The organism is Microbulbifer regidiadema (SeqCode) (assembly GCF_052467605.1).
Genome location: NZ_CP174316.1, coordinates 3,927,501 through 4,158,186, shown reverse-complemented (window position 1 = coordinate 4,158,186; position 230,686 = coordinate 3,927,501). Strand labels below are relative to the sequence as shown.

The 230,686-nt window shown below is 53.1% G+C and carries 196 protein-coding genes, 2 tRNA genes, 2 rRNA genes, 1 other RNA gene and 3 pseudogenes (2 of these 204 only partly in view); 122 read left to right on the top strand and 82 right to left on the bottom strand.

The features are described from left to right. The 3 genes from ACJJIF_RS18805 to ACJJIF_RS18795 all read left to right on the top strand — a co-directional run. Positions 1-850, top strand: partial view of an autotransporter outer membrane beta-barrel domain-containing protein gene (locus ACJJIF_RS18805; RefSeq protein WP_444929809.1) — the 3' portion only. 446 nt of this gene lie to the left of the window's left edge; the window shows 850 of its 1,296 coding nt (coding positions 447-1,296); its start codon lies beyond the left edge, outside the window; the stop codon is at positions 848-850. A gap of 709 nt (positions 851-1,559) precedes the next feature. Beyond that, on the top strand, positions 1,560-2,855 hold the full coding sequence (locus ACJJIF_RS18800; RefSeq protein WP_444929808.1) for a hypothetical protein: 1,296 nt from the start codon (positions 1,560-1,562) through the stop codon (positions 2,853-2,855). A 275-nt stretch (positions 2,856-3,130) separates the two neighbouring features. Continuing rightward, positions 3,131-4,426 carry a hypothetical protein gene (locus ACJJIF_RS18795; RefSeq protein ID WP_444929807.1) on the top strand — a complete coding sequence of 432 codons (1,296 nt, stop codon included), beginning with the start codon at positions 3,131-3,133 and terminating at the stop codon, positions 4,424-4,426. Between the two features lie 114 nt (positions 4,427-4,540). Here ACJJIF_RS18795 and ACJJIF_RS18790 read toward each other — a convergent pair whose 3' ends face one another. The 3 genes from ACJJIF_RS18790 to ACJJIF_RS18780 all read right to left on the bottom strand — a co-directional run bounded on the left by ACJJIF_RS18790 (position 4,541) and on the right by ACJJIF_RS18780 (position 9,803). Further along, the gene (locus ACJJIF_RS18790) at positions 4,541-7,006 is read right to left on the bottom strand and encodes a chitinase (protein ID WP_444929806.1); all 2,466 of its coding nucleotides are present in this window, start codon (positions 7,004-7,006) and stop codon (positions 4,541-4,543) included. Positions 7,007-7,635: 629 nt separating this feature from the next. After that, on the bottom strand, positions 7,636-8,142 hold the full coding sequence (locus tag ACJJIF_RS18785; protein ID WP_444929805.1) for a hypothetical protein: 507 nt from the start codon (positions 8,140-8,142) through the stop codon (positions 7,636-7,638). 230 nt (positions 8,143-8,372) lie between these two features. Then, complete coding sequence (locus ACJJIF_RS18780) at positions 8,373-9,803, bottom strand: MFS transporter (protein ID WP_444929804.1); 1,431 nt, start codon at positions 9,801-9,803, stop codon at positions 8,373-8,375. A gap of 109 nt (positions 9,804-9,912) precedes the next feature. Here ACJJIF_RS18780 and ACJJIF_RS18775 point away from each other — a divergent pair, with 109 nt between their 5' ends. Next, the gene (locus tag ACJJIF_RS18775) at positions 9,913-10,350 is read left to right on the top strand and encodes a helix-turn-helix domain-containing protein (RefSeq protein ID WP_444929803.1); all 438 of its coding nucleotides are present in this window, start codon (positions 9,913-9,915) and stop codon (positions 10,348-10,350) included. Positions 10,351-10,370: 20 nt separating this feature from the next. Here the strand turns inward: ACJJIF_RS18775 and cueO are convergent, their stop codons facing one another. After that, a complete protein-coding gene (gene cueO / locus ACJJIF_RS18770; RefSeq protein WP_444929802.1) occupies positions 10,371-11,942 on the bottom strand; it encodes a multicopper oxidase CueO in 1,572 nt (523 codons plus the stop codon). 200 nt (positions 11,943-12,142) lie between these two features. Between cueO and ACJJIF_RS18765 the strand changes: the two genes are divergently transcribed. Continuing rightward, positions 12,143-12,814, top strand: coding sequence for an endonuclease V (locus tag ACJJIF_RS18765; protein ID WP_444929801.1), 672 nt, complete (start codon positions 12,143-12,145; stop codon positions 12,812-12,814). 751 nt (positions 12,815-13,565) lie between these two features. Here ACJJIF_RS18765 and cas6e read toward each other — a convergent pair. From cas6e to ACJJIF_RS18735, 6 genes are all read right to left on the bottom strand, one after another. Then, complete coding sequence (gene cas6e / locus ACJJIF_RS18760) at positions 13,566-14,336, bottom strand: type I-E CRISPR-associated protein Cas6/Cse3/CasE (protein ID WP_444929800.1); 771 nt, start codon at positions 14,334-14,336, stop codon at positions 13,566-13,568. A gap of 10 nt (positions 14,337-14,346) precedes the next feature. Continuing rightward, positions 14,347-15,105: a type I-E CRISPR-associated protein Cas5/CasD gene (cas5e, locus tag ACJJIF_RS18755; protein WP_444929799.1), complete on the bottom strand. Its 759-nt coding sequence runs from the start codon at positions 15,103-15,105 to the stop codon at positions 14,347-14,349. Between the two features lie 8 nt (positions 15,106-15,113). Further along, positions 15,114-16,190 (bottom strand): type I-E CRISPR-associated protein Cas7/Cse4/CasC, encoded by a 1,077-nt coding sequence (gene cas7e, locus ACJJIF_RS18750; RefSeq protein ID WP_444929798.1) that lies wholly within the window; start codon positions 16,188-16,190, stop codon positions 15,114-15,116. Positions 16,191-16,348: 158 nt separating this feature from the next. Then, the gene (gene casB / locus ACJJIF_RS18745) at positions 16,349-16,927 is read right to left on the bottom strand and encodes a type I-E CRISPR-associated protein Cse2/CasB (RefSeq protein WP_444929797.1); all 579 of its coding nucleotides are present in this window, start codon (positions 16,925-16,927) and stop codon (positions 16,349-16,351) included. Then, entirely contained in the window at positions 16,927-18,528 is a 1,602-nt protein-coding gene (gene casA / locus ACJJIF_RS18740) for a type I-E CRISPR-associated protein Cse1/CasA (RefSeq protein ID WP_444929796.1), read from the bottom strand. Before casA ends, casB begins: the two co-directional genes overlap by 1 nt. Positions 18,529-19,170: 642 nt before the next feature. Next, positions 19,171-19,716, bottom strand: coding sequence for a hypothetical protein (locus ACJJIF_RS18735; protein WP_444929795.1), 546 nt, complete (start codon positions 19,714-19,716; stop codon positions 19,171-19,173). Positions 19,717-20,609: 893 nt separating this feature from the next. Here ACJJIF_RS18735 and ACJJIF_RS18730 point away from each other — a divergent pair. Next, the gene (locus ACJJIF_RS18730; RefSeq protein ID WP_444929794.1) at positions 20,610-21,497 is read left to right on the top strand and encodes a hypothetical protein; all 888 of its coding nucleotides are present in this window, start codon (positions 20,610-20,612) and stop codon (positions 21,495-21,497) included. Positions 21,498-22,204: 707 nt separating this feature from the next. Here ACJJIF_RS18730 and ACJJIF_RS18725 read toward each other — a convergent pair. The 8 genes from ACJJIF_RS18725 to rlmE all read right to left on the bottom strand — a co-directional run bounded on the left by ACJJIF_RS18725 (position 22,205) and on the right by rlmE (position 29,040). Next, positions 22,205-22,290: transfer RNA gene (locus ACJJIF_RS18725), tRNA-Leu, on the bottom strand. A gap of 192 nt (positions 22,291-22,482) precedes the next feature. After that, a tRNA-Leu gene (locus ACJJIF_RS18720) sits at positions 22,483-22,568 on the bottom strand. A gap of 9 nt (positions 22,569-22,577) precedes the next feature. Beyond that, positions 22,578-23,012, bottom strand: coding sequence for a preprotein translocase subunit SecG (secG, locus tag ACJJIF_RS18715; RefSeq protein WP_444929793.1), 435 nt, complete (start codon positions 23,010-23,012; stop codon positions 22,578-22,580). A gap of 70 nt (positions 23,013-23,082) precedes the next feature. Beyond that, positions 23,083-23,817, bottom strand: coding sequence for a triose-phosphate isomerase (gene tpiA / locus ACJJIF_RS18710; RefSeq protein ID WP_444929792.1), 735 nt, complete (start codon positions 23,815-23,817; stop codon positions 23,083-23,085). 119 nt (positions 23,818-23,936) lie between these two features. Continuing rightward, complete coding sequence (gene glmM / locus ACJJIF_RS18705; protein WP_444929791.1) at positions 23,937-25,289, bottom strand: phosphoglucosamine mutase; 1,353 nt, start codon at positions 25,287-25,289, stop codon at positions 23,937-23,939. 94 nt (positions 25,290-25,383) lie between these two features. Further along, positions 25,384-26,229: a dihydropteroate synthase gene (gene folP, locus ACJJIF_RS18700; RefSeq protein ID WP_444929790.1), complete on the bottom strand. Its 846-nt coding sequence runs from the start codon at positions 26,227-26,229 to the stop codon at positions 25,384-25,386. A gap of 90 nt (positions 26,230-26,319) precedes the next feature. Further along, positions 26,320-28,239 carry an ATP-dependent zinc metalloprotease FtsH gene (gene ftsH / locus ACJJIF_RS18695; protein WP_444929789.1) on the bottom strand — a complete coding sequence of 640 codons (1,920 nt, stop codon included), beginning with the start codon at positions 28,237-28,239 and terminating at the stop codon, positions 26,320-26,322. Between the two features lie 180 nt (positions 28,240-28,419). Next, on the bottom strand, positions 28,420-29,040 hold the full coding sequence (gene rlmE, locus ACJJIF_RS18690; RefSeq protein ID WP_444929788.1) for a 23S rRNA (uridine(2552)-2'-O)-methyltransferase RlmE: 621 nt from the start codon (positions 29,038-29,040) through the stop codon (positions 28,420-28,422). A 143-nt stretch (positions 29,041-29,183) separates the two neighbouring features. On the opposite strand from rlmE, the gene yhbY reads away from it, so the two are divergent. Next, positions 29,184-29,486: a ribosome assembly RNA-binding protein YhbY gene (gene yhbY / locus ACJJIF_RS18685; RefSeq protein WP_108734403.1), complete on the top strand. Its 303-nt coding sequence runs from the start codon at positions 29,184-29,186 to the stop codon at positions 29,484-29,486. A gap of 35 nt (positions 29,487-29,521) precedes the next feature. On the opposite strand, the gene ACJJIF_RS18680 is transcribed toward yhbY, so the two are convergent. The 4 genes from ACJJIF_RS18680 to ACJJIF_RS18665 form a co-directional block, all read right to left on the bottom strand. Beyond that, positions 29,522-29,896, bottom strand: coding sequence for a hypothetical protein (locus ACJJIF_RS18680; RefSeq protein ID WP_444929787.1), 375 nt, complete (start codon positions 29,894-29,896; stop codon positions 29,522-29,524). 1 nt (position 29,897) lies between these two features. Continuing rightward, the gene (locus tag ACJJIF_RS18675; RefSeq protein WP_444929786.1) at positions 29,898-31,493 is read right to left on the bottom strand and encodes a S41 family peptidase; all 1,596 of its coding nucleotides are present in this window, start codon (positions 31,491-31,493) and stop codon (positions 29,898-29,900) included. Positions 31,494-31,704: 211 nt separating this feature from the next. Beyond that, complete coding sequence (gene pntB / locus ACJJIF_RS18670) at positions 31,705-33,096, bottom strand: Re/Si-specific NAD(P)(+) transhydrogenase subunit beta (RefSeq protein WP_444929785.1); 1,392 nt, start codon at positions 33,094-33,096, stop codon at positions 31,705-31,707. Positions 33,097-33,111: 15 nt separating this feature from the next. Next, a complete protein-coding gene (locus ACJJIF_RS18665) occupies positions 33,112-34,659 on the bottom strand; it encodes a Re/Si-specific NAD(P)(+) transhydrogenase subunit alpha (protein ID WP_444929784.1) in 1,548 nt (515 codons plus the stop codon). A gap of 775 nt (positions 34,660-35,434) precedes the next feature. On the opposite strand from ACJJIF_RS18665, the gene ACJJIF_RS18660 reads away from it, so the two are divergent. The 7 genes from ACJJIF_RS18660 (at position 35,435) to ACJJIF_RS18630 (ending at position 46,603) form a co-directional block, all read left to right on the top strand. After that, positions 35,435-36,022, top strand: coding sequence for an ANTAR domain-containing response regulator (locus tag ACJJIF_RS18660; RefSeq protein ID WP_444929783.1), 588 nt, complete (start codon positions 35,435-35,437; stop codon positions 36,020-36,022). Between the two features lie 7 nt (positions 36,023-36,029). Then, complete coding sequence (locus ACJJIF_RS18655; protein ID WP_444929782.1) at positions 36,030-37,094, top strand: CmpA/NrtA family ABC transporter substrate-binding protein; 1,065 nt, start codon at positions 36,030-36,032, stop codon at positions 37,092-37,094. Positions 37,095-37,274: 180 nt separating this feature from the next. Continuing rightward, positions 37,275-38,738 (top strand): NarK family nitrate/nitrite MFS transporter, encoded by a 1,464-nt coding sequence (locus ACJJIF_RS18650; protein WP_444929781.1) that lies wholly within the window; start codon positions 37,275-37,277, stop codon positions 38,736-38,738. After that, positions 38,728-40,503 (top strand): bifunctional protein-serine/threonine kinase/phosphatase, encoded by a 1,776-nt coding sequence (locus ACJJIF_RS18645; RefSeq protein ID WP_444929780.1) that lies wholly within the window; start codon positions 38,728-38,730, stop codon positions 40,501-40,503. Before ACJJIF_RS18650 ends, ACJJIF_RS18645 begins: the two co-directional genes overlap by 11 nt. A 275-nt stretch (positions 40,504-40,778) precedes the next feature. Continuing rightward, positions 40,779-43,316: a nitrite reductase large subunit NirB gene (gene nirB, locus ACJJIF_RS18640; protein WP_444929779.1), complete on the top strand. Its 2,538-nt coding sequence runs from the start codon at positions 40,779-40,781 to the stop codon at positions 43,314-43,316. Between the two features lie 87 nt (positions 43,317-43,403). After that, positions 43,404-43,850, top strand: a complete 447-nt coding sequence (nirD, locus tag ACJJIF_RS18635) for a nitrite reductase small subunit NirD (RefSeq protein ID WP_444929778.1) — start codon at positions 43,404-43,406, stop codon at positions 43,848-43,850. After that, positions 43,850-46,603: a nitrate reductase gene (locus ACJJIF_RS18630; RefSeq protein ID WP_444929777.1), complete on the top strand. Its 2,754-nt coding sequence runs from the start codon at positions 43,850-43,852 to the stop codon at positions 46,601-46,603. Before nirD ends, ACJJIF_RS18630 begins: the two co-directional genes overlap by 1 nt. 98 nt (positions 46,604-46,701) lie before the next feature. Here the strand turns inward: ACJJIF_RS18630 and ACJJIF_RS18625 are convergent, their stop codons facing one another. Then, positions 46,702-47,634: a LysR family transcriptional regulator gene (locus ACJJIF_RS18625; protein WP_444929776.1), complete on the bottom strand. Its 933-nt coding sequence runs from the start codon at positions 47,632-47,634 to the stop codon at positions 46,702-46,704. A 248-nt stretch (positions 47,635-47,882) separates the two neighbouring features. Here ACJJIF_RS18625 and ACJJIF_RS18620 point away from each other — a divergent pair, with 248 nt between their 5' ends. Beyond that, positions 47,883-48,494 carry a LysE family translocator gene (locus tag ACJJIF_RS18620; RefSeq protein WP_444929775.1) on the top strand — a complete coding sequence of 204 codons (612 nt, stop codon included), beginning with the start codon at positions 47,883-47,885 and terminating at the stop codon, positions 48,492-48,494. 170 nt (positions 48,495-48,664) lie between these two features. Then, positions 48,665-49,390, top strand: a complete 726-nt coding sequence (locus ACJJIF_RS18615; RefSeq protein ID WP_444929774.1) for a dienelactone hydrolase family protein — start codon at positions 48,665-48,667, stop codon at positions 49,388-49,390. 30 nt (positions 49,391-49,420) lie between these two features. Here the strand turns inward: ACJJIF_RS18615 and soxR are convergent, their stop codons facing one another. Continuing rightward, positions 49,421-49,918, bottom strand: a complete 498-nt coding sequence (soxR, locus tag ACJJIF_RS18610; RefSeq protein ID WP_444929773.1) for a redox-sensitive transcriptional activator SoxR — start codon at positions 49,916-49,918, stop codon at positions 49,421-49,423. Between the two features lie 253 nt (positions 49,919-50,171). On the opposite strand from soxR, the gene ACJJIF_RS18605 reads away from it, so the two are divergent. From ACJJIF_RS18605 to ACJJIF_RS18595, 3 genes are all read left to right on the top strand, one after another. Continuing rightward, complete coding sequence (locus tag ACJJIF_RS18605) at positions 50,172-51,395, top strand: MFS transporter (RefSeq protein WP_444929772.1); 1,224 nt, start codon at positions 50,172-50,174, stop codon at positions 51,393-51,395. A gap of 93 nt (positions 51,396-51,488) precedes the next feature. After that, positions 51,489-52,454 carry an ABC transporter ATP-binding protein gene (locus ACJJIF_RS18600; protein WP_444929771.1) on the top strand — a complete coding sequence of 322 codons (966 nt, stop codon included), beginning with the start codon at positions 51,489-51,491 and terminating at the stop codon, positions 52,452-52,454. After that, a complete protein-coding gene (locus tag ACJJIF_RS18595; protein WP_444929770.1) occupies positions 52,451-53,212 on the top strand; it encodes an ABC transporter permease in 762 nt (253 codons plus the stop codon). The genes ACJJIF_RS18600 and ACJJIF_RS18595 overlap by 4 nt, the downstream gene beginning before the upstream one ends. A 77-nt stretch (positions 53,213-53,289) precedes the next feature. Here ACJJIF_RS18595 and ACJJIF_RS18590 read toward each other — a convergent pair whose 3' ends face one another. After that, positions 53,290-53,922: a TetR/AcrR family transcriptional regulator gene (locus ACJJIF_RS18590; protein WP_444929769.1), complete on the bottom strand. Its 633-nt coding sequence runs from the start codon at positions 53,920-53,922 to the stop codon at positions 53,290-53,292. A gap of 134 nt (positions 53,923-54,056) precedes the next feature. Here ACJJIF_RS18590 and ACJJIF_RS18585 point away from each other — a divergent pair, with 134 nt between their 5' ends. Both ACJJIF_RS18585 and ACJJIF_RS18580 read left to right on the top strand, forming a co-directional pair. Continuing rightward, positions 54,057-55,175, top strand: coding sequence for an efflux RND transporter periplasmic adaptor subunit (locus ACJJIF_RS18585; RefSeq protein ID WP_444929768.1), 1,119 nt, complete (start codon positions 54,057-54,059; stop codon positions 55,173-55,175). 119 nt (positions 55,176-55,294) lie between these two features. Beyond that, entirely contained in the window at positions 55,295-58,414 is a 3,120-nt protein-coding gene (locus ACJJIF_RS18580; RefSeq protein WP_444929767.1) for an efflux RND transporter permease subunit, read from the top strand. A gap of 65 nt (positions 58,415-58,479) precedes the next feature. Here the strand turns inward: ACJJIF_RS18580 and ACJJIF_RS18575 are convergent, their stop codons facing one another. The 3 genes from ACJJIF_RS18575 to ACJJIF_RS18565 are packed head-to-tail and all read right to left on the bottom strand — an operon-like array spanning position 58,480 to position 61,820. Then, positions 58,480-59,382, bottom strand: a complete 903-nt coding sequence (locus ACJJIF_RS18575) for an MBL fold metallo-hydrolase (RefSeq protein WP_444929766.1) — start codon at positions 59,380-59,382, stop codon at positions 58,480-58,482. A 57-nt stretch (positions 59,383-59,439) separates the two neighbouring features. Further along, positions 59,440-60,339: a glycerophosphodiester phosphodiesterase family protein gene (locus tag ACJJIF_RS18570; RefSeq protein ID WP_444929765.1), complete on the bottom strand. Its 900-nt coding sequence runs from the start codon at positions 60,337-60,339 to the stop codon at positions 59,440-59,442. Between the two features lie 59 nt (positions 60,340-60,398). After that, positions 60,399-61,820, bottom strand: coding sequence for a hypothetical protein (locus tag ACJJIF_RS18565; RefSeq protein WP_444929764.1), 1,422 nt, complete (start codon positions 61,818-61,820; stop codon positions 60,399-60,401). A 669-nt stretch (positions 61,821-62,489) separates the two neighbouring features. Between ACJJIF_RS18565 and ACJJIF_RS18560 the strand changes: the two genes are divergently transcribed. The 8 genes from ACJJIF_RS18560 to ACJJIF_RS18525 all read left to right on the top strand — a co-directional run bounded on the left by ACJJIF_RS18560 (position 62,490) and on the right by ACJJIF_RS18525 (position 69,487). Continuing rightward, the gene (locus tag ACJJIF_RS18560) at positions 62,490-63,083 is read left to right on the top strand and encodes a helix-turn-helix transcriptional regulator (protein WP_444929763.1); all 594 of its coding nucleotides are present in this window, start codon (positions 62,490-62,492) and stop codon (positions 63,081-63,083) included. Continuing rightward, the gene (locus tag ACJJIF_RS18555; RefSeq protein ID WP_444929762.1) at positions 63,080-63,508 is read left to right on the top strand and encodes a CsgE family curli-type amyloid fiber assembly protein; all 429 of its coding nucleotides are present in this window, start codon (positions 63,080-63,082) and stop codon (positions 63,506-63,508) included. The genes ACJJIF_RS18560 and ACJJIF_RS18555 overlap by 4 nt, the downstream gene beginning before the upstream one ends. After that, positions 63,508-63,927 carry a curli assembly protein CsgF gene (locus tag ACJJIF_RS18550; protein ID WP_444929761.1) on the top strand — a complete coding sequence of 140 codons (420 nt, stop codon included), beginning with the start codon at positions 63,508-63,510 and terminating at the stop codon, positions 63,925-63,927. Before ACJJIF_RS18555 ends, ACJJIF_RS18550 begins: the two co-directional genes overlap by 1 nt. Positions 63,928-63,958: 31 nt before the next feature. Beyond that, positions 63,959-64,831, top strand: a complete 873-nt coding sequence (locus ACJJIF_RS18545) for a CsgG/HfaB family protein (protein ID WP_444929760.1) — start codon at positions 63,959-63,961, stop codon at positions 64,829-64,831. Between the two features lie 59 nt (positions 64,832-64,890). Further along, entirely contained in the window at positions 64,891-65,433 is a 543-nt protein-coding gene (locus tag ACJJIF_RS18540) for a hypothetical protein (protein WP_444929759.1), read from the top strand. 555 nt (positions 65,434-65,988) lie between these two features. Next, a complete protein-coding gene (locus ACJJIF_RS18535) occupies positions 65,989-67,008 on the top strand; it encodes a hypothetical protein (protein ID WP_444929758.1) in 1,020 nt (339 codons plus the stop codon). Between the two features lie 121 nt (positions 67,009-67,129). After that, positions 67,130-68,011, top strand: coding sequence for a hypothetical protein (locus tag ACJJIF_RS18530; RefSeq protein ID WP_444929757.1), 882 nt, complete (start codon positions 67,130-67,132; stop codon positions 68,009-68,011). Between the two features lie 585 nt (positions 68,012-68,596). Continuing rightward, the gene (locus tag ACJJIF_RS18525) at positions 68,597-69,487 is read left to right on the top strand and encodes a hypothetical protein (protein WP_444929756.1); all 891 of its coding nucleotides are present in this window, start codon (positions 68,597-68,599) and stop codon (positions 69,485-69,487) included. Positions 69,488-69,640: 153 nt separating this feature from the next. Here ACJJIF_RS18525 and greA read toward each other — a convergent pair whose 3' ends face one another. From greA to ACJJIF_RS18485, 8 genes and pseudogenes are all read right to left on the bottom strand, one after another. Then, entirely contained in the window at positions 69,641-70,117 is a 477-nt protein-coding gene (greA, locus tag ACJJIF_RS18520; RefSeq protein ID WP_444929755.1) for a transcription elongation factor GreA, read from the bottom strand. A gap of 87 nt (positions 70,118-70,204) precedes the next feature. Then, positions 70,205-73,432 (bottom strand): carbamoyl-phosphate synthase large subunit, encoded by a 3,228-nt coding sequence (carB, locus tag ACJJIF_RS18515; RefSeq protein ID WP_444929754.1) that lies wholly within the window; start codon positions 73,430-73,432, stop codon positions 70,205-70,207. Positions 73,433-73,812: 380 nt separating this feature from the next. Continuing rightward, positions 73,813-74,961, bottom strand: a complete 1,149-nt coding sequence (carA, locus tag ACJJIF_RS18510) for a glutamine-hydrolyzing carbamoyl-phosphate synthase small subunit (protein ID WP_444929753.1) — start codon at positions 74,959-74,961, stop codon at positions 73,813-73,815. A gap of 329 nt (positions 74,962-75,290) precedes the next feature. After that, on the bottom strand, positions 75,291-75,866 hold the full coding sequence (locus tag ACJJIF_RS18505; RefSeq protein ID WP_444929752.1) for a YfiR family protein: 576 nt from the start codon (positions 75,864-75,866) through the stop codon (positions 75,291-75,293). Positions 75,867-76,034: 168 nt separating this feature from the next. Continuing rightward, on the bottom strand, positions 76,035-76,943 hold the full coding sequence (gene rimK, locus ACJJIF_RS18500) for a 30S ribosomal protein S6--L-glutamate ligase (protein WP_444932381.1): 909 nt from the start codon (positions 76,941-76,943) through the stop codon (positions 76,035-76,037). Positions 76,944-77,027: 84 nt separating this feature from the next. Next, positions 77,028-77,480 (bottom strand): annotated as a pseudogene (locus ACJJIF_RS18495) (ATP-dependent zinc protease family protein); the annotation flags it as partial. 99 nt (positions 77,481-77,579) lie between these two features. Next, positions 77,580-78,395 carry a 4-hydroxy-tetrahydrodipicolinate reductase gene (gene dapB / locus ACJJIF_RS18490; RefSeq protein WP_444929751.1) on the bottom strand — a complete coding sequence of 272 codons (816 nt, stop codon included), beginning with the start codon at positions 78,393-78,395 and terminating at the stop codon, positions 77,580-77,582. A gap of 252 nt (positions 78,396-78,647) precedes the next feature. Then, positions 78,648-79,271, bottom strand: coding sequence for a hypothetical protein (locus ACJJIF_RS18485; protein ID WP_444929750.1), 624 nt, complete (start codon positions 79,269-79,271; stop codon positions 78,648-78,650). 289 nt (positions 79,272-79,560) lie between these two features. On the opposite strand from ACJJIF_RS18485, the gene ACJJIF_RS18480 reads away from it, so the two are divergent. Then, positions 79,561-80,010 carry a hypothetical protein gene (locus ACJJIF_RS18480; protein WP_444929749.1) on the top strand — a complete coding sequence of 150 codons (450 nt, stop codon included), beginning with the start codon at positions 79,561-79,563 and terminating at the stop codon, positions 80,008-80,010. Between the two features lie 45 nt (positions 80,011-80,055). On the opposite strand, the gene dnaJ is transcribed toward ACJJIF_RS18480, so the two are convergent. The 3 genes from dnaJ to grpE form a co-directional block, all read right to left on the bottom strand. Next, positions 80,056-81,180, bottom strand: coding sequence for a molecular chaperone DnaJ (dnaJ, locus tag ACJJIF_RS18475; protein ID WP_444929748.1), 1,125 nt, complete (start codon positions 81,178-81,180; stop codon positions 80,056-80,058). A gap of 224 nt (positions 81,181-81,404) precedes the next feature. Next, on the bottom strand, positions 81,405-83,345 hold the full coding sequence (gene dnaK / locus ACJJIF_RS18470; RefSeq protein WP_444929747.1) for a molecular chaperone DnaK: 1,941 nt from the start codon (positions 83,343-83,345) through the stop codon (positions 81,405-81,407). A 142-nt stretch (positions 83,346-83,487) separates the two neighbouring features. Further along, positions 83,488-84,108 (bottom strand): nucleotide exchange factor GrpE, encoded by a 621-nt coding sequence (gene grpE, locus ACJJIF_RS18465; protein WP_444929746.1) that lies wholly within the window; start codon positions 84,106-84,108, stop codon positions 83,488-83,490. Between the two features lie 230 nt (positions 84,109-84,338). Between grpE and recN the strand changes: the two genes are divergently transcribed. Both recN and ACJJIF_RS18455 read left to right on the top strand, forming a co-directional pair. Continuing rightward, positions 84,339-86,006, top strand: coding sequence for a DNA repair protein RecN (gene recN / locus ACJJIF_RS18460; RefSeq protein ID WP_444929745.1), 1,668 nt, complete (start codon positions 84,339-84,341; stop codon positions 86,004-86,006). Positions 86,007-86,279: 273 nt separating this feature from the next. Beyond that, on the top strand, positions 86,280-86,876 hold the full coding sequence (locus tag ACJJIF_RS18455) for a 1-acyl-sn-glycerol-3-phosphate acyltransferase (protein ID WP_444929744.1): 597 nt from the start codon (positions 86,280-86,282) through the stop codon (positions 86,874-86,876). A gap of 49 nt (positions 86,877-86,925) precedes the next feature. On the opposite strand, the gene fur is transcribed toward ACJJIF_RS18455, so the two are convergent. Then, positions 86,926-87,336 (bottom strand): ferric iron uptake transcriptional regulator, encoded by a 411-nt coding sequence (gene fur / locus ACJJIF_RS18450; protein ID WP_282931309.1) that lies wholly within the window; start codon positions 87,334-87,336, stop codon positions 86,926-86,928. A 278-nt stretch (positions 87,337-87,614) separates the two neighbouring features. Here fur and ACJJIF_RS18445 point away from each other — a divergent pair, with 278 nt between their 5' ends. Then, the gene (locus ACJJIF_RS18445) at positions 87,615-87,959 is read left to right on the top strand and encodes an outer membrane protein assembly factor BamE (RefSeq protein WP_444929743.1); all 345 of its coding nucleotides are present in this window, start codon (positions 87,615-87,617) and stop codon (positions 87,957-87,959) included. Here ACJJIF_RS18445 and ACJJIF_RS18440 read toward each other — a convergent pair. After that, on the bottom strand, positions 87,956-88,309 hold the full coding sequence (locus tag ACJJIF_RS18440; RefSeq protein ID WP_444929742.1) for an RnfH family protein: 354 nt from the start codon (positions 88,307-88,309) through the stop codon (positions 87,956-87,958). The two genes, ACJJIF_RS18445 and ACJJIF_RS18440, sit on opposite strands and share 4 nt — an antisense overlap. Beyond that, a complete protein-coding gene (locus tag ACJJIF_RS18435; protein WP_444929741.1) occupies positions 88,306-88,746 on the bottom strand; it encodes a type II toxin-antitoxin system RatA family toxin in 441 nt (146 codons plus the stop codon). Before ACJJIF_RS18435 ends, ACJJIF_RS18440 begins: the two co-directional genes overlap by 4 nt. A 189-nt stretch (positions 88,747-88,935) precedes the next feature. On the opposite strand from ACJJIF_RS18435, the gene ACJJIF_RS18430 reads away from it, so the two are divergent. The 7 genes from ACJJIF_RS18430 (at position 88,936) to ACJJIF_RS18400 (ending at position 94,574) form a co-directional block, all read left to right on the top strand. Then, entirely contained in the window at positions 88,936-90,354 is a 1,419-nt protein-coding gene (locus ACJJIF_RS18430; protein ID WP_444929740.1) for a sodium-dependent transporter, read from the top strand. Positions 90,355-90,369: 15 nt separating this feature from the next. Then, entirely contained in the window at positions 90,370-90,849 is a 480-nt protein-coding gene (smpB, locus tag ACJJIF_RS18425; RefSeq protein WP_444929739.1) for an SsrA-binding protein SmpB, read from the top strand. A 40-nt stretch (positions 90,850-90,889) separates the two neighbouring features. Continuing rightward, complete coding sequence (locus ACJJIF_RS18420) at positions 90,890-92,236, top strand: sodium-dependent transporter (protein WP_444929738.1); 1,347 nt, start codon at positions 90,890-90,892, stop codon at positions 92,234-92,236. A gap of 158 nt (positions 92,237-92,394) precedes the next feature. After that, positions 92,395-92,784: a transfer-messenger RNA gene (ssrA, locus tag ACJJIF_RS18415) on the top strand. A gap of 264 nt (positions 92,785-93,048) precedes the next feature. After that, complete coding sequence (locus ACJJIF_RS18410) at positions 93,049-93,159, top strand: Arm DNA-binding domain-containing protein (protein WP_444929737.1); 111 nt, start codon at positions 93,049-93,051, stop codon at positions 93,157-93,159. 70 nt (positions 93,160-93,229) lie between these two features. Continuing rightward, positions 93,230-93,454 (top strand): phage integrase central domain-containing protein, encoded by a 225-nt coding sequence (locus tag ACJJIF_RS18405; RefSeq protein WP_444929736.1) that lies wholly within the window; start codon positions 93,230-93,232, stop codon positions 93,452-93,454. Positions 93,455-93,914: 460 nt separating this feature from the next. Next, positions 93,915-94,574 (top strand): hypothetical protein, encoded by a 660-nt coding sequence (locus ACJJIF_RS18400; protein ID WP_444929735.1) that lies wholly within the window; start codon positions 93,915-93,917, stop codon positions 94,572-94,574. 265 nt (positions 94,575-94,839) lie between these two features. On the opposite strand, the gene ACJJIF_RS18395 is transcribed toward ACJJIF_RS18400, so the two are convergent. Further along, complete coding sequence (locus ACJJIF_RS18395) at positions 94,840-95,019, bottom strand: hypothetical protein (protein WP_444929734.1); 180 nt, start codon at positions 95,017-95,019, stop codon at positions 94,840-94,842. 554 nt (positions 95,020-95,573) lie between these two features. Between ACJJIF_RS18395 and ACJJIF_RS18390 the strand changes: the two genes are divergently transcribed. Continuing rightward, entirely contained in the window at positions 95,574-95,774 is a 201-nt protein-coding gene (locus ACJJIF_RS18390) for a hypothetical protein (protein ID WP_444929733.1), read from the top strand. Next, positions 95,752-95,889 carry a hypothetical protein gene (locus ACJJIF_RS18385; protein ID WP_444929732.1) on the top strand — a complete coding sequence of 46 codons (138 nt, stop codon included), beginning with the start codon at positions 95,752-95,754 and terminating at the stop codon, positions 95,887-95,889. The genes ACJJIF_RS18390 and ACJJIF_RS18385 overlap by 23 nt, the downstream gene beginning before the upstream one ends. A gap of 236 nt (positions 95,890-96,125) precedes the next feature. On the opposite strand, the gene ACJJIF_RS18380 is transcribed toward ACJJIF_RS18385, so the two are convergent. Both ACJJIF_RS18380 and ACJJIF_RS18375 read right to left on the bottom strand, forming a co-directional pair. Beyond that, positions 96,126-96,359: a hypothetical protein gene (locus ACJJIF_RS18380; protein ID WP_444929731.1), complete on the bottom strand. Its 234-nt coding sequence runs from the start codon at positions 96,357-96,359 to the stop codon at positions 96,126-96,128. A 41-nt stretch (positions 96,360-96,400) separates the two neighbouring features. Beyond that, positions 96,401-96,541 (bottom strand): type II toxin-antitoxin system YafO family toxin, encoded by a 141-nt coding sequence (locus ACJJIF_RS18375; protein WP_444929730.1) that lies wholly within the window; start codon positions 96,539-96,541, stop codon positions 96,401-96,403. Between the two features lie 808 nt (positions 96,542-97,349). On the opposite strand from ACJJIF_RS18375, the gene hsdR reads away from it, so the two are divergent. The 6 genes from hsdR (at position 97,350) to ACJJIF_RS18345 (ending at position 105,385) form a co-directional block, all read left to right on the top strand. Further along, the gene (hsdR, locus tag ACJJIF_RS18370) at positions 97,350-99,788 is read left to right on the top strand and encodes an EcoAI/FtnUII family type I restriction enzme subunit R (protein ID WP_444929729.1); all 2,439 of its coding nucleotides are present in this window, start codon (positions 97,350-97,352) and stop codon (positions 99,786-99,788) included. 82 nt (positions 99,789-99,870) lie between these two features. Continuing rightward, on the top strand, positions 99,871-101,355 hold the full coding sequence (locus tag ACJJIF_RS18365; protein ID WP_444929728.1) for an N-6 DNA methylase: 1,485 nt from the start codon (positions 99,871-99,873) through the stop codon (positions 101,353-101,355). Positions 101,356-101,360: 5 nt separating this feature from the next. Beyond that, on the top strand, positions 101,361-103,145 hold the full coding sequence (locus ACJJIF_RS18360) for a restriction endonuclease subunit S (RefSeq protein ID WP_444929727.1): 1,785 nt from the start codon (positions 101,361-101,363) through the stop codon (positions 103,143-103,145). Position 103,146: 1 nt separating this feature from the next. Further along, a complete protein-coding gene (locus ACJJIF_RS18355) occupies positions 103,147-103,842 on the top strand; it encodes a hypothetical protein (RefSeq protein WP_444929726.1) in 696 nt (231 codons plus the stop codon). A gap of 104 nt (positions 103,843-103,946) precedes the next feature. Next, complete coding sequence (locus tag ACJJIF_RS18350) at positions 103,947-104,936, top strand: restriction endonuclease (protein ID WP_444929725.1); 990 nt, start codon at positions 103,947-103,949, stop codon at positions 104,934-104,936. A 128-nt stretch (positions 104,937-105,064) separates the two neighbouring features. Beyond that, on the top strand, positions 105,065-105,385 hold the full coding sequence (locus ACJJIF_RS18345; RefSeq protein ID WP_444929724.1) for a hypothetical protein: 321 nt from the start codon (positions 105,065-105,067) through the stop codon (positions 105,383-105,385). A 45-nt stretch (positions 105,386-105,430) separates the two neighbouring features. Here ACJJIF_RS18345 and ACJJIF_RS18340 read toward each other — a convergent pair whose 3' ends face one another. The 3 genes from ACJJIF_RS18340 to ACJJIF_RS18330 all read right to left on the bottom strand — a co-directional run bounded on the left by ACJJIF_RS18340 (position 105,431) and on the right by ACJJIF_RS18330 (position 106,924). Beyond that, complete coding sequence (locus ACJJIF_RS18340) at positions 105,431-105,577, bottom strand: hypothetical protein (protein WP_444929723.1); 147 nt, start codon at positions 105,575-105,577, stop codon at positions 105,431-105,433. 251 nt (positions 105,578-105,828) lie between these two features. Continuing rightward, a complete protein-coding gene (locus tag ACJJIF_RS18335) occupies positions 105,829-106,530 on the bottom strand; it encodes a cytochrome c biogenesis CcdA family protein (RefSeq protein WP_444929722.1) in 702 nt (233 codons plus the stop codon). Then, positions 106,523-106,924: a thioredoxin family protein gene (locus ACJJIF_RS18330; RefSeq protein WP_444929721.1), complete on the bottom strand. Its 402-nt coding sequence runs from the start codon at positions 106,922-106,924 to the stop codon at positions 106,523-106,525. Before ACJJIF_RS18330 ends, ACJJIF_RS18335 begins: the two co-directional genes overlap by 8 nt. A gap of 388 nt (positions 106,925-107,312) precedes the next feature. On the opposite strand from ACJJIF_RS18330, the gene ACJJIF_RS18325 reads away from it, so the two are divergent. The 6 genes from ACJJIF_RS18325 to ACJJIF_RS18300 all read left to right on the top strand — a co-directional run bounded on the left by ACJJIF_RS18325 (position 107,313) and on the right by ACJJIF_RS18300 (position 116,651). Then, positions 107,313-107,672 carry a hypothetical protein gene (locus tag ACJJIF_RS18325; protein WP_444929720.1) on the top strand — a complete coding sequence of 120 codons (360 nt, stop codon included), beginning with the start codon at positions 107,313-107,315 and terminating at the stop codon, positions 107,670-107,672. Positions 107,673-107,717: 45 nt separating this feature from the next. Beyond that, complete coding sequence (locus ACJJIF_RS18320) at positions 107,718-108,281, top strand: DUF4166 domain-containing protein (protein ID WP_444929719.1); 564 nt, start codon at positions 107,718-107,720, stop codon at positions 108,279-108,281. Between the two features lie 860 nt (positions 108,282-109,141). Next, a complete protein-coding gene (locus ACJJIF_RS18315; RefSeq protein WP_444929718.1) occupies positions 109,142-114,121 on the top strand; it encodes an RHS repeat-associated core domain-containing protein in 4,980 nt (1,659 codons plus the stop codon). Between the two features lie 4 nt (positions 114,122-114,125). Further along, the gene (locus ACJJIF_RS18310; RefSeq protein ID WP_444929717.1) at positions 114,126-114,536 is read left to right on the top strand and encodes an immunity 22 family protein; all 411 of its coding nucleotides are present in this window, start codon (positions 114,126-114,128) and stop codon (positions 114,534-114,536) included. Between the two features lie 270 nt (positions 114,537-114,806). Then, entirely contained in the window at positions 114,807-116,222 is a 1,416-nt protein-coding gene (locus ACJJIF_RS18305; RefSeq protein ID WP_444929716.1) for an RHS repeat-associated core domain-containing protein, read from the top strand. Between the two features lie 6 nt (positions 116,223-116,228). After that, positions 116,229-116,651, top strand: a complete 423-nt coding sequence (locus ACJJIF_RS18300; protein WP_444929715.1) for a hypothetical protein — start codon at positions 116,229-116,231, stop codon at positions 116,649-116,651. Positions 116,652-116,929: 278 nt separating this feature from the next. On the opposite strand, the gene ACJJIF_RS18295 is transcribed toward ACJJIF_RS18300, so the two are convergent. Continuing rightward, positions 116,930-117,256 carry a hypothetical protein gene (locus tag ACJJIF_RS18295; RefSeq protein ID WP_444929714.1) on the bottom strand — a complete coding sequence of 109 codons (327 nt, stop codon included), beginning with the start codon at positions 117,254-117,256 and terminating at the stop codon, positions 116,930-116,932. 57 nt (positions 117,257-117,313) lie between these two features. Here ACJJIF_RS18295 and ACJJIF_RS18290 point away from each other — a divergent pair, with 57 nt between their 5' ends. Then, positions 117,314-117,763, top strand: a complete 450-nt coding sequence (locus tag ACJJIF_RS18290) for a hypothetical protein (RefSeq protein WP_444929713.1) — start codon at positions 117,314-117,316, stop codon at positions 117,761-117,763. Positions 117,764-118,194: 431 nt separating this feature from the next. Here ACJJIF_RS18290 and ACJJIF_RS18285 read toward each other — a convergent pair whose 3' ends face one another. Both ACJJIF_RS18285 and ACJJIF_RS18280 read right to left on the bottom strand, forming a co-directional pair. Further along, a complete protein-coding gene (locus ACJJIF_RS18285) occupies positions 118,195-119,181 on the bottom strand; it encodes a transposase (RefSeq protein WP_444929712.1) in 987 nt (328 codons plus the stop codon). A gap of 117 nt (positions 119,182-119,298) precedes the next feature. Further along, positions 119,299-119,451: pseudogene (locus ACJJIF_RS18280) on the bottom strand (transposase); the annotation flags it as partial. A 222-nt stretch (positions 119,452-119,673) separates the two neighbouring features. Between ACJJIF_RS18280 and ACJJIF_RS18275 the strand changes: the two are divergent. From ACJJIF_RS18275 to ACJJIF_RS18245, 7 genes are all read left to right on the top strand, one after another. After that, a complete protein-coding gene (locus ACJJIF_RS18275) occupies positions 119,674-120,096 on the top strand; it encodes a hypothetical protein (protein WP_444929711.1) in 423 nt (140 codons plus the stop codon). Between the two features lie 113 nt (positions 120,097-120,209). Beyond that, the gene (locus tag ACJJIF_RS18270; protein ID WP_444929710.1) at positions 120,210-121,616 is read left to right on the top strand and encodes an RHS repeat domain-containing protein; all 1,407 of its coding nucleotides are present in this window, start codon (positions 120,210-120,212) and stop codon (positions 121,614-121,616) included. Next, entirely contained in the window at positions 121,616-121,903 is a 288-nt protein-coding gene (locus tag ACJJIF_RS18265; protein ID WP_444929709.1) for a hypothetical protein, read from the top strand. The genes ACJJIF_RS18270 and ACJJIF_RS18265 overlap by 1 nt, the downstream gene beginning before the upstream one ends. Positions 121,904-122,006: 103 nt before the next feature. Continuing rightward, positions 122,007-122,312: a nucleotidyltransferase family protein gene (locus tag ACJJIF_RS18260; protein WP_444932380.1), complete on the top strand. Its 306-nt coding sequence runs from the start codon at positions 122,007-122,009 to the stop codon at positions 122,310-122,312. A gap of 32 nt (positions 122,313-122,344) precedes the next feature. Next, entirely contained in the window at positions 122,345-123,805 is a 1,461-nt protein-coding gene (tnpC, locus tag ACJJIF_RS18255; protein WP_444929708.1) for an IS66 family transposase, read from the top strand. A 62-nt stretch (positions 123,806-123,867) separates the two neighbouring features. Next, positions 123,868-124,062 carry a hypothetical protein gene (locus tag ACJJIF_RS18250; RefSeq protein ID WP_444929707.1) on the top strand — a complete coding sequence of 65 codons (195 nt, stop codon included), beginning with the start codon at positions 123,868-123,870 and terminating at the stop codon, positions 124,060-124,062. Between the two features lie 12 nt (positions 124,063-124,074). Then, positions 124,075-124,407: a hypothetical protein gene (locus ACJJIF_RS18245; RefSeq protein ID WP_444929706.1), complete on the top strand. Its 333-nt coding sequence runs from the start codon at positions 124,075-124,077 to the stop codon at positions 124,405-124,407. On the opposite strand, the gene ACJJIF_RS18240 is transcribed toward ACJJIF_RS18245, so the two are convergent. Both ACJJIF_RS18240 and ACJJIF_RS18235 read right to left on the bottom strand, forming a co-directional pair. Beyond that, positions 124,408-124,965, bottom strand: coding sequence for a 3'-5' exonuclease family protein (locus ACJJIF_RS18240; protein ID WP_444929705.1), 558 nt, complete (start codon positions 124,963-124,965; stop codon positions 124,408-124,410). It abuts the gene before it with no gap. Between the two features lie 3 nt (positions 124,966-124,968). After that, positions 124,969-125,100 (bottom strand): annotated as a pseudogene (locus ACJJIF_RS18235) (SymE family type I addiction module toxin); the annotation flags it as partial. A 358-nt stretch (positions 125,101-125,458) separates the two neighbouring features. On the opposite strand from ACJJIF_RS18235, the gene ACJJIF_RS18230 reads away from it, so the two are divergent. Beyond that, positions 125,459-125,647, top strand: coding sequence for a hypothetical protein (locus tag ACJJIF_RS18230; protein ID WP_444929704.1), 189 nt, complete (start codon positions 125,459-125,461; stop codon positions 125,645-125,647). 76 nt (positions 125,648-125,723) lie between these two features. Here ACJJIF_RS18230 and ACJJIF_RS18225 read toward each other — a convergent pair whose 3' ends face one another. Further along, the gene (locus ACJJIF_RS18225) at positions 125,724-126,164 is read right to left on the bottom strand and encodes a YqaA family protein (protein ID WP_444929703.1); all 441 of its coding nucleotides are present in this window, start codon (positions 126,162-126,164) and stop codon (positions 125,724-125,726) included. A 221-nt stretch (positions 126,165-126,385) separates the two neighbouring features. Here ACJJIF_RS18225 and ACJJIF_RS18220 point away from each other — a divergent pair, with 221 nt between their 5' ends. After that, positions 126,386-126,586 carry a CPXCG motif-containing cysteine-rich protein gene (locus ACJJIF_RS18220; protein ID WP_444929702.1) on the top strand — a complete coding sequence of 67 codons (201 nt, stop codon included), beginning with the start codon at positions 126,386-126,388 and terminating at the stop codon, positions 126,584-126,586. A gap of 25 nt (positions 126,587-126,611) precedes the next feature. On the opposite strand, the gene ACJJIF_RS18215 is transcribed toward ACJJIF_RS18220, so the two are convergent. The 3 genes from ACJJIF_RS18215 to ACJJIF_RS18205 are packed head-to-tail and all read right to left on the bottom strand — an operon-like array spanning position 126,612 to position 129,996. Beyond that, the gene (locus ACJJIF_RS18215; RefSeq protein WP_444929701.1) at positions 126,612-128,075 is read right to left on the bottom strand and encodes a cryptochrome/photolyase family protein; all 1,464 of its coding nucleotides are present in this window, start codon (positions 128,073-128,075) and stop codon (positions 126,612-126,614) included. Between the two features lie 8 nt (positions 128,076-128,083). Then, entirely contained in the window at positions 128,084-129,034 is a 951-nt protein-coding gene (locus ACJJIF_RS18210) for a MerR family transcriptional regulator (RefSeq protein ID WP_444929700.1), read from the bottom strand. Further along, complete coding sequence (locus ACJJIF_RS18205; RefSeq protein WP_444929699.1) at positions 129,034-129,996, bottom strand: YbgA family protein; 963 nt, start codon at positions 129,994-129,996, stop codon at positions 129,034-129,036. The genes ACJJIF_RS18210 and ACJJIF_RS18205 overlap by 1 nt, the downstream gene beginning before the upstream one ends. 241 nt (positions 129,997-130,237) lie before the next feature. Between ACJJIF_RS18205 and ydiJ the strand changes: the two genes are divergently transcribed. The 3 genes from ydiJ to ACJJIF_RS18190 all read left to right on the top strand — a co-directional run bounded on the left by ydiJ (position 130,238) and on the right by ACJJIF_RS18190 (position 134,980). Then, positions 130,238-133,273, top strand: coding sequence for a D-2-hydroxyglutarate dehydrogenase YdiJ (gene ydiJ / locus ACJJIF_RS18200; protein ID WP_444929698.1), 3,036 nt, complete (start codon positions 130,238-130,240; stop codon positions 133,271-133,273). A gap of 74 nt (positions 133,274-133,347) precedes the next feature. Next, positions 133,348-134,067 (top strand): tetratricopeptide repeat protein, encoded by a 720-nt coding sequence (locus tag ACJJIF_RS18195; RefSeq protein WP_444929697.1) that lies wholly within the window; start codon positions 133,348-133,350, stop codon positions 134,065-134,067. Positions 134,068-134,572: 505 nt separating this feature from the next. After that, positions 134,573-134,980, top strand: a complete 408-nt coding sequence (locus tag ACJJIF_RS18190; protein WP_444929696.1) for a 3D domain-containing protein — start codon at positions 134,573-134,575, stop codon at positions 134,978-134,980. A gap of 362 nt (positions 134,981-135,342) precedes the next feature. Here ACJJIF_RS18190 and ACJJIF_RS18185 read toward each other — a convergent pair whose 3' ends face one another. Beyond that, a complete protein-coding gene (locus tag ACJJIF_RS18185) occupies positions 135,343-135,603 on the bottom strand; it encodes a hypothetical protein (RefSeq protein WP_444929695.1) in 261 nt (86 codons plus the stop codon). Positions 135,604-135,799: 196 nt separating this feature from the next. Between ACJJIF_RS18185 and trhO the strand changes: the two genes are divergently transcribed. Continuing rightward, positions 135,800-136,801: an oxygen-dependent tRNA uridine(34) hydroxylase TrhO gene (gene trhO, locus ACJJIF_RS18180; RefSeq protein ID WP_444929694.1), complete on the top strand. Its 1,002-nt coding sequence runs from the start codon at positions 135,800-135,802 to the stop codon at positions 136,799-136,801. Between the two features lie 3 nt (positions 136,802-136,804). Here the strand turns inward: trhO and ACJJIF_RS18175 are convergent, their stop codons facing one another. Next, positions 136,805-137,200 carry a hypothetical protein gene (locus tag ACJJIF_RS18175; RefSeq protein ID WP_444929693.1) on the bottom strand — a complete coding sequence of 132 codons (396 nt, stop codon included), beginning with the start codon at positions 137,198-137,200 and terminating at the stop codon, positions 136,805-136,807. A gap of 555 nt (positions 137,201-137,755) precedes the next feature. After that, a complete protein-coding gene (gene apbC / locus ACJJIF_RS18170) occupies positions 137,756-138,907 on the bottom strand; it encodes an iron-sulfur cluster carrier protein ApbC (RefSeq protein ID WP_444929692.1) in 1,152 nt (383 codons plus the stop codon). 210 nt (positions 138,908-139,117) lie between these two features. Between apbC and metG the strand changes: the two genes are divergently transcribed. Next, a complete protein-coding gene (gene metG, locus ACJJIF_RS18165) occupies positions 139,118-141,145 on the top strand; it encodes a methionine--tRNA ligase (protein WP_444929691.1) in 2,028 nt (675 codons plus the stop codon). A gap of 10 nt (positions 141,146-141,155) precedes the next feature. Here metG and ACJJIF_RS18160 read toward each other — a convergent pair whose 3' ends face one another. Beyond that, positions 141,156-142,058: an EamA family transporter gene (locus tag ACJJIF_RS18160; RefSeq protein WP_444929690.1), complete on the bottom strand. Its 903-nt coding sequence runs from the start codon at positions 142,056-142,058 to the stop codon at positions 141,156-141,158. A 154-nt stretch (positions 142,059-142,212) separates the two neighbouring features. Between ACJJIF_RS18160 and ACJJIF_RS18155 the strand changes: the two genes are divergently transcribed. From ACJJIF_RS18155 to ACJJIF_RS18140, 4 genes are all read left to right on the top strand, one after another. Continuing rightward, on the top strand, positions 142,213-143,157 hold the full coding sequence (locus ACJJIF_RS18155) for a D-2-hydroxyacid dehydrogenase (protein ID WP_444929689.1): 945 nt from the start codon (positions 142,213-142,215) through the stop codon (positions 143,155-143,157). A 200-nt stretch (positions 143,158-143,357) separates the two neighbouring features. Next, on the top strand, positions 143,358-143,609 hold the full coding sequence (locus tag ACJJIF_RS18150) for a hypothetical protein (protein WP_444929688.1): 252 nt from the start codon (positions 143,358-143,360) through the stop codon (positions 143,607-143,609). Positions 143,610-143,648: 39 nt separating this feature from the next. Next, a complete protein-coding gene (locus tag ACJJIF_RS18145; protein WP_444929687.1) occupies positions 143,649-144,155 on the top strand; it encodes a hypothetical protein in 507 nt (168 codons plus the stop codon). Further along, positions 144,124-144,366 carry a hypothetical protein gene (locus ACJJIF_RS18140; protein ID WP_444929686.1) on the top strand — a complete coding sequence of 81 codons (243 nt, stop codon included), beginning with the start codon at positions 144,124-144,126 and terminating at the stop codon, positions 144,364-144,366. Before ACJJIF_RS18145 ends, ACJJIF_RS18140 begins: the two co-directional genes overlap by 32 nt. Positions 144,367-144,448: 82 nt before the next feature. Here ACJJIF_RS18140 and yghU read toward each other — a convergent pair whose 3' ends face one another. After that, positions 144,449-145,327 (bottom strand): glutathione-dependent disulfide-bond oxidoreductase, encoded by an 879-nt coding sequence (yghU, locus tag ACJJIF_RS18135; protein WP_444929685.1) that lies wholly within the window; start codon positions 145,325-145,327, stop codon positions 144,449-144,451. Between the two features lie 327 nt (positions 145,328-145,654). Between yghU and rsxA the strand changes: the two genes are divergently transcribed. The 7 genes from rsxA (at position 145,655) to ACJJIF_RS18100 (ending at position 152,493) form a co-directional block, all read left to right on the top strand. Beyond that, entirely contained in the window at positions 145,655-146,230 is a 576-nt protein-coding gene (rsxA, locus tag ACJJIF_RS18130; protein WP_444929684.1) for an electron transport complex subunit RsxA, read from the top strand. Between the two features lie 9 nt (positions 146,231-146,239). Next, complete coding sequence (rsxB, locus tag ACJJIF_RS18125) at positions 146,240-146,854, top strand: electron transport complex subunit RsxB (protein ID WP_444929683.1); 615 nt, start codon at positions 146,240-146,242, stop codon at positions 146,852-146,854. Positions 146,855-146,925: 71 nt separating this feature from the next. After that, positions 146,926-148,977 (top strand): electron transport complex subunit RsxC, encoded by a 2,052-nt coding sequence (rsxC, locus tag ACJJIF_RS18120; RefSeq protein ID WP_444932379.1) that lies wholly within the window; start codon positions 146,926-146,928, stop codon positions 148,975-148,977. Further along, positions 148,977-150,029: an electron transport complex subunit RsxD gene (rsxD, locus tag ACJJIF_RS18115; protein WP_444929682.1), complete on the top strand. Its 1,053-nt coding sequence runs from the start codon at positions 148,977-148,979 to the stop codon at positions 150,027-150,029. The genes rsxC and rsxD overlap by 1 nt, the downstream gene beginning before the upstream one ends. Then, on the top strand, positions 150,029-150,733 hold the full coding sequence (rsxG, locus tag ACJJIF_RS18110) for an electron transport complex subunit RsxG (RefSeq protein WP_444929681.1): 705 nt from the start codon (positions 150,029-150,031) through the stop codon (positions 150,731-150,733). The genes rsxD and rsxG overlap by 1 nt, the downstream gene beginning before the upstream one ends. Further along, positions 150,733-151,446: an electron transport complex subunit E gene (locus ACJJIF_RS18105; RefSeq protein ID WP_444929680.1), complete on the top strand. Its 714-nt coding sequence runs from the start codon at positions 150,733-150,735 to the stop codon at positions 151,444-151,446. The genes rsxG and ACJJIF_RS18105 overlap by 1 nt, the downstream gene beginning before the upstream one ends. Positions 151,447-151,779: 333 nt before the next feature. Beyond that, positions 151,780-152,493: a TetR/AcrR family transcriptional regulator gene (locus ACJJIF_RS18100; RefSeq protein ID WP_444929679.1), complete on the top strand. Its 714-nt coding sequence runs from the start codon at positions 151,780-151,782 to the stop codon at positions 152,491-152,493. Between the two features lie 102 nt (positions 152,494-152,595). On the opposite strand, the gene ACJJIF_RS18095 is transcribed toward ACJJIF_RS18100, so the two are convergent. Further along, the gene (locus ACJJIF_RS18095) at positions 152,596-153,759 is read right to left on the bottom strand and encodes an SO2930 family diheme c-type cytochrome (protein ID WP_444929678.1); all 1,164 of its coding nucleotides are present in this window, start codon (positions 153,757-153,759) and stop codon (positions 152,596-152,598) included. Next, a complete protein-coding gene (locus ACJJIF_RS18090; protein ID WP_444929677.1) occupies positions 153,749-155,044 on the bottom strand; it encodes a parallel beta-helix domain-containing protein in 1,296 nt (431 codons plus the stop codon). Before ACJJIF_RS18090 ends, ACJJIF_RS18095 begins: the two co-directional genes overlap by 11 nt. A gap of 216 nt (positions 155,045-155,260) precedes the next feature. On the opposite strand from ACJJIF_RS18090, the gene ACJJIF_RS18085 reads away from it, so the two are divergent. Next, entirely contained in the window at positions 155,261-155,779 is a 519-nt protein-coding gene (locus tag ACJJIF_RS18085) for a hypothetical protein (RefSeq protein ID WP_444929676.1), read from the top strand. Between the two features lie 50 nt (positions 155,780-155,829). Here ACJJIF_RS18085 and ACJJIF_RS18080 read toward each other — a convergent pair whose 3' ends face one another. The 3 genes from ACJJIF_RS18080 to ACJJIF_RS18070 all read right to left on the bottom strand — a co-directional run bounded on the left by ACJJIF_RS18080 (position 155,830) and on the right by ACJJIF_RS18070 (position 158,941). Further along, on the bottom strand, positions 155,830-156,765 hold the full coding sequence (locus ACJJIF_RS18080; RefSeq protein WP_444929675.1) for an alpha/beta hydrolase: 936 nt from the start codon (positions 156,763-156,765) through the stop codon (positions 155,830-155,832). Between the two features lie 156 nt (positions 156,766-156,921). Then, positions 156,922-157,524, bottom strand: coding sequence for a Yip1 family protein (locus ACJJIF_RS18075; protein ID WP_444929674.1), 603 nt, complete (start codon positions 157,522-157,524; stop codon positions 156,922-156,924). 352 nt (positions 157,525-157,876) lie between these two features. Next, complete coding sequence (locus tag ACJJIF_RS18070) at positions 157,877-158,941, bottom strand: branched-chain amino acid aminotransferase (protein ID WP_444929673.1); 1,065 nt, start codon at positions 158,939-158,941, stop codon at positions 157,877-157,879. Between the two features lie 619 nt (positions 158,942-159,560). On the opposite strand from ACJJIF_RS18070, the gene ACJJIF_RS18065 reads away from it, so the two are divergent. Then, positions 159,561-160,859: an energy transducer TonB gene (locus ACJJIF_RS18065; protein WP_444932378.1), complete on the top strand. Its 1,299-nt coding sequence runs from the start codon at positions 159,561-159,563 to the stop codon at positions 160,857-160,859. Positions 160,860-160,949: 90 nt separating this feature from the next. On the opposite strand, the gene ACJJIF_RS18060 is transcribed toward ACJJIF_RS18065, so the two are convergent. After that, a complete protein-coding gene (locus tag ACJJIF_RS18060; protein WP_444929672.1) occupies positions 160,950-161,255 on the bottom strand; it encodes a hypothetical protein in 306 nt (101 codons plus the stop codon). A gap of 55 nt (positions 161,256-161,310) precedes the next feature. Here ACJJIF_RS18060 and ACJJIF_RS18055 point away from each other — a divergent pair, with 55 nt between their 5' ends. From ACJJIF_RS18055 to glpQ, 14 genes are all read left to right on the top strand, one after another. After that, on the top strand, positions 161,311-162,180 hold the full coding sequence (locus tag ACJJIF_RS18055; RefSeq protein ID WP_444929671.1) for a hypothetical protein: 870 nt from the start codon (positions 161,311-161,313) through the stop codon (positions 162,178-162,180). A 17-nt stretch (positions 162,181-162,197) separates the two neighbouring features. Beyond that, a complete protein-coding gene (locus ACJJIF_RS18050) occupies positions 162,198-163,418 on the top strand; it encodes a hypothetical protein (RefSeq protein ID WP_444929670.1) in 1,221 nt (406 codons plus the stop codon). Positions 163,419-163,522: 104 nt separating this feature from the next. Continuing rightward, complete coding sequence (locus ACJJIF_RS18045; protein ID WP_444929669.1) at positions 163,523-165,079, top strand: tetratricopeptide repeat protein; 1,557 nt, start codon at positions 163,523-163,525, stop codon at positions 165,077-165,079. A gap of 275 nt (positions 165,080-165,354) precedes the next feature. Continuing rightward, entirely contained in the window at positions 165,355-167,445 is a 2,091-nt protein-coding gene (locus ACJJIF_RS18040; RefSeq protein WP_444929668.1) for an SUMF1/EgtB/PvdO family nonheme iron enzyme, read from the top strand. Between the two features lie 9 nt (positions 167,446-167,454). Further along, a complete protein-coding gene (locus ACJJIF_RS18035) occupies positions 167,455-167,664 on the top strand; it encodes a hypothetical protein (protein WP_444929667.1) in 210 nt (69 codons plus the stop codon). Between the two features lie 24 nt (positions 167,665-167,688). Then, positions 167,689-168,483 (top strand): MotA/TolQ/ExbB proton channel family protein, encoded by a 795-nt coding sequence (locus ACJJIF_RS18030; RefSeq protein ID WP_282934287.1) that lies wholly within the window; start codon positions 167,689-167,691, stop codon positions 168,481-168,483. A 47-nt stretch (positions 168,484-168,530) separates the two neighbouring features. Further along, entirely contained in the window at positions 168,531-169,835 is a 1,305-nt protein-coding gene (locus tag ACJJIF_RS18025) for an ATP-binding cassette domain-containing protein (RefSeq protein ID WP_444929666.1), read from the top strand. Then, complete coding sequence (locus ACJJIF_RS18020; RefSeq protein WP_444929665.1) at positions 169,825-170,907, top strand: VWA domain-containing protein; 1,083 nt, start codon at positions 169,825-169,827, stop codon at positions 170,905-170,907. The genes ACJJIF_RS18025 and ACJJIF_RS18020 overlap by 11 nt, the downstream gene beginning before the upstream one ends. Then, complete coding sequence (locus tag ACJJIF_RS18015; RefSeq protein ID WP_444929664.1) at positions 170,904-171,908, top strand: VWA domain-containing protein; 1,005 nt, start codon at positions 170,904-170,906, stop codon at positions 171,906-171,908. Before ACJJIF_RS18020 ends, ACJJIF_RS18015 begins: the two co-directional genes overlap by 4 nt. A 23-nt stretch (positions 171,909-171,931) precedes the next feature. Then, positions 171,932-172,591 (top strand): hypothetical protein, encoded by a 660-nt coding sequence (locus tag ACJJIF_RS18010; protein WP_444929663.1) that lies wholly within the window; start codon positions 171,932-171,934, stop codon positions 172,589-172,591. A 12-nt stretch (positions 172,592-172,603) separates the two neighbouring features. Beyond that, positions 172,604-173,266: a hypothetical protein gene (locus ACJJIF_RS18005; RefSeq protein WP_444929662.1), complete on the top strand. Its 663-nt coding sequence runs from the start codon at positions 172,604-172,606 to the stop codon at positions 173,264-173,266. A 28-nt stretch (positions 173,267-173,294) separates the two neighbouring features. Continuing rightward, a complete protein-coding gene (locus tag ACJJIF_RS18000; protein ID WP_444929661.1) occupies positions 173,295-174,755 on the top strand; it encodes a M48 family metalloprotease in 1,461 nt (486 codons plus the stop codon). A 92-nt stretch (positions 174,756-174,847) separates the two neighbouring features. Further along, on the top strand, positions 174,848-176,479 hold the full coding sequence (locus tag ACJJIF_RS17995) for a long-chain fatty acid--CoA ligase (RefSeq protein WP_444929660.1): 1,632 nt from the start codon (positions 174,848-174,850) through the stop codon (positions 176,477-176,479). Positions 176,480-176,725: 246 nt separating this feature from the next. Continuing rightward, complete coding sequence (gene glpQ, locus ACJJIF_RS17990; RefSeq protein WP_444929659.1) at positions 176,726-177,814, top strand: glycerophosphodiester phosphodiesterase; 1,089 nt, start codon at positions 176,726-176,728, stop codon at positions 177,812-177,814. Between the two features lie 45 nt (positions 177,815-177,859). On the opposite strand, the gene ACJJIF_RS17985 is transcribed toward glpQ, so the two are convergent. The 3 genes from ACJJIF_RS17985 to ACJJIF_RS17975 all read right to left on the bottom strand — a co-directional run bounded on the left by ACJJIF_RS17985 (position 177,860) and on the right by ACJJIF_RS17975 (position 181,107). Then, a complete protein-coding gene (locus ACJJIF_RS17985; RefSeq protein WP_444929658.1) occupies positions 177,860-178,639 on the bottom strand; it encodes an enoyl-CoA hydratase in 780 nt (259 codons plus the stop codon). Positions 178,640-178,853: 214 nt separating this feature from the next. Further along, positions 178,854-179,774, bottom strand: coding sequence for a dimethylarginine dimethylaminohydrolase family protein (locus ACJJIF_RS17980; protein ID WP_444929657.1), 921 nt, complete (start codon positions 179,772-179,774; stop codon positions 178,854-178,856). Between the two features lie 85 nt (positions 179,775-179,859). After that, the gene (locus ACJJIF_RS17975) at positions 179,860-181,107 is read right to left on the bottom strand and encodes a Zn-dependent hydrolase (RefSeq protein ID WP_444929656.1); all 1,248 of its coding nucleotides are present in this window, start codon (positions 181,105-181,107) and stop codon (positions 179,860-179,862) included. 130 nt (positions 181,108-181,237) lie between these two features. Between ACJJIF_RS17975 and ACJJIF_RS17970 the strand changes: the two genes are divergently transcribed. After that, positions 181,238-182,020 (top strand): tryptophan 2,3-dioxygenase, encoded by a 783-nt coding sequence (locus ACJJIF_RS17970; RefSeq protein ID WP_444929655.1) that lies wholly within the window; start codon positions 181,238-181,240, stop codon positions 182,018-182,020. A 143-nt stretch (positions 182,021-182,163) separates the two neighbouring features. Here ACJJIF_RS17970 and ACJJIF_RS17965 read toward each other — a convergent pair whose 3' ends face one another. Continuing rightward, positions 182,164-182,589 carry an ExbD/TolR family protein gene (locus ACJJIF_RS17965; protein WP_444929654.1) on the bottom strand — a complete coding sequence of 142 codons (426 nt, stop codon included), beginning with the start codon at positions 182,587-182,589 and terminating at the stop codon, positions 182,164-182,166. Positions 182,590-182,773: 184 nt separating this feature from the next. Beyond that, positions 182,774-183,226 carry a methylglyoxal synthase gene (locus tag ACJJIF_RS17960; protein WP_444929653.1) on the bottom strand — a complete coding sequence of 151 codons (453 nt, stop codon included), beginning with the start codon at positions 183,224-183,226 and terminating at the stop codon, positions 182,774-182,776. 335 nt (positions 183,227-183,561) lie between these two features. Between ACJJIF_RS17960 and ACJJIF_RS17955 the strand changes: the two genes are divergently transcribed. Both ACJJIF_RS17955 and ACJJIF_RS17950 read left to right on the top strand, forming a co-directional pair. Next, on the top strand, positions 183,562-183,966 hold the full coding sequence (locus tag ACJJIF_RS17955; RefSeq protein ID WP_444929652.1) for a hypothetical protein: 405 nt from the start codon (positions 183,562-183,564) through the stop codon (positions 183,964-183,966). A gap of 1,196 nt (positions 183,967-185,162) precedes the next feature. Beyond that, on the top strand, positions 185,163-186,065 hold the full coding sequence (locus ACJJIF_RS17950) for a hypothetical protein (RefSeq protein WP_444929651.1): 903 nt from the start codon (positions 185,163-185,165) through the stop codon (positions 186,063-186,065). Between the two features lie 59 nt (positions 186,066-186,124). Here the strand turns inward: ACJJIF_RS17950 and ACJJIF_RS17945 are convergent, their stop codons facing one another. From ACJJIF_RS17945 to ACJJIF_RS17930, 4 genes are all read right to left on the bottom strand, one after another. Next, complete coding sequence (locus tag ACJJIF_RS17945; protein WP_444929650.1) at positions 186,125-187,120, bottom strand: phosphoribulokinase; 996 nt, start codon at positions 187,118-187,120, stop codon at positions 186,125-186,127. A gap of 21 nt (positions 187,121-187,141) precedes the next feature. Further along, a complete protein-coding gene (locus ACJJIF_RS17940; protein WP_444929649.1) occupies positions 187,142-190,288 on the bottom strand; it encodes an efflux RND transporter permease subunit in 3,147 nt (1,048 codons plus the stop codon). Beyond that, a complete protein-coding gene (locus ACJJIF_RS17935) occupies positions 190,285-191,418 on the bottom strand; it encodes an efflux RND transporter periplasmic adaptor subunit (protein ID WP_444929648.1) in 1,134 nt (377 codons plus the stop codon). The genes ACJJIF_RS17940 and ACJJIF_RS17935 overlap by 4 nt, the downstream gene beginning before the upstream one ends. Positions 191,419-191,810: 392 nt before the next feature. Next, positions 191,811-192,521, bottom strand: a complete 711-nt coding sequence (locus ACJJIF_RS17930; protein WP_444929647.1) for a cyclic nucleotide-binding domain-containing protein — start codon at positions 192,519-192,521, stop codon at positions 191,811-191,813. Positions 192,522-192,866: 345 nt separating this feature from the next. On the opposite strand from ACJJIF_RS17930, the gene ACJJIF_RS17925 reads away from it, so the two are divergent. The 3 genes from ACJJIF_RS17925 (at position 192,867) to ACJJIF_RS17915 (ending at position 198,345) form a co-directional block, all read left to right on the top strand. After that, positions 192,867-194,084, top strand: a complete 1,218-nt coding sequence (locus ACJJIF_RS17925) for a TonB family protein (RefSeq protein WP_444929646.1) — start codon at positions 192,867-192,869, stop codon at positions 194,082-194,084. A gap of 152 nt (positions 194,085-194,236) precedes the next feature. Beyond that, complete coding sequence (locus ACJJIF_RS17920) at positions 194,237-196,300, top strand: M13 family metallopeptidase (protein WP_444929645.1); 2,064 nt, start codon at positions 194,237-194,239, stop codon at positions 196,298-196,300. Between the two features lie 158 nt (positions 196,301-196,458). After that, complete coding sequence (locus tag ACJJIF_RS17915) at positions 196,459-198,345, top strand: MFS transporter (RefSeq protein WP_444929644.1); 1,887 nt, start codon at positions 196,459-196,461, stop codon at positions 198,343-198,345. Between the two features lie 514 nt (positions 198,346-198,859). On the opposite strand, the gene ACJJIF_RS17910 is transcribed toward ACJJIF_RS17915, so the two are convergent. Then, entirely contained in the window at positions 198,860-200,791 is a 1,932-nt protein-coding gene (locus ACJJIF_RS17910; RefSeq protein ID WP_444929643.1) for a cytochrome c/FTR1 family iron permease, read from the bottom strand. Positions 200,792-201,229: 438 nt separating this feature from the next. Here ACJJIF_RS17910 and ACJJIF_RS17905 point away from each other — a divergent pair, with 438 nt between their 5' ends. The 15 genes from ACJJIF_RS17905 (at position 201,230) to ACJJIF_RS17835 (ending at position 218,610) form a co-directional block, all read left to right on the top strand. Next, positions 201,230-201,709, top strand: coding sequence for a glutathione peroxidase (locus ACJJIF_RS17905; RefSeq protein WP_444929642.1), 480 nt, complete (start codon positions 201,230-201,232; stop codon positions 201,707-201,709). Then, a complete protein-coding gene (locus ACJJIF_RS17900; protein WP_444929641.1) occupies positions 201,709-202,188 on the top strand; it encodes a MarR family winged helix-turn-helix transcriptional regulator in 480 nt (159 codons plus the stop codon). The genes ACJJIF_RS17905 and ACJJIF_RS17900 overlap by 1 nt, the downstream gene beginning before the upstream one ends. A gap of 403 nt (positions 202,189-202,591) precedes the next feature. Continuing rightward, positions 202,592-204,127 carry a 2-isopropylmalate synthase gene (locus ACJJIF_RS17895; protein WP_444929640.1) on the top strand — a complete coding sequence of 512 codons (1,536 nt, stop codon included), beginning with the start codon at positions 202,592-202,594 and terminating at the stop codon, positions 204,125-204,127. Next, a complete protein-coding gene (locus tag ACJJIF_RS17890; protein ID WP_444929639.1) occupies positions 204,128-204,916 on the top strand; it encodes a uracil-DNA glycosylase family protein in 789 nt (262 codons plus the stop codon). Then, positions 204,913-205,389: a ribosomal protein S18-alanine N-acetyltransferase gene (rimI, locus tag ACJJIF_RS17885; RefSeq protein WP_444929638.1), complete on the top strand. Its 477-nt coding sequence runs from the start codon at positions 204,913-204,915 to the stop codon at positions 205,387-205,389. The genes ACJJIF_RS17890 and rimI overlap by 4 nt, the downstream gene beginning before the upstream one ends. 120 nt (positions 205,390-205,509) lie before the next feature. Continuing rightward, positions 205,510-206,892 carry an MATE family efflux transporter gene (locus ACJJIF_RS17880; protein WP_444929637.1) on the top strand — a complete coding sequence of 461 codons (1,383 nt, stop codon included), beginning with the start codon at positions 205,510-205,512 and terminating at the stop codon, positions 206,890-206,892. A 179-nt stretch (positions 206,893-207,071) separates the two neighbouring features. Then, positions 207,072-208,388, top strand: a complete 1,317-nt coding sequence (locus ACJJIF_RS17875; protein WP_444929636.1) for a YHYH protein — start codon at positions 207,072-207,074, stop codon at positions 208,386-208,388. Between the two features lie 251 nt (positions 208,389-208,639). Further along, on the top strand, positions 208,640-209,947 hold the full coding sequence (locus ACJJIF_RS17870) for a YHYH protein (RefSeq protein WP_444932377.1): 1,308 nt from the start codon (positions 208,640-208,642) through the stop codon (positions 209,945-209,947). A 406-nt stretch (positions 209,948-210,353) separates the two neighbouring features. Continuing rightward, the gene (locus ACJJIF_RS17865; RefSeq protein WP_444929635.1) at positions 210,354-211,709 is read left to right on the top strand and encodes a YHYH protein; all 1,356 of its coding nucleotides are present in this window, start codon (positions 210,354-210,356) and stop codon (positions 211,707-211,709) included. A gap of 30 nt (positions 211,710-211,739) precedes the next feature. Further along, a complete protein-coding gene (locus tag ACJJIF_RS17860) occupies positions 211,740-213,323 on the top strand; it encodes a YHYH protein (RefSeq protein WP_444929634.1) in 1,584 nt (527 codons plus the stop codon). Positions 213,324-213,353: 30 nt separating this feature from the next. Beyond that, the gene (locus ACJJIF_RS17855) at positions 213,354-213,905 is read left to right on the top strand and encodes a hypothetical protein (protein ID WP_444929633.1); all 552 of its coding nucleotides are present in this window, start codon (positions 213,354-213,356) and stop codon (positions 213,903-213,905) included. 339 nt (positions 213,906-214,244) lie between these two features. Then, a complete protein-coding gene (locus ACJJIF_RS17850) occupies positions 214,245-215,477 on the top strand; it encodes a YHYH protein (protein WP_444929632.1) in 1,233 nt (410 codons plus the stop codon). Between the two features lie 220 nt (positions 215,478-215,697). Next, entirely contained in the window at positions 215,698-216,219 is a 522-nt protein-coding gene (locus tag ACJJIF_RS17845) for a hypothetical protein (RefSeq protein ID WP_444929631.1), read from the top strand. A 261-nt stretch (positions 216,220-216,480) separates the two neighbouring features. Further along, complete coding sequence (locus tag ACJJIF_RS17840; RefSeq protein ID WP_444929630.1) at positions 216,481-217,929, top strand: ATP-binding protein; 1,449 nt, start codon at positions 216,481-216,483, stop codon at positions 217,927-217,929. A 6-nt stretch (positions 217,930-217,935) separates the two neighbouring features. Then, positions 217,936-218,610 carry a response regulator gene (locus ACJJIF_RS17835; protein WP_444929629.1) on the top strand — a complete coding sequence of 225 codons (675 nt, stop codon included), beginning with the start codon at positions 217,936-217,938 and terminating at the stop codon, positions 218,608-218,610. A 90-nt stretch (positions 218,611-218,700) separates the two neighbouring features. Here ACJJIF_RS17835 and ACJJIF_RS17830 read toward each other — a convergent pair whose 3' ends face one another. After that, the gene (locus ACJJIF_RS17830; protein WP_444929628.1) at positions 218,701-220,467 is read right to left on the bottom strand and encodes an aminopeptidase P family protein; all 1,767 of its coding nucleotides are present in this window, start codon (positions 220,465-220,467) and stop codon (positions 218,701-218,703) included. Between the two features lie 835 nt (positions 220,468-221,302). Continuing rightward, positions 221,303-221,710 carry a hypothetical protein gene (locus ACJJIF_RS17825; RefSeq protein ID WP_444929627.1) on the bottom strand — a complete coding sequence of 136 codons (408 nt, stop codon included), beginning with the start codon at positions 221,708-221,710 and terminating at the stop codon, positions 221,303-221,305. A gap of 840 nt (positions 221,711-222,550) precedes the next feature. On the opposite strand from ACJJIF_RS17825, the gene ACJJIF_RS17820 reads away from it, so the two are divergent. The 5 genes from ACJJIF_RS17820 (at position 222,551) to ACJJIF_RS17800 (ending at position 227,385) form a co-directional block, all read left to right on the top strand. Continuing rightward, positions 222,551-224,131, top strand: a complete 1,581-nt coding sequence (locus ACJJIF_RS17820) for a peptide chain release factor 3 (protein WP_444929626.1) — start codon at positions 222,551-222,553, stop codon at positions 224,129-224,131. Positions 224,132-224,194: 63 nt separating this feature from the next. Further along, entirely contained in the window at positions 224,195-224,839 is a 645-nt protein-coding gene (locus ACJJIF_RS17815; protein WP_444929625.1) for a 1-acyl-sn-glycerol-3-phosphate acyltransferase, read from the top strand. Next, positions 224,823-225,590: a TSUP family transporter gene (locus ACJJIF_RS17810; protein ID WP_444929624.1), complete on the top strand. Its 768-nt coding sequence runs from the start codon at positions 224,823-224,825 to the stop codon at positions 225,588-225,590. Before ACJJIF_RS17815 ends, ACJJIF_RS17810 begins: the two co-directional genes overlap by 17 nt. A gap of 4 nt (positions 225,591-225,594) precedes the next feature. Beyond that, positions 225,595-225,945: a hypothetical protein gene (locus tag ACJJIF_RS17805; RefSeq protein ID WP_444929623.1), complete on the top strand. Its 351-nt coding sequence runs from the start codon at positions 225,595-225,597 to the stop codon at positions 225,943-225,945. A 30-nt stretch (positions 225,946-225,975) separates the two neighbouring features. Beyond that, the gene (locus ACJJIF_RS17800; protein WP_444929622.1) at positions 225,976-227,385 is read left to right on the top strand and encodes a M20/M25/M40 family metallo-hydrolase; all 1,410 of its coding nucleotides are present in this window, start codon (positions 225,976-225,978) and stop codon (positions 227,383-227,385) included. Positions 227,386-228,299: 914 nt separating this feature from the next. Here the strand turns inward: ACJJIF_RS17800 and rrf are convergent. Then, positions 228,300-228,415: ribosomal RNA gene (rrf, locus tag ACJJIF_RS17795) — 5S ribosomal RNA — on the bottom strand. A 205-nt stretch (positions 228,416-228,620) separates the two neighbouring features. Next, positions 228,621-230,686 (bottom strand): 23S ribosomal RNA (locus tag ACJJIF_RS17790) (it continues 830 nt past the right edge of the window).

Genomic DNA, 230,686 nt, shown 5'->3' with positions numbered 1-230,686 from the left:
AGGAAATAATAACGACGCGGAATCATTTCAAGTGAATAACAGCAATGTCAGTGCTAGTTTTACCGTTGTTGGTGAGGGTAACCGCCCCGATTTAAATCAGCAGAATTCGGATTCCTCAACAGCAATTTCGGAAACTTATGGCGATAGCAACGATCCCACTCCAATCCAAACTGATGTTTCAAATTCTACCATTACGATTTTTCAAACGGGCAACACCCATGTTGGCACTGTGCAAGATCGCACTGGCGGCGCCAACAATATCAGCACCCTTACCCAGACTGGAAATTCCCACCTTACCAACTCCACCATTGCCTCGAGCTTTAATCAGACCAACAACTTTGTACAAAATGGGAATGGCAACTCTATCAATGCAGAAATAAGCAGTGCAAACAATAGTACAGCGGTTGCCCTTCAGGGTGGGCGCGCCCATAATCTTACAATCTTTCAAACTAACGTTTCAGATAGTTATGTATCGGTTACCCAAAGCGATATTATAAATGTTGCCGTAGTTAATCAATCGGGTTCCGGCCATATGGCGGAAGTTATCCAAATGGATGACTCCAGTAACATAGATGTCGATCAAGACAACGCCGACAACAGCCTGTACGCACTACAAAACGGTGAAGACAATCTGATTGATGCGATGCAGAATGGCGCCAGTGAAATAGCCATGTTAACTCAGGTCGGCACGATCAACGAGATAGACCTTAGCCAAAGCGGCCAGCAGAATGCCGCTATCCTCACCCAGGACGGCAATAATAATACGTTGACGATTACTCAAACTGGCAGCAGTGATACAATCACCGCAACCCAGCTGGGTGACAACAACAGCGCTACCTTTACTCAGTAATCTGAGGAGTCTCTGAAAACGCCGCAATACCGCTATGGGAATTACAGGCTATAGATATTAGGCACAGTCTGTGGCCTGGCCCATCCGCGGGGTTTTCTGGCGTGTTGCGGCGGAGTCCCCATCGATACGCTAAAGCAGCCATTGGGCTTTTATGGCGGCTATAAATGCCAAGCTTTACACGGTACAAATCCCACCGTGCAGATAAAATTTTGCACTCACAAAATGCAAAATGTAAAGTCAATTAGCCCGCCCCCAATTGATCGCAGCGGCAATAAACACCGGGTAGACTTTACTCCCAATATATCAGTACTTTTATCCCATTCCCCTCCCCCGCCCGATTGGCAATACTTGCCCCAAGGTTTAAAAATTCAAATACGCTAGATTTTTATTGATATGCAACTCTAGTGAGCAAGCGACGAACGCTAAACAATGAATAGCCGCCGCAAGGCTAGAATTATTGAGTTTTGTGCTTCAGGGCAACAATGATCAACCTTCGGGCATAGCCAAGCATTTATGCCAATCGCAATGGCGCAGAGTCAGCCCAGGCCGCAGCGTGCCGGCTCTGCAATCATTTAACGGGCTCAAGGCGCGGCGGGAGATATCGCTGTTTGCGACGACCGCGATTGAATATAAGTTTCAGCGGAAACATACCGAAAATTCTATGGCCGTAATCCCCACGCCATAGCCAGTTGACGTTAAGGAGTTATTTGTGAAGGCCTCCCCCATTGCCGCAACCCTACTCTCTCTTGCCATTAGCAGCTTGGTACAGGCAGATAATAATACCTATATCCTGCAACAGGATGGTAGTGACAATAGCGCTACAGTGGATCAGAGCGATGCCACTATCGCTGACAATTTTATTGAGCAAACTCAAATTGGTGACAACAACGATACCTATGCAAGCCAGGTTGACAGCAATAGCAGTGGCTCAATCTTTCAGTACCAAGAGGGGAGTACTAATTCCTCACTTGGTGTGCAAACTACGACGACGGATTCAATAGCGGAGAGCTATGTTATTGGCGATAACAACAATGTATCAAGCATTCAAACCTCGACCAGCGATAGCACAAAGGAAGTCAGCATTACCGGTAGCAGTAATACCACAGTAGGCAGCCAAACGAATGTTTCTGACACCCAGATGAGAGAGACCCTGATTGGGGATAACAATACAGGATCATCCACCCAGCAAGACTCCACCTATAGCTTAATAAACACCACCCTTATCGGTAACAATAATAACACCACCCCCACCCAAGCTAACGCCCTCGAGGCGGTATTAATCTCGGTGACCTACGGTGATAGCAATACGATTTCTGTCACCCAAACTGACAGTTCGTATATAGAGGTATTAATTTATCAAACCGGCGATAACAATCAGGCGACTACCACAGACCAATCGAGCAGTGGCTATAATATCGGCCTAATTAATCAAGTAGGCGATACAAATACTGGAACTTTTATCAATACGGGAAGTGCTTACCAGGTTAACGTTATCAAACAATATGGCGATAACAACTTTAGCTCTGCGGTTGCCTCGAATTCCACCGGCAGTTTTGGATTCACCCTGCAAAACGGGGACAACAATACCACTACTAGCGTCTTTTCGATGGTTTCCAATAACGAATTTTCCATCACCCAAACCGGCGACAGCAATACGGCAACTCTGTTGCAATCCGACAGCGATCACTGGGTAGAATCTATTCAAATGGGCGACTCAAATACCATAAATATCAATCAGAGTAACTCTGAGAATGACTTATACACCCTACAAAATGGTAACAGCAACCAGATTACATCCCTTCAGAATGGGCTGACTGAGACGGCAAGACTCACCCAATTGGGCGATACCAACGGGGTAGTTCTAACGCAGAGCGGCCAGCAGGAAACCGCCACCATCACCCAGGACGGCAATAACAACTTCCTGCTGCTAACTCAAACCGGCATGGATGCGACGATGACCGTCACCCAGATTGGTGATAATAATCATGCGATTTATATGGAGTAACACAAGAGGGGGGGGGGGCTGGCAGACAAGGGGGCGGGCCAGCCCGCTCGGCGATTACGTGCGCAAAAATTTGTAAAAATTATTGGTAAATAACCCCAAGAAATCACACTTATCCCCTGGGCTAATATCCACATTCGATATAACTGGATAAACTGAGATAGAAATATCCACAGACAGAAAAAATAGGCGCTGTGGATAGATCACCCGGTCAGCTCAGGGGTATTCACTACAGCCGTAACCAACACACTTAGCCCACTGACCTTAAGGAGTTACCTGTGAAGTCCTCACCCATTGCCGCAACCCTACTCGCCCTTGCCATTAGCGGTCTGGTATATGCAGACGACAATGAATATATTGTACAACAGGACGGTAGCGGCAATAGTGCCACTGGCGATCAAAGCGATGCCACGATCAGCGGCAACTTGATTGAGCAGGTCCAAATCGGCGACAACAACACCGCCACTGCCACCCATATTAACGGCAATACCAGTGGCACAATTATCCAGCAGCAGGAAGGAAATACTAATTCCACATTCAGCCAGCAAGATGCGACAACTGGCTCCACAATGAAGAGCTATATCACTGGTGACGATAATGATGTATCAATCAGTCAGGCGTCTACCAGCGACACCATTATGGAAGTCAACATTGACGGGAGCAATAATTCCGCTGGGGGCAGCCAAATCAGCACTTCTGACACCCAGCTGCAAAACACTCTGATCGGGGAGAACAATACGGGTTCACCCACTCAGCAAAACACCACCTCCAGTTCAATCAACGCCACCCTTATCGGTGACAACAATACAGTCTCCATCACTCAAACTGACGCCGTCTCGGCCGCACTTATCTCGGTGACCTCGGGTAATGACAATACTATTTCCGTCACTCAAAATAATAGCGCAGATATTGAGGTATTTATTTTTCAAACCGGGGACAATAATATCGCCACTACCCAGGATATATCTGGCAGCGCCAACAATAGCGCTATTATTACCCAGTTAGGCGATTCCAATACTGCCACCTTTACCAATAATGACAGTGCACAACAGACTAATGCCATTGCACAATACGGTAATAGTAATGTTAGTACCTCGACGGCCGAAGACACTGACAGCAGCACCGGCTCCACCTACCAATACGGCGACAGCAATAGCAGCACTGTCGACTTTTCAGGGGCGGACAATAACAGCTTTTCCATCAGCCAAATGGGCAATAGTAATACGGTGGATTTGAGTTACGTCAGCTATGATCACACCACAGAAATTATCCAAATAGGCAGTTCAAATACGATCACTAGCGATCTGAGCCTCGTTGAGAACGATCTGTACGCCCTACAAAATGGTAGTAACAATCAGATTACCACTCTACAGGATGGTACTACTGAGGCGGCCAGGCTCACTCAATTGGGCAACACTAACCAGATAGATCTGCTCCAGAGTGGCCAGCAGGAAACCGCTATCCTCACCCAGGACGGCAACAACAACTTCCTGATGGTGACTCAAACCGGCATGGATGCGACGATGATTGTCACCCAAATTGGCGATAATAATAGCGCGACCTATATGGAATAAGAGTGGAATAAGAGTGGGGTAAGAGTGAAATAAAAAAGGCGGCCAGGCTGTGGGTAGATGCCGGGCCACCAAAAGAGTGGAATTGAGGCGCTAGCGCGCCTCAGTGGTTAATGCCTAGTCTTGGTAATCGATCGTCATATCAAAGTTACCTTCAACACACTTGGCATAGTCGCCCTCGTTCAACGCCGAGTAAGCGGTCTGGTAATTTACCAGCTGGCACGCGTAACTCTCGTTGTCGGGGGTATCCGCAGACCAGCCCCAATCCTTGTCCCAGTAGATATCCAGGGAGGCGGCACCGCCGGTCTGGAACTGCCCCATATTGGCACAGCCGAGCTCTTCATCTGCCGGGATTTCTACACCGAAGTAAGCTGCCGTATTCTCGTAGTAGCCGATGCGGTACTGGGAGCGGTAATCCTCGCTACCGGAACTACATTCGATCGCCCCGTTAATAATATTGGTGGTAACACCAAACCCTGCGGTTAGATTATTTGCCAGGTCCACACTGTTCGGCTCCCAGGTACCATCAATAACGTGCAGAATGCTCGGCTTGGGTGGCTGTGGGTAAACAAAGAAGAAGATGGAGCTGGCCAGGTTCAGCCAGGTATCCGCCACCAATTCCGGCGCTTCCAGCAGCGTGTAAATATCGCTGTACATGGCCTGAGAGAAGGGACCGTAGTTATAGTTCCAGCTCAACTGCTTGGCACCGCGGCCAAAGTAGCTCTTGTAACCGCCGTCCGCATTAATCGCACAGGGCCACGCCTCAGCTGCCCAGCTGCTGCTGGCATCACAGGCGCCGTAACCGCCGGAGGTATCTTCGGTCCAGCCGATTTCGCGCAACCAATACAGGCCCTGGCGCCACTCCGGCACTTCCCAGCCGGTTGCGTGAGCACCGGTTTCCTGGGCGTAGTGCGCAAACATAACCGCCAGGGATTTGCGGCAGATCGCTTCGGCATCGCGGCCATCGGTATAGTCGCCGCAGAATGCGGGGAACTTGGCTACCGCGCGCAGGAAATTGGTGTAGGTGTACTCGTCCGCTCTGAGGGCAAAGAGGTAATCCCAGTCCTCTTCAGACAGAATACTCTCAACGCGGAGGACATTTTCAGGGTTGGCACTGCGGCCCGGTTGTACCGCCTCAACGACGGCGTTATCCCGAGTTTCAACCGTGTCTTTGACTTCCTGGAGCAGGGCGTCGCTGCTGGTGATCGACTCTTCCGTTGCTTCCAGCTCGCTGATACCCATCACGTATCCATCGGCTGCGGCACAGCCATCCTGACTGATGGACACTTCATCCACATCACTGGCCTGGGTGGAATCAGAGGCTGTCAGCTGGAAGGTGTAGGTTACATCGCTGTAAGTCTCGGACAGGGTCACTGAGGTGGCGCTGTCGGTATAGCTGCTCATCTTCACAACCGGGCCACTGGTTTGGCTCCAAATATAAGAGATATCGCTGCCACCGCTGCTGCCAGAACCGTCCAGGGTAACCGTTCCGCTACAGCCGACATCAATACTGGAGGCTGAGATATTGGCCGTTACCGAGCTTGCGGAACCCTCGCTATTATCGCTGTCGTCTTCATCGGCATCCTCCACTGCGAGGTTTTGCACCGTTACCTGCGCCTCTCCGCTCGTCTCGCCATCGCTGACAATCAGACTGAAGACATAGCTCACATCCTCACTACTGGAAGGCAGGGTAACTCTGGTCGATGCACTGGTCGCAGAGGCAATATCCGCTTCCGGTGAGGCCGGAGACAGCTGGGCCCAGCTGTACGATAAGTTGCCGTCGCCACCGGAGGCGCTCGCATTCAGCGTTACGCTACCGCCACCGCTGATCTGTGCCTGCGATGCAGAAACACTGACCGTAATGGGAGTGCTATCGGAGTTATCGCCACTATTATCGCTATTGTCGTTATCGCTGTTATCACTGCCGCTATTATCACTATCGTCGTTATCGCTGCCGCTATCGCCACCGCCGCTGTCATTATCGGAAGTGCCGTCACTGGCGCAGGCATCCGCGTCCTTCAGCAGCCACGGGGAGCCCCAGGTATTTTCCGCCGTTAATGCATCGGTGGGGTGATCGTCGCCATTGACCCACCACTGGGCCACAAATAAATCGCCGTCGTAGCAAACCTCTTCGCCTTTGCGATAATTTTGCCCGGAGATATAGGTGTCGGAATCACCGGAGCTACCACTGTCACCGCCAGAGTTGCCACTGTCACCGCTGTCGGAATCCGCACCGCCGCTATTGCCGCTATCCGTATTCCCACCTGAATCTGAATCTGAATCTGAATCTGAATTATTGTTGCCGGAGTCTTCATCGGTGCCGCCACTGCTCTCGCAGGCACCGGACGTCTCCAAAATCCAGGGGGAGTCCCAGCGATTTTCTGCCGTTAGGGCATCTGCGGGCGTTTGAGCAGCCGTTGCCCACCACTGGGTTTTATAGAGGTCTCCCTCATAGCAAACCTGGCTACCTCCGGCGTAACTCTGCCCGCTAACATAATCATCGGCCGGTTGTGCGGCGCCTGCACCCTGGGCGCCGAGCATCAGTGCCGATGCGATGGCTGTGCGAATAAAAATAGGTTTCATAGAAACTCCAGTTATCATTTTTAGGGTTCTATTTAAAAATAATTTTATGCGATGGGGTAATACTGGGTAGCCCGGCATTATTTCCCAAAATAGAAATCAAGGATTTGTATAAACAATCGGTCACGGGGATCACTGTTCAAGCGAGAATCTGCTAGCGGTATCACTGTTTTTACAGCAGAAGAACTCTCTGAACGGAAGAGAACCAAGTCCCCTGCCCCGTTTTTTAGTCGGATGCAGCTGCCCCTGCACCTCCTATCCTAATAATTATCACAAATACTCAATTTATTTTTGCACGCTGCTTATAAAGCCCCATACGTACACAGCAATTTCGATAAACAAGCGGGGGAATGGTTCCAGATTGGGGTGGAAAATTTCTCGATCACCTCCACAGCGGCAGCAGGCAAAATCCAGATAAAATATAAAAATTAAAACTTTATTTTACCGTTTAATGGTAAAAAGGAATAAAAAAGCACAAAAAGGTCGTCTCAAGGTACAAAACATAAACCCAGATGCCGCCTGTAGCACTCGCCATCGCGGCCTAAAGGGCATTTTCTTGTATAGAGGGAGGGCCCCTGAGGGCCACCAAGAGATTGCGGAATTATTCAGGAGTTCCCCAAATAGAGGCGGTCTCAGGAAAAAACTTTCAAGCGCCCAGCGCGCTTTTCTTCACTGAAATCACAGCTGGTTAGACGAAACATCAAACTGTATTCAGAGCGGCAGCGTGTATCGTGAATATCTCCGGGGAGAAAGGCACTGCAATCACCGGGCTTCATTGAATAACCGCCTCGACTCACCAATTGCTCTCGCCCACCCTGCCGGAATACCCTATAGGTGGACATCTCCACCTCACCAAATTGCAGTGCGTAAAATACCCAGCCAGCGCCATGATTATGCGGCTGGCGATAGAGCCCTCTGGGCTCCACATGCGCCAGCAGAATAAAGCCCTTATCATTACTGCGATACAGCTCCACACTCGGTTCTTTGCGCCCGTGGAGATCGGCCAGCCAGGCTTCGGCAGAGTTGGATATGGCCAATTTCCCCAGAGCCTCTCGGCATCTCACAATCGATAAAGTATCCAGCCCCTGCCAATTGGCTTTAAGTGCCGCAATACACTGTTTTAAAGAATCATTTGCCACGACTCGGGCCCTCCCCATTATCTGTAGAAAATTATTGCGAGTTCGCACTCTCAAGATACAACTTAAAGCCCGCTTTAAGTCAAGCGGGGCTAGCACTGAAACGCTCTAGGGAGACGCTAAGCGGTAGGGGAACGCAGATAGATATCAACAATATTGATAGCGCAAGCATTAAACCCGCGTCAAAGCGGGTATTGCGCAGCCTATGGGGCCCTGAAAGAGGTTTTACAGAATTATTCAGAGGCTCCTGCGCTCTGCACTTTAGCTGTGAATCTGCTGGTAACAATAGATAGTACCTGGATAATCAAGGCCATAAACAACAGCAGCGATGCCAGGCAATAAACGGCATTGAGGCCATCCGCTATCTGCGGCGGGCTCATAGCCTGTATGGGTAAATTGCCAACAAAAATAACACTCATCAGCGCGGCCCCGCTCAAGAGCCCCAAACTTCTCGACAAGCTGAGCAGCCCGGAAATACGCCCGCGCACCTCGGCCCGGGCACTATTTATTGTCAAAGTGTTCACCGTCGACAGGTAGGTCCCATAGCCCACCGCCACCGTAATTGAAAATAGCAGATAGCCCATCAAGCCCTGCTCTACCCGCAATAGCCCCATACCCAAGGCTCCGCTCAGCATAATAAGCAGCCCCAATAAAACGATGCCCCGACTCTTAAACCGATCTACCGCACGACCGGCAAAATTCGAACAGATCGCCACCGTAAATGATCCGCTGGTCATTACCAAGCCCGCGACAAACAAATCGAGTTGCAGGGCCAGGGTCAGATAAAAGGGCCCCACAATCAAACTGCTCATAACCGACGAGGCCACCAGAAAGTGGCCCGCCACATTGGCCAGGAATATCTGCTTTCCCACAGGCCCAATAAACCCTTGGCGCAGGGGCTGTACTCGCTGTCTAAAACAGGACAGTGCTATAGCGCATATCACCGCCAAAGCAACCGCTATACCATTAATAGCGGAATACCCCTCCCCCAGGGGTTTGATCGCCAGGGTGTAAAAAACAATACTAAAAAACAGCGCGGCTGCGGCCAGGTAGCGCCGGGATCGACTCCCCCTATCGAGCACTTCGCCGGCCGCACTTTCCGGCAGAGTGCGATAAGCCAGCAAAAACACCCCCAGTCCCACCGGAACCATTAAGTAAAAAATGCCCTGCCAGCTGAGGTTTTCTACAATCAGGCCACCGACAATAGGCCCCATGCCGGTACCGATCGCCGACAGGCTGCCCAGTAAGCCGATCACTTTTCCGGTTTCACTTTTATCGAAAACATCACCGGCTATAGCCATAGACACCACTACAAACATAGCGGCGCCCGCCCCCTGTATCGCGCGGAAAAATACCAATATCCATACATTTAAAGACAGCGCGCAAAAAATTGTCGAAACGGTAAAGATCAATCCTCCGGCGAGGAACAGTTTTCGCCGGCCCCACTGGTCGCTGAGACTGCCGGCTATGGGCAGGGTGGCGGTCATGCACATCATATAGGCCACAGTAATCCACTGGGCATGGCTAAATGAAGTTGCGAAGCTATCGATCAATACGGGCAGGGCCATATTGATCGCACTGACCCCCAGGGCCGCCAGTAACGTCGCCAGGCACAGGGTGAGCAGGATCTTCCTTTTCGCAATCCGGGTCAGTGGCTGTGTCATTGAGTCTTCGCAATAACTTTTCGCAGTGTGCATAAGCTGAAGTTTAACTTGCCAGTAATAAGGCGGGAAACTAGCATATAACTTCAAGTGAGCTTGAGGTCAAGTGGCGATGCATAATAATAGGGAAACACTGGATATTCGCGCAGTTTCCAAACTGTCGGGGCTGCCCTCTTCGACACTGCGCTACTATGAAGAAAAAGGCCTGATAAAATCCTGTGGTCGCCGGGGGATTACCCGAATATTCAAAGCCACTGTTGTGGAGCAATTGTCACTGATCTCCCTGGGCCGCTACGCCGGTTTTTCCCTGAATGAGATCGGCAAGATGTTTGCCAGCAATGGCAATCCCTCTATCGATAGAGAGCAGCTTCTCAATAGGGCCGATGATTTGGACAAAAACATCCGCCGGCTTGAAGCCATGCGCGATGGACTCCGCCATGTGGCCCACTGTCCCGAGGACAACCAGCTGGAGTGCCCCAACTTCCAAAACCTGATCAAAAAGGCGAGTAAATTACAGCACCAAGAGGATAGGAAAGCAAAGCGACGCTGAGCGATTAGCGGCACAGCCAATCAGGAAACACTAAACTCCGTCATCATCCCCGAATCCTCATGCTCCAGTACATGGCAGTGCGCCATATAAGGCATATCCGCCATAGCCGCTAGCGGAAAACGGACATAAATCTCTGCTTTACCGCCAGCAGATATGGGAATTGTATCTTTCCAGCCGCGCATATAGAGTGGCGGTTCCGCCTCGTTGTATTGTATTACCCGAAACTGACAGCCGTGAATATGCACCGGGTGCAGCATGCTGTCCTGCCCTTCAGAAATTTCCCAGCGCAAATCCTGATTTCTCGCAACTTTAAATCCCGGCTCGGTCAACGCAAAGGAAACCCCATTAATCCCATTGGCGATTAGCTGCTGTTTTAAAGACAGTGCCGGCCCTTCAGTAATCAGCTTAACGACCTTGGCTACTACATCGGGGTCTGTCGCACCTGTGGCAAGCATCGGCATTAACCCCGTTGCATTAATCGCCGCCTGCGCCTGCTGCTGCCGGTTCATTTGCATTACCAACCTCTGGCTGATTGGTGGCAGATTTTTGGGAATGGGAGGTAGGGAGACGAGGCGCTCCGGCAACTGCCCTTTTCCCTCAGAGGTTGCGGGTAGCACACTGAGAAAACTGTGAGCCCGATCAAAGGGCGGCAGGCGCATTATTGGCTGAGGTACTGGCAGTGTCTGCAGATCGAATGGCTTGCCATCGCGGGTGTCTATCATTACTTCGTAGCGCTCTCCTGCGGCAATCGGCAGCACCTCCACTTTCACCGGTTCTGACAACAGGCCACCATCGCTAGCAATCACATAGAGCGGGCGTTTATCACTGGTGGCCAAGCGGTAGTTGCGCCCATTGGAACCATCCAAAATACGAAAGCGCACCCACCCTCTAGGTGGCCTGACCACAGGGTTGATGACCCCATTGACCAGTAACCGATCACCGCAGTAGCCCGCCGCAATTGTCACTTCATTAAAACGATGAAAAAACTGGCCATCATCGGTAAAGCGGCGATCCTGAAGTATCAGGGGAATATCATCCACCCCCCAGTGCGAGGGCAATGGCAGTGCATCGCTTTCGTCATCATCGATAATAATAAGCCCCGCCAACCCTTTCAGCACCAATTCTGCGGTTGTCGGATAGAGGTGTGGATGAAACCACAGGGTGGCCGCAGGCTGGATTATGTTCCAGTCGAGACGCCAGGTTTCGCCGGGCTTTAGTGGCATATAGGGGCCACCATCGGCGCTACCGGGGATAATTAACCCGTGCCAGTGTGCTGTCACATTTTGCGTCAACTGGTTAACCACACTGACGGTTACCTTCTCGCCCTTGCGTACCCTTATCGCCGGTCCTAAAAACGGGCCATTAAATCCACAGGTGTGCGTAGCCCATCCCGCCAGGAAAGACTGCCTGCCCGGGCGCGTCGCCAATTTAATCTGGCCCTGTTCATCTGCGCGCAACTGCGGGGGAATAGGCAGGGCGTGGCGGCGGTTTGTCTCTGTCTGCGTAGCTTTTGCACTCGACACCCCAGTAAATAGCGCCGCCCCCATTACCCCCGTGGCAAAGCAAAATTCCCGTCGCGATAATTGAGCCATGGACCCACCTCCCTATGCGCCAGCGGGCCAAGTGTTTGAGACACGGCCCCTTTTACCCCTGGAATCTTAGACTTCTCTCTCCATACCCCAGTCGTAGTCTGCGACAACTGCACCCCCAGTGCTAAGTGGTACGCAGAGGCATAACACCACAATCCCCAGCGCTTGTGTTCTAAGCCGGCTCAGTTAACCTTGCGATTGCGTTGTTCACACTGTTAAAGCCGGGCCGACAGGGCCAATACCTTATTCGGCGAAACCCTGCCCTGGATAGGCACAATAAGGCGACTCGCAAACGGCGCTTACAGCGGGTCCAACTGGAAGTCCCCGCAGAAAACGGTGCGGATCGAAGCAATAAGAAAGAGGTTGCCATTATGATTTTGGCGGTAGATGTAGATTATCGGGAGCCCGGTGCCCTAGTGGCCGGGGTCGCTTTTGAGCACTGGTCAGACCCAGAGCCGCAACAGCAGTATCGCAGTCATATAGACAGCACCTTGGAGTATGAGCCTGGTGCTTTCTACAAGCGGGAACTCCCCTGTATCCTCACCTTAATTGAAGAGCACCAGATCAAAGCGCAGCTTATTATCATTGATGGTTATGTCAATTTGGGCAAAGAGCAAAGACCCGGGTTGGGCGCTCACCTCTATTCCGCCTTGCGCGGGGAAATCCCCATTATTGGCGTTGCCAAAAAACCGTTTAAGGACACTCCCGCAGAGGCGCAACTGTTGCGAGGCAACAGCATAAAACCGCTGTATATCAGCAGTCTCGGCCTGCCCCTGACAGAGGCCAAACAGCGGGTACTGAAGATGCACGGCAAGCACCGTATCCCCACCTTATTAAAATGGGTAGACCGCGAGTGCCGAAGAACCGCGCTATAGAGGCCTGCCGCAAGCAATTATCGCCAGTATTTATATAAGCGGGAAAGGGAGACGGGGCGATGGTAGCCCCGCGAGTGCGGGGAACGGCTAAACTACCCTTCGACAACTTCTCCATCGTCGGTTTATCCCCGAGCATTCAGGGAACATCTTGCACAGGGCACTGGGGCCATGCCTTATCCGGTTTAACCCTGCACACACAGGGAACAGCTGCGCAAAAGCAGCGCGATAATAGCACAACCCCACAAAATCCCCCGAGTTTTCGGGGAAGCCTTGACTGAGCCAATGCCTGGTCGCTATCGGCTACGGTCCAACCCCGCTGGGCGGGGAAACAAACTCAGGTGTCGGCACAATCCCGTCCCACACTCGGTTTACCCCCGCAGCAACGGGGAATACCCAAATCAAAACCCGGTGCTTTGACGGTTTTCCACGGTTTAACCCCGCCCTGCGGGGAACAACCACAGTTAGAATCGCCCTATTGCGCAATTACCGGTGCAACTCCGACCGAGCGGAGAACCTGTTCGGCAAGAAAAGTCTCACAGGATACCCTCCGGTTTAACCCCGCAGATGCGGGGAGCAGGCTGATCATAAAACGATTAAACACCGAGGCCATGGTTTATCCCCGCACATGCGGGGAACCTATACTGTTCTCACCCCCTCGCGATGAAGTGGGCGTTTTATCCCCGCTCATGCGGGGAACATTCCAACAATAGGCACGGGCCTGCACAGCCAACCTAAAAATAGTCTCTGCCGCTCAAATACGGCGAATCAACATCAAGCCGCAGCCAAACGCTTTGGCTGGCCCCATACCGGCAAAAATATTTTGCACAAATAATTCCGGTTCGGTTACCAGCAATTCCCCCCGGTAATCCACCGAGCTAAAACCGGCACCGCGCTGTTTTTTATGCAATAGATTCCAGCGGTAACCATTGCAGTGCAGCTTGGGTGGATAGATATCGAAACCGAGGCGGAGGCCCCGGTGTATCAGCCAGCTGCGCGCAGCATTTTGACTGATATCCTGCAATTGGGATTCAATCTGCCCCAGGGCAAACTGCTGCGGTTTTGCCTGTATCAAACTCTGCTTGAGCTGCCCCTTGCCGCCCTCAACGGGCAGACCATGAGATTCGCAATGCTCCCGCAGCCAGTGTAACTGGGCATCCATCAGTACATCGTGCCGCTTGCCGCGCTTTTGCCCTTCGCGCTTGCGCGCCACGGTGGGATTGGCGCGCAGGCGAAATGCCAAGCGATCGCCGGGGTTTAAGCGCGGCGCAAAGGTTTTAGTCTCTACGGAAAAAACCGGGTTATCCTGCGCCGGCCGGACTTTTGACAGCAGGTAAAATACCGGCAGGTTGCGCTTGCTGAGCAGCTGTTCCCGCGAGGACTCCTCGCGAAATAAAAAGCGCTCCCCACCATCAAACAGGTCCCACAGAATTTGGTGAATACCGTAACTGTTCTCACTGAGCAGCCGAGCCAGCTGCTTTTGCACCGCCAGCGAGGGAGATAGTTGAACTCTGGATAAATACATAGCCGCCCCCTTATGGCTGCCAGAGGTTTTCGATGCGCGGTTGGAATTGCCAGCGCTTGCGAGATAAGGGCTGATCGAGACGACTGAGCCGCTGTACTGATTCGGCTGAAAAGGCATTATCTTCCGCAGAGAAATCATCTAAGCTGCCCTCCCAGTAGTAGCGACAATGCTCATCCCTGGGCAGCCAGCGCTCCTGCCGGGCCCAGTCCGGCTGGTAGCCCAGCAGTTCCGGGGGAATATAGTGATCCAGCGCACTGCGAAAATTATCCGCACCAATCACCCGCGCAGCGGTGGGCGCCGACAGCGGAAATGCTTTACGCCCCAGATAGAGGTGGTACTTTGGCCGGGCCAGGGCTTCGCTCAGCTCCGCCAGCGACCAGTTGGCCCCCGCACAGGACCTCAGCGCGACGACGGCCTGCGCATCCACCAGATATTCCCGGCGAGACAACAGGGTACCGAGGCGCGCCTTACCCACAACCAGCTCATCGCGGCGGGTGTGGTAGCGGCGCTTGCCGGCGGAATCCGGCACCTGCACCGTGTGGAAGTCTTTTAGCAGGGTGCCCCCATGTAGAACCTTTACCGCCTGGCGATATTGCTGTGCCAGATTCTGCTGTAGGTCCTCCTGCTCCCGGGGTATGCCCAGTGCCGCACCGAGTAATCCGGCAATGGCCGATTTGCCCGGGTAGTGTGCGCTGTGACGGGATTCGCCCACCGCCACTTCCCCCCAGGAAGCCATGGCGCCGTATAAGCGAAATACGAGGTATTCCATAGCGCCACCTATTCGCTGACAAAGGCTAGAAGTTCCTCGATATTACCTTCACCGGTTACAGCATTGAGCACATAGCGACCATCGGCACAGTCCCCGTACACCCGATCAAAACTCTGCAATTGTTTTTGCAGCGCATCGATCGCATCGTGGGCATAGTCTTCACTGTAGCGGTCTACCGGCTTCAGGTAGGCCGCCGAGAGAGAGCGCGGTTGCTGATCGCCGGCCTCGGCGACTACGTAAGAGGCGTAGGCGCGGCTGGCATAGCTATTCTGTTTACCGCTGGGGGAAACCTTGAGAATAGTCTCTGTCAGTGCCGCTACGGCGCGATCGGCCAGCGCTTTATCCCCGCCCAGATTTTCAATCAGCAGCTCTTTATTAATACAGATATAGGAATAAAATAATCCGGCCGCAAAACCCGCCTCCCCCAGGTGGGCCGCACCCGCATCTTCGCTGCGATCGTTGAGATCATCTACTGCGGTAAAGTAATCGTCCTCAATCACTACTGAGTGCGCCGACAGCGCATGGGCCACCTGACACGCAGCTTCGACGTTATAGGCGGGCTTGGAGGCAAGCATACGGCCAAACAGGGCGATATCCACCGCCATATTCTCTCTGCGCAGTAAATCCAACTCCGCTTTCTCCGGCTCGCGCCCCTCTTCAGCCAGTATTTTCAGCAGTGCATTAATCGCATTTTGCTCGGCACTACTGAGGTGGACCAACTGCTCAATTTCCAGGTCGGCCAGCGGGTTGTCTTTCTCCGGTTTTTTTAACTTGCCAAACTGCTCGGCGATTTTCTGTGCCCACAGTTTGGCTTTTTTCTCAGAGACCCCCAGTTCCAGTAAGGCATTGTAGGCCAGTAAGCCCTGGCGCTTGGTCCTGGTGCCAATAAGGCTGTCCCCCTGCTCCGAGGCCAGCGCCTGTTGGAACAACTCCGACGTTCGCCAGTGACGCTTTAAACTCTGGGAGGAGATTCGCAGACGATCACAGCCCCCCATCTTGGCTGTTTTTGGCCGCCCCAGATCATCCCGGTTCAGGTTCGCAGGGGGATAGGCGGTCAATACATGCAATTGAATAAAGCGGCTCATAAATCTCTCCTTGTGGCGACCGTCAGGCCATTTCATTATTTTGGTCCATTGCGCGGATATCCGGATTAACAACTGTGCCGATCGGCCTGGCTTCGCTGTGCGCCCAGTGTTGCAGCGGGATACACCTTAAAAATTCTCAAACAGCTCAAAAATCCCACTCAGTCTGGCAAAACTGCGTAGTAATCTGTCGCCCAGCGCACGGCCAAACGCTCCTGTGGATAGCGTGCGGGCATTGTGCGCATCTCCTTTTGCCAGTGCAGTAAATCGTTAGCGAGAGAGGCGATACTGGCTTTGCCATCGAGCAGGGCCAGAGCGCGCACTATGCGCCGGTAAAATTCGGCCGTATCGCGGCTTTTTTGCAACTGGAAAAAACGCAGCTCACTCAAAGGCGGCCGCCCTCCCCGCTCCCGGGGGGTAGCCAGGGAGCGGGCAAAACTGAAATCCCTGGATTTACTGCTATCGCCGTCAATCATTTTTGCGGGATTATCGGTTTTCACATGGGCAATCACCGTAGCGACCAGAGCGGCGTCTTCGATGCGAATCTGTTCGTCTTGCTGCCAGCGCTCGGGCATATCCTTTAAAAAACGGATAAAAGCGGGCGTCGGCATAACATCCACAGGATCAACCGCTCGCCTTAAACGCGCCCGGTCGGCCCGGCCAGCGTTATCATTGAGCCAGCGGTGCCACGCACGCAGTCGGTTTACATCTGTATCGCTGAGATATTGATATCCGGCCATCACAACTCCTCCTGTTGTTGCTCAACTTTAGCTGCATCATCCAGAGTTTTTAAACTTGCCAAGCTGGAGAGCTTGCTCTTTAAAAAACGCCTCGCCCGAGTCACCCGCTGCAATTTTAGGCCGTCCAAAGCCTCTTCCAGTGACCAGTGGTCAAACTGCACCAAGGCTGTTTTTTTCAGTATCTGAGCCCAGGCAGAGGCCACTGGTGCAGATATAAATTGAGCCTGTTTGGACTCCCGCGCGAGCGGCTTCAGCAGGCGATAAAACTGGCTCTCCGTCGCCTGCCAAAATGCCTGATCAATAAATGAAAAATCCCCCTTGGCCTCTTTGGGGTTGTTAAACCAAGTGGCCTTGACCCTAAAGCGCAGCTCTTTCAAAACATCCTGTGCCGCCGCTAATAGCTCCCCGACCAGCGAGATAAACTGCGGCCGATACTCGGAGGAGACCGTCAGCACCGGCATTTCCTGCTCATACCAGCAACGCGCCTTCATATTGTCCATGTCATAGCCAAACCCCCACAGGCGCACACCGATATTTGCGTCTGGCTCCTCAAGGATTTCCCCATAGCCCTCGTGGAATAGGCGCACTGCTCGACTGGCTTCATAACCATTGGCGGGGTCGTGCCACAAGAGCCCCAACCAGTGTCGATAACCGAGCCCACCCTGCTGCCCCTTCAAGCTCAGGGGCGGGGACTTTTTCTTGAGATCCTGCCGATAGGGCGTCAAGGGGTGAACCCAGGGGCCCTCGTAATTAATGCCATAATTCTTGCTGGTATATTCGCGAATTAACTGATCGGTCTGTTCCCCACACAGATCACAGTAGCCCCGCCCATCCCTGGGGGTATGCAAACGTATTCTACGCGGCATCCCCCAGTACACTTGCAGGGGGTGGGCGTCGTCGGGGAAAGTAGAGGAGCCCTGTTTATCGGACAGGCGGGAGGGGGCGAGCCAGGGAAAGATACTGCGGGCGGAATTTGTAGACCCCACCCCGAGCCGCTCTTGCGGCAGAATATTGAGCCACAGTTTATGCCAGAGGGTGGCACTTTCTGCCGATGGCATCAGTAGTGTGGTCAGCGGGCCACCACCGCGCAAGCTGGTCCTGTGCCCCACGCCACCGGAAGGGGCGTTTATTTGTAAGGTAAACAGAGCGCTGGCGGCACAACTGGGGCACACCCCTTGCACCCTGCCCCCCTTAATAAAAAGGTCCTGGTTATCCCGGCAGGTTTTACTGCCGGGAGCCTCGATCAATAGGCTGGCGATCGATTTTGACTCCCCCTCCAGCAGCTCTAAATCCTGCATAAATGCCGGCCCGGAATCCCGCAGCAGGGCAAAATTGGGGGCATAGATTTGCAGTTGTGATTTTAGAGTCTCCTCAGTGGGCGCTTTTTTCCAGTGGGCTCTCCAGTCATCTATATCTTTGGGGGCAGAGGCGGTCTGCAAAAGGCCAATTAAAAACTGAAAAAGCGCCCCGCGAAAATCCGGTCGCACCGTGCAGATATCCACAACCGGGTTTTCCCTCTCGGCAATTTGCCAGGGGGCTATTTTTTCCCGCATACCACATCGTCGGACAATCGGCAGCCAGGAGTCTTCAACCAAATTCACTACGACCCTCCCTGATCCGGTCTCCACTCGCTTTTTTTGTTGTAATAATGTCGACTCTCACCCGCGAGAGGAAACAGCTCTACCCCATACAGCGCAGAATCTCTTTTCGAATCCATTCAATTTCAATCTGCGATGGCATGGACACTAACCTCTTTACCTTATGCCACTCTGAGATAGGAAAACTGATCTGGCTCAAGAGCCGGGCATCTTTCTCGCTTCCAGCACCAGGAATCAGCGTCCTCTATCTGGCACAAAGTGTGCGGTTACCGCATAAACCACACGGGATATAGGGATATTGATCCTGCTATAGCCAAGCAGCAGAGCGCCTTTCTGTGCGGACAAGCTTCCCGGCTTTTGGCCTGCGCCAGCCACGGCTCTCAACTGTCAATCAACAGACATAAAAAAGCCCCTTAACGGGGCTTAAAACGAGTAACAGCGTCTATTGTGGGGTGAACTTAATTCATCGACATCCGGCTCAAGAGTAAACCCACCACTGTTAGCCGCTTCAGACTCCAGCACAGGTGGCGGCACCATTACGCTTAGATATACAGAGATCCAATACTTTCGAACGCAGGGTGATATGGGATTGGGCTTCGAGTGCAAAAGTGCCGGCAATAGTTGCCGACACTTGCCGCCTATCAACTAGAAGCGTTCATAGGTGAAAACTTTTAAATTCACATCGTTAATGGCCTCTAGATCACCCTGAATATCAACAATCAAGGTTTCGCACTGATCAGCGGCAATTGAACCATTATCTATCGTTAAGACCACATCATTGCGAAAATCTGTAATAGGCACATTGGTATAAATATTCTTGTTATCCCTATCAGCGTCTATTGCAGTTCTGCTACCGTCTCTGCCAACACAACTTGCCGTGAGTGCAACATCATACACAAAGTCAAAAATCCTGGGGTGATTTCTAGTGTAGCAATGCTCTCCCCCGTATGAGTCGCGACAAACAACATCGGGCTTTAATCGTCCCAAACCAGATACAACCGCAGTAATATCAAAACTGATTTCTTGCGCACCATCACCTAAAACTTCAATCTCGGCAATGCGCCGGGTATCCGAACTATAAGAGTACTCCGTAACACTATGCTTAACGCCACTAATAAAAACCGTCTCCGCAAACGACTGGCTCGCCAACACAAAACTCAACAGCGGAAATATGCACTTTAAATATTTCATTTTTCATCCTTAAAAAATATTTACGCGAGCAGTATAAATGCCCAACCATTAACTAACAAGAAAATTAAACTGAAAGATTAAAATTTTAAACTTAAGTCTTACACCCCAAATAACAAAGCAAAAAAACAAAAATATTTAGCAAAACCTCCTGCAAATCCCAGTATTTTCAGGCTGCATTCATGTTTGGTGTGCCTTACAAATACCCCACATAAAAACAACGCAAATAAAATTTTTTTACCCTCGCAAATCATAAAAACACAACTCCCCCACCGACAAGAACCCACCCCGAAGCACTCAACTTTTATTTTTGACCTTACTCTATAACTGGCAAGCAACAAATAACGGAGCAAAGGGAATATCCATGCACACCGTATGCACCAACTATATATACGGGCACATTGACACCTGATGACTGTTAACGAAAGCAAACAGCATAACAATTATTCCGCTCAACTTGTTCTTGGCTTATATTGCAGCTCTATCCACGCTTCTTTCGCATCCAAACCTTACATCACTTAACTCCTTGATGGATAAGAAACGACAGATATCGCCGCCATCCAGCCATTATTTTCCAGGCGATTAACTGATATACTTCAGAATTGAATTCGGGCACACTATTACCACCGATAACGGTAAAGAGTTTTCTCTATACGAGAATATTAGTGAGGCTCTTTATGCAAAGGTCTATTTTTTATATCCTCATTAATTTTTAGAGAGGAACCTAAATAAGGATACCAATAGCCTACTGCGCCAGCACTCTCAGAAAACGACTTCTAATTTGTGAATTAAGTGGATGTCAAAGTGACAATGAATTGCCCTAGAAAAATTTTGACCTATAAAACTCCATGAAGAATAAAATCAGAATAATAAGCACCCAAAGGGTTTATTCAGCAATGCTTAACCGCCTTTTCGCCTCCCGTCGCCGCCCCTATATCCCCCACCGCAATAAACGGGAAGCAATCTCCATTGATTTTTCTGGCAACCGCCTAGAGCTTAGCCTCCCGCCCCACTCTTGCTACGACAGTTTTGCCGATCTCGACCCAACCAGCTACCCAGAAAGGGTCAATATTTTTGATCCTAGTGATTATATCGCTGATAGCGGGTACGAAGACTGGGAACGTGAAGGGGTTTCCAGGCAATGCTTTATAGAAAGGAGCTGGGAGCTATTTGGCCCCATCTGGCACAGCCGTCCTATTGGCACGATTGATTTTAGGCTTATTTTGAATCGCCACGATAAACTTCCCAGTGATATGAGCTGTTTAAATCCTCAGCATTTGGAGCAGGTGGTTATGCGCCGCTTATATTATTCAGGCCCTTGTCGCCCTGATTATTATGTGCAATTAGCCCCGGTTAACTGGAAGCTCTATGAGTTAAGCGGAGTTACAGCAATATTTTTTGAAGAGCATAGAGTCAACCCCCCGGAAGAATTGAAGCACAACCCCCATCACGACACCTACTTTTCCAGCAGCTTATTTATACCGTTAAGCAGCGAGCATTATCTGAGCATTGTTTTTAGATATCTGGGTTATGCCCCGGTTAAACCCTGCTTAACCGCAATGAACAGTATTCGCGACTCTGTATGCAACAGCATTAAATTTCAGCCGGGTATCGATACACAAAAACAACTGGCAGAAGCCCAATATAAATGGCCCAATGCCAAGGCAAGCACCACACGTGAAATTGAGCGCTGGATTTATCCTGAGTGGCGTCGAGATGGAGAATTTAATAGCGATTTGATCATCACCAAACCCGGCAGCCCGCCCCCAGCCTGGCAAAGCTAATTCCTACTAATTCTATCTCTTAACTTACAGCAAGGATAAGCTATGAAAAAGCATTCTTCCCACTGGGTTGCCGTTATGAATAGAGGGGAAAACCCGAATATTAATCGCAATGTCTATGTATCTTCAGCTAAGTGCAATGCTGAAATTTAAGCTCGGCTTCACCTATTTCAAACCGACAAAGGGTCGATCAAGTACAGAGCCCCAAACCGCAGAAGCGGCAGTTTGATAGTCAGCTCAAAATCACATAGGCCACTGGGGCGGCACAATTCAGCTATGCAGATGCGCGCCTGTAAAAATCTTCATTCATCCTCACCATACATTCCAGAGTAAAGCCACATCGAGAAACCGACGAACATTGCACCAACGACAAGAAAGCCCACCACCCACAGCCATGAAAGGGCAAGAAACCAGTGCCCCACTCGGCCAAAGTTAAGATTTAAAGCTGAATCCTAGGCTCAAGTTATATTGGCTAGAATTGAACACTGGGGCGGAAGTGTCAGATACAGAGCTACCAGATAGCCCCCATTTATCCACAAGCCAATCGCTGGTGCTAGCAGTCCCTAAATTGAACCAGATAGCAGAAAATGCAGCAGCAGAGAGCGCTGGATGACAGCGAACAAGAAGGAAGGCTGCATACCTTGCAGATAGCAAAAAGCCCGGATCTACCGGGCTTTTTGGATGATTCCGAAGTTTTTCGGATCTTGATGTGGTGCCCAGGGCGGGACTTGAACCCGCACGAGCATAGCTCACTACCCCCTCAAGATAGCGTGTCTACCAATTCCACCACCTGGGCAAAAATCTGTTACTACTGTTTCTCACTTTCCGACAGGTTATCACTGTCGATAACCGGCAGCTATCGGCAAAATCAAAGCACCATTGCGGAAGAGCAGAGTCTTCACTGTGAGACGCATGACAAGCCTATAGCGCTTAAATAAAAAAACCCTGCTTAGCAGGGCTTTTTGCTTCAGTTTAACGAAGCTTTGTGTGGTGCCCAGGGCGGGACTTGAACCCGCACGAGCATAGCTCACTACCCCCTCAAGATAGCGTGTCTACCAATTCCACCACCTGGGCAAAAATCTGTTACTGCTGTTCCTCACCTTCCTGGTTAGCAGCGGGCTCTTCTGAGCTGTTGCTGTCTACAGGAATCTGTGGGATATCGCCAGTTTCCAAATCTGTTTCGAGCTGCGGGATATCGCTATCGATAGCCGGCAGTTCTTCGGCTGGGCCAATCTGCTCTACCGCCGCTGGAATTTGCGGAAGGTCCGCATCAACGTTGGTATCTGAGCTTTGCTTTGCCAGAATGGCCAGACCAAAACTGGTGACGAAGAATACCGTCGCAAAAATTGCTGTCAAGCGGGAAAAGAAGTTTCCGCTACCTTGACTGCCAAAAACTGTCTGAGATGCGCCGGCACCAAAGGATGCACCAGCTTCGGCACCTTTGCCCTGTTGCATCAGGATCAGGCCGATAATGCCCAGTGCAGTCAATACGTGTACAACTAATACCAATTTTTCCATCTTCTGGAAACTCTCTACCGGGGTCTCAACAACCCGTTATTCAGTATTCGCTAATCCGCGTGCTATTCCTTCAAACAGCAGCGCGACAAATCTCGGCAAACTCGCTGGCATCCAACGAGGCTCCGCCCACCAGGGCACCATCAATATCTGCCTGAGCAAAAAGCTCGCTGGCATTTGCGGATTTTACACTACCGCCATACAAAATCTGCACTTCAGCGCCCAAATCTCCTAACTGTGAGCGAATAAACGCATGTACAGTCTGGGCCTCATCAGGGCTAGCCGTTTTTCCGGTGCCAATGGCCCATACCGGCTCATAGGCAATTACGGACTGCTTCCAGTCAGCTGAATCGATGATATCGGCGACGGCTTGAAGCTGTTCAGCAACCACGCTCAGAGTGCGTTCCTGCTCGCGCTCCGCAAGGGTTTCCCCGACGCAGAGTATTGGAGTCAGTCCCGCCTTTTGGGCTGCGACAAATTTTTTCGCTACCAACCCACTGGTTTCACCGTAGAGACTACGGCGCTCGGAGTGCCCGACGATCACGTAACGGGTATTCCAATCCAGCAGCATGCTAGCGGAAACCTCACCAGTAAATGCCCCTTTGGGCTCCTGGCTGAGGTCCTGGGCACCCAGGCTAAAACCTCCGCTCTTTTCCGCCGCATCAGCCACCAGGCCTAGGTACGGGAAAGATGGACAGACAACAACACCAGACGTCACACCTTCGAGGTTGAGGTCGGTGAAAAAACGCTCGGCAAACTCGCGGCTGCCGTTCATTTTCCAGTTTGCTGCTACTAGCGGTGTTCGCATGTGTGCTCCTTCAAGGGGCGCAAATCTTAGCGACATTGGCGCCAACATACAACCAAAATTATACGAGTTTGCCCTGCGCCCCGGTAGGACCGATTTACTACGGGTTAAATCGCAGCAGATCAGTTGTTTCCAATTCGCTCTACCACGGAGGAAATATCTTTGGCCAGCTGCTCCACCAGGGCGCTGTCGCGGCCTTCGACCATTACCCGGATCAGCGGCTCCGTGCCCGATGGCCGCAATAGTACACGCCCGCTGTCCGCCAGCTGGCGCTCGGCATCGGCAACGGCGGCCTTGACCTCTGCATGATCGAGCACGCCGTCGCGATGGGCCAGCCGCACATTAATCATATGCTGGGGGAACATTGTCATGTGGGATTTAAGCTGGTGCAGGGGCTCGGCAAAGTCGCACAGACCTCGCAGCACCTGTAGCGCGGCAATAATGCCGTCACCGGTGGTAGACGCATCGGCGCAGATAATATGGCCGGAAGACTCGCCCCCCAGTTTCCACTGGTTGGCAGACATCTTCTCAAGTACATGGCGGTCGCCAACCTTGGCCCGCTCAAATGGGATCTTGTTATCGCGCAGGGCCAACTCAAAGCCGTAGTTGCTCATCAAGGTGCCGACAACACCGCCACAGCCGCCGAGGATTTTATGCTGGTGCATGGCGATGATATACAACAGCTGATCGCCGTCGACCAACTCCCCGTTGGCGTCGACAAACAGTACCCGGTCGCCGTCGCCATCAAAGGCGATGCCCAGGTCCGCACCCTGCTTCACCACGGCTCGCTGTAACTGCTGCGGGTTGGTGGAGCCGCAATCCAGGTTGATGTTGAGCCCATCGGGGCCCGCGCCAATTACGCTAACATCCGCCCCCAGCTCACGAAATACCATCGGCGCTACGTGATAAGTTGCACCGTTGGCGCAGTCGAGGACTATTTTCAAACCCTCCAGGGAGAAGCCCCAGGGAGTGGACGCTTTACAAAATTCGATATAACGCGCCGCCGCATCGTCGATGCGATAGGCACGGCCGAGATCGGCCGAGGTCTCCATCGGCAATTCGAGAGCAGCTTCAATCTCCTGCTCAATCTCGTCTGGCAGCTTGGTGCCTTCCGCACTGAAAAACTTGATGCCGTTGTCGTGGTAGGGGTTGTGCGAGGCACTGATTACGATACCCGCGCCCGCGTGGAAAGTCCTGGTCAGGTAGGCAATCGCCGGGGTCGGCATTGGCCCCAGCAGGGCGACATCGACACCGGCATTAATCAGGCCCGCTTCCAGGGCCGCCTCAAACATATAGCCGGAGACCCGGGTATCCTTACCAATAAGGATGCGGGGGCGGCGGTGGTGTTTAGCCTTGAACGTTCTCCCCAGTACCTTGCCCGCTGCATATCCCAGGCGCAGCATAAAGTCGGGAGTGATCGCCCCCTCGCCGACGCGACCGCGAATACCATCAGTGCCAAAATACTTTCTTTCCATAACGCTTCTCAATAGTGTACTTCGCCGCTTTTCTTTTGTGCCGGAAAACTACAACAGGGCCCTGCGGCTTAGGGCCTCTGTAAGACATCTCTGATTAGGGGGCGCGGTCAACCAACTGCTGCATACGCAGCACATCGACAGTTTCCGCAACATCGTGGACACGCAATATTTTTGCCCCCCTTTGCGCAGCCAGCATCGCCAGAGCCAGACTGCCGGGGAGGCGACCATCTACATCCCGATCGAGCAGACGACCGATCATCGATTTGCGCGACAAGCCCGCCAGTATGGGCATATCCGCCGGCGCCAGCTGCGACAAATTGCGCAACAATGCCAAATTGTGCGCGTCGGTTTTACCAAAACCGAAGCCCGGATCGACAATAAGCCTATCCCGAGCAACCCCCAGCCCAATACAGCGCTCGACCCTGGCTTGCAGGTATCTGGCGACATCCCCGACAACATCAGTGTAAGACGGATCATCCTGCATAGTGCCGGGCTGCCCCTGCATATGCATCAAGCAGATCGCCAAGTCAGTCTCTACGGCGGCTTCCAGGGCACCGGGGCGCTCCAGGGCACGAACATCATTGATCAGCCCCGCCCCGGCGGCGGCCGACTCGCGCATCACCGCTGGGGTGCTGGTATCGACAGAGATAATCGCATCAAAGTTCGCTTTGATCGCCTCAACCACCGGCACCACCCGGTCCAGCTCCTGCTGCTCGGATACCGGAGTGGCGCCAGGACGTGTCGACTCCCCGCCGATATCGAGAATTGTCGCGCCCTCAGAGAGCATCTGCTCCGCTCTCTGCAAAGCCAGGGACAGATCCAGGCTGCCGGAGGCGTAGTAGTGGCCCCCATCGGAAAAGGAATCCGGCGTTGTGTTGAGAACGCCCATCACTACAGGCTGGGTGAGATCTAAGGTGTGCTTAGCGCAAATAATTTTCATTGTCTGCAATAAAAAATGCCGGATCGGGGCAGGCTATCGCCCTATCCCCAACCCGGCATTTGGTTTTGTCCAGTTAGTCGCTTCGGAGAATCAGTGGCCGTTGAGCGGGCCGCCGACCGTACTGCTCTTGTCCGCCTCAGTTGAGGACTCTGTGGTTTCAGTATCCTGGGTCGGACTGTTGCCACCGGAACCGAAGTTGTTGTCGTCCCAATCCCTCGGCGCGCGAACCTTGCGGCGAGCCATCAGGTCGTCCACCTGTTCCGCATCCAGGGTTTCGTACTCCATCAGCGCATCTTTCATCGCTTCGAGGATATCGCGGTTGTCTTCCAGCAGTGTCTGCGCCCGGTCGTAGCAGCCATCGATAATGCGGCGCACTTCAGCTTCGATCTCATAGGAGGTCTTACCGGAAACCGGGTTGCCCTGGCCGGGCTGACCGCTTTCGTCTTCGCCGTAATGCAATGGGCCGAGCTTCTCGGACAGCCCCCACTTGGTCACCATATTGCGCGCCAAATCAGTGGCTCGCTCAATATCGTTGGAGGCGCCGGTGGTAACACCATCGATGCCCAGGGTCATCTCCTCGGCAATACGGCCACCGAACAGGGAGCACAGCTGCGATTCGATCGCGCGTTTGGACAGGCTGTACTTGTCTTCCTCTGGGAGGAACTGGGTGACACCCAGGGCGCGACCGCGGGGAATAATGGTTACCTTGTGTACCGGGTCGTGCTCGGGTACCAGGCGACCAATAATCGCGTGACCGGCCTCGTGGTAGGCGGTGTTCACCTTTTCCTTCTCGTTCATCACCATGGACTTGCGCTCGGCACCCATCATGATCTTGTCACGGGCGCGCTCAAACTCTTCCATAGTCACAGTGCGTCTATTGGCACGGGCGGCAAACAGGGCGGCTTCGTTGACCAAGTTGGCCAGGTCGGCACCAGAGAAACCGGGTGTGCCGCGGGCAATTGTCTGCGCATCGACCTTGTCGTCCATCGGCACTTTGCGCATATGGACCTTGAGAATCTGCTCGCGACCGCGAATGTCCGGCAGCCCGACAAATACCTGGCGGTCGAAACGGCCCGGGCGCAGCAGGGCGTGGTCGAGGACATCCGGGCGGTTGGTGGCGGCAATCACGATCACGCCCTCATTGCCTTCGAAACCGTCCATCTCAACCAGCAGCTGGTTCAGGGTCTGTTCGCGCTCGTCGTGACCACCGCCAACGCCGGCGCCGCGGTGGCGGCCAACAGCGTCGATCTCATCGATAAAGATGATACAGGGGGCCTGCTTCTTGGCCTGCTCGAACATATCCCGCACTCGGGAGGCGCCCACACCCACAAACATCTCGACAAAGTCAGAGCCGGAAATGGAGAAGAAAGGCACTTTGGCTTCACCGGCAATCGCTTTGGCCAGCAGGGTCTTACCGGTACCGGGAGGGCCACACATCAGCACACCACGGGGAATATTGCCTCCCAGGCGCTGGAACTTGGTAGGGTCTCGCAGGAACTCTACCAGCTCCTGTACCTCTTCTTTCGCTTCGTCGACACCGGCGACATCGGCAAAAGTCGTCTTGATCTGGTCTTCACCCAGCAGGCGCGCCTTGCTCTTACCAAACGCCATGGGCCCGGAGCGACCGCCGGCGCCGCCCTGCATCTGGCGCATAAAGAACATAAACACGGCGATAATAATCAGGATCGGGAAGCTGGCTACCAGGAGCTGCTGCCAGATACTCGGGGACTCGGGCTCGCGGCCAATAAACTGCACATTACTGCGCACCAGCTCATTGGTGAGTTCATCGTCAATAATCTGCGGCTGAACGGTCTTGAAGCGGCTGCCATCGGCTTTCTCACCGGTGATCACCAGGCCATCCACGACCACGTTCTTAACTTGGCCCGACTGCACATCCTGAACAAAGTCGGAGTAGCTGAGGGCCTCATCCCGGGACTGCGGTTTAAAGTTTTGAAAAACCATCAGCAGTACCGCTGCGATGATCAACCACAGTACTAGGTTCTTTGCCATATCATTCAAAGGGATAGCCCTCTCGCAATCAAAATCCGTCCATTCCGGCAGCGCCGGCCACATCGATACCGGATAAACCCAGTATAGGTGCGGGGGTAAACAGCCTTTGCCCCCAGTACAGGTATCGCTTATACCATATAGGGGCCCAGACTAGAAATACGCCGATATTGTCAGTCGCCGTCAGCCCTTAAATCCTCGCGCCACCACATACACTTCACGCGAGCGGGGACGGGAGGCTCCAGGTTTACGGGTGACGACACTGTTGTAGCTACCGCGCAGGTCGCGTATCAACTCGTCGAAACCCTCTCCCTGGAATACTTTGGCAACAAATGCACCGCCGGGTTTTAACACCTGCCGGGCCATATCGACTGCCAGCTCGACCAAATACATGGAAGCGGGCTGATCAACATCGCGTATCCCACTCATATTGGGGGCCATATCGGAAATCACAAGGTCTGCCAGCTCATCGCCCATGCGCTGTAACAGCTCACCGAGCACCGACTCCTCGGTAAAATCCCCCTGGACAAAGTCCACGCCGGCCAGCGGGTCCATCGGCAGTATATCTGACGCCAACACCCGGCCTTTGTGTCCAACCAGTTCCATAGCCACCTGGGACCAGCCCCCCGGGGCTGCGCCCAGGTCGACAACTGTCATGCCCGGTTTGAACAGGCGGTCCTTGTTTTGCAGCTCCTGCAGCTTGTAGCTGGCACGGGAGCGGTAGCCCTCTTTCTGCGACTGTTTGACGTAATGGTCATTAAAATGTTCACGCAGCCAACGGTGGCTGCTCTTAGATCGGCCCATCGGGTACAATGCCTACAATCACTACAACTTAATTGTAAGAGCGGCCACTAACCGCAATCGAGTCAGCCGAACAAACGCTGGCGACGATCGCGGCCTGTGGCCGTTCCCACATCGAATTCCACAAAGTGGTAATGGAGTATTGTATGCCTTTAACCGCCGACCGCAAAAAAGCTCTTCGCTCTCTGGGTCACAATCTGAAACCTGTCGTGACCGTAGCCGGCAATGGGCTGAGCGAGGGGGTGATGGAAGAACTGAACCGCGCGCTCGAAGACCACGAGCTGATCAAGGTCAAACTGATGATTGCCGACCGGGAAGTTCGCCATCAGATCGTCGGCGAACTCTGCGAGAAATCCTCATCCGAATTGGTGCAGGAAATCGGCAAAATCGCCCTAATTTTCCGTGCGGCGCAAAAGCCGGATATTCGCAAGTCTAATTTGCTGCGTTAAATAAAAAAGGGAGCTAGCGCTCCCTTTTTTATTTCTCAACCCCTGGAAACAGGTTTACACAACACCGGCACTTCCCACGAATCTCCACTGGAAAGCCGCGTCAGCCAGCACTTTTCACCATTACCCACCAGTTGGAACTTAATCGGCCGCCCCATACCCCGGCCAATCAAAGCCATCTGCTTTGGGGTTTTCTCGACCACCAAAACACTATCTTCCACAAACGCCTTCGGGCCCAGAGTTACTTTAACCCCTCCCAGCGCTTGCGAAACCGCCGCTTGTAACACGCTCCGAATTTCGGGACTCGTTTCTTGTAGCAGTGCCGCTTGAGCCGTTTCAGCATTTTGCTGGGAGGAGCAGCCGAGACACATCATTGCAAAACCACAAATCTTAGCCAGAGCTGCCAATTTCATTTTATTTCACCATTATACGATTACTGCGGGAGACTTCTTTGGTGACTCGCGCATCGAAAACCGGAGCACTCTGGCTTTCACCCGAGATAGAGAATGCGCTGACTGCAATATCCCCACACTCTCCTGTCTCGATGTAATTTAGCGCAGTGGCAAAGCGCGCTTCATCTTCATCACCCAAGAGGTTATCAAAGTCGTCACCAATCACACAGCCGGGTAAATCGGCGTCAGTGCCGTAGCTACCATTGGGCATAAAGCCGTCAGAGTAATCGCCAAAACCTTTTGCATTCACTCCGGAGAACTGAATGGTGAAGTAAGTAGTGCCACAATTATCCAGCGGGTAAAAACCATAGGGCTTACCGCAGGTGGTCTCACCGATCTGAATAACCTCAATATCGATTCCACGCAGACCATTGATAATGGCCTCACTGGCAGAACAGGTATTTCCGCTGGTCAGAACAAATAGGCGTGACAGATTTAAAGTCGGTAGTTCTCGCCCATATAAAGAGTCGTCAATAAAACCCAGACCGGTTGAATGAAAAGGAGTTCCATCCAGCGGCTCTCCAGTAATAGGGTTGGTTTCCGGGTGCTGATCATTGAACTGGGCGGTTTCAAATGTTCGCCCTACCGTAACATCACCGGCAATCATATAGGCGAGCTGAGCAGCTAGATCGAGATAGCCACCGCCGTTATAGCGAAGGTCCAGAACTAACTCATCAACAGATTCAGATTCGAGCTGGGTAACCGCATCAATCAGTTCCGCTTCTGCGGTCCCAATATGCTCATTGAACAACATATAACCAACTTTGTGGCCCGACTCCGTCACCTGGGTTTTAACATATTGCACAGGGTCAGATTGCACCGGCGCTGCAACCAAAGTAACAGTTTCAATCGTTGAGGAACCCAGGGGTCTGATTTCAAATTTGTGAGATTCCCCCTCGGCTGCCGGCCACATACCGTAATTTAAGGTATCGACATCATCACCGTAAGCCAGGTCAACACCGTCCACACTGATAATTTCAGCACCCCGGGTTATAGTATCCGGCAGATCGCCGCCGTTTTCCTCATCCAGATACGCCACTACCGCCTTGCGTGGTGGTGTGCTGGAAAGTAGCGCCCACTGAACCCCATAACCGACGTAAACCCCGGATTCGGTTTCCGATATCCATTCATCAGTTGGAACCGTGTAATGGAAGCGATCTTTTTCCTGGCCGGAGGCCGTCAGGGCAAACGTTCTCAGCTCGTCGAAATAAGCCAGGGAATCGTCAAAATCAGCGGGGTTCTGATCTTCAATTTCGTCGTACCACAAGTAGAGCTCATTGCTCATTGAGCGCAGCCAGTTATTCTCATTCTCACGAGTGCCCGCTACATCTGCGTACGCAGAATCCGTTACCGGGTTGATGCCGCTGCGGGGAGAGACGCACCGGTTTACATAGGTTGAGGAGGGCAAAAAGTTACCCTCTTCCCAGGTGCCGTCAACAACGGTCGGTGAATCCGGCACATCCCCGGAATCAGAGCCGCCGCCTCCGCAGGCAGCCAAACCCAAGGCTCCCAGAGTAACAACCCCGGTTAAAGCGATCTTACGCAGACGGATTTCCATCCCAAACTCCTTTTAACCCTTCTATTTGTAAAGATACGTAAAGATGCGAAGCCTATCACTATTTGCTCAGGGTTCAATAGCCAAATTTTTCATCAAAAAAAATAATCAAAGCTAAATGCAAAAGGGCCTGGGGAAGTGCCTTCTAATGCGCACCACTCCAAGCCCTTCACTGCAAAACAGGTTAATTGCTTTTAATCACCCCGGTCAATAATTAACCGCTGAATTTACCCAGCACCCCCTGCAAGCTATCTTTCGCATCACCGAAAAGCATACGTGTGTTTTCTTTGTAAAACAGTGGGTTGGCAACCCCTGCGTAACCGGAGGCCATGGAGCGCTTGAGCACAACGGTTCTTGCAGCCTTCCACACTTCCAGCACCGGCATACCCGCAATAGGGGAACCGGGCTTTTCCACTGCATCCGGGTTTACCGTGTCGTTAGCACCGATCACCAGAACCAAATCCGTACTGGGAAAATCCGCATTAATTTCATCCATTTCCAGAACGATATCATAGGGCACATTAGCCTCGGCCAGGAGCACATTCATATGTCCGGGAAGCCGGCCCGCCACCGGGTGAATGCCAAAGCGCACGGTTTTACCTTTTTTTCTCAAGCGATCGGTCAAATCGCTCACCGCTTGCTGGGCATGGGCCACCGCCATACCAAATCCCGGCACAATAATGATACTGTCCGCCGCATCCAGGTCATCCGCCAGCTCCTGCTGCTCGATGGCAATCGCTTCGCCGTCGACCTCTTCATCGGAGACTTCGCCCCCATCAGAACCAAATCCACCGAGAATCACGCTGATAAACGAGCGATTCATGCCCCGGCACATAATGTAGCTGAGGATGGCACCTGAAGAGCCAACCAGAGCGCCCACCACAATCAACAGATCATTGCCCAGCATAAATCCGGTAGCGGCTGCGGCCCAACCGGAATAGCTGTTCAACATAGAAATAACCACCGGCATATCCGCTCCGCCAATGGCGGCTACCAGGTGAATGCCCAGCAGCAGTGCGATTGCGGTCATTAGCAGTAAATTGATCACCGTGCTCGCATTGACATCTGCCGGCACAAACAGCCCACCAAGGACAACACAGGCCAAAATGGCAATCAGGTTGAGCCAGTGGCGGGCGGGTAGCATCAGCGGCTTTCCGGATACCAGTCCCTGTAATTTACAGAAAGCTACCAGAGATCCGGTCAGGGTAATTGCTCCAATAAATACCCCCAGGTAGATCTCAGTGCTGTGGACAACATGAGCGGCCCCGTGCAATTCCACAACCGGATCGAGGAAACCACCCCAGCCAATCAACACCGCAGCGAGACCGACAAAACTGTGCAGCAGCGCCACCATCTGCGGCATTTGGGTCATAGCCACACGCTTGGCCAGTGCCAATCCGATCACCGCTCCGACAATCATGGCGGTAGCCACCATCCAGTAAGCCCCAGCGGCCACACCGGCAATAGTGGCGATAATGGCAACCGCCATTCCCACCATGCCGTAAGTATTTCCCCTGCGAGCCGTTTCGTGGCTGGACAAGCCTCCGAGACTTAAAATAAACATCACTGCGGAGAAGAGATAAGCCATTGCAATCATACCGTTCATCACTCTCTCCCCTCCTTAGCGGCGAAACATTTTCAGCATGCGGTAAGTCACAAAGAAACCACCGAATATATTAATACTGGCCACCAGCACGCCAATAAATGCGAGCAGACTGACCAAACCCGAACTGGTAACACCCAGCTGTACCAACGCTCCGACAATGACAATGCCGGAAATAGCATTGGTAACACTCATCAATGGTGTGTGCAGCGCGTGAGTGACATTCCAAATCACCTGCCAACCGACAAAAATGGACAGGACAAATACGGTAAAGTGAGAGACAAAGTCCGCCGGTGCCACGCGCCCCAGCCACAACAATAAACCCGCAGCCACCGCCCAAAATGCAAAAATCGATAGGGAGGAATTTTGCTTCTCAGCTTTCTCCTCAACAACTTTTACCTCCTCAGCGGGTTTTGCCGATGGCTTCGGCTGCGCGGAAATTTTTGGTGCGGGCGGCGGCCAGGTAATCTCACCGGACTTAACGACTGTGGCACCGCGAATAACTTCATCATCAAAGTTAAGATCTATCTCGCCATCCTTTTGCGGGGTTAACTCCCCGAGCAGGTGTGCGAGATTGGTTGAGAACAGACGCGAAGATTGAGCCGCTGCGCGGCTGGGCAAGTTGGTATAACCGAGAATAGTGACGCCATTGTGCTCCACTTTTTCATCGGCAACGGTATAGTCACAGTTACCGCCCATTTCCGCCGCTAAGTCCACCACCACAGAGCCCTTGGGCATACTGTCGACCATATCTGCGAGCCACAGCTTGGGGGCGGGTCTCCCCGGAATCAGGGCAGTGGTAATTACAATATCCACTTCTTTGGCCTGCTCGCGGAACAGCGCCATTTCAGCATCGATAAATTCCTTGGACATCTCCTTGGCATAGCCACCGGAGCCCGAGCCCTCCTCCTCAATTTCTACGGTAAGGAATTCGGCCCCCATGGATTCCACTTGCTCGCGCACTTCAGCGCGGGTATCGAAGGCCCGCACAATGGCCCCCATACTTTTTGCTGTGCCTATTGCAGAGAGCCCCGCAACACCGGCGCCAATAACCAGTACTTTTGCTGGAGGAATTTTTCCTGCGGCGGTGATCTGTCCGGTAAAAAATCGGCCAAAATTATGCGCCGCTTCCACAACTGCGCGATAACCGGCGATATTTGCCATAGAGCTGAGCGCATCCATTTTTTGCGCACGGGAAATTCTTGGAATCGATTCAACTGCTAAGGCATTGATATCGCGCTCGGCAAGCTTTTGCAGAAATTCGGCATTCTGTGCCGGCTTTATAAAAGCGATCAGTGTAGCCCCTTTGGGAATCAGAGCTAACTCTGGATCAGTGGGCGCCTGTACTTTTAATACTATCCCCGCATCGGCCAAACACTGCTGTATATCCTCACGGATTTCAGCACCGGCTTCAGCATAAGCGTCATCGGTAAAACTGGCTCTGGTACCAGCCCCCCTCTCCACCGCTACGGAAAAACCCAAATCGCGTAAGCGTTTTACGCTATCAGGAGTTGCTGCAACACGCGCCTCTCCCTCTGCGGTCTCTCTAGGTATGGCTATAATCACCGCCGTGCCCCTCTTAGTTGATTTTATGAACTTACCGCTACATCTACCTCAAAAAGTATTGGATTGCCCAATTTATAAACAGATCGAGTGTAAACGTCGCTACAGGGGATGAAAAGAGGAATAATCTGATAGCCGTAATTGGTGAAATTTATAAGGCTAGAATTCCAGCGAGTGCTGTAGCCATAAATAGACAAGTCAAAAGTTGTCTCACCCATAACCTTTTCTCGGCAAAAGGAAATATCAAACGCTCTCGACCACACCCGCCCGAAAAAGCCCGGCTGCATCGGATGGCCTCGACATGATTCACAGCAAATTTCTCTCCTGAAACCCGTGCCTCAACAGGGCTGACAGTCACGAAAAAACAAAAAATTACAAAGAGCGGGCATTTATTCCGATTTTTTTTGTAAATGTAAATCTCAGCAAAAATAGCGCATTACTCGAATTTAATCGAAAAACTACATCTAAGCATCAATTTGTAATAAAAAAATAACGTGTGAAATGATATTTAACTCAAACTATCGTCCCAGATTAAGACAGTTTTGCTTCCCTGGAACTGAATCACATTTTTCACGACAAAAATAACCCTAAGCCCCCCACTTGTGCAGAAAAAGTAATATCCGCAGAATGTCGCACTATAAAAAGTCGTAACTACCAGATGTATCTCATGGAATTAGAGAAATATATTTGTCTTCCCGCCTCAGCGCACTTGGCACAACTATTGATTAACAATTGGGGAAACCTCAGTAAAGCTGTTAGATAAGTGCCGCGATAAACTGTGACTAATCCAAGCCCTGGAATCATGCTGGTCGATGACAATCCCGAGCGATCCCGCCTGGTTTGTGAGCGATTACGTGCAGCTGGCTATACCATTCTCGCCCAAGTGAGCAGTGCCGAGGGACTGCTCTTTCAGGTGGAGAAATACCGCCCAGATATTGTGTTGATTGATATCGAATCCCCCGATCGGGATATTCTGGAAAGTCTGGCCGTAGTCAATCGTGAAGCACCCACCCCGGTAGCGATGTTTTCCAGCAGCGGCAACGCAGACTTTATCAGCCGCGCTGTCGATTCCGGTGTGAGTGCTTATATGGCAGAGGGCATTACCCCCGAGCGCGTGGCACCGGCGATAGAAATCGCCATGGCACAATTTAAGCAGTTCCAGCAATTGCGCCTGTCCCTTGAGCGCACTCAGCAACAGCTATCGGAGCGGAAGGCGATCGAGCGGGCTAAAGGACTGCTCATGGCCAGAAAAAATCTCAGTGAAGAGGAGGCCCATAAAACCTTGCGCAACCTCGCCATGAACAGCAACTCAACGATGCATAAAGTTGCGGAGCAAGTTGTCCACCACTTCCAGAGTGAGCATTAGAGTACCGATGTCAGCCCTTCTGTGTCCGGAAAAAAAGACCCTCAAACTGCTTTACTTGCGCCTGACCGACAGCGCGCCGCTGATTGTCGCCAAGGAGCAGGGCTACTTCCACGAGTTTGGTTTGGAGGTAGAATTACAGCGAGAGACCAGCTGGGCCACCCTGCGCGATAAATTAATTGGCTGCAAAGCGGATGCTGCCGCGATGCTCGCCCCCATGCCTCTCACACTGGAACAGGCACTGCCCAACTGCCGCGAACGCTTGCTGAGTGGATTAATTCTCAGCTGCAACGGCAATGGCATTACCCTATCGGCAGAGCTATTCCAGCGCCTGCAAAATTACTGCGAAGGCGATTCACACCGCGATATTGCCTCGGCACTGAAACGTTACCTGCACGATAATAAATTCCCCCCCACGGTCAGGCTCGCTACGGTTTATCCATTTTCCAGCCACAGCCTACAATTGCGCTACTGGCTGCGCTCTGCCGATATCGACCCCGACCGGGATATCAAACTGGTGGTCTTACCCCCCGAGCAAATGCTGGAAAATCTCAACAGCGGTATTATCGATGGCTACTGCGTAGGAGAGCCGTGGAATTCCCTTGCCGCCCACAAGGGCAGCGGTGTCATTATCGCAGCCTGCAATACCCTACTGCCGGCAATGCCGGAAAAAGTACTGACCGTTACCGACAGCTGGCACCAGGCCAATCCAGCGACCCACTTGGCGCTTAGGGCCGCGCTGCTTAAAGCCTGTACCTGGCTCGCCTCGCGGGCACACAGGGCAAGCGCAGCCAAACTGTTAGCGCAGAGAGAATATCTCAATCTCCCTGAGGAACTGATTCATCGCTCCCTCAATGACCAGATTCTCTACCGGCGGGACCGCGAGATCCTCGCCAACCCCGGCTGGCACCTGTTCGCCCACCAAGACAACGATTGCGGGCGTCCAAGCCAGGAAAAAGCCCGCCAACTTCTAGAGATGTATTCAGAGTTGGACGAGTCTGCGCTTCGTGCAGCAGAAGCTTTTCGCCCAGACCTCTACCGTCAGACAGTGGAATTCCTAGCCGCACAAAAATAATGGCACATTAATTGAATGGAAGTAATTTGATGATGCAATGGCTTTATCTCGGACGCATCAGCACGGTGAAGGGGTTATTCGCCGAACATAACGGGCAACGAAGTCCATTACCTGCAACCAGGCGGCTGCGGTTTTGGGCTTTTTTTGTGTCTGCGGAATTAGTAAACAAAGGAAATATGTATGTCCAGTGACTCTCTCAATCTATTCTCGTTCCGCGGGAAGATTAAGGTGCTCCACCTAACCTGGGTGGCCTTCTTTATCACTTTCTTTGCCTGGTTTAACCATGCTCCCCTGTTGATGGCAATCTCAAAAAGTCTGTCGCTAACACCGGACCAGGTAAAAACCCTGCTGATTTTAAATGTCGCCCTGACCATCCCCGCCCGTATTGTGATCGGGATGCTCACCGATAAATACGGCCCCAGACTCACCTATTCACTACTACTGGCCATCGGTAGTGTGCCCTGCTTTATTTTTGCCCTGGCAGATAATTTTGCTCAAGCGGCAATCGGTCGCTTCCTGCTCGGCTTTATCGGTGCCGGATTCGTCGTGGGTATTCGCATGGTGTCAGAGTGGTTCCCCGCTCGACAGCTGGGTACGGCCGAAGGTATCTACGGCGGCTGGGGTAATTTTGGTTCCGCAGCCGCAGCCATGTCCCTGCCCACCATTGCCCTGTTTTTTGGTGGTGACGACGGCTGGCGCTACGCCATTGGACTCACCGGGGCTATCGCGCTGGTTTACAGTGTTATTTACTACTTCTCAGTAACCGATACCCCCAAGGGCTCAACCTACTTCAAACCCAAAAAAATCGGCGCTATGGAAGTCACCAGCACCGGGGATTTTATCCTGTTACTGGTGATGAAGGTGCCCATGTATGCAGCCCTGGCCCTGCTCACCTGGAAATTATCCAGTGGCGTAGCACTGATATCCAACCTGGCCGCCAACCTGATTTATGCGGGCCTGGCACTGCTCTATCTACTGGATGCGCGCAAAACTTATAGTATTAACCGCGAAATATTCAGCAATCCTCCCGCGCCGGTACACCGCTATAAGTTCAAGCAGGTCGCCGTATTGAACCTGCTTTATTTCGCGACTTTTGGCTCGGAACTGGCCGTCGTATCCATGCTGCCCCTGTTCTTCTCCGAGACCTTTACCCTGGACCCGGTAAAAGCGGGCTTGCTGGCCTCCGCCTATGCCTTTATGAACCTGATGTCGCGCCCTGCCGGTGGGTTGATCAGCGATCGCTGGGGACGCAAATCCACCCTGCTGGTGCTGACTGCTGGCCTGGCACTGGGCTACTTCACTATGAGCCTGATCGACGCCGAGTGGCCTTTGTACCTGGCGGTCGCTGCGGCAATGGCCTGCTCTTTCTTTGTGCAAGCTGGTGAGGGAGCGGTATTCGCCGTAGTCCCCCTGATCAAGCGTCGCCTTACCGGGCAGATTGCCGGTATGACCGGTGCCTACGGCAATGTGGGCGCGGTATTCTATCTCACCGTTCTCAGCATGGTGTCTTACCAGACCTTTTTCCTGGTAATCTGCGCTACCGCACTGCTCGGCTTTGCCGCCCTGCTTCTACTGGAAGAACCGGAGGGACAAATGGCAGAAGTACACCCTGATGGCAGCGTCTCCATGATCGATGTCGCCTAACACCGACCTGTCCACAGCAGCGAGCAGCGACGACGCCAAGCTCGCTGCGACCAACGGTTCGCAGGGCCATAAAACCAATGCCCTGCAACTGTTCAGCGCCTCCTGCGCCGGTCTTCGCCCACACAATGACGATGCCTGCGCAGTGCGGCTTGCCGAGGGCGCTGAGTTACAGTGCCACGGCAGCCTCGCCGCCGTGGCCGACGGTGTTGCCACCGCCGACGCCGGCGGTGAAGCGGCCCGCGCCGCCATCAACGGATTCTTTGCCGATTATTACAGCACGCCCCAAACCTGGTCGACAAAACACGCCGCTGCCAGAGTTCTCCACTCACTTAACAGCTGGCTGTTTCGACAAAGCGGCGGCAGTAGTGAAATTAAACGGGGCTGGCTGACCACCTTTTCCGCCATTATTTTTAAAGGGACCAGCGCCCACTTGGTGCATATCGGCGATTCCCGTATCTACCGGCTGCGCGGCGAAAAATTAGAGTGCTTGAGCCGCGACCACAGCCACGCCCTGGGACCGGGGCGCACATTTTTGAGCCGCGCCCTGGGTATGGATGCCCATATTGATGTGGACTATCGCTGTGAAGCATTACAGCCTGGGGATATTTTCCTGATCAGCAGCGATGGTATTCACGACTTCCTGTCAGAGGCGGAGGTGACTGAGCTGCTGCTCAATTTTTCCGAGTCGACCCCGCAGCAACTGATTAATAGCGCTCTGCGAGCGGGCTCCATCGATAACCTGAGCGCTGTCACCTGCCGGATAGATGCTATTGGGCTGCCCCTGTGCGATGAATTGGCCATGCGCAATCGCGAGCTGCCATTCGCACCAGATCTTCGTCCCGGGCAGCAACTCGATCACTTCCTGGTTTTACAGGAGTTGCATGCCAGCAGCCGCAGCCAGCTGTATCTGGCTCGCGATCTCAATAGCCAAGCATTGCGAGTCATAAAAACGCCCTCGGTAAATTTCTGCGATGACGCCCACTATATCGAGCGGTTTATCGCCGAGGAGTGGAGCGGGCGGCGAATTTGCCACCCGGGCATTATCAAAATTTTCCCCCCACCTCCCGACCGACGCTGCCTCTACCATATTCTCGAGTATATCGAGGGGCAGACCCTGCGACAGTGGATGCAATTAAACCCCCAAGCACAAATTTCCCAGGTGCGGGAGTTGATGGCGCAACTGGTTAGTGCGCTGCGCAGCTTGCAGCGCTTGGAGATCGTACACGGCGATCTCAAACCGGAAAATATTATGATGCGCAATGACGGGCGCCTGGTGATCATCGATCTCGGCGGCGCCGATGGGCCGGGGCTCAGGGAGCAGTTACACCTGTGTGCGGAATCCGTTCCCGGCAGTAAAAATTATGCAGCGCCAGAATTCTTTTTTGGCGATAGCCCCAGCCACCGATCGGATATCTTTTCTCTGGGAGTGATTGCCTACGAATTGCTCACCGGTAAATACCCCTATCCAGAGCGCTTCGGCAGTTACCACTACCACTTAAAGAGCTACGCGCAAATGCGCTTTACCCGCGCCGCCCTACACCGCGACGATATTCCCCACTGGATAGACGGTGCCCTGCACAAAGCCTGTGCCGCTGACCCCAAAAAACGCTACAACGCCCTATCAGAATTTATCCAGGACCTGCAATCCCCCAACCCTGAATTTAAAGCGCCGCAGAACCGTCCTTTACTGGAGAGAAACCCCGTTCTTATCTGGCAACTATTGGCTTTAGCGCTACTGCTCTCACATCTGCTCTATCTCTTTTAAGCTAATACATAAAATTTGAACAAGCACTTTTGCAGCGCAAAAACTTTGTTAAATGCACCACATTGTCGCAAAAATTGTGGACAATCAGGCCAACTGCGCTTTATTACTAGAAATAAAACTGGCATAGAGATTGAATGTATTTAAGCACCAACAATTTATTCCCCCATTACGAGGCAACGGCGCCTGTACTCTTCGGCAGAAGAGGAGGCGCCCCTGCCATACCAACGGGGCCCACCCCCTGCCGAATAAAACGAATCGAGACGGCAGGATTGTAAATGACGGACAATGTTAAACAGCAAAAGTTGATTGTGATTGGCAACGGTATGGTCGGGCACCATTTCCTCGAACAGCTCGCCAATCATCAGCGGGCTAACTCGTTTGCTATCACCATATTCTGTGCAGAGCCCCGCCCCGCCTACGACCGGGTTCACCTCTCCGAATACTTTGCCGGACGCACAGCGCAAGATTTGTCCATGGGCAATCTCGCTCAGTATCAGCAGTGGGGATTTAATCTCCTGCTCAACGACAAAGTAGTGCAAATTGATCGGGACAAGAAAACCGTTATTTCCGCAAGTGGCGCCAGTCACGCTTACGATCAATTAATACTCGCCACCGGCTCCTACCCATTTGTGCCACCAATTCCCGGGCACCAGCACCAGCGCTGCTTTGTCTATCGCACCCTGGAAGACCTCGACGCAATCCGCTCAGCTGCCGCCAGCGCAAACAGTGGCGTTGTTGTCGGCGGTGGCCTGCTCGGCCTGGAGGCCGCCAATGCCCTGAAAGCCCTCGGGCTCGAAGCCCACGTTGTCGAGTTCGCACCAGGTCTGATGGCCACCCAGCTGGATGAAGGTGGCTCCGCTTTATTGAGAAAAAAAATTGAAGCACTCGGTGTTCAGGTACACACCAGTGCCGCCACCGAACGGATTGAAGAGATCGACGGCCGCCTGCGTATGCAGTTTAGCGGCGGTCAAACGCTATTCACCGATATGATCGTTTTCTCTGCGGGAATTCGCCCTCAGGATGAGCTGGCAAAGTCCTGCGGGCTGGAGCTGGGGGAACGCGGTGGCATCGTTATTGACAGCCACTGTCGCACTTCCGATACGAATATTTTTGCAATCGGCGAATGCGCGCTCTACGACCAGAAAATTTTTGGCCTGGTCGCTCCCGGCTACAGTATGGCGCGCACCGCTGTCGCGCAACTGACTGGAGGAGAAGAAAGTTTTAACGGTGCGGATATGAGCACCAAGCTCAAACTGCTGGGTGTGCAAGTTGGCTCTATTGGCGATGCCCACGGCCGCAGCGAGGGCGCCGCTGCAATTACCTTTGTGGACGAGCAGAGCGGCGTTTACAAACGTATGATCACCGACAGCGAAGGGAAAAAACTGCTGGGCGCGGTGATGGTGGGAGACACCGATGACTATGACACCCTGCTGCAATACCACCTCAATAGTATCGACCTCCCCGAACATCCGGAACAATTAATTTTACCGGCAACCGATGGCGTCGCTCCCGGGTTGGGTGCCGCCGCACTACCCGCCTCTGCCACCGTATGTTCCTGTCATAATGTGAGCAAAGGCCAAATTATCGACGCGGTTGCCGCTGGCTGCCACTCTCTCGCCGAGGTTAAGGATGCCACCAAAGCATCCACAGGTTGTGGCGGTTGTGCGGGACTGCTGAAGAATATCGTCGACGAAGAGTTGGCGGCGCTGGGCATGGAAGTGAGCAATCACCTATGCGCTCACTTTTCCTTCTCCCGCCAGGAGTTATTTCACATTATCCAAGTGGAGGAAATCAAAACCTTCAGTGAATTATTGAGCAAACACGGCTCCGGGCGCGGCTGTGAAATTTGTAAACCCGCCGCAGCCTCCATATTTGCCTCCCTGTGGAATGAACACATTCTGGAGCAGACCCACGTCGGCCTACAGGATACCAACGATACCTTTATGGCGAATATGCAGAAAAACGGCAGCTACTCTGTCGTTCCGCGTATTCCCGGCGGCGAGATCACACCGGATAAGTTAATCGTGATCGGTGAAGTGGCCAAACGCTACAACCTCTACACCAAAATTACCGGCGGCCAGCGTATCGACTTGTTTGGCGCACGGCTGGAACAGCTGCCGGAAATTTGGCGAGAACTCATTGATGCCGGTTTCGAAACCGGACATGCCTACGGGAAATCGCTGCGCACAGTGAAATCCTGTGTCGGCAGCACCTGGTGCCGCTTTGGGGTTCAGGATAGTGTCGCTATGGCCCTGCAAGTGGAAAACCGTTACAAGGGACTGCGCGCTCCACACAAAATAAAAATGGCCGTGTCCGGCTGCACCCGTGAGTGTGCCGAAGCACAGAGCAAAGATATCGGAGTTATCGCCACGGAAAAAGGTTGGAATCTATTTGTGTGTGGCAACGGCGGCATGCGCCCCCGCCACGCCGATCTGTTTGCCACCGACCTGGATGACGAAACACTTATCCGCTATATCGACCGCTTGCTAATGTTCTACGTACGCACCGCAGATAAATTACAGCGCACCTCGGTGTGGTTGGAAAATCTCGATGGGGGCCTGGATTACCTGCGCGAAGTCATTATCGATGACAAGCTGGGCATTTGCGCGGAGCTGGAAACCCAGATGGCCCGCGTTGTCGGCAGCTATCAATGCGAGTGGAAAACGGCCATCAACGATCCGGAAAAGCTCAAGCGCTTTCGCCAATTTGTCAATAGTAACGAAACCGATGAAAACATTGTTTTCGTTAACGAACGCGGACAGCCGCGTCCTGCTGCCACTGACGAGCTAGTGGAAACCAGCGAATCCCTCTGAAGTTGTACCCGGCGGCGCAAGCCGCCGGTTTTACTGCAATAAATCAATCGCCTTTATATCCTTTCCATCCACTGTGAGGAAACTATGATGAGCTCGCCAGCCCCAAAAGAAATCTGCGTAAATTCACTGACCACACGCCCCTCCCAATGGTCACCCATCTGCCAGCGCTCGGATCTGGTTAGCAACTCTGGAGTATGCGCGCTTTGGGACGATACCTGCCGATACCCAAACGCAGCTTTACAGACACTGGCTAAAACTGTCGAGCAAAGCGCTATTGCCCTATTTTTTTTACCCGATCAGGAACAGCAGCTCTACGCCGTTGACAACTGGGACCCAATCGCACAAGCTGGAGTAATTGCACGAGGAATTATTGCGGAACTGGAGGGGGAGCTAACAATCGCCTCCCCACTGTATAAAAACCACTTTCGCCTTAGCGATGGAGTCTGCATGGAAGATAGCAGTATCAGGCTTGCCACCTACCCACTGGCATTGAATGGGGACACGGTTTACATCGGCAAGAATAAGTTACAGTAATGGCAGCACAGGATTTTTTGAGCGCACAGCGCACCTGCACTACCTGCCCTTATTGTGGTGTCGGTTGTGGTGTTTCGGTTCAACGGGAAGAGCGCACCGGCAGCAGTTCAATTAGCGTCAGTGGCGACGCCCAACACCCGTCAAATTTTGGCAAGCTGTGTGTTAAAGGTTCTGCGCTCGGTGAAACCTTCGGTGAGCACGGCCGCCTCTTGCGCCCGCGCCTACACGGACAAGACTGTGATTGGGATAGCGCCCTGTCTTATATGGCCGATGCCTTTAAGCAGACAATTCGCGATCACGGTCCCGACTCAGTCGCTTTCTATCTGTCCGGACAGCTCCTCACCGAAGACTACTATGTCGCCAACAAGTTGATGAAGGGGTTTATTGGCTCTGCCAATATCGACACCAATTCACGGCTTTGTATGGCCTCTGCCGTGGTGGGGTATAAGCGCGCATTTGGTGCCGACGCAGTACCCTGCTCCTATGAAGACCTGGAGCAAGCTGAGCTGATTGTACTGATCGGCTCCAATGCCGCCTGGACACATCCGATTTTATTCCAGCGCATGCAGGCCGGCAGTGCAAAGCTGATCGTCATCGATCCCCGTGGCAGCGCCACCAGTGAGATGGCCGACCTGCACCTGGCGATTAAACCCGGCACTGATGCAGCCCTGTTCAATGGGCTGCTGCGCTTCCTCAGTCGGCACTATTACCTCGATACCGACTACATTAAAAATCATACTCAGGGATTTGCCGACACCTTAGCAGCGGCGCAAGACTGGTCCCCAGAATTAACCGCAGCCACCTGTGGTATCTCCATTGAAGAATTACTGGAGTTTTTTCAGGCTTTTGCCGCAACGGAAAAAACCATCAGCTTTTATTCCATGGGAGTCAATCAGTCCAGCAGTGGCACTGATAAAAATAACTCGATCATTAACTGCCACCTGGCTACTGGGCGCGTGGGCAAAGTGGGCGCGGGCCCCTTTTCCATTACCGGCCAACCCAATGCAATGGGTGGGCGCGAGGTGGGCGGACTCGCCAATACCCTCGCCGCACATATGGAGTTTAATGAGCCGGATATCGAGCGGGTCTCACGCTTCTGGAATTCAGAACGTGTAGCGACAAAGCCGGGGATGAAGGCTGTGGATATGTTCCGCGCGGTGGAGAGCGGAAAAATTAAAGCCATCTGGATTATGGCCACCAATCCTGCCGTCAGTATGCCCGAGGCCGATCGAGTCACCGCCGCACTAGAGAAATGTCCGCTGGTGGTGGTCTCCGACTGTGTTGCCAATACCGATACCGCGCGCTGTGCCGACCTGCTCCTGCCCGCAAGTGGCTGGGGAGAAAAAAATGGCACCGTGACCAATGCAGAGCGCCGCATATCCCGACAGCGCGGCTTTTTACCCCCGCCCGGCGAGGCCCGCCACGACTGGCAGGCCCTGTGCGGACTGGCCCAACACTTGGGCTATGCCGAGCAGTTTAACTACTCCCACCCCGCCGATATTTTTCGCGAGCACGCCGCGCTGTCCGGCTTTGAAAACCAGGGCTCCAGGGCTTTCGATATTTCCGCATTCGCCAATATCAATCGCAGTGAATACGATGCACTGGCCCCGGTGCAGTGGCCAGTCAACCAGGAGCACCCGGGCGGATGTAAACGTCTATTTAGCGATGGACAGTTTTTTACCCCGGACAAGCGCGCGCGCTTTATCCCCATAGCGCCGCAGCCCCCCGAGCAGCAGATCAGCAGCGACTATCCAATATGGCTCAATAGCGGCCGTATGCGCGACCAGTGGCACACCATGACCCGAACCGGACGGGTGCGCAAATTACTCGACCACAGCGAGCTGCCAGAAATTCAAATCAATCCCCAGGATGCCGCCCGCTACCAGGTGAGCGATGAGCAACTCATCTACTTAAACAGCGCTTCAGCGACAATGATCGGTCGCGCCGCTCTCAACGGAGGGCAAAAAGCCGGGCAGGTCTTTGCCCCTATCCACTGGAGTGAAACCTTCTCGCAAAATTCCAAACCCAGTGCCCTGGCAGATTCCTGTGTCGACCCCTATTCCGGTCAACCGGAATTTAAACAGGTTCCCGTCAATATCCGTCCACTGGACGCCAGCTACTTTGCCACCCTGATCTGCACAGAGGAAACTGCGGGCAAATTCTGGGACTGGTTACAGCGCGCGGGCGACAGCAGTATCCTGCACTGGTATCGAGTGCCCCTGGCCAATGGTTTCCGCTATGAGATTACCGCGAGCCACCCTATCCACGGGCGGGAGTTGACCTCCAAGGTACTGGGCGAAGACATCCAGTTATTCTGGCAGGAGTTGCTGACCCCCAAAAGTCAGCGCTGGATTGCCTACGACAACCGCTTAAAACTGCTGGTTTTCTCTGGCCGCGACTGGCATCAACTCCCCAGCCGACAGCACCTGGAAAATTACCTGGCTGTGCCGCTACCGGAATTACCTGGACAACTGCTGCACCCGGTCAAACCCGGTGTGAAGATGGTTTGTACCTGTCTCCAGGTTTCCCGACCTCAGATAGAGGAGGCTATTGCCCAGGGCGTCAACACTGTCGAGGCACTGGGGGAAACCCTTGGCTGCGGTACCAACTGCGGTTCCTGTAAACCGGAAATTGCCAGTATTATCCGCACGGTTAATGCCTCTTCTATGGAGTCAACTCCGGTAAAGCAAGACCCAGCTGAGACAGGCAGAAATATCCAAAGAAATATAGTTCAGGAATTTATTCCGCAGTAAGTTTTAAATTCCCTCTTGAATAAAGGAACCTCTGCCCGCAAATGGCCAACCTTAAGGGCAGGGGCCTCTATCGAACTATTGAGAGCTTTCCAGGAAAATCAATCAAGCACTTCTGCGGGTAGCTTTTGCGCTAAATCGCGAGGATGGCAGGCGGCCAGCTGGGTATCACTAGCGGCCAAATAATCAATCAATTTCTGTATAGGACCTTCAGCGTTCCCATTTGAAGGTCTAACGGCATAGGCGGGTAAATTCGGAAGCTGCCAGTCTGGCAGCAATTTTTGTACATCATCCTGTGCGCTTATTAAAAATCGTGGTGGCGCCGATAGTCCCAGGCCACAGCTCGTCAGTCGATAAGCGGCTTCAACGCTGTCGACAGTCGCGACCGGGGTGTAGCTAACTTCATATTCGCCCTGCTGCCGATGCAGAAATTGCCGGTGATTGGGCCGCATTGTCAGCCCAATCCAAGGCCAGACTGCAAGGTCGCGAGGATGACTCGGAAAACCATAGCGATCCAGCATATCGCCGCTGGCAATTAACACCCGCTCTAATTCAAATATCTTACGCGCTTTCAAATTGCTGTCAGGCATATTACCCAGGCGAATTGCCAAGTCAAAACCACCGCCGATTACATCCTCGTGCTGATCGCTGCATTGAAGTTGTAAATGAATACCCAACTCCCGCCGAACAAAGCCCACTATTTTGCTCAGCAAGCGGCTGTGGATCAAAACGGCGGGGATTGCAACTTTAAGCCGACTGATACTGCGTTCCTCTCGCGCTTTGTATTCTCCGAGACCATCGGCGTACAAATCCAATATATTCTGTGCCGTTTTATAAACCTTTCCCCCATCTTCGGTCAGGGACAATTTGCGGGTATTGCGATACAAGAGCGCAACGCCAAGACTTTCCTCCAACCTCGCCACATAGGAACTAACACTGGCGACAGAGATATCCAGTTCCGAAGAAGCGCCTCTGAAAGAGCCACTTTCCACAACCTTGGCAAACACCAGTAAATAGCGAATATCCTTTAGCACAATAACAGCTCCCTATGAATTCTCTAAAGGTACTTCTGGGTCAGAAGGAAAGGATACACCGCTCTCGCGAAGACCTGTGAATATATTAGTGTTAGCGCCTAATCGGTATCCATGTTTCATGCGGCACACTCGTTCATACCTACTCAAGTAAATTTTTATAAACAATATATTTCAGTTTTAGGTATCTAATCATTTTCCTACCAGGCCATTAAAGTCTCCAAACAATTGATAACTGCCAGGAGCAGCGAATGTCACTACTTCTTGCTATGTTTGGGTTTTCCCTGGCTATGTCCATTACACCGGGGCCGGTGAATATGGTTATCATTTCCTCCGGGGTGAATTATGGATTTATCCGCACTTTGCCCTTTGTATCAGGAGCCACAATAGGCTTTACACTGCTACTTGCGGCTATAGGCTTTGGGCTCTATCAGGTAATAGAAATTTATCCCCAGTTACTACGATATGTTGCGATACCAGGATCAATTTATGTGGCTTATACCGGCTACCAAATAGCGGCTGCACCTACGAATCATGCGGATATTGAGCGGTTACAGGAGCCACGCTTCTACCAGGGGGTTTTATTGCAATGGCTTAACCCGAAGGCCTGGATCGCCTGCCTTTCTGGAGTGGCTATTTTTTCCAGCAGCGATAGCCACAGCAGTTTACTCACATTTATCCTGATTTACTTTCTGATCTGCTACATGTCATTAAGTATTTGGGCACTTGCCGGGGATCGGGCTCAATTATTGCTGACAAACCAATATCGACGCAAAGTATTTAATCACGCGATGGGTAGCCTGCTGATTATTTGCGCTGTATACCTTCTCTACAGTCAGGTTTTTATCCCCCAATCCATTTAAACAAGCCGCGCCCAACAATTAACGCTTTTGCCCACAGAGGCAGTTAAAGCTTTGCGCTTTGCTGCCAGAGGCTGCCTAGAGCCTGCCCACTGGCAACCAGCGGAGTTTGTGCCACGCTTGCGGAGTAACCGAACTCCTTACCCACTTTCTCTATCAGCAGGTGACTCACTATGGAAACGGAAGCGATTAATTACACCGTTAATGGCGACTCCTTTTGCGGCTATCTCGCGTGGGATGCAAATATCAGTGACAAACGCCCCGGAGTTTTACTGGTACACGAGTGGTGGGGCCACAATGCGTTTGTGCGGCAACAGGCGGAAAAACTCGCCAACTGCGGCTATCGCGCCCTTGCGGTGGATATGTTTGGCGCAGGTAAACATACCGACGATCCACAGGAGGCCCAGCAGTTCAGGGATGAAGCACTGAAAAGCCCGGTGGCCCTGGAGGCGCGCTTTCGCACCGCCCTATCTCTGCTTCAGCAACATGCCAGCGTAGACCCAGCGCGTATCGCCGCGCAGGGCTATTGTTTTGGCGGCGGCGTAGTGCTCACCATGGCCCGCCTGGGCCTGGACTTGCGCGGTGTGGTCAGCTACCACGGTGCCCTGGCCAGAAGCACTCCCGCGCATAAAGAGCCGATTAAAGCGGAAATACAGGTCTATACTGGCGGCGCCGATGCCCTGGTTCCACCGGAGCAGGTGGGCGACTTTGTCACAGAGATGCAGGAGGCCGGGGCTAAATTTACCCTGGTGAGCTACCCGGAAGTCCTGCACGGATTTACCAACCCCTGTGCCACTGAGCGGGGGGAGAAATTCGGCCTGCCCCTGGCCTATAACCAGCAGGCGGCCGAAGATGCCTGGCGGGGAACCCTGGCATTTTACGAAAAAATATTTTCGTGACTAAAAATACACTCCCTCCATAAAAGGGGATCAACAACCGCCTTCCCCCAAATCCAGGTAATGGGCTCCGCCGCCCTGCTGCCCCGCCTTGTCACCGGGATTGCGCAAAGGGCATTTCTGCATAGACAGACACCCGCAGCCAATGCAGCCCTCCAGGTCATCGCGCAATTTGGTCAACTGCTGAATGCGCTGATCCAGCTCTTCACGCCAGTGGGAAGACAGCGATGACCAATCCCCCCCAGTGGGCGTGCGCCCATTGGGCAGCTCCCCAAAGGCCTCGCGTATTTCCGACAGGGGAATGCCCGTGCTCTGCGCCACCTTGATAATGGCCACTCGGCGCAGTACATCCCGCGAGTAGCGCCGCTGGTTCCCCGAGGTGCGCCAGCTGCTGATCAGGCCCTTGCTCTCATAGAAATGCAGAGCACTGACCGCTACGCCACTGCGCTCCGCCACCTCGCCAACGGTCAGCTCTCGCTTGATGGACTTTGACTTCGCCGCGCTTTTTCCAGCCGGTTTTACCGTTGCCATAAAAGTGCCTCCCTCTATTGACCTCAATATTAGTTGAGGTTCTACACTGCTGCGCAACCTAATGCAAGCGAGGGAGAAGAGTGATGGAGAGGTATCCGGCAAGCAGAGTTGCACAACCAGGCGAACAGGCCCACCCCCAGCTGTTTTTACCGCTGGTGGTGGCGAGCCAAAACCCCAAATTTGCCGGTGAAATAGGCCGGCGGGAAGATTCTGCCAAGAAGCCCCAGGGCACGCCAAGCCGCAGGCAAGTATTATGAGAGCGCTGGAGAGCAAAATATCCGCTCGGGGTCGTATCACCTTACTGTGCCTGGCCGCACTCACTATTATGTCGGGGGCCACTGTAGCCCCGTCACTGCCGGCGCTACAGCAGTACTTTGCCAGCACATCGAACAGTGACTTGTACAGCCGATTGGTGCTAACCCTGCCCGCGTTAAGTATCGCCCTCTGCGCTCCGCTGGCCGGCTGGATTTCCGATCGCTACGGCCGCCTGCGCCTGCTGCAAGCGGCCCTGGCACTCTATGGGCTCTCCGGTTTCCTCGCCCTGCTTCAGAACAGTCTCGCAGGTATCCTGGCTAGCCGCCTGCTACTGGGTGTTGCCGTGGCCGGCACTATGACCTCTGTAACCGCCTTGGTCGGAGACTATTTTACGCAGCAGCAGCGCTTAACCTATTTGAGCCAGCAGAGTACTTTTATCAGTATCGGCGGCATCGTCTTTCTGACGCTGGGCGGACTGCTGGCAAGCCTGCACTGGCGCGCGCCCTTCGCTATATATCTCGCGGCGCTACTGCTGCTTCCAGCCGTGCGGACTTTCCTGTGGGAGCCCGCGCGAGTAAAGCCTGCCCAGCGCGGCGCCCCGCGACAAGAGAGCCCCGCCGGCCGTCGCGCATTTTATGCCCTGCTGGCAGCGGCGACGTTAAACAGCCTGGCTTTTACCCTGATACCCACGCAGATCCCGTTTTATTTGCGCGAGATAGACGTTTCCTCTCCCAGTGTTATTGCGCTGACGATTGCATCGAGCAATATTATGGGAGCCATTGCCTCACTGCTGGTTTACCGGCGGGCCCGCATCCGGCTGGGAACGCTCGGCGTCTTTGCCCTAAGCTTTACCGCTATGGCCGCCAGCTTTGCCCTGCTTGCCAAGGCGCAAAACCTGATAGAGATAACCACTTGCCTCGCGCTCTACGGCCTGGGAATGGGTACCCTGATACCCCATATCTTTGCCACCGCCTTAGCGTCTGCCTCGGGATCAAAACGGGGGCGCACGGCAGGATTTTTGACCACCGGAATTTTTCTTGGGCAATTTATTTCGCCGTTCATCAGCCAGCCCTGGATTGATCAAATGGGCTATGCCAGTGCATTTTCCTCCACCGCCTTAGCCTTGCTACTCGCCGCTGCTTGTGCGGCGTTAATAGGCGGCATTAAAATAAAAAAGAACGCTCAATCGCATATACTTTCGGGCTGGGGTCAAAGAAACTGATTCCACAGGAAAGGTTTTCTGCCTTTCTGCCCGATAAATCCACCTGATAATACACCGCCAAAGCCGTACGAGTAATTTTGGCAAGGAGAAAAAGTGGAATCGATTATTTCGATCAAAGGCCTGGGAAAAACCTATGCCGATGGGTTTTCCGCCCTAAAAAATATCGATCTGGAAATTCAACGGGGAGAACTGTTTGCACTGCTCGGTCCCAACGGCGCGGGCAAGACAACCATGATCAGTATTATCTGTGGCATCGTCAATCCGAGCTGCGGTGAAGTCACGGTCAATGGTTACAATATCCAGCGGGACTATCGCAAAGCCCGCAACGAAATCGGCCTGGTGCCCCAGGAAATCTCCACCGATGCGTTTGAAACCGTATGGAATGCGGTAAAATTCAGTCGCGGCCTGTTCGGCAAAGCCCCCAATCCCGCCTACCTGGAAAAGATCCTGAAGCAGCTATCCCTGTGGGAGAAAAAAGATAACCGGATTGTGACGCTGTCAGGGGGAATGAAGCGCCGCCTGATGATCGCCAAAGCCCTGTCTCACGAGCCCAATGTGCTCTTCCTCGATGAACCCACAGCCGGAGTCGATGTGGAGTTGCGCCAGGACATGTGGAAGATGGTGCGCGAACTAAAGGAATCCGGGGTAACCGTTATTCTCACCACCCACTATATCGAAGAGGCCGAGGAAATGGCCGATCGCGTCGGCGTTATCAATCGCGGCCAGCTGGTTCTGGTTGAGGAAAAAAGTGCGCTGATGAAAAAAATGGGCGAGAAAGAACTCAGCCTACAACTGCCCACACCACTGCAACAAATTCCCGAGAGCCTTGCCGATCTGCCGCTGAGTCTCAGCAGCGATGGCAACCAGCTGATCTATCGCTTCGATATCAAAAGCGAAGACAGCGGTCTGGCCGAGTTTTTGCGCCGTTTAAATGCCGCCAATATTGAATTCCGCGATTTGCACACCCGCGAAAGCTCCCTGGAGGAGATTTTTGTCAATTTGGTTCACGGTGCCCAGCAGGAACAGGAAGCACTGCCGCACAAGGAGGCACAGGCATGAATTGGTATGGAATCAAGGCAATCTACAAGTTTGAGATGTCGCGCACCTGGCGCACACTGATGCAGAGTATCGCCTCACCGGTGCTCTCCACCTCGCTCTATTTTATTGTATTTGGCGCGGCGATCGGTTCGCGTATGGGAGATATCGACGGGGTCAGCTATGGGGCCTTTATTATTCCCGGATTGGTGATGCTGGCACTGCTGAGTGAGAGTATTTCCAACGCCTCATTCGGAATATTTTTCCCAAAATTTTCCGGCACTATTTATGAAGTGCTCTCCGCCCCGGTATCACCGTTTGAAATCGTGACCGGCTATGTGGGGGCCGCAGCCACAAAATCTATTTTACTGGGGCTGTTAATACTGCTGACCGCACGCTTTTTTGTCGACTACGAAATTGTACACCCCTGGTGGATGCTCGCTTTCCTCGCACTCACTGCGCTCACCTTTAGCCTGTTCGGCTTTATTATCGGCATTTGGGCCGATGATTTTCAGAAGCTGCAAGTAATTCCACTGATGGTCATTACACCGCTCACCTTTCTCGGTGGCGCCTTCTATTCCATCAGTATGCTGCCGGAAGTGTGGCAGAAAATCACCCTGTTCAACCCGGTGGTTTATCTGATCAGCGGCTTCCGTTGGGCCTTTTACGGCGTGGCCGATGTCAATCTGGGACTGAGTGTCGGCATGACGCTACTCTTCCTGCTGTTGTGCCTGACCGCCGTCTGGTGGATTTTCCGCACCGGCTACCGCATCAAAACCTGATAGCGCCCCGCGCTGGAATTTATCCAGCGCGGGCACGTATGCAACTAAAAATGCGCGCGACAACGCAGTAAGCGGCGCTAGTGGTGGGCACACATAAAGGTTCGCACCGCTTTTTGCACGCGCTCGCGGCGCTCTTGCGGCGTCGACATCTGCCGGCAGCCGATCAGTACGCGCATATGATGGCAGCCGAGCAACAGGCCGATAAAATCCTCCGCCGCCACAGCGGGGTCCTCCACCATCAACATTTGCAACTGGTTGGCCCTGCGCAACAGCTGCTCTATCTCCCCCAAAACCCGCTGTGGGCCGGCATCAAAAAACAGCTGGGACATTTCCGACTCCTGCGATGCCAGGGCGCACAACAGCCGTAACAGACGCACGCTATCCTCGCTCTCCACCATGCCCAGGAAGGCATCGCCGATACGCTCCAGTACCTGCTCCACCGCATCCCCCTCTTCCAGGGCAAAGATCGGCAGGGGCATCATCATTTCACAGCGAGAGGCAATCGCCGCACTAAAAAGTGTCTCCTTGTCGGAGAAGTGGCTGTAGACCGTGAGCTTGGAAACTCCCGCAGCCGACGCCACCGCATCCACGCTGGTGGCGGCGAAACCGCCGGATAAAAACAGATCCTTGGCGGCATCCAGGATGGCCTGGCGTTTCACCGGGTCCTTGGGGCGACCGCGCGGGGCGGCCGTCTGGGTCTGCTCAGACATGGCTCTCCATATACTAGACTCTGTAGTTCATTAAATATACTATACTCGCGAGTATAACATTAATGGCCGCCAGGCCATGCTTGACCCAGTCACGGATCTACCTCGCCGCGCCAGCGCCGGGGAAGGAAGCCAATATGTACCGAATACTAACCCTCGCTGCGCTTTCACTCAGCTGTTTACTGAGCGCCTGTGCCCCCTCTGAATCCCAGGAAACAGAAACCAAGCCGCGCCCCGCCGTTATGGTGCACCCCACCCCCGCCAGCGCCCAAACCGATGTCTATCCCGGTGAAATCCGCGCCCGCTTCGAGCCGGCCCTGGCCTTCCGCATCGGTGGAAAAATCCAGCGGCGCCTGGTGAATGTGGGCGACCGCGTAGAACAGGGCCAGCCCCTGGCGGAGCTGGATACCGAAGACTTGCTGCTGCAATTGGACTCCGCCCGCGCCCGTCTCACCTCCGCCGAGGCGGACCAGCGCCTGGCGAGCAGCGAGCTGGCGCGCCACCGCAAGTTGCTGGAAAAGCAACTGGTGAGCCTCTCCCAGTTCGATACGGTAGAGACCCAGTTTGAAGCCAGCGAAGCGCGCCTACAACAGGCCAAAGCGCAGCTGGATGTGGCCCGCAACCAGGCCGCCTACGCCGTACTCAAAGCGCCGGAGAGTGGCGTCATCGCCCGTCGTATGGCCGAGGCCGGACAAGTGGTCGCCGCCGGACAGGGCATTTTCGCACTGGCGGCCGACGGTGAGCGCGAAGTGCGTATCGACCTGCCGGAGCAGTCCATCGGCCGCTTTAAAGTGGGCCAACCGCTCACGGTCGAATTGTGGTCCCAGCCGGGCGAGTCTTTCCCCGCCCGTATCCGCGAACTGTCACCGGCTGCCGATCCCGTATCCCGCACGTTTGAAGCCAGAGTCGCATTCGAGCATAAGGTCAGCGGTGCTGAAATCGGCCAGAGCGCGCGGGCATTTGTGCCCAGGGCGGAACAAACCGAGGTGCTGCAAGTCCCCATGTCGGCGGTCAGTGCCGACGATGGCGCCGCATTTGTATGGGTGCTGAACCCACAGACAAAAACACTGCACAAAACCCCGGTTAGCCTGGGCCCCTACGGTGAAGAGTTTGTCGCGGTATTTTCCGGGCTGAAGCGCAGCGATTGGATCGTGGCCGCAGGTACCCATCTGTTACAGGAAAATATGCTGGTGCGCCCGGTGGATCGCATGAACCGCCCCATTGGCCAGGCACTCTCCCTCGCGCAGCAGAAATAAATAGCCGGCGCGGGAAACTTCCCCCCTTCCCGCGCACAATTATCCCGATAAAGCCTCAATAACAATTTCCAAAGTGTGGCCGCGATCAGCAGAGCCACCCTTGAAACAGAGAAACTGCCATGGGTTTTAACCTTTCCGAGTGGGCCTTAAAAAATCGCCCGCTGGTGCTCTACGCCATGATCGTCCTGGGACTGCTGGGAGCTTTCTCCTACACCCAGCTGGGACAAAGTGAAGATCCCCCCTTTACCTTTAAGGTAATGGTGATCAATACCGTCTGGCCCGGTGCCAGTGCCGAGGATGTGTCCCGCCAGATTACCGAGCGGGTGGAAAAGAAATTACTGGAGACCGGTGATTACCAGCGTATCTCCTCCTTTTCCCGCCCGGGGCAATCCCAGGTATTGTTTGTTGCCCGCGACGATATGCACTCGCGGGATATTCCCGATCTCTGGTATCAGGTGCGCAAAAAGGTGGGGGATATTCGCCACACCCTGCCGCCAGATATTCAGGGTCCCTTTTTTAACGACGAATTTGGCACCACCTTCGGCAATATTTATGCCCTCAGCGGCAGTGGCTTCGATTACGCCCTAATGAAGGACTACGCCGAACGCCTGCAACTGGCCCTCCAGCGGGTTAAGGATGTGGGCAAGGTCGAGCTGCTGGGCTTGCAGGACGAAAAAATCTGGGTGGAGATTTCCAATACCAAATTGGCCTCCATGGGCATCCCCCTGTCGGCGATACAAAACGCCCTGCAAGCCCAGAACCAGGTGACCGATGGCGGCTTTGTGGATACCGTCAGCGACCGCGTGCGCATCCGTGTGAGCGGCCAGTTCACCTCGGTCAGTGAAATCCGCCAGTTCCCCATCAGCGCCGATGGCCGCACCCAGCGCCTCGGTGATATCGCACAGATACACCGCGGCTTTAGCGACCCGGCCCAGCCGCGTATGCGCTTTATGGGGGAGGATGCCATCGGCCTCGCCGTGTCGATGAAAGAGGGCGGGGATATTTTAAAGCTGGGCAAGGCCCTCGATGAAACCTTCGCCCAACTACAGCAGGACCTGCCCATTGGTATGGAGCTGCACAAGGTCTCCGACCAGCCGGCGGCGGTAAAACGCGGCGTTGGCGAATTCCTGCAAGTGCTGGCCGAGGCCCTCGGTATCGTGCTGCTGGTGAGCTTTTTCTCCCTCGGCAGCCGCCCGGGATTAATTGTGGCGCTGTCGATTCCGCTGGTATTGGCGATGACCTTCGCGCTGATGCACTACTTTAATATCGGCCTGCACAAGATTTCCCTGGGAGCACTGGTACTCGCCTTGGGCCTGATGGTGGACGACGCCATTATCGCGGTGGAGATGATGGCGATAAAAATGGAGCAGGGGCTCAGCCGGCTAAAAGCCGCCGGCTTCGCCTGGACCAGCACCGCCTTTCCCATGCTCACCGGTACCCTGATTACCGCCGCCGGATTTTTGCCTATCGCCACCGCCCAGTCCGGCACCGGTGAATACACCCGCTCGATTTTCCAGGTGGTCACCCTGTCGCTGATCGTGTCGTGGATTGCCGCTGTGGTCTTTGTGCCCTACCTGGGCCACTACCTGTTGCCGAACCTGGCGCGACACGGCCACGGCGGTAAAGTGGAAGACCCCTACCAGAAACCGTTTTACCAGCGCTTCCGCCGCTTTATTACCTGGTGCCTGCGCCACCGCAAAACAGTGATCGCCGCCACCCTGACGATTTTTGTCGGCTCCCTCGCCCTGTTCAAACTGGTTCCACAGCAGTTCTTCCCCTCCTCCGGGCGCCTCGAATTGATGGTGGACCTAAAGCTGGCTGAAGGTGCCTCGCTAAAATCCACCGAGCAGCAGGCCAAGCGACTGGAAGCGCTGTTGGCGCAGAACGATCAGGTGGAAAATTACGTGGCCTATGTGGGCACCGGCTCACCACGCTTCTACCTGCCCCTGGACCAGCAGCTGCCCGCCGCCAGTTTCGCCCAGTTTGTTGTAATGACCCGCAGCGTCGAAGAGCGCGAGCAGGTGCGCAGCTGGCTGATCAACACCATGAAGGAGGAGTTCCCCACCCTGCGCAGCCGCGTATCCCGCCTGGAAAACGGCCCACCGGTGGGCTATCCGGTGCAGTTCCGTTTATCCGGTGAACATATTCGCGAAGTGCGCGGACTGGCCCGGGAAGTGGCCGAGCGCCTGCGCAGTAATCCACAGGTAACCAATGTACACCTGGATTGGGAGGAGCCGAGCAAATCGATCAACCTCAATATCGACCAGGACCGCGCCCGCGCCATGGGGGTCAACAGCGCAACCCTGTCCCAGGCGCTACAGAGCTCCCTGACCGGTATCACCGTAAGCCAATACCGGGAGGATAACGAGCTGATCGATGTGCGGGTGCGCGGCAATGAAGACGATCGCTATGCCCTGCGCCAGTTGGGCAACCTCGCGGTACAGACCGACAGTGGTCGCAGTGTGCCGCTAAACCAGATTGCCACCCTGGAATACGGCTTTGAGGAGGGCATTATCTGGCACCGCGACCGCCTGCCCACCGTCACCGTTCGTGCGGATATTTATGGCGACGAGCTGCCGGCGACTGTGGTCAATGCCGTGTGGCCCCAGCTGCAATCCATTCGCGATAAATTGCCGCCGGGCTATTTGCTGGAGGTGGGCGGTACCGTGGAGGAATCTGCGCGGGGACAGAAATCGGTCAATGCCGGTATGCCGCTATTCGTGCTGGTGGTCTTTACCCTGCTGATGTTGCAACTGCGCAGCATGTCCCTGTCCACCATGGTATTTCTTACCGCACCTCTGGGCCTGATTGGCGTGACCCTGTTCCTGCTGCTGTTTGGCAAGCCCTTTGGCTTTGTCGCCATGCTCGGCACCATTGCCCTGGCCGGGATGATTATGCGCAACTCGGTGATTTTGGTGGACCAGATTCAGCAGGATATCAGCCAGGGCCTCAGCCCCTGGGATGCAATTGTCGAATCCACTGTCAGGCGCTTTAGGCCGATTGTACTGACCGCGCTGACGGCGGTATTGGCGATGATTCCGCTATCGCGCAGTGACTTCTTTGGCCCTATGGCAGTCGCCATTATGGGGGGATTGATTGTCGCGACCGGACTCACCCTACTGTTCCTGCCAGCACTCTATGCCGCCTGGTTCCGAGTGCGGGAAGAACACAATGAAGAGGTGGTGGAAAGTAACCCTGAGTTTGGCCGGCCCATGACCCCGAGTGCCACTACAGAATAAAATCACTGGCTAATCCAACAAAAAAGGCGGCGCAGGTTTTCACTGCGCCGCCTTTTTTTTATTTTCTAAGATTGTGTCAGAGAGTCGTACACAATCCCGGTCCAAATATCCGGTGTCATAAATCCCTGGCCATATTGCGCATCGAACTCCGCCGTGGGTTTTGCCGCAATCACTTCCTGGCGGGTTTTACCTTCATCCACCAGCGCTTGCACCTTGTCCCTAAGCCCCGCCAGTATATTGCGCTGCTGTTGCAGTTCCGCCCGATTGCTGAGGGGACCGTGGCCGGGAATAATTTTGGTGTCCTCCCCCGCCATTGCCAGAGCGGTATCCATTGCCGCAATCACGCCGTCTACCGAGCCGCCGGAAGAGAGGTCGATAAAGGGGTAGTTGCCGTTAAAATAAATATCGCCCATATGAATCACATCGGCTTCGGCAAAATGCACGATGGAATCACCGTCGGTATGCGCAGGCCCCACATGTTGGACTCTTACCCGATCGCCATTCCAATAAAAGGTCGTGGCATCGGTAAAGGTGATCACCGGCAAAGCCTCTGTTGGCGAGGGCTCCACCTTGCGCTTAAACACCTCGATAAACTGCTCGGTGCTCAGCCGTTTGCGCACATTTTCGTGGGCCACAATCAGGGCACTACTTTTACCCAGGTTTTCATTGCCGCCGGTATGATCGCCATGCCAGTGGGTATTAATCACAAAACGCAACGGTTGCTCAGCTAACTGAGCAACGGCCTGTTGAATTTTTGCAGTCAAAGGCGCGTACTGATCATCCACCATAAAGGTGCCGTCCTCACCCACCAGTACGGCAATATTACCCCCGGCGCCTTTGAGCATATACACATTGCCAGACACCGGCTCAGTACTAATTTCCACACTGGCAAAGCGATCCTGTGCAGAGCTAAAAGATACGGCCAATACAGCAACCGCCAGAGCGGCGCAACGCGCTAAATTCTTCATAGAGACTTCCCGTTGTTATTATTAATTTTTTTAACCGCTGGCAACTGAGTATTTTATTCAGGCCGCCTGTTTCAATAGAGCCTGTCGCTGCTGCGCCAACATCGCCATCAGCAGATCCGGCCGGTCGGTGACAATACCGTGTACGCCCAGATCAATATAGCGCCGATAGTTCTCCGCACCATTTACCGTCCACACGGCTAGGTGTACCTTTTTCCTGTTCGCCGCACGCACCAGGCTTGCGCTAACCACGGGAATACCGCTCTGTTCCATGGGTAGCTGCATCGCGCTGTAGCTTGGGCACAGCAGTTTCTCGGCACGCAATAACTGCGCAAGATAAAACACCAGCGCCTCCAGCGTCGGCGAACCTGTCGCCACCTGAGGACAGAGCCGGCGAAACTCGTTGATCACCCCCTGGTGAAACGACGAAACAACCACCTGCTGCTGTTTTTCACTGTCCACCAATACATCGCGCAACACTTTTGCCGCGCGATACTGGCGGCTCTTGAGTTCCAATATCATCGGCATATCCCCCACCATTGCCAGCGCCTCTTGCAGAGTAAGCACCCGCTGGGGGTTATCCCGATAGGGGTAGTGCTCCCCATCGCGAGTCCAGAAGTAGGCAATATTCAGCTGGCGCAACTGCTCAAGCGTCTTGTCCTCCACCAAGCCCGCGCCATCGGAGAACATTTCCAATTCTCTGTCGTGAATGAGTACTAAATGGCCATCGGCGGTAAGCCAGAGATCTATCTCAATAGCATCCACACCCAGCTGAACCATTGCCCCAAGGTAGGCCGCCGTATTTCCCGGGTAGAGACCGTTACCGCAGTCGTTGCCGTGCGCAATCACCATAGGCCCCTGCCCCTGTGGGAACCACAGGGGACCGGGTTTACCCGGCGCCGAGCGCGCGTAGAGGAAGAGGACTAGCAGCACAATTAAAAAAAATAACAACCAAAGCATGCTTCAGCGCCCCTAATTTTTTGCAAGTTTTCTTATTCAATAGGACTGCCCGCGCCCTATCACACTTTTTCCGTCACCGGGGGCGCAGCCCCCACGGCAATATCCACGGAACCAGGCGAACCCTTGTCTAGCGATGCCTGTGCGGCGCCCTGTTGACGGCGCAAATACAGCGCCTGCAACCACAGCGGCACAAAAATAACGATATCGTAGCAACGGTTAACCAAGACTCCCAAATGCAGGGAAACCATCGCCAGAAAACGCAGAGCCGATACCGTGCCGCGCAGGAACAGCCCCAGGCCAATACCCATCACCGTGCGCGCCGCGCGGATAAACTGCTCCAGGGGAATCGCCAGAAATGCCAAAATCAAGGGAAGTACAAAGCCCAGCCCCATCTGTGCCAGCGGAATGGACCAGAGCGGCTCAGAACCCGGTAACGGCTGGTGCAGTATCCACTCCCGCGAGAACGCCAGATTCGCACCGATTGCAGCCAACAGCAGTAAGAGTGCCAGGGCTACCCCCAGCAATCCCCTGCGCCGACCCCGCCCCAGAGCACCCACCGAGGGGAACATAGCGGTGACCTGAAGACACTCCATAATCACCAGCCCCAACGCGACCTGCAAAACGATAATCACCGCCGCCGCAATACTGGCCAGACTATAACCGCCGAGCGTCGCCTCAGCGCCCATTACCGCCGCCATCGGCTGTGCCAATAAGTGGAAATTAATCAGGGCTGCGGCAATAGCAATAGCCAATACCAGCGAGGCGCTCAGAAAACGACTGAAAGAGGAGGAGGACAGTAAATAAAGACTTCTGTCCGTTTCCTGCAAGATATCCTCGTAGCGCGCCATATGGCCATCCAGCGCTTTGGCCCGCCGGATAACCGATTGTATATTTTTATTAATACGCCCCAGGGTAGAGAGCATTGCACGCCAGCGGGGCAGCATGCGTTTGAGCAGCTGGTGTCGCTCCCGCGTGGACTCCCGATAGGACTCCAGCGCTTTGGACTCGGCCTTGCGCACAGACTGGTTAATGGTATCGAGAACGTCGGCTATCACCGGGTCCTCTGCGGCGGGAATTTCCGCAACCGCGCGAATCGCCCGGGCCCAGTTAGAGGGCTCCGGCGCTAGCTCCGCACTGCGCACATAGTCCTCATCCAGACTGCTGAGCTGTTCGCAGAGCTTTCGATGTAGTGTCGGATAGAGTGCCAGATCCCTCTGTACCGTTTGCTCGATACGCTCAAACTCCCGCTCGATACGCCGCTCTGCTGCATCCCGGCCCTCAGCAAAAAGTACTTGCCGATTGCGTTGCACCAGGCGCCGCTCGGCAGAATCGATACTGTTCGCGATAAATCGCAGTGCCCGGTGCCCCAGACGCGCCAGGGAATAAACTGCGCGGTGTAGCGGCTCGCGGGCCACAAACAGTAGCACCAATCCCAGGATACTCCACAGCCAAAGCGGTAAACCCTGCATTAATTGATTCATAGCTCCCCCTCAAGCAGTCCAGCTGACCTCCATCCTAACAGCTGCCGACAACACATTCGCCCACAAAATCACAGTTTGTACCTGTGTGCGGCGATATGCTCCCCGGGAAAATGTGCCCCAAGGTTATAAAATAGCGGTAAAACCGACAGCAGAATTATCCCGCCGTTCGTATCGACATCGATATTGATTCCCTATGCTGGAGAGAGTGACAGTCGGGCCCCTCTCGACTAGTCACTATTTTTTATTCACTCTATAAACTACAAAATAACGGGACCTTTGCGCCCTGCGCCAGTCTATTCCGGTACAGAAAAAAACAGTATTCACAAGGTGCGCGCCGTCAAAAACCTAAATTTTGCCTTCCTTCCCATTTCCCCCATCCCCTCAGCCCCCACTTCGCGGAAACAATTCACCCCAAAAACAGAAATTACCCGCAAAAATAAATAAGGCACATTTTTTCCTGAGCGTTATTTACCTGCGTCTACACTTCAAACTAAATTCTCACTAATTGAGTATTTTGCCCTAACACGTTGCAAATTATTGCCGTTTAACCCCCGCGCCTTCACAACAGATAGAGCGGGACAATTGTGCAAACCCAAACGACAGGAGTCGACAGAAGTTCAGCCTCTTTTTAAGAGGCACCCATCTGTATCAAGGAGAGGTTCGAGGTATATGCCGGTTCTTTTTTTTAGCAATTCCGGCCTTCAAGGCGATCTATTGTTTTCACTGTTTTCCAAAGCGATACCCATACCCTGGGAAAAGTCCAGCATAGGAAAACAAAAAAACTGCCTACAACACTATCAAGCTATCGTAATAGACTGCTGGAAAATCGAGGTAAATTCTGACTCCAAGCAGTTTCTGTCAGATTTAAACAAGATTAATCACAGCAAAGCTCTACTGATCAATCTCCCCCCCAACCTACCGGTACATATATCGGAAAAGTTACGCCAGAGAGGCTTTCACCTGCTCTGCGACAGTAATAGCAGTCAGGAAAATCTGCTGCAAAAACTGGGTATGGCCATCCACAGCAACGAAGGGCGGCGGCCCAGTCGCCGCCCGCCGCCCTCGCCTCTCACCCGCAGGGAACAGGAAATACTCGGGCAACTCACCACTGGTGAGCCCAACAGTGTGATCGCAACAAAATTACACCTGAGTGAACACACGGTGAAAAACCATATGTACAACATTTTCCGAAAAATTGGAGTAAAAAATCGCCTGCAAGCCAGCAATTGGGCCAAGCTCAATCTCCAGGAAGAGAGGATATGAGACTCCCCCTACTGATATTGACACTGTGTACATCCCTGGCCTTTGGTCAGGGTGACACAGCTGTACCCCCGGCAGATACCGACTCGGGAAAACTCGAAGATGAAATCAGTGGATTTAATATCGACCGCACAATAACCCGTACCGGGCACGACTTTGCCCGCTATATGAGCGAGTACCGAAATCTCAACTACCCGGATGCCAGTTATAACTTAACGATTTATGAAAGACCTTCGGCGCGCTGGGGAAATCTTATTTGGGTCACCTATAACGACAAAATTGTTTTTAGACGTTTTATCAGCCCGAGCACCAACAATATTCATCGCCTGGCCGATGAAGCCGCACAGCACATTCACCAGCAAGTGCTGCAAAACCGCGTTCGCAACTCTCTCTCAGATAACTTTGATTTGGGTAAGGATGAATTCTAATGAGGATAAAATCACTGCTAAGTACCACCGTTTGTTCTCTGGCCGCGCTCTCTTATTACCACAGCGCTGCTACAGAACTTATCTACACACCGGTGAATCCCAGCTTTGGTGGCAACCCACTAAACGGCACCTATCTACTACAAAATGCCCAGTCGCAGGACACCCACGAGGACCCGGATACGCCCGACAGCCTCTATGAACAGCCCAGCGCCCTGGACCGGTTCAGCGACTCACTGGAGACCCGCCTACTCAATCAACTGCTCACCGACGTAGGTGACGGCAATAGCGGCGAGCTGGTGACAGACGATTTTATTGTACAAATAATCGATGTCGACGGTGTGCTGACAGTGCTGATTACCGACCGCAGTACCGGCGATAAAAGCGAGATCGTTATCAGCGGGCTCAACCCAACCAACTAACGAACCGATAACTCTAAAGGATTATTTGGCAATGCGTAATGCAATAAAAAAAGCGATAGCTTTGCCCATCGTTACAACGCTGATGACACTGAGCGGCTGCTCTGCGGTAAAAAGTGTTAGCGATGCGCTTTTTGGTCCAGGCATAACGGACGCAATGCTCACCCCGCGAAAAAATACCTACCGGGACCTGATTAATCTCCCGGAACCGAGAGGTAAAATACTGGTAGCGGTGTATAGCTTTCGCGATCAAACCGGTCAATATAAGCCCTCGCCGAATAGCAGCTTCTCCACCGCTGTGACCCAGGGCGGTGCGGCGATGTTAATGGACGTGCTAAATGAGTCTGGCTGGTTTATTCCGCTAGAGCGGGAAGGCCTGCAAAACCTGTTAACCGAGCGCAAAATCATCCGCGCAGGGCTTACCAAACCAGATATTCCCGTCAACAACAGTGCGCCACTCCCCACTTTGGTCGCCGCCAATGTCCTGCTGGAAGGCGGCATTGTCGCCTACGATCAAAATATTCAAACCGGGGGTGCCGGCGCCCGCTACTTCGGTATTGGCACCGATGAGCAGTACCGGGTCGATCAGGTAACGGTCAATTTACGGGCCGTTGATATTCGCTCGGGCCGTGTATTGCACTCGGTGCTCACCTCAAAAACCGTTTACTCCAAGGCAATTAGTGCCGATGTATTCCGCTACGTGAAGTTCCGCCGCCTGCTGGAACTGGAGGCGGGCACTACCTATAACGAACCCGCACAGCTTGCTATGCTTTCAGCGATGGAGTCTGCGGTGATTCACTTGATCAGTGAAGGGATAGTCCACAACTCCTGGGCACTGGCCAATCCAGATGAAATTGAAAATCCTATATTGCAGTACTACCTAAACGATAGCACTGTCATTATGTAGCCCTCGGCATCACCTTCAGGGCTTATACAACAGATCCGTATTTTCAAGGTTTTAAAAAGATGTGCCACAGAATTAGAAAAGTCGTTCACGCCACTCTAATCTCCGCACTCCCGCTAATACCCACTATTAGTCTGTCCTCTGATATGGACGCCAGCAGTGAATTGGCTGTAACCAGTGAGCTGAGTACAGCCAACCTTTATTCGGTGTCAAATCTGGCCGTCATCAATCAGGAGGGCGGCGTCAACAATGTTCATATCCAGCAGAGTGGATACAATAACTACACATACGCCCACCAGGATGGAAACCGAAATATCGTTTCGGTAACACAGTCAGGGGAGGACAATATAGTGACATCGAACCAAGTGGGCGACTATAACTTCTCAACCCTGATACAAGTAGGCTATGAGAACTTTATCGATATAAACCAGTATGGCATCAGCAATAGGGCCGGGATATCCCAATTTGGGCTGCAAAACAGCGCTCAAGTCGAAGAAATAGGCAGCTGGCATACGGTCAATATTTATCAAAGTGGCAATGGCCTACATACCGCTGTCACCGTGACCGGCACTGCCACTGTAACTACCATCAATCAATACGATTAAAAGTATCCAGCCCAATCTCTAATTTTTACAACAGCCCACGAGATGCGGTTTCAGCGGCAACTTAATCTGCGGAGCAAACGCCCGCGCGCAAAATTGTACAGAATAAGTCTAGCCATCGCATACATAGGTATGCTCCCCAAGCAAATCGATACGGCGCCGGGCTTTATACAAATTCCGAGCCCGTTAAATATCTCAGAAATTTTATACCCTCAAAAACTACCCTATCCTCAATCCATACAGACACCGATAACAACCCGACGGACAATCCCCGCGACGACCTCTAAAAACAGAACTTTCTTCCTAAATTTTCGATACTTCCGTCCTATGGCTGAAACCAGCGGGATCAGCAAAACTCTAGTCAGTATCAAGCTTCTGTTAAAAATGATATTTCACCGGTGATGTGATGCAGTAAAAGCAGCCGGGGGCATCCCAACCTCCTCACAAACTCTAGATACGGAGGTATTGTGCCCGACCACCTCACTATCAAATGATGCTGATTTCTGATTGTTCGTGAAAAGCTGTCTATCGATATTTGACACCGCCATGGAGTTACAGATGAACAAATACAAGCCTATCGCCGCCGGTCTTCTTCTGGCGATTACAGGCAGCGGAGCTCTCGCTACAGAAAACACTGCCATTCTCTACCAATCCGGCATCGATAATATGGCCACTGCGGACCTGAGCGATACGACCGTTAAAGACGGTCTAATTAATCAGACCCAGATCGGGGACAACAACGAAGTCTACGCGGAACAATTTAACAACACCAGTTCTGGCGTCATTATCCAGGTCCAAAATGGGGATATGAATTTCGCGGAATCTTTCCAGGATGACTCCGACTCAACCCTAGTGACAATTAATCAAATTGATGATGGGAATTTCGCCTTAACGGTCCAGAGTTTTTCTGTGAACAGCGTTATGATTATCACCCAAAGTGGCGGGCCGCAATTCGCCGATGTGTTACAAATTGGCAGTACAGATGATCTAATGATCGTCAATCAATCTGGTGACGACAATACCGCTCTACTGCTCCAGGATGGTGGCTCATCCAATACCTTGCTAGTTACCCAGACAGGAGACGGTGATATTGCCTCAGTGATACAAGATAACAGTAGCGGCAATTCGGTCACTCTTATCCAGGCGGGCACCAGCAATTTATCCACCCACACACAAAATGTGGCCATGAATAACACAACCCGCTCCTACCAGGATGGCTCCTTCAATACCCTTTCATTTACCCAGGTGGATGATGACCACTACAGCGAAGGCCTCCAGAGTGGCGACAGCCAGAATCTAATCCACACACAAAGTGGCGAGGATAACTGGGCATACACTGAGCAGGTGGGGACGAGTAACTTTGCCTTTGTTATTCAGACCGGTTTAGATAACGCTTCAGAAGCCTACCAAGATGGCAGCCTTAACCAGTTCACCATTACCCAGACTGGCGACTTAAATAGTTCCATGGCTACTCAAATCGGAGACAATAATATCATTGCGATAACACAAGTTAATGATGACAACAGTGCCACAACCTCTCAAGTAGGAAATTCAAATTTTGTAGGTATTAGCCAGTAATAGCTCAGTTAAGGCCAACCTTGGGGTAGGCCTTTTTACTTTCGCCAAGCCGGTCAATAGATTCACTTTAAACGAGTCAAAATTTCCGTTAACTGAACGTTGAAATTTCGCGGAGACAGGAATGATACGCTATCAGAGCCTGGCAATTGCAATAATACTTTGCACAGCCAGTTACAGTACTATCGCCGAAGATAATACCGCCACCATTTCCCAGACCGGCCTAACAAATAGTGTTATTGTCAATCAAGCTGATTCCACCGCAATCGAAAATACGATCAACCAGACCCAAACAGGTAACCTGAATACAGTTTCAGCTATTCAGGAGACCAATAGCTATCTCAATCTAATCGACCAAGAGCAAGTCGGTGTCAGCAATCTTATTAATACCATTCAGGCAAATTCTATCGATACGCTAGCCGAGGTTTATCAAGATGGCAACAATAATTCAGTGGCCATTAATCAAATTAATGCGACACTGAGTGTCAGTTCCGTTGGGCAGCTCGGCAACGATAATACGGTCATTATCAACCAGAATACCAGCACCTCAGATGTCGCAACACTGGAACAAAGCGGCAGTCAAAATATGGCCACGGTTAGCCATGCAAACAGCGACTCAAATACGACGGCCTCTATACAAAACGGCAATATGAATAGCGCCGGATACACCCAGACAGGCTCCTCCCATTTAATCAGTGCCAACCAGGTTGGCAATTCCAACACCATCAGCGCTGTGCAAAGCAATCAGGATGGCTCTATTACGATCACTCAAAGTGGAGACAACAATACAGTATCCACTTTACAGCCGGGCATGTTTGTAACAGCGACATCCACCCAGGTAGGATCAATGAACACCGCTACTATAAATCAAAGCGACATGTATAGCTCAGCAGCAACCCTGCAAATAGGCACAGGTAACTCCCACCAAACCTTCCAGACAAACGCAAACCAAACCGCCAACGCCTCGCAGTATGGCGATAACAATACCGGTATTATTCAGCAGTAAATAAGTAATCTTATCGACACCAGTAGCAGGGCTGTCCTTGTAGACGCCCCTATAAAGAAGCAATCAAAAAAACAAGTGCCGTCACTTTGCGCTAACTACTTAACTTCACAAGAGAGCCCCAGTTGCAGGAATATTTTCTCATTTTTTAGGTGCTAATTTCCTATGGCAACAGCTCGGACTTGCAATAAAACTCATACCAGTAACGAAACAGACTCTAAGGTTTCTGCATAATTTGCCGATACCCCGATGAAGTCGCGCCTTGAGGGTGAAGTGCGGTACAACCCCGGGAGCACATAAGGTATGGATACCTGTGAGTTTTACGGGAGATATTGACAGCAAATTTTGAGTCCAGTGTATTCTTTCCCTCTGGCCCAGCAGTACCACAGAACTTAGCAATACACATCGGGAAAATTATCTAACCACAAAGAAATAACTGCGATGTATCACTGGCGACAATTACTCTGCCCTTATCCAGTCCCACAAAATTACTCACGCGGTATTACTGAACCCCTATAGAGCGATCGTTTTGCCTGGCAACAATTGTGCGCATTTAATCATCGGGCCTACTGTCAAACGGAGTTGACCGTGCAGAAACTGACCTTAATACCACTGGCACTGGCGCTATCGACGAGCAGTCTGCTGCATGCGGGAGAGAACTCCACACTTATCAACCAAAATGGCAGCAGCAATTCCGTTTCAACCGATCAAACTGATATTAATGCCATCGATAATCAGCTGGAAATAACGCAAGAGGGCACAGGACATACGGCGGAAGCCATCCAACAAAACGAGATAGAAAGCAGCATCATTCAAACACAGGAAGGTAGCTTTAATGACAGCTACAGCTTACAGAGAGGGGGCATTGGCAACAGTGTAGAGATAGTCCAATCGGGGTTTTATAACCGCGCCAGCAGCTACCAGATGACAGGCCAAAATGGCGCATCGACAATACACCAGGTCGGATCGGATAACGAAGCTGAAATCCAGCAGCACCAGGGCAGTGATAATCTGGCGGTGATAGCACAGGAGGGAGATCTACACGGTGCCCTAATTGAGCAAAACGCCAGCTTTAGCGCCGATGCGATGATTTTCCAACAGGGCTCGGGCCACGAGGCAATGATCAGTCAGGAGGGTATCGGGCACTATGCCAGCCTCCAGCAGATCGGCACGTCCCACAGTGCGGATATTGCCCAATCCGACATGTACAACGAACTGGATATCTACCAGGATGGCGAGGGCAATACCGCTACGATTACCCAGGTGTCCTGGTATAACAGCGCCTTTATCACACAGGACGGCTTCCTAAACTCAGCCGCGATTATGCAAGACGGCAGTGGCGGAATGGGGGGCGGCCATATGGTGATTGTGAACCAATCCGGCAGTATGAATTCCACAACCGTGTTACAAAACGGATTCTCACAGTCTGCCAATATTACCCAAACTGGCACCGGGAATACGGCCGTGGTCATACAGTAAGGGGGCACGCGATTGCCACAACGCCAACTGGCGCGCATAAAAAAATCCGAAGCCCTTGTTTAATAAAAGCTCCGGATTTTTCCTGCCTTGCGCGACAGCTAACAGGGGGTAGCGGCCTGCGCTCGCCCCTGGCCAGCTCCTAAAGCGCTGTTTTTACAGGTGCGCAACCGCGTCGATTTCGTACTCCACCGCCCCGGAAGGGGTTTGGACTACCACTATGTCACCCACTTCCTTGCCAATCAGCGCGCGGGCAATCGGCGAGTTCACCGAAATCTTGTGCTGTTTCACATCGGCTTCATCGTCGCCGACAATTTTGTAAGTGACTTCTTTATCGTCATCCAGGTGAATAATCGTTACCGTAGTGCCGAAAATTACCTTGTCACTGGGCTCGATGGTTTTCACATCGATCACCAACGAATGGGACAGCTTGCTCTCGATTTCCTGAATACGGCCCTCGATAAAGCCCTGCTTCTCCCGCGCCGCGTGGTATTCGGCATTTTCCTTTAAATCACCGTGTTCGCGCGCTTCAGCAATCGCCTGTACAACAGTAGGGCGTTCAACTTTCTTCAGATTGTCCAGCTCTGAGCGCAGCGCCTCTGCGCCTTCAACGGTCATTGGTACCCGGTTCAATGTGGGACCTCCATTATTGTTACGACGAAACCGGGCCCAGTGATATCACGGGGCCCGGTTGGATTTCACAAATTGGCTTTAAAGCGATTAAGACAGCTTTACTACACGCTGGTGCAGGTCTTGCAGGCGGCGAACCTGGAGCGGCTGCTCCTGGCGCATAGCCATCGCCATGGCCTGAGCCGCCGCCAGGGTGGTGGTGTAACACACCTGGTGGTTCTCGGCACTGCGGCGGATATCCGCAGAGTCGCGAATCGCCTGACGTCCTTCGGTGGTGTTCACTACCAGTGCAATCTCGTCGTTCTTAATCATATCGACGATATGCGGACGACCTTCACTCATCTTGTTGACGGTTGTAACGGGAATATTGTTTTCTTGCAAGACCTTGGCGGTGCCGCGGCTGGCAATTACCTCGAAGCCCAGCTCCACCAGATCGCGGGCAACACCCACAGCGTCGGCTTTATCGAAATCACGTACAGAGATAAACGCGCGGCCGGACTCCGGCAGGCGATCGCCGGCGGCAACCAGGCCCTTGTCGAAAGCTTCTGCAAAAGTCGCGCCTACGCCCATCACTTCGCCAGTGGATTTCATCTCGGGGCCGAGAATCGGGTCCACTTTCGGGAACTTGTTGAACGGGAATACAGACTCTTTAACGGAGTAGTAGTCCGGTACGATCTCTTCGGTAAAGCCCTGCTCCTGCAGGCTGATACCCGCCTGACAGCGCGCAGCCACTTTCGCCAGTGAAGTGCCGATGCACTTGGAGACGAAAGGTACGGTACGGGAAGCGCGCGGGTTCACCTCGATCACGTAGATCTCGCCATCCTGGTAGGCCAGCTGGGTGTTCATCAGGCCGACTACGCCCAGCTCGCGGGCCATAGCTTTCACTTCTTCGCGCATACGGTCCTGCACATCCGCCGGCAGGCTGTAAGGCGGCAGGGAGCAGGCGGAGTCACCGGAGTGAACACCACACTGTTCAATGTGCTGCATAATGGCGCCGATCACAACGTCCTTGCCATCGGATACCGCATCGATATCCACCTCAATAGCGGCGTTGAGGAAGTGGTCCAGCAGTACCGGCGCTTCGTCGGAAACCTGTACCGCTTCTTTCATATAAGTGAGCAGTTCGTCTTCTTTGTAGACGATCTCCATAGCGCGGCCGCCCAGTACGTAAGACGGGCGCACAACCAGCGGGTAGCCCACGTCTTTCGCCGCCTGGATGGCTTCGGAGACAGAGCGCACGATGGCGTTCTTCGGCTGCTTGAGGCCGAGACGCATAATCATCTGCTGGAAGCGCTCGCGGTCTTCGGCGCGGTCAATCTGCTCTGGGGTGGTACCGATAATCGGCACACCTTCGTTGGCCAGGTAGCGCGCCAGGTTCAGCGGAGTCTGGCCGCCGAACTGTACGATCACGCCTTCCGGCTTTTCTTTGGCAACGATTTCCAGCACGTCTTCCAGAGTTACCGGCTCGAAGTAGAGGCGGTCGGAGGTATCGTAGTCGGTGGAAACAGTCTCCGGGTTACAGTTGACCATAATGGTCTCGTAACCGTCTTCGCGCATCGCCAGAGCGGCGTGTACACAGCAGTAGTCGAACTCGATGCCCTGGCCGATACGGTTGGGGCCACCGCCGAGTACCATGATCTTCTTCTTGTCAGACGGCTGCGCTTCGCACTCCTCATCGTAAGTGGAGTACATGTAAGCGGTGGAGGTGCTGAACTCAGCGGCACAGGTGTCCACGCGCTTGTAAGATGGGAAAATCCCCAACTTGTGGCGGAATTCGCGCACGGTCTTCTGGCTCACCCCCAGCAGGTCTGCCAGGCGGCGGTCGGAGAAGCCCTTGCGCTTGAGGAAACGCATTTGCTCTGTGGTCAGTGCCGAGGTAGGCAGGGACTTGAGCGGCTCTTCGATTTTGATCAGCTCTTCGATCTGCACCAGGAACCAGGGATCGATACCGGACAGGTCGTAAATTTCGTCGACGCTCATGCCCATACGGAAGGCGTCGCCCACATACCAGATGCGCTCGGCGCCCGGTACGGACAGCTCGCTGCGCAGGCGGTTCTCGGCGCCGTCTTTGCTCGGGTCGATCTTGCTTTCCAGACCGAAGCTGCCCACTTCCAGGCCGCGCAGCGCTTTTTGCAGGGATTCCTGGAAGGTGCGGCCGATCGCCATCACTTCACCCACAGACTTCATCTGGGTGGTCAGGCGCGCATCGGCTTCACCGAATTTCTCGAAGGTGAAGCGCGGAATCTTGGTGACAACGTAGTCGATAGACGGCTCGAAGGACGCCGGGGTCGCACCGCCGGTGATGTCGTTTTGCAGCTCGTCCAGGGTGTAACCCACTGCCAGCTTGGCCGCGACCTTGGCGATCGGGAAGCCGGTGGCCTTGGAGGCCAGGGCGGAGGAGCGGGATACGCGCGGGTTCATCTCGATCACCACCACGCGACCAGTCTTCGGGCAGACGCCGAACTGTACGTTGGAGCCGCCGGTCTCAACGCCGATCTCACGCAATACCGCGATAGAGGCGTTACGCATCAGCTGGTATTCCTTATCGGTCAGCGTCTGCGCCGGGGCAACGGTGATGGAGTCACCGGTGTGTACGCCCATCGGGTCAAAGTTCTCGATGGAACATACGATGATGCAGTTGTCGTTCTTATCGCGAACCACTTCCATCTCGTACTCTTTCCAGCCGAGCAGGGATTCGTCGATCAACAGTTCGTTGGTGGGGGAGAGGTCGAGACCGCGCTTACAGATCTCTTCAAACTCCGGCCAGTTGTAGGCCACACCGCCACCGGAACCACCCATGGTGAAGGACGGACGGATAATCACCGGGAAGCCGAACTCTTCCGGTACTTTCTTCGCCTCTTCCATGGAGTGGACGATCTTGGCGCGCGGAGTTTCCAGGCCGATGGCCTTCATCGCCTTATCGAACAGGTCGCGGTCTTCCGCTTTCTCGATAGCGTCTTTGTCCGCACCGATCAGCTCGACATTGAACTCCTTCAGGACACCGTGCTTGTCCAGGTCCAGGGCGCAGTTCAGTGCTGTCTGGCCGCCCATGGTGGGCAGGATGGCGTCGGGGCGCTCCTGCTCGATAATCTTGGCAACGGTGCGCCACTCCACCGGCTCGATGTAAGTGGCATCGGCCATGGCCGGGTCGGTCATGATGGTGGCCGGGTTGGAGTTCACCAGGATCACCCGGTAACCCTCTTCGCGCAGCGCCTTACAGGCCTGGGCGCCGGAGTAGTCAAATTCGCACGCCTGGCCGATCACGATGGGGCCTGCGCCGATAATCAGAATGCTTTGGATATCTGTGCGTTTTGGCATCTTTCTTCCGTTCTACTACCGGCAAAGGCCGGCTGCGCTAAATTTCATTCGTTTCTTGTTAAGGAGACTCTAAACAACTCCGTGATGCCTCTGGCTTGCAGAGCGGTTCACAATCAAGGCGCGGCTTCGCAGGAATGTCTAGACCTTTCAAGAAGTCGCAACGCGGAGTGTGAATCGCTCTGCAAGCCCCGAAGGGCGGTCCTTGAAGGCCACAGCTGCTGCGTTGCAGCTCTTGCCAAGGGCTATGGCCATTCGCGGCGAGCTGCGCCTAACATCTGCAGCCTTCAAGGACCCGCAGAGGTATTACGGCGTTATTCAGAGTCTCCTTAAAACCGCCGCAAAAGCGGCGGTTGTTTGCCCTACCCTGAGCGGCTGCGCCCTTAGGCGCGCTCTTTCATCAAATCGATAAAGTGGTCGAACAGCGGCGCCACATCGTGTGGGCCCGGGCTCGCCTCCGGGTGTCCCTGGAAGCTGAAGGCCGGCTTGTCCTTCAGCTGGATACCCTGCAAGGTGCCGTCGAACAGGGACTTGTGGGTAACTTCCACATTGTCCGGCAGGCTGTCGGCGTCCACTTCGAAACCGTGGTTCTGCGCGGTGATCATCACCTTGGTGCTGTTCAGGTCCTGTACCGGGTGGTTACCACCGTGGTGACCGAACTTCATCTTGGCCGTTTTACCGCCCACCGCCAGGCCCAGCAGCTGGTGGCCCAGGCAGATACCGTAGGTGGGGATGCCGGCGTCGAGGATTTCGCGGATAGCGGCGATCGCGTATTCGCAGGGCTCGGGGTCACCGGGGCCATTGGACAGGAACACACCATCGGGATTCATCGCCAGTACTTCGGAGGCCGGGGTCTCCGCCGGTACTACGGTGATATCGCAGCCGCGATCCACCAGCATGCGCAGGATATTGCGCTTCACGCCGAAATCGTAAGCCACTACTTTGAAGGGCTGCTCCGGCGCGGCCTTGTGGCCTTCGCCCAGTTCCCAGGTGCCTTCGCTAAAGGTATAGGCTTCCTTGGTGCTCACCACCTTGGCCAGGTCCATACCCTTCAGACCGGCAAATTCCTTGGCCTTGACCAGGGCTTCTTCGCGGTCGATATTGTCACCGGCGACGATGCAACCGCTCTGTGCGCCCTTGTCGCGCAGCAGGCGGGTCAGGCGGCGGGTATCGATATCGGCGATACCGACGATATTGCGCTCGCGCAGGTAGTCTTCCAGGGACTGCTCATTGCGGAAGCTGCTGGCCAGCAGCGGCAGGTCGCGGATCACCAGGCCGGCGGCCCAGATATCAGCGCACTCTTCGTCTTCCTGGTTGGTGCCAGTGTTGCCGATGTGCGGGTAGGTCAGAGTCACAATCTGGCGGGCGTAGGAGGGGTCGGTGAGGATCTCCTGGTAGCCGGTCATGGATGTGTTGAACACTACTTCGCCAACAGAACTGCCGTGGGCACCGATTGCGCGTCCTTCAAAGACGCTACCATCAGCGAGCACCAGCAGCGCGGGAGTTGTACTCTGCATAAAGTTGTGGGGCATGAAGGCCTCCGACGTAGGGACAGCTTTAGTCAAATTGAACTCCAATCTTCAGAACTGCTTCCGGGCGGGGTTTGCGGGCTTCGGAGCACGCGGCTCCTGACTGGCGCGCGCATAAAAAAGCGAGATGAAACATCGCAGCTTCATCTCGCTTTAAAAATCTGTTCACGCGTGATTCTCACAAAGTGGCCGACGCTTGCCGCCAGCTTTTTAGTAGGCTCACGCTGCGCGATTCAGCTTCGCGGCACCGGCCCAAATCGGGCGCAGATTCTACGCGAATTCGCCGCTAGACGCTAGTGCAAAAATGCGCCAGGCTACTTCCCCTGAAAATCTCACTCCGGCTTGCGCCCCAGGCGGAAAAGACTGCTGCCCATTTTCAGCTCCGCCCTCTCCAGCATGGTCTTATTCATGCGCAGGGCCACCTCGCGGCCGCTGTCGGCAAATTCGATCATACCGCCGGTGGCGGCGAAGCGCTCGGCGTCGCTGACGGTCAGCACCGGGAAGAACTCCAGCGCGATCAGCGCCTTGAGCAGCGTGGCCCGGTCCAGGGTGCTCAGCACCACTATCTGACACTTGCGCGCGCGCAGCATCTCCGCCACTTCAATTTTCTCAAGCTCCACCGTGCGCCCGTCGATACGTTGGTTCTTAAAGCGCGCCGCCAGCGGCTCACTGAGAGAATCCCCACCCATCAGGCACACTTTGAAAGGGGCACGGCTATTGGAAAAGGCATTGACCGGCCACTGCAGGTGATAGGCGAAGTGTACGATGTAATCCACCATCACCCGCCGCCCCAGGGGCGTATCGGAGAGCTGCACCGCCCCCCGGGCGCCCGCAGCAAAAAACAGTGCGACCAGGAACAGTAGCAGAGCGGATATCGCGCGGAGTGAACGGGGGCGGCGTATCGTCATAGAAGCTCAAACCCTAGGATTTGCAACTCCCCAAGAGAAGCTGCGGGGCTGGTATCTGCAAGCGGCAAAAGCCCGCTGCAACTCTAATCTGCGCGCCAGCAAAACGCCCGGCCACCTATGTAGATTAGCCCAACACCCAGCCCCCCACCGGGTCTTTGCCAGGCGCCGCTAGCCCTCCTCCGCCGCCACCGCCGGGCGCCACTTCAAGGCCTTTTCAATCGACATAATCATGGCTCCGGCCACATCCTTGCGCGTGGCACTCTCAATCCCCTCGAGCCCCGGAGAGGAATTCACCTCCAACAGCAGCGGCCCCTTGCGCGAGCGAATAATATCCACACCGGCCACCTTGAGGCCCAGCGCCTTAGCGGCCTTGACCGCCAGGCGCTTCTCCTCCGGAGTCACCTTGACCACCGATGCCGTACCGCCCTGGTGAATATTCGCGCGAAACTCCCCCGGCGCCGCCTCCCGCTGGATTGAAGCCACCACCCGGCCGTCGATCACAAACAGGCGCAGGTCCTTGCCCTGGGCCTCGCGAATAAACTCCTGCACGAGAAGATTGGCCTTCAGAGACTTAAACGCATTGATTACCGATTCTGCGGCCTTGCGGGTTTCCGCCAGGACCACGCCGCGCCCCTGAGTCCCCTCCAGCAACTTCACCACCAGCGGCGCACCGCCCACCATCTCAATCAGCTCGTTGGTATCCACTGGGGAGTTGGCGAATCCGGAGGTGGGAATATTCAGGCCGCTCCGCTGCAACAGTTGTAGGGAAAACAGCTTGTCCCGCGACTGACTGATCGCGGCAGAGCCGTTGAGGGCAAAGACATCCAGACTCTCGAAGTGCCGCGTCAGCGCACAGCCGTAAAACGTCTGGCTGGGGCGGATACGGGGGATCACCGCATCTAAATTATTGAGAATTCTGCCATCCCGGTAGTGCACTTCGGGCTCATCCGCATCCAGCTTCATATAGCACTGGCGCACATCCAGGAAGGTCATACGGTGGCCGCGCTCGGCCCCCGCTTCCATAATCCGGCGGTTGCTGTACAGGTCCGGATTGGAGGCCAGCAAGCCGATACGCAGGCCGGTACCGGCGATATGGTGCTCGTCCCGGTAGTATTCATCCAGCTGGCTTTTCGGTATATCGCCGAGGCAAAAACTCTCCGCCGGGTCCACCAACATGCGCCCCACCATGGCCTCGCGCCCCAGCAGCATGCGGTAGCCCATGCTGTCCCGGTTGGTCAGGGTGAGCTCGATATCCCAGACGCTGCCGCCAATCGACAGGGATGTGCGGATCACCGGGCGCTTCTCGCTCTCACCAGAGGAGCTGCGCACCAGGCGCCGGTCTAAAAGTCGCGCCTCGCAGCGCACCGATGGGCGGTTGCGGTGTTGTAGTGGGTGCGCCTCAAAACTGACCCAGGATTCGCCGTCGCGCTTAAAGGTATGGATATTGTAAGCGTGTAAACAGGAGGTCTTGGCCCCAGAGTCCACACGCGCCTTAATCGCCGGGATACCCAGCGCGGGAAATCCGCACCACTCCTCACTGCCGACAATCAATTTGTTTTCCAAGCAGGCGCCCTCACAGAAAGGTTGCAGGGTGGCCGGTCGCGGGAATATCACCGGCCTTTGGGGTTTACACAAAAAAATACCGGGTAAATAAAAGTACAAAAAACCGCACAGCGCCCCTGTAGACGCTGAAGATATTTGTTCGAGTCCGGGTTAATTCAGACCGAGCACATCGCGCATATCGTAGTGACCGGCGGCCCGACTGGCGCCGCCCTCCCCCATCAGCCACACCGCCGCGCGCACCGCGCCACGGGCAAAGGAGAGGCGGCTGCTGGCGCGGTGACCAATTTCAACGCGCTCGCCCTCCGCCAGAAACATCACCGAGTGTTCGCCCACCACATCGCCACCGCGCACGGTGGCAAAACCGATAGTCTCGCGATCGCGGGCACCGGTCTGGCCCTCGCGGCCGTAAACCGCCACCTTGTCCAGATCGCGGCCGAGGGTTTCGGCAATCACCTCCCCCATACTCAGCGCCGTGCCGGAAGGTGCGTCCACTTTGTGGCGGTGGTGGGCCTCGACAATCTCGATATCGGCCTCCTCCGCCATCACCCGCGCAGCGGTTTCCAGCAATTTAAAGCACAGGTTTACCCCGGTGGAAAAATTACTGGCGAGACACAGCGGCACCTGGTCCGCACGCGCCAACACTGCGGCTTTTTCCTCGCTATCAAAACCGGTAGTACCGATCACAATGGGAAGGTTTTTCTCCGCACAATAGGCGGCATTTTCCACCGTGGCCTGGGGGGCGGTGAAATCGATCAGCACGTCGAACTCCGCCTGATCGAGGCTATCCACAATAGCCAGACCACTGCGGCCCAGGCCGGAAACTTCGCCGGCATCGGCGCCGACCAAACTGGAACCCGGCCGCACTACGGCCGCTGAGAGTTCAGCCCTATCGGACAGGGACAGGGCCTCTGCCAACGCCCGCCCCATACGGCCACCAAAGCCCGTTACCGCTACCTTCACCGCCATTTCACCACTCCAATCCGAGTCCATAAGATTTCGGATTCTACATCGCCCCCAGTAGCGCGCATAGATACCCAGAGGGGACAGCGCCGGCCCCCATCTGCGGCAGTAAAGTGGCGCTTGTGTAACGTTTAAACGGAGGGCGACTCTGGTGCAAAAGAATAAGCCGCCAGAGTCCGCCCGCAGAGGTATAACTATTTTTCCACCGGCAAAAGCTGGCTTACACGGTACCTCAGGGGGAAGCACCTCAAAGCGGCATCACGCTGGACTCCACCAACTCCAACTGATATCCGTTAATTTATGGATACTGCACTTGGCAAAACTCTCGTTGAGGAGCTTTGCCGCTTCCGGGTTTTCCTGAAAGTATTCAATATTCGTGGGGTTTACCTCTTCAAAGGCAAACAGCGAGTAGCACCAGGCATATATAATTTTGTATCCCTTACCGTAATACTCTCGGGTCAATTTTTTCAGGTTATCGGAAGAGCGGCTATAGGTCTCCTCCTTCAGATCAACACAGGTAATTTCGCAGTCCAGCAGGTGTTTTCTGGTCTCTGTCGCCGCCTGTTTGTCTCCTGCGAAGTGATCCGCATCCCACATTAATCCATACAGTGCGCCATTATTCTGCGAGGGGTTCAGAATGCTTCCGTGTCGCCCACCGAAGATGGCCATCTTTCGACATCCGCGAGCGTAAAGCGTATTTACCAGGGGAATCCAGCTGGTATTCCCGGTTATTGTTACCGAAGCAAAAACCCCGCGAATCTCTACCCAGGGGCAATCTTCGGATAGGATCGGGTTGCGCGCCATCATATTTTCTTTCAGCTCATAGGGCGTCCTCTCGGAATTATATTGCTCTATGATTTTCGTTTCCTTGGCGGTATACATATTTCTACAATCCTTTGTCAGTCGAGTATTAAAAGTGGGAATGAGCACTGATCTCACAGACTCCAAAGGAGGAAGAAAACGTCCATAGCACTCATACACCAGGCTAATTACCGCCGAAATTGAGCCCCCGTTGCAGGGGGCAGGATCTCCCCTAAAAACAAAGCGCCGCGTCCCCCATTGGAGCAATCATTAGAAAAGGAAATAAAAAATAACTATAAAATTACCAGGGCGCGAAACAAACGTGGCAGCCACTGCTACGCTTTAGCGGGAGGGTAAATGGAGCGCCAATATGCGACTGATGATCCTGTCCAACCAGCTGCCACATATTCTGGCAGTGGTTATTTCCCTAAGCTTGGCTTTTGGCAGCGCACCGGTTTCCGCCCAACAGCAAGGTGTCAGTGCCGATTTTTGGGAAAAATATGATGATATTACCGACTGGGTGACGCTGCGTTTGCAGCTCACCCCCGCACAGAAAAAGGTGGTAGTCCCCATTCTGCAGCAGAGTTTTGCCGAGAAAAAAGCGGTGCTAAAAAGCCATGGATTACTGGGCGATAACAAGGTGACCCTCAGCCCCAAACTGCGCAGCGAAATAGGCACAGAAATGGCTGTAATTAGCAATCAGAGTCTGGAGAAATTGCGGGAGGTTTTAAGCACAACACAAATGCGCGAAGTGCAGAAAATACAGATGGAATTTATCAGTGAAGTGGCAAATAGACTGCGGGCCCAGCCCAGCCAATAAAACTGGCCTGAAGCGGTTAAGCTTCAGGCCAGCCGGATTTTCGCCCTAAAGCTTCATATCCCCAAAGAAGTTCTTCACCCCTTCAAACCAACCGGTTTGACGCGGTGAATTTTTCTTTTCACTGAGGGTATTGGCGAACTCCTGCAACAAGTCTTTTTGCTTGCCGGACAGGTTTACCGGAGTCTCCACTACAACGCGACACAGCAGGTCGCCGGTTGCACCGCCGCGCACCGGGGTAACGCCTTTGCCGCGCAGGCGGAACAGCTTGCCGGTCTGGCTCTCTGCCGGAATCTTCAGCTTCACCTTGCCGTCGAGCGTCGGCACTTCCAGCTCGCCACCGAGGGCTGCGGAAACAAAACTGATCGGCACTTCGCAGTAGAGGTTTTTGCCATCGCGCTGGAACAGGTCGTGCTCTTTTACCACCACCTGTACATAGAGATCGCCGGCGGGACCGCCGTCCGGTCCGGCCTCACCTTCACCGGACAGGCGAATGCGATCACCGGTATCCACACCGGGCGGAACCTTAACCGACAGAGTCTTGGTTTCCTCTACGCGACCGCGACCGTGGCAGCTGCCACAGGGATCGGAGATAGTGGTACCGCGACCGCGACAGTTGGGGCAGGTTTGCTGTACAGAGAAGAAACCCTGCTGCATGCGCACCTGGCCGGCACCGCCACAGGTGCCACAGGTTTGCGGGGAGGAGCCGGGCTTGGCGCCGGAACCGCTACAGGTACCACAGGACGCCAGGGTCGGAACGCGAATCTTAACTGTGGTACCGCGCACTGCGTCTTCCAGATCCAGCTCCAGGTCATAGCGCAGATCGGAACCGCGCGCCGGGCCGCCGCGACGGCCACCGCCGCCACCACCGAAGATATCGCCGAACACATCGCCGAAAATATCGGAGAAGCCACCGAAACCACCGGCGCCACCACCGCCCATCTGGCCTTCCACACCGGCGTGGCCAAACTGGTCATAGGCTGCGCGCTTCTCGGAATCCGACAGGATCTCGTAGGCCTCATTGGCTTCCTTGAACTTGTTTTCCGCTTCCGCATCATCGGGGTTACGGTCCGGGTGAAACTTCATCGCCACCCGGCGGTAGGCTTTCTTCAGCTCTGCATCCGAAGCGCCGCGCTCGACGCCGAGGACTTCGTAATAATCGCGTTTCGACATAAAACTATGTTCTCTGGTCCGGCATCAAGAACGGCCAAACTCTCTCTACTTCTCGGTTTCTAATTAAGCTCCGCGCGCGGAGCGCCAGCAAAGCGGCAGAATGCGGCCACTATTGCTGGGTGCCTGAAACAACACAGGGCGCGGGCCTCTAAAAGCAAGGCGCCGCGCCCCTGAAGTTCTCCGGCGACACCGCAAAAGCCGCCGCCGGAAATGCAAGCGTACGCTTACTTACCTTCTTTTTTGTCGTCCTTAACTTCTTCGAACTCCGCGTCTACTGCGTCGTCACCAGCGGAGGACTGCTGCTCGTCCTGGGCACCAGCGGCACCTTCAGCACCGGCAGCTTGAGCCTGCTCGGCGTACATCTTCTGCGCCAGCGGGCCGGAAGCTTCGGTCAGCTTGGTAGTCGCCGCTTCCATAGCCGCCTTGTCGTTGCCTTTAACGGCTTCTTCCGCTTCGCTAACGGCCGCTTCAATCGCTGCTTTCTCTTCAGCGGTAGCTTTGTCGCCCGCTTCTTCCAGAGTCTTCTTGGTGGCAGAGATCAGGCCGTCGAGCGTGTTGCGAGTCTGCACCAGCTCTTCGAACTGCTTGTCCGCTTCGGCATTGGCCTCAGCGTCCTGAACCATCTTGTCGATCTCGTCCTCGGACAGACCAGAGGAAGCCTGGATCACGATAGACTGCTCTTTGCCCGTGGCCTTGTCCTTCGCGTGTACGTGCAGGATACCGTTGGCATCGATATCGAAGGTTACTTCGATCTGCGGCATGCCGCGCGGTGCCGGCGGGATATCGGCCAGGTCGAAACGACCCAGGGACTTGTTCTGTGCAGCCTGCTTGCGCTCACCCTGAACCACGTGAATGGTTACCGCAGTCTGGTTGTCGTCCGCAGTGGAGAAAACCTGAGACTTCTTGGTGGGGATAGTGGTGTTCTTGTCGATCAGCGGAGTCGCTACGCCACCCATGGTTTCGATACCCAGGGTCAGCGGGGTTACGTCCAGCAGCAGTACGTCTTTAACGTCACCGGACAGTACCGCGCCCTGGATAGCAGCACCCATGGCCACAGCTTCGTCGGGGTTAACGTCTTTGCGCGGCTCTTTGCCGAAGAACTCGGTCACTTTCTGCTGTACCAGCGGCATGCGGGTCTGACCGCCTACCAGGATCACTTCGTCTACGCCGGAGGCGGACAGGTCGGCATCTTGCAGAGCGATTTTTACCGGCTCCAGGGAACGGATAACCAGTTCTTCAACCAGGCTTTCCAGCTTGGCGCGGGTCAGCTTAACCACCAAGTGCTTAGGACCGGTGGCATCTGCGGTGATGTACGGCAGGTTAACTTCGGTCTGCTGGCTGGAGGACAGCTCAATCTTGGCTTTTTCCGCAGCTTCTTTCAGGCGCTGCATCGCCAGGGGGTCGCCTTTCAGGTCGATGCCCTGGTCTTTCTTGAATTCGTCTGCGAGGTATTCGATCAGGCGCAGGTCGAAGTCTTCACCACCGAGGAAGGTGTCACCGTTGGTGGACAGTACTTCGAACTGCTTCTCGCCGTCTACGTCGGCAATTTCGATGATGGAGATATCGAAGGTACCACCACCCAAATCGTATACCGCTACAGTGCGGTCACCGCCCTGCTTGTCCAGGCCGTAGGCCAGAGCAGCGGCAGTCGGCTCGTTGATAATACGCTTAACGTCCAGGCCCGCGATACGGCCGGCGTCTTTGGTAGCCTGGCGCTGGGAGTCGTTGAAGTAAGCCGGTACGGTAATTACCGCAGCGTCAACTTTCTCACCGAGGAAGTCTTCCGCAGTCTTTTTCATTTTCTTCAGAACTTCGGCAGAGATCTGCGGCGGCGCTTTTTTGTCGCCTTTCACTTCTACCCAAGCGTCGCCGTTGTCAGCGCCAGTGATGGTGTAAGGCACCATCTGAATATCTTTCTGTACAACGTCGTCTTTGAATTTGCGACCGATCAGACGCTTAACCGCAAACAGAGTATTTTGAGGATTGGTCACCGCCTGACGCTTGGCAGACTGACCTACCAGAATTTCGCTATCGTCAGTGAAAGCAACAATAGAGGGGGTAGTGCGATCGCCTTCGGCGTTCTCGATTACACGCGCCTTGTCACCATCCAGTACCGCTACACAGCTGTTAGTGGTACCCAGGTCGATGCCGATAATTTTTCCCATTAGTCAATTCCTCGTTTGGTGCGCGCCGCCAGCTCTGTTCTGTACTCAACGCGCAAATAATTCTTCTGATGTCAGCTATATTGGTGCCGGCCGCAAAAATTCAAGGCCGCTTTACACTTCTGCCACTTTTACACTTTTGCCACTAGAGCGCTTTGCTGACCACCACCATGGCCGGGCGCACCAGGCGACCGTTAAGGCGATAACCTTTCTGAAACACCTCCAGAACCGTGTTCGGCTCTACCTCGCCGTTGGGCACCTGGGTCATAGCCTGGTGCAGTTCCGGGTCGAAGGGCTCACCGGCGGGATCGACCACTTCCACAGAATTTTTCGTCAGGGTTTCAACGAAAGATTTGTGGGTCAGCTCGATACCCTCTACCAGGGCCTTGTTGGCTTCGTCGGCGCTATCGATAGTCGCCAGGGCGCGCTCGAGGTTGTCGACAACCGGCAACAAATCCTGCAACAGTTTCTCTACCGCAAATTTGCGCGCGCGCTCGATATCCTGCTGCGCGCGGCGGCGGGCATTCTGCTCTTCCGCCTGAGCGCGCAGGGCCATATCCTTGTGCGCTGCCAGCTGCTCCTGCAACTTGATAATTTCCTCGTGCAGGGCATCGGCACCTTCGGCCTCACCCTGCAAAGCCTCTTCGGCGAGCTCGCTCTCTATAGAGGAAGGCTCTTCAACCTCTGCTGAAACGCCCTCGTCTGTAGCTGGTGCGTGCTCCGCCCCCTCTTTAATCTGATCTTCTTCGCTGCGCTCTCTGGCCACTGCTTTCTCCGTCGCGTCGACTCTGTCAGTAATGTGAGTTGAGCCCGCCTCGCGGGCACTGGAGGCTATATGGGGACATCCCCGCACAGTTCAAGTGGTTTTTCGCGCAAGCACCCCACCCCGGAGGCAATATGACCCCGCCGCTATAGCTAAGCGCCAGCGAATACTGTATAAATAACCACTAACTGGGCCCGATGCCCGTCGATTAGCAAGGACACAAAGCGACCTCTATGCTGCTGCATCTGTCTATCAGCCAATTCACTCTGGTGGACCAACTGGAGTTGGAATTTGGCCCGGGTACCAGCACCTTGACCGGTGAGACCGGCGCGGGTAAATCCATTACGCTCGACGCCCTCGGCCTGGCACTGGGTGGGCGCGGCAGCGCTGAGCTAGTGCGCACCGGCGCCAATCGCGCCGATATCAGTGCCACCTTCGATATCGGCGCGCACCCCAGCGCCGCCGGCTGGCTCGAATCCCAGGAGCTGGACGCCGGGCAGGAAGTGATTCTGCGCCGCACTATCGGCGCCGACGGCCGCTCCCGCGCCTATATCAACGGCCAACCGGTGACCCTGCTGCAACTGCGCGCCCTGGGCGAACAGCTGATCGATATCCACAGCCAGCACGAACACCAATCCCTGCTAAAAAAGGAAACCCACCTGCGCCTGCTGGATGAATACGCCCAGGCCCAGGAACTGACCGCCGAGACCCGCAGCCGCTTCAAAACCTGGCGGGACCACTACCGCCGCTACCGCAGCCTCGCCGACAGCGCCGAAGAGGCCGAAGCCCGTCGCCACCTGCTGGAATACCAGCTCAAGGAGCTGGAGCAACTGGGTTTGAGCGAGGGAGAAATAGAGGCGCTGGAAAGCGAACAACAACAGCTGGCCAATGCCGGGGAAATTCTCAGCGGCAGCTATCAACTGGCCGCTTTTCTGTCCGGTGGTGAGGGCGATATCGCCGAACAGCTGCACCGCGCCCTGCAACTGCTGTCCTCCATGCCCGGGCAGGCACCGGCCCTGGTAGAGGTGGCGCAGATGCTCGACAGCGCACGCATCCAGGTGGATGAAGCCGCAGCCACCCTGTCCCGCCATATCGACCGCTTCGAGATGGACCCGGAGCGGCTCTCCGAGGTTGAAGAGCGGCTCAGCGCCATCTACCAGGCGGCGCGCAAACACCGGGTGCAACCGCAGGAGCTGCCGGCACTGCAACAGCAACTTCAGGCGGAGCTGGACGATATCGGCAGCCCCGACGCCCTGGAGCGCCTGGCCGCCAACTGTGAACAGCTGGAAAAACAGTACCGCAAAGTCGCCAGTCAACTCAGCAAGCTGCGCGGCAAAGCGGCAACCTCACTGGCGGCGGCGGTCAACAGTCAGCTGGCGGACCTGGCCATGCCCCACGCCTGCGTGGAGCTGTCCCTGCAAGAGCTGGATACCCCCAACAGCCAGGGCTTGGAGGAGGCGGAAATATTGATTTCCACCAACCCGGGCCAACCGCCGCGCCCCCTGGGCAAGATCGCCTCCGGCGGTGAACTCTCCCGGGTCAGCCTGGCGATCCAGGTAGTCACCGCACAGACCTCGCGCACCCCCACCCTGGTATTCGATGAGGTGGATGTGGGTATCGGCGGGGCCACCGGTGATGTAGTGGGCCGCCTGCTGCGCCAATTGGGAGAGACCCGCGATGGCCGCAGCGGCCAGGTGATCTGTGTCACCCACCTGGCCCAGGTAGCGGCGCGGGCCCACCGCCAATATCTGGTAGAAAAGCACAGCGATGGCGAAAGTGTGTTTGTGGCTCTGCGCGAGCTCACCAACGGCGAGCGCCGCCAAGAGGTGGCGCGCATGCTCGGCGGCGCCCCCACCACCCAGTCCCTGGCCCACGCCGAGGAAATGCTGGGGAGGAGCTAAACTCCAATATTTTTGTGGGGCCGGCCATAGCCCCAGCTCCAAAGCGTTATAACTGCGCCGCATGTCGCAAAAAGGCAAAAATGGCACATTTGGCTAAGCAATCTTGTGCCATAGATCAATAAATAGCTGCCACACAATCCGGTAAATCACCCCTTTCGTCGGATATATGTGCCGATTTAGAACAAACGAACAAATATGACTGTGAGTGGCGGGTAAAGTCACCATATACTGGGTAACCTATTTTTCTATGTATGAGTAGTCCCGGCTGAGGTTATGCAGAGAACAATTTTCAACACCCCCATTGTCACCCCGATCCTGCGCCTGGTTGCGCGGATGCTACTGAAGCTGCACGGCTGGCGCGTCAAAGCTGACGAGCAGTCCCTCAAGCTCAAGCAGTACGTACTGATCGGCGCCCCCCACACCACCAACTGGGATGGCTACTACTTTATCCTCGCCGCGCTCAAGCTGAAGATGACCCCGCAGTGGATGGGCAAAGACAAGCTGTTTACCTTCCCCCTGGGCGTCCCTATGCGCTGGTTCGGCGGTATTGCCGTAGACCGCAGCAAGGCCAACAACCTGGTGGAAGCCACTGCCAGGCAGTTCAAACTGCGCAAAGAACTGATTATCGCCATTCCCCCCGAGGGCACGCGCGGTCTGGCGGAGCGCTGGAAGAGCGGCTTTTACCATATCGCCCGCAGCGCCAAGGTGCCGGTGGTACTGGGCTATATCAACTTTCCCAAGAAGGAAGTGGGCATAGGCCCCATCGCGCAATTTGGGGAAAACCTGGAAGCCGAGCTGCTGAAGCTCAAGGAGTTTTACGCGGATAAAATTGGCAAGTTCCCGGAGCTTTACACTCCGCCCTGTCGCTAGTCGTAGCGCGCGTCATTGAAGGGTGCGGTGAACACCGCACCCGCAAGCATTACTTCTCTTTTTCTGTCACATACAGAACCAGGCTGTGGCCGGTCAGCTCATAGCCGTGCTCTTCGGCAATCTGACGCTGTAGCTCCTCAATCTCCTCATTGTGGAACTCGATAACCTTGCCGGTATCGGTGCAGACCATATGGTCGTGGTGATCGCCGCGATCCAGCTCAAATACAGAGTGACCGCCATCGAAATTGTGGCGCACTACCAGGCCCGCGCTCTCAAACTGGGTCAACACCCGGTACACCGTGGCTAGGCCCACATCCTCTCCCGCTTCCAGCAACAGCTTGTAGACATCCTCAGCACTCAAGTGCTGCTCGCTAGTGCTCTCAAGCAATTGCAGAATTTTTACTCGCGGCAGAGTGACCTTGAGGCCAGCCTTGCGCAATTCCTGGTTTTCGTTCGACATGTATCAATATTTCCCGGCAGGATTTTAAAAGTGATCCGAAGTTGCCCAAGCTCACAGCTGCCGTTTAGCAAGGATTCCGACCTTGGAGTCCCGTCTGTCAGCGAGTCAACTCTTCGGGTATTATCCCATGCCCTGCGGAGTCAGAGAAACCCCGTACTGCTCACTTAGTGCAGAACGGCGAGGTGGAGGAACTTTTTTTCTTCGCATCGAACTAAACTGACTGTTTATAAGAAATCAGCGCGAGCGCTGCCGTTTGAAACCAAATAATGGAGCAATGAATGCCGCCTAGTCTGAGATTTCTCACCATCGCCTTCCTCTGCGCCCTACTGGGTGCCTGCACACTGGTAAAATTCCCCGGCGTACACCGCATTGAGGTGCAGCAGGGCAATATCATTACCCAGGAGATGGTGGACCAGCTGAAGCCCGGAATGACCCGACGCCAGGTACAATTTGTGCTGGGCACTCCGCTGCTGGAGGATACCTACAATCCCAACCGCTGGGATTACGTCAACCGCCTGCGCGACAAGAAAGGCAATATCACCCAGAAGACTTTCAGCGTCTACTTCGACGAAGACGCCCTGGTAGCCACCAGCGGTGACTGGCAGCCGGCGGAGTGGCCCTAGGCAGAAGTCCCCTCGGCCCCCTTTTTCTTCTCGGCCTGGCGCTTGGCCTTCTCGGCGCGCTGTTTGCGCGCCTCTTTGGGATCGGCAATCAGCGGGCGGTAGACTTCAACCCGGTCGCCGGGTTGCAGGACATAGCTATCCGCCGGCGGCAACCCCTTACTCCCCAGCGCCTGGGCAAAAATCCCCATTTTCGCACTGTCCGGATCGACTTCCGGATACTCTTCGGGGATGCCCGAGCGAATCAACGCCTCCCGCGCAGTGGTGCCCTCCACTACCAACAAACGCATCAAGCGCTGCTCGTGAGGCAGTGCGTAGACCACTTCCACCGAAATTGTTTTTTGTTCTGTCATTGGGGTTTCCCGTAAATTACCTCGGCGCGCTCACACATAACCGCAACCATTTGATTAGCCAGGTCGCTGAAAATTTTTCCCGCCGCCGCCGCGATCAATCGATTTTTCATCGAGAACGACAGGGTAAAACTCACCTTGCAGGCATTTTCAGCCAGCGGGGTAAACGCCCACAACCCCTCGAACTGCTCAAAGGGACCGTCCACCAGCTTGAGCGTCATCGACTCGGGGCGCACCAGCTGGTTGCGGGTTACAAAGCTCTGCTTAATCCCCGCGCGCGACAAATCCAGGCGCGCCTCTAAAGTACTCTCGTCACTGTGGATCACCTCCGCCGCGCGACAGCCGGGCAAAAATTGCGGGTAACTGGCCACATCATTGACCAGATCAAACATCTGTTCTGCGCTGTACATCACCAGCGCGCTGCGTTCTATTTCAGTCATTCCTACCGTCTAACCCAGTCCATCAGGCAAAATCACCTGGGATCACCATTCAGCGGCTAATTTTGCCAGCCGGCGCTACTCAAGCAAGACAATTCCTGCAACAATCGCATTTATTACCGCTAGGTCACGTTTAGCCCTAGCCGCAGTAACAAAAACAAGCATTCATAAAAAATAATAGCGAGACTACTTATGACCGCAGTGAGAGAGCATTTTGGCTCAAGGCTGGGCTTTATCCTGGCCGCCGCAGGTTCTGCCGTCGGTATTGGCAACCTGGTCGCATTCCCCGTAGCAGCCACCAAGAGCGGGGGCGGCGCCTTTTTACTGGTCTACGCTCTCTTTGTCTTCCTGATCTGCCTGCCGGTGATGATGGCGGAGCTCGCTATGGGGCGCAGCTCAGACAAAGACCCCGTCGGGGCCTATCGCACCATATCCCAGGGTTCACCCCTGTGGAGTATTCCCGGCTGGCTGGCCCTGATCACCCCATTTATGATCGCGGTTTTCTATCTGGTGGTCACCGTCTGGGTGATGGGCTACCTGGTAGAAATCTTTTCCGGCAACCTGGATAAGCTCGCCACACCGGATTTCTTTGTCCACTTTATTAACACCCCCACGATATTTATTTATCTGGTTATCCTGATGCTGATCATCAACGCCATTCTCGCGATGGGCGTTAAAGACGGTATCGAGCGGGCCGCCAAGACCCTGATGCCCATGCTGTTTGTGATGTTATTGGGACTGGTGTTCTTTGTACTGACCCTGGATAACGCCGCCCTCGGTTTGCGCTACTACCTGGTACCCGATTTCAGCAAAATTGACGGCAGCGTAATCAGCAAAGCCATGGCGCAGGCCTTCTTCTCCCTGTCGCTGGGTATGGGCATCATGATTACTTACGGCTCCTATATGAAGAAGCGGGACTCTATTCCCGGCTCCTCCCGCGCCGTAGCCATTACTGATACACTGGTGGCCTTTACTGCTGGCCTGCTGATTCTGCCGAGTATTTTCCACTTCAATCCACAGATCGACCCGACCGAGCTGAGCGACTCCTCCGCCGGTATGATCTTCCTGTTCCTGCCAAAGATTTTCCTCGCCCTGCAGGATGGCATCGGCTATATAGGCGCCAGCGCCGTAGCGGCAGTGTTCTTCTTCCTGGTACTGGTTGCCGCAATTACCTCGCTGGTTTCCATTATCGAAGTGCCCATCGCCACCCTGCGCGACGAGCGCAATATGGAGCGCAAGAAGGCAATTTGCGTGGTCGCGGCAGTTCAATTTGTGCTGGCCATCGCTTGCGCCGTATCATTCGGTATGGCCACTTGGTTTACTGAATTTGTACAACTGGCCGGCGAGAACAAATCCTTCTTCGATTTGGTGGAGATTATCTTCTACGACACCATCCTGCCCTTAAACGGCCTGCTGGTTTGTCTGTTCGTGATCTACAAATGGAAGAAATCCAATTTTGATCGAGAGCTGCAAGAAGGCGACAATGGCTTTGCAGGCTCGTTTTCGCAAAAATACGTTAACTTCTCCCTGGGCACTTTTATCCCATTGATACTGTTGCTGATCTTTATCAATACCGTGGCCCTGAAGTTTTTTGGACACAGTTTTATTTAGTTACTCGTAGTTTTCATGGCCAAGAAAAAGAAAGCACAAACCTCCAATACCATCGCCCTCAACAAGAAGGCCCGCCACGACTATTTCATTGAAGAAAAGTTTGAGGCGGGCGTTGAGATGAAAGGCTGGGAAGTCAAAAGCTGTCGGGAGGGCAAAGCCCAACTGACCGACAGCTATGTCATATTCAAAAACGGCGAAGCCTGGCTGCTGGGTTCCAATATCCAGCCGCTAGCCAGCGCCTCCACCCACTTTGTCACCGAACCCGACCGCACCCGTCGCCTGCTGCTCACCAAGCGCGAGCTCTCCAAGCTGATCGCCGCCGTTGAGCAAAAGGGCCACACCGTGGTCGCCACCGCCCTGTACTGGAAGGGGCACCTGGTGAAGTGTGAAATCTGCCTGGCCAAAGGTAAGGCCCACCACGACAAGCGCGAAACGGAGAAGCAACGTGACTGGAACCGCGAAAAGCAACGCCTAATGCGCTCGGCGCACAAATAATGCACAGTGAAGCATCAGAACAATAAATACAGGATTTAGCATGAGTGCACCGCGAGGACAGTTCAGCTCGAATATTGGCTTTTTGATGGCTGCGGCGGGCTCCGCCGTGGGTCTCGGCAATATTTGGGGCTTTCCAACCAAGGCCGCCAGTAACGGCGGTGCCGCCTTTGTAGTCGCCTACTTATTTTTAGCCTTTGCCCTCGCCTACCCGGCCCTGATGGCCGAACTCACCATCGGCCGCCACGCGCGCCGCAATATGGTGCAGGCGCTGCGCTCCATTGCCACTGGCCCCATCAGCCGCTTTTTCGGCGGCCTGACCGGCTTCGGCGGCATCCTGGTGGCCTCTCTGATCCTGAGCTTCTATGCCATTGTGGCAGGCTGGATGGTGGCCCACCTGGCCGGGCCTTTCGCCAGCCTGTTCGGCGCCCACGAGGCCGCCCAGTGGTTGGCCGGCAACAGCACCGAACGCAATATGATCATGACCGCCATTTTCAGCGGTCTCACCATGCTGATTATTGCCAGCGGTGTTGAGAAAGGCATCGAACGCTGGTCCACCCTGTTGATGCCATCGCTGATCATCCTGTTGCTACTGTTGATCGGCTACGTACTCACCCAGCCCGGCGCCCTCACCGGCCTGGAAGTGTACCTGATGCCCAACTTCGACCACTTCACCCCGGATCTACTGATCTCCGCCATGGGCCAGGCGTTTTTCTCCCTGTCCCTGGGTGTTGGCACCATGCTGATCTACGGCTCCTACCTGAGCCAGCAGGAGAGCCTGCCGCGCCTCGGCGCCCTGGTGACCCTGATCGATGTGGGCATCGCCTTTACTGCGGGTCTGCTGATCCTGCCCGCCATGTACGTGGCCCAGGAGGCCGGCACCCAGATCTTCGCTGCCGACGGCGCCCTGATCGCCGGTCCCAATCTGATTTTGCAGGTACTGCCCGCGCTGTTCGACACCATGGGCGAAGCCGGGATATTTGTCGCCATCGCCTTCTTCGCGCTGATGGTTATCGCCTCCCTCACCTCCTCCATCTCCATGTTGGAAGTACCGGTGGCCTTCTCTATCGAGAACTTGAATATTCCCCGTCGCATCGCCACCCCGATCGTTGGCCTGATTATCTTCGGGGTAAGCAGCACTATCATCTACAACTTCGACGACCTTTTCGGCCTGGCCGTCAGTATCAGCACCGAATACGGCCAGCCCCTGCTCGGCATTGCCCTGTGTATCTTTGCCGGCTGGATCTGGCGCCGCGACCAATTGCTGACGGAGTTAAAGAAGGGTCACCCGGATATCGAACGCACCCTGTTCTGGAAGATCTGGCCCTGGTACGTGCGCATCGTCTGCCCACTGCTGATCCTGACCGCTTTTGTGCAATCCATTCGCTGATCAAGCCCTCCCCCGGCGGCCTCCACCGCCGGGCACCCTCCTCCGCAAACCACCCCCTGACAACAGCGATTCTGATCGCCTAAACGCCAGTGACATAAAATTTATTACTCAGAGAAGTTTTGGGGTATACTGGACGACACACGAAAGTGTTTCTTATCGGGGATGACTTGGATTCGACGCCGGTGACGAAACCTTGGGTGCATGCCGTGATGGCAGCGAATCACGTAAATCCAAAGCTGTATTTTATTAGTTGCCAACGACGACAACTACGGTGCCCAACTCGCTGCGTAAGCAGCTTGTGAAGCACTAACTAAGGGTTCGTCCCTTAGCAGTCCTCAGCAAGGTTCCAGTATCGCGCTGTTGACTGTTATACAGAACTGGATCGCCGCAAGCCATACCCGTGGGTAAGCGGTTAAAAATCTTACGGGATCGCCCTATACGTCCTGACCGCCGGGCTGTACTGGGTTAAATCAATAGACGGAGCTAAGCATGTAGAGCCTCTGGCAGAGTGCTGACGGACGCGGGTTCGACTCCCGCCATCTCCACCAGATTGCTGTCTCAGACAGCCCACAAAAGCCCCGCAAACTTAGCGTTTCCGGGGTTTTTGTTTATTTGGACCATCCCAGTTAATCTAACTCAAACCCACCAAATCCAGCCATTTTTGGTGGGGTTAATTGTGGGGTCGAGCAGATTTGAGCCACTGACCTCACCAAATTGCCGGAGGGCAAGGAAGTACGCAGGGTTGCCCCGTCGCCCTCAAGCCCCGCGAGAAAAAGTACATCGAGTCCGATGAGAAAGGGCTGGCAATCGAAGTGACCCCGACCGGGGCCAAGCGCTGGGTATTCCGTTTCCGCCTTCACAGCAAGCGTCCAGAAATGGCACCTGGGCTCTCCCCAGATGTAAGCCTGAAGCGAACTCCGTAATAAAGCTCGGTAGCATGTAGCTGAAGGCGTTGACCCTCGCGACACAAAACACGCCCGCAAAGAGTCCGCCTTGGAAGCCAACTACAACAGCTTCTCCACCGTTAGCGATGAGTGGCTCGCTGCCAAGATGGCCCATCTATCCAACTCATCAAAGGACCGTGCCACCCTCACTTTAGAGCGTGACCTAAAACCCTACTTGGGTAAGCGTCCTATCTCCGAGATAAGCCCACCGGAAGTACTTTGCTACCTGCGCCGTATTGAGAACCGGGGCACCCGGAAGGCTGTAGTGGCATAGTAAAAACAGCCCTAAAACTACCCCCTCTCCTATTCTGCCACCCTGGAGAATTACGAAAACTTGAGTGGACGGAAATCAATTGGAATACCAAGCACATAGAAATACCCAGCGAAAAAATGAAACTGGGCCAGCCACACATTATCCCTCTTGCTAAACAGACTCTAGCCTTACTGCAAGAATTGGAGCCACTAACAGGCCATGACAAATAGGTTTTGCCATCAGCTCGCATCCACTGTCTAATAACGGTGTGAAGACAGTGCTCAGATCACTGGGCTATAACAATAAAACCATGGCCGCCTACAGCTTCCGCGCAATGGCCCGCACCCTATTAGACCACGACACTCGGCAGATTTGATTTAGAAATCGCATTTTCATCAAGGAAAAGATTGAATGTGGTATATGCATCTCAAATCAGAGAGGTAGAACACATTCTTCAACGGATTTACGAGGATAAAAGGATATGTCTATCGACGCACATGCAACCAAGGCAAGGGTGGATCAACTGATTGGCACCGCTCTGGTAGAGATTAAGTCTGGAAATGTGGGCTCCTATCAGAAGCTGACTAGCATCGTGCATGACCTCAGCTTCGTCATGCGGGACCTGGATACAGCCAAAGATCAAATACATCACTATAAGAAAATGGTGCCGACCGGCCATGGACCAGAAGCCTACCGAGCCAAGCAATCTATAAACTCGAAGCTTGAAACGATCTCATCACTTGAAGTCTTCCTCATAGAACAATGGGAAAAGGTTCGTGATGCGCTTCAGGAGGCGCTTCAGGAGGCGCTGAAAAAGGCAGAACTGTCAATAGGAGGCAGGAACAAATGGGAAAGCCTAGCTAAGCTTTTCAAAGATATTCAGGCTTTCGATAAAAAATTTAATGGCACTAAAAAATTTAATGACAAGATATCACCTAAAGAAAAAACTACCCAGATTGCAAAGCTCCAGTCCATTCCATATCTAGATATGGCCAATACTAAAGCTCAAATGAAAGTCATTCAAAAAGAAATCAACCAATTAAAGGAAATACCCATTATTTCAGCGCCAACTATGCTTGCCATGATTACTCTCACCCTTCAGTTATTTGCACTATACTTCCTCAATCTCAATAATAAATGAATGGCTACAGGTACAGAGTCTCAATCTCCCTTATAGCAGCTCGCTTGATGCTTTTCATCCGACAGGCTCAATGCCTGTCGGAGCCTTCTAAATAAATGGGATCAGATCAAAAAGGTGTAACGGAACACCCATAGAAGATGATGATTACATTATTGACTACTACAGCTAAGTGCAGCCACATCAGCTCAACAACGGCTTGCCGCCAAATGTGGCAGAAGAAAAATTTCGAGATACTCAAAAGAAACTGGTCAAAAATACTTGACCGCTACACTACCACTTCTACACCGCATCCAAGACTCCACTGGTTATCATTCCATGAAGCCAGATCGTAAGCACCAAAATCATGAAGATAACGAACTACAACAACATAATTAGCAGATATTGCTGGCTCACTTTGCTCGCGCCACATAGACCCCAAACCACTACCTTCAACCACTACCTTCAACCACTGCCACTTCCTTATTCAAAACTTTTCAGCTTTGGCGATCACCCGATTCAGGTAATTGAATAAGTCCCGTTTAGGATAAATATAGATTGCTAGCCCTCCATATACAAAAGTAACCCCAATAAGCTATAGAGATTTCCTTAAAGCAAGTTCGTGGGCACAAGGAGAGCCCGGAAAACACAATGATTGGCACTGGACAATAGAGCACCCCGGTTATCAAAAGGTTTTCAAACCGTTTGACACAGCTTTTAAGCAAGGCCAGACATGAGTAAGCTTGTCTTATGGCATGCCCACTGCTCGTAACACCAGCTTAAAAATCAATATTATTGAACCCACACCTTTTAAAGACGACAAACTTGGCTTCAAGGGATTTAAACTAATCTCATATGCCGCACAAGCCTATGCGACTATGCTAGGAGCCGACGAAATTAGGATCATAAGACCTACCTCAGCCAAAACTCGCACCTACAATGAAGCACAGGGGTACCACTATGTCAGTACTGCAAATAAGCCATCTCTGCCAGATTACTGTGTTTTGAAGTTGAGGTAGATATATGAACGACCAAATAAAAAAAGTGCTTGAAGACGCGGAGAAGCGACTTGAAGAACTGTTGCCTGATATAGAAAAGCGTTACAAGGAAGCAGACCAAAACAGCCCCGATGAACCAGATAACCTGAAAGAAGGCATCGTAGACGATCTGGAAATCCCAAGAGCGATAAAGGAGCAAAAAGATGAACAACTCCTCAAAAAATAAAACTGATATGGGAAAAGAATTAAATGGAGCAATGGGACGGGCAGGCCAAAAAGAGCCTCATTTTATTAATAACACCAAGAAAACAGCAATTAAGCGTAACGCTGAACAGACGTAAATTTAGTCAGCAGAAGGCATAGCTCAATTTGGCGGCAAGCCATCGCTGTACTGATGTAGCCGCACTTGGCTGTAGCAACCAGTAATGTAATCGTTGATTAGCTGTTTTGCCGAAGGAAAATTTGAATAGCATACTTCCGCCCCCCTTTAAGCTCCTGAATAAGAATTCAGTTGATGTGTTATCCCTAACTATGCCTCCGGAGAGACCCCGCTTAATCACGCATAGAAAAACTGCGATTAATACCCCTCACCGTCATCTTCCCAGAAATACGGCAGCTGCTTAACAACATCCTCCAAGTGTATAAAACCTCTCACCTCGTCATTCGGAGCAATGTTTGCCCAACCCTCAACGGGACTCCAATAAGAGGCGCTACTTGAGGCGATTCCACAAGTTTCGACAGCGATAATGTATACACCCTGCTTCTTCGGGGCATCTCCCTTGATCCACTTAATATCTTTTAAGTTTGCCATCAATTTTTCATCCTAAACACTTCTGCTTCAAGTGCGCAGCCTCACAACTTAGAGTTTTCTTTTTCAAGAAAATCATGCGTATCTTCCCACACTATCGCAACTAGAAGGTATCGGTCATCATATATAACACCACCACAATAAAGCAACATTGTATCACTGTGACGACAGTCTTGGGACTTCAACTGAAAACAAGCCTTCTCTGCCAGGTTACTGTATTTTGAAGTCGAGGTGGATATATGAACGGCCGGATAAAAAAAACACTTGAAGACGCGAAGAAGCGACTTGAACAACTGCTGCCTGATATAGAAAACATCACCAGGAAGTAATCCAAAACAGCCCCTATGAACCAGACAACCAGAAAGAAGGCACCGTAGACAATTTGTAAATTTCAAGAGCGATAAAGGAGCAAAAAAATAAAAATGATATTAAAAAAATTAAAGGAAGTGATGAAATGGGCAAGCAAAAAAGAGCCTCTTTTTATTAATAACACCTCAAACTAGCGATTAAGTATAATACTGAACGGAAGTAAATGTAGCCAACAGAAGGCGTAGCTCATTGTGAATCAGTGCATCTAGCACCTGCACCAACAGCCTTACTCATCAACTAGGAGCCACCAACGGTAACAAGGGACAACCCTAAATCATATTGAAACCCTTGATAAAAATTCAATTGATGAAGACAGCCTGGCTGATTTACTCGACGATGCAGAGAACCTAAAGGGTGTCGAAACACACTTGGCAGAGCTATTCAGTAAAAAATTTGGTCCTTACTAGCACTAAATTCAAAGATATTTGGGTAATTACAGCTGCCCCACACTTACCCACCTGATACGCACTTGCTTCCACCACTAAACAACCACAAAAAACACCCCCCAAACTAACCCACCCACACACATCCCCCTCAAGCCCATCCTGTGATAAATTTAGTCGCAATAATCATTCAAAAAGTGTATCGGGCCTACTATATGGCCCAGCTGTAGGCCTGCATCATATGGACAAGAAGCGGTTTTCCGAAGCGGACATCATTACGAAATACATCCTCCCCGCCATTGAACAATCCGGCTGGGATCGGCACAACCAGCTGCGCCAAGAGGTCAAGCTGCGGGATGGCAAGGTGATTGTGCGCGGGCAAGTCGGTGCGCGTAAAACCGTTAAATCCGCCGATATCGTCCTCTACCTCAAACCCGGTATACCGCTGGCCGTAATTGAGGCCAAAGCCAATAAGCATAGTGTCGACAAGGGCATGCAACAGGCCCTCGACTACGCCAAATTACTGGATGTGCCCTTTGTATTTGCCAGTAACGGTGATGGCTTTGTGTTTCACGATAAGACCGCGCTAGACCATGGCGGCCCACTTGAGCAGCAAATCCAACTGGACGACTTCCCCAGCCCCGAGACCCTATGGCAGAAATACCGTGACTGGAAGGGCTACACCGATGAGCAACTGCCGGTTATCACCCAGGATTACTACGATGACGGCAGCGGCAAAACGCCGCGCTACTACCAGCTGCAAGCCATCAACAAAACCATAGAGGCCGTCGCCTCTGGGCAGGATCGCATACTGTTGGTGATGGCCACCGGTACCGGCAAAACCTATACCGCGTTCCAGATTATCTGGCGGCTGTGGAAGGCGAAGAAGAAAAAGCGCATCTTATTTCTGGCCGACCGCAATATTCTGGTAGACCAGACCCGCACCAACGACTTCCAGCCCTTCGACACGGCCATGACCAAAGTCAGCGGCCGCACAGTCGACCCGGCCTATGAAATCCACCTGGCCCTCTACCAAGCCCTCACCGGGCCAGAGGAGCACCAGAAAGCCTACAAACAGGTAGACCCCGGCTTCTTCGATCTGATCGTGATCGACGAATGCCACCGTGGCAGCGCCGCCGAGGACAGCGCCTGGCGTGAAATTCTCGAATACTTCAGCTCCGCCACCCAAATCGGCTTAACCGCCACGCCTAAAGAAACTGATGAAGTCTCAAATATCGATTACTTCAACGCCCCCATCTACACCTACTCCCTCAAAGAGGGCATTGAAGACGGCTTCCTCGCCCCCTACAAAGTGGTGCGGGTAGACCTGGATGTAGACCTGCAAGGCTGGCGCCCCACCAAGGGCCAGCTGGACCAGAATGGCGAAGTGATTAAAGACCGCATCTACAACCAAAAAGACTTCGACCGCGTGATGGTGATCGAAGAGCGCACCCAGCTGGTGGCAGAGACCATCACCGCCTATTTAAAGCGCACCGACCCCATGGCCAAGACCATTGTCTTCTGCAACGACATAGACCACGCCGAACGCATGCGCCGCGCCCTGGTAAACCTGAACAAAGATCAGGTCGCCAAGAATGATAAGTACGTGATGAAAATCACCGGCGATGACGAGATCGGCAAGGCCCAGTTGGATAACTTTATTAACCCCAAAAAAGCCTACCCGGTGATCGCCACCACCTCCGAACTGATGACCACCGGCGTGGATGCCAAAACCTGCAAGCTGGTGGTGCTGGATCAAAACATCCAGTCCATGACCAAGTTCAAACAGATTATCGGGCGCGGCACCCGTATTGATGAAAAATTCAACAAACTTTGGTTTACCATCCTCGACTTCAAGAAAGCCACCGAGCTGTTTGCCGACGAGCGCTTCGACGGCATCCCGGAGAAGGTCTTAGCCGCCAATCCGGCGGAGATTATCGACCCAGACAATCCCACCTTCGATAACGAACTCAACCAAATCGAAGACCAGCCACAAGCGGACGAATCCAATACGGATAACGAAGAAAACACACTAATCGACGGAGCCTCCAGTAACTCCATTCAATACCCGAATTTGCAGGAGGAGGACGAGCCCTTTATCAAGTACCGGGTCAACGGCGTCGCCGTGAAAAAGATGGCTGAGCGCGTGCAGTACTACGATACCGACGGCAAACTGGTCACCGAATCCTTTAAGGACTACACCCGCAAAGCCGTCAGCAAATGCTTTGCCTCCCTGGACGACTTCACCCGCAAGTGGAAAGACAGCGAGCGCAAACAAGCAGTGATTGACCAACTCGCCACAGAAGGCGTGATCTGGGAAGTACTGGAGGAAGAAGTGGGCCGGGATATGGACCCGTTCGACCTTATCTGCCACATCGTATACGATCAGCCGCCACTGACCCGGCGCGAACGGGCCGAGAACGTCAAGAAGCGCAACTACTTCAGTAAATACTCCGATGTTGCACAAAAGGTGCTCGATATGTTGATCGAGCAATATGCCGATGACGGTATCAAACAGCTGGAACAGCCGAGCTACGCCGAGCTCAAGGTGCCGCAGATTAAACCCCTGGGCAGCCCCAAGACCATTGTACAAAAAGAGTTCGGCGGTAAAAACGAATACCGCCAGGCGCTGCACGAGCTGGAAGACCAGCTCTACTGCGACGACGACCTCAGCGCCTAGCCACTAAGGCCGACCAGCAAACACACAAATACCCCAGCTGCGCTCAGCCAACGAGCGCAGCCATTTACGATTGAGAAGTACTATGTCCGTCAGCACTGTCATCAAATCCATCCAAGATATTATGCGCAAAGACGCCGGCGTCGACGGCGATGCCCAGCGCCTCGGGCAGATGTCCTGGCTGCTGTTCCTGAAAATCTTTGATGCCCAGGAAGAGGAACTGGAGTTTGAGCAGGACGACTACCGGGCCCCAATTCCCAAAAAATACCTGTGGCGCAGCTGGGCCGCCGACAGCCAGGGGATTACCGGCGATGAATTGCTGGAGTTCGTCAACGAACAGTTATTCCCCAAGCTCAAGGGCCTGTCGGCGCCGATCAGCAGTAATCCCAGAGGCTTTGTCGTTAAGGAGGCGTTCAATGATGCCTTCAACTATATGAAGAACGGCACCCTGCTGCGCCAGGTGATCAACAAGCTCAACGAAATCGACTTTACCGACTCCAGCGAACGCCACCTGTTTGGCGATATCTACGAGCAGATCCTGAAAGACTTGCAGAGCGCCGGCAACGCCGGAGAGTTCTACACCCCCCGCGCCGTGACCCGCTTTATTGTGCAGATGATCGACCCACAACTGGGGGAAACCATCTTCGATCCCGCCTGCGGTACCGGCGGCTTTCTCGCCTGCTCCTTCGACCACGTAGAGAGCAACTACGTAAAAACCGCCGAAGACCAGCAGACCCTACAAGAGCAAATCTGCGGCGTAGAGAAAAAGCAGCTACCGCACCTGTTGTGTACCACCAATATGCTGCTGCACGGCATAGAGGTGCCGGTACAAATCAAGCACGGCAATACCCTCAGCAAGCCCCTGTCCAGCTGGGATGAAGATATCGATGTGGTGGTCTCCAACCCACCCTTCGGCGGTACCGAGGAGGACGGTATCGAGAAAAACTTCCCCGCCGAAATGCAGACCCGTGAAACCGCCGACCTATTTTTGCAGCTGATTGTCGAGGTATTAAAAAACAAGGGCCGCGCCGCCGTAGTACTGCCAGACGGCACTCTATTTGGCGAGGGTGTAAAAACCAAAATCAAGAAAATGCTACTGGAAGAGTGCAACTTGCACACCATTGTGCGCTTGCCTAAATCGGTATTTGCCCCCTACACCAGCATCAAGACCAATATCCTGTTTTTTGAGAAAGGCACACCCACCAAAGATATTTGGTACTACGAAGTACCCCTGCCCGAAGGGGTAAAAGCCTTTAATAAAACCAAACCCATGCAGCTGGCCCATTTCGATGAGTGTGCCGACTGGTGGGGCGAGGGCAAACGCCAAAAAACCAAGCTCAAGCGCAAAAACCGCCAGGCCAACGAGAACGCCTGGCAGGTGAGCATCGACGAGATTATCGAGCGCAATTACAACCTGGATATCAAAAACCCCCACCAGGAAGAGGAAATCAGCCACGACCCCGATGCCCTGCTGGCCCAGTACAGCAAGCAGCAGGCGGAGATCCAGAAGTTGCGCGATCAGCTGAAAGGCATCTTATCCGAAGCCCTTACCGGCAAGAGTGGGGGTTAATAGCAATGAGTGCAGAACAATTAATTACTGAGAATCTGGAACTCTGGACCTCTGCGGTTAAAGCCAAGAAAACCCAGGGCCGTGGCAGCAATAGCAAAAGAGAGCTATATGGCATTAAGAAACTGCGCGAGCTGATTCTGGAGCTGGCGGTGCGCGGTAAGTTGGTGCCGCAAGATCCGAATGATGAGCCGGCGAGTGTACTGTTGGAGAGGATCGCTGCTGAGAAAGAGCTGCTGATAAAAGAAAAAAAGATTAAAAAAACCAAGAAGCTGTCAGCGCCACTCGATACAGAACCATCATTCCCCGCTCCCCAGGGGTGGTCGTGGACCACTATCGACGATTTTTGTGAAATCGGCCCCAAAAACAATCTCAGAGATGAGGATAAAGCTTCATTTGTTCCCATGCCACTGATTCATACAAATATCAAAGGAAGTCATGGGCAGGAGATTCGTAATTGGTCAGAAATTAAAAAAGGCTATACACATTTTGCCGATGGAGACATTGCTATAGCCAAAATCACACCATGCTTTGAGAATAGTAAGGCCGCTATTTTTTCTGGGCTAATCAATGGATATGGCACAGGCACAACTGAGCTACATGTAGCTAGGCCAATTACAAATGATATCAACCGGTTTTTTATACTCCTACATTTGAAATCACCTCAGTTTTTAAAATTGGGAGAAAGCAAAATGACAGGATCAGCAGGCCAAAAACGTGTTCCAAGAGAATATTTTGCACATACTTATCTTGCGCTACCACCCTTAGCGGAACAAAACCGGATAGTAGCTAAAGTCGACCAACTAATGGCCCTCTGCGACCAACTGGAACAGCAAACCGAAGCCAGTCTGGACGCCCACCAACAGCTAGTGGATACCCTGCTGGCAACCCTAACCAGCGCCCAAGACGCCGAAGAACTCAAGCAAAACTGGGCCCGCCTGAGCGAACACTTCGATACCCTAATCACCACCGACTACGCCGTAGAACAACTCAAGCAAACCATCCTGCAACTGGCCGTCATGGGCAAACTGGTACCCCAAGATCCCAACGACGAACCAGCGAGTGTGTTACTAGATAGAATTGCAGCGGAAAAGGCACAGCTGATCAAAGAAAAAAAGATTAAGAAGCAAAAGCCCTTGCCGGAGATTGGAGATGAGGAAAAGCCGTTTGAACTGCCTACAGGATGGGAGTGGTCTCATCTCGGTAATTTCTCAAATATAAAGGGAGGTTATGCTTACAAGAGTGGAGATTTCCTTATGCCCACCTTATTTCAAGTTATCCGCATGGGTAACATCCGGCCGGATAAGCTAAGAGTCGAGGAAAAACCTGCATATATATCTTCTATACTTGCTGAAAGTACAGAGAGCTACAAAATTATTCCAGGTGATATTCTACTAACCATGACCGGAACCAAAGGAAAACGAGACTATCTCTACTCCCTCATGGTTAATGATAGTGATGTAGAGGAAAGAACACTCTTCCTTAATCAGCGCCTTTGTAATATACAGACCCTATTAGTTAGCAAGGAATACATTATCAAAGCCTTAAAGGAGGACAGATTGCTAGATAAGATCTACGAAAAGTCCACAGGCACAGCGAATCAAGCCAATATAGGAATGGATGCTATATCCAAATGGGTTTTGCCTATTCCTCCTCTAAAAGAGCAACATCGTATAGCGGTTAAAGTTGACCAACTTATGCTTCTCTGTAACAGTCTGAAAAAATATTTAGCTAAAATTAAAAAGATTCAATTATCAGCAACAGATGCAATCTGCGAATATACGCAAAGCTAATATGCAGATCACCATTTTTCCACTCCAGAATCCAGACTATATTTCCGATAACGATCCAGTTTATCAGCAGTCCGATGCGGTATTTCGATTACCGCAACTGCCGGCTTACGCGATACACCACAGCCAGATAACACTGGGGCATGAAGTAATGTCAGAAACCGCCCCCCAGCAACCAGAGTATCATCTCACGGCCGACACTCTGGTACTTTCCTCCAGATGTTTACCGATGCTGGGAGACCCCAATGGTTGGCTTACTGTTTATCATAATGGAGTCAGAGACTACCAACTCTTATTTCCTCACATTGATAATGATGGCTTACAGCGCCGCCTCGGCCAATTTGCTGAAGAAGCCGATAACGCATTTAACAGCCAATCCTGGTTGTCTTATGTACTTATGGTTGGTGGAGTATTGGAGGGTTTGCTCTTTCACCACTACAAAAATGGTACATTTAGCAAAATGACTAATAGTGCTTGTAAGGATGGCCTGATTAATAGCGAAGAGAAGGAACAAATCGACGAAGTGAGAGATGCCCGCAATAAAATTCACGCAGGAAGATACGAACAATCTCTCCCCGGTAGAGCACTTGCCCTGGATATCAGTATTACCTATGACAAGTTACTCAAGCGTGACTGGGCGAAGCAAGAAAATATGCAAAATCAAAAACCTGCGCTAAAGGCAACTAGCCCTGTCGTATAGAAGGTTAAACCGCTATAGGGTTTTAAGCTGTTAACTGCTAACTCTTAAGCCCTGCACTGCACGCAAAAGCTGTTTAAATAATTAGAAAATAAGGAATTCGAAGAATGACCAACGCATGGATGATCCGCGCCGGGCGCGGTGGTATTTACAGTGAAGACTTCGAGAAAGGCTTTGCCGCAGTGGGTTGGTCACAGCTGGGAGACCTAAGCCAGTATTCAAGCACCGAGCGCTTGCGGGACGAATACATCAAGATTTACGGCAATGACAAGCCTGCGGCTACCGCCAATGCCCTGGCCATGATCCTGAAGTTTCGCGATCAGATTGCCGCAGGCGATTATATTGTGAGCTACAACCCGGAGACCCGGAACTACTTGCTGGGGGTCGATAAAGGGGAGTACCTCTACCAGCCGGATATTATCGGTGACTATGCCAACCTGCGTAAGGTGGAGTGGCTCGGCAAAGTCAGCCGCGATCAGCTGCCACAAAAAGCTAAGAACTCCCTCGGCTCCACCCTCACCCTCTTCTCCCTAAGCCAGGAAACCATTGATGCCTTCCTAACCATATTCGAGGGCCGTACGCTAACGCCGCAGGAAGACGAGGCCGCAGAAACGGACAGCGCACAGCTCAAAGACGAAACCGTGGCCCAGAGCCACGAACTCATCAAAGACAAGATCGCCGCACTGCTGCCCGAGGAAATGGAGGAATTGGTTGCGGCGATACTGCGCGCAATGGGCTTTAAGGCCAAGGTATCCCCCAAGGGCCCTGATCGCGGTGTGGATGTGATCGCCTCACCGGACGGCCTGGGCCTTACCCAGCCGCGCATTAAAGCCGAAGTGAAACATCGCGATGGCTCCATGGGCGCCCCCGCCATACGCGGCTTTATCGGCGCCCTGCGGGAAGGGGATTCCGGCCTATTCGTCAGCACTGGCGGCTTCACCCGCGAAGCCCGCTACGAAGCCGACCGCTCCACCTTCCCCCTCACCCTGGTAGACCTGGACGACCTGGCCGACTTAATCGTCAGCCACTATGAGAGCTTCGATTTGGAAGGCAGGGCACTAATGCCGCTGGTGCGTATTTACTGGCCGGTGGATTAAGGCTGTGAATATTGCGGTTCAAAAGAGGTCACCCATCACCGTAAGCTCTTCTGGACCAAGGTTAATAGCGCTAGCCAGAAGCTATTATTTATGGAAAGTGGAACACATATTCAGGCTTATAAATAGTAATGGAATTCAATAAATATGAGCTGGCCGCTAAGGATATAGCCATTCACTATGCCCGACAGCTAAACAATCGGTGGGCTGAAAATATTATCCTCTGCAATAGTGACCTTCTCTCCGAAGACGAAGCTCGCAGACTAACCCAGTTTTTCTGGGACATGGCAGATCAAGCAGCTGAAGATTACCAGGCCGACGAAGAATTAGAGTTTGAAGTAGACCTTGAGAGCTGCATGGAAAGGCTAATGAATATTTTTATCGGCCATATCCAAAAAGCAGGTTTTGGCCAGCAATGGATTGAAGAATCCGGCAGGATTAACAGCGCATAGGATGCGTTAACTTATGGAAAGAGTCTCGATTCGAATCGTCAAACCTTAATAAACAATTGCGTTATAGCCATTCTTTTCTTTGAAAAGTACAGAAACCGGCTTGTTGCCACGCTCAAATTCAATCATTGCGTATTGGTATCTATCAAAACTCGTCACCTCAAGTACTGAGAAAACAGTAATTTCAGTTAACATCACTACCGCCTGGTTGACTTCAAAATCCGAGCACGGTGTATCTCCCGATACAGCTGGAATAGTTAGCCAGATATTATTAAACTCTTCCTGATCGTAAACATTCAGTGTCCTAGCGTAAGGTATGTCCGTCTGGTAGCCCTGAAAAAATGGATAGTATTCCTTCTCATAAAATTCATCTTCGTTTGTAGAACTACCAGATCCCGCCCCTACAGGCTCCCCAGATATCCAATTCTGGATTTAATAAAACAAAATCAAAAACTAAACGTCCACTCGGGCATCCAGTTCAAAGCCCAGGTTTCCAGCACCTTATCAAAGCCGCTCAAAACCATAACACCGAGCAGTAAAAGTATGACCCCAAGCGCCACTTTGCCACCAAGTGCAAAAGCCCCCACTGACGGGGATAAGCGGCTATAAATTTTCCGCGAGAGCCCCCCGGCCACCAACAAAGCGGCAGCGGTACCCAACCCAAAAGAAAACATCACTATAAAAGATTGGCCCAGCTGCTGGCCTATGGAGGCGAGCGCAATTGCCGCTCCCAGAGTGGGGCCTACGCAGGGCAGCCAAATAATTCCGGTGAGGAAGCCGATACCAAACTGCCCGGCCCAGGCACCATCACCGGTAATACTCGCCCCGGCGGTAAGCTTGGACAAACGCAGCGTCACCCAGTCGGACAGGGGTTTGATAAGCAGTATAAGGGCCACAACCACCAACAGGATGGCCGCGATATAGCGAAATAACTCCGGGTCCAGCCCTAAAGAGACCAGCAGAAAGCTCAGTACGGTTCCAGCCAGGGCAAAGGATAAGCTAAGCCCTATAGCGAGCGCATAGGGACCCCAGCGCCCTGCACTGCTGGAGGCGCCAACGACCATTGGCACCAGCGGCCAGACACAAGGGGAGAGAATACTCAGCGTGCCCGCAACCAGGGCCAGGGGGATAGCACTGTATTCAAGCATTTTCGCCGCAAGCCTTCACCGAGTTAAAGATATTCTGGCGAATCACATCGGCGCGTGTTTCGGCAACGCTGAACCAAACCTGCTGCTCCCCAAGATAGAGCAACAGGGTTGACTGTCTGGGCGCACGAAAGTGCTTTACCCACTCTTTTTGTTGATCAAAGTTCACATCCAGAACAGTGAGGCCACACTGGGGATTCTCTTTCTGGAATTGCGTAAGAATCACTCTCTGCTTCTTACAGGTAGGGCACCAGTCTGCCCGCACATCAATCAATACTGGCTGCTTGGCAGCTTGCAGCTCTTTAAAGCGCATCTCGGAGAAACGCTCACCGGCTGATACGAGGGGCACAGAGAGCAATAAGAGAGTTGCGAACAGGGTGCGGTAAAGTAGTTTCATATTAGTGATACCTCAAGTGGAGGGGTACGAGTCCCAATAAATAGACTAATTTGCTGGTATAGCAAGGGAGCCCCTGTGTCATTACGCAATCTCTCTGCGAGCCTTAAACAGATATGACCCTAAAGTCGCGCCCTGCTGGACTTACAGAGACACGCAGAATGACCCAGAAGCTCTCTAGCTTTGTCGTACCAGGTAGCGAATTCTTACAAAGGACTCCGATATTTCTCTGGCTCCAGTTATTGCCCACCTATTGAAGCTATCTATTTACAGACTCACTTGATTACTGGCCATATCCCGATAAGATCCTGCGGGTTATTTTGCTGACCGCAATCAGCGTGTCCCAAAGCTCTACAGCAGTATTCAATATCAGATGGACTTAGATCGAAAAATGAACAAACTTTTTCCCCTTATTGCCATGACTCTCGCCACTACTGCCTGCATGCAATTCGAAGTCAAACCGGGCCGTGTTATTGGCGATACTGTGGATGCGAGCAAAGAGGCTTACCAAAGTATTCAACGCAGCCGCCGAGGCGAGGAGGAAAGAGCTTTCTCCCACAAAACCAGTTACGACGCTGCCATATCTAATACCGCCAATATTGCCAGCTGTAAGAAAGAATTGATGGAAGTGGTTAGTCTGTCAGACCTGGTTGTATCCCAGGTGATCTCTGAGTCCTCAGAGGTGCAGGATAAAGACGGGGACAAGACCATTTACTGCGCAGTGCAAGCGGTGGTTCGCCCTAAGGCTTAAACATTCGGGAAACAGCGCTCTAGTGATTTATTCAGGTATTACCCGATGAATAATGCGGTTCTCAACTGGTTTGGGCCCGACTTTAGTGCGTTGAATCCACTTTTACAGCGCTTACATACCCAGGGAGCCCAACTGAATGGGGTGGTGAATATCCGCTTTGGCTCCGGCATCGCCGGCTGGATTGGCCGGCGCATGGCGCGTAAATTGGGGGCGCCCACAAAAGCTGGCAAGGTACCTTTTTCTGTAGAAATTCATCACTCCTCAGAAAAACTAACCTGGTCTCGCACTTTTGCCAACACTCATACCCTTACTTCAGAGTTTTACCCAGTAAGGACTTATCAACAAGGGGGTTACTGGATTGAATCCAGCGGCCCGGTCAAAATGCAGCTCGGGGTTTCAACCAAGGGCGGTAACTGGCAGTGGCTACAACGATCCGTGTCTATTTTGGGTATACCTATTCCAGCACTGTTCAGACCCAAGGTTTATGCCGGAAAGGCTATTGTGAATGGGCTCTACCAGTTTGAAGTGAAAATCTCCTTGCCAGCACTGGGCTTTCTCTTTGGCTACTCTGGCATATTGCACGAAGGTGGTGAAAAATTAATCGAGTAGGTTCCTGTGGTTAACTATGTACTTTCCCTGTGGATAGATACGAGATAATTTCGAACAAAACGCTGAGCGCAAGTTTTATCCAACTAAATTAATCCATGTTAGAGAATCATTCGATATATTTTTCTCAGCGATTCTAAGGGCGGCCGGGGAGAAAGAATAGTTATTGAGCCACCCCTCTCAATTTATAGCTATCTATTAATTTTTTACCGTTAGGGTTTCGAGAGGGACTTTGCCACTGTGGGTTGCTCAAAGCTGGAAGAACTTAACTGGTACTTCAGCGCCAATAACTTACAACTACCTACTGGATATCGATAACAGGGAGCACCTTTAGCAGCCGGCCCCGACCCTCACCTCCCTAAGTTAGGAAAGCATCAAAATCTTTCTGAGCATATTCGAAGGCTGTACGGCAATACCACTTTAAGTGAATTCTATACCGTTAATTTCTAGGAGTTTTCTATCGCCCTTCCACACCTCCCATCTACCTTATTCGCTTTATTTGGGGTAATCTAACGCAATAGATTTCAGCCTCAGGTTGTATTCAGTAAGAAGTATTTTCCTTTCAGGGTTAAAGTAATAGAAAAATCTAATTTTCAGTGCTTTTTAGAATGGAAAACCACAAAAAGCGCTCCTCAATAGATTTTTGTTTGTTGATAGCCGACTGCCGTGCACTATGTATTCTTAGCAGATCTGACCGCTTCAAATTTAATCGGTCATGATTTCACCTGAAGCAGCCGCTTATTGGCGACCAATCAGTTTCAAATAAATTTGACTAGCTGATTATCCAAGGGACTCTCCCATACTCTAAAGTCGCGATGAATTGAATGAACTTCTTTCCAGGTGTGAGCATTTAAGGAATTATCATGCTACTACGCATTGAAAATAAGCAGGGTATCCAGTACGAAGTCAGGACAGCGGGGGGAGATGCGGTTGCATTCCCGATGCAGGTGGATGCCAGCCATTTACTTTCAATGTTCGACGATGCCGCCATTGAGAATATTTACACACACTTTTTTCCACTCAATAACGGCCTCCAAGCCAGCACCTTCGGCACGCCGTTTTCAGGGCCTGCATCCGAGCCCCCGAGCTATTTATCCATCCATGCGCGGGAAATTTATCGCGCCCTGGTACAGAGCCGCCTGATTATCGAACAGGCGCCCGCTGCTATTGCGGCACAGGAAAACCAGCCGGCGGACTTAATCGTTAAAATCCGTCTGGGGTTACAGCAAATTATCGCCCAAGAGCGCGTCGAAGCGGCCCAGATCCAGCGGCAACACGAACAGCGCTCCACTCTGGAAAAAGTGGGCGCCTATATTGAAAGCGGGGCCACAGGTTTGGGCAATGCCGCCTGGGGCCTGGCGGTGTGGACCAAAGATGTGCTTGAAGTAGCGCTGATGCTCAATCCCATCCGCCAATCCCACCGGCTGGGAGTTGCCACAGCGGACTACTTCCTACATGACAAGAGCTTTGAAGAGTCTCACCGGGAGAATGTCACTGCCTTGCAACGGGAAACCGTCGATGTTCTCGGCTTTGATCCCTCCTCAATCACCCGGCAGCAGCTGGAACTGGCTCTGGATGTTACCCAGCTTATTTACGATGACCCAGCCCTGCGCGATATTATTTTCCGCTTTGCCCAAGATTATGTAAAAGCCCAGCACAGCCTGGAAATGACCGAAATGGCCGGTGGTGGTGCCTTTGAGATTATTCTCACGATTGTTCTTGCCGCCGTTACCGGGGGTGTCGGTGCGGCTGCGGCGATGGTTAAAAATGCACGCCTGCTGAAGTCCTTTAAAAATGTCGGCGAGCTAATGTTGGATTTAGCCAAGCTGAAAAAACAGCGGCTGCTGGCCGCCAAGGAAAGCGGTGCTAAGGGCGGCAGCGCCAGCTTTTCCGACTTTAGCTCCTCTGAGGAGGCTGTGCCAGTAAGCTCTGGTGGTTCCTCTTCGAGCAGTTCCAACTCTGGAAGCTCTAGTGGTTCCAGCAGTAATCAAAACAATAGCAATTCCGACAGTAGCGCCAGCAGTAATTCAAATAGTACCCAGAATAGTCAAGCGAACGATAGCAACGAGCCTGACAACGCAACTACTACAGTGGGACAGACGCCGGCAGGTGAGGCTGTACCCTGTGCAGATAACTCCCGTCACAGCGGTGATCCAATCAACTTAAAAACCGGGGAGGAGTTTTTATCCCTGGTAGATGCGGTACTGGATGGCCCGCTGCCATTAACCCTGACTCGATCTTATCGCAGCAGTAATAGTGAGGATTTTGGATTAGGCCATGGCTGGGCGCACACCTTAAACGAGCGCCTGGTCCCGGGTAATAAAACCGTAAAGTTTTATGATGCCGAGGGTCGGGTAATTAGTTTGCCGACACCGGGCAATAGCGGGCGAAGCCACAATGTGGTGGAAAAACTCTCCCTCACCCAAGTAAGCGATGAGCACTGGGTGCTAAGCCCCTACGGCGCCTTAAATGGCGTACAAAAACACTTTAAAGCGATAGGCGAGAGTGGCACTCTAAAACTCTCTGAAATTCGCGATGGCTACGGTAACTACTACCTGTTCCACTATATCGGCGAACGCCTGATTTGTATCGAGAGCAGTCTCGGCGAAGCCCTACATATCAGCCCACCGGAAGGGCAGCGCAACAGCCTGCGCATGGGTGAGCTAAAGAAAGAAACTCGCGATGGCCGCATTAAAATACTGGCTCAGTATGAATACAGTGACGAAGGCGACCTGATAAAAGCCACCGATGCGGATGGCTACAGTGAGCAATACGAATACCAACAACATGTAATCTCTAAGCGCACCTTAAAAACCGGTTACCGCTTTTACTTTGAATGGGATAGAGAAGGTCCCTCGGCCCGCTGCATACGCCAGTGGGGCGATCCCATCAATGGTCAGGCTACCTACAACTATACGTTTGCCTGGGACGAGGATGGCCACGGAGTTACGGTGACCGATACCCGTGGCGGGCAGGAACGTTACCGCTTTAATGAGCGCGCCCTGCCGATTTATCACCGCGACCCCGAGGGCGCAGAGACGCTCTACAGCTACAATGAGCTGGGTCAGGTAACCAAGGTCCAATTGCCCAGCGATGATGGCAGCCTGCGCGAAGAGATCTATCAGTACGATGATCAGGGACGCCTAATCCAAAAGACCGATGCCGCCGGCAATAGCCACCGTATCGAATACAACAACGAAGGCTTGCCAGGCAAAGTCACCGACCCAGCCGGTAACACCTGGCAGCGCGAATACAACAAAAACGGCCAGATCGTCGCCACCACCGACGCCCTCGGCAACAGCACCCGCTACAGCTATAACCCGGTCGGTCTGATCGGCAGTGTTACCGACCCCCTCGGCAATGCCACCCGCTACCTGTGGAACCCGGAAGGCAGGCTGGCAGCGATCAAAGACCCTATGGGCCGCAGCCAGCACTATCGCTATGATATTGCCCGCCGCCTGCAAGAAGTGCAGCACGCCCCCGGCCAAGTCACCCGCTACGAATACGACAGTCAGGATCGTATCCATGCGGTTATTACCCCAGATGGTGCCCGCACCCAGTACAGCTACAACGCCCAAGGATTGCTTGCCGAAATTACTGACTCCGAAGGCCGCAGCACCTGCTACGCCTACGACGGCCTCAGCCAAGTTAAGGCGCGCACCAATCCGGATGGCAGCCGCCTGGAATACCACTACGATGGCGAGCGCAACTTAATCGGACTCACCAATGAAAATGGCGAGCGTTACCAGCTTAAATACGACCTCAACGAACGCCTGATTGAAGAGGTAGGCTTCGACGGCCGCGTAACCCGCTATGCCTATAACCGCGCCGGCCATCTGATCGCTTCAAGAGCGGTAACTGATCCTGATACCGGCAAGGGTATCGATACGATCTTTGAGCGCGATCCTTTCGGCCGTATGCTGGAGGAAGTAACGCCGGATGGGATTACCAACTTCCGTTACAACCGCAGCGGCCAGCTAATCGAAGCGGAAAATGGCCAGCGCAAACTGCGCTGGGAGTACGATGCCAATGGCCGCGTCACTGCGGACTGGCAGGGCAAAGAGAAGCTTACCCATGAATACGATGCCGCCGGCAACCGTATCGCCACAACCTTACCCGATGGCGAAGTGCTCAACTTCGCCTTTAACCCCGCCGGCCAATTCCAAAGCCTGCACCGCCACCCAGTGGGTGGTGACACCAATCAGCTGATCACCAGCATCAGTCACGATGAACTGGGCCGGGAGAGCCAGCGCCAGCATGGCAATGGCCTGGAAAGCCAGCGAGATTATGATCCTCAGGGACGGCTGCAAAAGTTACGTCTAAACAAAGCTGATGGCCCAGTCGCCGACCCAACTCAGAACTCTCACTCAATCCTGGAGCGTAGCTACCAGTACAACAAAGCCGGTCAGATCGCCAAGATTGAGGACAGCCTGCGTGGCACGCGTAGCTACCACTACGACGCCCTAGATCGCCTCACCCAGGTAGATGGCCCCAACCCCGAGTATTTTGTACACGACCCTGCACACAATATTCTGGCCGCCGCCAACTCAAAGGATGGGGCGAAAAAGCAAGCCAGTGCCACTCAAGTTAAAGGCAATCGCTTAGCCTTCCGTGGCGATACCCACTACCGCTACGATATCCACGGCAACCGTATCGCCGAACTGCGCGGCAAAGGGCAGAAGCTGCAAACCCGCTATCACTACAATACTCGGCAGCAGTTGGTGCGAGTAGAAAAGCTCAAATTGGAAGAAGGGATAGAGCGGCTTCAGCAAGAAGTCCACTACCACTACGACCCGCTGGGCCGTCGTATTGGTAAGAGCAGCAACAGTGAATACACCAATTTCCTCTGGGATGGGGATGTCCTGCTTCGTGAAAACAGGGCTGATATCCACACCCAGCAAGACCTGAATACTCGGACCTACTACTTTGAACCGGGTACTTTCAAGCCCGTTGCACTAAAGGAAGGTAACCAAGAGAAAGAGCAGGTTTACCACTACCATCTGGATCATCTGGGCACGCCTGATACCCTTACCAACCAGGAAGGTGAAGTCGTATGGAGTGTTGCCTATAAGAGCTATGGCAATATCGCCCTGGCCCATAAAAATCAGATTGAACAGCCTATTCGCTTTCAGGGGCAGTACTTCGATGAAGAAACTGGGCTGCACTACAATCGGTTTAGGTACTATGATCCGCAGGTGGGGGAGTTTACCCAACAGGACCCGGTTGGATTGTTGGGTGGGTCGAATAGCTATCAATATGTGCCTAATCCGGTTGAGTGGGTAGACCCCTCGGGGTTGACTGCGGCGAAGGAAGATCCTAGTAGGCAAGTTAATGCTATTGCTGGGCCGCAGGTACAGAAGGGTGTTGCCCCAAACAAACCTACCCGGGAACTAACTACAGCTGAGTTGCATGGAATACCTGGAGGTACAGCATTTAAGGAGTGGTTCGATTCTAAATCAGTAGATGATATCGTTCAGCTCTACAAAAATGCAGACACAAGGGATGTTATTAAAAGTAGACTGCGCCATGGTGGCGGCGATCATGAATGGCTCATGGTTTCTAGGGCTGCTCAAGTGAAAGCCTGGGGTGTAAATTACGATGAGATAGTTAGTTTGGTAACTCCAACCAAAGCGACTTTCTTTAAAGATCCCATAACAGGGGTAGTTAAGAAACACGGAACCAATAGTATTTCATCTAGAGCCCATAAGCAGTTAGGTGATTTAATTGACTCGTCAAATAGTTTTGAGCAATTCCAGCGTAAAATTAATAATTGGGGAGAATATTCTGGATGGCTGCCAGACGGCAGATCTGATTTGCCATCCGGATTGAGAATAGGAGATTGATAGTATGTTTAGTGATAATCCATTCGTTGAATCAGTAGAGGGTTTCCTCACGGTATGGTTAGGTGATTTAAGTGAATTAGAGCTAGAAGATTATTTGGATGAGCCCGGTGGGGCAGGAGACAATGAGCCAATTTCCAATTTTAGTAGAGATTTGGGCCGATGGTATGATCATGACTTTATCTGGGTAGAAGGGGTAGATGAAGCCGTATCAGTAAAAGAGCTATGCGTATTGAATGGTATTAATTCAAAAAGGCTTATAGAGGAAATAGTGGAGCGGAGTGATAAGAAAAAAATTAGATCTTTGCTCATTTTATGGAACTCGAAAAAAATGGAAGGCGCTGGAGAGAGAGCTTTTGCAGATGGTCGATTGCAATGTATTGGATCTTGGGAGCACGAGCCCCCATTAACTGATTGATGTTCCAAGCAGTAACAATGCAGGTTTAATTGGGCACTCTGACGAAATTGGATGTTTTCTCGGCAATCCACCATCAGTCCGAAAACCTGCATTCAACATTTCTGGACACCCATAGATTGAGGCCTTCAACTCCGCCGCCCGGCGGGTAGTGATTCCGGTCAGCTGACTACCCGTATCAGTCACGATGAACTGGGCCGGGAGAGCCAGCGCCAACACGGCAATGACCTAGAAAGCCAGCGAGATTATGATCCTCAGGGGCGGCTGTAAAAGTTGCGCCTAAACAAAGCTGATAGCCCAGTCGCCGACCCAACTCAGAACTCTCACTCAATCCTGGAGCGCAGCTACCAGTACAACAAAGCTGGCCAGATTTCTAAAATTGAGGACAGTCTGCGTGGCACTCGCAGCTACCACTATGATGCCCTGGATCGCCTCACCCAGGTAGATGGCCCCAACCCCGAGTATTTTGTACACGACCCTGCACATAATATTCTCGCCGCCGCCAACTCAAAGGATGGAGCGAAACAGCAAGCCAGTGCCACTCAAGTTAAAGGCAATCGCTTAGCCTTCCGTGGCGATACCCACTACCGCTACGATATTCACGGCAACCGCATCGCTGAGCTGCGCGGCAAAGGGCAGAAACTGCAAACCCGCTACCACTACAACTATCGCCAACAGTTAGTGCGGGTAGAAAAGCTCAAACTGGAAGAAGGGGTAGAACAGCCTCAGCAGGAGATTCACTACCAGTACGACCCGCTCGGCCGCCGTATTGGTAAGAGCAGCAATAGTGAATACACTAATTTTCTCTGGGATGGTGATGTCCTGCTTCGTGAAAATAAAGCTGATATCCAAACTCGGCAGGACCTGAACAGCCGGACCTACTACTTTGAACCGGGTACTTTCAAGCCGGTTGCACTAAAGGATGGTAACCAAGAGAAAGAACAGGTTTACCACTATCACCTAGATCATTTGGGAACCCCCGATACCCTTACCAATCAGGAAGGTGAAGTAGTTTGGAGTGTTGCCTATAAGAGCTATGGCAATATCGCTTTAGCCCATAAGAACGAGATAGAGCAGCCGATTCGCTTTCAGGGGCAGTACTTCGACGAAGAAACTGGGCTGCACTATAATCGGTTTAGGTACTATGATCCACAGGTAGGAGAGTTTACTCAGCAGGATCCGATTGGATTGTTGGGGGGAGTAAATAATTACCAATATGTACCTAATCCCTTAGGGTGGCTGGACCCATTAGGCTTGGACTGTAGTGAGGCTAAGCAAGATTCAAATGGAGATTGGAGGGACAGCGAAGGCAACTTAGTCAACCCATCACCTAAAAGCGTGCTAGATGAAGCTATCAGAAGACAAGGGAGTGTTAATCCGGGTTCTGCATACCCTCAGTCTTTTAAACAGAAGTGGTCTGCTGGAGGGGTGGATTATGAGGTAAGGGCTCACGGCGTAAATCCAAATGCACCAAGCGGTTCCAATTCAGCAGTAGGTGATATATATAGGGTTGCTCGGCGAATCCAAGGGAATAAACCTGGCTCAAATCAAGGCCATGGCTGGGAATATATGGACAATCAAGGTAATTGGCATCATGTGAGTACACTGAAGAAAAATAGCCAAACATATAATGCGGTAGCTGCCAATGAAACGCACATTCCTATGCCTACTACAAACTATGACGGATGAATTTAAGTGCACAATTTAAATATAGCAATTAATGACATTAACAAATATGTAAGTCAGTTTACTTGGTTGGACTTTGAGGTAAACAAGTATGGCTCAGGCGAATTAATGATGGCGGCAAGTACTGATTTTTCTTATTACCATCAATTAGAGGTGTATTTTTCTAAAGTGAGATTTTACTCGGGCGCTTTTGAGTGGGGAACAAATCCAAAAGAAGAGATTTTATTCATCATGGATGATAAAAAAATATTGGAGGAAAACAAAATATACGATGAATGTGCAGCCGTAAAAATTCTCACCGATGACAACACAAGTGTAATCATTGGTTGCTCCAGCATACACTTTAATACCGATACTGTTTTTTATTATAAAAGAGAGAATTTAAAAAATGGGGAGCGTCTAGCCGACTGGGTTCTAAAAGAAAATAGATGATATCTAAAAATTTTGAAGAAAAACGGGTGAAACTGAACCGCCACAGAGTGGAATGCGATGCCAGCAACATTACCAATCCTATCCTGGACATCCAAAGAATGGAGAATCGGAAGCTGGAAAAGAATTTTTTCGCCACCACTTGGTAGCCGGTATATCTGTCTCAAAATAGATGACAATTTGGCATTAAAATATCTTTTGGGGAGCCCGTAGGGAATTAGGAGAGAGTAGAGTCGGGAGCGATGGAATCTAGGGGCAGCTGATAAACGGATTTCTGTAATTTAGCAAGGGGTGGGACTAAGAAAGCGCTGGCAATCGCGCAGCCCGTGTACCCAGCGTTTATTTTTCTGCGTACAGACCTGGCGTACCGCTTCCGCCGAGCCCACCAAGCGTTTAAAGCGGCTTTCAAAATTGCGGTTTAGATAGAGCCAGTGTTTTGGCGAAATACCCAGCCGATTTAAAATAGGTGGGATGTTTTCGGAAATAACGCCGCGCTTTTTAGGGTGCAGCTGCCGGCCACTCCAGTCTACCAGCTCTAAATAGTGATCCAGCTGAAAAGGCAAGCCTTTAGGCATATCCCGGCGCTCCCCGCCCACCAGCAAATTCATGGATATGACTCTCCTAACCTTACGATATACCCAGTGAAATAATGACGGGTTTTATATATGAAAAATCTTAAATTTTATGTTGACAAGTCAGGGGTTAAGCTTGCGAGAATTTTTGTCAATGGAGTCCCATCTGCAATACACAATACATTTTTATGTGATGCCCTAGAAGGAGACTTCCAGTCAACAGATTCTTGCGAGCTGTACTTGGGGGCATTAAAAAAAATAGCTTTAGGTAAGGAAGAAGTTGCTATTTGGAGCGGTAATGCTTATGAGATAACCGCTAGGGCTAGCGGGGTGAAGTTTGAAAACCTTCATACGGAAGAGATTGGTGGAGAAATACCTCTCCATGAGCTTGTATTTTCACTGGCTTGTTGGGGAGAGTTTTTAGAGGGCCCCTCAGAGGAAGGGCTAGAGAAGAGTATCCCCGATAATTTAGATATGGTAAGGGCTGTTGTACTTGACACAATCCTATCCTGGACATCCAAAGAGTGGAGAACCGGAAGCTAGACAAGAATTTTTATGCCACCACTTGGTAGCCGGTATATCTGTCTCAAAATAGATGGCAATTTGGCGTTAAAAGATCTTTTGGGGAGCCCGTAGGGAATTAGGGGAGAGTAGAGTCGGGAGCGATGGAATGTAAATATCCCCCGGCAAAGCCGGGGGCTTTAATTGTAAACCGCTCAAAGCCGGTATTTTTATAGATTTTTCATACCTACACTTTATTCGTTACGGTAGATCTAGGACCGGTAGATCTAGGACAGCCAAAGACTGAAGGGTGGTGTCGGCAATAGAGCTAGCCCCCTCTCTGGCGGCTCTTTCTCTTTGATTTACAAGTAAAGGAGTTGAAATGCTGGGAATTGCTGGTTAGGTTTTGGAGATCGCTGCTTTTGGATAAAAGGTCGGTAATCGTGCTGTTGAGTACTTGAGGCCGGGGTAGGTTAGCAGGGCGTAGCTGAGAGGAGGCGCCGACAGTCGCTTATACCGTGTACCCAGCGTTTATCGAGTTGAGCACAAACTTTTTGTACAACTTCTACCGATCCCACCAAGCCTTTAAAGCGGCTTTCAAAGTTCCGACTGAGATAGAGCCAGTGCTTGGGTGAAATACCGAGCCGCTCCAGAATAGGCGGCGTGTTTTCGGCAATACAATCCCGTTTTCTTGGGTCTAAATGCCGGCCGCTCCAGTCCACTAGCTCTAAATAGTGATCCAACTGGAAAGGTAGCCCTTTCGGCATATTCAAACGCTCACCGCCGACAAACGGAAGTAGATTTTTGGGCTGCTTACCTGAGACTGCCGCACGAATACGCTGTTGAATCGAAGTGTAATCAGACTCTTCAGGTGTCTTGGCAATATTGGCACGGATGGGGTTAAGGTCTACATAGGCCATACAGGCGGCGAGTGCTCTTTCATCCAGTAAAGCCTGAGACTTAAACCGGCCTTCCCAAAAACGGCCGGTACAGTTGTCTTCAGCATTGGCCCGACGGGCGATAGATTCGTTTAAACAGCGCATAAACCAGCTGATATCCATTAGACGCTCCCGCCATAGGGAAACGACCTCTTTTAGCCTGTCTTCCTCAGCGTGATCGAGGGTATCACCCTGAAGATAGCGCTGGGCCAAGCTAGAGGCTTTGAAGAGTTTTTGCCAGCGAGTAATTACCTCTGTAAGAGACCACTTGTTAGCCGATTTTGTGTCGATATAGAGCACTATATGGTAGTGATTACTCATTACTGCATAGGCGGCAATATCTAGAGCAAACACCTCGGCTAACTTATGCATACGGCTTTCAATCCATTCGCGCCGATGCTCGTAATCTTTTCCGGATTCAGTATCTCTGCCACAGAGAAATGCACGCCGTACACAGCGGGAGACACAGTGATAGTACGGTGTTGCATCAAGAGATATCTGGGTGCTTCGCGGTAGAGTCATCGGTTACACGCGCACTAATGTGTATAAATATCCAGTATTCTGTGGGGTTTCAATCTTTTGTCAATAGGGGTGGCGGTTTATACTTTCTATATGGTGGGTGTCCAGGATTAACTGCTTCTTGCCTCCCCTCTCCGCGCGAAGCTTCCGCACCCAAGATTCCATAGTCGACTTGCTGACCCCCATGGCCTCACATGCAGCCTTCAGTGTGTATCCTTGATCAACAACGAGTTGCGCTGCTTCCAGCTTGAACTCTGGGTTGAATTTTCTTTTGAGCTAGCCATCTATCCACCTGATCTTCGTTGAAAGTGATAATATCACTCAAACTCAGGTGGCCAAATTTACTATGCCACTACACACTACCACAAATGAAGGGCCACATGTATCTGTGAAATCTATTGACCCTGAGACAGGTAGAGCCTCAGTAGTTGATAAGTTCTTTATCGAAAACTGGGATGAGCATAAGCCCTCCCCTGAATATTGGATAAATCAATAATGTACTTGTTAGACGAATCTATTTTTTTCCCTTTGCTAGGTTCTGAGTTTAATGATATAAAATTAACGAACTTTTCTCCTGCAAGCTTACATTCTAAGTTTGGAAAACCTTTTCATTTAAAAAACATAGATAGAGATATTGAAAAAAACAATGAAAAATTTATCTTATCGACGATATTGAAGGGGAAAGGGCGCTTCCAGTATTTTATTTCTGATTCTCTGTCATACTTAGGCAAGTTCATGATATTTGACTTGGCGAATCTTGATGAAAGCGTTAGAGCCTATAAAAACTATAGCAATAGCGAAATGTATAAGAGCAAAGTATTTTTTGATGGTACAGATTTAATTTTTATAGACACAAAGCTTCAAGAAGCATTTGCCATTGACCATGATTATAATTTTATGGAATTCAAACGAAAATAGTATATTCTTAAAACAACATTTCTGGATACCCATAGATTACTGGCGTCCCTATCCACCATTACGAAGCTCTAGATAGCCTCACCTAGGTAGATGCCCCCAATCCAGAATATTGTGTGCACGATTCTACACACAATATTCTGGCCGCCGCCAGCTCAGAGGATGAAGCTAAACAGCAGTCCAATGCTACTCAAGTCAAAGGCAACCGCCTGGCCTCCCGTGGCAATACCCACTATCGCTACGATATTCACGGCAACCGCATTGCCGAACTTCGTGGAAAAGGACAGAAGCTGCAAACTCGTTATCACTACAATGCTCAGCAGCAGTTAGTGCAGGTAGTAAAGCTCAAACTGGAAGAAGGGATAGAACAGCTTCAGCAGGAGATTCACTACCAGTACGATCCGCTCGGCCGTCGTGTTGGTAAGAGCAGCAATAGTGAATACACCAATTTCCTCTGGGATGGTGATGTCCTGCTTCGTGAAAATAAAGCTGATATCCACACCCGGCAGGACCTGAATACTCGGACCTACTACTTTGAACCGGGCACCTTTAAACCGGTTGCGCTAAAAGAAGAAGAGCAGGTTTACCATTATCACCTGGATCATCTGGGTACGCCGGATACTCTTACCAACCAAGAGGGTGAAGTGGTATGGAGTGTCGCCTATAAGAGCTATGGCAATATTGCCCTTGCTCACAAGAGCCAGATAGAGCAGTCTATCCGCTTCCAGGGGCAGTACTTTGATGAAGAAACCGGGCTGCACTACAATCGGTTTAGGTATTATGATCCAGAAGTTGGGGAGTTTACGCAGCAGGACCCGGTTGGATTGCTGGGTGGGTCGAATAGCTATCAGTATGTGCCTAATCCGGTTGAGTGGGTGGACCCCTCGGGATTGACTGCGGCGAAGGAAGATCCTAGTAGGCAAGTTAATGCGATTGCTGGGCCACAAGTACAGAAGGGTGTTGTTCCAGACAGTGTCGGTGGAGCAGCTTTTGTCGGCGGAAAGTATGTTCACAGTTTAAAACCGAGAACAAACTTAGATGTCTATGGAGAAGCAATAACTCGAACACCTGACGAAGCAAAGGGTATTTTGCAGAAACTCGGATTTGATAAAGAGTTATTAGATGAATATCACTTCATTCCCTTAAGTGGCGATGATTATGCTAGACGAGTAAAGGCCTTGGGCGGTGACTTTGATGCAACATATGGTAATGTAGCTCCAGGTGTAAAAACCATTTCCTTTGATAAAAATATTCAAAGCAATCTAGTAAGCGGGGAATCGAAAATTCCTGTTTATGTTAAAAAAGAAGTTTTTGAAAGTGATGAGTCCATCGCGCAAGTTTTATCTCACGAAATTTACGAAGTAGAGGAACTGAGGTATTTAGCTAAGAACCCAATTACCACCAAACAATACCATGACTATGTGAGGCCTGATAATAAAAACAACCTACATTATGAGGCTATTCTTGAAGGTGATGATATGCTGAATGCCTTTAGAAAAATATTGAATGGAGGCGGCAATTAATGAGTAGTAAAGATGAAGCCTTAGAAGAAATAGAGCGCTTATTGAAAAGTGTTGGTAATGGAACTTTAGATGAGTGGACAGCTGCATATACAGTGGCTGAATATATTGTCGAATTTAAAGATTCTGAAATAATTGTTGGTCTACCTCCAAATATCTCAGAAATGATAAAAACTATTGCTTCAGAGTATGAAGAGACAGGAGAATTCAAAGTTTACTCAAGTGTAGGATGTGCCGATCATACTGAATTAGCCGCTTCCTTATCTTCAGTATTGAAGGAAGTCAGGTAATTGGAGCAACCATGCTAAAGTTCAGCTACAAAGTTGAGCTTTAGTTGTTCCAAACAAATTACCCCAAGGGTTTAGTCAAACTCAGTTTGAAGATCTCTCTACGATAGCTAGAGCTAGGGCAAACGAGCTGGGCTTAGGTGATGATTTGTTTATTCAAGGAAGTCGAGCTAAGGGAACGGCAAGACCTGACTCAGACATTGATATTGCTATCCGTATATCACCAGAACAATTTGATGATTTCTTGTTTAATCGTAACTATTCAGCGAGCTTTTCGGGAAAATTAGCACAACTCCCCCGCCAGCCACCGCCAAGCAAGCTGAGCAAGTCTGCCATAAACCAGCACGCCTCAGGTAATCTCCCGCCTAGCCTGGCAAGAAAAAAACAGCTACAGGTCATACAGCAAAGATGAATTGTGCGATAATACTGCCATATTACTAAGGTATGCTGTTGCCCATGACAAATTCAGTTGACATTAATCAGGCCGTAAAAGAAGCTGAGGAATTGCTAGCGAATGATACCAGCGCTTCCCCCGCACTAAAAGCGTCTGTAAAAATGCTGCTGATTGTTGTCAAAATGCTCTCGGATCGCTTGGGTTTAAATAGCCTCAATAGTAACAAACCGCCCGCTAGCGATCCCAATCGAGAGAAAAGGCCACAGACAAAAAGCAATAAACCTCGTGGTGGCCAGCCTGGACATCCAGGTAAAAATCTCGAACCTGTGGAAGATCCTGATAAAGTCTGCTTCATCAAGCTTGATCGTCGGACTTTGCCGAAAGGCACCTACACAGATGGCGGTTATGAATCTCGTCAGGTATTTGATATTCGAATATCACGAAGCGTTACAGAATATCGGGCGCAGGTTTTAATTGATGAAAGCGGCCGAAGATTTGTGGCAGACTTTCCCCAAAAGGTCACGCGTTCAACGCAGTATGGCGCCAGCGTCAAAGCTAATGCGGTTTACATGTCGATATTTCAGCTGATCCCCTACGAGCGAGTGGAGACACACTTTTCTGAACTGTTTGATACCCCCATCAGTGCTGGCAGTGTTTATAACTTCAATCTGGAAGCCTTTGAGCGCTTGGCGTTGTTTGAGCAAACAGCTAAAGCTGTGCTGCGCCAGGAAAAAACCTTGCATGTTGATGAAACTAGTATCAATGTAAATGGCAGCCGTCTGTGGTTGCACAACGCTTCCAGTGCCTCCTGGACATTGATTGCTCCACATGCAAAACGCGGCAATGAAGCTGTAGAAGAAATGGACATACTGCCTCACTATAAAGGCGTTTTAGTTCATGATCATTGGAAGCCTTACTACCGTTATACAATGTGTCTGCACGCTCTTTGTAATGCTCACCATCAGCGTGAACTAACCAGGGCTTTTGAGCAGGATGGACAGGAATGGGCCAGAAAAATGGCGCTACTGTTGCAGAAAATCAACACAGCAGTCAAGCAATCAGATGGCTGCCTAACAGAAGAGGAATGCCGAAATTGGCGTAGACAATATAGAAGCCTACTTAAAAAAGCTGAGCTGGAGTGCCCGCCACCAGAAATTAACAAATCAGAACAAAAAAAGCGTGGCAGATTAGCTCGAAGCAAATCTCGGAACCTCTTGGAACGTCTACAAAAATACGAACAAGATGTTTTACGTTTTATGGAAAATCCGGAAGCGCCTTATACCAATAATCAGGGTGAAAGAGATATTCGCATGGCTAAGGTGCAGCAAAAAATATCAGGTTGCTTTAGGTCTATGGCTGGAGCTGAGATTTTTTGTCGTATCCGTAGCTATTTGTCCACTTGCAGAAAGCATGGTGTTGGTGTGGGGGAAGCCCTTGAAAGCCTATTTTCAGGCGAGTGGCCAGAATTTCTTCAAAAGAAAATGACAACACTCAAAATATCCGCTGAATAGTTACGTTTAATCAACCCAAGCTGAAAAATGCTAATCCGGGTTCTGCTAACGAGAGAACCTTGTTGCATGCAATTGAAATAGGGAAGATTCAGCGTGGTGAAGCAGGTTTGAGGGCATCTGCTAAAGCAATAGAGAAAGCAACTGGCTTCAAGGTCGATTTCTCTGTGATTAAAGCAGGTGGTCAGCTTGATAATGTTCCTGGCCGAGGTGGCGCTTTTGATAACGATCCGAAAATTCTTTTGTTATTTGTAGAGTAATAGGCTTTTTGTATGGATTTGTGTTGCAAGATTTTTGTAAATGCTAAGCTTTCGGGCGATCAACTTATTAGTTGGTTGCTTGAATCTTTTCCTGGTGACATTGATGGTAGAACACTTATTACCCCATTGTTTGAAATGGATGTTATTAGTAATGAGGATTTTGATAAGGATAAATTGGATGACTTTGTTTTCTACCCTTTTTATCTGGAAATTGATGCATCGGATGAAGCTGAGGAGGTAGATTACATAAGTGAGACTGGCAATTTGCTGAGGGTATTACGGTCTTCTGATTATGCTGCTGTTGCAGCATGTGATTTTGAAGAACAGTTGCCAGAGCAAGAGTAGCTATTTCCTTGTCTCATTTAAAATATTGCAAAATAAAGCACCCTGCTCAATGGCATCATCCAGTGCGACATGTGTATGCGGTAATTTATCAAACCAGTGTTTAGGCATCTTGCGCTTAGCTGTTTCTCTGAATTCTGCTTTAAGAACAGCCATAGCGTAACTTTTTATGTCCAGTGCTGAATGAGAAAATGGGCTCTCGCCAGAAAAGTTCATTAGATACCAATAGACAAACATAAAATCATAAGCTGCTGGGTAGCCAACAAAAACAGGCTTGCCTGGCAGCTGTTTTAACCATGCCACATAATTCTGCATGGCTTGTTTGGGGTGCTGTAAATCCTGTCGGCAAGCATTCCAGGCTTCAGGGTTTTTATCCCACCATGCTTGCGTGTCAGGGTGGGCGGTTGCATTAGGTAGGGCTTCTAAGTTAGCGGAAAAAGTGCTCAGTAGTTGCTTGTTAGCGGTATATGCCGCTGACGCAAAACTTAGCATTGAGTGCGGCCCCGGAATGGGACCGTCTGCTTCAATATCAGTACTGATATAAATTTCTGGTTTAGTCATTTCTTATGTCTCGGTGGTTAGTGCCAAGCAACCCTCCATCACTCTCACCGTTACCGGCGTATTAATCTCAAACCCGGCCTGCTGTAGCCAGTGACCTTTGAGTTGTAACCGGGGGATGGGGCGAACACCAGAGTTAGGTGATTGCTCTTTGAGCTTGTCGTCATAGTGACTTTAATTTGTCGGGTTGCTTTAGCCGAGCATGAAGCTGTCTTATCATGTGTAGTAGTCATAATAACCTCACATATAGGTTGTTGTGATTAGCTGGCCTTGGGTGTTGGCACACCCTTGGCTAGCGCTTTTAAGATGCCTGTTGCTGTTTGATCAGTGCATCGAGCATCTCGGTAATAAACTTCTATTTGCTCCTTGGCATTAAGCCAATCTGTTTGTAGTGGTCTAATACTTCCGGACACTTCGCTAAGAGGGTAAAACTACTAAGCGAGGTGAAGTATGACAACAAAAGGTACACGAAGAAGAGCGCGACTTTTCTCATAAGGTGAACTACGACCCCGCTATCTCCAATATAGTGAATATCACTAACTGCAAGAAGGAAATGATGGAGGTGATCTCTGCCTCTGAGCTTACCGTCTCTGAGATTATTACCGAGTCTTCAGAAGTTAGCGGAGAGGGCTCTGACAAGCGCATACAGAGCGCGCTCAAAGCCGTTGTTAGCAGAAATAGCTAATGGCTCAAGCTTTTGGATATCTAAAAGGGCCGGGAATTTCCGTCAAGGTACTGTGAAAATCCGGCCAACTAACCACTCAGGCGGCCTGTAAGACCACATAAGCAATCGCCATATAACGCAGACCTTTACCCAGAGTCACCAATAGCAGAAACCAGAACAGTCGAATTCGTAAAATACCCGCCATCACGGTAAGGGGATCACCAATAATGGGAACCCAGGCGAAAAGCAGTGAGAAAACACCATATTTTTTAAACTTCTGCTCGGCCTGAACAAACTCCTCTTCGGACATTCTCAACCATTTCTTGATAACCCCCAAACTGGCCCAGTAACCCAGTGCATAATTGAGTAGTGAGCCGGCGACATTCCCGCAGGTGGCCACTGCAACCAGGACCCAGGGCGAGTATCCATGCAGTAAAAGGCCGGACATAACCACTTCGGAGCTCAGCGGTAAGATAGTTGCCGCCAAAAACGCCGAGACAAACAGCCCCAAAAAACCCAATTCAAGAAAATACGCCATAACAACCGCTCAAGCCTGTTGGGGCTAATCCCCTTGATACCGCCACTCCTAACTGCGTCACTATAATCGAAAACGGAAAGCAACCGAACTATTCACGGATAAAGGACAAAGGAATCGCTCTTCTAGCCATATAAGCACTAGGCGCTATTCTAAAGTTAACCAGCAGGGACAGACTACAAGTGGAATATCACTACCCGGCTAGATAAGGGAGATCTCAATTTATGCCTGAAGCAATAACCGAGAGAAGTATTGGCTGCCCCTATTGTGGCGAAACCATCCAGGTGCTAATTGATACATCAGCCTTACCGCAACAGTACATTGAGGACTGCCAAGTGTGCTGTAGACCTATCGTTTTCTCTGTGAAACTGGATTTTAGCAGCGACTTATCTGTCGAAGTACATACTGAGGACGAAGCGCTCTAAGCCGCACTATCGCCCTCCTCTCAATTCACTTCAAACTGGCGAAAACTTCAATGGCCCGCTTGCGCCCCGCTGCGACATCGCAAATCACCGGGGGATAACCCGCTGTCGGCGCAGGGTCGTGGATGGTTCTGTCACTCAGTCCGCTCAACTCGGGCACATATTTGCGAATAAACTCCCCCTTGGGGTCGAAGCGCTGCGATTGGCTATAGGGGTTAAATACGCGGAAATAAGGGGCGGCATCGGTGCCGGTAGAGGCGGTCCACTGCCAGCCGCCGTTGTTGGAGGCAAAGTCGGCATCGATCAGATTCCGCATAAAATAGCGCTCGCCCCAGCGCCAATCTATCAGCATATTTTTACTGAGAAATGAGGCTACGATCATACGCAGCCGGTTGTGCATCCAGGCGGTCTCTCGCAATTGGCGCATGGCAGCATCGACGATTGGCACTCCGGTTTCACCCTGTGTCCAGCGCTCAAACTGCTCCCGGTTGTAGGACCAGGGGATTTGCTCGGTCTCCAGTTTAAACGGCTTGCCTTTACTCAGACGGGGAAAGTCCGCTAACAGGTGGGTGTAAAACTCCCGCCAGATTAATTCACTGATCCAGCAGGCCACCCCTTCATCCCCGCCCAGCCAGTGGCCCTCGTTCAAACTCAGTGCTGCGGCGATGCACTGGCGAATCGAGATGGCGCCACTATTGAGATAGGGGGATAAGCAGGAGGTACTATCCAGCGCGGGAAAATCTCTTTCCGCTCGATAGGCTGGGATTTTTCCCGTGAATTTTTTGAGTTGCTGTTGTGCCGCCTTTTCCCCCGCTTGCCAACCTTTTATCAAACCAGCAGTCGAAATTTTATCGAGGTTATAGCCACGCAGTTGCGTTGGAATTTTCTGGTTTAACCTCTGCCCTCCCGATAGGGAGAACCACTTGGGCCAGTGAGCCCCATCTTTTGCACCGGCAAACCTCCGGGGTTTAGGCAGGGTTTTTATAGCGCTATCGGCACAGAGTTGAATCAGGGCGCGCTTGAAGGGGGTGAAAACCTTGTAGGGTTCACCGCTGCCGGTTCTCACGGCTCCGGGAGGCAACAGGGTGCGGTCACTGAAAAATTGCACCTGTACGCCATCTTGTTTCAATAAGTCTCTTACCGCCGCATCGCGACGCTGTTCATTGAGAGGGTATTCTGTATTCGCATAAATAGCGTCTATTTTCAGGCGCTCGGCCACCTGCTGAAGAACCTCCGGCACCTGCGCAAATGAGGGGACTTCAATAAAATACAGCGGTAGGTTGCGCGCTGCACATTCAGTTTGCAACTCCCGCAGGCAGGCCATGCGAAAGGCCACCAAGGGTTCGCCTTCATCCTGGCTCTGCCAGGTCTCCGGGCAGGCGATAAAGATAGCGGCTAACTGCTGGCACTGGGTGCTCGCCTGGTAAAGCGCGGTATTGTCATGTAGACGCAAATCACTGCGCAGCCACACCAGCCCACGCGGCAAATTCACAGGGCGGCTCATAACGGTAAAGACCCCCGCAGTTGTGTAACGGCGCTCTCTGCCGTGCCGGCCAGCACGTGCGTGAATGGAAGCTGTTCCAGTTCTACGAGCGCCAGGCGCTGCATCTCGATAAAGTCACCGGCAAGCCACAGGGGAGCGTTTACACCCCGGATCGCCTCCGGCAGCGCCCGCGCAAGGATATCGCTGGGAAGAGCTTTGTGGCTATAGCAAACCACGCCCTGTGCCGCGAACTTTTTTACGCTATTTCCAAGGTCCGATAACCCCGCCGGATAAGCCAGGGTAACCACTTCGATACCTGCGGCGAGAAGAACGGCGATAAACATCTGGATAAAAGCCCGCTGATCCTGCGCGGCCACTTCCAGTAAAAGAATACGGGGCCTCAGCCGGGACTTGTCCCCGAGCAAATTTTTTCTGGCCATACCATTTGCCAGTAATAATTGCTCCTGTAACAGGGGCCAGAAAAACTGCTGTGCCCGCCGACTTTCAGCCAGGCGAGAGCGCTCAAGCCGCACATGCAGAGGTTTAAGCCAGTGCTCCAACAGCAAAGCGGCGGGGAATGCGGCAAACCATTCATCCAGGCGGCGGCGCAATTGGACCTCGGCATAATCGCGAATCAGGCTGGCGGTTTCCTCCCGCATCGCCTGCCAGCTGCTTGTGTTATCAGCCGCGCTTGTCACTATTGGGTTTTTGTCTTTATCGCGCCGCAACAGGTCCCGCACCAGACCAATGGAAACACCGCGGGCGAGACATTGCAGTACCCTTTCGATTTGCCGCACCTCCTCTTCGCTGTAAAGGCGGTGTCCCTTGCCGGTGCGCAAGGGGGTCAGCAAACCATAGCGGCGCTCCCAGGCCCGCAATGTCACCGGGTGAACACCGGTCCTGCGGGCCACTTCGCGAATCGGAAAGAAATTTTGTTCAACAACTTCTGGATCGGTCATGGCGGCCATTAGCGAAATTCACACAAACCCAACTCCGCCGGCTCGGCGGCGAGTAAAACCTGACTGTGGATAAAGTGATGGGGGCTGCGCGGCAAATAGTGGCGCAGCATGGTGAGCACCGCCGAAATCGGTTTGCGCCCCTGGCGGTATTCCTCGATAAGCTGGGCCAGTTCGGCGCGCTCCTCCCGGTTTAAATAGCCCTTTAAGTGCCCCTGGCTGTGCATCAGGGCATTGGTGCGGTCTTTGCGCGACGCCTGCAGGGACAGGATCTCCATAATCCGCCCACGGACTTCATCGGCAAATTTTTCCGGGGTCAGCGCGCGGGAATTGGCAACGAACTGGCCCAGGGCGCGGGTCAGCGGCTGACTGTGGGCCAGCAGCAGGTACTTGTAGGCGGTATAAAACTCGATCACCTTGGCCGGCCGGGGATCCGGCGAGACGTAGCGGTGCCAAGCGTCGTAGGCAAATACGCGAGTTAAAAAGTTCTCGCGGATATCGCTGGCATTCAGGCGCCCCACTTCCTCCATGGGCAGATGCGGGAAGTTTTGCCGCAGGCGCGCGGTAAATAATCCGGCGGCGTGCGCCAGTACACCGCGCCCCCCTTTTTGATAGTGCGGCGTCGTGCGCACGCCACAGCTGGGAGATTTTTGCATCAGGATAAAACCGCGCAGCTGTGCCACTTGCGGGCTTATCTCGTCGGCGTAGGCTTCGAGATCGTCGGTGACATCAATATTGGTATCATCCCGCCCCACCGCGCGCAGGCGGTCACTGACAATCAGGTGAATGGGCGGGCGCGGCACCCCCAGGCCCACAGCCACTTCGGGGCAATAGGCCTGCAAGTCAAAACAACTGCCCAGCAGTTGGGTGCAGACTTTGCTGTGCTTGTGGCTACCGTTGTATCGCACCGGATCACCCACCGCGCAGCGGCTGATACCCACGGGGATTTTCTCTGGCAGAAACTGAATATTCATAATCACACTATGCGCAAGTCATCGCTTCTCTTTTTATAGTCCGCCACCAAAACTTATACAAGGATAGAGCTTGTATAAGTTTTGATGGCGAATTGTCAGCCCGGTGCCGGCTTGCGCAAATACGAAGCGCAGCTACAATGCAAAGCCGCGTTCATTCCGAGTTTTAGTGCTGCGCACACTCTTATCGCCAGTCTTCGGTCTGCGATGCGGCCCACACCTCCCGGAAAGTACGGATTAGCTCATGATTCCAGCATTGCGCGAAGTCGACGAGGTTCAGGCGCTCTATTTGCAGTTCTTGCAGGAACTGAAGGACGCAGGTTTCCGTGGCGATACCACCCCCAGCTATGCCAGCCGCACGGTTCTGGCTACCGATAACTCGATCTATCAGGTTCTACCCCAGGCCGTTGTTTACCCCCGCGACAATCGCGACTTACAGTTGCTGGCCGAGCTGGCTGAGCGGGAGGCGTTTCACTCGGTAGTCTTATCTCCCCGCGGCGGCGGTACCGGTACCAACGGCCAGTCCCTCACCGATGGGCTGGTGGTGGATATCTCCCGCCATATGAACCAGATTCTCGAAATTAATGTTGAGCAGCGCTGGGTGCGGGTGCAGGCCGGTGTGGTCAAGGACCAGCTGAACGCAGCACTCAAACCCCACGGCCTGTTTTTTGCGCCGGAGCTCTCCACCAGTAATCGGGCCACCATTGGCGGCATGATCAATACCGATGCCTCGGGCCAGGGTTCCTGTGTCTACGGTAAAACCCGCGACCACGTGCTGGAACTGCACACCGTATTGATCGGCGGTGAGATTTGGCACTCGGCCCCGATCGACGATGAAGCGCTGACACAGGTCAGTGCCGGGGATAAGCGCTCTGCGCAGGTACACCAAGTCTGTGATGATATAGCGCGCAGCAAAGCGGATTTAATCGCGGCAAAGTTTCCCAAGCTCAATCGCTGCCTCACCGGTTACGACCTGGCGCATATTCGCAGCGACAAAAGCTTTAACCTCAACAGTGTTCTGTGTGGTTCAGAGGGAACCCTGGGCTTTATCGCCGAGGCCAAACTCAACCTGCTGCCCATTCCCAAGTGTGTCGCCCTGGTCAATTTAAAATACGACCACTTCCAGGAGGCCCTGCGCGACGCCAAAGACCTGATGCTGGCCGGCCCCATGTCGATCGAGACGGTGGACAGCAAAGTGTTGCAGTTGGCGATGGAAGATATTGTCTGGCACAGCGTCAGTAAATTTTTTCCCTCCGAGGATCGCCCGGTTAAAGGCATCAATTTAGTCGAGTACGCCGCCGATAGCGAAGAGGAACTGGAGCGGGCACTGGCACAATTTATCGCCCATATCGAGGAGGCCATTGGCCAGCCGGGTAAGAGTTTCGGCTACTCCATTGCCCGGGGCCACGCCGAGGTCAATCGCATCTGGGCCATGCGCAAACGCGCGGTGGGCTTACTGGGCAATGCCCAGGGAGAAAAGCGCCCGATTCCCTTTGTCGAGGACACTGCGGTACCGCCGGAAAACCTGGCGGACTTTATCGCTGAATTCCGCGCGGTGCTGGACGAGGCCAATCTCGATTACGGCATGTTTGGTCATGTGGACGCGGGCGTGCTGCACGTGCGCCCGGCCATCGATATGAAAGACCCGCAACAAGCCGCACAAATTCGTCCGATCACCGATCGGGTGGTCGCCCTCACGCAGAAATATAAAGGGCTTTTGTGGGGCGAGCACGGCAAAGGCGTGCGCTCAGAATACGCACCGGAATTCTTTGGCGAGCTCTACCCAGAGCTGCAAAAAATTAAAGACGCCTTCGATCCCCGCAACCAATTAAATCCCGGAAAAATAGCCACCCCCAATAACGACAGCCAGCTGCTAAAAATCGATGCGGTAGCCACCCGCGGCGAACGGGATCGGCAGATTCCCGCCCAGGTGTGGGAGGGCTACGCAGAGGGAGTACACTGTAACGGCAACGGCGCCTGTTTCAATTGGAACCCCGACGATGCCATGTGCCCTTCCTACAAGGCCACTCGCAACCGCATCCACTCCCCCAAAGGGCGCGCCTCACTGATGCGCGAGTGGCTGCGCCTGCTCAGCGAAAAAAACGTCGATGCGGTCGCCAGCGCTCAGCATTTGCGCGAGCGCTCCTTTTTTGTCGGACTGCCCAAGCGCATTATCAATTCCCTGGCAAAAACCCGTGGCGAGTACGATTTTAACCACGAAGTTAACGAGGCCATGCAGGGCTGCCTGGCGTGTAAATCCTGTGTGGGGCAGTGCCCGATCAAAGTGGATGTGCCGGAGTTTCGCAGTAAATTCCTCGAGCTCTACTACAGTCGCTATTTGCGCCCGCTAAAAGACTACGCCGTCGGTGGCCTGGAATTTCTGATGCCGCACCTGGCCAGGCTGCCGCAGCTGTACAACTGGCCGCTAAAGCTCAAGCCGGTTGCCTTCCTGATGGAGCGCCTGCTCGGCATGGTGGACAGCCCGCAGCTATCGGAGAAGCCCCTGAGGACCACCATGGCGGAACTGGGTGTCCCTATCGCCAGCGCCGCCTGCCTGGAGTCCCTCGGCCCCGCACAGCGCAGTCGCGCGGTGGTGATCGTGCAGGATGCGTTTACCAGTTACTTCGATGCGGAAGTGGTGGCAGACATTGTCCGCCTGCTGAAACAGCTCGACTTTGTACCTATGCTGGCGCCCTATCGCGCCAACGGCAAACCCCTGCATGTACACGGCTTTCTGCGCCAGTTCCAGCGGGTCGCCGAGTTGAACAGCGAGATGCTCAATAATCTGGCCGCCAGCGGTATTCCCCTGGTGGGCGTCGACCCCTCGATGACGCTGACTTATCGCGCGGAGTACAAGAAACTGATGGGCAGTGAGGCGCCCAAGGTCCAGTTGCTACAGGAGTGGCTGGCCTCGCAGCGGGAGCACCTGGAACAACAGCGCCACCGCATCGCGCCCGCCAGCTTCCAGCTTCTGCCCCACTGTAGCGAACAGACCAACGCCACCGCCTCGGTGAAAGACTGGCAGAGTGTCTTCGCCGCCCTGGGCCTGGAACTGACGACCGAGAGCCTCGGCTGCTGCGGTATGGCCGGCACCTATGGCCACGAAGCGGAGCACAAAGAGACCTCTCGGGTCATTTTCCAGCAGTCCTGGGCCCCCCGCCTAAACAGTGGCGAAAACCAGCTGGCTAGCGGCTACTCCTGTCGCTGCCAGGCCAGTCGTTTTGCGGGTGTATCTCTGCGCCATCCGCTCCAAGGGTTACTGGCACAACTGGATAAATAGGCATTTACTGACGTAAGAGGCCCACACTGCCGGGTCTCTTATCGTCCACCCAAGGTCACCTGCGGGAAGTGCCTATGCACAAACATCTCTCATACCTGCTGATGCTGTTTTACGCGGTGCTGGGTACCATCGTGCTGCTGGCGGCAATTTCCATGACCTTACACCCGCAGCGCCCCCCCCAGATCGAGCACTCTGTGGCATTCGTGAGCAAGGCCGAAACCTACGCCCGCACAGGCAACTACGCCGATGCCCTACCACTCTACGAAAAAGCCATCTCCTCCCTCGCAGACTACCCGGACCAACAGCAGGCTCTGCGCTACCGCTACGGCATTGTGTTGAATGCCTTCAGCGCCCAGGAGAGACCGGACCTGTACCCCCTGGCCCGCGCCCAGTTCGAGGCGGTGCTCAATTATCTGGACAGCGGCGCTGTGCTGCCCCAGTCCGCCGCAAAGGTGCAGTCCGCTATGGCGCACACTTACCACCAGCAGGCGGCCACAGAGACGGAGACCACCCAGCGGGCCCACCTGTTGCGCTCCGCCTACCTGCTCTACAAGAGTGCCATTCCGGGGCTGCGCGCGCAGGGGGAGTGGCAGAACCTGGCGATCACCTATTTCAACCTGGGGCAGGTGTGTGAATGGCAGGGGAATTTAGAGGAGGCCATCGCCTGGCTGGAGAAAACCGTGCGACTGGATATACAGCACAAGCTGCCGGACCTCCAGGAGGACAGTGACTACCTATCCGCATTGCGCAGCCAGGTGGAGCCGATATCGCAAAACCCGGAAACCGCCCTATAAATAGCGGGAATCGCCCCGCCGCTCTTCACTGACGACCGGGTTTCCCGGTGAAAAGTCTCTACTTTTGCCCAATCAGAGAGATATGGCGATCTAGTCACAAATAATTAATTCGGAATTTTTTACTTTTTCAGTCCGATGAAGTGCAGCGCCCCATCATCAACAGCACAGCGCATTAGAATGACATCGCTGTCACACAAAATTTCTCTTTTGAAACCATTTACCAAAGAGCCAGGTTCTCACCCGCCTTTTCAGGCTGCACAAAATATATACAGCGCTACTTTATTCTCAATTTTAATTAAAAATTAATTCTCTATTTTAATTTCATTAAATAACCTGCCAATTCATACGGTTTCTCTCCCGCTTTACAGGAAAAGTTGATACCTCAGGCGCCATCGGTAATATAGCCAGCGTTGATTAAATATTGATCAACGATTTCCAAACAAACTTGGAAATTTCACAAGCAACCTTTGGCTTGTGACCATTTATGACCTGGAGGTAATGGGACATGATGAAACAGACTCTGCGACGTACTGCCTTTTTTATTGCCGCCCTGCTCGCGATCGGCGTGAGTGTCAATGCCTCAGCAGCAATGAAGAAAACCATGGTTGTTGATGCTACCGCCTACAATTCTGTACCCGGTCAAACCGACAGCGACCCCTGGGTAGCGGCCTGGAACAACCGCCTGCGCCCCGGTGACAAGATTATTGCGGTATCCCGCGACCTGGAAAGACACGGTCTGACCAACGGCGCCAAAGTCAAAATTGAAGGGCTACCGGGCACCTATACCGTGCGCGACCGTATGAACAAGCGCTTTAGAAACCGCATTGATGTTTGGATGGAGAAAGACATCCGAAAAGCCCGCGCCTGGGGCAAGAAAAAACTGAAGATTATTTTTGAACCGGTAAAGAAATAAGCAAAACGTTTTCAACGAGCTTGTAACCCCGCCCTCCAGCGGGGTTTTTTTATGGGGGTTCCGGCTATCGCGGCACACGCCTCGCTCTGCAAGTGCGCCCGGGGCGCCCCAGCGGGAGTAGGTAGTGACTTAAATTCGTCGCCGGCAGGATGCGGCGCGCAGGTTGATAAGGGACTGACAATTAGAAAGTGCCACCGGAGACTTGGATTCCACCATGTCTCGCGGCGGCACCGTGATTGGCTGTGCTGTTACACGATTGCGATTCCTTTCTCCCCTTAACCATAGCAGCTCGAATAGGGACCAGCAGAGCCGATACCCCTCCCGGGGGGAATTACCGGCCAGTGGATTCGCTCAGGCCCGGCTTACCAGCTGCCACCGGCCTCCTGGACCGGCCCGATAAAGGTCGCGATTCCCTCTTCCCTGAGCGCATCGAGGGCTTCATCCAGCGCTTCCTGCTCGCTGTCAAACGCATCTTCCCAAACCGTGGAATTATTGTGCTCGTCGACAATCTCGAGCAGCCAGCCGCCCTCGCCATCTTCATAAATATCGATCTGGACGGAAACCTCGCCCTCCCGATAGATCTGGCTCAACTCCGACTCTTTCGGTGCAAATTCTTCGCCCATGGGATTCGCCTCGCTGTGACCTTTAAATTTCGGCCAGAACTTTGACAACTTGTGGCCCGCTGGTCAACTACAAATCCCTACTGCTACGGGGTGGGCCGCCTGCTTACTGTACGACAAGTTTCTTTTTTTGCGATAAAATGCGCGGCGATTTTTTCTGCTCCGGATTTGCGATCCGGCCCGCAACTGAGGAAGTACCATGAATCAATTTGTTGTCTGTGCCCTGTATAAGTTCGTCACCCTGGAGGACTTTGAATCCCTGCGCGCGCCCCTGCTCGATGTGATGCAGGAGAACCGTGTGCGCGGCACCCTGCTTTTGGCCCGAGAGGGTATCAATGGCACCGTGGCCGGCTCCCGCGAGGGAATCGATGCGGTATTGGCCCACCTGAAGTCCGACGAGCGCCTGGCAGAGCTGGACTATAAGGAATCCATCACCGAGGCAATGCCCTTCCTGCGCAGCAAAGTAAAGCTGAAGAAGGAAATCGTCACCATGGGGGTCGAGGGTATCGATCCGCTGCGCACCGTCGGCACCTACGTCAAACCCAAAGACTGGAATGCCCTGATCAGCGATCCGGAAGTCGTTGTCGTGGACACCCGCAATGACTATGAATTCCAGGTGGGTACTTTCAAAGATTCCATCAACCCCAAGACCGAGACTTTCCGCGAGTTCCCCCAGTACGTCAAAGAGAATATGGACCCGGCCAAGCACAAGAAAGTCGCCATGTTCTGTACCGGCGGTATCCGCTGTGAAAAATCCACCGCTTACATGAAGGAGCAGGGCTTTGAGGAGGTCTACCACCTCCACGGCGGTATCCTGAAGTACCTGGAGGAGGTTCCCGCAGAAGAGTCCCTGTGGGAGGGCGAGTGCTTCGTGTTCGATGAGCGCGTAACCGTCAACCACAACCTGGAGCGCGGCAAGTACGATCAGTGCAACGCCTGCCGTATGCCCATTACCCAGGAAGACCAGCAGTCTCCCCTGTTTGAACAAGGCGTCAGCTGCCCCCACTGCCACGACAAGGTGCCGGAGGCCGATCGGACCCGTTTCCGCGAGCGCGAGAGACAAATCCAACTGGCCAAACAGCGCGGTGAAGTCCACCTTGGCCAGGACGCCCGCGAACAGACCGTATCCCGCCGCGAGCAGAAAAAAGAGGAGCGCCGCCGCCAGGCCGAGGCGCAACAGGCCCACAGCCAGCAGGCTTAATTCTCAAAGTGCCAGCAGAGGCTGCGCTGCGCCCTTCGCCTGGGCCAGCCAGGCCTCTGCCTCGGCCTCCACGATAAACTCCCGCGAGCTAAACCGGCACAGGTAGGCGCTGTGGCTGGGCAGAGGGCAGGTCCAGCGGCTGCGCGGGTGCAACACCGCGATAAAAGCCCGTCGCAACACCGAATTCTCTGCCATATAGCGAATATATTTCTGATGTTCCTCCAAAGTAATGTGGCTGCGCGCATAGCGCAGGTCGAGTAATACGCGTAGGGGTTTTCGGTGGCGATACTTACCCACCAATCGCGCCGTGGCTTCTATTTTGTCCGCATACCCCAGCGGACCCAAAAAAAGTACACGCGCTATACCCCCTGTCGCTTGATAGCTAATATGAAAACTCATTGATAACAGCACCCGTGCGCTTGTCTTTTTTATTTTTATCGACTACAGCTTCCGCAATGCCTCTTTTTATTGTCCTAGCGGTATTGGATACCGCCTCTACAGCGGACTTTTTTCTCGTACACTCCTGATATTTACCTCTACAGCAACACCAACCCAATAGCTGTATAAAAGATACGACGTTTATCGGCGCAAATACTGCAACCGTAAACCCGGTTTATCGCTCTCAGCAGCAAATATTTTTAGCCAACGATAAAAAAACCAGCAATATAGCCACCGCAAAATAAAAAGTGGACCAGATCACAAAATTATCGACTTTTTAACGGTTAAAAATAAGAAAGCAAAACATCCCTATGTTTTTACCGGCCGTCTCTGGAGTATTTTCACTGCACTCGCGTACCCGTCCTGCAACAGAGGCGAGCCCCACGCAAAAAATCTATCGCGTAAAAACCAGGGATAAGGGGAACACCGGGCCGCATCAATATAGGAATATTGGGGCCCGGTAAAAACCGAAAAACAAAGAAAATTATTTCTTTGTGATCAGTATCGCGAATGGGTTCAACTTATTTCGATTTCCGGCATATCGTCGTCGTCAGCGCTGTTAAGCCAGATCTGAGCGGCCGCTTTGCGGGCAATCTCCCTATAAAAACCGGCAATTTCACTGCCTGGATCGGCGACCACACTGGGTTGCCCGCTATCGACATCCGCGCGAATTTTCTGGGCCAGCGGCAGCTCACCCAGCAACTGGGTGCTGTACTCCGCCGCAATGCGCTCACCGCCACCGCTACCGAAAATCGGTTCGCTGTGACCGCAATTAGAGCAGGTGTGCAGTGCCATATTCTCCACGATACCCAGCACCGGCACAGATACCTTGCGGAACATTTCCACCCCTTTGATCGCATCTTTCAGGGCCAGGTCCTGGGGCGTCGTTACAATCACCGCACCGGCCAAAGTCGTTTTTTGTGCCAGTGTCAATTGGATATCCCCTGTGCCCGGGGGCATATCCACAATCAGGTAGTCGAGGCCATCGCGGCTCTCCCCCCACAGGGTTTGGCTGAGAATCTGGTTGAGCGCGCCGCTGGCCATAGGACCGCGCCACACCGCCGGGGTCTCCTCGGTCATCAGATAGCCCAGGGACATGGTTTCGATACCCTGAGCTTCCACCGGTACAAAGAATTTCTGCGCTTTTACCTGCGGGCGCCGATCTTCCGTGCCCAGCATCGTGGGCAGGCTGGGGCCGTAGATATCCGCATCCAGCAGGCCCACCCGGGCGCCCTCGGCCGCCAGGGCCAGGGCCAAGTTGACCGCTGTGGTGGACTTGCCCACCCCGCCTTTGCCAGACGCCACAGCAACAATATTTTTTACCTTGGCCAGGGTCTCCGGCGCTCCCGCTGTGGGCGTCGCGGGAATATCGCTAAACAGCTCGAACTGCAAAGCCGAGCCCTTCAGCGCTCCAGTATTCAACAGCGGCTGACAGCACGCCTCTGCGCGCCGCAGCCAATCCGCCTCCTGGCTGCCACAGGGGTAGCCCAGGGTAACCCCGGCAAAAACAGTGTTATCCGCAAATCCCACTTCGATTTCTGCGTCCAGGTCATCCAGTGGCAAACCACTGGCGGGATCGTGCAACTGGCCGAGGCACTCCGCCAGATGTTCCAGTTCAGCCTGAACCTCCATTGATAGCTCGTCATGCTCGTGATGATGATCGCTCACGGTATCTCCCTCTCAGCGCTTCTAGGTTGGCTCGCATTGTGTCGGATGACGCGACCTAACACCAGCACTGGCCAGCAGCCGCCGGTTAATTCAAGCCCGCTAGATCCCTCCACGGCATAGTGCAAATCTGCTATATTCTGCGGTCTTTTGACGATCTCCGGCCCGCTCCGCAAGAGCCCCCGGCCGCAACCCACAGCGATGGAAAAACCGATGTCCGATACGCGCAACATTCTCGTTACCAGCGCACTGCCCTACGCCAATGGCTCCCTACACCTGGGCCATGTGCTCGAATATATCCAAACCGATATTTGGGCCCGCTTCCAGCGTGCGCGCGGTAATAACTGCCTGTATATCTGTGCCGATGATGCACACGGCACTGCAATTATGCTGAAAGCCGAACAACTGGGCCTGACCCCGGAGCAGCATATTGCCAATATGCAGGCGGAACACGAGCGCGACTTCGCCGACTTCCTGATTGGCGTGGACAACTACCACTCCACCCACTCAGAGGAAAACCGCGAGCTGTCGGCAATGATCTACCGCCGCCTCCGCGACAACGGCCACATCGCATCGCGCACCATTACCCAGGCGTTTGACCCGGAAAAACAGCTGTTTCTGGCGGACCGCTATATCAAGGGCACCTGTCCGCGCTGTAGCACCCCCGACCAGTACGGCGATAACTGTGAAGCCTGTGGCGCCACCTACAGCCCTACCGAACTGATCGATCCGGTGTCGGCAATCTCCGGCGCCACTCCGGTAGAAAAAGAGTCCGAGCACTTCTTCTTTACCCTGCCCGCCTTTACCGAATACCTGCGCGAGTGGACCCGCTCCGGCACCCTCCAGGATGAAGTGGCCAACAAGCTGGCCGAATGGCTGGAAGAGGGCCTACAGGAGTGGGATATTTCCCGCGACGCCCCCTACTTCGGCTTCGAAATTCCCGATGCGCCGGGCAAATATTTCTACGTGTGGCTCGACGCCCCCATCGGCTATATGGCCAGCCTGAAAAATTACTGCGACAGCAACGGGCTGGACTGGCAGGCCTACTGGAAAAAAGACAGCGATGCCGAGGTGTATCACTTTATCGGCAAGGATATCGTCAACTTCCACGCGCTCTTCTGGCCGGCCATGTTGGACTCGGCGGACTTCCGCACCCCCAACAAAGTTTGCGTACACGGCTTCCTCACCGTTAACGGCAAAAAGATGTCCAAGTCGCGCGGCACCTTTATCAATGCGCGCAATTACCTGGACCACCTGAGCCCCGAGTACCTGCGCTATTATTTCGCCGCCAAACTGACCGCCGGCGTCGATGACCTGGACCTGAACCTGGATGACTTTATCGCCAAGGTAAACTCTGACCTGGTGGGTAAAGTGGTCAATATCGCCTCGCGCACCGCCAAGTTTGTCAGCAAGTCCGGCGGCAAGCTGGCCGGCGAACTGGCCGACGAGGCGCTGTGGAACCAGTTTGTAGAGGCGGCCCCGCGCATTGCCGATTACTACGAGCAGCGGGAATACGCCCGCGCCATGCGCGATATTATGGCCCTGGCCGACGCCGCCAACGCCTGGATCGCCGACAAGGCCCCCTGGTCCCTGGCCAAGCAGGAGGGCAGCGAAGCCGAGGTCCTGGCAATCTGCTCCCAGGGCGTCAATATGTTCCGCGCCCTGATCACCTGGCTGGCCCCGGTACTGCCCAATACCGCGCAAAAAGCGGCGGAGTTCCTCGACTGTGAGCTGGATTGGGACAGCGCTATCCGCCCGCTGGCAGATCACGAGATCAAGAAGTTCAAACCGCTGCTACAGCGCGTGGAGAAAACTCAGGTGGATGCCATTATGGACGCCGCCAAGGAGTCCCTGGCGCAGCTGGAGGCGGAAAGTAAAGCCGCTAGCGGTCCCCTGGCCGAGGACCCCATTGCCGCCGAAATCCAGTTTGACGACTTCGCCAAAGTAGACCTGCGCATCGCCCTGATCGCCAAGGCCGAGCACGTGGAAGGTGCCGGTAAACTACTGCGCTTAACCCTGGACCTGGGCGGCGAAACCCGCCAGGTGTTTGCCGGTATCAAGAGCGCCTACGCGCCGGAAGATCTGGAGGGCAAGCACACCGTGATGGTCGCCAACCTGGCGCCGCGCAAAATGCGCTTTGGTGTCAGTGAGGGCATGGTGTTGGCGGCGGGCCCCGGCGGTAAAGACCTGTGGATACTGGAGCCCCACGAGGGCGCCAAGCCCGGTATGCGCGTGATGTAATTAGGCCGCGCTAGCGCAGGGAAACCGCAATCAAGCCGGCACACACCAACCCCACCCCCAACAGCTGGGGTCTGTGTGCCGGTTCCTTGAGCAGCCAAACTGCCAGACCTACGCCGAGGGGGATACTCAGCTGCCTGAGAGCCACCACATAGCTCACATTTTCTGTCATCGTCATCGCCAGCAGTACCAGGCCGTAAGTCGCGCCCATCATCATTCCCGTCAGGGCCCCGACTTTAAGGTCCCGCAAACTGTGCAATAGCTGCGCACCACCACTCTGCCCCAAACACCCCAGCAACAGCCACAAGCCGCAGGCGAGAAACTGCATGCCCAGATAACTGTAGGCCTGCACCACGGAAGGCACGCTCTCCTGCGCCGCCGCGCCCAGGTATACCAATGCGCCCTTATCCGCCAGCGAATAACCCACAGTGCCGATCGCCGCAACCAGGGCCCAGGCACAGTCGGCGCGCCAGTAGACGCGCCAGTGCCACTCGCGGAAATACACGAGCGGCACCAGCAGACAACCTATAGTGACCAGTAACATGCCGCCCCAGGCGAGAGGGGGCAGTGACTGCCCCAGTAAAATCGTTGCCAGCGCAACCAGCAGTACCGGCAGCGCCCGCGCAACGGGGTAGACCAGTCCCATATTCGCCCGCTGGTAAGCCAGCGATAATCCCCCCATATAAATCATTTGAAAAAAACCACTGCCGATAAGGAGCAGCCAAAAACTGAGCGGGAGAGAGTTAACCTGATATAAAAGCCAGAGATTTAGCGGTAAAAGAAATATTCCAACACTCAAGGTCGCGATACAAAAAAAAGCCGGGGTCGGTGTGCGGGATTTTCCCAATAAATTCCAACCAGCGTGAAGAAATGCAGAGATAAAAACTAGACTGGCAGCCGTGACCGATATTCCCATGAAAGCCCCCCTTCAATTGCGACAAGAAAGGCCCCGAAAAAACCAACCGTAGCCAATAGTATCCACCGACAAGGCCGCTCACCAGTAAAATTTTGTATTCGAGCCGCACTGCCGTAGCATATCCATCACACAGCAAACCTATCGAGGAGATGCCATGCGCGGCGTATTTCTGGACACTTTGACAATGAAGCTCGAGGAGCTGGATACCTCGGCCTTAATAAATAGTCTAGACCAGTGGGATTTTTATGAGACCACTTCCCCTGAAACAGTCGCCGAGCGGATCGCCGAAGCCGAAGTTATCGTCACCAATAAAGTCGTTATAAATCGCAGCTTATTGGCCCAGGCCGGAAAATTAAAAATGATTTGTGTCTGTGCAACCGGCACCAACAATATTGATCTCAGCGCCGCGCAGGAGTTCAATATTCCCGTTTACAACGTAAAGGGTTACGCCGATGCATCAGTACCGCAACACACCCTCGCGCTGATTTTGGCTCTCGCATCCAAGTGGCACAACTACCACAGCGATGTATTGGCCGGCCGCTGGAGTCAGTCAGAAATTTTTTGCCTGCTCGATCACCCCGTTATTGAACTCTCGGGAAAAACACTGGGTATTATTGGTTTCGGCACGCTCGGACAAAAAGTGGCAAAACTGGGCCAAGCCCTGGATATGCGCGTGCTCGTGGCCGAATCATTCCGCAGTGCCCCCGCTGAGGGGCGCACCGCTTTAAAACAATTGTGTGCAGAATCCGATGTTATCAGTCTGCACTGCCCGCTCACGCAAGAAACTGAATTATTGGTGGACGAGCGATTTATCCGCGCAATGAAACCGGGGGCGCTGCTGGTCAACACCGCGCGCGGCGGCCTAGTCGATGAGCGGGCACTGGCAGAGGCACTGCGCAGCGGTCACCTGGGCGGTGCAGCTCTGGACGTACTCAGCCAGGAGCCCCCACCTGTCGATCATCCACTGCTGGACGGCGCTATTCCCAACCTGATTATCACCCCCCACAACGCCTGGATAAGCCGTGAATCACGCCAGCGCCTCCTAAACGGCGTGGTGGAAAATATTGTGTCCTGGCAGCGTGACAGCGGCCGCCATTAATCAGCGCTGCACTGCCATTTTCCCGTCGCCGGCAGACGCCGGCGCAGGCCTAATCCCCAGTACCCTTCCGGCCCGTAAATCACCCCCGCAACAGCGGCGCTCTGTGCAAACATTGCCTGAAAAAAGCGCTTTTTCAAGTGGGAATCATCACACGCGACTATAGACTTCCTCGGCAATCCAACCCCGAGAGGAGAACCCCGATGGCAACCGCAAGATCTCCACATACGAACTCCAGTAGGGAGAAGCTGCAACAGGCCTATAATCTTGCAGGAGAGGCGGCATCACAAGCTGCTGGCAGCTTGAAAGAGAGAGCCAAATCCTCGGTAGAATCCCAGAAACAGCGCGCAAGTAACGTTATGGAAAGAGCGGAGTCCTCACTGCGAGAGCGCCCCATTCTCGCCGTTGGCTGTGCATTTGTGGTTGGCTGGGCCATTGCGAAACTGTTTAAGTAGTGCTGTTTTCTTTTTTACGACGGGGAAGGACACCTGCTGATGGGCAATGAAAAAAAGTCCCAAGCGTCTGACTCAGGCGCCGACGCCGCTGCGCAGAAACGCAGCCCGGATCAAGCCTCACCTTCTCCCTCAGAGGAGCCGACTGATGGAGAGGGTGAAAACGGCGTGGAGATAACCCTCGCCCGTGTCGAGGCGACCCTAACCCTGCTGAGCGCATGGCTGGCCAATATCCAGAAACTATTTCAACTAGAACTGGATAGAACCGTCTGTGCCGGCAGGCGTATTATTACTTTGCAACTGATTATCCTGCCGCTGTGGGCGTCCCTGGTTGTCAGCCTCTGCGCCGGTGTCGGGCTTATTGCCTACTATTTTTCCAACTCTATTTATTTTGCTTTTCTGGCCTTTATTCTCGCCCAGGTCGCTATTTTAGCCGGGGTGTTAACCTATCAAAAAAGACTGGCGCCGCTGCTTGGTTTTGAGGAAACCAAACGGCAGGTCAAAGAGGCTTTAAACGATGCCACTGAAATCTTTAAATCGACAAATTGAACAGTGCCGCCTCACTAGCGAGCGACAGAGACTCAGCGTTGTCGCCATCCTAAACCAGCAACAGCAAGATATTGAGGCGCGTATACACGCAATCCCCCTGCCCCTGGTGCTGGGAATAGCGCTGGTTGCCGGTTTCGCCGCAGAAAAATTATGGCACCTGCCGCGCACCTCACAAGTCATTCAATTTATAGTGAGTCTGCGGGCTTTCTAACCCCGCCGGCAATCTGCCCAGCAGTGCCACTCAGAGGTGTGGCACTGGCTTACCCAATAAGCACTACTATTTCAGCAACCTGTTAATCCGCAACCTTGCCGGCAACTTTATCCTCGGTCTTTTCCTCGAAATCACTGGCACTATGGCGCTCATGTAATTGTCCGGCGGGCTCGCCCCACACCCGGTTGACCATACGCCCACGCTTTACGGCGGGGCGCTCAGCGATTTCCCCCACCCAGCGATTGAGATTTTTATAACTCTGGGCATCGAGAAACTCCGCCGCGCCATAGCCCTCATTGAGAACCAGGGTGCCATACCAGGGCCAGATAGCGATATCGGCAATGGTGTAGTTTCTGCCGGCAATATAGGGGTGCTTGGCCAATTGCTGATCCAATAGATCCAACTGGCGCTTCACCTCCATCGTAAAGCGATTGATGGGATACTCATACTTTTCCGGCGCGTAGACATAGAAGTGGCCGAAGCCCCCGCCAAGATAAGGGGCGGCTCCCATCTGCCAGAAGAGCCAGTTCAAGGTCTCGGTGCGCTGCTCCGGCGTATGGGGCAGGAAGGCATTAAATTTTTCCGCCAGATACAGCAATATGGAACCGCTCTCAAATACCCGAATCGGTGGCGTGGTGCTGTGATCCACCAGTGCTGGAATTTTAGAGTTCGGGTTTGCCTGTACAAATCCACTGCTGAACTGCTCTCCCTCATTGATACGAATCAGGTGAGCATCGTACTCCGCCCCCTCAAACCCCAGCGCCAACAGCTCCTCCAGCATCACCGTCACTTTGATACCGTTAGGCGTGGCCAGCGAGTAGAGCTGCATCGGGTGCTGTCCCACAGGCAGCGCTTTATCATGGGTCGCGCCCGCCACCGGGCGATTGATACTGGCAAAAGCGCCCCCGCTGTCCTTATCCCACTGCCAAACTTTAGGTGGGGTATAGGTTTGATTCGACATTAAATAGCTCCAAGTGAAATTAACGTTGTTCTCAACCAAGGGTACCGATCGGTCAATATACTGCATTGCCGATACCCTCTACTTAACAGCAGCGCTCAAACTGGATCACCGATCCTGTACTTGTCACAAACCGAAGCGTGTTCTAAGTCGCCCCTTTTCCCCGCCGCTTCGCGCACAAGTTGAAGCCCCCCAGCGACTCACCCATAATAGCCGCCCAGCGCGGCATTCGACGGTGCTCCCCAGGAAGGTACTAGTCTCACCTAAACGCTGCCGACGCCACTTGCCGCTGTTCGCGCAATCTGCCCTCGGGCTTCAACCGGACTTGTTATGACCGAATTTGCCGTCATTCTGCTCAGCACCATCTTGGTTAACAATTACGTGTTAGTGCAGTTTCTCGGCCTGTGCCCGTTTATGGGGGTCTCCAATAAACTGGAGACCGCTGTGGGTATGGCCGGCGCTACCACTTTTGTACTTACCTTGGCCTCTATTTGCTCGTACCTGGTCAACACTTACCTGTTGGCGCCCTTTGGTATTGAGGACCTCCGCACCATCTCGTTTATATTGGTGATTGCTGTCGTCGTACAGTTCACACAGATGTTTATCCAGAAAACCAGCCCGCTGATGTACAAGGTGTTGGGGGTTTTCCTGCCGCTGATTACCACCAACTGCGCCGTCTTGGGTGTCGCCCTCCAGAACACCATGAAGGCACATACGTTTATACAGTCGACCCTCTATGGGTTTGGTGCCGCAGTGGGCTTCTCCCTGGTGCTGATTTTATTTTCCTCGATGCGCGAGCGCCTCGCCGCCGCCGATGTCCCGCTGCCATTTCGCGGTGCCGCGATCGGCATGGTCACCGCCGGGCTGATGTCACTGGCGTTTATGGGCTTTAGCGGTCTGGTATAGGGGGTTGTAATGCTGGACTGGATTTCACAAATTTCGCCGCCGCTGCTGATACTCGGCGGTATGGCGCTGGTATTCGGCGCCCTGTTGGGCTTTGCCGCCGTGCGCTTTCGCGTCGAGGGCGATCCACTGGTTGAGCAGGTCGATGCCCTGCTGCCGCAAACCCAGTGTGGCCAATGCGGCTATCCCGGTTGTCGCCCCTACGCCGAGGCGATTGTAAACGGCGACACCATCAACAAGTGCCCGCCCGGGGGCCAGGGCACCATCAATGAACTGGCCAACCTGCTGGATATAGAGCCCATGCCGCTGGACGCCGAACACGGCGTTGAAGATATCAAGAGGGTGGCGTTTATTCGCGAGGCCGAGTGTATCGGCTGCACCAAGTGCATCCAGGCCTGCCCGGTAGATGCCATCGCCGGCGCCGCCAAGTATATGCACACAGTAATCACCGATGAATGCACCGGCTGCGACCTCTGTGTCGAACCCTGCCCGGTGGACTGTATCGATATGGTGCCTGTGGCGACACCCTTACAAAATTGGCATCCACACAAGCCCAGTGATAGCGCGGCCCTGATCGCCAGCGACCGCCGCGCTATCCAACAGAACACCGGGGGAGGTGCGGTTTGAGCTCCGTCGACAGCAAGACACAACAGAGAGAGGCCGTGCAGGAGAGACGCGCGACCCGCGATGCACAGCTGATTGCCAGCGAGAAAGCGCGGGAGCTGCGCCCCAACGACTTTCCCGGCGGCATACACCCTCCCGAAAATAAACACCAGAGCACCGCCGAGCCGATAGGGGTAATCCCCCTCGCCGAAGATTTGATCGTGCCGCTGCTACAGCACTCCGGTGCCAGCGCACAGCCACTGGTAAAACTCGGCGACACGGTGTTGAAGGGGCAAAAAATTGCCGAGGCCGACGGCCTGATCAGCTGTCCGGTTCACGCCCCCAGTTCCGGCAGAGTTATAGCCATAGAGCCCCACCCGGTGCCCCACCCCTCGGGCCTACTGGAAGACTGTATCGTGATTCGCACCGACGGCGAAGATGCCTGGTGCGATCTCAGTCCCTGTGAGGATTACCGCCAGGTTTCCCCTATCGAGCTTCTGGACAAGATCCGCGATTGCGGTATTGCCGGTATGGGCGGCGCGGGGTTCCCTACCGCCGTCAAGTTGGACCCCCACGGCGGCGCCGAAATTGACACTCTGATTATCAATGGCACAGAGTGCGAGCCCTATATCACCGCCGACGATATGCTGATGCGCGAGTGCGCCGATGAAATTATTGCCGGCATCGAGATCCTCGCCCATATCCTCGATCAACCGGAGCGGGTATTGATCGGCATCGAGGACAATAAGCCCAAGGCCATCCGCGCCATGCGCAAGGCCGCCAAGGGCACCCGTTTCGATATCGTGGTGTTTCCCACCAAGTATCCATCCGGGGGCGAAAAGCAGCTGATCCAAATCCTGACCGGCCGCGAAGTCCCCAATAAGGGACTGCCGGCCAACGTGGGGATTGTCTGCCAAAATGTCGGCACCACCCGGGCGCTATACCGCGCCATTCGCTTTGGCGAGCCGCTGGTCAGCCGAGTGACCACTGTGGTCGGCAAGGCGTTGGAGCAACAGCGCAATATCGAGGTGCCGATCGGCACCCCGATACAGCACATCCTCAATTATCACGGCATCCACCGCCGCCTGATGCAAAAAGTCATTATCGGCGGACCCATGATGGGTTATACGATTGACGACCTGAACGCTCCGATCGTAAAAACGACCAACTGCCTGCTGGTGCCCACCTTCGAGGAGCTGCCCCCGGCCCCCGTGGCCCAGGCCTGTATTCGCTGCGGTTTCTGTGCCGAGGCCTGCCCCGCGTCGCTGCTGCCACAGCAGCTCTATTGGTATGCCCGCGCCGATGAGCGGGAAAAGTTGCAGGCGTACAATCTGTTTGACTGTATCGAGTGCGGCGCCTGCTCCTATGTCTGCCCCAGCACCATCCCCCTGGTCCAATACTACCGCGCGGCCAAGGGAGCAATTCGCACCGCTGAAGCGGAAAAGGAAAAGTCCGACCGCGCCCGCGATCGCTTCGAGTTTCGCCAGTTGCGCCTCGAAAAGGCCGAAAAAGAAAAAGAGGCCAAACGCGAAGCCCGGCGCAAAGCCGCCGAGCAGGCGCGTCAGCAGAGGGAGCAAAACCCGGAGTCTGCGGCGGCCAAAGCTGAAAAACAGGAGGCGGACGTTGTCGCCGCCGCCCTGGCCCGGGTCAAATCCCGCCAGGAAGACCCCAAACAGCTTTTGGCCCGTGCCCAGCGCACCTTCTCCAGTGCCCAGAGCCGAGTGGAGCGTATGCGCAACAAGCTGGAAAGCGCCGAGGAAAGCCAGCGCGACCAACTGGCGGCGCAACTCAAAGCCGCCGAGGTGAAGTTGCAGGAGGCGCAGCACAAGTTGACCCTGGCCGAGCGCCGCGCCGACCGGGACAGTACGCGAGAGCCCAATCAGGAAGAGACCAGCGCAGCCGTGCGGGCAATTACCAAAGCCCGCGCCGCCGCAGAGGCGCGCGCGCAGATGAGTGACGCCGATAAGCTCGCCGCAGATATCGAGGCCCTGCGCAAGCGCGTCACTAAAGCCGAAGCTCGCCTACAGAAGGCGCGAGATGAAGATGATGCCAATCTGGGCGCATTTGAAAGCGCGCTGGAAAAGCTACAAGAGAAACTGGAAAACAAAATGCGCGAACAACAAACCGCACAGGACGGAAAGCAATAATGTCTCTGATGCGCGCCACCTCCCCTCACGCCCGTTCCGGCAATGACACCGGCAAAGTCATGCTGCAAGTTGCCGCCGCCACCATTCCCGGTGTGCTGGCCATGGTGATCTACTTCGGTATCGGAGTACTGATCAATATTGCCCTGTGTACCATTACCGCGCTGCTGTGCGAAGCGGCGGTGATGAAACTGCGCGGCAGGCCGGCGGCCTTCTACCTGCGGGATTACAGTGCTTTTGTCACCGCACTACTCCTCGGCATCGCCCTGCCCCCCTACTGCGCCTGGTGGCTGCCGCTGGTGGGTACTGCGGTGGCGATCATACTGGCCAAGCACCTGTATGGCGGCATGGGCTACAACCCATTCAACCCCGCGATGGTGGGCTATGTTGTCCTGCTGATCAGTTTCCCGGTAGATATGACCCGCTGGGTGGGCGCCGCCGAGGTTATCGGTGGCACGCCCAGTCTGGAGGAGGCCTTCTCCCTGGTGATCGGCAGCTATAACGTCGATGGCTTTACCCGCGCAACCCCGCTTGAAATTGTGCGGCTCAACGAATCACTGCTGTTATCCCAGCTCTATGAACTGGAGCCCGTTCTCAACCAGGGCACTTTTGCCGGCATCGGCTGGGAGAGCGTCAGCTTCGGCTTCCTGCTCGGCGGCCTGTTTTTACTATTTCGCGGCATTATTACCTGGCACGCGCCCGTTGCCATGCTGGTTACACTGACGCTGATTTCCCTGTTTTTCTACGACAGTGGCAGCTCTCTGTCAGAGGGCTCCCCGCTGCTGCATTTATTTTCCGGCGCCACCATGCTCGGGGCCTTTTTTATTATCACCGACCCGGTCAGCGGCGCTACCAGCAATCGGGGCCGGCTAATTTTTGGCGCCGGTGTTGGCGTGTTAACTTATATCATTAGGGCCTGGGGAACCTATCCCGATGCGGTGGCCTTCGCCGTGCTGTTGATGAACTTTGCCACACCCACCATCGATAATTACACCCTCCCGCGCACCTATGGTCACAAGCAGCGCCGCCGCGCCACCGACCTGGAGGAACACTGATGCTCAAGCAATCGATGGCCTCCAACGCCGCCGTGCTCACAGTGATTGCCCTGGTCACGGCCGGCACTCTGGCGGTGACACAAATTACCACTCGCGAACCGATCAAGAGAGCCATTCGCGAGGCCTCGGCAAAAGCGCTGTTGGAAATTATCCCGCTGGAGCGCCACAGCAACGATATGCTGGTGGACACCTACCCAATCCCAAAGTCCTACTGGAACCAGCTGGGTCTCAAACAGGGCGGAGATATCAATCTCGCACGGGAGGAGGATGGCAAAGTTTCTGCGGTGATTGTTCCTGCGGTCACACCCGATGGCTACTCGGGGCCAATTAAAATGCTGGTCGGTATCAACCGCGATGGCACTATCGCCGGAGTGAGGGTGACAGGCCACACTGAAACCCCGGGGCTCGGTGATAAAATCGAGCTAAAAAAAAGCGACTGGGTGCTGCAATTTGACGGCCTGTCTCTGCAAAATCCGCCCTCGGCCGACTGGAAAGTAGAAAAGGATGGCGGTGTTTTCGACCAGTTTACCGGCGCCACAATTACTCCCCGCGCCATCGTCAATGAGGTGCACCAGGTGCTTGAATTTGTCAGCCTGCATCACGAACAGATATTTAATGCGCCAATGTCCCAGCGAGCCGTAGAGATTGAGACTTCTGCAATCGATTCAGAACAAGAGCCGACGGCGGTTAAGGAGCAAAACTGATGGCAACTCCCGGCTATACGGAAATCGCCCACAACGGGCTGTGGAAAAATAACCCGGCACTGGTACAGCTACTCGGGCTCTGTCCGCTGCTGGCGGTCACCGGTTCCGTGGTTAACGGCATTGGCCTGGGCCTGGCCACCACCGTCGTTCTTATCGGCTCCAATCTGGCGGTATCCCTTATTCGGCGACAAATTCCAGATACGGTCCGATTGCCGGCCTCGGTGATGATTATCGCCACCTTCGTGACCTGCGTTGAGCTGCTGATGAAGGCCTATACCTACGAGCTTTATTTAGTGCTGGGTATTTTTATCCCCCTGATTGTCACCAATTGCGCAATTCTGGGGCGGGCAGATGCCTTCGCCAGTAAAAACCCGGTACTCCCCTCCTTGATGGATGGGCTGATGATGGGGGTCGGTTTCACTGCGGTGCTGATTGTTATTGGCGCGATAAGAGAAATTCTGGGGCAGGGCACACTATTTTCAGATATGGATTTATTATTTGGCCCTATCGCCAAAGACTGGAGCCTCTCTGTATTTGGCGGCGACTATCCCGGCGTTCTCGTCGCCGTGCTACCGCCCGGTGCCTTTCTGGTCGCCGGCTTATTAATTGCGGGGAAAAATGCCATTGATATCGGCATTGAGAGACAGAAAAGCCAAAAAATTAAAATTATTCCCGGCTCAAAACGTGTGCGTGTTACTGGAAAAATTTCTTAAAGAAATACCTCGCTAATCAATTAAATTCTGCAATCGAGGGAAAATTAAATTTACCCCTCGATTGCAAAATTCTGGCTATTTCACCAAAAGCCAAAAACCGATCCTCCTCGGCCGCCTATTTCCTGTTAATTTTTCACTTTTTACGTTTTTAGAGTGATATCCGTCAGCCATTAAACCCGGCTATTTAACCTAATTACGCTATACCGGTGTAATTTTCGTGTAATCAAATGTAATAGCGTTATTCCCTTTTTTTAATTCTGTTTCGCTAGAATGGCACGGCCGAACAGCTTCACCTTGCTATCGGTGCCAATGCAATAAGATAGGGATAACGCTATGACTGTAGACACCGGAAAGTCTGAACTGGTCTACCACGGCCGCCGAGCCCAACGCGCAGATAGCCGTTTGCGACGCAAGGCGATTCTAGAGGCCACTCTGAGACTGATCGTTAAAGAAGGTATCCGCGGAATCCGGCACCGTGCCGTAGCCCGCGAAGCTAACGTTCCTCTCGCCGCGACCACTTATTATTTCAAAGATCTAAATGACCTGATCAGCGATTCATTTACTTATTTCGTTGAACAGGGGCTCGAAGCTACCCGTCAATTACAGGAAGAGAGCTTTAGTGCTGCACGCAACTTATCGGCACAAGAACGAGCCTCGCACAGCAGCCGTAAACTGCTGATTCAGCAATTGACTCACTTTATTCTTACTCATATTCGCACGCAGTCTGAAGATCGCGATCGCAGATTGGTTGAGCTGGCATTCCGCAATGAAGCGCTGCGCAATGAGCAATTAACCCGCGCGGTGCGGATGGCCAATCACGCTAGAGAATCCCTGATTAAGGAATTCTTCCAGCTGCTGGGTCTGTCTGATTCTGAAGCCGCTGCGCAAATTGCCCACGGTACGATTCTGAACCTTGAGTATGAAATTTTGAGCGGTGCCATTACTCTGGACTCACCGCTACTGGAACGCACTGTCACCCTGATGGTCAACGGATTGATTCCAGCCGCAACTGCAAACGCAGTGGCTGAAACCGCAGCATACGGCTGATTGCTACAGAATTTTCCGTCTCCAGGAAACGGGTATGGAGTTGTCCCCTCCATACCCAACTTCTCCTCCCGGCAAACACCGCTTTATTTTCCCAGTGCTTAATTAAATACAGCTCCCCGATAGAGAGCTCACCCACTGCCTCAGCAGTTCCACACCCTCCTTGTGTACAAGACTTCTCCCCAATTCCGGCATCATCGCTCCCGGTGCGGTGGATGCTACACGAAAGTTCAGGATCGAGTTTTCAGGCTCTCCCGGTACTATGGCGAATAAGTGCCCGCCACTACCCGTACCTGCGGCGATCGGCGGCTTGCACAGTCCCAGCTTGCGCCAGTCGCTCTCCCCGCGATGTAGCATCAACCCGGAAGTATCTGCCGGTCCGTTGGGATTGTGGCAGTGGCCGCAGTTAATATCCAAATACGCTCTGGCGCGATCCTCCAGCGGCACCGTTAAATCATCGATACTGGCATTTCGCGGCAGGCGCTCCAGTGCTGGCACACCGCGTAAAAATCCTATTTTTTGCCAAAATAGCAGCTGATTTTCTGCCCCACCGGGATAGGGGTAATCCCTATTCAGATGGCGCGCCTTGGGCCCCAGCGGAGAGATCACTCTCTGGGTAAACTTTTCCGCATGGCAACCCGCACACTGGTTGGCATCGGGCACCACATAGGTCAGCTCTTCGCTGCGCCCATCCCCGCTGACCAATTTGAAACGCTGCACATCGCCAGCAATCTCAAGGGTTGCCTCCGTCTGCGCATCGTTCCACACATAGGGCAGCGCCTGCCAATTGTCTTGTCTGCGGATTAAAAGACGGGTTTCTACCAGGCGAACGCGTTTTAGATCGAGAACCTCACCGAAACGCCCCTCGACATAGTCCCCGGAGAAGTCACCGGTGCGTTGCAGCGCACCGCTGCTATCCTGCGGGTAGTAAAAGGTCTTCGTTAGAATAGTGCCCACAGGGTAATCAAATTGCTCCACCCCATAAAGAGCAGCGCTTCCCTCAGGTAGCCAAACTGTTCTGAATTTATGTGCGTAGTCAGTAAATAAGCCGGTATTCAAATCGTAGGGCACTGCCCTTGCTGTGGGAAAGAGCGTGTCCTTTTCCAGTTTCAACAACTTCCACGCGCTTAGTTGCTCAGGAATACTCTCTGCGGGGAATAAATGCGCATCACTGCGCAACAGGTCACACCCGGACAGGCCGAGCAGCAATACAAGGCCCAGTGTGGTTAAAACTCGCGGAGTTTGCCACCACTGTGCACTACTCTTCATTGGCAGCCTCTAATACCGCTAAATGGGTATCAGACGCCCGTTCGGTGTCGAACTCCAAAACCACCTTGGCGAGCTTACTCAAGTGACAGCGATGGGGTGCTATATCTGTACTGATATTCTTATAGTTATTGAGCGCATCGACATTGAGAATACCGGCCGAACCATTATCAATACACAGTTTCAATTCATCCGCCAGATGACCGTCAAGCAATTTTTCCGGGTCGACAGCGCCATCCCAAAGAATGTCCGGTAGAGCCCCCGATACGCCAAACCGGGCCAGCTTCAAAGTCTTCAACTGGAAGTGATCCGGCGCAGTGCCACCACCGGAAAAATTATTGGCATAGATGTAAATTCCCTCGGGATAGGGATCAAAATCTACCTGTGTAGATTTATCACTATAATAGCCAGCGGTAAAATAACTGCTAATTAAAATATTGGCGGTATTGTTGTCGGCGATGTTATTTTTAAAAATTTCCACACGGTCATTTGAATTGACAACCACTCCCGAACCTGCGGGCACGGCGGCAACCGCCGTACCTTTGTGGGCAAAATTAGCCGTATTGTTATTCTTTATCGTATTGTGATAGATACGAGTGCTATGCCCCGGCTGTGGAAGGTTGGGCATATTAAAAACAAGTATTCCCCCCGTATTATTGACCGCAACATTATTGTACACATCCGCAGCGATGGTATTTTCCACCTCGATACCCGCCACATTAAATTCCGCACGACTATTGCGCACAATAACATTCTGCGATTGTCCGACATAAATACCGGCATCTGAGGCGCCAATAGCCACAACGCCATCAATCAAGGTGTTTTTAGTCTGCACCGGATAAATACCGTAGGCACCATTGCGGGTGGACGGGCCGTTGGTCCACTCGACCCGCACATCCCTGATCACGATGTTCTCGCCCTCGTTAACTTTTAAGGCGTCCCCCAGCGTATCTTCAATCGCCAAATTCTCAATAGTGAAATCACTGGCATTCACCAAGATCCCTTCAGCCCCCTGAATTTGTCCCTTAAAGGAGAGAATCGTTTTATCCATCCCCGCCCCGCGCAGCGTTACCCCATCGACATTCAGGGACAAGCTGCGGTTAATGGGAAATTTTCCTGCGGGAATATCGATAACATCCCCGGCCTGCGCAGATATCATCTTTTTCAGCAGTTGCTTCTGGAAATCCACACCACTCAGGCCATTTTCCACCCCCGATTCAGACCGCTCGGCACAACCCAGAAAAACGCCAACAAACAGAAACACCCCTATATAAGCTAAAACCTTCATAGCTATACCTTTTATATGATTTATTGTTAATAAAGCTACCCAACCTTAAAATGGTACTTCTGTGCCAGTTTTGAGGCAAAAACCGGACTAAAAACACATTTTGATACTATCCAACCAACATCCCAGCTTCAAGGCACTACTATGATTACAGCAGATTGCTCTTATGGGCAATTTGACTGGCGCCGACGGGCAATATCAATAATCTAATGAAATAAAATGGACATTGCTTTAATTAAAAAGTATTACCTGTTGTATTTCCTGATATATGCGCTGCATATCCCCACCACTGCCGCAGAAACCATAGCCATACAGATTTCTGCACGCAATGGTTCAAATCTTTATAGTGAACAAGTTCTCAGTAACCGTGCACTGCCGCCAAAAAACCAGCCTATTTATATCAAGATGGCATCGAATAAATTTCAGGCGATAAAGTGTAAAGGCGCTTGGGGAGCGACAAAGTACGAGGTGTCATTAATTGAGGGGCCGGGTTTTAAACTCTATCAGGACGATAAGCAGCTGACGATCCAGGTTATTGAGCACCGGGTGATCAACACCGATTCGATCATCAATGCCATCAGCATACACTGCATCGATGCTGAGCCCAAGCAAACCATAACCTCGATCGCAGAAGTGGTCATCGACAGAGCGAAAAACTCGGAGGAGATATTAGAGTTTGATAACGGCTATACCCTATCCTACCAATACTCAGTCACAGAAAAAAATAGTGATAGCTAGCGGGCCGCTGGAAGGCCCACCACGCTATTAAGGAATTCTTCAAAAGCGTTCTAACCACTTAAAAAACGATTCATACTGGAATACACCTGCGCACACTCCTTCTTCACCAGGTCTTCAAAAATAAGGAATGGATGAATCATATCGTCAAAGTGAATATTTTCCGACCTCACCCCAACCTCTTCCACTTTGCGATAGTAAATCCCCCCGGTATCCCGGTGCGGACAAAACTCCACAGTAAATACCAAAGTTTCAGGCAGCGCCGCCGTAAAATCCATAAATAGAGGAGACGCGGTTTTTCTGCACTGCGCCTCGGTAAAATACTGCCCCAAATACCAAGTCGATTTTCGCGCCTCAAGAAAATAGCCCACCGCATTCTCTTCATGGGACCTTAAGTGCATGGTGTAATCGAGAACCGGGTAAATCAAAATTTGTTTTTTGATATTTACACTGTAATCAAATTGCGCCAAATGAGACATGGTGGCGGCCAATGCCCCGCCGGCGGAATCTCCCGCCACCGATAAACTCGGCTGATAATATAGCCCCAGTCGATCCAGTGTCTTCCAAACACCAATGATCGTTGCATAGCAATCGGTTACCGCACTGGGATAGCGGTTTTCAGGGGCCAGGCGGTATTCGGGGGCGACAACAATATGGCGGGTCTCACGGGCTATTTTCCGGCAGATAGGATCAAAGGAATAAACATTGCCAACGACATGGCCACCGCCATGAAAATAGACCAGAACCGGTAATACCTCATCGGGATAGGGGACAAAAACTCTCACCGGCACATCGTAACCACTGCTATACACCATGCCGTCGTGCACAGACGCCACTTGCGGAATATCCGTTACATACTTGGCGAGTATTTTTTCCGTTGATTCGCGCACATTGATGGGATTGAACTCAAAACCCTTTGAGTAAAGCTCCTTCATCGAGCGGTTGTATTCATCGAGAAATCCGCAGAGGCGATCATTCACTTTACGCATGGTTGTTACAGCCAGGATGATGGGGGCTTTGCCGAGCCCATAAAGAGAGGCGCTCTTTATGGGCTCGACTTTGACAGAGGGTATCCCACCGCAACATCCGGCTAATTACCTGGGCTGAAGCGGCATTTTTCTAGCAGCCACTACAAGCCCCGCTATTTAGGAGGAATAAAAGACCGGTGCGGATACATAGCTCCAGAATAGCACTGTAGCAACCATCACAATGACGGCCATGACGAGTGACACCGTAATAATTGCACTGGCAAAAAGGAAGCCACGCTCCTCAGAAACCCCCATCACAATGGGAATTCCCAAATAAAGCAGGTAGACCGCATAGGCAACCGCAAGGGTTGCAAGCAGTATATCCAACCACAACAAGGGGTAAATTCCCGCAACCCCCACGATAAAGATAGGCGTGGCGGTAAAGCCCGCTACAACAACACCTTTAATCGGATGAGTTTCGGCACCGTAAGTTTTTGCCATCCAGTGAATAAAATAGCCGATAGCAGTCACGCTCAAAACCATTGTGCAATAAAATACGGCCACCAACTCCAGGGCACTTTGCCCGGTAATTCTCACCGGGTCGCCGCTGCCAATCGTCCAGCCAACCTGTGTCGTACCAAAATACCAGGCAGCGGCTGGCAGCAGCGCCAAAACAATGACATAGGGGACCTGTCTGCGCAGACTGCGCTCGGAGAGATTGCCAATAAGCTGCCACTGTTTACGTGGTTGCAGCATAAGGCCAAACATATGGGTCAACATCTCGGTATCCTCAACTGTGCGAGGAACTGTAAGCGAGACCTGTTAGCTCAATTTGATCTTGGAACTGCTGGTCAAAATGAGGTGTACCGCAATAAGGCCACTCTCAAGCTCCAATTTATTTTTTATTTAACCCCCTCACTTGTAGGTGTTAAGGTCGCTCAAGTCAACAAATACAATTAAATTGGCGGGAATATTTACACCGGCGTTTCACTTGGAAACAGGCGGCAGCGGAGCACTGCTACAAAAGAACCCGGGAAGATATAAAGAAGGGGATAAAATAAAATTTGCGGCGGGAAAAACAGCGTTTAGACCCGGGCAATCGCAGAGACTGCCCGGGGAGAAACTTCACAACTTAAGCGACGGGTTCAACCCCGTGCATCCAGCCGTAAGTATCCTCACTGCGCCCCTCTTGAATATCCAGCAGCGCTTGGCGCAAACGCTCAGCAACAGGACCGGGCGCATGGGCGAGTGCGTACTCCTTGTCGCCATCGCCAATCGTACTGATCGGGCTGATTATTGCAGCGGTACCGCAGGCAAACGCCTCACTACAGTCCCCACAGGCTATTTGCTGCAACAGCTCATCGATAGGGATAGCGCGCTCGACCACCTTGTAACCCAGGCTCTCTGCAAGCTGAATCAGAGAGTAGCGGGTAATGCCTTCGAGAATTGAGCCATTCAACCCCGGGGTATATAAGGTACCGTCGATCACCGCAAAAAAGTTCATACCGGAGAGTTCATCGATACTCTGCCGGTTTGAGGGACTCAACCAGAGCGACTGGTCATAACCACGCTCTTTCAGGCGGCCGATGCTAAGTAGAGAGCTGGCATAATTTCCCCCCACTTTGGCATCCCCGGTGCCCCCCACTGCGGCCCTGGCATCTTCGCGCTCAACCCACAAGCGCATATTACCGGAGTGGTAGGCTTCAGAAGGGCTGGCGATAACATAAAACTCATAGGCATTACTGGCCGAAACCGCCAGATCCGCCTGGGTGCCCATTAAGAAGGGGCGCAGGTAGAGGGATTCGCCACTGTTGTTGGGGATCAAACCGGCACAGTAAGCAGTGACAATACGCACACCGTCCAGAAACAGGGATTCCGGCACCGGGGGCATACACAGGCGCTTGGCAGAATAGGCCATACGCGCGGCATTCATTTCCGGTCGAAATAGTGCCGCTCCCCCCTCGGCCGTGCGATAGGCCTTCAGGCCCTCAAAACACGTCTGGGCGTAGTGAAGCACCTTAGCCGCAGGGTCGACAGTCAGAGGCGCATAGGGAATCAACTCCCCACTGCTCCAGCAACCATCCTGCCATATGGCGCGGAACATTACTGGTGCCATGGCGGTTCCAAAGCCCAGCTTTTCGGGCACTTCATAACCCCGGAGGCTGACCGCGATCTCTGGATCGATATAGATACTCACTGAACTCTCCTCTGAATTCGAATCCGCTGATTATGGCGCTTGTTACGCTGCAATCCAAATAGATCAACCCTTGATAATGCTGGAGCAGTAATCTACACCCTGGTTCAGCGTATTTGTTAGGATAAGAATCTAGATTCTCTCACAGATTCCCTCTCAAGATGACACGCCCATCGACCGGATAACTGCCGCAAGTTCCCGCCAGGTCGCCCCATCAAACCTAGTCGATAAATTTTTGGCATCTCCTTGCTGAGCGCCGAGCCTACTTTCCACTCCCACCTGCTAAACCAAAAGAGTGGTCACAGGCATGCTGGCGCAACGAGCATTAGGTGCTGAAGTTTCCGCCGTCGTTTCCTTATTCGCACATAGCGCTAGCTATACTGACTAATACGCGGCCAGGCACGCACCCATAAGCATCCAGTCGCGCCGTCACTGTGAGCTTGAGGCGATCCCCTCAATGCCCCCGGGGGCGAGAGAACCACATTCAGGAGAGAAGTTCCGCCGTATTCACTGGTGCAGTGGGCGAGCGGAAATGAGACCCAGAAGCTGACAGGTGCCGGCCCCGCCACAGCTGTTTGATTTTGGGTAAAGCCAAATATGAAACGGAAGTGGTTCAATCGTGATGCAGACAGATACCAGCAATTCCTTTGCTATCGGCTTGATGTTTACAGCCACAGCTCTGCTGTGTAACGGCGCTTTTGCCGAAGATGCCACACCTTTGGCAGACCAATCCAACGCTCCCCCCCAGGCCTTTATTGAAGCCGCCTCCAAACCCTTAAAGAAAACCCCGCGACAGCTGCGCCCCTCTGAAGCGGCAGAGAATTACCGTGAGCGCATCGAAGAACTCGAGGCCCAACACGGCGCCTATGGCGCCGGTATTGACGAGCAGCTGTTGGGGCTGGCGACCGCTTTGCAAAAAGCTGGTGCGCACGAACAGGCCATCAGTGAATTTCGTCGCGCCATGCTCATTAACCGAGTAAATGAGGGGCTCTATTCTCTCAATCAAATTCCCATGATCAAGCGCTTAATCGAAAGCCAAATAGCGCTCAACCAATGGGAGGAAGCCAACGATAATCAGCAGTACCTCTACTGGCTGTACCAGAGAAATTATGGGGAAAAAGACCCCCGCATGCTGCCGGTTATTAACAGTTTGAGCCGCTGGCATCTACGCGCCTATGTGGAGGAAAAAGGGGACACTTTATTCGAACACCTTATCAGTGCCACCAAACTCTACAGTTTGGCGGTGGACATTATCACCAAGAATTTTGGTTCCGCTGACTTGCGCCTTGTGGACGCCTTGCGCGGATTAAAAGCCACCAATTATTATCTCGCCACCTACAAAGGCGAACCCAGCACACCGGTTATGATCAACGCCAATTTCGGCGGTGGTAGCAGCCACAGCTCACAGCAGCAGAGCAAGTTGGATCACTACCGGATGAAAAGTTTTCACTCGGGCAAAAAAGCCATTACCCGCATCGTCGATGTGTACCAGCGCAACCCCCAGTCCCCACCGGCGGCCTCAGCAAAGGCCAAAGTTGAACTCGGCGACTGGTATATGATGTTTAACAAATGGCATTCTGCCCGCCAAACCTATGGCGAAGCCTATAAAGCACTTTGGGATAACGGCGCCTCTAACGATGAGATAGAGGACATCTTTGGAAAACCAGTGGCTCTGCCCGCACTCCCGGTGCTGGAATCCGACAGCAAAGCTCTGGCCAATTCCCGCGTCACCGTCTCATATGATGTCACCGCTTTTGGCAAAGTCAGAAATATACAAATACTCAGGGCCTATCCCTCCGACAAAGTAAAAATCCGCACAAAAGTCAGAAGCATTCTAAAACGCGCCAAATTCAGGCCGCGCTTTGAAGAGGGTGAGGCGGTGGAAACTCGCGGAATTGTACAGCGCTTTATCTTCGACTGAGAAACTATCACAGCAGATACAAGCTCGCTGTGGAACCTACACAAAGATTCAAATAACAACTATTTTTAAGGTTCCATATCAGGCATTTGCTCATGCCGGAAAAAGGCCCGCCGGGTTGCAAAATTCCCACAGAAACCCGGCCACACCGGCAAACAGTCTAGGAGAGAAAGAGATGACACCTCGAGCAGCGGTAGAAAATATCCACCGCCACAGCTGTTTGTCAAAAGCCCTGTTACCGATTGCTTTGGCGGCGCTCTTAACCGGTGGATGCAAGAGCCAGCAAACCCAGTCGCAGCCACAGGCGATGCCATCACCGCCATCGTCAAGCTCGTCATCGTCAAGTTCGTCATCGAGCTCATCCTCGAGTTCTGCATCGCAGTCCTCGAGCCAGTCCACGGCCTCGAGCGGTGGCCAGCCCAGCAGTAGCTCCTCCAGCCAGCCCAGTGCAAATATGCCAAGCGCGCGCTCAGGGCAGAGCCAGTCCTCCAGTAGTGGGGCCAGTGGCGCAGAGTCGAGGGATCAGAGTTCGCCGGGTGATCAAGTGCCAGAGACCAACGGCGCCAGTGAGCCCTCATCCCCCATCTATACCGACCCCGAACAAAACCAACAGAACCGGGAAGCGCCCTCGGACCCCTCATCTGGTGAAGATGGCACGCCTCCCGAAGAGATTGATTTCTCCGAGGAGGAGCAATCCTCCTCATCCGCTGCCAGTGCCTCTTCCAGCAGTTCAGCCTCCAGCAGTAGTACCGCAGCTGGCGGCGCTCCCGCCAGCAGCTCGGCCCCGGGACAACCCGGCGGTGGATCGCCCCGCTCCGGCAGCGCCCCCAACGAAGCCCCCGCCTCCTCAGCAGAGCGTGTTGCCGAATTAGAGGGCCAATTTGAATCCACCATGGTCAGCTATGACGGCATGATTTTGCGGGAGCGGGACTTTGTCCGCAACAGACCCGGGGCCGCTGGTGCCGCCGCTGAAGAGGAGGCCATGGACGAAGCTCCCCCTGCGGGAGAATCCCTGGAAGACCTGATTCAATCCGCAGAAGCCGAAATTCCAGCGCCACCCGGCGCCGAACCGGCATCCGGCAACGGGCCGCAAAATAATAATTCCAGCGGCCAGATTACCGGTCCCGGCCTGCCCGCCTCTGGCCGCAAAGGGGATTTTGACCACAGCAGCTCTCAAGTGGTTGTCCCCGCCGATATACCCAGCGGCACCGATGATGACGTCGTAGCCCGACAGATTCGCGAGGCCGCTACGCGCGAGACCGATCCCGAATTGCGCGAGAAGCTTTGGGAAGAGTACCGCAAGTATAAAAGTGCAACGCAGTAGCCTTGGAGAACGCCAATATGTTGACCAACCAAAGCGCTCGCGCTCTAACGGATCAGTTGATATTGAGAGGCATCGCATTTTTTCTAACCCTTGTTGTCCTCAACGGCTGTACCTCGACGGAAGTCAGAACCACTGCATTTACCCCCCTGACTCTCGAAGATAACAGTGTCCCGGAAGAGAGACTGCTGGACGTCGGGATCATCCAATTCGATCCCGGACTCGACACAGCCCAAGCCGATGAAGATGAGCTTATTTTTCCAGAGCTCCGCCAGGCTGAATCCCGCTATATGGCTGTCACCCTGGCAGATTCGCTGCAATCCAGTCTGGGCTGGGGCGCCGTCAGGGTAATCCCATCGGAGCGCACCAATATCGATGTCACCGTATCCGGGCGAATCCTGCAATCTGACGGGGAAAAGCTCACGGTGGAAATCAGCGTATTCGATTCCCGTGGGCAGTTGTGGTTTACCAAACAGTATTCAGAAAACGCTTCCCACTACGCCTACGACCGCAAACACCCGACAGAGGGGGATGCCTTTCAGGGGATCTACAACCGTATCGCCAACGATATGTTGAGTTATCGACAACAGCTCTCAAATCGACAGATTGCCGAGCTGCGCACTATTTCTGAAATGCGTTTTGCGCGGGATTTTTCCCCGCAAGCATTTAACCGCTACTTAACTCAAAGTAGCGAAGGGGTTTATTTTCTCAGCGCCCTGCCCGCTGAAAATGACCCCATGTTGCAGAGGGTGAGAAAAATACGGGAGAGGGATTACCTGTTTGTCGACACCCTACAGGAGTACTACGGCACTTTCGCCAAAAGTATGGAGGTGCCCTACCAGGAGTGGCGCGCTCGCAGCTATGAAGAAGTGCGGGAAATGCGCGAGTTACAACGCAAAGCGCGCAACCACTCCATTATGGGGGCCGCCGCCATTATCGGGGGTATTGCCGCAGCCGGCGCCGGTTCGGGAAGCGCTAGGGCCGCAGGCCAGGTTGGTATAGGTGGCGGAGGCTATCTTATTAAGAGTGCATTTGACCGAAAGTCAGATGCGAAAATGCACCTGGAAGCCTTACAGGAGTTGGGGGACTCCATGGAGGCAGAGGTAGAGCCCCAAATTGTTGAATTGGAGGACCGCACAATCACTCTAACAGGCACCGTTGAGAATCAGTACCGGCAGTGGCGCGAGATTTTGAAAGAACTCTATGAAACCGAGACCGGTGCCCTCAGCAATAGTATTTAAATTACCCTAGAGGTAGCGACCCAAATCCCCTAATCACTGTGATTAGTTCTGACATAAACCCAAAACGCTTCACTGGAATCATTGAATAACACGGCGGAATTACTATGCAGCACTGCAATAATTCCAAGGAAGATACAGTTCATATAGAGCCCGCAGAATTTACTTTCGGCGGAGAGGAAGGCTCTAAATCTGCAAATAAAGCCAACGCCAGCTCAGTTCAGCGGGATGAGCGCAAATCCTACTGGCCGGCCTTTCTTGCTGTGATCATGTTAAGTGCCTTGGTGGGGGTATTTTGGGGACTTCCCCAGATCGTAGAAGCCCCCAAGCGCTCCGCCGACAAGGTGGTCTCGACTGCGCCGAGTAGCGCCCCTGCTGAGGAGCCGCCCCAGGTATCCCCCTATACCGATGCAGAGATCATGCAGCAGCGCCGGGAAGTGCAAAACGTTCTCCAAGAAATCCTGGAAATTAAAGAAGAGCTCAAGGATAGAAAAGTAGAGCTGTGGGCTGTTGCAGAGTTCAGCGCTGCCGAGAGTCTGGCATTTCAGGCCGATGGAATCTATCGAAAGCGTAATTTTATCGCCGCTCTGGAAAAATACCGGGAATCACTGCAAGCGCTAGAGCACTTGAGAGATAGCATTCCCGCGCGCATAGAGCGCCATATCGAGGAGGGCAATCGAGCCCTGAGCCAGGGGGATAGAGACTCTGCCAGTGATGCCTTCCGGCTGGTATTGACCATCTCAGACAATCACCCCAGAGGTCTAAAAGGCCTTGAGCGGGCAGACAAACTGCCGCTCTCCTGGTGGCACTTTACTCAGGGAACAAAAGCGTTTGCGCAAGCCGAATTGGATTTTGCCCGCGAACAGCTCAAAAAATCCCTCGCCGTCGATTCGGAGACAACTGCAGCTCAGGATTTATTGACCAAGGTTGAAAGTGCAATTACTGAAAGGAATTATCAAACTGCCATGTCATCGGGTTACAGTGCCATTGCCGGGGGACAGTTTGAATCTGCAAAAATTTATTTTCGCCGGGCAAAGAATTTAAAACCCACAGCCAAAGCCCCGGATATTGGCCTGACCCAAGCGCGCAATGAAGCCAATAAAGTAAAAATAGAAAACCTCCTCCAGCAAGCGCGTAGCCAAGAGACCAAGGAGAACTGGCACAGCGCCCTCAAGAGCTATTCGGATCTTGTCAAAAAAGATTCCACCCTGGTGGCGGCGATAACCGGCAAGGCGAGAGCAGCAGCCAGAGCCAAACTGGACGATCAACTACAGGCGTTAATCCAAGACCCCCTGACCCTTGGCGAAGGCCAGAGAAATTATTTTGCCCGCCAAGTACTGACAGACGCCCGCAAGCTCAACACCCAGGCCCCCAGATTGCAACAGCAAATTGAAGATCTGGAAAACGCCCTCACCCAAGCGCTTATTCCACTGCCAGTTAAATTCACATCGGATCGAAGTACCAGCGTCACCATATATCATGTGGGGAAATTGGGTCATTTTGATCAGCGGGAAATTGCACTGAAGCCCGGGCGATATATCGCCATAGGTACGCGAGAGGGTTATCGGGATGTGCGCCAGGAATTTATTGTCAAACCGGGCAAACCCACCACAGAAGTTTTTATCCAATGTGCAGAAAAAATAAATAGCGCCAATAATACTTAAATGGGAGAACCCGAACCGCAGCTCAAACTCTAAAAATAAGATTTTCGCTATGATCTGCGGATGACAGCAGACACCTCGTTGAGCTGAGCGAAACGAGGTGTTCTGTGACAAACATCCGCTAAATCCCCAGGTAGATTGCGCCAGCAAGCTAAGCTTTCTGCAATGAGGAAATTGTGTACCCGCCTTTGCTCTGGCCGCTAACGCGCAAAAGCTAAAAGTGCCAGAACCAATGCCATTGCGAAAAATCTATAAGTACTAGCAATAGGGAAACATAAATGACAGTGAAGGAAGTCGCACCTGTCCAGGATGAAAAGCCGCCAATCCAAGCGCAAAGCCCAATTGAGCCGATTGGCTTTACCCCTGTACAAATAAAGTCGACCCGCGCCCGCCTCTTCTTTTCCAAGCGGGCGATCATTGTCGCCGCTTGCCTTTTACTCACTATTTTTGCACTCACTTATCTTATTCTGGCTCGCTCATTAATCTTTGATACCAACCCAATTGACGCCCGTATTCAGGTCAGCGGGCTCGCCATCCCCCTCGGCGATGGGCACTTACTACTGCCCGGCCACTATCGCTTTACCATCAGTGCCGAGGGCTATTTACCCCACAGTGGCGAGGTCGAGGTAAAAAGTGAGGGGCACAGCCGCCACTCTATTTCGCTGGAAAAACTCCCCGGCCATCTACAGGTAGCGACAAGCCCTACCGTGCCGGTGAAAATATTGCTTGATGGCCGGGAAGTCCCCAATAAAAACGGTCTGGTGGAAGCTATCAAGGCCGGCCCGGTGCGCGTAACCATCCTCTCGGATCGGCACCTGCCGCTCACCCGTGAAATCAACATTGAAGGACTCGATAAGACCCACGCCCTGGAGGCGACACTGCGACCGGCCTGGGCCAATATCACCATCAGTAGCATCCCCTCGGGAGCCACAGTCACTTCTGCGGGAAAGATTCTCGGCAAAACCCCCCTCACCACAGAATTGATACAGGGCGATAGAACCGTTTCCATCTCCCTGCCGGAACATAAAACTGTCGATATCCCCATCGCGGTGACAGCCGGTGTCGATCAAACCCTGGCCACGGTCAGTCTGGGACCTGCCGACGGGGTTTTACGTGTCGTCACCACACCGCAGGGAGCTGGAGTTACCGTCAATGGGGAGTTTCGCGGGCACACGCCTCTGGAACTTGAACTGGCTTCCGGCCACCGGCATAAGCTCCGCTTCTTTAAAGATGGCTATGCCTCTGTTGAACACACCATCGACCTCAGCGCCGGCACCCAGCGCGATCTGAACATCAACCTCAACGCCGTTTACGGCAAGGTGTATGTCACCAGTGTGCCATCGGATGCAGAGGTCTATATCGACGGCAGCTACGCCGGGCGCAGCGGGCAAACCTTTAACCTGCCCACTCGCAGCCACAATATTGTCGTGCGCAAACAGGGCTATCAAGCCTTTGATACCCGGGTCATTCCCAGCAACAAACTGGAGCAAACTGTCAGGGCGGTACTGCTGACTTCCGAGCAGGCCCGCTGGAAAAATATTCCCACAACGCTTCGCCACGCGGCCGGTGGCACCATGAAACTGATGCGCCCCAACGCCGTATTTACCATGGGCTCATCCCGTCGCGAACAGGGCCGACGGGCAAATGAGGTTCTGCGTCAAGTAGCTCTCAACCGGCCTTTTTATATAGGGACAACCGAGGTCACCAATCGGGAATACCGGCGCTTTAAGCACTTGCACAGTTCCAGTCATGTCAGTGGTGTCAGCCTGGACAATGACAATCTGCCCGTAGTAAATATCAGTTGGGCAGAGGCGGTACTCTTCTGCAACTGGCTCAGTGAAAAGGATGGTCTTACACCGGTCTACCTGACCGAGGCCGGGCGCGTTATTGGCTTTGATGGCGCAGCCAATGGCTACCGCCTGCCCACTGAAGCCGAGTGGGCCTGGGCGGCCCGCTACGACCAGGGCAGTATGAAAAAATTCCCCTGGGGTGATGAGCTGCCCATCGCCAGCAATTCGGGAAATTACGCCGATACCACGGCGACAAAACTCATCGCCGCTGTCCTGCGCACCTATAGCGATCGCTACGCCGCCACCGCACCCGTTGCCAGCTACACACCCAATACACTGGGTCTCTATGACTTGGGTGGCAATGTCTCCGAGTGGATTCACGATCTATACACAATAGGAACGGGCCTATCCAGCCGCGTCGAAGAGAATCCGCTGGGCCCACAGGATGGAGATTTCCATGTTATTCGCGGCTCCAGTTGGCGCCACTCGGGGCTCACCGAACTGCGGCTGTCCTACCGGGATTACGGTGAATCCGCTCGCAATGATATCGGCTTTCGACTGGCCCGCTGGGTGAACTAGGTGACTACGATGAAATTTTTATGGCTGAGTTTCTTCCTTGTTTGGGTCAATCCCGTATCTGCACAAGAGAAAGAGCAGAGCGGCGAGACGCAGCAAACCGCTGCAATCACCCCACACAAAGAGGCGGCAAAAACCCCGCGTAAAAGTAATTCAGATGACTATAAGGCCTCCGAAGAAATTTCTGAGGACTTATCAGTTTCCTTCCCTGTGGATATATAGAGAGCGCTTCTCAAGAGTATCGCCATGAAATTTAAATCATCGGATTTTGTCTTCCAAGTCTTCGCTCTGCTGGGGTCTATTATTCTGGTCCACGCCATTTATGTGGCAATTATCCGCCCCAACGCGGATGCGCTGATCGAGGAGCAGCTAGCGCGGGAGGCCGCCGGCGAAACCTATGTGCAACAGCGCTCTATTTATATTGTGATGCGCGATTACGAGCAGGAGGCCTGTTTTGTTCTGATGCTGTGGGCCATGGCGATTATGGGACTGAAAGCGCAGAGAAGTATTCGCGAGCGCAAATTGCTGGATAAAGCGCTACTCAATATCAGCGAAGGCACACCGATACTGCCGGAAGACACCCGCGATCTATCCCGCCCCATTCAGGCACTGCCGGAGGAAGAGCGACGATATTTAGTGCCCAGGGCACTGCTTACGGCTCTACAGCGATTCGGCTCCACTAAAAATGTGGCCGCCGTTTCCAACTCAGTTAAAGAGGTCTGTGAAACTGAGGGGGACAGGCTGGATTCTGAACTGGCAATGGTCCGCTATATTACTTGGGCCATCCCCTCTATCGGTTTTATTGGCACGGTACGCGGTATCGGCGAGGCGCTATCCCAGGCACATCGAGCGGTAGAAGGGGATATAGCCGGGGTGACGGTGAGTTTGGGCGTAGCCTTTAATTCCACTTTTATTGCCCTGGTCATCAGTATCGTCATTATGTTTTTCACCCACCAGTTGCAACTCATGCAGGAGCGCCTGGTGTTGGATACACAAAGCTACTGTGACAACCGCCTGTTGCGTTTTCTAAAGATCAGTTAGCAGTCTCCAGAGAATTTATCGACTAAGTCGTCGCGAGGAAAAAACCCATGGGGCAAGGCGTCCTGGAAATAAACGACTGCGGACTGCGCGTATTTTCCGCTACCAATGAGGTGCTGGAAAGTCCCGGCATCGCCGTTATTGAACCCAATAAAATTCATATTGGCACCTCTGCCCAAATGCGCGCCCGCAATCATCCGACCCAGGTTAACAACCAGTTCTGGAGGCGCCTGAGCCTGGAGTCCCTGAAGTCTGAGAACCAGCGCTGTCGCCACCACGCCGATCTGGTCTACTGTCACCTCCAGGAAATCGCCGAACACTGTGACCTCCCCGATGAACTCATTCTCGCCGTTCCCGGCAATTTTACCCGCGAACAATTGGCGTTGCTTTTGGGGGTTATCAAAGTCAGCAGTATCAATATCGTCGGCATTGTCGATGCGGCAACCGCTTGCCTGGGGAATTTAGCCCCCGCCGGTAACCAACTACATATCGACCTACAGCTGCACCAGACTCTGGTGACAAAAATTGCTGTCGGTGAGCAAGCTACGGTGAGGGCGGTGGAGACGGTTGCCGATACCGGCTTGCACAACTTCCAGGAATCCTGGGCCCGGGTATTTACCGATGCATTTATTATGCAATGCCGCTTTGACCCGCTGCACTCCGCCGAGTCAGAGCAACAGCTCTACGATTTAATGCCCCAGTGGACCGATCGCGCCATGCGCCAGGGAGAGGTTTTAGCCGAACTCGATGATCGAACGGCAAAGATCAGCTTGCGCCAGCTTCAAGATGCCACCACCCCCCTGCTGTCCCGTATTCGGGCAATGATCGAAAATATGCAGGAGAGCAATACGATCAGTTTTATCTCCCACCGCTGGGCCGACATTCCCGGGGGCATTCAGCTGGCCCAGCGGGTACATTTGCTCTCCAGAGATGCCATTGCACAGGCAATCAACCGCCAGTGGCAAGAGTTGCGCAGTGATAGTGGCGCGCTGAAGCTCGTTAATGCGGTCACGGCCCTGCCCCCGAGTGAAGTCAAGGTACAGGTAGAAAAGTCCTCCGCTACCGTCGCCACCCACTTACTGTTCGGCCACAAGGCCCTCGCCGCGCAGGAACCGCTATTTGTCTTTTGGCACGATGAGCAATTCCAGATCACCCCAACACCACCGGACCACCCCGCCGCCACTGTCACCAATCACGCGGGCAGGCTCGCCTTGCGGGTAGATGCCGGCATTCAGCTCACACTCAATGGCAAAGAGATTGAGTCACCGGTTAATCTCAGCGCCGGCGATACAATTGGAGTTGCAGATTATCAGGATGTGATAACTGCAATCAGCGTGGAGCGATATGGGGCGTAAGAAGCGTCGTTTTTCCACTTTCAGCCTTTCATTTCTCGACATCATGTCCTGTGGTTTTGGCGCCGTAGCGCTTATTTTTCTCATTATCAAACACGGCTCCGATCACCAGATTGAAGTAGAGACCGAGGACCTCAGTGCCGAGGTCAACTTTCTCGAGGAGGAAGTGCTACTGGGGCAGGAGCACCTGGTCCAGGCCAGAAATACCCTGGATACCGTCAGCGATGAATTAGTTGAAGCCCAGGGGCTTGCACGGCGTATTTTGGCGCAGATCAAGGAAACCAAGGGCAATATCGCCGAGATCGACAGCGTTGATGAAGAAGAGGATATCAAGAGGCTCCAGGATAAGCTCAAAAAGCTGGAACAGGCCAAAAAGAAACTGGAGGAGGAAAATAACAAACTGGGCAACAATGTCCGCAAATTTGTCGGTGATGGCGATCGCCAGTACCTCACCGGCTTGCGCCTGGGCGGCAACCGCATCCTGATATTACTGGATTCATCCGCATCTATGCTCGGCGATGAGCTGATTAAAATAATCCGCGCCCGCAATATGTCCTCCCCGGTCAAACGCAAGACGGAAAAATGGCGCCGGGCCGTCAGTACCGTTTCCTGGCTCACCGCACAGTTTCCCAGGGACAGCCAATACCAGATCTATACTTTTAATACCTCTTTTCGTGCCGCAATCGCCGGCACAGAAGACCGCTGGCTCAATGTGGATGACCGCGACCAACTGGACCAGGCGATCAAGGAACTGGATGACATAGTGCCGGAAAATGGCACCAGTCTGGAGAGAGTCTTTAACGCTGTTCACGCTATGAAACCACTGCCTGACAATATTATTCTTATCACCGATGGGTTGCCCACTCAGGGAATGGATGCGCCGAGAAAACCCACAATTTCAGCCAGGGACAGGCGCAGCCTATTCAAGCGCGCGATCAAAGTGTTGCCGAAGAATATCCCCATCAATGTCATCTTGGCCCCCATGGAGGGAGACCCGTTTGCCGCCAGTGAGTTTTGGAAACTGGCGATGCAAACCCGCGGCTCTTTTCTCGCACCATCGAGGGACTGGCCATGATCGGAGCACAGAGAAAACGCCGGCAGGAAGAGTTCAGCATCTCCTTTTTGGATGTTATCTGCTGTGGATTTGGCGCAATCGTCCTGCTGCTGATGATTGCCAAAACCGCAGAGCCGATTGTGCTGGAAGAGGCCGAAGTGGACCTCGAGGGGCAGGTGCTGGAGTTGCAGCAACAGGTGGCTGAAATTCGCGGGGAGACCATAGTGATCAACCGGGATCTCAACGCCAAGCGGGAACAGATTGATATCGAGCGCCAGAGAATTGCCAATCTGCGCGGTGAATTGGAGGCTCTGCAAGCGGAGTTTGCCAGTAAAACCGAGGGACAAAGTGAAGAGGGTAAACTCAAAGGCGAGCTGACCGTTGCCCTGCAAAGCATCACCGATGAAATGCGGCGCCTGCTGGGGGAGAACTACCAGCGCAAAAATAATGTGATCGGCGGCATCCCTGTCGACAGCGAATACATCCTATTTATTATCGATACCTCCGGCAGTATGTTCAATTACGGCTGGGACCGCATGATGGCGGAGATGGTCAACACCCTGGACCTGTACCCCAATGTCAAAGGTATCCAGGTTATGAACGACATGGGGGACTATATGTTCTTCAATTATCGCAATAAGTGGATACCGGATACCCCCGGGCGCCGCCAGGCAATACTTAAGCGGCTAAAATCCTGGAATCCCTTTAGCAATTCAAGCCCCGTCGAGGGCATCCAAAAAGCAGTTCGCAGCTTTTATGACCCCAATAAAAAAATAAGTATTTATGTACTCGGCGATGAATTTACCGGCAAGTCGATTCGCAGAGTCATGTTGGCAGTCGAGCGGGTGAATGCCAAACACGGTGAGGGAAAGCGAAATATTAGAATCCACGCAGTGGGGTTCCCAGTACAATTTTCACGCCCTCCACACCTGCAAACCACAGGGTTGCGCTTTGCCGCACTGATGCGCGAACTCACCTACCGAAATGGCGGTACTTTTGTCGGTCTAAATGATTTTCGCTAGCTGATTGATTTATGGAGGAACATATGAAGTATAGGATGACTCCCTTTCGACATCTCAAGCTGCTAATTCTGGCAAGCCTCCTCGCCGCTTGCAGTCATACCGTGCAGGTGGATGGAAATTATCCCGCCCCCATCGGCGATCAACTCCCTTTAACGGTGGGTTTTTACCTCAGTGAAGATTTTAAAACCTTTACTTATACCGAGGACAGCGAAGATCGGGAGGAGTGGAATATCAGCACGGGGCCGGCACAAAAAAATCTCTTTGAAACGGTTTTGGGGTCCATGTTTACCGACGCCATATCCCTCCCCAGTTATCCACAGGATGTTCCAGAACATATCGAACTGGTGATCGTTCCCGAGGTGCGCGAACTACAGTTCACCATGCCCCGGGAAACACGGGTCAATATTTTTGAAGTGTGGATTAAATATAACATGACCGCATTTGATCCCAGCGGTGGCCAGGTTGCCAGCTGGGTGATCACCGCCTACGGCAAAACGCCTTCTGCATTTTTACAGTCACAAGAGCAGGCTCTAACACAGGCGATTAATATCGCCCTGCGCGATGCCGGAGCCAATCTCTACACCGGTTTTGGCAAGGTGCCTGAACTACAGGCTTTTCTCTCGCGCAAACACCGCTCGCTCTCACTGCGAGAACTCAAGATGGAAGCGAATAGGACTGAATAGGAGGCGTAAATCGTGTTCAAGTCACTGTTAGTTGTCGCGCTAATCTTTATTAGCGGTTGCACCACGGTTGTAATTGATGAGTACCGGCGCTCCGATGGAGAACTCGCCGAGGGGGATTCCGTCGTTATTCTCGGCCGGCGCCACTCCAGCGACTATGAAACAGAGCCCGATTTAGTCTCGTGCGTTGGCCGGGAACTGCACAACCCTGAGCGGGGTGTCACTATCATCCCTGAAAAAGACTTTGTCGACCTTATGTATCCCTGGTTCGAACCCAGGACAGCGCCCATGCATGTTCGCTCCCTCGACCGGCTGATGGAAAATGACAGTGTCCGTGAGCGCATGGAGGCCTATGGAGTGAAATATATCGTCTGGATCGATGGCTCGACCGAGACCACCGCCAGTGCGGGTTCTATCAGCTGCACCATCAGTACCGGCGGCGCAGGCTGCTTTGGCTTTGGCACCTGGGACAAGGAATCGGACTACGAGGCGGCAGTATGGGACTTCAGAGACCGCGAACTCTCCGGAAAACTCAGTGCAGATGCCAAGGGTACCTCCTATATGCCTGCCATTGTCGTTCCAATTCCACTGATTGCCAGGGTGCAAAATAATGCCTGTAAAGGAATGGCACTGCAGCTACAACAATTTTTAACCCCGTCGGGAACCCCCAGTTCATAAATAATAAGACTTTGAGAGGCCAGGCTTTATGAAACTTGTCGAGCGGATTTTTGTCAGTATCCTCCTGCTATTTTGTGCCGGATGTGCCTTCAATCCCGCCACAAACAAACCCGATTTGGTTTTAATGTCAGAGGAGAAGGAGATCTCTATTGGCAAGGAGATGCACGAAAAGCTGATCGAAAGCACTCCAGTTTATAGAGACCCGGTTCTCACGGCCTATGTCAATCATGTCGGTCAAAAAGTTGCCGCCGCCAGTGACAGGCCCGATCTTCAGTATCACTTCACCATTATCGATAGCCAGGATATCAACGCTTTCGCCCTCCCCGGCGGCTATATCTATATCAACCGGGGCCTGCTGACCTACCTGCACTCTGAAGCGGAGATGGCCGCCGTACTCGCCCATGAAATTGCTCATATCACCGCCCGCCATGCGGTGAGGCAGAAAACAGCGGCGACCGGGGCCAGCGCGGTATCTGTACTATCAGTGTTAGTGACCGGCAGCGGCGTGGTTGGGGATGTTGCAAACCTATATAGCACCGCCGCAGTCAAGGGCTACGGCCGCGAGATGGAACTGGAAGCTGACCGCTTCGGCGCCCAGTATATGTTCAACGCCGGTTATGACCCACAGGCCATGATCAATGTGATTGGACTGCTTAAAGATCAGGAGACTTTTGCCCGGCGCCAGGCCCGTATTGAGGGCAAGAAATCGCAAACTTATCACGGTGTTTTTGCCTCACACCCCAGAAATGACCTGCGCCTACAGGAAGTGGTGAACGCTGCCGGTCAGCTGCCCGAGGAGAGCAAAGAAATCAAAGTCGAATACTATCGGGAAAAAACCGATGGCCTGGTTTATGGAAAAAACACTCAGCAGTCCAGCAAAAATCGCTACAACCACAAGCGACTGGGCTTCTCTCTTCTATTCCCCGACGGCTGGCTGGTGGAAAACCAGCGCTCGGCCATTGTCGGCTCGGCAGCGGATAAAAGTGCAAAAATTACCATCACGGTTGCCCAGCGCGACGGCAACCAGCCCGCCGATATGGCACTGCGCTCAGAGTTCGACCTACGCAATCTTGAGCAGGGGGAAAAACTCAATCAATATCGGCTTGAGGGCCATACCGGAAAGATTCCAACCCAAGAAAAAGACGCGGCAGATCCAGACAGAATTGCAGTTATCTTCTATGGCAGCCGACAGTTTGTGCTACAGGGAAAAATTACCAGTAATGACGACTCCGAGCAGGAACTTATTGATAAATATGACAATTTATTCTTAACCAGCATCAGGAGCTTTAGGCCCCTGCGACAATCAGACATTGTGGAAGTCGATATCAAAAGGGTGCGCTACGTCCAGGCCAATGAAAAAACCACCTTTGCCTCCTTGGCAAAGCATATGGAAATCGGCGAATATGCAGAGGAGCAATTACGCCTGTTAAATGGTTATTATCCTCGCGGAGAGCCCAAGCCCGGGGAGTGGATAAAGATCGTTCAGTAGTTTTAACCTCTTGTCCTTTTGCTATCACCCTCTGGAATCTCTGGAGGGTTAGTGTCTATCTGCAAATAAAAGATAATAATAAGGAGTAAGCGATGAACGGCATGATGATGCAATCCCAGCTCATCCTCACCGGCATTATGAAACACGCACTGAGCAATTCACCAGATAGTGAGATTGTCTCAGTTACCCAGGATGCCCCCCTGTTCCGCTACAGCTACCGGCAAGCTTTTGCACGGGCTTCACAATTGGCACACGCACTGCAAAAGCTTGGCGCCAACAGCGGGGATCGGATTGCAACTCTCGCCTGGAATGATCACCGGCACTTTGAAATCTACTACGCCACCTCGTGCAGTGGTCTTGTTTGCCACACCATTAACCCGCGACTATTTGCCGAGCAAATCGCTTACATTATTGAGCACGCCGCAGACCGCTGGCTGTTTATTGATCCGCTATTTATCCCCCTGATTGAGTCCCTGGCGGAGAGCCTGGGTTCAGTTGAAGGCATTGTTGTGCTGACCGATAAAGCACATATGCCCGACACCTCGCTCACAAATATTTACTGTTATGAAACCTTGCTTGCTGGAAAACCCACGGAATTTCACTGGCCAGACTTAGAGGAGGAAAGTGCGGCAGCACTCTGTTATACCTCCGGTACAACCGGCAACCCCAAAGGCGTGCTCTATTCCCACCGCGCACTGATGCTGCATACCTACGGCGTGCTGATGCCTGATGCCTTCGCGATCCGCAGAGACGAGGCGATATTGCCTGTTGTTCCCATGTTTCATGTCAACGCCTGGTCGATTCCCTATGCCGCAGCGGCTGTCGGGGCAAAACTTGTGTTGCCCGGTCCGAAAATGGGCTGTGGGGAAACACTGAGCCAATTAATCCAGCAGGAATCTGTCACTATCGCAGCCGGTGTTCCCACCGTTTGGCTCGCCCTGCTCAAGTACCTGCGCGAAACTGGCGAGAGCCTAGCCAGCCTAAACCGGGTAGTGGTTGGGGGCTCGGCCTGCCCCTGGAGCATTATGGAGGAGTTCGAGCAAAAGCACGGGGTCTACACCCATCACGCCTGGGGTATGACTGAGATGAGCCCACTGGGAAGCTACAATGCCCGCATTCCGGACAAGCTCCCCAGAGAGGAAGCGCAAGCCCTCAGGCTCAAACAGGGCCGGGCGGGATTTGGGGTTGAGATGCGAATTGTCGATCCCGAGGGCAATACACTGGCACAGGACGGCCTGGCCTTTGGTGCCCTGCAAGTGCGCGGCCCCTGGGTGTGCGAACGCTACTACCGCGCCACTGAGTCAGCACTTACCGAGGATGGCTGGTTTGATACTGGCGACGTTGCCACTATTGATGCCGACGGTTACCTGACAATCACCGACCGTACCAAGGATGTGATCAAGTCCGGCGGCGAGTGGATTTCCTCCATTGAGCTGGAAAACTTTGCCATGGCGCAGGCCGGCGTCGCAGAGGCCGCCGTGATTGGTGTAGCCCACGAAAAGTGGAGCGAGCGCCCGCTCCTTATTGTTGTTCCCGCCGAGGGCAAGGTGGTAAACCCCGGGAAGCTACTGGCAGCCTTTAGAGGTCATTTTGCCAACTGGTGGATTCCCGATGATTGCGTTATTGCCAAAACCATTCCCCATACAGCCACCGGCAAAGTCAGCAAAAAAGATCTTAGAGAAAGCTACGCTGACTATTTATGGCCCCACGAGGCGTTAGTCTAGAAATTACTATTCCACCCTTGCGCAGGGATGCAGTCGACAAGCCATTTCCTGCGCAATATTCAAATTTTATATACAAATTATTGGGCCAGTCGATATGGTTTAGTTATGCTCGGCCCTAAAAATTTATTCGGCGCCCGGAAAAATATTAAGCGTTCACAGGGGGCAACATTGCCCGACTCGCTGATATATCCCTGTCATATTTATCTGCTAGAAAGTGCCCCACACTTACTCAAGGGTCATTTTCATATGTTTAAAAAATTTCTCTCACTCGTGTTGATCGGCCTATCTGTAGCCGCAACACTAACTTGCGCAGACAATATTGATAATAAAAATAAACAGACTCTTGTGGTAGCTCATCGAGGCGCCTCCGCCTATTTACCCGAGCACACCCTGGAATCCAAGGCTTTGGCTTACGGTATGCGCCCAGACTATATCGAGCAAGACCTGGTGCTCAGCAAGGATGACCACCTGATCGTAATGCACGATATTTACCTCGATAGCGTGACTAACGTCGCTGAGGTTTTTCCACTGCGCGCCCGTGATGACGGCCACTTCTATACCATTGATTTTACCCTCGCCGAGCTGAAGCAGCTTCAGGTGTCGGAGCCCTTTATCAGTGGAGAGGATGGCTTAGAGGCAAAATATCCGGAAAGATTTCCAATATGGCAGTCGAACTTCAAGCTTGCCACTTTCGAGGAGGAGCTGGAACTGATTCAAGGGCTTAACCGCTCACTGGGGTACAATATTGGTATCTACCCAGAAATTAAAAAACCCTATTTCCACCACTGGGAAGGCAAAGATATTGCCTTAATCGCACTGCAAACATTGAAAAAATACGGCTATACCGCTCGTGAGCAGAAAGTTTTTTTCCAGTGTTTTGATGCGGAAGAATTGCAGCGCGTCAAGTTTGAATTAATGCCCGCCATGGGGATGGATTTATCCTTAGTTCAATTAGTCGCCGCTACCGACTGGGGGGAAAAGCTAATTGAAGTTGATGGCGAGATTGAGAAGTACAATTACGACTGGATGCTGGAACGGGGCGGTCTGCGCAAAATCGCCACCTATGCCGACGGTATTGGCCCCTGGTATCCGATGCTGATGGAAGTTACAGACGGCGAGCCCAGCGCCAATAATGTCGTGCGCCGCGCACACCGCCGACAACTGCAAGTCCACGCCTATACCTTCCGCGCAGATACGGGGGCAGTGCCCGAAGAGTTTGACACCTTCGAGCACTTCCTGCATTTCGCCGTCTACCAGCTAGAGCTTGACGGCCTCTTTACCGATCACCCGGACAGAGCTATCAACTACCTCAGTGGTGCCCACAGCCCCCGCTGATAAACCGCAGGCGAGAAAAAAGGCCGCAAATCGCGGCCTTTTTTCTCAGTCAAACTTGGAGAAATCTGCGGGTCGCTTCTCCATAAAAGCGGTAGCCGCTTCTTTAAATTCATCCGAGGCCAGACGCTCTTTAAAGTAGCGCCCTTCATCCCGAATAAATTCCAAGCCCTTCTCCTCGGTTGCCCGGCGCAGCAGCTGTTTGCTCAGGCGCACTGCCGCCGGCGCTTTTTTCGCGAGTTCCGCTGCCGCTTCACGGGCGCGGGCGATCGCCTGTTCTGGCGCCACCGCCGCGTTACAGATTCCTAGCTCAACCGCTTCCTTCGCGCTAAAACGCTTGCTCAAAAGCAACAGCTCAGAAGCTTTGGCATGGCCGGCAATCCGCGGCAGTAAGTAGCTGGAACCATACTCAGGACACAGGCCCAGATCCACAAACGGCATCTGGAACATGGCGTCCTCTCCGGCAAAAGACAGATCACAGTGCAACAACATAGTGGTGCCAATACCGACTGCCGGACCATTCACTGCCGCAACTACCGGCTTGGGGAAATGGTAGAGGGCACTCATAAACTGGAATACCGGAGACTCTTCCCCGTCAGTAGAGCCGCCGAGGAAATCGGTCAGATCATTACCACTGGTGAATATACCCTCTGCACCCGTAATAATTGCCACGCGGACATCTGGGTTTGTCGACGCATGATTCAGCAAGCCCGCCATCGCAGTATACATGGCCATAGTCAGGGCATTTTTACGTCCGGGTCGATTAATCGTAATCTCGAGGATGCGGTCCTTAAGCTCGGCCTGAATTTCAGCGCATTCGCTTTGCATAGTGTTCTCCGGGGTAAGACGTAGATCGGGCGGCTCACAGCGGCCTCGCTATAAGGCTTCAGCGGAAACAATTTTCCTGCGCTGCAAGCCGCCTGTTTAGGCGATTCATATTAACCGCTGTTCCCAGAGGTGCGAGTTCCTAATCAACCACTTTCGTTGACGGGATTAACCCGGCCACCAGCGACCGGGCTCTAGTCATGGACTGCGCGGCGAATCAAGCGCTTTTGGCTGAATCCCGGCGCAGGGGCTGGCACATGCAGTGAACACCACCGCCACCGGGAGTAATCATGGAAATATCCGGGTCGATCACTTCCAGACCATGGGCGCGGCACTTCTCCGCTAAACCGCGATTGGCCTTCGGCAACATCACCCGATCATTCCCCAGGGCAACAACATTGACGCCAAGCTCCAGTACCTGCGGGAAGGGAATATCGATGATTTCTATATTGCGGTTCTTAAACCACTGCACCAGCTCCGGCTCAACTGCATCGACGCAAATGGCCGCCAATTTTTCTGCGAGCATCGCTACCATTACATCGATATGCAGGAAGAATGGGTCGAACTGGTAACCTTTAACCTCCCAGCCCTCCTTTTCCACCCAGCTTTTCATCTGCGCAAATCCCTGTGGGCTGGTGCGCTCGCCGGAGTAGCCACACAGGATAACGCCGGGCTCTAACACCATAAAATCGCCGCCCTCCAGGGAGCCCGCCGTAATAATGTCGTAAATCGGAATATCCAGCTCTGCGTACTTCTTCACAATGGGCGCCCACTCACCGCGACGCCATGGGCTGAACATCTGTGTCACAATTGGCCCCCACGGAGTCATCACCGAGGAATCACGCCCATAAATTTGGTAGGGCAAGGTGCTATCCGCTGGAATCAGATGTGTCTTCACCCCAGCGTGGCGGTAGGCATCGAGCATTTCTCCATGCTGCGCCGCTGCCACCTTGTGATCAAACTGCATACCGAGGCGCTCAGCGCGCCGGGCACTGGCGTTACCGGTGCGCCAGCTAAAGTTATCCACAGGACCGATCAATACATCCCGCAGCACGCCGTATTCAGAGTCCATGCCCCAATCAGCCAGGGCTGCGGTGCCGCCGTTATCCTGGCGGTGCTTCAAAGTAAAATTACCCATTCGCTTATATTCCAACTTATTATCAATTATGCCAAAGCCAGGGGGGACGACTGCATCAAAGCAGGTGTCCTACCGGCACTGCTACTTACACCAATTCTGCACTGCTCAACATTGCGTGAAGCAACACATTGCAGCCCGCCTCCAGGTGACCCGGCGCGGCCGACTCCGCTTCATTGTGTGACAGGCCCCCTTCACAGGGCACAAAGATCATAGAGACAGGCGCAACCCGGGATACGTAGACAGAGTCGTGCCCGGCACCGGAGACCATCTTGCGATTGCTGTATCCCAGATGTTGCACAGCACTGTTCACCGCCTCGATACAATCCCGGTCAAAAGCCACGGGAGGGGAGTACCACTCTTCGCGAATATCAATGCGGGTGCCGGTCTCCTCCTGCACCGTTTCAGCCGCGCGATACAGGGCCTCGTGCAGATAATTTAACCCCTCGTCCAGGGGGTGGCGGAGGTCCAGTGCCAGTACCACCTCTTCGGGTACCGTGTTGCGACTGCCCGGCGCCGCCCTCAGATCGCCACAGGTGATGCGCGCATCTTCTGAATACTCCCGCACTTGGCGGTACAGGCGTTCGCACAGTATGGACAGCGCCTGGACCGGATCGCGGCGATCCTCCATCGGGGTTGGGCCCGCGTGGCAGGGCACTCCGTAAAAAGTCACGTCATACCAGCGAATCCCCTGTACCCCGGTGACAATACCGATCACCTGGTCCTGCTTCTCGAGAATCGGCCCCTGTTCGATATGCGCCTCGAAGGAGGCTTTGATTGGGCTCGGCTGAGCGGGCTCGGTGCCGAGATACCCTATCTGCTTTAATGCGTCACCGATGGTGATACCGGATTTATCCGCGCGGTTATGTCCATACTCCAAGCTGAATTCACCGGCCCAAACACCAGAACCTATCATCGCCGGAGAGAAACGCGCGCCCTCCTCATTGGTCCACACAACCACCTCTAGCGGAGCCTGGGTTCTGATACCCCGCTCCTCCAGAGTGCGCAGCACTTCCAGACCGGCAAGTACGCCATAGACACCGTCAAATTTGCCACCGGTGGGCTGAGTATCCAGATGAGAGCCCGTCACTACCGCAGGCAAGCTATTATCTGCGCCAGCCCGGCGGGCAAAAATATTTCCCATCCGGTCCACCCTAATCTCACAGCCAATATCCCGACACCAGCGCACGAACAGGTCGCGCCCTTCGCGGTCTTCATCCGTCAGGGCCTGGCGGTTGCAGCCGCCCGCCGGGGTCGCACCTATCTCGGCCATTGCCATCAGGCTATTCCAAAGGCGAGAGCCATTGACACGTAGGTTTTGTGCAGGGTTTTCCATTCGCAGAGCTCCGGAGCTTTATAATATGCCCAATATTAATCACTTTGCCGTAACTTTTATTTTGATCAGCACCGGCTAAAGAGAGCATTATTTTGTAACTGGTTAAAACACACTCAGGAAGCAGCTGACTATGACAATAACTTATAGCTCTTACCTTAAAGTAGACGAGCTTTTACAGTGCCAGAAACCTCTTTCCGATGGTCCCGAGCACGACGAGCTACTATTTATCACCATTCACCAAAGCTACGAACTCTGGTTCAAGCAAATGCTGCACGAACTGGATTTCCTGGTGTGCCTGTTCAATGCGGGAGATCGCAATCGCGCCCTGCACACCCTCAAGCGCGTCGATGCGATTTACCGCACGCTGATACAGCAGGTCGATATCCTGGAAACCCTCACCCCACTCGAATTTATGTCTTTCCGCGATCGACTCTCCACAGCCAGTGGTTTTCAGTCGTACCAATTTCGCGAGCTGGAATTTCTCTACGGCGCCAAGGACCCGACAAAGCTGGAAAACTACCCCCCCGGCTCAGAGCACCGCCAGCGTTTGCAAAAACGCCTCGAGGCGCCGACGCTTTGGGACGCTTTCCTAAAATTTTTGCTGCACGATGGGCACAAGGTACCGGATACCGAACTCAACAGGGACTTTAGCCTGGTAGCCGAACCCTCTGCGGCCGTTCAAAAGATATTGGTCGAGATCTATCGGAGTGATCCACTGGTAAGTGAAATCTGCGAGGCGCTAGTGGATATCGACACCTCGTTGCAGCAGTGGCGTTATCGGCATGTCAAAATGGTGGAGCGGACTATCGGCAGCAAAATGGGTACCGGTGGCTCAAGCGGGGTGGGCTATTTACTGGGAACCCTGTTCAGGCCGGTATTCCCGGACCTCTGGGCAATCCGCTCAGAATTCTGATATCAGTTCCCATCAGTAGGGTCATTTAAGCTAGTAGGGTCATTTAAGCCCCCAATTTTATGACCCATTCAAAAGTATAATTCACAAACGAAAAAAGCCAGCGATACGCTGGCTTTTTAAGCGGGGACAAGTCGCCGGGAAACTTAGTCCTCGTAGGGTATCAGGGAAACCTGAATGCCCAGACTTACTTCCTTCGCCGCGTCCGCAATCTGTACGTAAGTATCCGCACTGGACTTGTTGTGAGCACGCACGATCACCATTGCCTGCGGGTTCTCCGCATACATCTGTGCGATACGAGCGCGCACTGCACGGCTGTCAATGCGGCTGCCATCTGCCATGGTGATTTCATCATTTGCGCTGACCATCAGCAGAATATTCTGCTTGTCGGGATCTGGCTCAGACTGATCAGCCAGATTCGGATCAGGCACATTCACATCCAGCGCCTTCTCTTTAACAAATGAAGCAGTCACGATAAAGAAGATCAGCATGATAAACACAACGTCCAACATGGGCGTCAGGTCGATATCCGCTTTTTCCTCTTCTACGGCCTTTCCGCGTCGTCTACTCATAAAACACCGTGCAATTTTCAAATATCAGGGGTGCCGGATTGACCGGTCTAATCTGGAGGGAAGATTGCCGCGATTTCGCAAGCATTGCAAGTGCGAGCGACAAGCCTGATAAATAAACCTTAAAAATCAATGAGTTACAGAATAGAATCGACAAGAAAGATCAAATTTTAAGCAGAAATTCCGACTAACGCCCCGCTAGATAGCTCTGGTAGTCAGGCACTTCGTGTTCAAAAGCCTGGTCCATTAATGGTGACTGTACCACCATATCAGCACTGCTCTGGTTGCAGGCCACAGGGATATTCCAGGCTGCGGCAATACGCAGCAGTGCCTTGACGTCCGGGTCATGGGGCATGGGTTCAAAGGGGTCCCAGAAGAATACCAGCAGGTCCACCTGTCCCTCGCTGATCCTCGCCCCCAGCTGCTGGTCACCACCCAGTGGACCACTTAAGAGCTTCTCAACACTTAACCCCGTCGCCGCCTCTATTTTCCCACCGGTTGTCCCGGTGGCTAACAACTGGTGCTTTTTGAGCAAATCGCGGTGTCGAAGGCACCACTGAATCATGGCATCTTTGCGGTTGTCATGGGCTACCAGAGCCACTCGTTTGGTCGCCGGCAGTGCTTTAGCAATAAATTCCATGTGAACCTCAAGGTAAAGAATCACCGTTATAGTATCCGAAATACTACCCGAATATAGCGGCGCCTCTGAATAATTCCGCGATGTCTACCCCGCGCCTAAAGGCTGCCAATATTAAATGTGACTCACTGCGCATTTGGCAGGGGCGGCAAGACGGGTCTAGGAACCCTTGCCGGCACCTCACACTCTGTATCGCCGCTTGTCTCAGTGGCGAGGCTATCCGCCACACGCACGCCCCAAAAAAGCCAGAGGTATCACCGAGTGAGTCAGAAGCTCCCCAGAATGTTTTTCTCCTCGCTATAATGCGGCAAGAAATCGGACCATGATAAGGAGTCAGTATGAGCGTAGGAGCCTGGGAGCCACAGGTAAGTAGTCCAAACAGTGAAACGAAAGAGGAATTTAACCGGGAGCAGTTGCTCAAACTTATCGAAATTGCTGAATCCAATAATTCTTTTACCGAATCAGTGGAAAGTATTGAAAATATATCCTCCAAACTGATTCGTCTCCCCACCCAGCACTGGCTTGAGGAGAGCGAGAATTGGAGCAGCGCCCAGCTGTGGCAACTGATCCGCTTCTTTACCCTGGCAGAAATGCAGCTGCCGGGCTGGGACGCCGGCGCTGAGTCCGCAGTGATTCCGCTGGCCAAGGTGCTCAAACAGCGCGCTACGCCATTAACAAAAGAACAGCTGCTGTGGATTCGCCAGAACTCCAATAATCGCTATTTACCCTACGGGCCACTATAAAACTAAAGTACCGGTGTCCATATCCCCCAGTGACAGGTATGTCCTGTTACTGGGTTTAATAAATCTTACCGCTCTAACTTCTGCAAAGCTGACAAGCCTTAACCTTAATTGCCAATTCCTCCAAAGCAGAGCTGTTGTCCATAAAAATATCATTAAACCTGAAAATTGGCCCATAGTGGTTGGGGCGTCATCCTAATTACTGCGGATAACACCAAAATTCGACCAATAGCACCTTATCTCGCACTCTTATAATTAGCAGAGTTGTCACCTTATAGCAAAACAAAAGACTGGGGACCAAGCGCTCGCTTTCCCGTTAGATTAAAAGCGCCAGCACCAAAACCACAAAACGCATATAGGCCAGCGGAACAAACAGCGCGATATAAGCGGGTTTAGCCCTCTGCAATTTGCCCACAGAAAAGAACAGTTTCTACATCCAGATTGAAATACCCCGGTGGCCAGCGATTCCCGTGAACTAATCATCCCGCCCCCGGCACTCATATACCCTGCACTCCACCCGCTATATAAATGTCAGCGCTATCCGTTTTAATTCCTTATACAGCGCAGGGGTACCACAGTAGTACTCAAGCTAGCCCTGGCAGCTTGCCCCCGTTCAATTCCTCACTATTCGAATATCGCTCTCCCCCAGGCCAGATAACAAACTCAGCCAGGGTGAGTCCCGTCGCCAATTAGTGGGGAGGAAAGCGCGCAGTTAAGTTTTGTTAGCCGGCCTCTCGCTGAATGGAGCGAACAAAACCATCGTTCGCAAACAAGCTTTAGGGGCAAAAGTCAAAACAACTAAACCAACAAACCGATAAAACTTACAGATTTACTCAACTATTTAACCTCACATTTACTGATTTGCAACGGGTAATGTTGGCGATAAAGAAGCTCTAGTGGAGACCCCTTGTAAGTTCCCAAAAAGATCAAAAACACAGTTCAAATGGCCCCCAATGGAAAAATATGTAAAAAAAAGCCATTTTTTTTACATTAAATAGAAAAAAACCATTCAAAAGACTTGCAATTAGGTATACAAATAAGCTGCAATTAGCGCCGCTAGCTTGGGGGGACTCACTATCAATTGTTTTCTGCCGAAAACACGCATCTTGAACGGCGCCTATTTCCGTTAAAGATGGCTGAGAATAATTGATAGGAATGCCCCCACTTACTAAAACAATTCATTTTGCAGGGATATTTAAATGGCTACTAAAAAAGCTACTCAAGTCGCTACCAGCGACGTTGCACAACTGGAAGCGGAGCTGCGCTCCCTTACCGCTAAACTGGAAAGCGCCCGCCTGAAACAGGAAAAGGACGCAACCGCCAGCGCTGAAAAATTGGCAAACAATGCCAAGAAAGCTGCTGCTAAGGCAAAAACCACTCAAGATAAAGTGGCAACTGTTCGAGCGAAGAAAAAGACTGCCGCTCAGCAGCAACAGCTGAAAAAAGCGCGTGAAGCCGCTGCCGCAGCCAAAACTGCTGCAACTGAAGCCAAAACAGCTGCAACCGCAGCCAAAAACGAGCTGGCTGAGATCAAAGCCGCTAACAAACTGGCTTCTCAAGTAGCTAAGATCGTTGCTAAAGAAGAAGCTGCTGTAGCCAAGAAACTGGCCGCCAGCGAGAAGAAAAAAGCTGCTGCCGAAGCTAAGAAAGCCGCTGCCAGCAAGAAGAAAGCTACCACCGCAAAGAAAAAGCCTGGTCGCCCCGCTAAGACTGAAGAAGCCAAGAAGAAGCCCGGTCGTCCCGCTAAGACCGAAGAAGCCAAGAAAAAGCCTGGCCGCCCCAAAAAAGAAGCTACTGAAACCACTGAAGCCAAAAAGAAGCCCGGCCGCCCAGCAAAAGCGGAAACCGCTAAGAAAAAGCCCGGTCGTCCTAAAAAAGCAGAGACCGCAGCCGCCGCAGCAACTGAAGCTGCTCCTGTAAAACGCGGTCGCGGCCGCCCACCAAAGGCAGAAACCGCACAAAAGAAGCCCGGTCGCCCAGCAAAAGCGGAAGCCGCTAAGAAAAAGCCAGGGCGCCCCAAAAAAGCAGAATCCGCAGCCGCAGCAACAACTGACGCTGCTCCTGTAAAGCGTGGTCGCGGTCGTCCGCCCAAGGCTAAATAAGCCAGCGCTTACTCGAGGCTGATTTATTCAGCCCGTTTAAACCCTGGCCAAGCCAGGGTTTAAACCCGCCGGGAGCTATCTGCGCCCAGCTGAACGCCCCTCACCTTGTGATCTTCCCCCAACGCTATAACACAGTCCGCCCAATTCGGCATATCTTCCAATAAGTTCCGCGTCAGCCTTTCGTAATGCTGTACAAACTGTGCAATTTGCCGACCCGTCATCCCCCTGCCCGATCGGGCCCTGAGCTTGTGCTCCTGTAACTGACGCCAGCGAACAATACACGCCATACTGGGTGCTTTGAGCATAATCCATATATCAATCAGCGAAAAAAGATCCCGATAAGGGCCCTCCAGCTGTTGATTTACATAATTCCGCCATTTGCCACAAGCATCCCTCTTGTCTTCCAGCTCATTGAGCGGCCCTTTGGGTTCAAGGGAGGGTCTGGCACCGAGGCACCAGCCCTCGAATAAAACAATATCCACCTGTCCACTGACAACGGGCCACAAATGCGCGGGTATACGATCATCGCTGCCCTTATCAAATCGGGGCAAGGAAACCGTCGAGTCTTTATCGGCGGAGCACAGGGCCTTCAGGGTATTAATCCCCAGGGCGGTATCGTGGGTACCCGGCACCCCCCGGGTTTTGAGCAAAGGGTGCACTTTTGTCGCCAGGGCTCGGCGCTGCTGCTGGGTTAAGTAGATATCATCCAAAGACAAAGTACAGCAGCGATAACCGATCTCCCGATAGACACGCTGCCACACATCCGCCAGCGTAGACTTGCCTGTGCCCTGCCCGCCACTTATTCCGATCACCAGCGGCCTATTGTGCTGATGGCGATTAAGCGTCCAGATGGCCAGAGGCAGAAAAACTTGAGTGAGCACCGGCAAGAAATCCTCCGGCAATTGATGCTCGTGTAATAAATCCCGAAAAGGTGCAGCAAGCTGCGCTTGCAGCTGCTCACTGCGCTGTAAAACCTCCGCCGGCCACTTGCCCTTATCCATAATTCCCCGCGATAAAAACGGGGGCCTAAGCCCCCGAAATTTGTACTCACTCATTGAGACTCAGAAAGTCTCTGATCAATTCCCGGCAAGCTCAGCAGCCTGTTGGCGACCTCCCCTCCTATAGCGACCCGGCAACACCAACATAATCGGAGTGACCAGCAAAGTCAGCAAGGTTGAAAAGGTAAGTCCGTAGACAATTGCACTGGCAAGCTTCACCCAAAAAGAGGCAATTACCCCATCGACAACGATATTGCGCCCCACCATATCAACACTGACTCCCAGCGCCAGGGGTAACAACCCGAGGATTGTTGTCGCAGTTGTCAAAAAGACCGGTCGCAACCTCTGTGTCGATGCCTTGACTGCGGCCTCAGCCGATGTGAGACCCGGCTCACTCTTGCGCACGAAATTGTAAGTATCTATCAGCACGATATTGTTATTCACCACAATCCCGGCCAACGCCACAATACCTACTCCGGTCATAATCACACTAAAAGTGCTCTGTGTGATAAGCAGGCCCAGCATCACCCCCAAAGTGGACATAATCACCGAGGAGAGCACTAGCAGGGATTGGTAAAAGCTGTTGAACTGGGTCACCAGCAAAATGAACATTAAAAACAGGGCCAAAATAAAGGCTATACCAAGGAATTGAAAAGACTCACTCTGCTCTTCATCGGCTCCACGGAACAATAGCTCAATCCGCTTATCTACCGGGTTGCTCTGTAGCCATGTCCTTATTTCTTGCACTTTATCATCCGCCAGCACTCCCTCCTGTGCATCAGCCTTAATTTGCATGCGGGTAATGCCATCGATTCGCTCAATTTTATCCACCTTAGGCATGGCTTCTGTCTGCACAAAACTACTAATGGGAACCGTGCCCTGAGTGGTATTCACCTTTAGCTGATCAAGCGCCGCAATCCCCCGGGCACTTTGGGGGTACCTGATACGGATATCGACCTCTTCATCGGTATCATCGGGCCGATACTCTGCGACGCGAACACCGTTGGTAACCAACTGCACCGCCCGCCCCACTTCAGTGAGATCGGCTCCGTAAAGCGCCGCCTTGGCACGGTCGACTTTTACCTCCCACTCAATGCCGGGCAGTGGAGCCGTATTGACAATATCGCGCAAGCCGCCGATCTGCTCCATTGCGCGGTGCAATCGCCAGGTCTCCAGCAGTAGCTGCTCGTAATTCTGGCTGCGCAACTCCAATACAATATCTTTACCGACTGGCGGCCCACCTTCCATAACGTTGGCCGTTACTTTAATACCAGCAAAGTCTGCGGTGCGCGTGCGAATATCGATAAAAATATCTCGACTCCGCCGTTCGCGCTCCTCCGCCGGGTAAAGCTCGACTAGCATATTGGCAATCTGGTCCGGAGAGCGGTCGGAGTTCCCGCTAATTCCCCCGGAGCCAATGGTGGTATGCGCTATCCTAACTTCGGGCACACTCAGTACAGCTCTTTCCACCTGCGCCACCAGAGCTTTTTTCTCCGCCATAGACAGATTGCCCTGGGCCCTAATTTCTACATTGCCGTACTGCTCTTCGGTATCGGTAAAAAACTCGACCCCTGCGCCAAAATTAATAAAACCGATAAAAATCGCAACCAGTATGGCGATAGTGGCAAAGAATCCACTCAGAGGGCGCCGCAAAACCTTCTCAATAAGTCGGGCATAGCCGCCGGTAATTCCGGGTAGGGAGCGAGGCAAGCCGCTCTCCAGCTGGCTCAGATAATTGCGCGTAGAGGCATCCATGGCACTCTTGCCAAACAGTGACCCCAGTACCGGGGCAAAAAACAGCGCGTACAGGAGTGACCCGGCCAATACCGCGAATACGGTAACGGGCAGGTAGCGCATAAAATCTCCGGTAACCCCGGGCCATAACATAATCGGCAAAAATGCGGCAAGGGTGGTCGCGGTTGAGGCAACTACCGGCCAGAACATACGGCTGACCGATGCAATATAAGCCTCCCTGGCAGATAGCCCCTCGGCCATTTTCCGATCCGCAAACTCGGTAATCACAATGGAGCCATCAATTAACATACCGAGGGCCAGCAACATCCCGAACATCACCATAAAGTTAAAGGAATAACCCAGGTGCCAGGTGATGATGGTGCCAAACAGCAAAGAAAAGGGTACTCCCAGCCCCACCAGGATACCCGAGCGGAAACCGAGGGCGGCAACGATAATAATCATTACCAGCAGTATTGCCGTCAGGATATTTCCCTGCATTTCACTGACCATATCCCGGGCAAAACCGGACTGGTCAAAAACAAACTCCAGGGTGACGCCCTGTGGCAGCGCAGCGAGTTCACTCTGCACCACTTCGCGAACCCTATCTGCGACATCGACAGAGCTGGCATCGTTGCGTTTTTCAACGTTAATCGCCAGTCCCGGGCGACCATTGATACTGGTATAGCTCACCGCATCTTTGAAAGTTCTGCGAATATCGGTGACCGCTCCCAGAGTCACAACACCATCGCGGGACTTCTTGAGCGGAATATCGTAGACATCCTGAGCGGTTTCAATCAACCCTGGCACTTTCACTGAAAAGCGGCCTCGGTTGCTCTCCAGCTCTCCTGCGGGAATAAGCAGATTATTGCCCAATACCGCATTGATCAGCTCGGCACTGGTAATTTGATGGTGCTCCAGGCGCACCGGATCAATCACCGCCTCGACTACCTCCTCCCGGTTGCCGTGCAGGTCGGCGCTAAGTACCTCGGGAATCCCCTCTATCTTGCGCTTGAGCAATTCAGCGGTGCGCAATAGAACCCGCTCGTTGACCTGCTCGCCAGATAAAGTCACTACGATAGTGGGAAAAGGTTGCGCCGACGCCTCTTCGACGCTGGGCTCATCGGCATCCCGGGGCAGTTCCGACCTGGCCCGATCGACCGCATTGCGAATATCGTCGACGGCATCATCCACACCAATAGCAGAATCAAATTCAACCACGATATAAACAAGGGATTCCCGGGCCACGGCGATCACTTCGACGACCCCCTCCACCGCGCGAATTTCTTTCTCCAGGGGGCGAACCAACAGGCGCACACCATCCTCGGGAGAAATACCCTCGTGGGTAACCTGCACGATCACAAAGGGGGGATTCACCTCGGGACTCGATTCAATAGTCATCGCTGCGCGGGCAACGATCCCCAGCAAAACAATCAGCAGCATCAGACATATGGTGCTGCGATTTCTTTGAATAGCGCTTTCCAGTAGCCTCATCGCGGTTCCCCCTCGGGGATCACCGCCGCTGCGGGTGCCGGAGCGACTTCCTGCGGCTGATTTTCGCCGGAGAAATTTTCTGTGGGTTGCAAGATTTCTGCGCGGACCACATCCCCAGCAGCGACATATTCCTGCCCCACAGTAATCAGGGTGACGACCTCCGGCAGCCCCGCAACCCAGACACCTTTGTCGCCGTCCCCCACTAAGGAGACATTGATAAATTCCACCCGATTTTCACCGTCGAGCGTCCGCACCCCCAGGGCACCGCTATCATCTAGCGTGAGTAGAGAGGCATTAATAAGATGAGCGGTCACCTCACCGGTAGGCAGGGCCAGCTGGCCGCTCAATCCCCCCGGAAGCTGGTTGCCGGGATTATCCACCGCAACTTCCACCCGGTAGGCTCGGGTAACTTCCTGTGCTTGTTGACTGATATAACGGAGGTACCCCTCTACCGATACCCCGCGCTGTAACTGCGCCCTGGCCGGCCCTCCCGCAATAAGACTGCCCACCTGGGTCTCTGCAACTTCGCCCACAACCAGGATGGGGTCCAGATCGAGAAGAGTCGCACACTCCTCTCCACGGCGAATAAAATCTCCCAACTCCACCGCCCGGCTATTCACCACGCCAGCAAAAGGGGCGCGGATATGCAGCTTGTCCACCGTAACCTTGGCGCGGGTATATTCTGCTTTGCTGCGAGCCAGTTCCACCTGCTGCTGGGCCATTGCGGTATCCGACTGCAAGCCTTTTTTCTTGAGTCGCTCGGCGCCGGCAAAATCCAACTCCGCCTTGCGCTTCGCCGCTGCGGCCAGAGCCAGTTGCTCAATACGGTCCTCCGCTTCAATTTCGCAGATGACCTCACCTTTTTTAACGGTTTGCCCCTCTGCAACCGGAAGCGCTGCAATAGTGCCGTCTAACTCCGCGCGCAAGCGTACACTTCGGTTTGCCTCAGTGCGCCCATTGACCAGTACCTGCGTCGCGTAGGGTTGGGATTTAATAATCTGCGCCTGGATTCGCAGCTCGGGCTCAATGGCCGATGCAACTGTCGATTTATTCTGATCGCCCTGCGCGCCGGAAAACAACTGCCCGCTCAACAGCCAAAAAATAGCAGACACCGAAACAATAATTGCCATTCGGTAATTGCGCCTTGACCAGATAGATGCCAATACATTCATAACTTACTCAACCTGTTGGGCAGTGATGCACTATTGCAAAAAGCGTTTTGCAATCCTACTGGAGGAATCTCCGACAACTATTTACCGCAGGACAATTTTTGCACAGGCACATCCATTTCTAAAAATACTCCACCACGCTCTATTCAAATTTCATCTATAAACACACGATTAGTAGCGAATAAATGAAGTATACGAGTGATCTATAAATTTAGACTGAAACACACAGATAATTCACACACTCACAGGGAACGAGCACTTCAGTACCAAAAAAAGAATAAATAAGAAGGAGGAGAGAGGGCAGCCTGGAGCGAGAAAACCCCTCTCGCCCCTTTACTATTTGCAGGAAATCGTTACGACAACATCGACTCTAGAAATCCCAACATATCGGACTCATCGTCAACCAGTTCTCCAGAACCAAATTCTGCGTTCCAATCGAGAAGTATTTGAGCCAGAGCCTTTGCCTGCTCCGCCAGTGCCAGCAGCTCCTCCCGGCAGTTTTTCGGGCCGGTGTAGAGTTTCAATTTACGGTGGCTATTTGCCAACTGGTGTCCCGGATACTTGGAGCGATAGACTTCGAGCTTCCAGCGCAATGAGTGCACCATATTGCGGTAGAAGACCAGTTTTGCCGGCAGCTGTAACAGCGACAGATCCTCGAGATCACCAAACAGCGTACAATCAACACCCAGCACCTGGGTATCCTGGCTGCTGTACGCGGCAAAAACATCGGCACTGCGCGGCTCCGCCAACAGCATCGACAAATCACCAAATAACTCACCCGGACGTATTACAGCCAGGGGGCGCGCACTCCCCAGCATATCTTCTGAAGCCAAACCGTCCACTTTCACATGTAACTCACCGCGCAGCAGGAAATAGACCCATTGATCCACATCACCTGCACGCAGCAGCTGTTCTCCCGGTTGAAGACTGACCAAGCGGGAGCGCTTGAGTAAAACATCGTACTGCCATTCACTGGAGGCTCGAATATCTCGAAATAGATGGATGACATTGAGAAGGCGATCCACAGCATCTCGTGGATACTCGCTAAGGGGTTTAATTTCCATGCACAATTCAAATTTAGTGAAAACTATTCCATTTTTTGGCAAAGCATGGCTTAAGCCACTTCGCAAATCGCCATTCTAAACGATATCGCCCCATCACACCTGTTTCTAAGTGTGACAATCGTTTCTTTACCGGCTCTTTTTCTTGGGCGAATGAGGACAGCCTGCCCCTATCAGGCTTGAACTCAGTGCCAGTTACAGTAGAGTTAGCCATAGCGGGTAGAACTTTGGACTCCCGCGAGCTTTGGGCGCGCACTTTTGAACCTGACTGGTGTGCATTGGGGTCGGGGCCCCGGAACTCTTACCTAGCGGAGCATTTTGCTCCCGCTACTCAGACACCGTAGAACAATGAAATTGATAAAAATAGCCCTCTCTTTTTGGGTGTTTACATTTGCTCTCACTGCAAAAGCGGCACCACTTTTAAACGGTCTTGCTCTAGAACAACAATTTAATAAAGATATTTATATTGCGGCGATCTACTCGGAGAGCCTGAGCCGAGACGCCGCGACACTACTCGATAACGACATTCCTCGGCGCTTGGAAGTTCGTGTTATTACCAAAAGCCTCCCCGCGCGACGGTTCCGCAATCAGTGGATGGAAGCCATTGCGATTAACAACTCCGGCGATACGCTGAGCAGCCAGGCCGAAAACATGGTGACTTTTGCCAACCTGTTTAAAGGCCGCTTTGCCCACGGCGATCAGTTGAGTATTGAGTTCGCCGCAGGCACCGGCGCGACAACTATCTCGCTCAACAGTATTCAACTGGGAGAGATTGCCGATCCCGACTTTTTCAACACTTTGCTGCGCGCCTGGATTGGCTCAATTCCCCCCTCCACTGACTTCAAAGACGGACTCCTCTCCGCCGGTCAGGTCTCCGGTAGCCTGGTGACTACATTTGAATCCCTGGCCCCAACCAGTGAGCGTATTGCCGCACTACAGCTCAAGAGAATAAGCCAGGAGCAAGCTATTGCCGCAGAGGAGGCACCGGCGGAAACAGCGACATCGGCACCGGCTATTGAAATTGCCGACCTGCCCCCTCCCACCCTGGCCCTTGCCGCAACCGCTCCCGCAGTAGCCGCAGGGGCTGGAGTTGATGCTATCCCGGGGGATTCTGAGCAGAGCCCTGAAGTCGAGGCGCCGCTCCCCGCACAGGCTGAGGAAGACGTGGAGCTGATTACCCTGCCCCCAGAAGATGGCCCTGCGCTCGCTGACAATACAGAGGAGATGATGGAGGAAGAAGAGGAAGAGGCTCCTCTGACTGCCGATATGATCCTGACACGCCAGATCTACCACTCGGGCCTGCTCAGTCACACCTTCCGCCATATTCGCTATCCCAAGCGAGCCCAGGCACGGGGCCAGGAGGGCAGTGTACGCCTTAATGTGACCATAAATTCTCAAGGTGAAGTGGAAGATATCCAGCCGATCTCGGAGTCCCGCTTCTCAAGCCTCAACCGGGAAGCCCAAGCTGCGGTTCGCCGGGCGGGCCCCTACCCGGCCATCCCCCCGCTGCTGGGTGCCGATACCTATAGTTTTTCTATCCCCATCACTTTCCGCCTGCCGGATTAAATCGCCAGTCACATGGCCCCGAGGCCCCGCTCTGCGGGGCTTTCGCTCCGCTCGTCCCAACGCACCTCCCCCCCGGCTAAACGCAGCCCGCTTGCCCCCACTCGCTCCCTGCTCTTAGTATGCTCTGCGGATATTCAGCCAAAAGAGCAAAGATGAAAAAGTTACTATTACCACTCGCTATTGCCACTGCCCTGGCCGCAGCCCAGGCCCCCCTGCTTGCCGTGGCTCACGATCACGCCAGCGCCAGTCAAGCTTCCGCAGAGCAGGTGCAGCTTTCCTCGGGGATTGACCTGAACGCCATGGATACCAGTGTGCGCCCGCAGGATGATTTCTTTGCTTATGTCAACGGCACCTGGCTGAAAAATACCGAGATCCCAGCGGACAAGTCTCGCTGGGGCGGCTTCTCCATCCTGCAAGATCAAAGTACCGAGCAGGTAAAAGCGTTGATTATGGAGGCCAGCCAAGGGGCCAAAGGCGCCGATGCCAAACAGATTGGCGATCTCTACAACAGCTTTATGAATAAGGCGCTGATCGAGAAAAAAGGCCTCTCCGCCGTTTCCGCTGAACTCGCCAAGGTCGATGCCATTAAGAACCGCAAGGATCTGACCGATTTCTTCGCCTACGCGGATATTGCCGGCTACGATGTGCCATTTGGCGGAAGCATCTGGCAGGATCTCAAGCAGGTAGAAAATTATATGACCTTCCTGTGGCAAGCAGGACTGGGGCTCCCCGACCGCGATTACTACTTCGAGGACACGGAAAAGAGCCAAAAACTTCGCACAGCCTATATTACCTATCTGACCGACCTGCAAAACCTGGCGGGACTCAAAGGGGCTGACGACTTTGCCAACAAAATTTTCAAGCTCGAAAAAAGCCTGGCCAAACATCATCGCAGCCGTGTCGATAACCGGGACCCAGAAAAGTACTACAACAAGAAAACTGTTGCGGAACTAAAAGAGCTGATGCCCGCTGTAGACTGGGACAGCTACCTGGCCAAAGCCCAACTGAAAAAGGCGGACAGCTTTATTGTCGGCCAGCCTGAGTACCTGGAGGCCGCCAACGGAATTATTGCCAATACTGAACTGGCAACCTGGAAGCGCTACCTGAAAATCAAAGTGCTCAACGCGATGGCGCCCTATATGCATGACGAAATCGCACAACTGCGTTTCGACTTCTACGGCACCACCATTAATGGCATCGAACAAATGGAACCCCGCTGGAAGCGCGGTGTGGAGTTCGTCAACGGTTCTGTCGGTGAGCTGGTCGGCAAGCGCTACGTCGAAAAGCACTTCCCACCGGAAGCTAAAGAGCGCATGGTCGTATTGGTCGACAATCTCAAGGCCGCTTACCGCGACTCTATCGAGTCCCTCGAGTGGATGGGAGAGGAAACCAAAAAACAAGCGCTGTTTAAGCTCAACAACTTCTCCACCAAAATCGGCTACCCAGACAAGTGGCGCGACTACAGCGAACTGAGCGTAAGAGCCGATGATCTGGTCGGCAACGTACTGGCAGCCCATTTGTTTGAGGCCTCCTACGATCGCAATAAACTGGGCAAGCCCATTGATCGCGGCGAGTGGGGGATGAGCCCACAAACGGTAAATGCCTACTACAACCCGGCCATGAACGAAATCGTGTTCCCCGCCGCTATTTTGCAACCGCCATTCTTCAATATGAAGGCGGACGACGCGGTTAACTACGGTGGTATCGGCGGAGTGATCGGCCACGAAATCGGCCACGGATTCGACGACAAGGGCAGCAAGTTTGATGGCCGCGGCTACCTCAACAATTGGTGGACAGACTCCGACCGTAACAATTTTGAGCAGCTGACCAGTAAACTGGTCTCCCAGTACAACGCCTACGAGCCACTCGAAGACGAGCATATCAATGGCGAACTTACCCTCGGCGAAAATATCGGCGACCTATCTGGCCTCGGTATTGCCTACAAGGCTTACAAAATGTCCCTTAATGGTACCGAGGCACCAGTCATTGATGGCTTTAGCGGCGATCAGCGGGTATTTATGGGCTGGGCGCAAGTATGGCGCAGTAAAATACGCGACAAAACCCTCAGCAGCCGCCTAAAAGTGGACAGTCACTCACCGGCAGAGTACCGGGTACAAGGTGTTCTGCCGAATATTGATGCCTTCTACGACGCTTTCGATATTCAGGAAGGCGACGGTATGTACCTGCCCGAAGAAGAGCGCGTAAAAGTCTGGTAAACAGACACCGCCCCTGGCCGCAAGTGTGGCCAGGGGCTCCTCTCCTTTCCCCCGCACTTTCCCCGCCCGCCGCACAGGCGTACCAGCCACAACTGGGGATACCTCGAATACCCACTATGGCTTACCATTGGCTCTCTTACATAAGAAGAGAGTTGCCAATGGCTAACCAGTCTCAGTTTCATCTTCTCGCCAGTCGCCGTTTTTTACCCTTCTTCTGCACCCAATACCTAGGCGCTCTGAACGACAATGTGTATAAAAATGCCCTCGCGGTGATGATTGCCTTTCGCCTGGCGGAAAGCGAGGCAAACGCCTTAATCAACCTAGCCGCCGGCCTATTTATTCTGCCCTTTTTTCTATTTTCCGCATCTGCCGGCCAAATCGCAGACAAATACGATAAGGCACGGCTGATACGCTGGATAAAATTGGGGGAAATTGGAGTGGGCTGCCTGGCGGTCGTCGCGCTCTACAGTGGCAGTACCGCCCTCTGTCTGGCGATACTCTTTCTCCTCGGTGTCCAGTCTGCTTTTTTTGGTCCGGTAAAATACGCAATCCTCCCCCAACACTTAAAACGCAATGAGCTGGTTGGCGGTAATGCGCTGGTAGAAATGGGGACATTTGTCGCTATTTTGACCGGCACCATTGCCGGTAATCTTCTCGCTGGCCTCACCAACCAGAGCAGCCAGGGAATATTTTATTTGAGTTTAGCCATTATGCTGCTGGCAACTCTCGGCTACATTGCCAGCCGCGCGATTCCCTCAGCACCGGCCCCAGACCCCAATTTAAAAATCAACCCCAACCCCATTACCCAAACTAGAAAAGTCCTTCGCGCCAGTTCGGCAACGCCCTCTATTTTCTACTCCATTATTGGTATCTCCTGGTTTTGGCTGATGGGCTCCGCCTATTTAACCCAGATTCCCAGTTTCACCGTCAATGTCATAGGCGGCAGTGAATCGGTAATTACCCTGCTACTTTGCACATTTACGATTGGAATTGCCCTTGGCTCGCTGATCTGTGAGCGCCTGTCGGGTGGGGTTATTGAGTTGGGACTGGTGCCGGTTGGCGCTGCGGGTTTAACCATTAGCGGCCTGACCCTCGGCATCAGCGCTGGCAATCTGCCTATGCTCCACGAAGCGAGTTTTATCGTCTTCTTAAATACCGAGGGGACCTATACTTTCCTGAGTAGCTTAGTATTGCTCGGTGTCTTTGGCGGCCTCTATATTGTGCCCCTCTACAGTATGATTCAGGACCGCTCCGATCCGACAATTCGCGCACAAATCATTTCTGTCAACAATATCTTAAACGCCCTGTTTATGGTGATTTCCGCCCTGCTTGGAATTCTATTCCTGAATATACTGGGCGCTACCATACCGCAGTTCTTTCTTGTTATTGCCCTGATGAATGCAGCGGTGGCCGTTTTTGTATTTACAAAAGTACCCGAATTCGCCATGCGTTTTTTAATCTGGGCCCTTTCCCACACCCTGTACCGGGTCAAGCACCAGGGGCTGGAACAGATTCCCACAGAGGGGCCCGCCCTAATCGCATGTAACCACGTCAGTTATGTCGATGCGCTGCTACTCGCCGGGGCTGTGCGCCGCCCTATCCGCTTTATTATGTACAAGCCCATCTACGAAATTCCAATTCTGCACTTTGTTTTTAAAACCGGCCGGGCAATTCCCATCTGCTCAAAACACAAAGACCCGGAGGGCTATGAGCAGGCTTTTAAAACTATCGAAGAGGGACTGGCAGCCGGCGACCTTCTCTGTATATTTCCCGAGGGCCAATTGACCCAAGATGGAGAGCTGCAACCCTTTAAGGCGGGCATAGAAAAAATCCTGGAGAAAACTCCGGTCCCGGTTATTCCCATGGCCCTCCAGGGCCTCTGGGGAAGTTTTTTCAGCCATAAAGACGGCCACGCCTTTACTACATTGCCCAGGCGTTTTTGGTCGCGGGTCAGTGTCGTTGCCGGCAGACCTGTCGAGGCCGCGAGCGCCAAAGCAGAAGCCCTATATCGCCAGGTACTGGGCTTGCGCGGGGAGAGGCGCTAGCAACCTTTTTCTCAGTAGACAAAGATAGGTGCCTACTTCACTGGTAGGCACCTATTACTGAGCCAGAATGTTTTGCACTCGCCACAGGCTATCCCCCCAAAAAAACAACCCCCATGCCCTATTGCAAAGGCATTGAGCGATTCCCCCTTCTGAAGGTTGTGCACTCCTAGCTGTCGGTTACTCTAAACCGTTAACGCCACTGATTATTAGTGGGGTAACGCCAGATACAGCCCGCTAAAGAAAAGCACATTGCCATTTGTAATGGCCGAGGCCAATCGGCAGCTTCTGTCTATTTTGCGAGAAGAGCTTGCGGAGCCAGTATCGATCAAGGCTGCGCTAAGCCGTGGGCGAAATCTAAAAACAATAGTGCAGGTTGGCGCTCCAATAGCGCTTGCAGAAATATCTCCAGAGCGATTATTCGATCAGCTGAAGAGCGCTTAATTGAGTGGGCGTAAAACAGAAGGGGCAGATAATTGAAAAAGGGTACCCACAGATTGTGGGTACCCGAGGCTAATTAAGCCGATTTTATCGGGGTTGAGCCCGAGCTGCGGCCCTTCAGCAGCAGCCACAGAGCGACAGCCAGTACCGCACCCTGAACGCCAACACCCTGCCAGGTCGGGTAAATACCCAGCAGATCGAAGCTGAGGTTGACCGGCAGCGGGGAAATGGCAACCCAAGCCGCTTCCTGTAGTGCGGCAACGGCCTTACCGGCAAGAATGATGGACAGCGCCAGCAGCAAGTAAGTGGTCATCGCGAAGAACTTGCCAATAGGCAGGCGCGCGGAGAAGCGCACAAAAGCAGTTCCCAGGGCGACTAACAACACTGCACCGGCGGCGAGGCCACCCCATAGGGCGCCGTACTCACTGGGAGCGGTCTGCACTAACAGCGCTTGATAGAACAGGATCGTTTCAAAGATCTCCCGGTACACGGCGATAAAGGCCAAGCCGGCAATACCCCACAGGGCACCGCTGCTGAGGCTGCGGTTGACGCTGTTATGGATATATTGCTGCCACTGATCGGCCTGGGTCTTGCTGTGCATCCAGAAGCCGACATAGAACAATACTACCGCAGCGAGCAGCGCTGCGACGCCTTCCATAACTTCACGGCTGGCGCCACTAATGGAAATCAGGCTCTGCGCGACAACCCAAGTCACAACACCGGCAACTGCGGCGCTTATCCAACCGAAATGAACAAACTTCAGAGCGTCGCGGCGACCGGTCTTAACCAGAATAGTGGTCAGGGCAATAACAACCAACAGCGCCTCAAGCCCCTCGCGCAGGAGGATCACCAGGCTGGCGAGGAACAGAGCACCCGCAGAGAGACTCGTCTCCTGCATCAACAATTCTGCGCGATCCAACTGCTCGAGAATTCTCTGTACCTGAACCTTGACTTGCTCGGGATCACTCTCCGCATTCAACTGGCTGCGCAGGCCCAGGAGCTCTCGCTCAGTGGCTTTACGCAGATCCGCATCGAGAGAGTCCAGGGAGCTCTCTGCCAACTCAAAGCCGTCCAGGTAGGCACTGATAGCCAGAGTGCGAGACTGATCGTAGTTGCCCTCCTGATAGGCCTGTAGCGATTTCTTCAGTTGCGCCCGCGCCGTCTCAATCGGCTGGACTCCCAGATCCTGAGCACTGCGGAAGAGGGGACTCGGGTCCGCGCGCAGAGAGGCAATCGCCGCCGCAGACAGCTCTGGACGATCCTGTTGCAGTACATTGGGGCTGTACATCACGATATCCTGCAAGCTCGGCTTAGCGCCTTCGCCCTTGCTCTCTTCCCCCTGGAAGGCCAGGCCGCCCACATAAAATGCCAGGGACCAACGCTGCTGCTCGTTCAGATTTTTGAACGCGGTCATTGCCGTGCCATCGATACCGTTGCTGATCGCATCGTAAAGGCCCAGCAGGGAGCGGTTCTCAGCGCGCTCCAACTCGTGGAAGTTGGTCGGCGCCGGCTCCAGCTGGGCTGCCAGTGGTCCATCGCCTTTACCTTCAATCCCGTGACAGGTCACACACTGCGCCTGGTAGATAGCGCGGCTCTCGTCTAGGCTCAGCAGCGCTGTGGGTAGGGACAGTGCGGGGGCAATCGACAGCAGCCCCTGGCGCAATTTGGCCGTGTGTGCCTGTACCTCGGCAACACTGGCCTTGCGCAGAATCGCAGCCTGCAAGGCATCCGCTTCGGCGCGGATCACCTGTGCGGCGGGGGAGTCCGGCAGCTGGGCGCCGCGATCGATCAGCACCTCGGCGAACTCTTGCATCTCCGCGAACTCATCCTCACTGATGACCTCCCCATCCGCCACCGCTTCCGGGTAATCTACGCCGATATACTCCGCCATCTGCATCAATTGGCGCAATTCCTGCTCCGATAGACCTGAGGGCTGGGCTTGGACGGATAGTACCGTGACGGCCAATATCGCCAATAGCAGGCGGGCCAAATGTAAGGTGGAGCGCATGAAGAGTCCTTTACTGATTCGTGCAAAAGGTTTTTATCAATTGGTACATAATATAATTGATAATTATTCTCACAATAAGACCTGCAAAAGAACTAAGGAGCCTCTGAATAACTCCGTAATGCCTCTGCGGGTCTTGAAGGCTACAGATGTTAGGCGCAGCTCGCCGCGAATGGCCATCGCCCTTTGCAAGGGCTGCAACGCAGCAGCTGTGGCCTTCAAGGCCCGCCCTTCGGGGCTTGCAGAGCGATTCACACTCCGCGTTGCGACTTCTTGAAAGGTCTAGACATTCCTGCAAAGCCGCGCCTTGATTGTGAACCGCTCTGCATGCCAGAGGTATCACGGAGTTATTCAGAGGCTCCCTAACCCTTAATAAAGTTATTGCAAAGTGCATTGCGCACAATTAAATTGTACACAATACAAACCTGTGAGGACCTCTCAATGACCGATCTCTACAGCATCCCGGTACAAACTGCCGATGGACAGACCAGCTCCCTCGCCGAGTACAAAGACAAGGTGGTACTTGTCGTCAACACCGCCAGTAAATGTGGTTTCACCAAGCAATACGCCGGCCTGGAAGAGCTGTATAAGAAATACAAAGATCGCGGATTCGCCGTCCTGGGCTTTCCCTGCAACCAATTTGGCAAACAGGAGCCCGGCAGCGATGAAGAGATTCAGACGTTTTGTGAACTGAATTTCGGCGTCAGCTTTCCCGTCTACGCCAAACTGGATGTCAATGGCGATCAAGCCCACCCCCTGTTTGTCGAACTCAAGAAGCGCGCACCGGGCCTGTTGGGCACCGAGGGGATCAAGTGGAATTTCACCAAATTCCTGATCGGCAAGAATGGCGACAATATAAAACGCTACGCGCCAAAGGACACACCGGCATCCCTGGAAGCCGAGATCGAGCAGCTGCTCTGATGGTTGTCTGTGACGGTGATGCCGATGAGTTAGCCCTGAACCGACAGCTGTGTTTTGCCCTCTATGCCGCATCGCGGGCCATGACCCGCGCCTACCAACCCATGCTGAAGGACCTGGGCATTACCTATCCGCAGTATCTGGTTTTAATGGTGCTGTGGGAGTGGGCCAGCGCCAAAGCCCCCGCAGAGGAAGCGCACAGTGTCAGCGCACTGGGACAGAGGCTGATGCTGGATTCCGGCACCCTGACCCCACTGCTCAAGCGCATGGAGCAAAACGCTCTGGTGCAACGCCGTCGCAGCAGTTTGGACGAGCGCATCACCCTGATCACCGCCACCGAGGCAGGCCTAGCCCTCAAGCCGAGGGCCAGGGCGTGGGTGACATCGCAGTTAGACAACAGCCGTATCAGCCGCAGCGAAGTAGAGCAGCTGCGTGGCGACCTGTGGCAATTTCTGCATAAATTGACCGACAGCGCCCCTTAAAGGGCCTCAAAAAGCCCCGCAGATCGGGCCCCACTGGTAGATCCAGTGGGGCAACTTAATAAATTGAGGATAAAAACCCACAAAAAAGCAAAGCAGGGAACAACTTATAACAAATAAATAAAATAAAACGACAAAATTAGGATGCGTATTGACCTGAAGATTATTTCCACTTCATAATGCCCTGAATCCGACCCAATGCGGAAATCGTTGTATATGAAGACTCCATTGATCACCCAGCGCCAGTCTTTTCTCTCCCTAGCTTTCTCGCTACGACTGCCCTTGCGCGGCATATAATTTTTCTCCCCCCCACCCCCAACAGAATTCCAAACTTTATTTGAGCGGTGCGTAGACAGCGGCAAGTCCCCCTGTTTAGCCTCAAAGCAAATAAGGAGAACAAACGAAAATGAGCACTAAAAAAGATAAATTAGTCATTTTTGATACGACTCTGCGCGATGGCGAGCAGAGCCCCGGCGCCTCAATGACGAGAGAGGAAAAAATTCGTATTGCCCGCATGCTCGAGAGGATGCGAGTCGATGTCATTGAGGCCGGGTTCGCAATTGCCAGCCCCGGGGACTTCGAGTCGGTCAAGGCCGTCGCAGAAGCCGTTACCGAATCGCGGGTTTGCAGCCTCGCCCGAGCGGTCAATGCCGATATCGTGCGCGCCGGTGAAGCCCTGAAAAACGCCAACGCCTCCCGTATCCACACGTTTATCGCCACCTCCCCCATCCATATGAAGTACAAGCTGCAAATGGAGCCGGAGGCGGTATTGCAGCAGGCCGTGAAAGCGGTGCAAACAGCGCGTAACTTTACCGACGATGTGGAGTTCTCCCTCGAAGATGGCAGCCGCTCCGAGCCGGAGTTTATGTACCGCATTATCGAAGCGGTTATCGCGGCGGGAGCCGGCACTATCAATATTCCCGACACGGTTGGCTACGGGGAGCCGGATGAGTATGGAGCCATGTTCCGCCGGGTTATCGAGAACGTACCCAACTCCGACCGGGCCATCTTTTCGACCCACTGCCACAACGACCTGGGCCTCGCTGTCGCCAACTCCCTGTCGGCGGTGATGAATGGTGTGCGCCAGGTGGAGTGCACCATCAACGGCCTGGGAGAGCGCGCTGGCAATGCCTCCCTGGAGGAAATCGCGATGGCGGTACAAACCCGCCAGGACCTCTACCCAGTGGAAACCGGCCTGGATACCCGTCATATAGTGCCCACATCGAGAATGGTGTCGTCGATTACCGGCTTCCCGGTGCAGCCCAACAAGGCCATTGTCGGCGCCAACGCCTTTGCCCACGAGTCCGGTATTCACCAGGACGGCGTGTTGAAACACCGCGAGACCTACGAAATTATGCGCGCAGAGGATGTCGGCTGGGGTCAAAATCGCCTGGTGCTGGGCAAGCACTCCGGTCGCGCCGCCGTCCGCGCCCGCTACGATGAACTCGGGGTGGACTTTGCCAGCGCAGAGGAATTCCAGCAGGTATTTGCCCGCTTTAAAGACCTGGCCGACAAGAAGCACGAAATCTTTGACGAGGACCTGCACTCCCTGATCAGTGGTGGCGAATCCCCCATCGATCGATTCCAACTGAGCGACCTGGATGTGCGCACCAAGATCGGCTCGGCCCCCCAGGCCTTTGTCAGCCTCACGGTCGACGGGGAGCCCCGGCAGACCGAAGCCAGCGGCGGCGGACCGGTAGACGCCACCTTTAAAGCCATTGAGCAACTGGTTAACAGCGGTGCCGACTTAAAACTCTATTCCGTCAATGCGGTCACCCAGGGCACAGACTCCCAGGGGTCCGTGACCGTGCGCCTGGAGAAGGATGGTCGCCTGGTCAATGGGGTGGGGGCAGATACCGATATCCTGATTGCCTCAGCACAAGCCTACATGGATGCGTTAAACTTGCTCGCCAGCAGTGAGAGTAAAAAACAGGGCGTATAAGTGAACGAGCTTCAGCGAGCGGAATATTTATCAGTACTTGGGGTGCCGAGCTATGTGCCCCGATTTGTATTACCGCTCGCCCCCAGTCCTCGCCAGGCCGAGCTGCCCCCCGCCGAAGAGGCCGCTGGGGCGCAGCCGGCGCTATCGGCAAGTGGATTGAGCGGCAACCCCCTGCCCCACTCGGCAGAGCAGATAATTGCCCCGGTGCTACAGAGCCCGGAGCGCAACCCGCGCGTACTCGATGAAATAAGCGCTCTCACCAACGAAACAAAACTGCCGCAGGAAGCGCCCAACGCAGCCCCAGTTGCGCTGGCCCCTCCCCGGCAAAGCGTCAAACCGTTCGTCTTGAACTGCTGGCGTATCGGCGAAGAACTCCTGGCTGTGGACAGCCACGAGCCCGGTGCCGCCCTCCCCCTGGAGGCCCTGTTCAACAATATGCTCCGCGCCCTACAGTGGCACCAGCGCCCGCGCCAGCAGGAGCGCTTGCAGTGGCCTTTAACCGAAAACCGTTTTGGCCCGGCAGAGGATGCCTCTCAGGCCCGCGATACCTTCTCCAGTTGGCTGGAGGCCTCTTACACGCGCATGCCGGTAAAATCCATCTGGCTTATGGGCCGTGAGGCGCAGGACTTTTGCAGCCCGGTTCCCCTGGAAAATCCGCTTGTCGACTGGCAGGGGGCCCGCTTAATAAGTATGCCCAGCCTGTCCCAGCTGCTGCGGGAACCGGCACTCAAACGCCCCCTGTGGCAACAGCTGCGCAGCTATTACCCAACCGATACCCGCGCTGAATGAGCGAGTTAAAGCGCACCGGGCTACAGTTGCGCGCCGCCACGGCCCGCGACTGCACACCCCTGGCCCAGCTGGCAGCGAGCGCCCACAGCCACCCCTGGAGCGAAGCCCAGTACCAACAGAGCCTCAGCGCCGGCCACCACTGCTGGGTGCTGCTCGATGGCGATAAGGTAATTGCCTGCTGCGTCGTCAGTCGGCTGTTTGATGAAGCGGAAATTTTGGATATCGCCGTATCCCCAGAGCGGCGCCGGCAGGGGCTCGCCGGGGCCCTGCTGAAGGCAGTAAGCGCAGAGCTGCCCGCTGAAGTTGAGCGGCTGCTACTCGAAGTGCGGGTCTCCAATCGGCCCGCGCGCGCCCTCTATCACAAGTGGGGTTTCTCTGAGGACGGGATACGCAAAAACTATTACCCCGCAGGCAAGGGTGCGCGTGAGGACGCGGTACTCATGAGTCTCGCTCTGGATGACTCTCAGTCGTAGAATAGAGTTATCAACCGGAATTCCCGCCTTACCCACAAGGCTTTCATAGCGCGAGCAATCAACGCCTGCGGCGCTGATCCCGATTTCCCAACCCGCCCGTTGGACTGACAAGAGTTTTACATGTCTCTATCAAAAAGCAGCCCCTCACTGCTGGAAGGTTCCGTACCCAGTCATTTACAAAGACTGGCGCTACCCATGGTCTGGGGCATCCTCGCGGCCATGTCCTTTAATATCATCGATACCTATTTTGTCTCCCAACTGGGGGATGGGCCCCTGGCGGCGATGAGCTTTACCTTTCCCGTGGTGATGGCCATTAACAGCTTTGCCATTGGCCTGGGTGCGGGCACCTCTTCTGCCGTGGCCCGGGTATACGGCGCCGGCGATATCGCGAGTGTGCGCCGCCTGGTCACCGATGCCTCACTGCTGGCACTGCTGATTGCAGTGGCAATTACCGCCATAGGCCTGGCCACTATGGGCCCCCTGTTCGAGCTGCTCGGCGCCGGTCCCGATATACTGCCGCTTATCGCCGACTATATGATCCCCTGGTATCTGGGCACCATTTTTGTCATTGTGCCGACCGTCGCTCTCGCCGCCCTGCGCGCCATTGGCAACAGCGCTGTCACCGGGCGGATTATGGTGGCGGTCGCCCTGCTCAACCTGATATTGGACCCTATTTTAATTTTTGGGTTATTCGGTTTTCCCCGGCTGGAGCTACAGGGCGCGGCCATCGCTACGATTGCGGTGCGCGCCTTGAGTTTTGCCGCCGCATTCTATTTCATCATTAAAAAAGAACACCTGATGACCGCCCCGCAGTGGCAACTGAGCGGCCTGATCGCCTCCTGGCGCAAAGTCCTGGCCGTCGGCCTTCCGGCAGTACTGACCAATGTAATTATTCCGATTTCGGGCGGGGTGGTGGTTGCACTCGTTGCGGTGCACGGCGAGGATGCCGTTGCCGGCCTGGGGGTCGCGCTGCGGGTAGAGCCCCTGGCGTTGATTGTATTTTACGCGCTCTCCTCCGTTGTCGGTCCCTTTATGGGACAAAATGCCGGAGCCAACAAATCCGAGCGCCTGCGGGAAACCGTGGGGGTATTGGCGAGATTCTGTCTGGTATTTGGCGCCGGACTGGCTGTGCTGCTCTATTTTGTGGCAGAGCCCATTGTGAGCCTGTTCAGTGACTCCCCTGAGGTTCTCGCCGTGGCGATTGCCTACCTCACCCTGGTGCCCTTCAGCTACGCCGGATACGGCTTTGTCATGTCGGCCAATGCGGCCTTCAATGGGCTGGGCAAACCGCTGCCCGCAACTGTTATTTCCTTCCTGCGCGTGCTCGGTCTCTATTTGCCCCTGGCCTGGATTGGCAACAGCTTGTGGGGTATGACCGGTCTATTTGTCGCCACCGCCGCATCCAATTTAATTCTCGGCGCCATTTCATGGTGGTGGCTGCGCCGCGATACCCAGCAGCGCATCACAGAGGCCGCTGCCAGCCCCAAACTCTCGGCCAACTGATCTCTCCGTGGACCGGGCCATTTTAGGCTCGGTCCATACCCACCGCACTTTATAGAGCGCAATACAAAGGCACTCAAAACCTTAGCAGTCCGCCCATTCCTGCCCATAATTTAAACAGTCGGCAAACCTCCGGCAGCCCAGCCCCTTCTCTATTACCGAGAAATATGGATGGTAATTCGATGAAGCTCTACAAGACTGACTCCCTGCAAACCCGCGCCCAATTGCTCAGCGCGCTGGCAATATTTCTGCTGTGCGGCCCTTTAACTGGCTGTATCAACGACGATGACAACGACGATTCAGGCCCCGTTTTTTTTGATGACAACGTCGGCGATGATGACGATGACGATGACGACGATGATTACAGCCCCTGGTTACTGAACACCGACGGTGAACGCTCCCTCTATATTTACGAAAACAATAGCAATGAGCGGGTCCTGGTCAACGTACAGAGTGTCGAAACGACCACTGTCGACGGTAAGACCTACACCCTGGTTACTGCGACCGGCGTCCCCAATTATGAGACTGAAATTACCGCCTCCCTGTACGACGAGCTGATCAGCCGACCCAATGTGAACAGCGATTTCATCTCCGGCAGTCCCAGTGTGCAAATTGGCGATATCGTAAGTTTTGGCCAGGATATCGGCTATGACAGCTCAACCAACTGCCAAGTCGGTGCGGGCTTTGGCTATTGGCCCCCGGGTCCCGTCTGCCCGGAAAATGTTTCCCACGAAGGTTATTTCCCCACAGAGCCCGAACCTGCGACCGAGACCTGTGAGAGCGGACTGGGAGCACAGGGCTATTGGGTTAACGGCGCCGCTATTTACCAGTGGAGCGACGGGCAGTCCGTCGATAACATCTGGCACACCCTGGCACCTCTGGCCGAAACCTACGATGTCGATATTTGCAGTGGACATGCCGCGAACGGAGAGTATCACCACCACTCTTACAGCAGTTGCCTGGCGGATTTAGTCGGGGATACTGGCGATAGCCACTCCCCGATCTACGGGTTTACCGCCGATGGCTATGCTATTTACGGCCCCTGGGAAGCCGATGGTGTCCTGGCCAAAAGCAGCTGGGTCACCCGGGACTACGACAACCCTCTCTCCAACACCGGCTGCGGTGTTGCCGGCCAGCGCAGTTGTCTGCTGATCGATGAATATGATGTCGGCCGCGGTGTTACCCCTGCCAGCAATATCGGCCCCACAACCAGCGATACTTACACCTCTGGATCTGGCAACGAGTTTGAGACTACGACAGGCTTTTTCTACGAGGATTACTACTGGGATGAGACCCTGAGTGCACAAGGTGGCGAGTATCTAGATCAGTTCAATGGGCACACCGATAGCGAGAGAGGCTATCACTATCACCTGACCGCCACCCAGGACAGTAGCGGAAAATTGACCTCGGCTTTCCCATTCACATTCGGTCCGCGCTTTGCCGGCCAACTGGATACCCAAACGATTGTCAATCAATGCTCAACCACCTTTGATTTCTAACTTATTGCAAATTGGGCGAGGGGGAGCACCATACACCACCCACATAGCGGGTGGTGTATGGTATCAGTCTCGAAATACTGCCTCCCCACCCCGCTCACAACACCCGCTAAAACACAATAAAAGGAATTCAACGCCTTAACAGGTTGTATGCACATTACCTCCCACTTTTGCCGATAGCTTCACTTATCTCCAAACCCCGGCAGGCAGCATGGCCGCCCTCTTCTCTACTGCGAAACATGGATGGTGATTTGATGAAGCTTCAGGAGATCCCCCCCTCACACCCCCCTTCCCGATTAATCAGCGCACTGACAATACTGTTCACCTTTACCCCTTTAGCGGGCTGTGACAATGGCGACTCAGACACGCCTCCCTCTGATAGCGATGGGGACACCGGCCCCCCCTGGATAATCAACAGCGGCGATGAACGCGCGCTCTATATCTACGAAAGCAATAGCAATGAGCAGGTCCTGGTCAACGTACAAAGCGTCGAAACGGTGACTGTCGACGGCAAGGACTACACCCACGTCACTGCGAGCGGCATCCCGGATTATGAAGTTGAGATTACCGCCTTCCTGTACGACGAGCTGATCGGCCGGCCCAAGGCGGACAGCGACTTTGTCTCTGGCAGCCCCACAGTACAAATTGGCGATATCGTGAGTTTTGGCCAGGATATCGGCTATCGCAGCAACCCCTATACCTGCTACAGCGAAGCGGGGCTTGGATTCTGGCCCCCCGGGCCCGTCTGTCCGGAAAACGTTTCCCACAGCGGCTACTTGCCCACGGAACCCGAGGCGTCGGAAGAGTCCTGCGAGAGCGGGCTCGGAACACAGGGCTATTGGGTCAACGGTACCTCGATCTACCAGTGGAGCGATGGGCAATCTGTCGATGGCACCTGGCACACCCTGGCCCCCGTCGCTGAGAGGTACGATGTTGATATCTGCGGAGGGCACGCGGCGCGGGGAGACTACCACCACCACTTCTACAGTGATTGCCTGGCAGACCTGGTAGGGGATACTGGCAATAGCCACTCCCCCATCTATGGATTTACGGCCGATGGCTACCCGGTTTACGGCCCCTGGGAAGATGCGGGAGTAGTGGCAAAAAGTAGCTGGGTTACTAGAGATTACGACGACGCCAGCTCTGCTAGCGGTTGCGGTGTCGCCGGTGAGCGCAGCTGCTTGCTGGTCGATGAATACGACTTATCACAGGGCACCATATCGATCGCCGAACCGGGCCCGAGTACCAGCGATGATTTCACTTCACTATCGGGCAATCTCTTCCAAGCCAGCAGTGGGTTTTTCTATGAGGATTTCTACTGGGACTCGAATTTGACCGCTCAGGGTGGTGCCTACCTGGATCAATACAATGGGCACAGCGACGATGAGCGGGGCTATCACTATCACCTAACGGTGGAATTAAACAGTGAGGGCCAGCTGATCCCGTCATTCCCCTACACCTTTGGGCCGCGCTTTTACGGCAAGCTCGACGATCAGACAATCGTGAGTGTATGTGCAGGTTCGGTGGGTGAGGGTTTCCCCCCCGGTCCACCACCGATGTAGCGCACTCGGGAAATCATCGTTTACAACACTTCACGCCGGCCTGGAATGGATTAATATTTTCAAGCCGGCAAATCAAGAAGAATAAATTCCTAAAAACCACCCCTGAAATTGTAAAATTTCAGGGCCGCAGATCCCCCTTTAATAGGGCCGAGTCCGTCGGGCAAAATACTTCTCGCCAGAACAGCGTTCTGCCTAGCAGCCAAATAAAAACAAACAACCGCTAAAAAGCAGCTAAATAATCAATCTTTTTGACTAAAAAAATCAGTCTTGTGACCTCAAGCACAAAGTCAATATAAAAGTGCGAGCAAATTTATCGCGGGTCAGATCAGCCCAGTATTTATCCACATTATCTCCACTTTTATACGCTAATTTCTGGCTCGTTCCCCTCTTAAATTCACGGTGTGATATGAAGCTAACGGAAATCTTTGACACGGACCGGCAGTCCATTTTGCCTTATGCAATATCTCTGGTACTGCTATCCGGTGCACTACAGGCGTGTGGTGGAGGCGGCAGCTCTTCATCTGACTCATCAGACACGGAAACTGAGGACACCAGTGACGACTCGGACTCCAGTAGCGATGACGATTCATCAGATGATAGCGACAGCTCAGACTCCAGCACCGATAGTGGAGTTTGGATTCTCAACACGGATGATGAACGCGCGCCCTATATTTACGAAAGTAACAGCAATGAACAAGTGCAGGTCAATGTGCAGAGCGTTGAATCTGAAACTGTCGACGGTAAAGAATACACCGTGGTATCTGCGAGCGGCATTCCAAATTACACCATCGAAATTACACAAACGGTTCTCGATGCACTGCTGGAACGCCCCAAAGCCTCCTCGGATTTTTTAACTGGCAGCCCCTATGTGAGCGTTGGCGATATTGTCAGTTTTGGACAGGATATTGGTTATCGCAGTAATTCCTCATGTGGTAGCGAAGCCGGCTATGGCTTCTGGCCACCGGGGCCCGTTTGTCCTGAAAATGTTTCCCATGTCGGTTATTTTCCCGTTGAACCTGAACCCGCAACTGATAGCTGTGAAAGTACTTTAGGGGTACAGGGTTACTGGGTAAATGGCACCTCTATTTATCAGTGGGGTGATGGCATGAGTGTCGATAATACCTGGCATACCCTCGCCCCCCTCGCCGAAGTTTACGATGTCGATATTTGCGGTGGCCATGCGGCCAACGGCGATTATCACCACCATTTTTATAGTGAGTGTCTCGCAGAAATGGTTGGAGATATTGGTGACGAGCACTCGCCCATTTACGGCTATACCGCCGATGGCTATGCCATTTATGGCCCCTGGGAAAGTGAGGGGGAATTGGCAGAAAGCAGTTGGGCAATTCGCGATTACGACGACGCCTCATCGGAAAGTGGCTGTGGTGTTGTCGGTGAGCGCAGCTGTGTATTTGTCGATGAATACGATATTTCCCAAGGAATGGAAACTACTTCCAGTACCGGCCCAAGCACTACAGATTCCTACACCTCGCCCTCGGGCAATGAATTTGAAACCAGCGCTGGCTTTTTCTACGAAGATTATTATTGGGATGAAGAACTTACAGCCCAGGGAGGAGTCTATTTAGATCAGTACAATGGCCATTCAGATGATGAGCGAGGATATCATTATCACCTTACGGTCACTGTCGATAGCGATGGACAATTAATCCCCGCATTCCCCTTCACTTTTGGACCGCGCTTTTACGGACAATTAGATGATCAAACGGTTGTCAACCGTTGCTCAACAACTATAGGGCGGTGACCAATAAAGATAAAATGAGGTAACTTTCTCGTGAAAATTAACAGGTACTTTCTTGCCGGCTCAATAGCCTGGCTAACGGCAGCCAGTGCTGTCGCTCAACCCAATCCCAACTCGGGGTTTAGCAACAACCAACCTTCGGTTAGGGAAGTACCTGTTCGCAACAACAACGGAGGAAGTTGGCAGAACAACAACTCAACAAATTCACAAAACACTACAAATAACTCGACAAATAACTCGACAAATAACTCGACAAATAACTCGACAAATAACCCGACAAATCCCGCAACCAATACCACTGAGGAGCAAAACTCAGCAACCGCGACTACCGATGAGACAAACAATCCGTCGGCAAACAGTGAAGACACTGCCACTGAAGCGAATACAGGCAGCAGCACAAATAATTCCAGTAATTCTGACAGCGGGGAAAATAACCCCAGCAATTCTGGCGGCGGGGAAGATTTAGAAAGTGCCGCTCCCGGCACAACCTGGATTGTCAACTCAACGGGCGAACGCGCCCCCTATATTTACGAAAGCAACAGTAACCAGCAAGTTCTGGTCAATGTGCAAGAGGTTGAGTCTGTAACTCTTGCCGGAAAAGAATATACCCGTATCTCCGCTAGCGGCATCCCCGATTATCAAATTGAGATAACCCAGGAAATATTAACCGCACTGATCAGCCGCCCCAAAGCCTCGACAGATTTTGTCAATGGCTACCCCCAGGTACAGACCGGCGAGGTTGTCAGCTTTGGTCAGGACATTGGTTATCGCAGTAATTCCAGCTGTGGCTCCGAGGCGGGTTATGGCTTCTGGCCCCCCGGTCCCGTCTGCCCGGAAAACGTCTCCCATGTAGGCTATATCCCGGCTGAGCCCGAGGCATCCACAGAAACTTGTGAAACCACCCTCGGGGTACAGGGTTACTGGGTGAACGGTACCTCTATCTACCAGTGGGGCGACGGACAGTCTGTCAATAACACCTGGCACACCCTGGCGCCCATGGCAGAAGTTTACGATGTCGACATTTGTGGCGGCCATGCAGCCAACGGCGATTACCACCACCACTTTTACAGTAGTTGCCTGGCGGAAATTGCCGGCGACACTGCCGATGGTCACTCGCCTATCTACGGCTACACCGCCGATGGCTACGCAATTTATGGGCCCTGGGAGGACACCGGCGTGTTGGCCAAAAGCAGCTGGGCAATCCGCGACTACGACAACCCCCGTTCAGAAACCGGCTGTGGTATTGCCGGCCAGCGCAACTGTCTGTTAGTCGATGAGTACAATGTCGATCGCGGCGTTACCACTACTAACAACATAGGCCCCGCAACCAGCGGCAGCTACACCTCTCTATCTGGCAACCAGTTTGACACTCCGGCAGGTTTTTTCTACGAGGATTACTACTGGGATGCAAACCTGAGCGCACGGGGTGGCGAATACCTGGATCAGTTCAATGGGCACACCGATAGCGAGAGAGGCTATCACTATCACCTGACGGTAACCGAAGACAGTAGCGGCCAATTGACTCCAGCGTTCCCGTTCACATTTGGACCGCGCTTTGCCGGAAAATTGGATGGGCAAACGATTGTCAATCGCTGTACAACCACCGTTGGCGGCTAATTCATAGACAAACTTGGGAGTGAGAATTCAATGAACATGCACAGGTTCTTTATCGCCGGAGTTTTCGCCGGTATTGTTTCAGCTGCGATGGCCGCACAGGCGGCACAGCCAAATCCCCATGCGGGCCACAACGGCGATCAACACCCGGTGATAGAGATCCCCGTGCATATTGCCGCTCCCAGGATCGAACTGGATATAAGCCGCGACAATATGTCCGGCTATAACCTGCATATTGACTACGACCGCTTTGAGCTGGAATCCCCTCGCTTTGCCAATGACGACTCTGAACAGTTCCTGGAGGGACACGCCCACCTCTATATCAATGGGGAGAAGATCCAGCGACTTTATGGCCCGGATTTACATATTCCTGGAAAATGGCTAAAGCCCGGCTTTAACCAGGTCACGGTGACCCTCAATGCCCACGATCACAGCACCTGGAGTCGCGGTGGCAAGCGGATATTGGCAACGTTATTTTTGCAGCAGGATAAAAAAGAATTGGTACTCCACCGCTTTTCAACCTCACCTATCAAGGGAAGCAAAGAAGTTGCCAAAGTTAGCGTCCCAAACCGCCAGTTAAAATAGTGCAACCCTCGGAGAGAGCCTTTGAGCTTATATCGGGAAGAAATTATTGCTGACCGGAAAATTTTCAAGGCTCCTTCCGCTTATCCAGTAAAAGTCGTTATTTTTATTTGAAGCAATCAGCGGGCGAATCCCCCGGCGAGATACAGCGCACAAATTTGCAAATTTTTTAACTGCATAGAGAAGATAAAATCTAGCTAGCCCTCCATCCACATTTCATTCACTTTTCTGCGCTAGGTTCGGGCCGATATCCCTCCTTTTATGCCACGGTGCGATATGAAAATAATGAAAAATTTTGACCGGAATGGCCAGCCGATTCTCTCTTATACGCTAGCGTTGCTAATGTCTCTCGGAGCTCTACAGGGATGCAGTAGTGGCTCCTCCTCTGATAGCGATGAGGATGACTCCTCTGAAACCACCTCTGATGACTCAGACTCCAGCACCGATACCGGTGTCTGGATTGTGAATAGCGATGACGAGCGCGCGCCTTATATTTACGAAAGTAACAGCAATGAACAGGTTCTGGTCAATGTCCAGAGCGTAGCAACAGCAACCATTGACGGCAAAGAATACACCGTTGTCTCCGCAACCGGCGTGCCCGATTACGAAATTGAAATTACCCAGAGTATTCTCGACGCCCTGCTCGAACGCCCCAAAGCCTCCTCGGATTTCGAGAGCGGCAGCCCCACGGTCGGTGTCGGCGATATTGTCAGCTTCGGGCAGGATATTGGCTACGCAAATATCGGCACCTGTGATGTCGATGCCGGCTACGGATTCTGGCCCCCCGGACTCGTTTGCCCGGAAAATATCTCCCATGTCGGATATTTTCCTATAGAGCCCGAACCCGCGACAGAGGACTGTGCAACCGGGCTCGGCGTACAGGGTTACTGGGTAAACGGCGTCTCTATTTATGACTGGGGAGATGGCCAATCGGTAAATGGCACCTGGCAAACCCTGGCCCCCGTCGCAGAAATCTATGACGTTGATATCTGTGGCGGGCATGCCGCCAACGGCGATTATCACCACCACTTTTACAGCGACTGCCTCGCTGACCTTGTCGGTGATAGCGGCGATGACCACTCCCCAATCTACGGCTATACCGCCGATGGTTACGCTATCTACGGCCCCTGGGAAAGCGAGGGGGAGCTCGCGGAGAGCAGCTGGGCTATACGCGACTATGACGACCCCACCTCTGCAAGCGGTTGCGGTATCGCCGGCGAGAGAAGCTGCCTATTGGTGGATGAATACGACCTCTCCCTGGGCGTTGTAACAACCTCCAATACCGGCCCGACGACAAGTGACTCTTATACGTCCCTGTCCAGCAATGAATTTACAACCACGGCCGGCTTTTTCTACGAGGACTATTACTGGGATGAAGACCTGACTAACCAAGGGGGGGTGTATTTGGACCAGCATAACGGCCACTCCGATGACGAGCGCGGATACCACTACCACCTGACCGTAAGCGTCGATGATGACGGCGAGCTGGTCCCCGCCTTCCCCTACACATTTGGCCCCCGCTTTTATGGCAAGCTAGATGATCAAACTATTATCAATGAGTGCTCGACACGCTAATCCGGTCGTGCACTGGCACTTGTCAGCCAAATCCCTTGATTGAGGCCTCTAAAGCCGCAGTAGCCACTGCGGCTCCCTCCCTCAGGGGCCACAGATATCAGCGCACAAAATACAGCCGTGCCACCCTACAGACAGAGAGCTGCTGTATCCCGGGTTATGCACCGGCAGCTAAATGCTAAATACTGAGAGGCAGGGCTCTAAGCCCGAGAGCAAGACTACGATGAAAATACTTCGCCGCCTGATTATAGGCGCTATTATCTGCGCACTGAGCAACGCCGCCACAGCACAACAAGGTCACCATGCGGGCCATAACGGCGACCAGCACCCCATTGTCGAGATCCCTTTGCACCGCGCCGCCCCTCGCATTGAGCTAGATATTCGCCGCGATACTATGTCCGGTTATAACCTGCATATCGACTGCGACCGGTTCGAATTGGAATCCCCTCGCTACGCCGATGCTGCCTCAGCGAAATTTCTCGAAGGCCACGCCCATCTCTATATCAACGGCAAGAAAATACAGCGGATATATGGTCCAGATCTACACCTGCCCGACAAGTTATTTAAACCGGGCTTCAATCAGATTACCGTTACCCTTAACGCCCATGACCACAGCACTTGGAGCCGGGCAGGAAAGAGAATTCTTGCAACCCTGTTTATCCGGCTCGACAGACCCGAGCTAATACTGCACCGCTTTTCCACCTCCCCGCTAGCGCCCGATACAGGCAGCGATAAACCCAGCTAGCAGCAGCGGACAAACACCTACAGAAACCCACTCCCTTTGACACTCTCAGGGCATGGAAGCCCCGCAAGCCGCTCGGGACAGCCAAGAGCTGCCCTGCCCGCTCGCAGCCCTATTGCGCGGCTTCTGCGCGTTAAAAGATTGCTCTGATATTTGCAGTAAGTGTAGGCTTAATCTGTTGGCCAGCACTCTCTGCGCACAGGCACAGCAATACGCACCTGAGCTCACTGTGGACACAGACTACTGAAATCTAAGCTATCGGTTATGTCGCTAAATATTCGCTATAAACTCAGCCTCGCTTTCTTACTGACGACAGCCATTACCGTTGGCGGAATGTTCGTATTCTTTCAGTGGAGCTTTAAGCACGGCTTTACGAACTATATCCAGTCCCAAGAACTGCGCGAAGTGGGCGACCTGGTGGACGAATTACAGAGCATCTACGCCCGCGAGGGCAGCTGGAAGTCCCTGCGTGGCAATGGCGCTCTCTGGCAGAATCTGCACAGGCAACTGATGCCCAGCTATTTCGAGAGAACGCCACCCCCACATCTCCCGCCGCCGGGGATAAGAGGCCCCCACCACCGGCCGGAACCCCCGCCTGAACACGGCGGAGATAAGTCTCTCAGCAGCCGCCTGGCCCTATTGGACCAAGAGAAAAAGTCGCTGATTGGGCGCTACTCAAAGCCTGAAAATATGGCCATGCAACCTCTGCAGGTAAACGGGGAAACCGTTGGCTACCTGGCCATCAACCCATTACCGGTACTCGATGATGAACTGGCAGCAGGCTTTGTTCGCGAGCAATCGCAAACCTTCACACTGATTTCTATTGCCACCTTTATTCTGGCCCTGGCCATTGCCCTGCCCCTGGCCTGGCAACTGGTAAGGCCTATCCGCAAGCTGACCGAAGCCACATCGCAGCTGACATCAGGCAATTTCAAAACCCGTATCGATATAGAGCAGAGAGATGAGCTGGGCCAATTAAGTGCTGACTTCAATCGCCTCGCCGCGACCCTGGAGGCCAACGAACACGCGCGCAACCGCTGGATGGCCGATATTTCACATGAATTGCGCACCCCTCTGGCGGTACTCAAAGGGCAGATTGAGGCCATTCAGGATGGCATTAGATCAGCTTCCCCAGAGAACCTGCGTATACTGCACAGCAAAGTCCAGCAATTGAGTCGACTGATCGATGATCTCTATGAGCTGTCGCTCTCCGACGCTGGAGCGCTGAGTTACTGCAAGACCGATATCTCCCTGGTCAAAATTCTGCGCAGTATTGTCGAAGACTTTGATATTCCACTTGCACAGAAGGGCATTCGCTTAAGTAGCGATCTGCAACTGGCAGAAGATAAACTGATCTACGCAGATGAAGCGCGGCTCAACCAGTTATTTAGCAACCTGTTAACCAACAGCCTGCGCTACACCGATAGCGGAGGACAACTTAAAATCGCCGCGCGCTGTGAGGCTCAAACCGCCATTATCACTTTGGCCGATTCCGCCCCCGGTGTTGCCAGCGCCGATATACCGCACCTGTTCGAGCGCCTGTATCGGGCAGACAGCTCACGCAGTCGGGAAACCGGCGGCGCGGGTTTGGGGCTGTCAATTTGCCAAAATATTGTAACAGCGCACGAGGGTAGTATTTCTGCAACTCCGTCCACCCTCGGCGGTCTTGAGATAAGTATTTTTTTACCCCTAAGCCAAAGGATTAAATGGTAGGAAGTTATGAGCGCCAAAATACTAATAGTCGAAGATGAAACCGAGCTTGCGCACCTACTACTGGACTATCTTCACGCTGCCAACTACCAAGCCGAGATCATTTCTGACGGCAATCAGGTCATTCCCAAAGTGGAAACCATGAAGCCGGATTTAATCCTTCTCGACTTGATGCTACCCGGGAAGCACGGGATGGAAATTTGCGAGGAAATTCGCCAGCAAGGCAACGATACTCCAATCATTATTATGACGGCACAGATTGAGGAATCGGATCGTTTGCGCGGCCTTGAGTCCGGTGCCGACGACTACGTTTGTAAACCCTATAGCCCGAGAGAGCTTGTCGCCCGGGTAAAGGCGGTCTTGCGGCGCCTCCCGCAAAAGGATGCCGGCGCAAGTAGCGGCATCGAACTAGATAGAAATACCGGACAGCTGCGCATCGGGGGCAAAGACGCCAACCTCACGGCACTGGAATTCCACTTGTTCGACCTGCTCTACAGTGAGCCCGGCCGAATTTTCTCCCGCGAACAAATAATGGATCGTATCTATTCCGATTACCGCGTGATCAGTGATCGCACCATTGACAGCCATATCAAAAAGGTTCGCAAGAAAATATCGGTCCTTATGCCGCAAAAAGAATTAATTCACTCCGTTTACGGTGCCGGCTATAAATTTGAGATCAATTAAAATTAAGGCACCCCTGAATAATTCTGTGATGCCTCTGACGCTCAGCGGCTCCGGCGACGATTTGGGGGCGCACAGCCCCCAGTCTTGATATTACAAGGCCTCAGTAGCCCGTTTTACCCACTCCGCCGTTTTCTCGTTAACCAGCGGCACAATCTCTTCTCGCACCCTCTGGTGATAATCGTTCAGCCAGGTCCGCTCAGCTTCGGTAAGTAGTGTTATATCGATTAGATTGCGATCAATCGGTGCCAAAGTGAGCTCTTCAAATTCGAGAAAACCGGGATAATCATCACTCTTTTTCACAAAAACCAAGTTTTCAATACGAATACCGTACTGGCCTGTGAGGTAAAAACCCGGCTCATTTGACACAATCATCCCCGGCTGTAGCGGAACGCCAGTTGTCACCTTGCCTATCCGTTGCGGCCCCTCGTGGACACTCAAGAAGCTGCCGACACCGTGGCCTGTTCCGTGGGCATAGTCCAACCCCACATCCCACAGTGCGCGGCGGGCAATCGCATCAATCTGCTCGCCACAGGTCCCCCGGGGAAATCGCAAGGTCGCGATTGCAATATGCCCCTTTAAAACTCGGGTAAAATTTTCTTTGGCCGAGGGTGGAAACTCACCCAGCGCAACCGTCCGAGTAATATCGGTAGTGCCATCTGGATACTGGCCGCCGGAATCGCACAGGTACACGCCCTGCGCCTGCATGGACAAACTGGATTGCGGGCTGACTCGATAGTGCACAATAGCGCCATTCGGACCGTAGCCGGAAATTGTCTCAAAGCTGTTGCCCTGAAATCCCTCGCGGGCCTCCCGTTTACTGCGCAATAGTTTTACCGCTGACAGCTCATCAAATTGCCCTGTGGCAACCTGCTCGGGTATCTCCGCCAGGAACTCACATACTGCGGCACCATCTCTTTGATGGGCAGCCTGGCTGCCCGCCAATTCAACTGCATTCTTGCAGGCCTTGGCTTCGCTAACCGGGTCGCCCTCCAACAAAAGCTCAATATCCAGTGCACGCAACTGCTGTAGGCTCCAGCAATTACTGATCAGCGGATCTACCCATATTTTATCGACACAGCGGCGCCGAATATTTGCAAATAACTCCGCCTTATCCACGACCAGGGTAACGTCCTTGCCCAAGTGTTCGAGCAGCGCATCCCCCACGGCGCCCTCCGCCAAATAGAGAGTCGCGCTGCCATCCCGGTACAGTACCCCCTGGGCCAGAGCTACGGGTAAGTGCGGGACATCTTCTCCACGGATATTAAAAAGCCAAGCGCAGCTTTCGGGGTTTGGCAGCCACAGGGCATCGGCCCGCTTTTCTGCCAGGCAACTGGCAATCCTCTGGCGCTTATCTTTGGAGTGCTCACCGGTAAAGGGGAGAGGGTGCGGGCGGGCTCGCCCGCAGGGCGGCGCGGGGCGATCCTGCCAAATGGCATCAATCGGACTCTGCACCAATGGCTGCAATAGAATATCCCGCTCTGCCAGCCGTCTCCTGATCAAGGCCAACCCCGGCTCGGTGTGCAATCGCGGGTCATACCCCAGTGACTGACCGGCATCTAACTGACTGCTAAGCCACTCTATGATCGCCGTCTGGCTGAGGCTCATCAATTCAATGGGCTGGTCGCCGAGCTGCTGTTGTGCCTGTAGGGTATAGCGCCCATCGACAAATAATGCCGCTTCCCGGCTACCCACTGCGGCCATTCCGGCAGATCCGGTAAAGCCGGTGAGCCAGGGTAGCCGCTCATCTGCCGCAGGCACACTTTCATTCTGATACTCATCGGCACGGGGTATCAAAAAAGCATCGACCCCCTGTCGCTGCAACTCTTCGCGCAATGCCTGTAAACGCTCCCGGCTCATAACCTCTCCCCTTTATTGACTAAACTTGCGACTGCACCACCCAGAGCCATTTCAAGGACCTGTAGTCGCGCTAGATTAAACCCAACTGAGTTTGAATAACTTATCCCAGTTGTGCCAGCGCCGCAGGCAGCCGAGCCCATTGGCACAACCCCATTTATCCAGCGGGCGCTGAGTCTAATTTTGCAGTATACCCCAGCCTCAGGGCGGCGCCTGCTGATAGGATTCAGCGCTCTCGCCACCTCAATAAAGAGCAGTAGTAACTGGCCCAAAAATTTGGCCACAGGACAGTGAGACACAACAGTCTGTGGCCTACCCTGATATAGCTGCAATAACAAGGAGAGGGCAAAATAAACAACCGTGTCCTTCAGTAACCTACACCCTAGCACCATAAATATTCGATGCTTTTCATATTCCCAAGGGGCATCGTATTACTGCGACTATTCATCTATAAAAAAATAAACCCATCACTATTACTACTCGCTATTGCGTAAAATGAACCAAAATTCAACCCGCAACGAACTAAAAAATGAGCTGAAAAAGTTCAAGCTGGTTAAGATTGGAAGGAGGGGAAAACCGTGATTAAAGGGCATTACTCCAGCAAAAACTAAAGTTTGCACTATCACTGCTAAAGTCGCACAATTTTTGGATAATGAAACGAAGTGCAAACTATTTTTCAATAGCTACACATCGAAGTACCAAGTAGCCATAACCTTTGGTCAATTGAAGATGTAGATAAATGGAAGTATCAAGCTTCACACCTTGAAACTGTATAACAGCTATTCACTCCACTTGGCGATGGCGATCTCATCACCCTCGCCAAGGGCTAATTCCTGATTTAATCGTCAATATTAAATCTTATTTGATATTCTCCAGTAAATGCATTCTGGACCAAAACATCAGAACTACACTTAGACGAGGGGGTCGCCCCTATTGAGAATCTATAGGTACTGCCTATCTGGATAATTGACCAATTGAACCTACATGATTGATAGGTTAAAACCCCAGCATCTACCGAACCGCTAGTTGTTGAAGTGTGAGAGGTAGAACTGTTTGCAGTTGCTGGACTCGGAAATGCAGGCGAAATGATGCCAGTTGTATTTGTTCCATCAATAAGAGAATTATCGGAAGAAGTGTTATTTTTCAGCTCTATACTTGTTGATAGTGTAGCAGCCAGGGTAGGTACAGAATGAGCCACGGAGACAAGCAATACTGCGGTAAGAAAAAAATTTCGCTTAACTTCCATTGTCAGAACTCCTTAAAAACATTAGAAAATTTACAGTTAAAGACTTTCAATAAGTCAGGTGTAATTTCAACTCGCAACATCACCCGCTGTCAACAATCCAATTATTATGCATAGCACTAAGTACTCAAAATAACCAACGAAATATTGACGAGGGGATCAATTCAAGAGTTCTCCGTGTATACAGCCGAGTCCGAGCTTCTAAAGGATTTTCTGCTATCGATCTATTAGTATCGACAGAATAAACTAGACAAAACTCATAAATTACCAGGCAAGACAATATTAGATATCACCCTTAAAGAATAAAATTATATTGCTAAGATCTGTGCTATTACGACTTATAGGAAGGGAAACTGATCCGGCGATATTTTGAATTTAAACAAACGTATAAAAAGACTTCCATTGGGCCCCAAATTTCTTTCGGAAATTTTATTTCTCAAGAAACTTTGGGTCATCTACACAAGGGACTGGAAGTCAGTATTACCAATACAATTATTGCAGCAGCAAAAATTCTTGGACAAGGTGGTCCTCAATCACTAACCTCCTACACTAGTTGTAGAGGAATCCTAGCTACTCACTGTAGCCTCCCAAGGTTGATTCGGGGAGGTCTCAGGCTAAAATCTGACCAATAGGTCATGATTTCCTTTTGGGCACACAGTGGCCCCCTATCTCCCCCAGAAGTGACTCGAATGGCATAGAATACCCCGACCAGATACCATCTATCAGTCACCGCTCAAGAGCAAAACCAAAGGTCATTTTGCTATAATGCCGCCTTTCAGGTTCGGCCTTGGGGTATATTTCATTATGTGTACACAGGGCGTACACAGATAAGGTTAAATCTAAGTGAACAAAGATTTTTCTCAACAATTTCAAAGACGTAGAACTTTCGCCATTATTTCCCACCCGGACGCCGGTAAAACTACCGTGACCGAAAAGCTGCTTTTGTTCGGAAATGCCATTCAGCAGGCGGGCTCGGTAAAGGGAAAAAAAGGCCCCCATGCGCGCTCCGATTGGATGACTATGGAGCAGGAGCGCGGTATCTCTGTTACCTCCTCCGTGATGCAGTTTCCCTACAAAGAGCGGACGGTAAACCTGCTGGACACCCCCGGGCACGAAGACTTCTCTGAAGATACTTACCGGGTACTCACCGCTGTTGACTCAGCCCTGATGGTGATTGACGGTGCCAAAGGCGTGGAAGACCGCACCATCAAATTGATGAATGTGTGCCGCCTGCGAACCACACCGATTCTCTCGTTTATCAACAAGCTCGACCGGGATATTCGCGATCCGATCGAAGTGATGGACGAGATCGAAGAAGTACTCAATATCCAGGCCGCCCCCATCAACTGGCCTCTCAGTTCCGGTAAAGATTTCAAAGGGGTCTACAACCTCTATACCGATACCATCCATGTGTTCTCCCAGGGCCAGGGCCACAGAATTCCCGATGATATTCAAATTAAAGGCCTGGACTCCGCTGAAGCTGACGCCCTGCTCGGCGAATACGCCGAAGATATTCGCGACGAAATTGAATTGGTTCGCGGAGCCACTCACGAGTTTGATCTGGAAGCTTATCTTGCCGGCAAGTTGACGCCAGTCTTTTTTGGTACGGCCTTGGGTAATTTTGGCGTAAGGGAAATGCTCGATGGTTTCGTTGAGTGGGCGCCCTCACCTCAGTCGCGGGAAACCAAAGAGAGAAAAGTAGAACCCAGCGAAGATAAGTTCTCCGGTTTTGTATTTAAAATCCAAGCGAATATGGACCCCAAACACCGCGATAGAATTGCCTTTATGCGCGTCTGCTCAGGCACTTACAATCGCGGCATGAAAATGAAGCATGTTCGTATTGGCAAGGATGTAAAAATTGCCGATGCCGTAACTTTTATGGCGGGTGACCGCACCCATGTGGAAGAGGCAATTGCCGGCGATATTATCGGCTTGCACAACCACGGTACCATTCAGATCGGCGATACCTTTACCGAAGGCGAAACCCTAAAATTTACCGGTATTCCCAATTTCGCCCCGGAACTGTTCCGCCGTATACGGTTAAAAGATCCGCTAAAATTAAAGCAATTACAGAAAGGGCTTCAGCAGCTTTCTGAAGAGGGATCCACCCAGGTATTTTTCCCCCTGGACAATAACGACATTATCGTCGGTGCGGTTGGGGTACTACAGTTCGAGGTAGTCGCCTACCGACTAAAAGACGAGTACAAAGTAGAGGCCATCTACGAAAACGTCAATGTGAATACCGCGCGCTGGGTGGATAGTGAAAGTGCCAAAGAACTGGATAACTTCAAGCGCAAGGCCAGTACCAACTTGGCACTCGATGGCAGTGGGCACCTGACCTACCTGGCACCGACACGCGTTAATTTACAGCTGGCAGAAGAGCGTTACCCGGATATTCGTTTTTATGCCACGCGAGAACACTAGAGGCGCAAGGTCAAACAGCTTGACTGTAACCTTAGTGTCGCAGCAGTAACAAAGAGGCAAGTAATGAGCCAGTTTGTAAAAATACCTACGGAAATACCATCTGAAGTACCTCGCCTGGGCAATCGCATCACTAAAGCTATCGGCAAGTTGATGATCAAGATTCTCGGCTGGCGGATGGATGGAGAAGTTCCTCCAGAGAGAAAAGTGATGGTGGCTTTGGCCCCTCACACATCCAACTGGGACTTTGTGGTTGCCATGCCATTTATTTTGGCACTGGGTATTAAAATTTCCTGGCTCATGAAAAAGGAAGCTTTTTTCTTCCCGTTCAAACGGCTGTTTATATGGCTTGGCGGCGTCCCTACCGATAGGCGCGCCGCTGGCAATATCGCGTTACAAGTGGCCTCGAGTTATCGGGAAAATGAAAAAATGTGGGTGGGAATTACTCCAGAGGGAACCCGCAAAAAAGTAGGGCGCTGGAAAAGTGGCTTTTTAAGGATTTCCTATGCCGCCGAGATCCCCATTTTGCTTGTTGCCTGGGACTTCCCCAACAAGCGTCTCTGCATTGACTCCCTGTATCAGCCCACCGGGGATCTGGAGCAGGATATGACCGAGATTCAAAAGCGCTTTAGCAAATATCAGGGCTACCATCACGATGGTCAAACTACTCTCGAAGGGGGTAACCAGTCCAGTCGTGATACAGCTAAGTAGTGAGCTTTCTACTTATACCTATCTGATACTAACGGCAATCGCCTTTAGCGCCGGCTTTGTCAGCGCCATTGCCGGGGGAGGGGGTATCATCACCCTCCCCGCCTTGCTCTGGGCCGGCATTCCCCCGCTCGATGCCCTCGGTACCAATAAATTTCAAAGCGTCTTTGGCACCCTGTCATCGACTGTCAACTTCCTGCAAAAAGGCCAGCTGAATTTGCGCCCCCTCTGGCCAGGGCTGATTGCCGCCGTTATCGGCTCCTGCCTGGGGACTTTTACCGTTACATCTCTGGGGGAGGCCGGCCTCAATACAATCCTGCCGATTCTACTTATAGTCATCGCCCTCTACTTTGTCCTATCTCCGCGAATTTCTGACATTGACTCAAAACCCAGAATCAGTAACTTTACCTTTAACTGGACTGTTGGAGCTGGGCTCGGCTTTTATGGTGGCTTCTTTGGCCCCGGAATGGGATCTATCTGTACCGCCGCCTTCGCAGCCCTACTCGGCTACAATATGCGCACGGCTACGGCGTCAACGAAACCCATTGTGCTCGCTACCAATGTAACCTCTATGCTTATTTTTATTGCAGGGGGGCATATATCTCTATTGCTTGCAGTCACTATGTCTTTCGCCCAAGTTGTGGGAGCGCGACTCGGCTCTAACCTCGTCATCGCCAGAGGGGCGAGTATTATCAAGCCTGTCATTATTGTTGCCACTATTGCTGTGGCCATAAAACTGTTAATGGAGGAGTGAAACTGTGACCTGGCTGGCAACGCTCTTTCTCTCTTTTATTGCCTTTGCCATTGTTATCTGGGTCCTGATGCACCTGCGCAGCCCCAAGTTCCGCATGGATCGGGGCAGTTTTATTCAGGGCCTTGAGGATGTAATTACCGGGCAGGCCAGCGATATGGAGTGGCGGGCACTCCTCGCCTACCCGATGCGACACGATCCAAAACTCGAAGAGATGCGACAGCGCTGCCTCAGTATTGAAGACAGCGAATATACAGGCGAACCACCCTATTTATTTACACAGAAAGGCCTGCAAAAGTTGCGTGAAATTCGCGAGCAACTGATTGCGGCCTCAGCCAATAATGAGCCAAAAGCTTAAGACCGAAGAGTATTCACAAAGGATAAACCGATGTTGAAACCATTGCTTTCCCTAACCGGGGGACTGATCACCACCATGGCACTGGGTATAGCCCAGGCGGCCCCACTGCCCCAGGAAGACCTCTCCGTGGCGGAAGTACTGCGTGATCGGGCACTGGAAAGCTCCGACGCCTACAGTATTGTCGAGTCACTGACGGTTGAGGTTGGACCTCGGCGGGCGGGCACTGAGGGCGACCAGAGAGCCGTTGCCTGGGCGCAGGAAAAAATGCAGGCGTTTGGCTTTGATCGGGTCTATACCGAACAGATTGAGGTACCCCGCTGGGTTCGGGGCCATGCGCACGCCGAAGTGGTAGCGCCTTTTCCCCAGCCATTGGTGGTTTCCTCGCTCGGCTATGGCGCCGCCACCCCTGAGGGCGGGTTAACCGCAGAAATCATCGCGTTTCCCGATGTGGAGGCTCTGTTAAAAGCGCCAGCCCGCCAAGTAAAAGGCAAGATCGCTTTTATTAATAAACGCATGGAGAGAGCCCGCACAGGGGAGGGCTATGGCCCTGCGGCACAGGGGCGGAAACTGGGCATGCGCGCAGCGGCTGAAAAAGGAGCCGCAGCCATGCTGTTGCGCTCAGTAGGGACCGACTCTGATCGCTTCGCCCACACCGGTATGATGTCTATCAGTGGAGTAGAAAACCCCGTTCCCGCACTCGCACTTTCAGCACCTGATGCAAACTTACTTGAAGCCATGCTCAAACGCGGCAAGCCCGTCCAGGTAAAACTCGATGTAGAGACAGAGCGCCTGAATGACGGTCCCTCTTTTAATGTTATCGGCGAGATCACCGGCCGTGAGAAGCCGGAAGAGGTGATGATTATCGGTGCACATCTGGACTCCTGGGACGAGGGCACCGGTGCCCTCGACGATGGGGCCGGTGTTGCCATTGTGATGGAAACCGCACGTCTAATTGCCCAGCTGCCACAGCGCCCCCGCCGTACACTGCGAGTGGTCCTCTTTGGCGCAGAAGAAATTGGACTGGTGGGGGCTAAACAATATGTTGAGGCCCATGCAGATGAACTGGACAATATTGTTGCCATCTCCGAGTCCGACTTTGGCGCAGGAAAAATCTGGCGCTTTGATACACGTCTACCGGAAAGCAAATTTGATATTGCCGACCAAATAATGCAGCTCCTCGCACCACTGGGCATTGAACGCGGTAATAACAAGTCTTACGGTGGCCCGGATAGCAGTGTCTTTGTTACACGTGGTGTTCCAGCTTTCGGCCTCTATCAGGATGGTAGTGATTACTTTGATTATCACCATACGCCCAACGATACCCTCGACAAAGTCGATCCCGAAAATCTTCGCCAGAATGTTGCGGCTTGGGTAGTGATGTCTTTCCTAGCCACAGAGATGGAAGAGGACCTCGGCCGGGTACCTAGTGCCGCTCAGTAAATTGTTAATTTATTGAATATTCTAAAGCCCCACCCTGTGGGGCTTTTTTATTTCCAATAGTTTCTTTCCAGCAAATACTGGCGTACCAATCAGCCCCAGTAATCCACAGCTTTGTCCTCCATTACTCTGTTAATAACTGATGTCCGTTTTATGGCGCCTTTGTTACCAACAGAAACCATGGATAGACTTGTGTATAACTCGGGGATATCCCCTGCCAGCCCCGTGTTTCCTTGGCTGCACGGGAGGCGGGTAAAAAAGCAGCACTTTTTGCGTAGATTTCCACAGCCCTGTGTTACTAACAGAAAGTCTGGATAGACTTGTGTATAACTTGAATAAATCGCCTACAGGCCCCGTGGTTACAGGGGATCAGCGCACAGATTAAAAAATCACCAATATTTTTAATTGCTAAATTAAATTTTTGCCCGGAGTGGCATTAGTATTTTTCTGGTTTTTGCGTGGATTATTTTTGCCGGGTCTTTTTGTCAGAGCGCCGAGAAACTTGCCGGAGAAGGGACGTAAACCGCTATTTTTATAGGTTTATTTCTTCAGAGAGACGCGGGTAATTTGTGCATCGCTATTTTTAGCTTTTGTTTTTTATTTTTACGCGACTTTTTGAATAAAAATCAGAATGTAAAAATTTCGATTTATTTTTCTGGCCTTTGCCAAAAAAGCCAGCGCAGTAAAAATTAGCTTTTTAATTATTTTTATAAGCTGTCGGGTGTACCCAACCTACACTGTATGGCGAGCAGTGCTCGCCACCCTGCGGGCGCCTTCGGCGTACCAAGCTGGCACCTTCGGTGCACCGCTTGTCACATGGCAGCGCAGGCGCTGCGAGGTAGTAAAAATATTGATCGGGATTTTTTCCAGGCATAAAAAAAGGGCCACCCTATTGGGTGGCCCTTTTCGGATTAGAAGCCTGACGATGACCTACTCTCACATGGGGAAACCCCACACTACCATCGGCGATGTTGCGTTTCACTTCTGAGTTCGGCAAGGGATCAGGTGGTTCCACAACTCTATGGTCGTCAGGCAAACTGGCTTGGGTTGGCGTTGGTCTTATAAGCAATCTGCTTGGCCTGCCGCGTTATCGCTGTTTGCCTCGGTCATTATTGACCGGCGATAACCCCAAATAAGTCGGTAAAACAATCTGTAGTAATACACCGCAAGCGATTATTGTGTGTCTTTCATTCCACAATCCGCTAGCTTAGCTAGTCGTTAGTAACCATCTCTGTTGTATGGTCAAGCCGCACGGGCAATTAGTACTGGTTAGCTCAACGCCTCACAACGCTTCCACACCCAGCCTATCAACGTGGTAGTCTTCCACGGCCCTTCAGGAGGCTCAAGGCCTCAGGGAGATCTTATCTTGAAGGAGGCTTCCCGCTTAGATGCTTTCAGCGGTTATCCCGTCCGAACATAGCTACCCGGCAATGCCACTGGCGTGACAACCGGAACACCAGAGGTTCGTTCACTCCGGTCCTCTCGTACTAGGAGCAACTCTTCTCAAATCTCCAACGCCCACGGCAGATAGGGACCGAACTGTCTCACGACGTTCTAAACCCAGCTCGCGTACCACTTTAAATGGCGAACAGCCATACCCTTGGGACCGGCTTCAGCCCCAGGATGTGATGAGCCGACATCGAGGTGCCAAACACCGCCGTCGATGTGAACTCTTGGGCGGTATCAGCCTGTTATCCCCGGAGTACCTTTTATCCGTTGAGCGATGGCCCTTCCATACAGAACCACCGGATCACTATGACCTACTTTCGTACCTGCTCGACATGTCTGTCTCGCAGTCAAGCGCACTTATACCATTATGCTCATTGCATGATTTCCGACCATGCTGAGTGCACCTTCGTACTCCTCCGTTACTCTTTGGGAGGAGACCGCCCCAGTCAAACTACCCACCATACACTGTCCTCGATCCGGATAACGGACCAGAGTTAGAACCTCAAACATACCAGGGTGGTATTTCAAGGACGGCTCCACAGTAACTAGCGTTACTGCTTCAAAGCCTCCCACCTATCCTACACAAGTAGGCTCAAAGTTCAGTGCAAAGCTGTAGTAAAGGTTCACGGGGTCTTTCCGTCTAGCCGCGGGTACACTGCATCTTAACAGCGATTTCAATTTCACTGAGTCTCTGGTGGAGACAGCGTGGCCATCGTTACGCCATTCGTGCAGGTCGGAACTTACCCGACAAGGAATTTCGCTACCTTAGGACCGTTATAGTTACGGCCGCCGTTTACCGGGGCTTCGATCAAGAGCTTCGCCGAAGCTAACCCCATCAATTAACCTTCCGGCACCGGGCAGGCGTCACACCGTATACGTCCTCTTACGAGTTTGCACAGTGCTATGTTTTTAATAAACAGTCGCAGCCACCTGGTCACTTCGACCGGCCTCAGCTTAGGGAGCAAGTCCCATCACCAAAACCGGCGTACCTTCTCCCGAAGTTACGGTACCATTTTGCCTAGTTCCTTCACCAGAGTTCTCTCAAGCGCCTTGGTATTCTCTACCTGACCACCTGTGTCGGTTTAGAGTACGATTCACTATTACCTGAAGCTTAGAAGTTTTTCCTGGAAGCAGGGCATCAACCACTTCACCCACTAAGTGGGCTTCGTCATCAGCTCTCAGCCTTCTCATTAAAGAGTATGACCCGGATTTGCCTAAGTCATAAGCCTACAACCTTAAACATGGACAACCAATCGCCATGCCGGCCTAGCCTTCTCCGTCACTCCGTCGCAGTAATAGCGAGTACAGGAATATTAACCTGTTTCCCATCGACTACGGCTTTCGCCCTCGCCTTAGGGGTCGACTAACCCTGTCCCGATTAGCGTTGGACAGGAACCCTTGGTCTTCCGGCGGGGAGGTTTTTCACCTCCCTTATCGTTACTCATGTCAGCATTCGCACTTGTGATACCTCCAGCAGACCTCTCGATCCACCTTCAACGGCTTACACAACGCTCCTCTACCATGCTAATAAATTAGCATCCGCAGCTTCGGTTATCAGTTTGAGCCCCGGTATATCTTCCGCGCAGGCCGACTCGACTAGTGAGCTATTACGCTTTCTTTAAAGGATGGCTGCTTCTAAGCCAACCTCCTAGCTGTCTGGGCCTTCCCACATCGTTTCCCACTTAACTGATATTTGGGACCTTAGCTGGCGGTCTGGGTTGTTTCCCTTTCCACGACGGACGTTAGCACCCGCCGTGTGTCTCCCGCGATTGCACTCCTCGGTATTCGGAGTTTGCATGGGGTTGGTAAGTCGGGATGACCCCCTAGCCCAAACAGTGCTCTACCCCCGAGGGTG

What these genes read in the sequence shown, in the direction of transcription:
- ACJJIF_RS18565 (WP_444929764.1), bottom strand. Translation starts at nt 61,820, where the DNA reads ATGAATCAATTAATGCAGGGTTTACCGCTTTGGCTGTGGAGTATCCTG.
- ACJJIF_RS18065 (WP_444932378.1), top strand. Translation starts at nt 159,561, where the DNA reads ATGCAGACAGATACCAGCAATTCCTTTGCTATCGGCTTGATGTTTACA.
- ACJJIF_RS18150 (WP_444929688.1), top strand. Translation starts at nt 143,358, where the DNA reads ATGGCAACCGCAAGATCTCCACATACGAACTCCAGTAGGGAGAAGCTG.
- ACJJIF_RS18650 (WP_444929781.1), top strand. Translation starts at nt 37,275, where the DNA reads ATGTCCAGTGACTCTCTCAATCTATTCTCGTTCCGCGGGAAGATTAAG.
- ACJJIF_RS17910 (WP_444929643.1), bottom strand. Translation starts at nt 200,791, where the DNA reads ATGCGCTCCACCTTACATTTGGCCCGCCTGCTATTGGCGATATTGGCC.
- ACJJIF_RS17875 (WP_444929636.1), top strand. Translation starts at nt 207,072, where the DNA reads ATGAAGCTCTACAAGACTGACTCCCTGCAAACCCGCGCCCAATTGCTC.
- ydiJ (WP_444929698.1), top strand. Translation starts at nt 130,238, where the DNA reads ATGATTCCAGCATTGCGCGAAGTCGACGAGGTTCAGGCGCTCTATTTG.
- ACJJIF_RS18730 (WP_444929794.1), top strand. Translation starts at nt 20,610, where the DNA reads ATGCTTAACCGCCTTTTCGCCTCCCGTCGCCGCCCCTATATCCCCCAC.
- ACJJIF_RS17850 (WP_444929632.1), top strand. Translation starts at nt 214,245, where the DNA reads ATGTCTCTCGGAGCTCTACAGGGATGCAGTAGTGGCTCCTCCTCTGAT.
- ACJJIF_RS17845 (WP_444929631.1), top strand. Translation starts at nt 215,698, where the DNA reads ATGAAAATACTTCGCCGCCTGATTATAGGCGCTATTATCTGCGCACTG.
- ACJJIF_RS17855 (WP_444929633.1), top strand. Translation starts at nt 213,354, where the DNA reads ATGAACATGCACAGGTTCTTTATCGCCGGAGTTTTCGCCGGTATTGTT.
- pntB (WP_444929785.1), bottom strand. Translation starts at nt 33,096, where the DNA reads ATGAACGGTATGATTGCAATGGCTTATCTCTTCTCCGCAGTGATGTTT.
- yhbY (WP_108734403.1), top strand. Translation starts at nt 29,184, where the DNA reads ATGCCTTTAACCGCCGACCGCAAAAAAGCTCTTCGCTCTCTGGGTCAC.
- ACJJIF_RS17925 (WP_444929646.1), top strand. Translation starts at nt 192,867, where the DNA reads ATGAAATTGATAAAAATAGCCCTCTCTTTTTGGGTGTTTACATTTGCT.
- ACJJIF_RS18505 (WP_444929752.1), bottom strand. Translation starts at nt 75,866, where the DNA reads ATGACGATACGCCGCCCCCGTTCACTCCGCGCGATATCCGCTCTGCTA.
- glmM (WP_444929791.1), bottom strand. Translation starts at nt 25,289, where the DNA reads ATGGAAAGAAAGTATTTTGGCACTGATGGTATTCGCGGTCGCGTCGGC.
- ACJJIF_RS17915 (WP_444929644.1), top strand. Translation starts at nt 196,459, where the DNA reads ATGGCTAACCAGTCTCAGTTTCATCTTCTCGCCAGTCGCCGTTTTTTA.
- ACJJIF_RS18015 (WP_444929664.1), top strand. Translation starts at nt 170,904, where the DNA reads ATGATCGGAGCACAGAGAAAACGCCGGCAGGAAGAGTTCAGCATCTCC.
- ACJJIF_RS18360 (WP_444929727.1), top strand. Translation starts at nt 101,361, where the DNA reads ATGAGTGCAGAACAATTAATTACTGAGAATCTGGAACTCTGGACCTCT.
- ACJJIF_RS18645 (WP_444929780.1), top strand. Translation starts at nt 38,728, where the DNA reads ATGTCGCCTAACACCGACCTGTCCACAGCAGCGAGCAGCGACGACGCC.
- ACJJIF_RS18350 (WP_444929725.1), top strand. Translation starts at nt 103,947, where the DNA reads ATGACCAACGCATGGATGATCCGCGCCGGGCGCGGTGGTATTTACAGT.
- ACJJIF_RS18780 (WP_444929804.1), bottom strand. Translation starts at nt 9,803, where the DNA reads ATGACACAGCCACTGACCCGGATTGCGAAAAGGAAGATCCTGCTCACC.
- ACJJIF_RS18455 (WP_444929744.1), top strand. Translation starts at nt 86,280, where the DNA reads ATGCAGAGAACAATTTTCAACACCCCCATTGTCACCCCGATCCTGCGC.
- tnpC (WP_444929708.1), top strand. Translation starts at nt 122,345, where the DNA reads ATGCTGTTGCCCATGACAAATTCAGTTGACATTAATCAGGCCGTAAAA.
- ACJJIF_RS18240 (WP_444929705.1), bottom strand. Translation starts at nt 124,965, where the DNA reads ATGACTAAACCAGAAATTTATATCAGTACTGATATTGAAGCAGACGGT.
- ACJJIF_RS18320 (WP_444929719.1), top strand. Translation starts at nt 107,718, where the DNA reads ATGAATAATGCGGTTCTCAACTGGTTTGGGCCCGACTTTAGTGCGTTG.
- nirB (WP_444929779.1), top strand. Translation starts at nt 40,779, where the DNA reads ATGACGGACAATGTTAAACAGCAAAAGTTGATTGTGATTGGCAACGGT.
- glpQ (WP_444929659.1), top strand. Translation starts at nt 176,726, where the DNA reads ATGTTTAAAAAATTTCTCTCACTCGTGTTGATCGGCCTATCTGTAGCC.
- ACJJIF_RS18010 (WP_444929663.1), top strand. Translation starts at nt 171,932, where the DNA reads ATGAAGTATAGGATGACTCCCTTTCGACATCTCAAGCTGCTAATTCTG.
- carB (WP_444929754.1), bottom strand. Translation starts at nt 73,432, where the DNA reads ATGCCAAAACGCACAGATATCCAAAGCATTCTGATTATCGGCGCAGGC.
- ACJJIF_RS18160 (WP_444929690.1), bottom strand. Translation starts at nt 142,058, where the DNA reads ATGGGAATATCGGTCACGGCTGCCAGTCTAGTTTTTATCTCTGCATTT.
- ACJJIF_RS18325 (WP_444929720.1), top strand. Translation starts at nt 107,313, where the DNA reads ATGAACAAACTTTTTCCCCTTATTGCCATGACTCTCGCCACTACTGCC.
- ACJJIF_RS18355 (WP_444929726.1), top strand. Translation starts at nt 103,147, where the DNA reads ATGCAGATCACCATTTTTCCACTCCAGAATCCAGACTATATTTCCGAT.
- ACJJIF_RS17835 (WP_444929629.1), top strand. Translation starts at nt 217,936, where the DNA reads ATGAGCGCCAAAATACTAATAGTCGAAGATGAAACCGAGCTTGCGCAC.
- ACJJIF_RS18365 (WP_444929728.1), top strand. Translation starts at nt 99,871, where the DNA reads ATGTCCGTCAGCACTGTCATCAAATCCATCCAAGATATTATGCGCAAA.
- ACJJIF_RS17960 (WP_444929653.1), bottom strand. Translation starts at nt 183,226, where the DNA reads ATGGAATTTATTGCTAAAGCACTGCCGGCGACCAAACGAGTGGCTCTG.
- ACJJIF_RS18575 (WP_444929766.1), bottom strand. Translation starts at nt 59,382, where the DNA reads ATGAAGAATTTAGCGCGTTGCGCCGCTCTGGCGGTTGCTGTATTGGCC.
- ACJJIF_RS18085 (WP_444929676.1), top strand. Translation starts at nt 155,261, where the DNA reads ATGGACATTGCTTTAATTAAAAAGTATTACCTGTTGTATTTCCTGATA.
- cas6e (WP_444929800.1), bottom strand. Translation starts at nt 14,336, where the DNA reads ATGTATTTATCCAGAGTTCAACTATCTCCCTCGCTGGCGGTGCAAAAG.
- ACJJIF_RS18050 (WP_444929670.1), top strand. Translation starts at nt 162,198, where the DNA reads ATGTTGACCAACCAAAGCGCTCGCGCTCTAACGGATCAGTTGATATTG.
- ACJJIF_RS17955 (WP_444929652.1), top strand. Translation starts at nt 183,562, where the DNA reads ATGAGCGTAGGAGCCTGGGAGCCACAGGTAAGTAGTCCAAACAGTGAA.
- ACJJIF_RS18290 (WP_444929713.1), top strand. Translation starts at nt 117,314, where the DNA reads ATGAAAAATCTTAAATTTTATGTTGACAAGTCAGGGGTTAAGCTTGCG.
- ACJJIF_RS18440 (WP_444929742.1), bottom strand. Translation starts at nt 88,309, where the DNA reads ATGACAGAACAAAAAACAATTTCGGTGGAAGTGGTCTACGCACTGCCT.
- cas7e (WP_444929798.1), bottom strand. Translation starts at nt 16,190, where the DNA reads ATGAGCCGCTTTATTCAATTGCATGTATTGACCGCCTATCCCCCTGCG.
- ACJJIF_RS18100 (WP_444929679.1), top strand. Translation starts at nt 151,780, where the DNA reads ATGACTGTAGACACCGGAAAGTCTGAACTGGTCTACCACGGCCGCCGA.
- ACJJIF_RS18265 (WP_444929709.1), top strand. Translation starts at nt 121,616, where the DNA reads ATGAGTAGTAAAGATGAAGCCTTAGAAGAAATAGAGCGCTTATTGAAA.
- ACJJIF_RS18550 (WP_444929761.1), top strand. Translation starts at nt 63,508, where the DNA reads ATGAGGATAAAATCACTGCTAAGTACCACCGTTTGTTCTCTGGCCGCG.
- dnaK (WP_444929747.1), bottom strand. Translation starts at nt 83,345, where the DNA reads ATGGGAAAAATTATCGGCATCGACCTGGGTACCACTAACAGCTGTGTA.
- cas5e (WP_444929799.1), bottom strand. Translation starts at nt 15,105, where the DNA reads ATGGAATACCTCGTATTTCGCTTATACGGCGCCATGGCTTCCTGGGGG.
- casB (WP_444929797.1), bottom strand. Translation starts at nt 16,927, where the DNA reads ATGGCCGGATATCAATATCTCAGCGATACAGATGTAAACCGACTGCGT.
- rsxA (WP_444929684.1), top strand. Translation starts at nt 145,655, where the DNA reads ATGACCGAATTTGCCGTCATTCTGCTCAGCACCATCTTGGTTAACAAT.
- ACJJIF_RS18620 (WP_444929775.1), top strand. Translation starts at nt 47,883, where the DNA reads ATGTCACTACTTCTTGCTATGTTTGGGTTTTCCCTGGCTATGTCCATT.
- folP (WP_444929790.1), bottom strand. Translation starts at nt 26,229, where the DNA reads ATGAAAATTATTTGCGCTAAGCACACCTTAGATCTCACCCAGCCTGTA.
- ACJJIF_RS18000 (WP_444929661.1), top strand. Translation starts at nt 173,295, where the DNA reads ATGAAACTTGTCGAGCGGATTTTTGTCAGTATCCTCCTGCTATTTTGT.
- ACJJIF_RS18420 (WP_444929738.1), top strand. Translation starts at nt 90,890, where the DNA reads ATGAGTGCACCGCGAGGACAGTTCAGCTCGAATATTGGCTTTTTGATG.
- ACJJIF_RS17980 (WP_444929657.1), bottom strand. Translation starts at nt 179,774, where the DNA reads ATGGGTAATTTTACTTTGAAGCACCGCCAGGATAACGGCGGCACCGCA.
- rlmE (WP_444929788.1), bottom strand. Translation starts at nt 29,040, where the DNA reads ATGGGCCGATCTAAGAGCAGCCACCGTTGGCTGCGTGAACATTTTAAT.
- ACJJIF_RS18580 (WP_444929767.1), top strand. Translation starts at nt 55,295, where the DNA reads ATGGGTTTTAACCTTTCCGAGTGGGCCTTAAAAAATCGCCCGCTGGTG.
- ACJJIF_RS18340 (WP_444929723.1), bottom strand. Translation starts at nt 105,577, where the DNA reads ATGTTAACTGAAATTACTGTTTTCTCAGTACTTGAGGTGACGAGTTTT.
- ACJJIF_RS17935 (WP_444929648.1), bottom strand. Translation starts at nt 191,418, where the DNA reads ATGGCAATTATTGTTTCGGTGTCTGCTATTTTTTGGCTGTTGAGCGGG.
- ACJJIF_RS18775 (WP_444929803.1), top strand. Translation starts at nt 9,913, where the DNA reads ATGCATAATAATAGGGAAACACTGGATATTCGCGCAGTTTCCAAACTG.
- fur (WP_282931309.1), bottom strand. Translation starts at nt 87,336, where the DNA reads ATGTCGAACGAAAACCAGGAATTGCGCAAGGCTGGCCTCAAGGTCACT.
- ACJJIF_RS17920 (WP_444929645.1), top strand. Translation starts at nt 194,237, where the DNA reads ATGAAAAAGTTACTATTACCACTCGCTATTGCCACTGCCCTGGCCGCA.
- ACJJIF_RS18555 (WP_444929762.1), top strand. Translation starts at nt 63,080, where the DNA reads ATGAGACTCCCCCTACTGATATTGACACTGTGTACATCCCTGGCCTTT.
- ACJJIF_RS18285 (WP_444929712.1), bottom strand. Translation starts at nt 119,181, where the DNA reads ATGACTCTACCGCGAAGCACCCAGATATCTCTTGATGCAACACCGTAC.
- ACJJIF_RS18675 (WP_444929786.1), bottom strand. Translation starts at nt 31,493, where the DNA reads ATGGAAATCCGTCTGCGTAAGATCGCTTTAACCGGGGTTGTTACTCTG.
- dnaJ (WP_444929748.1), bottom strand. Translation starts at nt 81,180, where the DNA reads ATGTCGAAACGCGATTATTACGAAGTCCTCGGCGTCGAGCGCGGCGCT.
- rsxB (WP_444929683.1), top strand. Translation starts at nt 146,240, where the DNA reads ATGCTGGACTGGATTTCACAAATTTCGCCGCCGCTGCTGATACTCGGC.
- ACJJIF_RS18055 (WP_444929671.1), top strand. Translation starts at nt 161,311, where the DNA reads ATGCCAAGCGCGCGCTCAGGGCAGAGCCAGTCCTCCAGTAGTGGGGCC.
- dapB (WP_444929751.1), bottom strand. Translation starts at nt 78,395, where the DNA reads ATGGCGGTGAAGGTAGCGGTAACGGGCTTTGGTGGCCGTATGGGGCGG.
- ACJJIF_RS18310 (WP_444929717.1), top strand. Translation starts at nt 114,126, where the DNA reads ATGTTTAGTGATAATCCATTCGTTGAATCAGTAGAGGGTTTCCTCACG.
- ACJJIF_RS17900 (WP_444929641.1), top strand. Translation starts at nt 201,709, where the DNA reads ATGGTTGTCTGTGACGGTGATGCCGATGAGTTAGCCCTGAACCGACAG.
- ACJJIF_RS18390 (WP_444929733.1), top strand. Translation starts at nt 95,574, where the DNA reads ATGAACGACCAAATAAAAAAAGTGCTTGAAGACGCGGAGAAGCGACTT.
- ACJJIF_RS18030 (WP_282934287.1), top strand. Translation starts at nt 167,689, where the DNA reads ATGAAATTTAAATCATCGGATTTTGTCTTCCAAGTCTTCGCTCTGCTG.
- ACJJIF_RS17895 (WP_444929640.1), top strand. Translation starts at nt 202,592, where the DNA reads ATGAGCACTAAAAAAGATAAATTAGTCATTTTTGATACGACTCTGCGC.
- ACJJIF_RS17815 (WP_444929625.1), top strand. Translation starts at nt 224,195, where the DNA reads ATGAGCCAGTTTGTAAAAATACCTACGGAAATACCATCTGAAGTACCT.
- soxR (WP_444929773.1), bottom strand. Translation starts at nt 49,918, where the DNA reads ATGGCAACGGTAAAACCGGCTGGAAAAAGCGCGGCGAAGTCAAAGTCC.
- ACJJIF_RS17870 (WP_444932377.1), top strand. Translation starts at nt 208,640, where the DNA reads ATGAAGCTTCAGGAGATCCCCCCCTCACACCCCCCTTCCCGATTAATC.
- ACJJIF_RS18095 (WP_444929678.1), bottom strand. Translation starts at nt 153,759, where the DNA reads ATGAAGAGTAGTGCACAGTGGTGGCAAACTCCGCGAGTTTTAACCACA.
- ACJJIF_RS17950 (WP_444929651.1), top strand. Translation starts at nt 185,163, where the DNA reads ATGGCTACTAAAAAAGCTACTCAAGTCGCTACCAGCGACGTTGCACAA.
- ACJJIF_RS18090 (WP_444929677.1), bottom strand. Translation starts at nt 155,044, where the DNA reads ATGAAGGTTTTAGCTTATATAGGGGTGTTTCTGTTTGTTGGCGTTTTT.
- ACJJIF_RS18605 (WP_444929772.1), top strand. Translation starts at nt 50,172, where the DNA reads ATGAGAGCGCTGGAGAGCAAAATATCCGCTCGGGGTCGTATCACCTTA.
- ACJJIF_RS18335 (WP_444929722.1), bottom strand. Translation starts at nt 106,530, where the DNA reads ATGCTTGAATACAGTGCTATCCCCCTGGCCCTGGTTGCGGGCACGCTG.
- ACJJIF_RS18145 (WP_444929687.1), top strand. Translation starts at nt 143,649, where the DNA reads ATGGGCAATGAAAAAAAGTCCCAAGCGTCTGACTCAGGCGCCGACGCC.
- ACJJIF_RS18630 (WP_444929777.1), top strand. Translation starts at nt 43,850, where the DNA reads ATGGCAGCACAGGATTTTTTGAGCGCACAGCGCACCTGCACTACCTGC.
- ACJJIF_RS17825 (WP_444929627.1), bottom strand. Translation starts at nt 221,710, where the DNA reads ATGGAAGTTAAGCGAAATTTTTTTCTTACCGCAGTATTGCTTGTCTCC.
- hsdR (WP_444929729.1), top strand. Translation starts at nt 97,350, where the DNA reads ATGGACAAGAAGCGGTTTTCCGAAGCGGACATCATTACGAAATACATC.
- ACJJIF_RS18035 (WP_444929667.1), top strand. Translation starts at nt 167,455, where the DNA reads ATGAAATTTTTATGGCTGAGTTTCTTCCTTGTTTGGGTCAATCCCGTA.
- ACJJIF_RS18345 (WP_444929724.1), top strand. Translation starts at nt 105,065, where the DNA reads ATGGAATTCAATAAATATGAGCTGGCCGCTAAGGATATAGCCATTCAC.
- ACJJIF_RS18545 (WP_444929760.1), top strand. Translation starts at nt 63,959, where the DNA reads ATGCGTAATGCAATAAAAAAAGCGATAGCTTTGCCCATCGTTACAACG.
- ACJJIF_RS17995 (WP_444929660.1), top strand. Translation starts at nt 174,848, where the DNA reads ATGAACGGCATGATGATGCAATCCCAGCTCATCCTCACCGGCATTATG.
- ACJJIF_RS17865 (WP_444929635.1), top strand. Translation starts at nt 210,354, where the DNA reads ATGAAGCTAACGGAAATCTTTGACACGGACCGGCAGTCCATTTTGCCT.
- ACJJIF_RS17800 (WP_444929622.1), top strand. Translation starts at nt 225,976, where the DNA reads ATGTTGAAACCATTGCTTTCCCTAACCGGGGGACTGATCACCACCATG.
- ACJJIF_RS17945 (WP_444929650.1), bottom strand. Translation starts at nt 187,120, where the DNA reads ATGAGTGAGTACAAATTTCGGGGGCTTAGGCCCCCGTTTTTATCGCGG.
- yghU (WP_444929685.1), bottom strand. Translation starts at nt 145,327, where the DNA reads ATGTCGAATCAAACCTATACCCCACCTAAAGTTTGGCAGTGGGATAAG.
- ACJJIF_RS17930 (WP_444929647.1), bottom strand. Translation starts at nt 192,521, where the DNA reads ATGGAAATTAAACCCCTTAGCGAGTATCCACGAGATGCTGTGGATCGC.
- ACJJIF_RS18205 (WP_444929699.1), bottom strand. Translation starts at nt 129,996, where the DNA reads ATGAATATTCAGTTTCTGCCAGAGAAAATCCCCGTGGGTATCAGCCGC.
- ACJJIF_RS18790 (WP_444929806.1), bottom strand. Translation starts at nt 7,006, where the DNA reads ATGAAACCTATTTTTATTCGCACAGCCATCGCATCGGCACTGATGCTC.
- ACJJIF_RS18385 (WP_444929732.1), top strand. Translation starts at nt 95,752, where the DNA reads ATGAACAACTCCTCAAAAAATAAAACTGATATGGGAAAAGAATTAAAT.
- ACJJIF_RS18535 (WP_444929758.1), top strand. Translation starts at nt 65,989, where the DNA reads ATGAACAAATACAAGCCTATCGCCGCCGGTCTTCTTCTGGCGATTACA.
- ACJJIF_RS18315 (WP_444929718.1), top strand. Translation starts at nt 109,142, where the DNA reads ATGCTACTACGCATTGAAAATAAGCAGGGTATCCAGTACGAAGTCAGG.
- ACJJIF_RS18590 (WP_444929769.1), bottom strand. Translation starts at nt 53,922, where the DNA reads ATGTCTGAGCAGACCCAGACGGCCGCCCCGCGCGGTCGCCCCAAGGAC.
- rimI (WP_444929638.1), top strand. Translation starts at nt 204,913, where the DNA reads ATGAGCGAGTTAAAGCGCACCGGGCTACAGTTGCGCGCCGCCACGGCC.
- ACJJIF_RS18655 (WP_444929782.1), top strand. Translation starts at nt 36,030, where the DNA reads ATGTCAGCCCTTCTGTGTCCGGAAAAAAAGACCCTCAAACTGCTTTAC.
- ACJJIF_RS18485 (WP_444929750.1), bottom strand. Translation starts at nt 79,271, where the DNA reads ATGTATACCGCCAAGGAAACGAAAATCATAGAGCAATATAATTCCGAG.
- nirD (WP_444929778.1), top strand. Translation starts at nt 43,404, where the DNA reads ATGAGCTCGCCAGCCCCAAAAGAAATCTGCGTAAATTCACTGACCACA.
- ACJJIF_RS17830 (WP_444929628.1), bottom strand. Translation starts at nt 220,467, where the DNA reads ATGAGCCGGGAGCGTTTACAGGCATTGCGCGAAGAGTTGCAGCGACAG.
- ACJJIF_RS18540 (WP_444929759.1), top strand. Translation starts at nt 64,891, where the DNA reads ATGTGCCACAGAATTAGAAAAGTCGTTCACGCCACTCTAATCTCCGCA.
- ACJJIF_RS17840 (WP_444929630.1), top strand. Translation starts at nt 216,481, where the DNA reads ATGTCGCTAAATATTCGCTATAAACTCAGCCTCGCTTTCTTACTGACG.
- rsxD (WP_444929682.1), top strand. Translation starts at nt 148,977, where the DNA reads ATGTCTCTGATGCGCGCCACCTCCCCTCACGCCCGTTCCGGCAATGAC.
- ACJJIF_RS17970 (WP_444929655.1), top strand. Translation starts at nt 181,238, where the DNA reads ATGACAATAACTTATAGCTCTTACCTTAAAGTAGACGAGCTTTTACAG.
- ACJJIF_RS18210 (WP_444929700.1), bottom strand. Translation starts at nt 129,034, where the DNA reads ATGGCCGCCATGACCGATCCAGAAGTTGTTGAACAAAATTTCTTTCCG.
- ACJJIF_RS17905 (WP_444929642.1), top strand. Translation starts at nt 201,230, where the DNA reads ATGACCGATCTCTACAGCATCCCGGTACAAACTGCCGATGGACAGACC.
- ACJJIF_RS18185 (WP_444929695.1), bottom strand. Translation starts at nt 135,603, where the DNA reads ATGGGCGAAGAATTTGCACCGAAAGAGTCGGAGTTGAGCCAGATCTAT.
- ACJJIF_RS18040 (WP_444929668.1), top strand. Translation starts at nt 165,355, where the DNA reads ATGACAGTGAAGGAAGTCGCACCTGTCCAGGATGAAAAGCCGCCAATC.
- cueO (WP_444929802.1), bottom strand. Translation starts at nt 11,942, where the DNA reads ATGGCTCAATTATCGCGACGGGAATTTTGCTTTGCCACGGGGGTAATG.
- tpiA (WP_444929792.1), bottom strand. Translation starts at nt 23,817, where the DNA reads ATGCGAACACCGCTAGTAGCAGCAAACTGGAAAATGAACGGCAGCCGC.
- ACJJIF_RS18225 (WP_444929703.1), bottom strand. Translation starts at nt 126,164, where the DNA reads ATGGCGTATTTTCTTGAATTGGGTTTTTTGGGGCTGTTTGTCTCGGCG.
- ACJJIF_RS18025 (WP_444929666.1), top strand. Translation starts at nt 168,531, where the DNA reads ATGGGGCAAGGCGTCCTGGAAATAAACGACTGCGGACTGCGCGTATTT.
- trhO (WP_444929694.1), top strand. Translation starts at nt 135,800, where the DNA reads ATGAATCAATTTGTTGTCTGTGCCCTGTATAAGTTCGTCACCCTGGAG.
- ACJJIF_RS18045 (WP_444929669.1), top strand. Translation starts at nt 163,523, where the DNA reads ATGCAGCACTGCAATAATTCCAAGGAAGATACAGTTCATATAGAGCCC.
- ACJJIF_RS18585 (WP_444929768.1), top strand. Translation starts at nt 54,057, where the DNA reads ATGTACCGAATACTAACCCTCGCTGCGCTTTCACTCAGCTGTTTACTG.
- ACJJIF_RS18560 (WP_444929763.1), top strand. Translation starts at nt 62,490, where the DNA reads ATGCCGGTTCTTTTTTTTAGCAATTCCGGCCTTCAAGGCGATCTATTG.
- ACJJIF_RS17965 (WP_444929654.1), bottom strand. Translation starts at nt 182,589, where the DNA reads ATGAGTAGACGACGCGGAAAGGCCGTAGAAGAGGAAAAAGCGGATATC.
- ACJJIF_RS18615 (WP_444929774.1), top strand. Translation starts at nt 48,665, where the DNA reads ATGGAAACGGAAGCGATTAATTACACCGTTAATGGCGACTCCTTTTGC.
- ftsH (WP_444929789.1), bottom strand. Translation starts at nt 28,239, where the DNA reads ATGGCAAAGAACCTAGTACTGTGGTTGATCATCGCAGCGGTACTGCTG.
- ACJJIF_RS18105 (WP_444929680.1), top strand. Translation starts at nt 150,733, where the DNA reads ATGGCAACTCCCGGCTATACGGAAATCGCCCACAACGGGCTGTGGAAA.
- ACJJIF_RS18075 (WP_444929674.1), bottom strand. Translation starts at nt 157,524, where the DNA reads ATGTTGACCCATATGTTTGGCCTTATGCTGCAACCACGTAAACAGTGG.
- ACJJIF_RS18380 (WP_444929731.1), bottom strand. Translation starts at nt 96,359, where the DNA reads ATGGCAAACTTAAAAGATATTAAGTGGATCAAGGGAGATGCCCCGAAG.
- ACJJIF_RS18155 (WP_444929689.1), top strand. Translation starts at nt 142,213, where the DNA reads ATGCGCGGCGTATTTCTGGACACTTTGACAATGAAGCTCGAGGAGCTG.
- ACJJIF_RS18140 (WP_444929686.1), top strand. Translation starts at nt 144,124, where the DNA reads ATGCCACTGAAATCTTTAAATCGACAAATTGAACAGTGCCGCCTCACT.
- ACJJIF_RS17880 (WP_444929637.1), top strand. Translation starts at nt 205,510, where the DNA reads ATGTCTCTATCAAAAAGCAGCCCCTCACTGCTGGAAGGTTCCGTACCC.
- ACJJIF_RS18175 (WP_444929693.1), bottom strand. Translation starts at nt 137,200, where the DNA reads ATGAGTTTTCATATTAGCTATCAAGCGACAGGGGGTATAGCGCGTGTA.
- ACJJIF_RS18220 (WP_444929702.1), top strand. Translation starts at nt 126,386, where the DNA reads ATGCCTGAAGCAATAACCGAGAGAAGTATTGGCTGCCCCTATTGTGGC.
- ACJJIF_RS18445 (WP_444929743.1), top strand. Translation starts at nt 87,615, where the DNA reads ATGCCGCCTAGTCTGAGATTTCTCACCATCGCCTTCCTCTGCGCCCTA.
- metG (WP_444929691.1), top strand. Translation starts at nt 139,118, where the DNA reads ATGTCCGATACGCGCAACATTCTCGTTACCAGCGCACTGCCCTACGCC.
- secG (WP_444929793.1), bottom strand. Translation starts at nt 23,012, where the DNA reads ATGGAAAAATTGGTATTAGTTGTACACGTATTGACTGCACTGGGCATT.
- ACJJIF_RS17940 (WP_444929649.1), bottom strand. Translation starts at nt 190,288, where the DNA reads ATGAGGCTACTGGAAAGCGCTATTCAAAGAAATCGCAGCACCATATGT.
- ACJJIF_RS18430 (WP_444929740.1), top strand. Translation starts at nt 88,936, where the DNA reads ATGACCGCAGTGAGAGAGCATTTTGGCTCAAGGCTGGGCTTTATCCTG.
- ACJJIF_RS18680 (WP_444929787.1), bottom strand. Translation starts at nt 29,896, where the DNA reads ATGAAATTGGCAGCTCTGGCTAAGATTTGTGGTTTTGCAATGATGTGT.
- recN (WP_444929745.1), top strand. Translation starts at nt 84,339, where the DNA reads ATGCTGCTGCATCTGTCTATCAGCCAATTCACTCTGGTGGACCAACTG.
- ACJJIF_RS18080 (WP_444929675.1), bottom strand. Translation starts at nt 156,765, where the DNA reads ATGCGTAAAGTGAATGATCGCCTCTGCGGATTTCTCGATGAATACAAC.
- ACJJIF_RS18435 (WP_444929741.1), bottom strand. Translation starts at nt 88,746, where the DNA reads ATGACTGAAATAGAACGCAGCGCGCTGGTGATGTACAGCGCAGAACAG.
- rsxG (WP_444929681.1), top strand. Translation starts at nt 150,029, where the DNA reads ATGCTCAAGCAATCGATGGCCTCCAACGCCGCCGTGCTCACAGTGATT.
- ACJJIF_RS18480 (WP_444929749.1), top strand. Translation starts at nt 79,561, where the DNA reads ATGCGACTGATGATCCTGTCCAACCAGCTGCCACATATTCTGGCAGTG.
- ACJJIF_RS18275 (WP_444929711.1), top strand. Translation starts at nt 119,674, where the DNA reads ATGTACTTGTTAGACGAATCTATTTTTTTCCCTTTGCTAGGTTCTGAG.
- ACJJIF_RS17975 (WP_444929656.1), bottom strand. Translation starts at nt 181,107, where the DNA reads ATGGAAAACCCTGCACAAAACCTACGTGTCAATGGCTCTCGCCTTTGG.
- ACJJIF_RS18570 (WP_444929765.1), bottom strand. Translation starts at nt 60,339, where the DNA reads ATGCTTTGGTTGTTATTTTTTTTAATTGTGCTGCTAGTCCTCTTCCTC.
- ACJJIF_RS17985 (WP_444929658.1), bottom strand. Translation starts at nt 178,639, where the DNA reads ATGCAAAGCGAATGCGCTGAAATTCAGGCCGAGCTTAAGGACCGCATC.
- ACJJIF_RS18195 (WP_444929697.1), top strand. Translation starts at nt 133,348, where the DNA reads ATGCACAAACATCTCTCATACCTGCTGATGCTGTTTTACGCGGTGCTG.
- smpB (WP_444929739.1), top strand. Translation starts at nt 90,370, where the DNA reads ATGGCCAAGAAAAAGAAAGCACAAACCTCCAATACCATCGCCCTCAAC.
- ACJJIF_RS18530 (WP_444929757.1), top strand. Translation starts at nt 67,130, where the DNA reads ATGATACGCTATCAGAGCCTGGCAATTGCAATAATACTTTGCACAGCC.
- ACJJIF_RS18595 (WP_444929770.1), top strand. Translation starts at nt 52,451, where the DNA reads ATGAATTGGTATGGAATCAAGGCAATCTACAAGTTTGAGATGTCGCGC.
- carA (WP_444929753.1), bottom strand. Translation starts at nt 74,961, where the DNA reads ATGCCCCACAACTTTATGCAGAGTACAACTCCCGCGCTGCTGGTGCTC.
- ACJJIF_RS18735 (WP_444929795.1), bottom strand. Translation starts at nt 19,716, where the DNA reads ATGAAATATTTAAAGTGCATATTTCCGCTGTTGAGTTTTGTGTTGGCG.
- ACJJIF_RS18295 (WP_444929714.1), bottom strand. Translation starts at nt 117,256, where the DNA reads ATGAATTTGCTGGTGGGCGGGGAGCGCCGGGATATGCCTAAAGGCTTG.
- ACJJIF_RS18245 (WP_444929706.1), top strand. Translation starts at nt 124,075, where the DNA reads ATGGATTTGTGTTGCAAGATTTTTGTAAATGCTAAGCTTTCGGGCGAT.
- ACJJIF_RS18400 (WP_444929735.1), top strand. Translation starts at nt 93,915, where the DNA reads ATGTCTATCGACGCACATGCAACCAAGGCAAGGGTGGATCAACTGATT.
- ACJJIF_RS18020 (WP_444929665.1), top strand. Translation starts at nt 169,825, where the DNA reads ATGGGGCGTAAGAAGCGTCGTTTTTCCACTTTCAGCCTTTCATTTCTC.
- ACJJIF_RS18330 (WP_444929721.1), bottom strand. Translation starts at nt 106,924, where the DNA reads ATGAAACTACTTTACCGCACCCTGTTCGCAACTCTCTTATTGCTCTCT.
- ACJJIF_RS18190 (WP_444929696.1), top strand. Translation starts at nt 134,573, where the DNA reads ATGATGAAACAGACTCTGCGACGTACTGCCTTTTTTATTGCCGCCCTG.